This window comes from Roseibium sp. MB-4, assembly GCF_053005265.1.
The window spans coordinates 1,308,318-1,539,003 of sequence record NZ_JBRKQB010000001.1; the positions used below are offsets into that span (position 1 = coordinate 1,308,318).

The 230,686-nt window shown below is 57.8% G+C and carries 214 protein-coding genes and 1 tRNA gene (2 of these 215 only partly in view); 87 read left to right on the forward strand and 128 right to left on the reverse strand.

Translation table 11 applies throughout. The features are described 5' to 3' along the window. The 3 genes from pbpC to parA all read right to left on the reverse strand — a co-directional run. On the reverse strand, positions 1–289 hold the beginning of the coding sequence (gene pbpC, locus ACVDG4_RS06095; RefSeq protein WP_447234377.1) for a penicillin-binding protein 1C. 1,838 nt of this gene lie to the left of the window's left edge; only the first 289 of its 2,127 coding nucleotides appear in the window; it begins with the start codon at positions 287–289; the stop codon falls past the left edge of the window. A gap of 24 nt (positions 290–313) precedes the next feature. Beyond that, positions 314–5,788, reverse strand: a complete 5,475-nt coding sequence (locus ACVDG4_RS06100) for an alpha-2-macroglobulin family protein (protein ID WP_447234378.1) — start codon at positions 5,786–5,788, stop codon at positions 314–316. A gap of 159 nt (positions 5,789–5,947) precedes the next feature. Continuing rightward, entirely contained in the window at positions 5,948–6,589 is a 642-nt protein-coding gene (parA, locus tag ACVDG4_RS06105) for a ParA family partition ATPase (RefSeq protein ID WP_447234379.1), read from the reverse strand. Between the two features lie 126 nt (positions 6,590–6,715). Between parA and ACVDG4_RS06110 the strand changes: the two genes are divergently transcribed. Both ACVDG4_RS06110 and ACVDG4_RS06115 read left to right on the forward strand, forming a co-directional pair. Then, complete coding sequence (locus ACVDG4_RS06110) at positions 6,716–6,949, forward strand: hypothetical protein (protein ID WP_447234380.1); 234 nt, start codon at positions 6,716–6,718, stop codon at positions 6,947–6,949. Continuing rightward, positions 6,933–8,348 (forward strand): diguanylate cyclase domain-containing protein, encoded by a 1,416-nt coding sequence (locus ACVDG4_RS06115; protein ID WP_447234381.1) that lies wholly within the window; start codon positions 6,933–6,935, stop codon positions 8,346–8,348. Before ACVDG4_RS06110 ends, ACVDG4_RS06115 begins: the two co-directional genes overlap by 17 nt. A 20-nt stretch (positions 8,349–8,368) precedes the next feature. Here ACVDG4_RS06115 and ACVDG4_RS06120 read toward each other — a convergent pair whose 3' ends face one another. The 5 genes from ACVDG4_RS06120 to phnC all read right to left on the reverse strand — a co-directional run bounded on the left by ACVDG4_RS06120 (position 8,369) and on the right by phnC (position 13,859). Further along, entirely contained in the window at positions 8,369–9,568 is a 1,200-nt protein-coding gene (locus ACVDG4_RS06120) for a lytic murein transglycosylase (protein WP_447234382.1), read from the reverse strand. Between the two features lie 213 nt (positions 9,569–9,781). Further along, the gene (phnE, locus tag ACVDG4_RS06125; protein ID WP_447234383.1) at positions 9,782–11,116 is read right to left on the reverse strand and encodes a phosphonate ABC transporter, permease protein PhnE; all 1,335 of its coding nucleotides are present in this window, start codon (positions 11,114–11,116) and stop codon (positions 9,782–9,784) included. 15 nt (positions 11,117–11,131) lie between these two features. Continuing rightward, positions 11,132–11,980 carry a phosphonate ABC transporter, permease protein PhnE gene (gene phnE / locus ACVDG4_RS06130; protein WP_209173396.1) on the reverse strand — a complete coding sequence of 283 codons (849 nt, stop codon included), beginning with the start codon at positions 11,978–11,980 and terminating at the stop codon, positions 11,132–11,134. A 72-nt stretch (positions 11,981–12,052) separates the two neighbouring features. Further along, positions 12,053–12,970, reverse strand: a complete 918-nt coding sequence (gene phnD / locus ACVDG4_RS06135; RefSeq protein ID WP_133950637.1) for a phosphonate ABC transporter substrate-binding protein — start codon at positions 12,968–12,970, stop codon at positions 12,053–12,055. A gap of 55 nt (positions 12,971–13,025) precedes the next feature. Continuing rightward, the gene (gene phnC, locus ACVDG4_RS06140; RefSeq protein WP_209173395.1) at positions 13,026–13,859 is read right to left on the reverse strand and encodes a phosphonate ABC transporter ATP-binding protein; all 834 of its coding nucleotides are present in this window, start codon (positions 13,857–13,859) and stop codon (positions 13,026–13,028) included. A 386-nt stretch (positions 13,860–14,245) separates the two neighbouring features. Here phnC and ACVDG4_RS06145 point away from each other — a divergent pair, with 386 nt between their 5' ends. From ACVDG4_RS06145 to ACVDG4_RS06155, 3 genes are all read left to right on the forward strand, one after another. Beyond that, complete coding sequence (locus ACVDG4_RS06145) at positions 14,246–14,872, forward strand: DapH/DapD/GlmU-related protein (protein ID WP_447234384.1); 627 nt, start codon at positions 14,246–14,248, stop codon at positions 14,870–14,872. Between the two features lie 526 nt (positions 14,873–15,398). After that, positions 15,399–16,016 (forward strand): helix-turn-helix domain-containing protein, encoded by a 618-nt coding sequence (locus ACVDG4_RS06150; protein WP_447234385.1) that lies wholly within the window; start codon positions 15,399–15,401, stop codon positions 16,014–16,016. Positions 16,017–16,065: 49 nt separating this feature from the next. Continuing rightward, positions 16,066–16,689 carry an HD domain-containing protein gene (locus ACVDG4_RS06155; RefSeq protein WP_447234386.1) on the forward strand — a complete coding sequence of 208 codons (624 nt, stop codon included), beginning with the start codon at positions 16,066–16,068 and terminating at the stop codon, positions 16,687–16,689. Positions 16,690–16,750: 61 nt separating this feature from the next. Here ACVDG4_RS06155 and ACVDG4_RS06160 read toward each other — a convergent pair whose 3' ends face one another. Further along, positions 16,751–17,761: a hypothetical protein gene (locus ACVDG4_RS06160; RefSeq protein ID WP_447234387.1), complete on the reverse strand. Its 1,011-nt coding sequence runs from the start codon at positions 17,759–17,761 to the stop codon at positions 16,751–16,753. A gap of 273 nt (positions 17,762–18,034) precedes the next feature. On the opposite strand from ACVDG4_RS06160, the gene ACVDG4_RS06165 reads away from it, so the two are divergent. Further along, positions 18,035–18,415: a SpoIIAA family protein gene (locus ACVDG4_RS06165; RefSeq protein ID WP_447234388.1), complete on the forward strand. Its 381-nt coding sequence runs from the start codon at positions 18,035–18,037 to the stop codon at positions 18,413–18,415. Here ACVDG4_RS06165 and ACVDG4_RS06170 read toward each other — a convergent pair. Together ACVDG4_RS06170 and ACVDG4_RS06175 are read right to left on the reverse strand one after the other, a co-directional pair. Next, positions 18,405–19,193 carry a class II glutamine amidotransferase gene (locus ACVDG4_RS06170; protein ID WP_447234389.1) on the reverse strand — a complete coding sequence of 263 codons (789 nt, stop codon included), beginning with the start codon at positions 19,191–19,193 and terminating at the stop codon, positions 18,405–18,407. The two genes, ACVDG4_RS06165 and ACVDG4_RS06170, sit on opposite strands and share 11 nt — an antisense overlap. 15 nt (positions 19,194–19,208) lie before the next feature. Next, entirely contained in the window at positions 19,209–20,690 is a 1,482-nt protein-coding gene (locus ACVDG4_RS06175; protein WP_447234390.1) for an aminotransferase class V-fold PLP-dependent enzyme, read from the reverse strand. Between the two features lie 104 nt (positions 20,691–20,794). Between ACVDG4_RS06175 and ACVDG4_RS06180 the strand changes: the two genes are divergently transcribed. Then, entirely contained in the window at positions 20,795–21,256 is a 462-nt protein-coding gene (locus tag ACVDG4_RS06180; RefSeq protein ID WP_055670961.1) for an Lrp/AsnC family transcriptional regulator, read from the forward strand. A 369-nt stretch (positions 21,257–21,625) separates the two neighbouring features. Here the strand turns inward: ACVDG4_RS06180 and ACVDG4_RS06185 are convergent, their stop codons facing one another. The 3 genes from ACVDG4_RS06185 to ACVDG4_RS06195 all read right to left on the reverse strand — a co-directional run bounded on the left by ACVDG4_RS06185 (position 21,626) and on the right by ACVDG4_RS06195 (position 26,434). After that, entirely contained in the window at positions 21,626–24,286 is a 2,661-nt protein-coding gene (locus tag ACVDG4_RS06185) for an SH3 domain-containing protein (protein ID WP_447234391.1), read from the reverse strand. A 274-nt stretch (positions 24,287–24,560) separates the two neighbouring features. Beyond that, positions 24,561–25,685: a Gfo/Idh/MocA family protein gene (locus ACVDG4_RS06190; RefSeq protein ID WP_447234392.1), complete on the reverse strand. Its 1,125-nt coding sequence runs from the start codon at positions 25,683–25,685 to the stop codon at positions 24,561–24,563. 38 nt (positions 25,686–25,723) lie between these two features. After that, positions 25,724–26,434: a GntR family transcriptional regulator gene (locus tag ACVDG4_RS06195; RefSeq protein WP_447234393.1), complete on the reverse strand. Its 711-nt coding sequence runs from the start codon at positions 26,432–26,434 to the stop codon at positions 25,724–25,726. A gap of 146 nt (positions 26,435–26,580) precedes the next feature. Between ACVDG4_RS06195 and ACVDG4_RS06200 the strand changes: the two genes are divergently transcribed. From ACVDG4_RS06200 to ACVDG4_RS06225, 6 genes are all read left to right on the forward strand, one after another. Then, positions 26,581–27,735, forward strand: coding sequence for an LLM class flavin-dependent oxidoreductase (locus ACVDG4_RS06200; protein WP_447234394.1), 1,155 nt, complete (start codon positions 26,581–26,583; stop codon positions 27,733–27,735). Continuing rightward, on the forward strand, positions 27,735–28,625 hold the full coding sequence (locus tag ACVDG4_RS06205) for an aldo/keto reductase (protein ID WP_447234395.1): 891 nt from the start codon (positions 27,735–27,737) through the stop codon (positions 28,623–28,625). The genes ACVDG4_RS06200 and ACVDG4_RS06205 overlap by 1 nt, the downstream gene beginning before the upstream one ends. Continuing rightward, positions 28,625–29,140: a flavin reductase family protein gene (locus ACVDG4_RS06210; RefSeq protein ID WP_133950665.1), complete on the forward strand. Its 516-nt coding sequence runs from the start codon at positions 28,625–28,627 to the stop codon at positions 29,138–29,140. Before ACVDG4_RS06205 ends, ACVDG4_RS06210 begins: the two co-directional genes overlap by 1 nt. 74 nt (positions 29,141–29,214) lie before the next feature. After that, positions 29,215–29,805 (forward strand): TRAP transporter small permease, encoded by a 591-nt coding sequence (locus ACVDG4_RS06215; protein ID WP_133950667.1) that lies wholly within the window; start codon positions 29,215–29,217, stop codon positions 29,803–29,805. Continuing rightward, the gene (locus tag ACVDG4_RS06220; RefSeq protein ID WP_409690891.1) at positions 29,805–31,094 is read left to right on the forward strand and encodes a TRAP transporter large permease; all 1,290 of its coding nucleotides are present in this window, start codon (positions 29,805–29,807) and stop codon (positions 31,092–31,094) included. The genes ACVDG4_RS06215 and ACVDG4_RS06220 overlap by 1 nt, the downstream gene beginning before the upstream one ends. A 27-nt stretch (positions 31,095–31,121) precedes the next feature. After that, positions 31,122–32,180: a TRAP transporter substrate-binding protein gene (locus ACVDG4_RS06225; protein ID WP_133950671.1), complete on the forward strand. Its 1,059-nt coding sequence runs from the start codon at positions 31,122–31,124 to the stop codon at positions 32,178–32,180. 94 nt (positions 32,181–32,274) lie between these two features. Here ACVDG4_RS06225 and ACVDG4_RS06230 read toward each other — a convergent pair whose 3' ends face one another. Beyond that, entirely contained in the window at positions 32,275–32,769 is a 495-nt protein-coding gene (locus tag ACVDG4_RS06230; protein WP_040451787.1) for a tetratricopeptide repeat protein, read from the reverse strand. 57 nt (positions 32,770–32,826) lie between these two features. Between ACVDG4_RS06230 and ACVDG4_RS06235 the strand changes: the two genes are divergently transcribed. The 3 genes from ACVDG4_RS06235 to metG all read left to right on the forward strand — a co-directional run bounded on the left by ACVDG4_RS06235 (position 32,827) and on the right by metG (position 36,964). Continuing rightward, entirely contained in the window at positions 32,827–34,089 is a 1,263-nt protein-coding gene (locus ACVDG4_RS06235) for a cytochrome-c peroxidase (protein ID WP_447234396.1), read from the forward strand. A gap of 15 nt (positions 34,090–34,104) precedes the next feature. Continuing rightward, positions 34,105–35,100 (forward strand): YeiH family protein, encoded by a 996-nt coding sequence (locus tag ACVDG4_RS06240; RefSeq protein ID WP_447234397.1) that lies wholly within the window; start codon positions 34,105–34,107, stop codon positions 35,098–35,100. A gap of 343 nt (positions 35,101–35,443) precedes the next feature. After that, the gene (metG, locus tag ACVDG4_RS06245; protein WP_447234398.1) at positions 35,444–36,964 is read left to right on the forward strand and encodes a methionine--tRNA ligase; all 1,521 of its coding nucleotides are present in this window, start codon (positions 35,444–35,446) and stop codon (positions 36,962–36,964) included. A gap of 91 nt (positions 36,965–37,055) precedes the next feature. On the opposite strand, the gene ACVDG4_RS06250 is transcribed toward metG, so the two are convergent. After that, positions 37,056–37,856, reverse strand: coding sequence for a hypothetical protein (locus tag ACVDG4_RS06250; protein WP_447234399.1), 801 nt, complete (start codon positions 37,854–37,856; stop codon positions 37,056–37,058). A gap of 158 nt (positions 37,857–38,014) precedes the next feature. Further along, positions 38,015–38,641: a LysE family translocator gene (locus ACVDG4_RS06255; protein ID WP_447234400.1), complete on the reverse strand. Its 627-nt coding sequence runs from the start codon at positions 38,639–38,641 to the stop codon at positions 38,015–38,017. Between the two features lie 149 nt (positions 38,642–38,790). On the opposite strand from ACVDG4_RS06255, the gene ACVDG4_RS06260 reads away from it, so the two are divergent. Both ACVDG4_RS06260 and ACVDG4_RS06265 read left to right on the forward strand, forming a co-directional pair. Beyond that, entirely contained in the window at positions 38,791–39,216 is a 426-nt protein-coding gene (locus ACVDG4_RS06260) for a hypothetical protein (RefSeq protein ID WP_133950685.1), read from the forward strand. A gap of 26 nt (positions 39,217–39,242) precedes the next feature. Then, positions 39,243–40,016: a MinD/ParA family ATP-binding protein gene (locus ACVDG4_RS06265; RefSeq protein ID WP_133950687.1), complete on the forward strand. Its 774-nt coding sequence runs from the start codon at positions 39,243–39,245 to the stop codon at positions 40,014–40,016. Positions 40,017–40,029: 13 nt separating this feature from the next. On the opposite strand, the gene ACVDG4_RS06270 is transcribed toward ACVDG4_RS06265, so the two are convergent. The 4 genes from ACVDG4_RS06270 to ACVDG4_RS06285 all read right to left on the reverse strand — a co-directional run bounded on the left by ACVDG4_RS06270 (position 40,030) and on the right by ACVDG4_RS06285 (position 46,791). Then, complete coding sequence (locus tag ACVDG4_RS06270; protein WP_447234401.1) at positions 40,030–41,490, reverse strand: serine/threonine-protein kinase; 1,461 nt, start codon at positions 41,488–41,490, stop codon at positions 40,030–40,032. 94 nt (positions 41,491–41,584) lie between these two features. After that, complete coding sequence (locus ACVDG4_RS06275) at positions 41,585–43,204, reverse strand: sigma-54-dependent Fis family transcriptional regulator (protein ID WP_447234402.1); 1,620 nt, start codon at positions 43,202–43,204, stop codon at positions 41,585–41,587. Between the two features lie 117 nt (positions 43,205–43,321). Beyond that, entirely contained in the window at positions 43,322–46,063 is a 2,742-nt protein-coding gene (tssH, locus tag ACVDG4_RS06280; protein WP_447234403.1) for a type VI secretion system ATPase TssH, read from the reverse strand. Between the two features lie 215 nt (positions 46,064–46,278). After that, positions 46,279–46,791 (reverse strand): Hcp family type VI secretion system effector, encoded by a 513-nt coding sequence (locus ACVDG4_RS06285; protein ID WP_409685534.1) that lies wholly within the window; start codon positions 46,789–46,791, stop codon positions 46,279–46,281. Positions 46,792–47,310: 519 nt separating this feature from the next. Between ACVDG4_RS06285 and ACVDG4_RS06290 the strand changes: the two genes are divergently transcribed. From ACVDG4_RS06290 to ACVDG4_RS06330, 9 genes are read left to right on the forward strand one after another with little or no spacing between them, the layout of a single operon-like run. Continuing rightward, the gene (locus ACVDG4_RS06290) at positions 47,311–50,526 is read left to right on the forward strand and encodes a DUF2169 family type VI secretion system accessory protein (protein WP_447234404.1); all 3,216 of its coding nucleotides are present in this window, start codon (positions 47,311–47,313) and stop codon (positions 50,524–50,526) included. After that, positions 50,519–51,640 (forward strand): pentapeptide repeat-containing protein, encoded by a 1,122-nt coding sequence (locus ACVDG4_RS06295; protein ID WP_447234405.1) that lies wholly within the window; start codon positions 50,519–50,521, stop codon positions 51,638–51,640. The genes ACVDG4_RS06290 and ACVDG4_RS06295 overlap by 8 nt, the downstream gene beginning before the upstream one ends. Then, positions 51,640–52,044, forward strand: a complete 405-nt coding sequence (locus ACVDG4_RS06300) for a PAAR-like domain-containing protein (RefSeq protein WP_081450578.1) — start codon at positions 51,640–51,642, stop codon at positions 52,042–52,044. The genes ACVDG4_RS06295 and ACVDG4_RS06300 overlap by 1 nt, the downstream gene beginning before the upstream one ends. A 31-nt stretch (positions 52,045–52,075) precedes the next feature. Further along, on the forward strand, positions 52,076–53,605 hold the full coding sequence (locus ACVDG4_RS06305) for a type VI secretion system Vgr family protein (RefSeq protein WP_133950701.1): 1,530 nt from the start codon (positions 52,076–52,078) through the stop codon (positions 53,603–53,605). A 33-nt stretch (positions 53,606–53,638) separates the two neighbouring features. Beyond that, complete coding sequence (locus tag ACVDG4_RS06310; protein WP_447234406.1) at positions 53,639–54,715, forward strand: hypothetical protein; 1,077 nt, start codon at positions 53,639–53,641, stop codon at positions 54,713–54,715. Positions 54,716–54,740: 25 nt separating this feature from the next. Next, on the forward strand, positions 54,741–55,382 hold the full coding sequence (locus ACVDG4_RS06315; RefSeq protein WP_447234407.1) for a DUF3540 domain-containing protein: 642 nt from the start codon (positions 54,741–54,743) through the stop codon (positions 55,380–55,382). A 34-nt stretch (positions 55,383–55,416) separates the two neighbouring features. After that, entirely contained in the window at positions 55,417–57,309 is a 1,893-nt protein-coding gene (locus tag ACVDG4_RS06320) for a tetratricopeptide repeat protein (protein WP_447234408.1), read from the forward strand. Then, positions 57,309–57,659: a hypothetical protein gene (locus ACVDG4_RS06325; RefSeq protein WP_209173364.1), complete on the forward strand. Its 351-nt coding sequence runs from the start codon at positions 57,309–57,311 to the stop codon at positions 57,657–57,659. The genes ACVDG4_RS06320 and ACVDG4_RS06325 overlap by 1 nt, the downstream gene beginning before the upstream one ends. A gap of 17 nt (positions 57,660–57,676) precedes the next feature. Beyond that, positions 57,677–59,443 carry a hypothetical protein gene (locus tag ACVDG4_RS06330; RefSeq protein WP_447234409.1) on the forward strand — a complete coding sequence of 589 codons (1,767 nt, stop codon included), beginning with the start codon at positions 57,677–57,679 and terminating at the stop codon, positions 59,441–59,443. Between the two features lie 12 nt (positions 59,444–59,455). On the opposite strand, the gene ACVDG4_RS06335 is transcribed toward ACVDG4_RS06330, so the two are convergent. The 14 genes from ACVDG4_RS06335 to ACVDG4_RS06400 all read right to left on the reverse strand — a co-directional run bounded on the left by ACVDG4_RS06335 (position 59,456) and on the right by ACVDG4_RS06400 (position 77,776). Then, positions 59,456–60,415 carry a serine/threonine-protein kinase gene (locus ACVDG4_RS06335; RefSeq protein WP_447234410.1) on the reverse strand — a complete coding sequence of 320 codons (960 nt, stop codon included), beginning with the start codon at positions 60,413–60,415 and terminating at the stop codon, positions 59,456–59,458. Next, on the reverse strand, positions 60,408–61,103 hold the full coding sequence (locus ACVDG4_RS06340; protein ID WP_447234411.1) for a PP2C family protein-serine/threonine phosphatase: 696 nt from the start codon (positions 61,101–61,103) through the stop codon (positions 60,408–60,410). The genes ACVDG4_RS06335 and ACVDG4_RS06340 overlap by 8 nt, the downstream gene beginning before the upstream one ends. Positions 61,104–61,164: 61 nt before the next feature. Then, complete coding sequence (tagF, locus tag ACVDG4_RS06345) at positions 61,165–61,902, reverse strand: type VI secretion system-associated protein TagF (RefSeq protein WP_447234412.1); 738 nt, start codon at positions 61,900–61,902, stop codon at positions 61,165–61,167. Between the two features lie 54 nt (positions 61,903–61,956). After that, the gene (gene tssM / locus ACVDG4_RS06350) at positions 61,957–65,571 is read right to left on the reverse strand and encodes a type VI secretion system membrane subunit TssM (RefSeq protein WP_447234414.1); all 3,615 of its coding nucleotides are present in this window, start codon (positions 65,569–65,571) and stop codon (positions 61,957–61,959) included. A gap of 11 nt (positions 65,572–65,582) precedes the next feature. Beyond that, positions 65,583–66,506, reverse strand: a complete 924-nt coding sequence (icmH, locus tag ACVDG4_RS06355; RefSeq protein ID WP_447234415.1) for a type IVB secretion system protein IcmH/DotU — start codon at positions 66,504–66,506, stop codon at positions 65,583–65,585. 11 nt (positions 66,507–66,517) lie between these two features. Continuing rightward, complete coding sequence (tssK, locus tag ACVDG4_RS06360; protein ID WP_133950722.1) at positions 66,518–67,852, reverse strand: type VI secretion system baseplate subunit TssK; 1,335 nt, start codon at positions 67,850–67,852, stop codon at positions 66,518–66,520. A 131-nt stretch (positions 67,853–67,983) separates the two neighbouring features. Then, positions 67,984–68,475, reverse strand: coding sequence for a type VI secretion system lipoprotein TssJ (gene tssJ / locus ACVDG4_RS06365; RefSeq protein WP_133950724.1), 492 nt, complete (start codon positions 68,473–68,475; stop codon positions 67,984–67,986). Further along, positions 68,472–70,397 carry a type VI secretion system-associated FHA domain protein TagH gene (tagH, locus tag ACVDG4_RS06370; protein WP_447234416.1) on the reverse strand — a complete coding sequence of 642 codons (1,926 nt, stop codon included), beginning with the start codon at positions 70,395–70,397 and terminating at the stop codon, positions 68,472–68,474. Before tagH ends, tssJ begins: the two co-directional genes overlap by 4 nt. Next, on the reverse strand, positions 70,394–71,503 hold the full coding sequence (tssG, locus tag ACVDG4_RS06375; protein WP_306146662.1) for a type VI secretion system baseplate subunit TssG: 1,110 nt from the start codon (positions 71,501–71,503) through the stop codon (positions 70,394–70,396). The genes tagH and tssG overlap by 4 nt, the downstream gene beginning before the upstream one ends. After that, complete coding sequence (gene tssF / locus ACVDG4_RS06380) at positions 71,500–73,248, reverse strand: type VI secretion system baseplate subunit TssF (RefSeq protein ID WP_133950731.1); 1,749 nt, start codon at positions 73,246–73,248, stop codon at positions 71,500–71,502. Before tssF ends, tssG begins: the two co-directional genes overlap by 4 nt. A 22-nt stretch (positions 73,249–73,270) precedes the next feature. Next, positions 73,271–73,684: a type VI secretion system baseplate subunit TssE gene (gene tssE / locus ACVDG4_RS06385; RefSeq protein ID WP_166672759.1), complete on the reverse strand. Its 414-nt coding sequence runs from the start codon at positions 73,682–73,684 to the stop codon at positions 73,271–73,273. A gap of 81 nt (positions 73,685–73,765) precedes the next feature. Continuing rightward, positions 73,766–75,253, reverse strand: coding sequence for a type VI secretion system contractile sheath large subunit (tssC, locus tag ACVDG4_RS06390; protein ID WP_133950735.1), 1,488 nt, complete (start codon positions 75,251–75,253; stop codon positions 73,766–73,768). An 80-nt stretch (positions 75,254–75,333) separates the two neighbouring features. Further along, on the reverse strand, positions 75,334–75,852 hold the full coding sequence (gene tssB / locus ACVDG4_RS06395; RefSeq protein WP_209173353.1) for a type VI secretion system contractile sheath small subunit: 519 nt from the start codon (positions 75,850–75,852) through the stop codon (positions 75,334–75,336). 187 nt (positions 75,853–76,039) lie between these two features. Next, on the reverse strand, positions 76,040–77,776 hold the full coding sequence (locus ACVDG4_RS06400; protein WP_447234417.1) for a TssA family type VI secretion system protein: 1,737 nt from the start codon (positions 77,774–77,776) through the stop codon (positions 76,040–76,042). 219 nt (positions 77,777–77,995) lie between these two features. On the opposite strand from ACVDG4_RS06400, the gene ACVDG4_RS06405 reads away from it, so the two are divergent. Together ACVDG4_RS06405 and ACVDG4_RS06410 are read left to right on the forward strand one after the other, a co-directional pair. Next, positions 77,996–78,352, forward strand: a complete 357-nt coding sequence (locus ACVDG4_RS06405; RefSeq protein WP_166672760.1) for an STAS domain-containing protein — start codon at positions 77,996–77,998, stop codon at positions 78,350–78,352. A 43-nt stretch (positions 78,353–78,395) separates the two neighbouring features. Next, complete coding sequence (locus ACVDG4_RS06410) at positions 78,396–78,839, forward strand: ATP-binding protein (RefSeq protein WP_447234418.1); 444 nt, start codon at positions 78,396–78,398, stop codon at positions 78,837–78,839. Here ACVDG4_RS06410 and ACVDG4_RS06415 read toward each other — a convergent pair. Further along, positions 78,830–79,711: a PP2C family protein-serine/threonine phosphatase gene (locus ACVDG4_RS06415; RefSeq protein WP_209173350.1), complete on the reverse strand. Its 882-nt coding sequence runs from the start codon at positions 79,709–79,711 to the stop codon at positions 78,830–78,832. The two genes, ACVDG4_RS06410 and ACVDG4_RS06415, sit on opposite strands and share 10 nt — an antisense overlap. 437 nt (positions 79,712–80,148) lie before the next feature. Between ACVDG4_RS06415 and ACVDG4_RS06420 the strand changes: the two genes are divergently transcribed. The 10 genes from ACVDG4_RS06420 to ACVDG4_RS06465 all read left to right on the forward strand — a co-directional run bounded on the left by ACVDG4_RS06420 (position 80,149) and on the right by ACVDG4_RS06465 (position 90,920). Further along, complete coding sequence (locus tag ACVDG4_RS06420) at positions 80,149–80,664, forward strand: hypothetical protein (RefSeq protein WP_209173349.1); 516 nt, start codon at positions 80,149–80,151, stop codon at positions 80,662–80,664. Further along, positions 80,661–81,839: a class I SAM-dependent methyltransferase gene (locus ACVDG4_RS06425; RefSeq protein WP_133950749.1), complete on the forward strand. Its 1,179-nt coding sequence runs from the start codon at positions 80,661–80,663 to the stop codon at positions 81,837–81,839. Before ACVDG4_RS06420 ends, ACVDG4_RS06425 begins: the two co-directional genes overlap by 4 nt. Beyond that, positions 81,836–84,232 (forward strand): SpoIIE family protein phosphatase, encoded by a 2,397-nt coding sequence (locus ACVDG4_RS06430; protein WP_447234419.1) that lies wholly within the window; start codon positions 81,836–81,838, stop codon positions 84,230–84,232. The genes ACVDG4_RS06425 and ACVDG4_RS06430 overlap by 4 nt, the downstream gene beginning before the upstream one ends. Before the next feature lie 3 nt (positions 84,233–84,235). Continuing rightward, positions 84,236–84,781: a slr1658 superfamily regulator gene (locus ACVDG4_RS06435; RefSeq protein WP_286182966.1), complete on the forward strand. Its 546-nt coding sequence runs from the start codon at positions 84,236–84,238 to the stop codon at positions 84,779–84,781. 31 nt (positions 84,782–84,812) lie between these two features. Then, positions 84,813–85,151, forward strand: coding sequence for a slr1659 superfamily regulator (locus tag ACVDG4_RS06440; protein WP_055671004.1), 339 nt, complete (start codon positions 84,813–84,815; stop codon positions 85,149–85,151). 75 nt (positions 85,152–85,226) lie between these two features. Beyond that, complete coding sequence (locus ACVDG4_RS06445) at positions 85,227–85,604, forward strand: hypothetical protein (protein WP_447234420.1); 378 nt, start codon at positions 85,227–85,229, stop codon at positions 85,602–85,604. 181 nt (positions 85,605–85,785) lie between these two features. Further along, positions 85,786–86,649: a MurR/RpiR family transcriptional regulator gene (locus ACVDG4_RS06450; RefSeq protein WP_447234421.1), complete on the forward strand. Its 864-nt coding sequence runs from the start codon at positions 85,786–85,788 to the stop codon at positions 86,647–86,649. Between the two features lie 52 nt (positions 86,650–86,701). Then, positions 86,702–87,670, forward strand: coding sequence for a TAXI family TRAP transporter solute-binding subunit (locus ACVDG4_RS06455; RefSeq protein WP_208326741.1), 969 nt, complete (start codon positions 86,702–86,704; stop codon positions 87,668–87,670). Positions 87,671–87,852: 182 nt separating this feature from the next. After that, the gene (locus ACVDG4_RS06460; RefSeq protein WP_133950759.1) at positions 87,853–90,492 is read left to right on the forward strand and encodes a TRAP transporter permease; all 2,640 of its coding nucleotides are present in this window, start codon (positions 87,853–87,855) and stop codon (positions 90,490–90,492) included. After that, complete coding sequence (locus ACVDG4_RS06465; protein WP_133950761.1) at positions 90,489–90,920, forward strand: universal stress protein; 432 nt, start codon at positions 90,489–90,491, stop codon at positions 90,918–90,920. The genes ACVDG4_RS06460 and ACVDG4_RS06465 overlap by 4 nt, the downstream gene beginning before the upstream one ends. Before the next feature lie 48 nt (positions 90,921–90,968). Here the strand turns inward: ACVDG4_RS06465 and ACVDG4_RS06470 are convergent, their stop codons facing one another. After that, positions 90,969–91,745, reverse strand: a complete 777-nt coding sequence (locus ACVDG4_RS06470) for a DUF3108 domain-containing protein (RefSeq protein ID WP_447234422.1) — start codon at positions 91,743–91,745, stop codon at positions 90,969–90,971. 294 nt (positions 91,746–92,039) lie between these two features. On the opposite strand from ACVDG4_RS06470, the gene yghU reads away from it, so the two are divergent. Next, positions 92,040–92,915 carry a glutathione-dependent disulfide-bond oxidoreductase gene (yghU, locus tag ACVDG4_RS06475; RefSeq protein ID WP_447234423.1) on the forward strand — a complete coding sequence of 292 codons (876 nt, stop codon included), beginning with the start codon at positions 92,040–92,042 and terminating at the stop codon, positions 92,913–92,915. 112 nt (positions 92,916–93,027) lie between these two features. On the opposite strand, the gene ACVDG4_RS06480 is transcribed toward yghU, so the two are convergent. Both ACVDG4_RS06480 and ACVDG4_RS06485 read right to left on the reverse strand, forming a co-directional pair. Continuing rightward, a complete protein-coding gene (locus ACVDG4_RS06480) occupies positions 93,028–94,014 on the reverse strand; it encodes a GlxA family transcriptional regulator (protein ID WP_447234424.1) in 987 nt (328 codons plus the stop codon). Between the two features lie 199 nt (positions 94,015–94,213). Further along, positions 94,214–94,870, reverse strand: a complete 657-nt coding sequence (locus ACVDG4_RS06485; protein ID WP_420338131.1) for a GntR family transcriptional regulator — start codon at positions 94,868–94,870, stop codon at positions 94,214–94,216. Between the two features lie 139 nt (positions 94,871–95,009). Here ACVDG4_RS06485 and dctP point away from each other — a divergent pair, with 139 nt between their 5' ends. From dctP to ACVDG4_RS06510, 5 genes are all read left to right on the forward strand, one after another. Beyond that, on the forward strand, positions 95,010–95,996 hold the full coding sequence (gene dctP / locus ACVDG4_RS06490) for a TRAP transporter substrate-binding protein DctP (protein ID WP_208326742.1): 987 nt from the start codon (positions 95,010–95,012) through the stop codon (positions 95,994–95,996). A 68-nt stretch (positions 95,997–96,064) separates the two neighbouring features. Then, positions 96,065–96,613, forward strand: a complete 549-nt coding sequence (locus tag ACVDG4_RS06495) for a TRAP transporter small permease (RefSeq protein ID WP_447234425.1) — start codon at positions 96,065–96,067, stop codon at positions 96,611–96,613. Next, positions 96,613–97,929, forward strand: coding sequence for a TRAP transporter large permease (locus tag ACVDG4_RS06500; RefSeq protein WP_133950773.1), 1,317 nt, complete (start codon positions 96,613–96,615; stop codon positions 97,927–97,929). Before ACVDG4_RS06495 ends, ACVDG4_RS06500 begins: the two co-directional genes overlap by 1 nt. Next, positions 97,926–99,203 (forward strand): malonyl-CoA decarboxylase, encoded by a 1,278-nt coding sequence (locus ACVDG4_RS06505; RefSeq protein ID WP_447234426.1) that lies wholly within the window; start codon positions 97,926–97,928, stop codon positions 99,201–99,203. Before ACVDG4_RS06500 ends, ACVDG4_RS06505 begins: the two co-directional genes overlap by 4 nt. Next, entirely contained in the window at positions 99,184–100,707 is a 1,524-nt protein-coding gene (locus ACVDG4_RS06510) for a malonate--CoA ligase (RefSeq protein WP_447234427.1), read from the forward strand. Before ACVDG4_RS06505 ends, ACVDG4_RS06510 begins: the two co-directional genes overlap by 20 nt. Before the next feature lie 50 nt (positions 100,708–100,757). Here ACVDG4_RS06510 and ACVDG4_RS06515 read toward each other — a convergent pair whose 3' ends face one another. From ACVDG4_RS06515 to ACVDG4_RS06585, 15 genes are all read right to left on the reverse strand, one after another. Continuing rightward, positions 100,758–101,552, reverse strand: a complete 795-nt coding sequence (locus tag ACVDG4_RS06515) for an IclR family transcriptional regulator (RefSeq protein ID WP_133950779.1) — start codon at positions 101,550–101,552, stop codon at positions 100,758–100,760. A gap of 83 nt (positions 101,553–101,635) precedes the next feature. Continuing rightward, positions 101,636–102,976, reverse strand: coding sequence for a TRAP transporter large permease (locus tag ACVDG4_RS06520; protein ID WP_133950781.1), 1,341 nt, complete (start codon positions 102,974–102,976; stop codon positions 101,636–101,638). 49 nt (positions 102,977–103,025) lie between these two features. Further along, positions 103,026–103,523: a TRAP transporter small permease gene (locus ACVDG4_RS06525; protein WP_447234428.1), complete on the reverse strand. Its 498-nt coding sequence runs from the start codon at positions 103,521–103,523 to the stop codon at positions 103,026–103,028. A 61-nt stretch (positions 103,524–103,584) separates the two neighbouring features. After that, positions 103,585–104,652, reverse strand: coding sequence for a C4-dicarboxylate TRAP transporter substrate-binding protein (locus ACVDG4_RS06530; protein ID WP_209173335.1), 1,068 nt, complete (start codon positions 104,650–104,652; stop codon positions 103,585–103,587). A 172-nt stretch (positions 104,653–104,824) separates the two neighbouring features. After that, positions 104,825–106,345, reverse strand: a complete 1,521-nt coding sequence (locus ACVDG4_RS06535) for a class I adenylate-forming enzyme family protein (RefSeq protein ID WP_447234429.1) — start codon at positions 106,343–106,345, stop codon at positions 104,825–104,827. 61 nt (positions 106,346–106,406) lie between these two features. Continuing rightward, positions 106,407–107,189: an oxepin-CoA hydrolase, alternative type gene (locus ACVDG4_RS06540; protein WP_447234430.1), complete on the reverse strand. Its 783-nt coding sequence runs from the start codon at positions 107,187–107,189 to the stop codon at positions 106,407–106,409. Between the two features lie 3 nt (positions 107,190–107,192). Beyond that, complete coding sequence (locus ACVDG4_RS06545; RefSeq protein WP_447234431.1) at positions 107,193–108,326, reverse strand: acyl-CoA dehydrogenase family protein; 1,134 nt, start codon at positions 108,324–108,326, stop codon at positions 107,193–107,195. Between the two features lie 12 nt (positions 108,327–108,338). Next, positions 108,339–109,535 carry an acyl-CoA dehydrogenase family protein gene (locus ACVDG4_RS06550; protein WP_447234432.1) on the reverse strand — a complete coding sequence of 399 codons (1,197 nt, stop codon included), beginning with the start codon at positions 109,533–109,535 and terminating at the stop codon, positions 108,339–108,341. Between the two features lie 12 nt (positions 109,536–109,547). Then, complete coding sequence (locus ACVDG4_RS06555) at positions 109,548–110,726, reverse strand: acetyl-CoA C-acyltransferase (RefSeq protein WP_447234433.1); 1,179 nt, start codon at positions 110,724–110,726, stop codon at positions 109,548–109,550. Between the two features lie 11 nt (positions 110,727–110,737). Then, positions 110,738–112,825, reverse strand: a complete 2,088-nt coding sequence (locus tag ACVDG4_RS06560; RefSeq protein ID WP_447234434.1) for a 3-hydroxyacyl-CoA dehydrogenase NAD-binding domain-containing protein — start codon at positions 112,823–112,825, stop codon at positions 110,738–110,740. 242 nt (positions 112,826–113,067) lie between these two features. Then, positions 113,068–113,763, reverse strand: coding sequence for an ABC transporter ATP-binding protein (locus ACVDG4_RS06565; RefSeq protein WP_447235090.1), 696 nt, complete (start codon positions 113,761–113,763; stop codon positions 113,068–113,070). 8 nt (positions 113,764–113,771) lie between these two features. Continuing rightward, entirely contained in the window at positions 113,772–114,551 is a 780-nt protein-coding gene (locus ACVDG4_RS06570; protein WP_447234435.1) for an ABC transporter ATP-binding protein, read from the reverse strand. Then, positions 114,548–115,810, reverse strand: a complete 1,263-nt coding sequence (locus ACVDG4_RS06575) for a branched-chain amino acid ABC transporter permease (protein ID WP_447234436.1) — start codon at positions 115,808–115,810, stop codon at positions 114,548–114,550. Before ACVDG4_RS06575 ends, ACVDG4_RS06570 begins: the two co-directional genes overlap by 4 nt. Further along, entirely contained in the window at positions 115,807–116,739 is a 933-nt protein-coding gene (locus ACVDG4_RS06580) for a branched-chain amino acid ABC transporter permease (RefSeq protein WP_447234437.1), read from the reverse strand. Before ACVDG4_RS06580 ends, ACVDG4_RS06575 begins: the two co-directional genes overlap by 4 nt. Before the next feature lie 82 nt (positions 116,740–116,821). Then, complete coding sequence (locus tag ACVDG4_RS06585; RefSeq protein WP_447234438.1) at positions 116,822–118,054, reverse strand: branched-chain amino acid ABC transporter substrate-binding protein; 1,233 nt, start codon at positions 118,052–118,054, stop codon at positions 116,822–116,824. Positions 118,055–118,337: 283 nt separating this feature from the next. On the opposite strand from ACVDG4_RS06585, the gene ACVDG4_RS06590 reads away from it, so the two are divergent. Continuing rightward, the gene (locus ACVDG4_RS06590) at positions 118,338–119,327 is read left to right on the forward strand and encodes an NAD(P)H-dependent flavin oxidoreductase (RefSeq protein WP_447234439.1); all 990 of its coding nucleotides are present in this window, start codon (positions 118,338–118,340) and stop codon (positions 119,325–119,327) included. A gap of 175 nt (positions 119,328–119,502) precedes the next feature. On the opposite strand, the gene ACVDG4_RS06595 is transcribed toward ACVDG4_RS06590, so the two are convergent. Next, the gene (locus ACVDG4_RS06595) at positions 119,503–120,390 is read right to left on the reverse strand and encodes an NUDIX hydrolase (RefSeq protein WP_447234440.1); all 888 of its coding nucleotides are present in this window, start codon (positions 120,388–120,390) and stop codon (positions 119,503–119,505) included. 151 nt (positions 120,391–120,541) lie between these two features. Here ACVDG4_RS06595 and ACVDG4_RS06600 point away from each other — a divergent pair, with 151 nt between their 5' ends. Genes ACVDG4_RS06600 through ACVDG4_RS06630 form a run of 7 tightly spaced genes read left to right on the forward strand, consistent with a single transcriptional unit; the run spans position 120,542 to position 126,887 of the window. Then, positions 120,542–121,000 carry an NUDIX domain-containing protein gene (locus ACVDG4_RS06600; protein WP_447234441.1) on the forward strand — a complete coding sequence of 153 codons (459 nt, stop codon included), beginning with the start codon at positions 120,542–120,544 and terminating at the stop codon, positions 120,998–121,000. Beyond that, complete coding sequence (locus ACVDG4_RS06605; protein WP_447234442.1) at positions 120,993–122,627, forward strand: phosphotransferase; 1,635 nt, start codon at positions 120,993–120,995, stop codon at positions 122,625–122,627. The genes ACVDG4_RS06600 and ACVDG4_RS06605 overlap by 8 nt, the downstream gene beginning before the upstream one ends. Next, positions 122,620–123,501, forward strand: a complete 882-nt coding sequence (locus ACVDG4_RS06610; protein WP_447234443.1) for a GAK system ATP-grasp enzyme — start codon at positions 122,620–122,622, stop codon at positions 123,499–123,501. The genes ACVDG4_RS06605 and ACVDG4_RS06610 overlap by 8 nt, the downstream gene beginning before the upstream one ends. Next, positions 123,498–124,571: an HprK-related kinase B gene (locus ACVDG4_RS06615; RefSeq protein WP_447234444.1), complete on the forward strand. Its 1,074-nt coding sequence runs from the start codon at positions 123,498–123,500 to the stop codon at positions 124,569–124,571. The genes ACVDG4_RS06610 and ACVDG4_RS06615 overlap by 4 nt, the downstream gene beginning before the upstream one ends. Beyond that, complete coding sequence (locus ACVDG4_RS06620) at positions 124,568–125,272, forward strand: histidine phosphatase family protein (protein ID WP_447234445.1); 705 nt, start codon at positions 124,568–124,570, stop codon at positions 125,270–125,272. The genes ACVDG4_RS06615 and ACVDG4_RS06620 overlap by 4 nt, the downstream gene beginning before the upstream one ends. A gap of 49 nt (positions 125,273–125,321) precedes the next feature. Then, on the forward strand, positions 125,322–126,602 hold the full coding sequence (locus ACVDG4_RS06625; RefSeq protein WP_447234446.1) for a metallophosphoesterase: 1,281 nt from the start codon (positions 125,322–125,324) through the stop codon (positions 126,600–126,602). Positions 126,603–126,617: 15 nt separating this feature from the next. Then, positions 126,618–126,887: an amphi-Trp domain-containing protein gene (locus ACVDG4_RS06630; protein ID WP_008194155.1), complete on the forward strand. Its 270-nt coding sequence runs from the start codon at positions 126,618–126,620 to the stop codon at positions 126,885–126,887. Between the two features lie 104 nt (positions 126,888–126,991). On the opposite strand, the gene ACVDG4_RS06635 is transcribed toward ACVDG4_RS06630, so the two are convergent. Further along, a tRNA-Ser gene (locus ACVDG4_RS06635) sits at positions 126,992–127,081 on the reverse strand. Between the two features lie 371 nt (positions 127,082–127,452). On the opposite strand from ACVDG4_RS06635, the gene ACVDG4_RS06640 reads away from it, so the two are divergent. Beyond that, positions 127,453–128,214, forward strand: coding sequence for a substrate-binding periplasmic protein (locus tag ACVDG4_RS06640; RefSeq protein ID WP_447234447.1), 762 nt, complete (start codon positions 127,453–127,455; stop codon positions 128,212–128,214). A gap of 162 nt (positions 128,215–128,376) precedes the next feature. On the opposite strand, the gene ACVDG4_RS06645 is transcribed toward ACVDG4_RS06640, so the two are convergent. Continuing rightward, positions 128,377–128,829, reverse strand: a complete 453-nt coding sequence (locus ACVDG4_RS06645; RefSeq protein WP_447234448.1) for an ABZJ_00895 family protein — start codon at positions 128,827–128,829, stop codon at positions 128,377–128,379. Between the two features lie 145 nt (positions 128,830–128,974). Here ACVDG4_RS06645 and ACVDG4_RS06650 point away from each other — a divergent pair, with 145 nt between their 5' ends. Next, positions 128,975–129,781, forward strand: coding sequence for a DUF930 domain-containing protein (locus tag ACVDG4_RS06650; RefSeq protein WP_447234449.1), 807 nt, complete (start codon positions 128,975–128,977; stop codon positions 129,779–129,781). A gap of 94 nt (positions 129,782–129,875) precedes the next feature. Here the strand turns inward: ACVDG4_RS06650 and ACVDG4_RS06655 are convergent, their stop codons facing one another. After that, entirely contained in the window at positions 129,876–130,115 is a 240-nt protein-coding gene (locus tag ACVDG4_RS06655) for a hypothetical protein (RefSeq protein WP_133951211.1), read from the reverse strand. A gap of 429 nt (positions 130,116–130,544) precedes the next feature. Then, positions 130,545–131,303, reverse strand: a complete 759-nt coding sequence (locus tag ACVDG4_RS06660; RefSeq protein WP_447234450.1) for a substrate-binding periplasmic protein — start codon at positions 131,301–131,303, stop codon at positions 130,545–130,547. 281 nt (positions 131,304–131,584) lie between these two features. On the opposite strand from ACVDG4_RS06660, the gene ACVDG4_RS06665 reads away from it, so the two are divergent. Continuing rightward, complete coding sequence (locus ACVDG4_RS06665) at positions 131,585–132,007, forward strand: DUF2147 domain-containing protein (protein ID WP_306146613.1); 423 nt, start codon at positions 131,585–131,587, stop codon at positions 132,005–132,007. Positions 132,008–132,123: 116 nt separating this feature from the next. Here ACVDG4_RS06665 and ACVDG4_RS06670 read toward each other — a convergent pair whose 3' ends face one another. After that, the gene (locus ACVDG4_RS06670) at positions 132,124–132,579 is read right to left on the reverse strand and encodes a GNAT family N-acetyltransferase (protein ID WP_447234451.1); all 456 of its coding nucleotides are present in this window, start codon (positions 132,577–132,579) and stop codon (positions 132,124–132,126) included. Between the two features lie 147 nt (positions 132,580–132,726). Between ACVDG4_RS06670 and ACVDG4_RS06675 the strand changes: the two genes are divergently transcribed. Next, complete coding sequence (locus ACVDG4_RS06675) at positions 132,727–133,059, forward strand: MazG-like family protein (RefSeq protein WP_447234452.1); 333 nt, start codon at positions 132,727–132,729, stop codon at positions 133,057–133,059. 79 nt (positions 133,060–133,138) lie between these two features. Here the strand turns inward: ACVDG4_RS06675 and ACVDG4_RS06680 are convergent, their stop codons facing one another. From ACVDG4_RS06680 to fliK, 6 genes are all read right to left on the reverse strand, one after another. Continuing rightward, on the reverse strand, positions 133,139–133,927 hold the full coding sequence (locus tag ACVDG4_RS06680; RefSeq protein WP_447234453.1) for a transporter substrate-binding domain-containing protein: 789 nt from the start codon (positions 133,925–133,927) through the stop codon (positions 133,139–133,141). A 37-nt stretch (positions 133,928–133,964) separates the two neighbouring features. Further along, complete coding sequence (locus ACVDG4_RS06685; protein WP_447234454.1) at positions 133,965–134,675, reverse strand: amino acid ABC transporter permease; 711 nt, start codon at positions 134,673–134,675, stop codon at positions 133,965–133,967. After that, complete coding sequence (locus ACVDG4_RS06690) at positions 134,672–135,352, reverse strand: amino acid ABC transporter permease (RefSeq protein ID WP_447234455.1); 681 nt, start codon at positions 135,350–135,352, stop codon at positions 134,672–134,674. Before ACVDG4_RS06690 ends, ACVDG4_RS06685 begins: the two co-directional genes overlap by 4 nt. A 380-nt stretch (positions 135,353–135,732) precedes the next feature. Beyond that, positions 135,733–137,214, reverse strand: coding sequence for an Asp-tRNA(Asn)/Glu-tRNA(Gln) amidotransferase subunit GatB (gene gatB, locus ACVDG4_RS06695; protein ID WP_306146607.1), 1,482 nt, complete (start codon positions 137,212–137,214; stop codon positions 135,733–135,735). A gap of 229 nt (positions 137,215–137,443) precedes the next feature. Beyond that, positions 137,444–137,740, reverse strand: a complete 297-nt coding sequence (locus ACVDG4_RS06700; RefSeq protein ID WP_409690714.1) for an EscU/YscU/HrcU family type III secretion system export apparatus switch protein — start codon at positions 137,738–137,740, stop codon at positions 137,444–137,446. A gap of 8 nt (positions 137,741–137,748) precedes the next feature. Then, positions 137,749–140,466, reverse strand: a complete 2,718-nt coding sequence (fliK, locus tag ACVDG4_RS06705; RefSeq protein WP_447234456.1) for a flagellar hook-length control protein FliK — start codon at positions 140,464–140,466, stop codon at positions 137,749–137,751. Between the two features lie 231 nt (positions 140,467–140,697). Between fliK and ACVDG4_RS06710 the strand changes: the two genes are divergently transcribed. From ACVDG4_RS06710 to ACVDG4_RS06720, 3 genes are all read left to right on the forward strand, one after another. After that, complete coding sequence (locus ACVDG4_RS06710; RefSeq protein WP_420340627.1) at positions 140,698–140,940, forward strand: DUF6455 family protein; 243 nt, start codon at positions 140,698–140,700, stop codon at positions 140,938–140,940. Between the two features lie 142 nt (positions 140,941–141,082). Next, positions 141,083–142,354, forward strand: a complete 1,272-nt coding sequence (locus tag ACVDG4_RS06715) for an agmatinase family protein (RefSeq protein ID WP_447234457.1) — start codon at positions 141,083–141,085, stop codon at positions 142,352–142,354. A gap of 52 nt (positions 142,355–142,406) precedes the next feature. Next, positions 142,407–142,880: a DUF3299 domain-containing protein gene (locus ACVDG4_RS06720; protein WP_447234458.1), complete on the forward strand. Its 474-nt coding sequence runs from the start codon at positions 142,407–142,409 to the stop codon at positions 142,878–142,880. Positions 142,881–143,064: 184 nt separating this feature from the next. Here ACVDG4_RS06720 and ACVDG4_RS06725 read toward each other — a convergent pair whose 3' ends face one another. Beyond that, positions 143,065–143,370 (reverse strand): phosphatidylglycerophosphatase, encoded by a 306-nt coding sequence (locus ACVDG4_RS06725; RefSeq protein WP_447234459.1) that lies wholly within the window; start codon positions 143,368–143,370, stop codon positions 143,065–143,067. 194 nt (positions 143,371–143,564) lie between these two features. Between ACVDG4_RS06725 and ACVDG4_RS06730 the strand changes: the two genes are divergently transcribed. Together ACVDG4_RS06730 and ACVDG4_RS06735 are read left to right on the forward strand one after the other, a co-directional pair. Further along, positions 143,565–143,819 carry a hypothetical protein gene (locus ACVDG4_RS06730; RefSeq protein WP_447234460.1) on the forward strand — a complete coding sequence of 85 codons (255 nt, stop codon included), beginning with the start codon at positions 143,565–143,567 and terminating at the stop codon, positions 143,817–143,819. A 278-nt stretch (positions 143,820–144,097) separates the two neighbouring features. Then, positions 144,098–144,355, forward strand: a complete 258-nt coding sequence (locus ACVDG4_RS06735; protein WP_209173299.1) for a YjhX family toxin — start codon at positions 144,098–144,100, stop codon at positions 144,353–144,355. 125 nt (positions 144,356–144,480) lie between these two features. Here the strand turns inward: ACVDG4_RS06735 and soxR are convergent, their stop codons facing one another. Next, the gene (gene soxR, locus ACVDG4_RS06740) at positions 144,481–144,948 is read right to left on the reverse strand and encodes a redox-sensitive transcriptional activator SoxR (RefSeq protein WP_133950862.1); all 468 of its coding nucleotides are present in this window, start codon (positions 144,946–144,948) and stop codon (positions 144,481–144,483) included. Positions 144,949–145,045: 97 nt separating this feature from the next. On the opposite strand from soxR, the gene ACVDG4_RS06745 reads away from it, so the two are divergent. Then, complete coding sequence (locus ACVDG4_RS06745) at positions 145,046–145,435, forward strand: VOC family protein (protein WP_447234461.1); 390 nt, start codon at positions 145,046–145,048, stop codon at positions 145,433–145,435. Then, on the forward strand, positions 145,425–145,658 hold the full coding sequence (locus ACVDG4_RS06750; protein ID WP_447234462.1) for a hypothetical protein: 234 nt from the start codon (positions 145,425–145,427) through the stop codon (positions 145,656–145,658). The genes ACVDG4_RS06745 and ACVDG4_RS06750 overlap by 11 nt, the downstream gene beginning before the upstream one ends. A gap of 115 nt (positions 145,659–145,773) precedes the next feature. Here the strand turns inward: ACVDG4_RS06750 and ACVDG4_RS06755 are convergent, their stop codons facing one another. The 6 genes from ACVDG4_RS06755 to ACVDG4_RS06780 all read right to left on the reverse strand — a co-directional run bounded on the left by ACVDG4_RS06755 (position 145,774) and on the right by ACVDG4_RS06780 (position 153,596). Next, complete coding sequence (locus ACVDG4_RS06755) at positions 145,774–146,541, reverse strand: SDR family NAD(P)-dependent oxidoreductase (RefSeq protein WP_409690698.1); 768 nt, start codon at positions 146,539–146,541, stop codon at positions 145,774–145,776. Between the two features lie 166 nt (positions 146,542–146,707). Beyond that, the gene (locus ACVDG4_RS06760; protein ID WP_209177401.1) at positions 146,708–148,063 is read right to left on the reverse strand and encodes an adenylate/guanylate cyclase domain-containing protein; all 1,356 of its coding nucleotides are present in this window, start codon (positions 148,061–148,063) and stop codon (positions 146,708–146,710) included. Positions 148,064–148,140: 77 nt separating this feature from the next. Then, positions 148,141–149,316 carry a helix-turn-helix transcriptional regulator gene (locus ACVDG4_RS06765; RefSeq protein ID WP_447234463.1) on the reverse strand — a complete coding sequence of 392 codons (1,176 nt, stop codon included), beginning with the start codon at positions 149,314–149,316 and terminating at the stop codon, positions 148,141–148,143. A gap of 306 nt (positions 149,317–149,622) precedes the next feature. Continuing rightward, a complete protein-coding gene (locus ACVDG4_RS06770; RefSeq protein ID WP_133950873.1) occupies positions 149,623–150,447 on the reverse strand; it encodes an MBL fold metallo-hydrolase in 825 nt (274 codons plus the stop codon). Positions 150,448–150,458: 11 nt separating this feature from the next. Continuing rightward, complete coding sequence (locus ACVDG4_RS06775) at positions 150,459–150,917, reverse strand: cyclic nucleotide-binding domain-containing protein (RefSeq protein WP_166672764.1); 459 nt, start codon at positions 150,915–150,917, stop codon at positions 150,459–150,461. Between the two features lie 93 nt (positions 150,918–151,010). Further along, complete coding sequence (locus tag ACVDG4_RS06780) at positions 151,011–153,596, reverse strand: ABC transporter transmembrane domain-containing protein (protein WP_447234464.1); 2,586 nt, start codon at positions 153,594–153,596, stop codon at positions 151,011–151,013. Positions 153,597–153,826: 230 nt separating this feature from the next. On the opposite strand from ACVDG4_RS06780, the gene ACVDG4_RS06785 reads away from it, so the two are divergent. Genes ACVDG4_RS06785 through ACVDG4_RS06815 form a run of 7 tightly spaced genes read left to right on the forward strand, consistent with a single transcriptional unit; the run spans position 153,827 to position 160,636 of the window. Continuing rightward, entirely contained in the window at positions 153,827–155,044 is a 1,218-nt protein-coding gene (locus ACVDG4_RS06785) for a glycosyltransferase family protein (RefSeq protein ID WP_447234465.1), read from the forward strand. 46 nt (positions 155,045–155,090) lie between these two features. Continuing rightward, positions 155,091–156,311, forward strand: a complete 1,221-nt coding sequence (locus ACVDG4_RS06790) for a glycosyltransferase family 4 protein (protein WP_447234466.1) — start codon at positions 155,091–155,093, stop codon at positions 156,309–156,311. Positions 156,312–156,337: 26 nt separating this feature from the next. Continuing rightward, positions 156,338–157,483: a glycosyltransferase family 4 protein gene (locus ACVDG4_RS06795; protein ID WP_447234467.1), complete on the forward strand. Its 1,146-nt coding sequence runs from the start codon at positions 156,338–156,340 to the stop codon at positions 157,481–157,483. 5 nt (positions 157,484–157,488) lie between these two features. Further along, entirely contained in the window at positions 157,489–158,646 is a 1,158-nt protein-coding gene (locus tag ACVDG4_RS06800; RefSeq protein ID WP_447234468.1) for a glycosyltransferase family protein, read from the forward strand. Positions 158,647–158,703: 57 nt separating this feature from the next. Next, entirely contained in the window at positions 158,704–159,504 is an 801-nt protein-coding gene (locus ACVDG4_RS06805; RefSeq protein ID WP_447234469.1) for a methyltransferase domain-containing protein, read from the forward strand. A 17-nt stretch (positions 159,505–159,521) separates the two neighbouring features. Further along, entirely contained in the window at positions 159,522–160,334 is an 813-nt protein-coding gene (locus ACVDG4_RS06810) for a polysaccharide deacetylase family protein (RefSeq protein WP_306146584.1), read from the forward strand. Then, positions 160,331–160,636 carry a DUF3088 domain-containing protein gene (locus ACVDG4_RS06815; RefSeq protein ID WP_306146583.1) on the forward strand — a complete coding sequence of 102 codons (306 nt, stop codon included), beginning with the start codon at positions 160,331–160,333 and terminating at the stop codon, positions 160,634–160,636. The genes ACVDG4_RS06810 and ACVDG4_RS06815 overlap by 4 nt, the downstream gene beginning before the upstream one ends. 199 nt (positions 160,637–160,835) lie before the next feature. Here ACVDG4_RS06815 and ACVDG4_RS06820 read toward each other — a convergent pair whose 3' ends face one another. Further along, positions 160,836–161,333, reverse strand: coding sequence for a peptide-methionine (S)-S-oxide reductase (locus ACVDG4_RS06820; RefSeq protein WP_306146582.1), 498 nt, complete (start codon positions 161,331–161,333; stop codon positions 160,836–160,838). A gap of 218 nt (positions 161,334–161,551) precedes the next feature. Between ACVDG4_RS06820 and nthA the strand changes: the two genes are divergently transcribed. Genes nthA through ACVDG4_RS06840 form a run of 4 tightly spaced genes read left to right on the forward strand, consistent with a single transcriptional unit; the run spans position 161,552 to position 163,638 of the window. Continuing rightward, positions 161,552–162,184, forward strand: coding sequence for a nitrile hydratase subunit alpha (gene nthA / locus ACVDG4_RS06825; RefSeq protein WP_447234470.1), 633 nt, complete (start codon positions 161,552–161,554; stop codon positions 162,182–162,184). After that, a complete protein-coding gene (nthB, locus tag ACVDG4_RS06830; RefSeq protein ID WP_447234471.1) occupies positions 162,181–162,840 on the forward strand; it encodes a nitrile hydratase subunit beta in 660 nt (219 codons plus the stop codon). The genes nthA and nthB overlap by 4 nt, the downstream gene beginning before the upstream one ends. Continuing rightward, on the forward strand, positions 162,827–163,180 hold the full coding sequence (locus ACVDG4_RS06835) for a nitrile hydratase accessory protein (RefSeq protein WP_447234472.1): 354 nt from the start codon (positions 162,827–162,829) through the stop codon (positions 163,178–163,180). Before nthB ends, ACVDG4_RS06835 begins: the two co-directional genes overlap by 14 nt. Continuing rightward, the gene (locus ACVDG4_RS06840) at positions 163,177–163,638 is read left to right on the forward strand and encodes a methyltransferase family protein (RefSeq protein ID WP_447234473.1); all 462 of its coding nucleotides are present in this window, start codon (positions 163,177–163,179) and stop codon (positions 163,636–163,638) included. Before ACVDG4_RS06835 ends, ACVDG4_RS06840 begins: the two co-directional genes overlap by 4 nt. A 47-nt stretch (positions 163,639–163,685) precedes the next feature. Here ACVDG4_RS06840 and ACVDG4_RS06845 read toward each other — a convergent pair whose 3' ends face one another. Then, positions 163,686–164,114 (reverse strand): hypothetical protein, encoded by a 429-nt coding sequence (locus tag ACVDG4_RS06845; protein ID WP_409690652.1) that lies wholly within the window; start codon positions 164,112–164,114, stop codon positions 163,686–163,688. A gap of 111 nt (positions 164,115–164,225) precedes the next feature. Between ACVDG4_RS06845 and ACVDG4_RS06850 the strand changes: the two genes are divergently transcribed. After that, positions 164,226–165,011, forward strand: a complete 786-nt coding sequence (locus ACVDG4_RS06850) for a helix-turn-helix domain-containing protein (RefSeq protein WP_447234474.1) — start codon at positions 164,226–164,228, stop codon at positions 165,009–165,011. Between the two features lie 8 nt (positions 165,012–165,019). Here ACVDG4_RS06850 and ACVDG4_RS06855 read toward each other — a convergent pair whose 3' ends face one another. Then, on the reverse strand, positions 165,020–165,919 hold the full coding sequence (locus tag ACVDG4_RS06855) for a LysR family transcriptional regulator (protein WP_447234475.1): 900 nt from the start codon (positions 165,917–165,919) through the stop codon (positions 165,020–165,022). Positions 165,920–166,009: 90 nt separating this feature from the next. Here ACVDG4_RS06855 and ACVDG4_RS06860 point away from each other — a divergent pair, with 90 nt between their 5' ends. Next, on the forward strand, positions 166,010–166,297 hold the full coding sequence (locus ACVDG4_RS06860; RefSeq protein ID WP_306146573.1) for a DUF1330 domain-containing protein: 288 nt from the start codon (positions 166,010–166,012) through the stop codon (positions 166,295–166,297). A gap of 115 nt (positions 166,298–166,412) precedes the next feature. Here ACVDG4_RS06860 and ACVDG4_RS06865 read toward each other — a convergent pair whose 3' ends face one another. Beyond that, complete coding sequence (locus ACVDG4_RS06865; protein ID WP_447234476.1) at positions 166,413–166,649, reverse strand: hypothetical protein; 237 nt, start codon at positions 166,647–166,649, stop codon at positions 166,413–166,415. 149 nt (positions 166,650–166,798) lie between these two features. Here ACVDG4_RS06865 and ACVDG4_RS06870 point away from each other — a divergent pair, with 149 nt between their 5' ends. Both ACVDG4_RS06870 and ACVDG4_RS06875 read left to right on the forward strand, forming a co-directional pair. Continuing rightward, positions 166,799–168,172: a tetratricopeptide repeat protein gene (locus ACVDG4_RS06870; protein WP_447234477.1), complete on the forward strand. Its 1,374-nt coding sequence runs from the start codon at positions 166,799–166,801 to the stop codon at positions 168,170–168,172. 92 nt (positions 168,173–168,264) lie between these two features. Next, a complete protein-coding gene (locus ACVDG4_RS06875) occupies positions 168,265–168,861 on the forward strand; it encodes an SOUL family heme-binding protein (RefSeq protein ID WP_447234478.1) in 597 nt (198 codons plus the stop codon). A 203-nt stretch (positions 168,862–169,064) separates the two neighbouring features. Here ACVDG4_RS06875 and ACVDG4_RS06880 read toward each other — a convergent pair whose 3' ends face one another. The 11 genes from ACVDG4_RS06880 to ACVDG4_RS06930 form a co-directional block, all read right to left on the reverse strand. Next, entirely contained in the window at positions 169,065–169,661 is a 597-nt protein-coding gene (locus tag ACVDG4_RS06880) for a class I SAM-dependent methyltransferase (RefSeq protein WP_428526864.1), read from the reverse strand. A 60-nt stretch (positions 169,662–169,721) separates the two neighbouring features. After that, a complete protein-coding gene (locus tag ACVDG4_RS06885) occupies positions 169,722–170,903 on the reverse strand; it encodes an ABC transporter permease (RefSeq protein WP_133950915.1) in 1,182 nt (393 codons plus the stop codon). Continuing rightward, positions 170,900–171,925, reverse strand: coding sequence for an ABC transporter permease (locus tag ACVDG4_RS06890; RefSeq protein ID WP_209173272.1), 1,026 nt, complete (start codon positions 171,923–171,925; stop codon positions 170,900–170,902). Before ACVDG4_RS06890 ends, ACVDG4_RS06885 begins: the two co-directional genes overlap by 4 nt. Before the next feature lie 254 nt (positions 171,926–172,179). After that, entirely contained in the window at positions 172,180–174,066 is a 1,887-nt protein-coding gene (locus tag ACVDG4_RS06895; protein WP_409690634.1) for an ABC transporter substrate-binding protein, read from the reverse strand. Continuing rightward, a complete protein-coding gene (locus ACVDG4_RS06900; protein ID WP_447234479.1) occupies positions 174,063–175,949 on the reverse strand; it encodes an ABC transporter ATP-binding protein in 1,887 nt (628 codons plus the stop codon). The genes ACVDG4_RS06895 and ACVDG4_RS06900 overlap by 4 nt, the downstream gene beginning before the upstream one ends. A gap of 190 nt (positions 175,950–176,139) precedes the next feature. Continuing rightward, entirely contained in the window at positions 176,140–178,020 is a 1,881-nt protein-coding gene (locus tag ACVDG4_RS06905; protein WP_447234481.1) for an adenylate/guanylate cyclase domain-containing protein, read from the reverse strand. A 103-nt stretch (positions 178,021–178,123) separates the two neighbouring features. After that, positions 178,124–178,729, reverse strand: coding sequence for an NUDIX domain-containing protein (locus ACVDG4_RS06910; RefSeq protein WP_447234482.1), 606 nt, complete (start codon positions 178,727–178,729; stop codon positions 178,124–178,126). A gap of 5 nt (positions 178,730–178,734) precedes the next feature. After that, a complete protein-coding gene (locus ACVDG4_RS06915) occupies positions 178,735–179,913 on the reverse strand; it encodes a CaiB/BaiF CoA transferase family protein (RefSeq protein WP_447234483.1) in 1,179 nt (392 codons plus the stop codon). A 27-nt stretch (positions 179,914–179,940) separates the two neighbouring features. After that, complete coding sequence (locus ACVDG4_RS06920) at positions 179,941–180,438, reverse strand: class I SAM-dependent methyltransferase (RefSeq protein WP_133950929.1); 498 nt, start codon at positions 180,436–180,438, stop codon at positions 179,941–179,943. A 116-nt stretch (positions 180,439–180,554) separates the two neighbouring features. Beyond that, positions 180,555–181,553 (reverse strand): hypothetical protein, encoded by a 999-nt coding sequence (locus ACVDG4_RS06925; protein WP_447234484.1) that lies wholly within the window; start codon positions 181,551–181,553, stop codon positions 180,555–180,557. 247 nt (positions 181,554–181,800) lie between these two features. After that, on the reverse strand, positions 181,801–182,799 hold the full coding sequence (locus ACVDG4_RS06930; RefSeq protein WP_306146559.1) for a hypothetical protein: 999 nt from the start codon (positions 182,797–182,799) through the stop codon (positions 181,801–181,803). 266 nt (positions 182,800–183,065) lie between these two features. Between ACVDG4_RS06930 and pepN the strand changes: the two genes are divergently transcribed. Together pepN and ACVDG4_RS06940 are read left to right on the forward strand one after the other, a co-directional pair. Continuing rightward, positions 183,066–185,711: an aminopeptidase N gene (gene pepN / locus ACVDG4_RS06935; RefSeq protein WP_447234485.1), complete on the forward strand. Its 2,646-nt coding sequence runs from the start codon at positions 183,066–183,068 to the stop codon at positions 185,709–185,711. 157 nt (positions 185,712–185,868) lie between these two features. Beyond that, positions 185,869–188,241, forward strand: a complete 2,373-nt coding sequence (locus tag ACVDG4_RS06940) for a PAS domain-containing sensor histidine kinase (protein WP_447234486.1) — start codon at positions 185,869–185,871, stop codon at positions 188,239–188,241. A 119-nt stretch (positions 188,242–188,360) separates the two neighbouring features. Here the strand turns inward: ACVDG4_RS06940 and ACVDG4_RS06945 are convergent, their stop codons facing one another. Next, a complete protein-coding gene (locus ACVDG4_RS06945; protein WP_409690607.1) occupies positions 188,361–189,245 on the reverse strand; it encodes an alpha/beta fold hydrolase in 885 nt (294 codons plus the stop codon). Between the two features lie 230 nt (positions 189,246–189,475). On the opposite strand from ACVDG4_RS06945, the gene ACVDG4_RS06950 reads away from it, so the two are divergent. Further along, positions 189,476–189,625 (forward strand): hypothetical protein, encoded by a 150-nt coding sequence (locus ACVDG4_RS06950; RefSeq protein ID WP_447234487.1) that lies wholly within the window; start codon positions 189,476–189,478, stop codon positions 189,623–189,625. Between the two features lie 67 nt (positions 189,626–189,692). Here the strand turns inward: ACVDG4_RS06950 and ACVDG4_RS06955 are convergent, their stop codons facing one another. The 5 genes from ACVDG4_RS06955 to ACVDG4_RS06975 all read right to left on the reverse strand — a co-directional run bounded on the left by ACVDG4_RS06955 (position 189,693) and on the right by ACVDG4_RS06975 (position 197,320). Then, the gene (locus tag ACVDG4_RS06955; protein WP_447235091.1) at positions 189,693–192,635 is read right to left on the reverse strand and encodes a bifunctional [glutamine synthetase] adenylyltransferase/[glutamine synthetase]-adenylyl-L-tyrosine phosphorylase; all 2,943 of its coding nucleotides are present in this window, start codon (positions 192,633–192,635) and stop codon (positions 189,693–189,695) included. A gap of 22 nt (positions 192,636–192,657) precedes the next feature. Then, complete coding sequence (locus ACVDG4_RS06960) at positions 192,658–194,115, reverse strand: sensor histidine kinase (protein WP_447234488.1); 1,458 nt, start codon at positions 194,113–194,115, stop codon at positions 192,658–192,660. Next, entirely contained in the window at positions 194,099–194,785 is a 687-nt protein-coding gene (locus ACVDG4_RS06965) for a response regulator transcription factor (protein ID WP_008190545.1), read from the reverse strand. The genes ACVDG4_RS06960 and ACVDG4_RS06965 overlap by 17 nt, the downstream gene beginning before the upstream one ends. A gap of 161 nt (positions 194,786–194,946) precedes the next feature. Continuing rightward, complete coding sequence (locus tag ACVDG4_RS06970) at positions 194,947–196,476, reverse strand: Do family serine endopeptidase (RefSeq protein ID WP_447234489.1); 1,530 nt, start codon at positions 196,474–196,476, stop codon at positions 194,947–194,949. A gap of 181 nt (positions 196,477–196,657) precedes the next feature. Beyond that, the gene (locus tag ACVDG4_RS06975) at positions 196,658–197,320 is read right to left on the reverse strand and encodes a glutathione S-transferase (RefSeq protein WP_447234490.1); all 663 of its coding nucleotides are present in this window, start codon (positions 197,318–197,320) and stop codon (positions 196,658–196,660) included. Between the two features lie 104 nt (positions 197,321–197,424). Between ACVDG4_RS06975 and ACVDG4_RS06980 the strand changes: the two genes are divergently transcribed. Continuing rightward, complete coding sequence (locus tag ACVDG4_RS06980; RefSeq protein ID WP_447234491.1) at positions 197,425–198,426, forward strand: DUF2336 domain-containing protein; 1,002 nt, start codon at positions 197,425–197,427, stop codon at positions 198,424–198,426. A 21-nt stretch (positions 198,427–198,447) separates the two neighbouring features. Here ACVDG4_RS06980 and ACVDG4_RS06985 read toward each other — a convergent pair whose 3' ends face one another. The 13 genes from ACVDG4_RS06985 to ACVDG4_RS07045 all read right to left on the reverse strand — a co-directional run bounded on the left by ACVDG4_RS06985 (position 198,448) and on the right by ACVDG4_RS07045 (position 212,600). Beyond that, on the reverse strand, positions 198,448–199,683 hold the full coding sequence (locus ACVDG4_RS06985) for a bifunctional alpha/beta hydrolase/OsmC family protein (RefSeq protein WP_447234492.1): 1,236 nt from the start codon (positions 199,681–199,683) through the stop codon (positions 198,448–198,450). A 127-nt stretch (positions 199,684–199,810) separates the two neighbouring features. Further along, a complete protein-coding gene (locus ACVDG4_RS06990; RefSeq protein WP_447234493.1) occupies positions 199,811–200,302 on the reverse strand; it encodes a cytochrome c-type biogenesis protein in 492 nt (163 codons plus the stop codon). Positions 200,303–200,315: 13 nt separating this feature from the next. Continuing rightward, positions 200,316–202,304, reverse strand: a complete 1,989-nt coding sequence (locus tag ACVDG4_RS06995; RefSeq protein WP_133950957.1) for a heme lyase CcmF/NrfE family subunit — start codon at positions 202,302–202,304, stop codon at positions 200,316–200,318. Between the two features lie 64 nt (positions 202,305–202,368). Further along, on the reverse strand, positions 202,369–202,818 hold the full coding sequence (ccmE, locus tag ACVDG4_RS07000) for a cytochrome c maturation protein CcmE (protein ID WP_133950959.1): 450 nt from the start codon (positions 202,816–202,818) through the stop codon (positions 202,369–202,371). Between the two features lie 63 nt (positions 202,819–202,881). Beyond that, complete coding sequence (gene ccmI / locus ACVDG4_RS07005; RefSeq protein WP_447234494.1) at positions 202,882–204,018, reverse strand: c-type cytochrome biogenesis protein CcmI; 1,137 nt, start codon at positions 204,016–204,018, stop codon at positions 202,882–202,884. 112 nt (positions 204,019–204,130) lie between these two features. Continuing rightward, positions 204,131–205,612, reverse strand: a complete 1,482-nt coding sequence (locus ACVDG4_RS07010) for a hypothetical protein (RefSeq protein ID WP_306146543.1) — start codon at positions 205,610–205,612, stop codon at positions 204,131–204,133. Between the two features lie 169 nt (positions 205,613–205,781). Then, positions 205,782–206,219 (reverse strand): RT0821/Lpp0805 family surface protein, encoded by a 438-nt coding sequence (locus ACVDG4_RS07015; protein ID WP_447234495.1) that lies wholly within the window; start codon positions 206,217–206,219, stop codon positions 205,782–205,784. A 166-nt stretch (positions 206,220–206,385) separates the two neighbouring features. Further along, entirely contained in the window at positions 206,386–207,816 is a 1,431-nt protein-coding gene (locus tag ACVDG4_RS07020) for an ATP-binding protein (protein ID WP_447234496.1), read from the reverse strand. Beyond that, the gene (locus tag ACVDG4_RS07025; protein WP_133950968.1) at positions 207,806–208,474 is read right to left on the reverse strand and encodes a response regulator; all 669 of its coding nucleotides are present in this window, start codon (positions 208,472–208,474) and stop codon (positions 207,806–207,808) included. Before ACVDG4_RS07025 ends, ACVDG4_RS07020 begins: the two co-directional genes overlap by 11 nt. 59 nt (positions 208,475–208,533) lie before the next feature. Continuing rightward, on the reverse strand, positions 208,534–208,788 hold the full coding sequence (locus tag ACVDG4_RS07030; RefSeq protein ID WP_209173248.1) for a PepSY domain-containing protein: 255 nt from the start codon (positions 208,786–208,788) through the stop codon (positions 208,534–208,536). A gap of 129 nt (positions 208,789–208,917) precedes the next feature. Then, the gene (locus ACVDG4_RS07035) at positions 208,918–210,243 is read right to left on the reverse strand and encodes a glycosyltransferase (RefSeq protein WP_447234497.1); all 1,326 of its coding nucleotides are present in this window, start codon (positions 210,241–210,243) and stop codon (positions 208,918–208,920) included. Between the two features lie 53 nt (positions 210,244–210,296). Then, positions 210,297–211,070, reverse strand: a complete 774-nt coding sequence (locus ACVDG4_RS07040) for an HAD-IIB family hydrolase (RefSeq protein ID WP_447234498.1) — start codon at positions 211,068–211,070, stop codon at positions 210,297–210,299. Beyond that, positions 211,071–212,600, reverse strand: a complete 1,530-nt coding sequence (locus ACVDG4_RS07045) for a glycoside hydrolase family protein (RefSeq protein WP_306146537.1) — start codon at positions 212,598–212,600, stop codon at positions 211,071–211,073. It lies immediately after the preceding gene. A gap of 116 nt (positions 212,601–212,716) precedes the next feature. Between ACVDG4_RS07045 and ACVDG4_RS07050 the strand changes: the two genes are divergently transcribed. Then, positions 212,717–213,466 (forward strand): DUF1194 domain-containing protein, encoded by a 750-nt coding sequence (locus ACVDG4_RS07050; RefSeq protein WP_447234499.1) that lies wholly within the window; start codon positions 212,717–212,719, stop codon positions 213,464–213,466. Positions 213,467–213,519: 53 nt separating this feature from the next. On the opposite strand, the gene ACVDG4_RS07055 is transcribed toward ACVDG4_RS07050, so the two are convergent. From ACVDG4_RS07055 to ACVDG4_RS07090, 8 genes are all read right to left on the reverse strand, one after another. Beyond that, positions 213,520–214,218 (reverse strand): helix-turn-helix transcriptional regulator, encoded by a 699-nt coding sequence (locus tag ACVDG4_RS07055; RefSeq protein WP_409690559.1) that lies wholly within the window; start codon positions 214,216–214,218, stop codon positions 213,520–213,522. A 12-nt stretch (positions 214,219–214,230) separates the two neighbouring features. Further along, positions 214,231–214,611, reverse strand: coding sequence for a VOC family protein (locus ACVDG4_RS07060; RefSeq protein WP_055671179.1), 381 nt, complete (start codon positions 214,609–214,611; stop codon positions 214,231–214,233). Between the two features lie 150 nt (positions 214,612–214,761). After that, entirely contained in the window at positions 214,762–215,652 is an 891-nt protein-coding gene (locus ACVDG4_RS07065) for a glycoside hydrolase family protein (RefSeq protein WP_447234500.1), read from the reverse strand. A 60-nt stretch (positions 215,653–215,712) separates the two neighbouring features. Further along, entirely contained in the window at positions 215,713–216,438 is a 726-nt protein-coding gene (locus tag ACVDG4_RS07070; protein ID WP_447234501.1) for a DUF2793 domain-containing protein, read from the reverse strand. Next, the gene (locus ACVDG4_RS07075; protein WP_447234502.1) at positions 216,431–220,318 is read right to left on the reverse strand and encodes a baseplate multidomain protein megatron; all 3,888 of its coding nucleotides are present in this window, start codon (positions 220,316–220,318) and stop codon (positions 216,431–216,433) included. Before ACVDG4_RS07075 ends, ACVDG4_RS07070 begins: the two co-directional genes overlap by 8 nt. Continuing rightward, positions 220,318–220,782, reverse strand: a complete 465-nt coding sequence (locus ACVDG4_RS07080) for a C40 family peptidase (protein ID WP_447234503.1) — start codon at positions 220,780–220,782, stop codon at positions 220,318–220,320. The genes ACVDG4_RS07075 and ACVDG4_RS07080 overlap by 1 nt, the downstream gene beginning before the upstream one ends. Continuing rightward, the gene (locus tag ACVDG4_RS07085) at positions 220,772–221,662 is read right to left on the reverse strand and encodes a phage/gene transfer agent baseplate hub protein (protein WP_447234504.1); all 891 of its coding nucleotides are present in this window, start codon (positions 221,660–221,662) and stop codon (positions 220,772–220,774) included. Before ACVDG4_RS07085 ends, ACVDG4_RS07080 begins: the two co-directional genes overlap by 11 nt. 18 nt (positions 221,663–221,680) lie before the next feature. Further along, positions 221,681–222,316: a phage distal tail protein, Rcc01695 family gene (locus ACVDG4_RS07090; protein ID WP_447234505.1), complete on the reverse strand. Its 636-nt coding sequence runs from the start codon at positions 222,314–222,316 to the stop codon at positions 221,681–221,683. 98 nt (positions 222,317–222,414) lie between these two features. On the opposite strand from ACVDG4_RS07090, the gene ACVDG4_RS07095 reads away from it, so the two are divergent. After that, positions 222,415–222,669, forward strand: coding sequence for an HP1242/YdcH family protein (locus ACVDG4_RS07095; protein WP_040451743.1), 255 nt, complete (start codon positions 222,415–222,417; stop codon positions 222,667–222,669). 22 nt (positions 222,670–222,691) lie between these two features. Here ACVDG4_RS07095 and ACVDG4_RS07100 read toward each other — a convergent pair whose 3' ends face one another. From ACVDG4_RS07100 to ACVDG4_RS07150, 11 genes are all read right to left on the reverse strand, one after another. Beyond that, on the reverse strand, positions 222,692–223,225 hold the full coding sequence (locus ACVDG4_RS07100; RefSeq protein WP_447234506.1) for a phage tail tape measure protein: 534 nt from the start codon (positions 223,223–223,225) through the stop codon (positions 222,692–222,694). A gap of 16 nt (positions 223,226–223,241) precedes the next feature. After that, on the reverse strand, positions 223,242–223,442 hold the full coding sequence (locus tag ACVDG4_RS07105; protein WP_447234507.1) for a phage tail assembly chaperone: 201 nt from the start codon (positions 223,440–223,442) through the stop codon (positions 223,242–223,244). After that, positions 223,442–223,789: a gene transfer agent family protein gene (locus tag ACVDG4_RS07110; protein ID WP_306146519.1), complete on the reverse strand. Its 348-nt coding sequence runs from the start codon at positions 223,787–223,789 to the stop codon at positions 223,442–223,444. Before ACVDG4_RS07110 ends, ACVDG4_RS07105 begins: the two co-directional genes overlap by 1 nt. Before the next feature lie 25 nt (positions 223,790–223,814). Then, positions 223,815–224,228, reverse strand: a complete 414-nt coding sequence (locus tag ACVDG4_RS07115) for a phage major tail protein, TP901-1 family (RefSeq protein WP_306146518.1) — start codon at positions 224,226–224,228, stop codon at positions 223,815–223,817. Between the two features lie 25 nt (positions 224,229–224,253). Continuing rightward, positions 224,254–224,670 carry a DUF3168 domain-containing protein gene (locus tag ACVDG4_RS07120; protein ID WP_447234508.1) on the reverse strand — a complete coding sequence of 139 codons (417 nt, stop codon included), beginning with the start codon at positions 224,668–224,670 and terminating at the stop codon, positions 224,254–224,256. Then, positions 224,667–224,942 carry a head-tail adaptor protein gene (locus ACVDG4_RS07125; protein ID WP_447234509.1) on the reverse strand — a complete coding sequence of 92 codons (276 nt, stop codon included), beginning with the start codon at positions 224,940–224,942 and terminating at the stop codon, positions 224,667–224,669. Before ACVDG4_RS07125 ends, ACVDG4_RS07120 begins: the two co-directional genes overlap by 4 nt. Positions 224,943–224,983: 41 nt before the next feature. Beyond that, complete coding sequence (locus ACVDG4_RS07130) at positions 224,984–225,553, reverse strand: head-tail connector protein (protein ID WP_447234510.1); 570 nt, start codon at positions 225,551–225,553, stop codon at positions 224,984–224,986. A 147-nt stretch (positions 225,554–225,700) separates the two neighbouring features. Next, positions 225,701–227,023, reverse strand: a complete 1,323-nt coding sequence (locus tag ACVDG4_RS07135; protein ID WP_447234511.1) for a phage major capsid protein — start codon at positions 227,021–227,023, stop codon at positions 225,701–225,703. Next, positions 227,023–227,511, reverse strand: a complete 489-nt coding sequence (locus tag ACVDG4_RS07140; protein ID WP_447234512.1) for an HK97 family phage prohead protease — start codon at positions 227,509–227,511, stop codon at positions 227,023–227,025. The genes ACVDG4_RS07135 and ACVDG4_RS07140 overlap by 1 nt, the downstream gene beginning before the upstream one ends. A 237-nt stretch (positions 227,512–227,748) precedes the next feature. Then, a complete protein-coding gene (locus ACVDG4_RS07145; protein WP_133951010.1) occupies positions 227,749–227,946 on the reverse strand; it encodes a hypothetical protein in 198 nt (65 codons plus the stop codon). Next, a complete protein-coding gene (locus tag ACVDG4_RS07150; RefSeq protein WP_447234513.1) occupies positions 227,939–229,153 on the reverse strand; it encodes a phage portal protein in 1,215 nt (404 codons plus the stop codon). Before ACVDG4_RS07150 ends, ACVDG4_RS07145 begins: the two co-directional genes overlap by 8 nt. Before the next feature lie 148 nt (positions 229,154–229,301). On the opposite strand from ACVDG4_RS07150, the gene ACVDG4_RS07155 reads away from it, so the two are divergent. Both ACVDG4_RS07155 and ACVDG4_RS07160 read left to right on the forward strand, forming a co-directional pair. Continuing rightward, positions 229,302–229,739 carry an SRPBCC family protein gene (locus tag ACVDG4_RS07155; protein WP_447234514.1) on the forward strand — a complete coding sequence of 146 codons (438 nt, stop codon included), beginning with the start codon at positions 229,302–229,304 and terminating at the stop codon, positions 229,737–229,739. A gap of 81 nt (positions 229,740–229,820) precedes the next feature. Then, positions 229,821–230,348, forward strand: coding sequence for a GNAT family N-acetyltransferase (locus ACVDG4_RS07160; RefSeq protein WP_447234515.1), 528 nt, complete (start codon positions 229,821–229,823; stop codon positions 230,346–230,348). Positions 230,349–230,441: 93 nt separating this feature from the next. On the opposite strand, the gene ACVDG4_RS07165 is transcribed toward ACVDG4_RS07160, so the two are convergent. Further along, a protein-coding gene (locus tag ACVDG4_RS07165; protein WP_447234516.1) for a DNA-packaging protein crosses the window boundary here: on the reverse strand, positions 230,442–230,686 show its final stretch. It continues 1,060 nt past the right edge of the window; 245 of the gene's 1,305 nt are visible here — the last part of the coding sequence; its start codon lies off the right edge, out of view; its stop codon occupies positions 230,442–230,444.

Consider the following 230,686-nt stretch of genomic DNA (forward strand, 5'->3'; position numbering starts at 1 on the left):
CATGCTGGCGGAACCTATTGTCCTCATAGGCGAGCAGCAGTTCGAAATAGATCGGATCAATTTCGTTGAGATCGACGGGCAAGCGCCATTTGGAATCAGTGCTCGTGAAAGCCCGCAGTAAGCGATCTTCACGATCAAGAACAACGGTTGACACAGACAGGTCGGAGACCTTCGGCAAAGGCGGCAGTTGCCGATAGTCTGCAAAAACGGTCCAGGCAGCGGTGCCGAGTGCCAGAAGACCACCAGCGCCAGCAATGAGCCCCCATCGTTTCAGTGACCGTCGTTTCATCCGCTCACGCACCGTACAGCGTTTCTACCTGGTCGGTCCAAGCACCACGAAACGGGCGGTTTCCGTGATGGCCCGCCGGTCCGGCCGGTACATGTCTTCAACCGAAGCCGGTGGATGCGTGAACGTCCCCGGTGTCGCCGCGCGCGCGAGATACGCAAAGGTCAGCTCCCGGTTGCCCCAATTGCTTTCATCGACCGAGACTTCGAACCGGTCGGAATAGAACGCGCTGTAATCCGGTTGGTCGATCGTTGAAAGGAATGACAAGCCGCCGAGATCACCGGAACGCACCAGACGCGGATTGTCGATTGAAAGCCCTGCGGGCAAACGGTCGACGACCATCAACCTGCCCGGCTGATCAGAGAGCGGCCGTACGGTCAGGACAACGGCGATCCGGGTATTCACGGGCACCGCGGACGGGTCAATGACATTGCCATCGAGGTCATAGAGTGTCCGTTCGACGGCATAATCCTTGCCGCCAGCCGGTTCCGGGCTAAGCGGCTGACCGGCAATCGACATCAGCACTTCAGTTGGCTTTTCGCCGGCATTGCGGACATCCACCTGGCCGGACTTCAACTCGTCAAAGCCAAGTGTCCAGGCAAGCCGGCCCGGTGTTTCCACACCATCCACAGACAGGCGGGCCTCTTCCGCCGACTCGTTCAGCGCATTCGCTGCGAGCAGCAACCACGCCATATCCTGTGTTGACCGGCTCCGGGCGCTGCTGTCCACCGATGTCAGTTCTGAAACCGCGCGGGTGTTCAACTGCTCACTGACAGAAGCCGTCACCACATAATCAGTGACACCAGCCGCATCGCGAAGCTTTGATCCAAAGTCTTCCCGGTAAGTGCTGGATGCTGTCCGATCCAATGCATCAAGAGCGGCCCCAAATCCAGTGGCGGCCCGTTCGTCTTCACCGTAGAGCGCAAGACCGGCCGCAAGCTGCGCCTTGGCGAGCGGTGTCGCAAAGTTCTGCAGTTTGGCGTCCAGATAGTATCTAAGATCCCCCATGGAGGCCCGGCCATTGCGCGCCAGGACATAAAGCGCATAGGCAATGTCCTCACCACCACTTTCAAAGTCCGACGCGTAGGCAAGCCTGTTTTCCAGATTGTCGAGCGCGGACGTGAAGGCGAGATCTGGAACCAGGTAGCCCTTTTCCCGCGCCCGGGTCAGGAAGTCGGCAACATAAGCATCAAGCCAGGTTCCACCACTGCCATAGCTGCTCCAGAGCCCGAAGGATCCGCCAGAGGACTGATTGGCAAGAACGGCGGCAATCGCCTTGACCACCCGTTCACGAATTTCATCGTCTCCGCCAAGGCCGGCTGCTTCGGCAACGTCGCTCAAGTATAGCAGCGGCAACGCCCGGCTGGTGGTCTGCTCGGTACAGCCATACGGATACCGATCCAGTGCTGCCAGAAGGCCAGCGACATCTATGCGTGCCGCCCCACCGGCTGTCAGCGTGACCTTCACACTGTCTCCGCGCAGATCGTCAAAGCTGGCGGCGTCTACCTCAAGCTTGTTCCCCGGCGCCAAATCGAACGCGTAACTGCGCAGAACTTCAGGCTGGGTGTCCTTGATATCGAGATTGATCCGCTTGACGACGGTTTGGGCGTCGGGCCCGGTCAGGGAGGCAACGATTTCGGCGCTTCCCAGTGCGTCGCCGGCCGCCATCGGCAGAATGACTTGTGCTTTCTTGCCCGTCTCCAGATCGAGAACTCTGGGCTCGCTCGTACCGTCTCCGAGGCTCAACCCGTTGCTTGCAGTCAGCTCCAGATCGTAGGCACCTGACGGGGCATCGACCGGGTCGATTTCCAGAACCAGCCGGGATGTATCGCCCGGGGCAAGAAAGGCCGGTGTGCTCGCCGTCATAACGACCGGCGCCCTCACCTCGATCTCTTGTTCCCCATGACCGACACCGGATTTGCTCCAGGCCACGGTGATCACGCGCAAGGCACCGTTAAAGTCAGGCAAATCAAACGAGACGAGTGCCTCGCCATTGTCATCAACTTTCACAGGGCCTGAGAACAACGCCACAGGTTCATCATCCGGCGGCGGCGCATCCAAACGCATCCCCATACCGTCTCCGCCGGAGCGAACCTTGCCCCGTGCGCCAGACATTCGGTCAATGAGCTGTCCGTAAAGATCGCGGATATCGCTTCCGAGGCGCCGCTGACCGAAATACCATTTTTCAGGGGCCGGCGTTTCATAGGCTGTCAGGTTGAGTATTCCGACGTCCACCGCAGCAACCGTGATGTAAGCCTCTTCACCTGCGGCCAGATTGGCAAGTTGGACCGGAACATCCAGCCGGGTTTGTGGCCGGATCATCGACGGCAGATCCATCGCAACTATAAGATCCCGATTACCGGGGTCGACCTGCAGCCAGGAGAGCCCCATGGCGCGCGACGGCATCTGGGCTTGATCGACGTCCATCGGCCGGTAGAGGCTGGCCGTGATGTAGGCCCCTGCCCCCCAGGCCGCGTCCACCGGAATGTCGACCTCCGTCTCTTCTCCGGAGACGTCTATTGTTTGGGTGGAGAGAAGGCCGCCAGACACCACGTTGATCACGGCTGTACCCGCCATTTGCGGTTTCAAGCGAAGTTTTGCAATTTCACCTGGCCGGTAATTTTCCTTGTCGAGCCCGACATCGAGATAGTCCGGCGTGTCGGATGTCGCATTGGCGGTGTACCAGCCCGCCTGAAAGGCCACCCGTGTTGCGGTCTGCAGCGTGCCGCTGCCTTCAATGTCCAGACGGTACTCGCCCCATTCAACAGGGAGCGACAGGCTGGCCGGTTGGGAGTCCGACACATCCAGGGTTCCTGTCGAGATCCGGCGGGTCGAGGTGATCGGCTCGTACGACCAACGGCCATCCAGCCGGTACCATTGGTAGCGCCGGTCGACCTTGGACAGCGTCCAGCTCAAGCTGTTTGCCGCGATCCGCTCGCCGGTTTCGCCAATCACAATTACTGTAAAGTCGGCAGGACCACCCTCATCGACACCGCCGTCGAAGGCGGGCCGGATCCCGATGCGCGGCCCGTCGAGGCTGACTGGCAGATCCAGCGTCCGCTCAACATAACGTCCCCCGGTTTCCACAAGACGGGCGACAATCTCGGCGTCATAAAGACCCGTTGTCTCCGGCAGCTCCGGCAAATCGGCAGCGAAGGTCAACGCGCCTTGATCATCTGTTCGAAGCCCGGACGGCAAGCGCGTGCGCTCAGAATAAGCGTCCGAGTCTTCAATGCCAAAACGGTATCCCGGATATGCCTCCATCGTGCGCACCGGGCGCGCGATCACGTCACCTTCCAGCGATTGGCCACTGGCGGGCGATCCGTAAAGAAACTTCGCCGACAATGAGACATCGATCGACGCAGTTAGGCTGAAGGTTTCGGAGGCCGTTTCCAGGGTGAAATCGACCCTCTCCGGCTGATAGTCCTCGACAAGGAAGGTCTTGTCCGCCAGCGCCTCGCCGTCCGGATCAAGCAGGACCTGCCAGGACCAAATGCCTTGCTGCGCCGTCGAGCTCAAATCAATGTCCTGAACATATCCGCCGAGACCGCCATCCTGCAGTGTGTACCGCGCATGTTCGACCCCGTCCGGGCGCCGGACAATGAATGTCAGCGGCAAACCGGTCTGTGCTTCGGCCTTCGCTGTTCGGAGCAAGGCCTGCGCATGAACGGTCTCACCAGCCTTGTAGATGCCACGATCAGACCAGGCGAAGACGTCCAAGGGACCGGGTGCCGGGCGTCCGTCGACGCCGCGGTCTGACAGATCAAAGGCGGGTTTGCGCAAATCCAGGAAGCCGTAATCGCCCTCTGCCGTTTCTGCGACCAGAATGCCCGGCGCACTGCCCCCGCGCCCGAGGGTCAGACCTGCGGCGAACCTGGCAAACCCGTCTGCATCGGTTTCACTCGTTCCGAGGATCTCGTTGTTGACAGCTATCAGCCGGACACTGACGCCTGTCAGCGCCTCAGCGCTGGACAGGGACCGGACATTCGCCGCAATTCCATCCGTACCGGACATGGCGGTAAGCCCAAGATCAGAAACGAGGAACCACTGTGTTGCGAGCGGGCCCCACTGGTTCTTTACGTCCAGCTTTGACCTTGCGGTCATGGCGTAAATCCCGGGCTTCATCTCAAGCCCGGTTTCGGATAACGGGATGGCTGTCGTGATGTCCTGATTGAGCTCATTGCCGGTCTCGACGACACCGCTCCAGACCTTTTCCCCGAGATCTTCCTCGATCTGGTCAGCCTGATAGCTGCCCAGTTGGCGCAGGAAGCGGTTGTCTCTCAGGACATCGGCCACTGACCGGTCGCCGATCCGGTAGATGGTTGCTTCAACTTCGATGGTATTGACCGAAACGATCGGGATCGTCGGATCCCCACCTGCGGGAAGCACATAAGAGCGGCCAAGGAAGTTGACCGACGGGCTGCGGTCCCGGACGTAAATCGAGAGATCTGAAGACTTTTCGAGCACTTCTCCGTCAGCTGCCGGCAGGCCGCTACGCGCAGTCAGTTGATAGCGCGCGCCGTGGCGCACACCTTCGGCGCAAACCTGAGATCCATCGGTTTCAATCGACACGGTGCCGTCGCCCCGGACAGAAACATAAGGGCTCAGATCTTCCCCGACCGGCAGCTTCTGCGAAAACACCAGACAGATCCGCGGCGTGGCACTGTCCGAATCGACCTGATGATCGACGATCCGGAAGCCATGCTCCGCCATCAGTTTGTCGTAGCGCCGGCGCACGGAGCCCCGTTCTTCGAATGCAAGCGAGGCGCGAAGAGACTTAATGGCTGCTTTGTAGTCTTGTCGAAGGGAAAGACCGCGACCCAGATATTCGAGCGCAAAGGCCTTTTCCTCAGGCGTTCCAGCCCGCAAATAGGCGTTGACCGCGGCCGAAACGAGGTTCTTGCGTTTCGTTTCCCGCTCCTGCCAATCGTTTGGGTCTTGCAGAATGAGCGCTGTCGACAGTTGAACCCACGGATCAAACCGCGCTGGGTCCAATGCGATCAGCTGGAGGAAATCGGCCTCTGCCAGAGCGTTGTTGTTGTTGGCAAGCGCGTTTGAACCATTGCGGCGGATTTCATCTGCATCGGTGCTGTTTGGCCGGACCGTCTCTTCGATCCGCTGCAAATAGGTTTCTGCTGCTTCCAAAGTGTCACGGCTTAGAAAATCAAGCTCAGCCTTTCTTTCACCGGTGGTCGCAAAGATCGATCTCTGGACCTCGACCACGCGCCCGGCAACCGCACCGGCAAAACTCTGCATCTGCCCGGCGGAGGATTTAAGAAAACACCACCCGGCACTGGTGTTGTAGGTAAAGGCTTGGCACTGGTTGTCGCTCAGACACGCCGTCTTGCAACCTTCAAGATCCACATCCTTGACCGTCTGATAATCGCCGCCGAAGAAATCCGCCCCCTCAATGGTGACGATCCGCCGATCCTGGGCGTGGGCGGTTTCGGTGAATGCACCAATTGCCGCTCCGCTCGTCAGGATTGCCCCTGCGATTAACAAAGAGAATCTGAAATCAGATCTATCCGATTGATTTTGCGAAGAATTATTCAAAAAACGCCACATGGCCAGTCCTCCCGGGCCGAATAACTTCAGCTATGAAGGCACCGGAAGATGACGAGGACAAGGCAATTTTTCTGAAACGCAAACCTTGCGGCAGCATCAGCCGACGCGGGCGACCAACTCTTCAATCAGTTGGTTGACTTCCTGAGCGGCTTTGCTGGACGGCGCGTTTTCAGTCACGGACGCTCCCCGGCCCATGGCAGACGCAAACACGGTGCGGTTTCCAAGTCGTGCGCCCAAAGTGTCATAGCCGGATGCGGCAATTGCATCGGCCATTTCGCCGGTCAAGGAAGCTCGAGGCGGCACCCGGTTCATGACAAGAAGTGCCGGGGTATCTTCCCGGGCTGCCAGATCGATGGTCTGGGATGTCGCCCACAGGTCGACCGGCGTTGGCTGGATTGGCACGATCACAAAGTCGGCGGCATCAATTGCGGGCTTGGCATCCGTATCGGTTTTCGGTGGTGTGTCGATGATCACGTACCCATGCGACCGGGCCAGAGACCGGGCTTCCCGCCGAGCACCCCACCCGGAGGCGGTGCGAAATTCCAATCCGGTTTCATCTTCGCCGAGCGTTTCTTCGCGGGCCTCATACCAAGTGCCCAACGAGCCCTGTGGATCCACGTCGAGAACAGCCACCGGTTCTCCGGATTTCGCCGCAAGTGCAACAGCAAGATGGGCCGCCAGAGTTGTCTTTCCGGACCCGCCTTTTTGCTGAGCAACTGTAAGAATTCGTCCGGACATCAACACCTCCTTGTTTCACCGCCATATTGCGCTGCACTGTTTCGCATTGCAACACGTAGAAAACCGTGTTTCGTTAACCGTTAGATCATTGGTACCAGTGATAATTATAACTAGTAGTTGTGAAACTTGCCGGAGACTGAACCTGACAAGTCTGCAAGCCAGGACATGGGCGCTGCGCTGGAGAAACCCGGCACTTTGCAGGGCTTTATTGAACAGAGCCATCGATACCCGAACGGTGCCAGTCTTGGACGGGCGGCCTCTGGCGTTCAATCTGTCCTGGCTGGAACGCTGGCGTGGAAACTTCAAAGCCGCAGGCGAATTGGCGGACGTGGCACTCCGGTCAATGTCCAAACAGTCTGACCCGGAAGGATGGGCAGAGCTTCTCGTGGTCAAGGCCGTTTGTGCCTACAGCCTCGGCGACCACAAGCTTGCAGACGAGTTCCTTAAAGACGGCTTTGAAACCCTTGGTTCGCATGCGGAAAGCGGTGCCGGTATTGAGGTTCTGACGATCCTTGCAACCCTACGCCAGTACTCGGAAAACTATGACGAAGCCTTGACGCACCTTCGGGATGCCTTGCAGATCGCAGAGGACGCCGGTCTTTATTTTGAACCCGGTCGCGTGTTGCACAATCTTTGCCGTGTCAATTGCCTTGCCGGGAACATTGATGCTGCACTCGATGCAGGTCGGCAGAGTGTTGAACAGAACCGCTCGCGGCGGAACGCAATCATGCTGCCCTATGCCGAGGAAGTTTATGCCGGCGCGCTTGTTGCCAGCAGAGACTATGAAAAGGCCCGCGAAGAAGCTGAGAGAGGTCTGGCAGCGGCTGTTTTCAGCGATGATCCGCGGGTCACTTGCCAGCTGCATTTTGCAATCGGTTCAAGCTACTTGAAAGAGAAACGACCGGCGGACGCGCTGAAAGTCTTCGAACAGGGCCTTACAGAAGCGACCGCGTTCGATTATCACCTCTGGATCCGGAACTTTCACCTGCACCTCTCCCAGACCCACGAAGCCATGGGCACGTACCAGCAGGCGCTCGCACATCTCAAAGTCTATGCCGAGATGCAGGCGACCCAGTTCAAGGTTGAAGCACACCGGCAAAGCTATGAACTGCGCAGCCAACTGGAGTACCAGCTCGCCCGCCGCAGCGCGGAGTACGAACGCGAGCTTCGCGATCAAAGCGTCCGGCTGAATACAGAATTGGTCCAGGCCAATGAGACGCTGCAGATGTTGAACCGGCGTATTGAACACAACGCACTGCACGATGCGCTGACCGGCATCGGAAACAGGCGCATGATGACCCAGTATTTCGGCCGGGCGGAACAGTCCGATAACAGCGCTAAAGAAATTGCGGCCCTTCTTATCGACCTTGACGGCTTCAAATCCATCAATGACCGGTTTGGTCACGCAACAGGCGATGAAGTCATCAAGGTCATCAGTGAACGCTTGGGAACGCTCCTACTTGACCAGGAACTCCTAGTGCGCATGGGCGGCGACGAGTTTCTGGTGGCCTCAACGATAAGAACGGATCAGGGCGAGCTGACAAAGCTCGCGCAAGATATCCTTGACCGGATCAACCAGCCGATAGATTTGCCCGGCGATCAAGAGGCGGTCGGTGCGAGTATCGGGATTTCAGTTACCAGAATCCGGCCCAATCTGGAACGCAGCCTTCTTCAGGCAGCGGACGAGGCGATGTATGCCGCCAAACGCTCTGGCCGCAATCAGGCGTTCATGGAACCGCTTCCCGCAAAAACCGGCTAATAAGGTCAGCCTGATTTCTTTTACCGCCCGCCGAGTGCGTAATAGACGTTCCAGGAGGGACGGCCGGTGACGGGCATGCCATACTTCGCTTCCGCAGCCCGAATGCCCTTCCGCGTCATCGGGCCAACCTTGCCGTCGGGCTCACCAACATTGAAGCCGTTCCTGTTCAAAAGCTTTTGCAGCTCCAAACGCTGCGCTCTGGAAAGACCCGGGTTGTCTGTCGGCCAAGGCGTCATGATCGGATCGCCGCCGGAAACAAGCTCAGACAGCACCGCGATTGCGAGACCATAAGACGTTGACGCGTTGTAAGACCGGAGCGCCTTGAAATTACGCGTTACGAGAAAAGCCGGGCCATTCGCACCTGCAGGCCGGATCAACGCCGTGTCTGCCTTGCTTTTGAAGGTGCTGCCATCAAGATTCCTAAGACCGCGCTTGGTCCAGGTGCTCATGGAGGCATAGTTCTTGCGGCCGGACGGGCCGGAATAGCCCTTGGGCACCTTCACCTCAAAACCCCACAAACGGCTTTTGCGCCATCCGGCATTTTTCAGGAAGTTCGCTGTGGATGCCAAGGCATCCGGAACAGAGTTCACAAGGTCCTTGCGCCCGTCTCCGTCAAAATCGACCGCAAGACTGGCAAACGTTGTCGGCATGAACTGGGTTTGACCGAAGGCGCCGGCCCAAGAACCTCGGAAGTCGTCCATCCGGACATCGCCGCGCGAGGCAATCTGAAGCGTTTTCATCAGCTCGCCGCGAAAATACTTCTGTCGGCGTTTGCCGGCACACACCAGATTGGCAAGGGCGTGCGGCGTATAAAAATCACCGCGGAAATTGCCGTAATCGCTCTCAATTCCCCAGACCGCCAAAACGATGTGCTTGTCGACGCCGTAGCGTTTTTCAACTGCGTCCAGTGTCCGGGCGTGCTTTTTCAGGTTGGCTTTTCCGTCCTGGATCCGCTGCGGATCAACGAGGAACGCCATGTAGTCCCAGATTTCGGTCTTGAATTCCGGCTGAGCCGTTGAAAAGCGGATGACTTTCTCGTCGTATTTCGCGCCCGATAGCATCTTCTGGGCAACTTCCGGCCGGACGCCTGCCGAAATCGCCTGCTGTTTCAGCGATGCAACGCAGCTTTCAATGGCCAAGGCAGGCGTTACAAGGGTGGCCGCTCCCAAAACCGCCAACATCATGACCGAAGAGAAAACACCTGAAGATCTTCGCCGCATACCCAGTCCCGCCAGCTTTTGAATCACCTTGCGGAAACGCTGCCACGGGACCGCGACCGAAATGCGGCAGGAAGATGAACTTGGCCGTTATCAAAGGAAATCAGACTAACAGGCGCCCTTTCGAGGCCGATAAACCAAAAATCCCGGCTTGGAGCCGGGATTTTGTTTTCTGCCCTGTAGGTCCCGGCTCAAGGCCGGGACTGCGGAGAACCATTATTTGCCTTCGATCAGCTTACGGCGCAGCCAGCTGGAGGTCTGATCCATCAAGATCACGACAACAATGGTCAGAATGATGATGTAGCTGGTGTTCTCCCAGTCGCGGGAGGTTTTCATGGTTTCCACCAGCATCAAGCCAATACCGCCGGCCCCAAGCGCGCCGATAACCGTCGCCGAACGGGTGTTCGATTCCAGGAAGTAGAGCACCTGGGAAACAAACACCGGCAAGATCTGCGGAATAACACCGAACCGGTACCGCTGGATCTGATTTGCGCCGGTGGCACGCACGCCTTCGACCTGTTTGTTGTCAATGTTTTCCAAAGCTTCGGAGAAGAGCTTACCGAGCGTTCCCGTATCCGTGAAGGCAATCGCCAGCGCACCAGTCAACGGTCCAAGACCGAAGGCACGGATGAAGATCAGCGACCAGATAAGCATGTCGATGCCACGCAGGAAGTCGAAGAGACGGCGGACCCCGAACCTCAGGAACATCGAGGGCGTGAAGTTCCGGGCCGCGAGAAACGCGAGCGGCAGACCGAACAAGGCAGCTGTGATTGTTCCAAGCACTGCCATCATGATCGTCTCGAACAGAGCTACGAAAATCTCACCGTGTTGCCAGTCCGGGTTCTCTAGGAAGTCGTGAACCATGTACCAGAGATTTGAGTAGTCCGGGTTTAGCCGATCCGCGCTCAAGGCAAGCGCATAAAGCTGGCTGAACGACTTGCCGTAGAACTCCGAGTCGAACGGGAACCAGAAGTTTTCCCAACCGCCGAAGTAGTTGTGCACCTCGATCTTTGTCCGGGTGACCTGGACCCGGCGATCAAGGGTCGGACGGGCGTCGAGTTTCTTCGGATTGGTCAAAAGCCACTCCGGAACTTCACCTGCCGGCAATTCGATATCGACACCATCGCTGGTTGCCTGACCGATGATGGTTCCGTAGCCTGGAACTGTGAACGACATCCGGTTGCCGATGATCTCGACAAGATACCCTTCACCGAGGTCGACGAATGCATCCTTGCCGTCGACTTCGACCCAGTCCGGCAGATCCGCTTCGTCGTAGGTTGCGCGGCGCTCACCTTCGATTGCGACCTCGAGAATGTCGCGGCGAAGCAGCTTGGTGACATGAACTTTATAGGCAACCGAATCTGTTGCCAGAATAACGGCCCGCTCCGGCTGGGCCTTCGCAAGGAGATCCGGCACGCCAAAGGCGAACCATGTGTAGGTGAGATAGGCAAGAATTCCGAGCGGGACGAGGATCGTCAGCCACGCGCGGCGACGCACTTTCGACCAGACATCTTGCGGCGTGACAACCTGTTCGAGGGTATCGGTGGACATGTTCGCTGATCCCTCTTAGTGCGCTCTGCCGGCGCCGACCAGTTTGCCGCGCAGATAAGACGAAGCCTGGTCGATAATCATGATGGTGACGAAGAGGAGTACAAAGATCGCGGCGGTTTCATCGCCTGCGCCCTGCCCCCATCCGATGGTACGCCGCAGCTCCTGGCCGATCCCGCCGGCCCCGACGAAGCCGAGAATCGCGGAAGCCCGCACGTTGATCTCAAGACGCAGCAGGAAGTAGCTCAGGTAGTTCGGCGCCACTTGCGGCATCACTGCATACCGGATGCGCTGCAGCCAGTTGGCACCGCAGGCAGACAAGCCTTCGATCGGCTTGCGGTCGATGTTCTCGTTGACTTCGGAGAACAGTTTGCCCAGCGCACCGGCCGTATGAAACGCGACGGCGATCATGGCGGGAACCGGGCTGGAGCCCAGGACGAAGATCAGGAACAACGCAATGATCAGTTCCGGAAAGGCGCGCATAATATCCATCATGCGGCGGACGACCGGGATCAAGGGGCCCCAGCTGTCGACGTTGCGCGTGGAGGCCATGGCCAGGACGACGGCCATGGCAGCCCCCAGAAGCGTCGCAACGGCCGCGATGTTCAAGGTTTCCAGCATGGCTGGGAGATATTGGATGATCAGACCGAAAAACGCTGGCCCGGCTTCCCAGGCCTCAAGCACGATCTCGCCTGGATAATCGAAAAACTTGCTCAGGCCCTGCAGAAAACCGCCGGAGTTCATGTCGTTGGATTTCGAGTATCCCGAAACCATAACGGCAACGACCAACAAAAGTCCGATCAGCGAATAGAGCTGACGGCGTTTGCGTAAGGAGAGGATTTCCTCTTCCATTGCAGCGACGGCCATCTTCAATGTCCTTTAAACGTCACGCATAAAAAACGCGGGCCGGAAACCGGCCCGCGCGCTATTCAAGAACGCTTAGTTCTTGCTCTTTGCCTTACGAGCTTCAACGATGTTGACGTAAGCTTCGTGAGTGATCGGCATGAAACCTTTGGTCTCACCGGCAGCAACGCCGTATGCGCACTCGGGGTCCAGAGAGTTCAGGGACGCCATCAGAGCGGTCATTTTGATTTTGACGTCTTCCGGAAGCTTCTTGGAAAGAACGATCGGACCTTCCGGGATCACCGGCGAACGCCAGATTTCACGCAGTTCGGTCATGTCGACCAGGCCAGCATCGGACGCCTTACGCAGAGCGCCGGAGTTGTAGCCGTCTTCCCACTCACCAAGACCATCGGCCCAAGTTACACCAGCGTCGATGTCGCCGTTGGAAACAGCAACGATGGTCTGCTCGTGACCGCCGGTGAACTTAACGTCGCCGAAATAGTCGCCCGGCTCCATGGAGTAGCCTTCCTGCGGGATGGCGATGGACGGGATCAGGTAACCGGACGTGGAGTTCGGGTCACCAAAGCCGAAAACCTTGCCCTTCATGTCGGCGAGCGAGTTGATTTCGCTGTCGTTGCGGGCAAAACCGATGGAGTAGTAGCCGTAGCCGCCATCAACGTTGACCTTAACCAGAACCGGGTCAACAGCTTCCGGATCGGTCAGGTAGACTTTTGCGTAGCCGGACGCGCCAAGCCAAGCCATGTCGAGGTTGCCGCCGAGCAGGCCTTCGATCACGCCGTTGTAGTCAGCCGGTGCGAAAAGCTTGACCGGAACACCGAGCAGGTCAGCGGTCTTTTCTTCAAGGCAGGTGTAAGCGCGCAGACGATCGGAAGCGTTTTCGCCGCCGAGGATGCCAATGCGGAATTCGGAGATTTCTTCAGCAACGGCAGCGGTTGCGTTCAGAGCGATCATGCTGACTGCAGCCAGCGCAGCAACTTTGGAAACCAGTTTCATTTGGGACACTCCCCCGAGGGTTCACAATTGATGACGATGATTTGGGAGCAGACGGTCAGCCCGCTGCTGCCGCCGGGGTCATCACACCGGCGGATTCTTGAGAGCCGGATTTACCGGCATCGATGGCGGTTGATGTTGCCGCTTCGTTGAAGCTTTCATCGGCGCCATAAATCTCGCGCGCCACATCTGTGGTCAGGGCGTCTGGCGCACCATCAAAAACGATGAAGCCGTCGCGCATACCGATCACGCGGTCGCAGTACGTGCGTGCGGTGTCGAGCGTGTGCAGATTGCAGATGACGATCTTGTTGTCGCGTTCGTGGATTTCCCGAAGGGCGTCCATGACGATCTTTGCATTCATCGGATCAAGAGAAGCGATCGGCTCGTCGGCCAGGATCATGTGCGGATCCTGCATCAGCGCTCGTGCAATCGCCACGCGCTGCTGCTGCCCCCCGGAAAGCTCTTCAGCCCGTTTGGGTGCTTCCTGGGCAATGCCAAGCCGATCCAGCGCGGCAAGTGCAGTCTTCACGTCGTCTTGGTCGAAGATGTTAAAGAGGCTCTTGAGCGTGCCATGGCCATTCAGACGGCCGAGCATCACATTGGTCACCACATCCAAGCGCGGCACAAGATTGAACTGCTGGAACACCATGGCGCAGTCGCGCTGCCAACGGCGCATCATGCCGCCTTTAAGGCTCAGAATGTCGCGGTCATTGAAGAGGATCTGACCGGAGGTCGCCGGCGTCAGCCGGTTGATCATGCGCAGCAAGGTCGATTTGCCTGCACCGGAGCGGCCGATAATGCCGACCATCTGCGGTTTGTCGATGTTGAAAGATACCTTGTTCACCGCAGTCCGGGACCCAAAGGTCTTGGTGACGTCCTGAAATTGAATCACGCGGCAGCCCTGTCCGTGTTTGTTCGTATTTGCTGCGCGACAAGAGCCATTCGAGCGTAACAACGCGATGACAGCTATTTATCAGTCCCTTGAAGAAACGATGACATTTCAATGACAAGGGCCTACCGGGACACACACAGCGCCCGGACAAGGCTTTATTTTCCTGCTTCCTCAGAGGGTTCTGCAAGGCTCGGCAAATCATGGTTGCAAGAGCAAAACAAAGCCCGAGAAGCGTGTTTCCGCGCTGAAATATTAGTCAGGGTGCTTCGAACCGACTGAAACTGAGGAAAAGAGAAAGAGTTCATGGATACGTCATCAAAGCGTCACGCTTCATGATGTGACCAAAGCTATCCATCTGCGCCTGTCACAAACCAATGGAACCGAACATGTCCGCTCCGCACCAAAAGCCCGGCCTGACCGAAGCCCCCAATATTCACCCAGACGCGGTCGTTCAAAACTGTGAGCTCGGAAAGTGGACGGAAGTCGGCGCGCTGACCGAAATGCGCGAAAGCCAGATGGACGATTACTCCTACATCGTTCAGGAGGGGGACGTAGTCTGGTCAACGATTGGCAAGTTCTGTTCGATTGCCCGGCGGGTGCGGCTCAATCCCGGCAATCACGCCACCTGGCGCGCGTCACAACATCACTTCACCTACCGGGCAGCCGCCTATGGGCTGGGTGATGATGACCAGGAGTTCTTTCAATGGCGCAGGGACGATTGGGTCACAATCGGGCACGATGTCTGGATCGGTCATAATGTGACGGTTCTGGCCGGGGTCACAATCGGGACCGGCGCTATCGTTGCCGCAGGCGCGGTCGTGTCGAAAGACGTGCCGCCCTATACGATTGTCGGCGGTGTTCCGGCGAAACCAATCAAACGCCGGTTTACGGAAACCCAGGAAGACGCTCTGATGGCGATCGCCTGGTGGGACTGGAGCCACGATCAGCTGAAGGATCGCTTGCCCGATTTTCGCAACTTGCCGATCGATGGATTCATAGAGAAGTATCGCTGACCTATTATTTTGCCGGAAAATCATTTCTTAACTTGCATTTGATTTCCGTTAGGGAACTCAACTCACTACAAGGCCCGCTTTTCTGCGGCTTTCAGACGAAAGAGATGACTTTCCCCACAAGTCACAATGGTTAACAGGGGCGATTCGACAGCGGCAAGTTCCTATGGTGAACTTCAATCAACAGCACGGCAGAGACCTGTTTCGGACCGCCAACCAAAGCATACGGTTTTTGTCACCGCTGTCTGGGCACAGTCCCAAGGGGCCGCTTGCGGCTCTCGCGGACCGGCTGTGAGGCACCCAGTTTGCGCTTGATGCGGAGCGCTCCGCAGCCAGCGCCCCGGCTCTCCGGTGAGCAGCGGGTTATCTGCAATATCGGTGCAGGCTTCAAATCTCTTCGGGGATGAGGGGTCGGCAGGCACCAGATGTCTTCGGAGATCTGATGTCGAGTTGAGATCAAGACGGACTATCGATCCCGCTTCGGCAGGTTTCCGGGTCCGATAACCTTGACCTGAACAGGGGGGTGTTGGTGAAAGCCGACACCCTTTCTGTTTTCTGGTACAGTCACCCCAATATGAGCTTGGACATCATCCCAAATCCGCGAAACCTCGGCCCGTCCCTTCGCCGCTGGCGGGTGCTTAATCGCGTAAAACAGCAGGCGCTGGCCGATGAGCTCCGGGTGTCGCAATCCAAAATCTCACGCTGGGAGAGCGGTGCTTCGGAGCCTGACGGACTTGACCGCTCCAAAGTGGAACGGCTGTTGCTTGCGCGACCCAACAGTGCAGCGGACCGGGCCTTGGTGGGGCTTGTGAGCAGCAACAGCGCGCCGGTTCATCTGGTATGCGATCTCAGCCACCGGCTGCTTGCCGTCTCCCCGGCCCGTGCACAGGACTGGCATTCGGGTGTTCAAGAACTGATGGACCGGCCACTTTGGCCTTATGCGTCGGAAGGGATCCAGACCGCCGAAAAGAGCCTTGGCGACAAGGGTTGGTTCGAACCTCACGCACCGGATATCGTTTTTTCAACAGAGCGCGCTGATTTTCCTGAAATGACGATCCCGGAAAGCTGGATCAGGATCACGCGCCTTGCCCTGTCCGACGGGCGCTTTGCCCGGCTTGTGCGGGACGAACCTGCCCGGCTTGCATAAAATATTCAGCGTGTCGTCAAGCGTTGTTGGCCGGAGTAAACTTCCGCCCATGAACAGCGAAACCGACGGCAACCACGCCCCCGTTATTGACCATGGCCGGCTGACCGGTCTTCTTGCCTTTTTTCAGGCAGCCGAACAGCTCAAGGACACTTTGCGCTCCGGCACCAGCCGGAGCGGACGAGCGGAGAGTACTGCGGAGCACAGCTGGCGGCTGTGTTTGATGGTTCTGCTCTTTGAGAAAGACGTCATTGGTGTCGATATCAAAAAGCTGCTCAAGTTGTGTGTTCTTCATGATCTTGGCGAAGCAATCTCTGGTGATGTTCCGGCCCCGCGCCAATCGGACGGTGACAACCGGCAGGAACGCGAAAGACAGGACTTTCAAGCGCTGTGTGCCGATCTGCCCGATGACGTGGCCGATGATTTCATGGCGCTTTGGGACGAATACGCCGATGCCGTGACACCGGAAGCGCAACTTGCCAAAGCGTTCGACAAGCTGGAAACCATGCTGCAGCACCAGCTCATGCCGGGCGCCGATGCCGATTTCCATGCCTTCAATTTGAATTATGGACGAGACCGGACTGACGTCTTTCCCCTAACCCGCCAGATCCGCGAAGGGATCGACGTGCGAACGAAAGAGCTCATAAGAGACCGTCAAAGCGCCCAAAAAGCTTAGACGGCGTAGGTATCAGATCCTTATCTCTTGTCCAGTCATGGCAGATATGCACCGATTGCGGTCAAATATTGACGACCAGCCCGGTCGTATCAGCTGTCACTCCGCCAGACTTGGCTTTAACGGTTTCGGACTTGGCCGCCACCGTCGTCTGAGCGGCGCTGACGGTGGTGCTTTCCGCCTTCAGCTGGGCGATTTCCGCCACCATCTGCTTGATCTTTGCGGCCATGGTCTCGTTGCTGACCACAAGCGTTTTCAGCTTGACCGCCATTTCTTTCAGATCAACTTCACTACCTGTCACTTCGGCCGCGACACCGACGACATCGACTGTGACCGCGGCAACCCCCACTGCAATGGTGGCATTGATTTCGGTTGTCGCTCCCATCCCGATGCTCAGGTCACCGCCGCCGAAAATCGCGAGCGATCCGCCGAAGGTCATGTCGATGCTGTTGCCTTCGGTGAAACTCTTGGTGTTGCCGGAATTGTATTCGTAGGTGTCACCGGCAATCGTCTTGGTTTCTTCCTTCGCGTTGGTCTGGATCACACCAGTGCCGTCGCCTGCAGACAAAGTGATGTCCTTGCCCGCCCCGCTGGAGATGGAAACGACTTCTGCGGACGAAGTCATTTCCAGTTTTCCTGAGCTCGTTACCGACGCTGCGCCTTCGACATTGACCGTGTAGTCACCGTTGACTTGCTGGCTGAAATCAGCGGTTTCCACATACATCTTCTCCTCAGCCTTCACCAGGATCCGGCCATCACAGGCCAGCAGGATCCCGTCACCACCACCGGATGCATTCTTGTAGGCATCCGCATTGCTACCTTCGTCGGTGATGTGCTGTTGCGGATACCACTCGGCAAGATCATCGGCCTGAAACGCCTGTTCTTCGATGTCTGCATACTCGCCAAGACGCAAGACGGCTCCGAGGCGGTGTTCATCCTCGTCTGTGCTGGCAGACGGCACATAGAAATAGCAACTGCGGCTTGAATCCATGCGCGCGGCCGCATTGCTCGCAGCGGCGGTATCCAGGTTCGCTGTATCGGGATCGTAAAATCCATTCCAGTCAGCCAGCGCCATTGAACGTCTCTTATTGTTTTTACCGGATCACAACAAACGCGACCACCTTTCGGCAGCCGCGCTTTTCTATGACTGATAGTTTAACGGGCGCATTTTAAAGGCGGATTAGCAGCTTCACTCGAGTTTTCGTCAGATTGTTAGACAGCGTTAACCAATCCAATGGCGATAGCATTCAACCCAAACCATAAGCACAAACCCGGACCGCCTTGAACGCGGGTCCAGCGATCGTCAAATAAACTTGCAGGTGCTTACAAACTATTCGGGAGGTCTGGAATGTACGAGATTTTGCCACGCAGCGATGGAGCTGTTCTCGGCGTAAAAGTCTCTGGCACGCTGACGATAGAGGAAGAAAAAGAGCTGATTGCCAAGGCAGATGAGCTGGTCTCAACCTATGGCAAGGCCAGTTTTCTGGTGGTTCTTGGCGACCATGTCGGTGTCTCACTGAAAGCAGTGGCGTCCGACATTAAGTGGGTCATGACTCATATGGACAAGATCGCGCGTGTCGCTGTCGTAACGGACAGTAAGTTTGTCTCGGCGCTGGTGGACATTGACGCCACCTTTGCAAACCTCGCCGGCATCAAGGAAAAACACTTTGCGACCGCCGAACTCGACGCCGCCTGGGATTGGATCGAGGAAACGATGCCTACGCCGTGAGCAACTCTTCGTCGCTCAGGAAAGCACATTGCTCGACCTTGCCGCCGGAGACCGTGATCATGTGGCCGTGCGGAACTTCCATCCAGCAATTCCGCGCCTCGTCCAGTGGCTCGGACACCACCATGACGCCGTCGTTGAACTCGCGGTAATAGAGGGTCGGCGGATAGCTGTCTGATGCGTACCGGGCTGCATAAAGCGTCTCTCCATCCGACCAGGCAGAGGCAAAGCGCATGTGCGGCGTGCAGCCCGAATACTTGGACAACGCTTCGGCTTCGTGAACCGCGCGGGCCATGGCCGCGCGCGGGTGATGTTTGAGCCCATAGGCGAGCGCAATCAAAAAGAGGCTCTCGCTGTCGGTGCCGCCCATACGGTCACGGTAGAGATCGTCCGGGATCATATTGTCGAGCCGCCGGCGGACCTTGTCATACCCGCCGATCTGACCGTTGTGCATGAACGTCCAGCGATCGAAGGTAAACGGATGACAATTGTCCCGTGTCGTTGCCGTACCGGTCGACGCCCGCACATGGGCCAGGAAATGCCCCGACCGGATGTGCTTTGCGATCTGCAACAGGTTCGGGTCCGACCAAGCCGGGCGCACATCCTTATAAAGACACGCCGTTTCCTTGTCGCTATACCAGGCAACACCAAACCCGTCCGCGTTCACCGATGTTTTGCAAGACGTTGCATTGCGGCTCTGATCGATCAGTGAATGCTCCGGATCGCAGATGACTTCTTCCAGATATTTCGGAGCCCCGCTCCAGGCAGCCCATCGGCACATGATCGCCCTTAATCCTTATGCAGCTTTTTGTGCGGCCTTGAACCTTGCGGTCGTTTCATCGCACGCATAGCTGTCTGCGAAAGGGTACGGCTTACGCGCCAGCTGGTCGACGGCCTGGATGATCTGATCGGCTTTCACCTCATCCAGAAGAACGGAAAAATTGAGCCGGGTCCAGCCAGGTTTCTTAAGTTCTTCACCGGAAAGAATGCCATCGCGCAGGGCGTCGGATTCCGACCGGTCGATGCCGAGCAACCGGTGGGCATACGGCCCGGCGCAGGCGCAGCCGCCGCGCGCCTGAACCCCGTAAACATCCGACAGCATCCGTGTGACGAGTTGCTGGTGGATATACCCACCGCGCTCCAGATCCTTCACCCGGAAAGAGAAGATCGGCATGGTGTGGCTTGCCTCCAGATTGCCCAGGATCTCGATGGCCGGGTTTTTCTGCCAGGCTGCCAGGGCCCGGGCGCGCCAAGCTTCGTTGCGGGCATCCATTTCGGCCTGACCGATGGCTTCCTTCACCAGAAACGCCAGCGCGGCGCGGATGTCGCCAATGACATTCGGTGTTCCAGCTTCTTCGCGTGCGGCAATGTTTTCAGAGTAGTCGTGCCCCCACGGGGAGACGAAACGCACCGTTCCGCCACCCGGAAACACCGGTGTCTTGATGCAGACGGCCTGCTTGCGCACGATCATGACGCCGGATGCGGCCGGACCGCCGATGAACTTGTGCGGCGAGACAACAACCGCGTCTTTTTCTGCATCCGTGCCCGGCTTCATGTCGATCGGCAGATAAGGCCCCGATCCGGCACAGTCCCAGACGCTCAAGGCACCATGGCGTTTCAAGAGCCGCGTAACGGCAACATCATCGGTCACAATACCGGTGACATTGGACATCAGCGAAAACGCGCCGACGGTCAAACGACCTGCTGCCTTTTCGGTGAGAACCGCGTCCAATTCGACGAGATCCGGACCACCGTCGGCGGCCTCGTTGATCTCGATGACTTCGGCGCCGCTTTCCCGCCACGGCAGAATGTCGGAATGGTGCTCGTAAGGGCCGAGAACAACTAACGGGTTTTCGCCCCGTTCCGCGGCCCCGGAGACACCGAGCAGATGGACAAGCCGGTTGAGCCCTGCCGTCGCACCCGACCCGCAAAAGACCGTGGCATAGCTGTCAAAGGCTCTGCTGATGCGGGCTATCTCGGACCGCGCCGCCTCGCGCATCCGGGTCATGGTCATCCCGCAATAAGAGGCTTCGGTGTGGCTGTTGGCATAGACGGGAAGCATTTCTTCCATGACGAAGTCCTCGACCTGCCGAAGGGCCCGGCCGGACGCGACATAATCGGCATAGATCATCTTTTTCGGACCAAACGGTCCCTCAATCACCATGCCGTCTCCGATCAGCCCAGCGCGGAGCCGTTCGATCAGATCCGGGCCTTTCAAAGCGCTCTTAAAGGTCTCGAGCGCAGTTCCGGAAGAAGCGAGGTGTTGAGATTGGGTCATGATCTGCTCCAAATGTCTTTGAACGGATCATACGACCAAGCATATTCAGAAATCCGCACCTATTTTGATTGCCCAACGACTCATCTTGTGTCATTTGATCGTTAATGGTGAAAAAATTCGATCAGATTGACCGCGCGCTTCTGAGAGCCCTGCAACGGGATGCCCGCTTGTCGCAGCGGGAGCTCGCCGAGGAAGTTGGATTGTCCCAAAACGCCTGCTGGCGGCGGCTGAAAACCCTTTATGAGAGCGGATTGATCGAAGGGCACACGATTCGCCTTGATCCGGCGCAGCTCGGCCTGAACCTCACGGTCTTCGTCATGATCCGCACCCGCCACCACTCCAAGGAGTGGTTGGAGACTTTCCGCAGCGAGGTCACCCGCATCCCGAACGTGATCGACTTCTACAGGCTCGCCGGGGATTACGACTACATGTTGAAAGTGGTCGCCGAAGACATGAACGCCTTCGATCAGGTTTATCAGCGGCTGATCGACAAGGTCGATCTCGACACGGTCACCTCCTACATGACCATGGAAGCCATCGCTGACGCCCGCGACCTGCCGATTTGACGTTGTGCGGCAACAGTTGCTCAAGAACTTCCGTCATTACCCGGCTTGAAGAGCCTGCCCCGGACCTCGATCCGGGGGCGTAACCCTGCCCCAAGCACGACTGCTCAAGTGGAGACAAAACGGAATGGATGCCCGATCAAACCGGGCATGACGGTGGATGGGAAACGCACCTACCAGTTCAAACTGTCACCCCGGACGCAGCGAAGCGAAGATCCGGGGCCCATTCGTTTCCAGAGCACGTGCCGTACCCAACGCCGTCATCCGCAAGCGGCACCGCGAGTAGGCCCCAGCTCGGCGTTTCACTTGGCCGGGGTGACAATCTAAAGGAAACGGACAGCTGGCCTACCCCCAAGGACAGCTCGTAACCCCTTACCGCCGGCGGCCGCCGCCTCCGCGCGCGGCGCGGCCACCGCCGCCGTGTTGCGGGCGTGCCTGTTGCGGCCGGGACCGCTGCACGTTGCGCTGGCGGTTGACCTGACGGTTGCCGGCCTCGCGCGCCGCACGATCCCGATTGAGATGTGCCGGTGCTTGCGGCCGCTGTGCTGGCCGGGTCGCGGGGCGTTGGGCAGGACGTTGAGCCGGGCGTGTCTCCGGCCGGTTGGCTGGCCGCTGGACATTTGGTCTTTGATTGCTCGGCCTTTGGCCGGCATTGGACCTCTGGCCATTGTTCGGACGTTGGCCCGCGTTCGGTCTCTGCCCGGCATTGGGTCTTTGGCCCGCATTTGGCCGGTTCTGGATCCGATCCCCGGCCGGCCGGTTGGCAAGCGCGGCTCCGGCACCAGCTCCAATCGCGGCTCCTGCCCCGAGATCCCGTGCCCGATTTTGAAGAGCGTCGCGCGAGGGCGCATCGACCCCGTTCCAGCGCCCGCCTTCAAACTTCTGCCAGTTCTGTCCATCGCGGCGATAGACACTGCCATCGCGGCCCGCAAAGACGTCCCCGCCCCTGCGGTTCAGCGTAGCCGCGCGGCCCGGGCCGCCCTGTTGCTGCCACCGGTTTGCCGCCGATGCCCTGACCTCCCGCGTGCGCGACCACTGCGGGCCGGAGACGACAGCCCCACCCCAGGAGCCGTAGATGCCGCGAGCACCACCTGCGACGACGCGATTGCCCGTGCGGGGATTATACGCGGAGATGAAACCCGCACTGCCGCGCGGGCCGCTGATCGCTCCGCCGCGGATATATCCACCTGTGCGCGGATTGTAGATGCCCCCGCCAGCAATGCCCCGGCGCGGGCCATAGGCATAGCCATACCGGCCATAGGTGCCGCGAAGCGGATTGTAGTAGGCACCGATCCCGTAGGTCACCGGCCGCGGGAAGTAGATCGGCCGGATGCCCGGACGGTACCATGGGCGGTAGTACCAGCCTGTGCCGTAGACAAAGACGCCCCACGCCAGAAACCCGGTCACATAGCCCATTGTGTAGCCGTACCAGACGGCATTGGGTTCGGTCTCATAGACCCGCACATAGGTGACGTTGTAGACCGGCGAGGATGGCGGAATGGTGTAGATCTCTTCCGGCACGGCTTGCGCCACGACAAACGGTCCTTGCGGGCTGTCACCGACAAACCAGACACCGTCCTGAAGCACGTAGTATTTTGCGCCGACCTGAATGACCTGATCGTTAGTGTTCACCGCATAGGACATCGCGGTGCCCTCGATCTGCGTGAACTCCGGATCGCCTGCATAGGCAACATCAGCGCTGACCGACCCCAGCTCAACGCGCGCCGTCGTTGGAATGCTGGCCTTCAGCCGTGCCTGCGAGGCTTCGGATGTGCCGGGAATGGACGACCGGACCGAATAGTAAGGTGCATCTTCCGGGATGTTCAGGAAACCCGACGGCATGTCAGGCGTGGTGAACGCCCACGGACCGTCGAGAGACGCTGACTTGAACCAGCGTCCCGACAAGAGGATGTACCAGGTCGATGTGGTTTTCAGGAAAAAGACATCGTGGTCGGTGTTAGAGGCCCATTCCAGATCGCCCCCTGGTACCGGCTCCAGTTTCGGCTCACCCTCGAAGACGATCATTTCGGCCGGTTTGTCGGAATAGATGACCTTGGGAGCTTTATCGTCGGGAAAGGCTTGTGGCGGGATCGCCTCCCGGGTTTCTTTCCAGTTGTCGTCGTCCGGCAATTTGGTGATCGGCTCCGGCAGGTCCATCACCGCTTCCCAGGTGCCAGTCAACTCGGATGCTTTGAGCCAGGATTTTTCATCCCGGAGATAATAGTCCGAGCCTTCATCCGGCTTTAGGATGTCCCAGTTGGTGTTGACTACAAAACTGAGACCTTGATCGCCCTTAACCGGGGCAAGGATGGGTTCGCCTTCTGTTTGCACCAAGATTGCCGGCTCATAGGAGATGAAGAGCGGCGGCGCCTCGGCGTTGAGGCCATCCACATCCTCCATCCGCTTATATTCCGCCAGGTTTGCGGTAATGCGGTCTTCCTTCACCGTCACGACGCCCGTCGGCAGGATCTTGCCCACTTGAAGAGACAGATCCGACAGCGCCGTCCGGTCGAGCGCGGAAAAATCAAGGCGGGTCACCTGAATGTCCGAGACATCAATCAAGCCGGCTTGCGGATCGGGCGCGGTTTTGCCGCTCACGCCGATCACGCCAAACACGGGGGCCGCATCCTTGTCCTTGATGTATTCCGCGGCAATCAGGGCATCGAGAGTTTTGAAGTCCGTCCATTCGGTGACCTGAGGCTGGTAGAGGACAAGTGTCGCGCCGGCATCTGTATCGTAGGTGCGCGGCCAGCCGGTCGTATCCTCGGCTTCAGTCAGTTGCAGGTAATTGCCGCTGACGAACCCGTTCTGGCCATTGTAGGTCACCGAGCACCAGGCGCCGGTGTCGTCGCAATCCTGAAGTTCGACGGGGGTGCCGTTCGGCACGGTGCCGAGCGAGCCAAACCCGGTCCCGGGCCCCTGACGGAAATTCACATTCGCCGTGGTGACAGCCGGTGCTGCCAGAGCACCATTCAAAAGAACGGTTTGCAGCACCAAGGCAGATGACAGGGCGACGGAAATAACTTTACGCACAGCAAAACCTCCCAAAATATCGGACGGCCCAGCTTCTTCCGGCGGGTTCTCAATACCTTAGCCTGAACGTTATGGCATTTTCACAGCAGGGTCAGCCGTGATCTTTGAAATTCTTCATTAAAAAGTACCGGCGCGCTTTTTTCAGATGTTTTGGTAGTAGCCGCCCCGGCCAAAAATCAAATGGTCCCGGCTCAAGGCCGGGACCGAACAAACACAATTTCAGGCGGAATGAGGTCCTTCGCGTGGGAAGACCATGGCATTCAGCCAACCGACTTCAGCACGCCATGGAAGATACAGCCCGTCCGATGACAGCAACGGCCTGACCGGTGCGCGCGGACTGCTGGGCGGCAAGCCCCATCTCGACGGCTTTGCGTCCATCTTCCAAAGAGACTTCCACGTCGGTCTTTTCGCCGCGAACGACAGCTACAAAATGCTGGTGCTGATAGAAGGTCGAGCCGTTGTGGTCGCCGGCGTCCAGGATGGTCGGATCAACAGGAATGTCGATCTGGCGCGGTCCTTTTGGATTGCGGGGCGACACGATCAGTTGGGGAACGGGCGGCTCGCCCAAATCTCGTGGCCAAAACCGGCCCGGCCCCGGGACCAAGGCTTCAATCTTGCCAGCAGGCCCGACCGCAGACACTTCCTCCTGGTAACGGGAGCCTTCTGCGAACATGCACAGTTCCAGCATTGCGCGGGCGCCGTTTTCGAAATCAACGATCACATACCCGTTGTCGAGGATGTCCGGCGTTTCGCCATCATAGAGCTCTTCTTTGTGGTTGGCGTCCTGCCCCGCTGAGGCCATCACACGGACAGGTTCGCTCTTGATGATCAGCCGCATAAGATCGAAAAAGTGACAGCATTTTTCGACAAAGGTCCCGCCGGAATAACGGTTGAACCGGTTCCAGGATCCGACCTTGTCTAAAAACGGAAAGCGATGCTCGCGGATGGTCAGCATCTTGATGCCGCCCGTCGCCGTTTCTGCCTGTTCGATCAGGGCTGCGATCGGCGGCATGTACCGGTATTCCATCGCGACCCAGACCGGGGCTGGATACGATGCCTTGAAGGCCTCGAGCGCTGCAATATCCTTCGGGTCGGTGAACAGCGGCTTTTCAACCAGCAACGGCAGCGGCCTTTTCTGACGGATTTCCTCCATCTGCGGCACATGGCAGTGGTTGGGACTGGCGATCAGGATGCAATCCAGCTCATCAACACTCAAAACAGCGTCGACGGAATCAACGAACTTGGCATGCGGCGCAAACCGGGCGGCTTGCTCCGCCATCCCGGCATCCGGTTCGAAAATAACCACCACTTCGGTGTCCGGCAGCAGCGCGATGTTGCGCAAGTGCTCCTGACCCATCATGCCACAGCCGATGACACCGTATTTCACCTTTGCAGGCATTTGGCTCTCCTTAAGTCGGCGGATCGTTTCGCGCCCGCCTATTTCAGTCTTTGAACGTAATGCGCCCTGTCAGTATCGAACCAGGTGCGCGAAAACTCGACAGGCTCGGGCTTGTCCGCCCAGCTGAACCGTTCGATGTATCCTGTGAGAGTGCCGGGCGCCTTGGTAAAAACCTCTGGCGCCCAGTCCGGCACGGCCTTGATCGTTACCCTGTCTTCAGCGCGAACAATCCAAAAGCCAAGCTGCTTTTGATAGAAACGGTAAAGCGAATCTGAGAGCTGGTCTTTGCGGACAAAACCGCAATCCCCATCCAGCCAGATTTCCTCAACCGCGATGATTGTTTCGTTGAGGTAGCGCAGACGGCGGATGCGCGTGCCCTCACGGCTCGTGCCGAATGCCGGCAGATCTTCCGGCTTGGATACGCGATCGACCTCAAGAATGTCTGCCTTGGGCAGCCCACCGCCCGACAGCAGCTCCAGACGGAACATCGCGTAGACGCTTTCGTTTGATCCGCCCTGACGTATGTAGTTTCCCGAGCCCTGGATCCGTTCCAATAGGCCTTTTTCCGTAAGATCAGCCAGCGCTTTTCGCAGCGTACCGATCGAGATCCCAAGCTCTTCGGCCATGTCCCGTTCCGGCGGCAAACGCTCTCCGTCAAGAAGGCGGCCGGCCGCAATATCCCGAATGAGAAGCTCACTTATCTGGACATAAAGAGGCAGGGCATTTGAGGTCTGCGAGGTGGTTGGCATTGCGGTGCGGCGATCTGTCTTTCGAAAATTGATACACTATTGATTTACATCAAGACGGGTGATAAGCAAGGAAAAAGTGAAGGCCCAAATGAAGGCCTTCGAAAACAAACGAAATGCCCAAAAAAATTTGGGGAGGAGAGCCTTAGATGACCGTTGTTCCCGTAACTTCGCCGGACCTAGATGCAGCTGAAGTGTCCTGGTTTGCGGCGCTGTGCTCGGACGACTATCAGTTCCTCGGCGTGCCGGAAGGCCATCTCCGGTCCTCATGGGAGCACTGTTCCTCGATCGTCAAAACAGCCGAGGCCCAGGGCTTCCGGAACATTCTTTGCCCGTCCTCCTATCAGGTCGGACAGGACACCTTGAGTTTCGTCGCCGGCTGCGCGCCGATTACCGACAAGATCAACCTGTTGGCGGCTGTCCGCTGTGGCGAAATGCAGCCGATCATGCTGGCGCGGACCATCGCGACGCTCGACCACATGCTGGAAGGCCGGCTGACGGTCAACATCATCTCCTCCAACTTCCCGGGCGAAGAAGCCGACAGCGGCTACCGCTATCAACGGTCCCGCGAAGTGGTTGAAATCCTCAAGCAGGCCTGGACGCAGGACGAGATCAACTACGAGGGTCAGATCTACAATTTCAAAGGCCTGACCACGGATCCGGCCCGGCCTTACCAGACCGGCGGCCCCCTGCTTTATTTTGGCGGTTATTCGCCAGACGCTTTGGACCTGTGCGGCCAGCACTGTGATGTCTACCTGATGTGGCCGGAAAAGATTGAAGAGCTGGAAGGCCGCATGAAGGCTGTTCATGCCGTCGCCGAGAAATACGATCGCACTCTCGACTACGGTCTGCGCGTCCACATGATCGTGCGCGACACCGAAAAGGAAGCACAGGAATACGCCGACTATATCGTTTCCAAGCTGGACGATGACAAAGGTACCGCCATCCGCGAACGCGCGCTCGACGCAAAGTCTCTGGGCGTGAGCCACCAATCCAAGAACCGCGAGATCGCGGACGAGTTCGGTTACATCGAGCCGAACCTTTGGACCGGTGTCGGCCGGGCGCGCTCCGGTTGTGGTGCGGCGCTTGTCGGTTCCACCGATCAGGTGATGTCCAAGATCGAGGCTTATCAGAAAATGGGTATCCGCGCATTCATCTTCTCCGGCTACCCGCATGAGGAAGAAGCCAAGCACTTCGGCACCCGCGTCATGCCGAACCTGAAGACCTGCTCGCTTCCCGAAGCTTACGGCCGCGTTCCGGCCGAAACCCCTGCAACACCGCTCGGCAATGGAGTCCGCCGCTAATGGATCGCGTCAAACTTAACGACACGCTTGAATTTTCCCGCCTCATCTATGGCATGTGGCGGCTCGGCGATGATGCGGACACATCCCCGGCGCATGTGGAGCGGAAAATCCAATCCTGTCTTGATCAGGGCATCACAACCTTCGATCAGGCGGATATCTACGGCGATTACGGCGCCGAGGCTGTGCTGGGCGGCGCGATGAAAGCCAATCCGTCCCTGCGCGGCAAAATGGAAATCGTCACCAAGTGTGACATCGTCGCTCCGTGTGGCCGGTATGCCGATGCCAAGGTGAAGTACTACGACACGTCGCGGGCACATATTGAGAAATCGGTCGAGATTTCTCTCACCGAAATGGCCATCGAGACGGTAGACCTTCTTCTGATTCACCGCCCGGATCCGTTCATGGATCACAATGAAACCGGTGCCGCGCTGGATGACCTGGTGAAGTCTGGCAAGGTGAAAAACATCGGCGTTTCCAATTTCCGTCCGTGGGACTGGGAACTTCTTCAATCCGCCATGTCCAACACGCTGGTGACCAACCAGATCGAGATCTCCCTTAAGGAGATTTCTCCGTTCACCAATGGCGATCTCGCATTCCATCAGCGGCTCGGCACAAAACTGATGGCCTGGTCCCCGCTTGGTGGCGGATCGCTGATTTCGGAAGGCGGCAAGCTCGGGTCCGTGATGGACGAAATCGCGAGTTCCTTCGGTGTTGACCGCTCAGCAGTTGCTGTTGCGTTCCTTTTGGCGCATCCGGCACACCTCATGCCGGTCATGGGCACCAACAATCTGGAGCGTATCGGGAAAATCTCGGACGCGCTCAAAGTCAAACTTGACCGCGAAACCTGGTACCGCCTCTACGAGGCAGCCCTTGGAAACGAGGTTCCCTGATGACAATGCAAAATGCAGATCACACCGTGACGTTCGCGCCGCATTCTGAAAACTCCCGGCTCTTGCGGGATGCCTTTGGCCGATTTGCGACCGGCGTTACTGTTGTGACCACCCATTCCGAAGACGGCCCGGTCGGGATCACCGCCAACAGCTTTTCTTCCGTCTCCATGGACCCGCCGCTCGTCCTCTGGATGCCGGACAAGGGCTCGCGCCGGTTCCGCTACTTTGAGCAAGCCGAACGCTATGCAATCCATGTTCTGAGCCACGAGCAGGCGGAGATCTGCAACGGGTTCGTCAAGAACGCACATGCTTTTGATCAGCTGACATACCAGCTTTGCGAGAACAACGTACCGCTGATCGAGAACTGCCTGGCGCGCTTCGAATGCAAGCGGTTCGCGGCCTACGAGGGTGGCGATCATTTGATTGTTCTAGGCCAAGTGATGCAGGCTGAGATGCGCACCGGGGATGCGCTGACATTTTTTTCCGGCAAACTCGGACAAATCGCGCCAAAGTAAGAGCGTGCAAAGATAAGCAAAGGCCGGGACGAACACCGCCCCCGCCATAATGGACGTACCAGGGAGGAGCCCGTATGGGGGCATTGCTGGCGGTTTTGAAACCGCTTGCCTTCGTCAATTCGCATCTTTTGCGGATCGGACGAGGGATCGGCGTCGTCGCCGTTGCGTTGATGGTGGTTGCGATCCTGATACAGGTCGTGGCCCGTTATGGGTTCAACAATGCCCTCCCCTGGCCTGATGAGGCCGCGCGCTTTTGCATGCTCTGGATGACCGGTTTGATGGCACCGACCGCCTTCCGGCGCGGTGGATTTGTGGCCATCGACACGCTGGTGATCATGCTGCCGAAAATCCTGGCAAGCGTTCTGTCCCTTTTCCTACTGTGTGTCTCGTTCGTGGTGCTGATCGTCGCGGTTCAAATTGGCTACGCTGAAGTGACCGGTTTTGGTGGAAAATTCGCGACCGCCTCTCTCTACGTTCCGGGCAATTTGACATTGACTGAGTGGATCCGGGTGCCGCGCAGCTGGATGATGATGTCGATGTTCGTAGGCGTCATCTTGCTCGCTCTGGTCAATGTTGAGCTCATCTTGCGCAGCCTGATTTCCTTGATCGGTGGCAAGGATGACCTTCCGGGCATTCCGGATATCGACATGGCGGGGGCAGACTGATGCTGATCTGGTTTCTTCCCGTCTTCCTCGTTTTCCTGATGATCGGGCTGCCGGTCTTTTTCGGACTGCTCGCAGCACCCGGCATGTTGTTGTGGCTGAACGGTCAAGAGCGGGACATCACCCTTCTCTACCGTAACGTCTACAACGGGATGGACTCTTTTCCTCTCATGGCGATTCCGTTTTTCATGCTCGCAGGCGAGCTGATGAACAAAGGCGGGATCACCATGCGGCTGGTGGAGTTTTCCCAGGCACTGATGGGGCACCTGCGCGGCGGCCTGGCGCACGTCAACATCCTATCGTCGATGCTGTTTGCCGGCCTCTCTGGCTCGGCGGTTGCCGACACCTCTGCGCTCGGGTCGATGCTGATCCCTGCCATGGAGAAACAAGGCTACACCCGGAAATTCGCAGCTGCGATTACAGCGGCCTCCTCGGTGATCGGACCGATCATTCCGCCCTCGGGCATCATGATCATCTATGCTTATGTCATGGGCGAAAGTGTTGCAGCGCTGTTCCTCGCCGGCATCGTGCCTGGCGTTATGGTCGGCGTCGGCCTTATGCTGATGGTCAAGTTCATGGCCGACAAGTATGATTTTCCCGTAGCTTCGCGGAAGTCGACGTGGAGCGAACGCGGCCAGGCATCTCTCAAGGCCTTTTTCCCGCTTCTGACCCCGGTGATCATCCTTGGCGGCATTCTGGCCGGTGTCTTCACACCGACGGAAGCTGCAGCGGTTGCCGTGGCATACGCGCTCTTCATCGGGCTGTTTGTTCTCAGAACCTTGAAGCCGCATGAAATTCCGGGTGTTTTGAACCGGGCAGGCATCACATCAGCCGTTGTGCTGCTGCTGGTTGGAGCCGCCATGGCCTTCAAGACGGTTGTCAGCCTCAGCTACGCACCGCAAATCATGGCTGACTTTGTGCTCAGCCTCACCGAAAACCCGCTGCTCTTGTTGTTCCTGATCAACCTGCTTCTGTTCATTGTGGGCATGTTTCTGGATGCCGGACCGGCGATCATTATTCTTGGACCTATCCTTGGACCGATCTTTCTCGAACTGGGTGTTGATCCGATCCATTTTGCCATCATCATGAGCGTGAACCTGACCATCGGTCTGGCAACGCCTCCGATGGGGCTGGTCCTGTTTGTTGCGGCATCTGTCTCCAAGGAACGGGTGGAGACGATATCCAAGGCTATTCTGCCGTTTCTGGCGGTGGAGATCGCAGTGATCTTCTTGATCACTTACATTCCGGCACTTTCGATGACGATCCCGCGTCTGACCGGATTTGCCAACTGATCTGAGCTTTACCTAGGGAGGACTTCAATGCTCAAATCTGCCCTTAAATCCTTGACGGTCGCGGCGATGCTCGCCGGGTCCGCATTGAGTGCTACGGCGGCCGACTACACATTGCGCGCCACTGCAAACTCCAATGAAAACGATGAAGACTATGATGGTCTTGTCGTGTTCAAGAACTTCGTGGAAGCCGCCTCGAACGGCGCCATCGAGGTAGAACTCTTCATCGGTACGCAGCTGTGCTCCAACGGCGCAGAGTGCCTGCAAGGCGTTGCAGGCGGTGCGATCGATATTTACATCTCCACATCCGGCGGCGCATCCGGCATCTTCCCGTATGTTCAGGTTCTCGACCTGCCATACATGATGTCCGACGACCGGATCGCAGAACACGTCCTGTCCGGTGACTTCACACGCACCATGCGCAACATGGCGCTGGAAGACAGTGACAACATGATCCGCCTGATGACCATCGGCAACACCGGCGGCTGGCGGAACTTCGCCAACACAAAGCGCCGTATTGCGGCACCTGCTGACATGGAAGGCCTGAAGATCCGGACTGTCGTTGCTGATCTGCCGCAGGTTCTTGTCAAAGCGCTCGGTGCGTCTCCGACCCCGATCCCGTGGCCGGAGCTGTTCACCTCCTTCCAGACCGGTGTGGTTGAAGGCTCAAAGAACGGCATCACCGACATCATGGGCATGAAATTCCCAGATGCCGGCCTGCAATACGTCACCCTCGACGGACACGCCTACATGGGCGCTCTGTGGTGGATGAACAACGAGAAGTTCCTCTCCATGCCGGAAGACATGCGCCGCGTGGTTGTTGATGGCTTCTATGCCCTGCAACAAGCAACCTTTGCATCTCCGAAGCGCAAGTCGATCCAGGCCTATGAAGACTTTGTCGCAGGTGGTGGTGATCTTTACGTTCCAACCCCGGCCGAAAAGGCAGCTTTCAAAGAAGCTGCAAGCCCGGTCTTCGATTGGTTCAAGGAAAACGTTGACCGCGGCGGCGAAATCTTCGGTGCTCTGGAAGAAGCCGTGGCAGCTGCCGAGGCAGACGTGAACGGCGCGCGCGACGCAGACCTGAACTAAGATAAAATAGAGCCCGGCAATTTGCCGGGCTCTTAACTTGCCATCTTTTTGATCTGGCGATGGCCTTGTCTCCCAAGCCATTCCCTGATCAAAATCAGCGGAACGGGTACATCCAGACCTTGTAGTCGGCGACAAGAATATGCGCTTTTTCGATCTCTTCCGCGGTCATTTTCTTGACCACCTCTTCAAGCGAAATCGCCGCATCCGGATCGCCGCCGATGGCAGACAGTGTGTACCACATGTAGGCCCGCACCAGATCGGGTGCCGGCATGCCCCGGCCGATCTCGTAGTACCAGCCGACACCGGACTGGGCGCCGGGATGCCCCTTCATGGCGCTTCTGAGGTACCATTCAAACGCCCTTTGATCGTCCCGCTCAACGCCAAGGCCCATGGCATACATGACACCGATCAGCTCTTCGGCGTCAGCGTTGCCGGACCGGGCCGCTGGCCAAAGCGCATCCTTGGCTTCTTCGAATTTCCCGGATTCCATCAGATCGCGCGCTTCTTCGATCTCCGCACGCGCGGGGCTGGTCATTGCCGCGCTGACAAGGATGCAAAGTGCGGCAACCGCAGATCGAAGTGGCGTCATGTTATCCTCGTTCCTTCGCTTTTGTCCGCCTGCATATTGCCAACTGCCGCGGCTGAATTGCCAGCGCCTCTGACCCAATCTGACTTTCTGATCTTTGATCACAAACAGGCCGCGCTCGGGCAACTTCTCTTTTACGACAAGATCCTGTCCGGCAACAAGAATATTGCTTGCGCGACCTGCCATCATCCAGAGTTTGGAACAGGCGACGGCCTGTCACTCGGCATTGGCGAGGGCGGCGAAGGCCTCGGTCCGGATCGCATGGCTGGAACCGGTGACAGCCGGATTAAGAAACGGATTCCGCGCAATGCGCCAGGCCTTTGGAATTTGGGCGCAAAAGACCTTCACACCCTGTTTCACGACGGCCGTATTTCCATTGCCGACACCTATGAGAACGGCTTCAATTCACCCGCGGAAGAATGGCTGCCAGAAGGCTTCAACTCGCTGCTTGCGGCCCAGGCCGTGTTTCCTCTGGTAGCCCAGTTCGAGATGTCCGGTAATCCGAAAGAGAACGAGATTGCCGGTGCGGTTCATGACCGGATCGATGCGGCCTGGCCGATCCTTGCCAAACGAGTGCGCGTAATTCCTGAATATGGTCAGAGGTTTATCGAAGCTTTCGACCATATTGAGTCAGCCGAAGATGTCACGATCGTTGAGATTGCCAACGCTCTTGCCGCCTTTCAGGCAATCGAATGGAAGAGCTTCGACAGTCCCTTTGACCGCTATCTGGCTGGAGACACAGAGGCGCTCTCGGCGAAACAAATACAGGGTCTCGATCTTTTTTACGGAAAAGCCGGCTGTTCAAGCTGTCATTCCGGAAGTCTGTTGAGTGACCAGAAGTTCCACGCACTCGGGCTACCGCCTTTCGGACCGGGCCGGACCCGCCGGTTTGACCCGATGGTACGGGACACGGGACGCATGGCCGAAAGCGACAGCCTGGAGGACGCATACCGGTTCCGCACGCCTATGCTGCGCAATGTCGCGCTCACAGCGCCTTACGGGCACAATGGCGCCTATCCAACACTGGAGGGGATCATACGCCATCATCTTGATCCCAACGGCATGCTGGCGAAATGGGACCCAAAACTTGCCGCCCTTCCCTCAGCTCCCTGGTTGGAAGCCATTGATTTTGTCGTTTGGTCGGACAGCCGCGAAATGGCCCGCCAAAGTCTTTTTCGCGACGTTGCGACCATTGACCTTTCTGACAGTGAAATTGATGCTATAGTAGATTTCATGAAAGCGCTTACAGGCTCAGATTCCGTAGCTTTTCCGCCCTTCGGCATTCCAACTTCCGTTCCAAGCGGTCTTCCGATCGACAAATAAGAACAAGGACGAAAAATGATCGACAAGATCAAACACCGGGCTCACGAATTGTTCCCGGGAATAGCGATTGCCGGCCTGGTCGCGATCTCGGCGCAGTTTTTGAACGAGCACTATGGTGCGCCCGCGATGTTGATGGCGATCCTTCTTGGAATGCCGCTGAATTTTCTCTCGGAGGAAAAACGCACAGCGGACGGCATCGCCTTTTCTGCACGCACACTGTTGCGGATTGGGGTTGCCTTGCTGGGTGTTCGGATCAGTGTTGATATGGTTCAGGCGCTTGGACTGCCGTTTCTGGCTCTCGTTGTTGCGGGGGTCCTGGCGACCATCGGCTTTTCACTTCTGATCGGAAACCTCTTTGGCAAGGACCGCTTGTTTTCGTTTCTGTCTGGCGGTGCGGTCGCCATTTGCGGAGCTTCGGCTGCGATGGCCATCGGTTCGATTTTACCAAAACGTGAGCATGCCGAGCGTGACCTTGCGTTTACCGTCATCACCGTGACTGTGCTGTCCACACTCGCCATGATCTTCTATCCGATCCTGACCGCCTCACTCGGGCTCGACCGGGATGCGACGGGCGTTTTCCTGGGCGGCACCATTCACGATGTTGCACAGGTGGTCGGCGCTGGCTTTTCCGTTTCAGAAGAAACCGGCGATCTCTCAACGCTGGTGAAGCTGATCCGGGTCACCCTGCTGGCCCCCATCGTATTGATCGCAGCGCTTATCCTGCGCAAAGTATCGGAACCTGGAGCTGCCCGGCCGCCTCTGATGCCGCTTTTTGTCGTCGCTTTCCTGATCCTTGCAACCTTCAACTCCTTCGGACTGATCCCGGAGATCGTGAAGGATGGGGCAAGTCAGGTGTCCCGCTGGGCGCTGCTGGCGGCGATCGCCGCTGTCGGCATGAAAACCTCCATTCCGAAACTCCTGGAAGTCGGCGGGCCGGCGATCTGGATGGTGGTCACGCAAACAGTATTTCTTGCCCTGTTCGTGCTTGCCGGGATCTGGTTAATCGGGTGATCTTTCGGGCGAGAACTGGATCAGGAATAGCGACAAGCTGACCAACCTGTGGTGGCTCGCTCCAACCTTGCCGCCCCGGCCTTGCGCCGGGGCCGTTTGTTTCAAACAAGCAGGGGTCCCGGCTCAAGGCCGGGACGGCAGACGGAGTAGCGTTTACACCTAGCTTCATCCGCCTCAAATCCCTATATCCTAAGCAACCACCCATCCGCTTTTGCCCCGCTGGGGCTTTTCTTGGGGGCGCGAGTGTGAAATATAGCTCGCACCTCTTCACGGCGGATTTTCTGGCCGGTCCTTGAACGAAAAGGCACCCCGGCCCCTGCCTAGAAATTTCGAAAGCATGTTGATGAAAAGCTACATCACCACTCCGATCTACTACGTCAACGGATCCCCGCATATTGGCCACGCCTTCACCTCGATCATGGCTGATATCCTGAAGCGGAACCGTCAGGCGCTGGGGTATGAGATGATGCTCTCCACCGGTGTCGACGAACACGGCCAGAAGAACCAGGAAGCGGCCGAGGATCTCGGCATGCCTGTGACCGACTATCTCGACATGCGCTGTAAGGAATTCCGCGATGTGTTTGAGCAGCTCGGCGTCGAGTTCGACTATTTCGTGCGCACCAGCCGCGAGGGCCACAAGAAAGCCGTTGCGGAGATGGAACAGCGCATCTTCGACAAGGGCCTGATCGTCAAGAAGCAGTACACCGGCACCTACTGCAAGGGCTGCGAGGAGTTCAAGAAGGAAAGCGATCTCACCGAGGACGGCCAGTGTCCGCTGCACCCGACCATGAAGGTCGAGCAGACGGACGAAACCAACTACTTCCTGAAAATGGAACCGTTCCGCGAAAAGCTCCTGAAGCACATCGACGAGAACCCGGATTTCGTTCAGCCGGAGCCGTTCAAAAACGAGCTGAAGAAGATGCTGGCCGAGCCGCTGGAGGATCTGTGTATCTCCCGGCCGAAAACCCGCGTCACGCTGGGCGTCGATCTGCCGTTCGATCCGGATTTCGTGACTTATGTCTGGTTCGACGCGCTTGCGAACTACCTGACCAACATCGGCTGGCCGGAAGACGGCTACCAGGACTGGTGGGCGGAATGCGAGCACATGATCGGCAAGGACATCCTGAAGCCGCATGGCGTCTACTGGCCCTTGATGCTGATGGCCGCTGATCTGCCGTTGCCGAAGAAGCTCTCGGTGCACAGCCACTGGGTGGGCGCTGGCGGCGTCAAGATGTCGAAATCCATCGGCAACGTGGTTGATCCGATCGAGGTGATGGACAAGCTCGGCGTCGACGCACTGCGCTGGTACCTCGCCCGGCACATGCGCGCGGACAGCGACAGCCAGATCTCGGTCGATCTCATCACCCAGGCTTACAATTCAGAGCTTGGCAACAAGATCGGCAACCTCTTGTCCCGAGTTGCGAAATTCTCGAACAAGAATTTCGACGGCAAGGTGCCGATGCCGGGCGCCCTGACGGCCGAAGATGAGGCGCTGCGCCAGACTGTTGTCGAGGCTGGCAAGGCGTTCGCTGGCTGGATCAATCTGCAGGATATTCCGGCTGCCACCCAGCATATCGTCGATGCCGCCGTCGCGATGAACGAATATATCGACCAGCAGGCTCCGTGGTCCCTTTTCAAGAATGAAGAGACCCGCGAGCGCTGCGCGACCGTGCTTTACGTGACGCTCGACTGCCAGCGCATCCTGTTCGAGGCGCTCACCCAAGTGATCCCGGGCTCGGCCACCCGAGCGCTTGGCATGCTGAATGCCCCGGAAGCGGCGAGCCCTTGGAAACCGGAGCTGGACAAGCTGGCCGGCGGGACAGAACTCGGCGAGATCGATGCGCTCTTCCCCCGGGTTCAGTAAGGCTCAAGCTTCCAAACAATAACGCCGGTCCTGTCGGGCCGGCGTTTTTCTTGAAAACAAGTGGTTTCCGGACGGTCGGAAAAGTGACTTTCTAGAACTTGTATTTGCTCTCGACCAGCAGGCCATAACGCTGATAGGTCTGGCTTTGGTCGAGTTCATACTCGGAATGCAGCCACCAATACCGGCCGCCGATACCAATGTCCCAATTGCTGGTCAGTGCGAGGTTCAATGCGGCGTCGGCTTCAAAGCCGTAGGTGTATTCGCTCTCAAGCGTGTTGAAACCATCATCAAACTGGTTGTAGGCCCAAGGCACGGCCGCAGCATCAACTGACCAGCCTATCCTGTCGTTCAGCTCGCCATCGGCAGCAACGCCGAGCCGAAGGGCATGCCACTTATTGGTCATACTACGTGTTTGCGTTCCAAAATAAGTCGCCGACGTCTTATCGCTGAGATAGTGGTAACCGACCAGCGCCTTGATACGTCCCTTACCTCCAGCAAATTTGGCGACTTCCCAACCGCCGTCGAGCAGGACATATCCAAGATTGGTTGTGTTCCAGTCGTTGGACTCCAACCCGACCCAGGTTTGATCCCCCTTGGCGTTCTTACCAAGACCGAGCATTGCCTTGGCGGAGGTTCGGGTCGAAATATCCTCCAGAACACCAAACACTTCGGCAGTATGGCCAGTCACGTTCTGAGCGTTGGCCGTACCCAGGGCCCCATTAAACTCATTTGACCCGTGGCTGTACCAATAACGAAGCCCGATGGAGCCTCGCAGCGTCGATGCGGTGTAGACCTCGCCTGACATGCCTGGATCATATGGAAAAGGATCCGCAGCCAGGGCAGAACCGGCGGCCGTAAAGGCGGAAAGAATTGCAATTACACTGGTCTTCATGAGCTGACACGCCATTTGGATTTGCCGAAGGCCACCTTCGGATTTCATCCTACAGTTGTGCGCGCATTATGGTTAATGCAGTGTAAAAAGCCGCAGCATTCTACAACTTGATGTTGATAAACTCATGGAAGCTCCAAGCGAACAACAATCGCACAGCCTCAGCGCTCGGCAATTGCCAGCCGGACGGCAAGGCCGACGAAGACGACACCCGCCAACCGGTTGAGCCAGACTTGGGCTGATGGGGAGCGTTTCAAACATCCTCCAAGAGAGCCGGCTCCCAGTGCAACGCCGCCAAAAACGAGGATCGTGGCAATGATAAAGAGCCCGCCGAACATGAGGATCTGAAGCGGTACAGAGCCGCGCGCAGGGTCTGCAAACTGCGGCAGAAACGCCAGAAAGAAAATCGCGACTTTGGGATTGGTCACGTTCATGATGATGCCCCGCACATAGAGCGCCGGCAGAGACATCTCCGGGGCACTGTTCCCGTTGATTTTGCTGCTACCGGCTCGGAATGCTTGCACTGCCAGATAAACGAGGTAGGCAGCCCCTGCGAACTTGAGCAGTGTAAAGGCAAGAGCAGAGGTCTGAAAGATCGCGGCGACACCCAATGCGACGGCCGCGCTGTGAAAGATGAGACCTGTGCACAGCCCCAACGTCACGACCAGGCCGGCAAGCCGTCCGTAAAGGGCTGATTGGGTCAGAACAAAGATATTGTCGGGCCCCGGCGCGAGCCCCAAGGCAATGGCCGCGACCAAAAATACACCAATGACATCTACCGGAATCATTTGGGTCTCCAATCGTTCGTTCACCTTTCGCCGGTTAAACTTCACCGGTCAAGGTCAGGGAAAACAAAGACAGTTTTGCCTTTGGGTCCCCCGTGTGTTGGTGTATTCAAGGGCGACGGTCCAGTACCCGCCGATCTTCAGGAGGTTTTTTGAGCTCACCGGACGCCATGCAGCCAGCCATCGCAAGCCTCGCAAAGACGTGCGAAGCAATCGCGAACGGCCGCTATGATGATGTGGATGGCCTCTTTGACATCATCACGGATAAACAAGTGCCGGAAAGCATCCGAGCGCTTGCCGAAACGTTTTCCAGCATGGTGGTGCAGGTCGAGGCCAGAGAATTCCATTCCGGCCAGCTTATTGAGGACTTGACCGAAACACGGCGTAAACTGGAACTCGCCGAAGCTCAGCTCCGGAAAGAAAACCAGGAACTGAAAGTCCGCCTCGACAAATTCGAAGTCGCCTATGACGAACAAGAAGCCAAGATGGAGGTAGAAAAAGTCGCTGATACCGACTACTTCCGCACGCTTCAGGCCCGCGCAAAGTCGATGAGATCAAAGTATAAAAAGCAGCCTTGAGGCTTCTTTAGACTGAAAGAATTCCTGTGACCAAAATCATTTCCACCCATTCCTATCGCGGCGGCACCGGCAAATCGAACGTGACAGCGAACATCGCTGCGAGCCTTGCCCTGCGCGGCCACAAGGTCGGGATCGTGGACACGGATATTCAGTCGCCGGGCATTCACACGCTCTTTCATGTCGACCTGAACACGGTGACGCATACGCTCAACAACTACTTGTGGGGCTACTGCGGTATCAAGGACACCGTTCTGGACATTACAGACGGTGTCAAAGGCCCGGACGGGGAGCCGTCGATCACCGGGCCGGGCAAGGTCTTCTTCATTCCCTCATCGATCAAGACCGGGGACATCGCGCGGATCGTGAAGGAGATGTATGATGTGGAAGCCCTCAATCGCGGGTTCATGGAATTCTGCGATACCATGGATCTCGATTACCTTCTGATCGACACCCATCCGGGCGTAAACGAAGAGACCCTGCTGTCGATCGCGATCTCCGACACGCTATTGTTGATCTTGCGGCCAGATATTCAGGACTATCAGGGGACAGCGGTGACGCTGGAGCTTGCCCGCAAGCTGGAAGTGCCGCAGTTGTTTTTGGTGGTCAATAAGGCCCTGGAAACCTTCGACTTCCAGGATCTATCCCAGCGGATCTTCTCAAATTACCGGACGCCTGTTGCAGCGGTCCTGCCGCTCTCGACCGACCTGATCCAGATCGGCAGCACCGGCCTCATCCGCACTCTGCACCCGGACCATGCATTCACCCGGTCGATCGAGACGATTGCGGACTCAATCGAATGATCCACTTGATGGTTTAATCGAAGAGTGCAGCTCGGAACGTACGGACATCCGCTAGCCGGTCTTCCCGCTTGAATGCCAAGGCTTTTGCAAGGGCCTGCCATACGTCGGCATCCAGCCCTTCCAGAGGCTCAGGCACCATGTTTTCCCGGGCAGCCTGATCCGAGCCCTTCAATGAGAACGGATGGCGACCCGCAAGAACCTGATAGGCGATGCAGCCAAGCGCGAACACATCATCGCGCGGATCCCGCGGTGCCTTTTGAAACATTTCCGGACTTGCGTAGGAAGCGGTCAAGGCACTGCCGAGCCCATTGTCGGCCATATCAGCCGTCGTAACGGCTGCGAGACCGAAGTCGAGCAATTTGACCACATTGTTATCGAGAACAAAGATGTTCCCCGGCTTCAAGTCGGAATGGACGACATTCTGGCTGTGGGCATAGATAAGACCGTCGCAGATCCCTTGCAGGATTGGCAAGGCTTCTTTGGCGGGCAGCGAATGGCCCAGCGCTGCGGAAAGCTTCCGATCCAGCGTGGTCCCGCGCAACAGTTCCATCACGATAAAGACCTCACCGCCGTCCCGGTCGAAATCATAGATCGTTGCAATATTTGGATGCGCGAGCGCCTGCGCCTTGCGGGCCTCCGCCTCCAGCTGGCGCAAGGCGCCCGTGTCGGACCGGATCTCATCGGTCAGAAGTTTCAGCGCCACATACGGCTCGTCATGCCCGGCCTCAAGGCGGCGCCGGTCAACGGCGGCATAAACGACGCCCATGGCACCGCGGCCGACCTCCCGGTCGAGCACAAACCGGTCGCGCAGTAGTGTCCCCACGCCCGCCCGCTCTGCTCCGGCGCCCGCGAGCGAGTTCAGATCGGCCGCCCCTCCTGACTGACCGGCTGCCGCCTTACGGGCATTCGTGCGCAGGCGCGCACTTTTGTAGCCTGTCAGAAACTGGTCGAGTTTCCCCGATTGCGCTTCGCCAGCGGTTTGATCGCTGCCGCTGGTCCGGGCTTTCCGGAAATCCTTGAAACCGTCAACGATCGACCCGAGGACAACATCATCGACCTTGTTACGCATGTCATCGCCCGCCTGAGCGGGTGGTTCAGTCAGATACGGCAAGGGAGGCAGGTAAGGCGATTGACCTGGAGGCTTTGACTGAGCCGCTGAAGACGCCCGACCGACCACGCCATTGGGGATGGTCGGCTCATCCAGATCGTCTTCGACCGCTGGGTCCACGGTTCCGCTCGCGATTGCAGCCGTGTCTGAGGGCGCTGCCGGTCCGTCGGGCTCGTTTGATCCGCCGCCTGGGGGCAGTTGTGTCCGTATTATTTGGGCAAGGTCGTTGGGCAGCCGCCCGCTTTCAACAGCCTCTCCAAGGGTCGCATGAACGTCAGCCGCGTGTGAATCGGAGCGATGAAACACCTCCTTCAACCCGTGAAGAAGGGCATCGTAGGACAAACGGCCGGACACAAAGGCTTTCACCAGTGAATCGGGACCTTCACCAGTGGCATCCTGTTTTTTCGCGCTAAACCCAAAGAGTTTCAGACTGCGGTGTCTCCTGATGGCCCGACCACTGTCAGAAGCCAGCCGGACGGGTGATGTTGTAGCGGTTCAGCTTTTCAATAATGGTGCGCCTGCTTACTTTCAGTAAACGCGCCGCATTGGTTTTATTCCAACCAGCTTCCCGCATTTTTGCCTCGATGACCAGTGCTTCATACTGGCCAACAATGGTTTTCAAATCCCCCTCCGGAATCCCGCTCGGCATCGGCGCTGCACCGCCATTCATGGGCCCCGTCAGCTCCAGCGGCAGGTGCTCCAGCTGAATGGGATAACCGGCTTCTGCCATCAAGCGGGCCCGGTCCAAAATGTTCTTTAGTTCGCGGACATTGCCGGGATAGCTCCAGCACAACAGCGCATCAAGCGCATCGGCTGACACGATCGGTACGGCCGTTCCCGCTTTGGCAGCGCCTTTTTTCAGGAAATGATCAATGAGTTTCGGAATGTCAGAAGGACGTTCCCGCAAAGGCGGCAAACTGATCGGAAAGACGTTCAGGCGGTAAAACAGATCCTTCCGGAACTCGCCTTCCGCGATTTTTTCTTCCAGATTGACGTTTGTCGCCCCGACGATTCTGACATCGACATGTTCGGTTTTTGTCGCTCCAACCCGGCGGACTTCGCCCTCTTGCAGCAAACGCAGGACCTTCGCCTGTAGAGCAAGTGGCATGTCACCGATTTCATCGAGGAACAGCGTGCCCTTGTGTGCCTCATGTGCGAGGCCTGCTTTATCCGTCTGCGCGCCGGTAAACGCGCCTTTGACATGCCCGAAAAGCTCACTTTCAAGAAGCGCTTCGGGGAGCGCCGCGCAGTTCTGCACGACAAATGCCTGGTCAGACCGGTCACTGGACTGATGGATGAAACTTGCCATCATTTCCTTGCCGGTCCCGGTTTCCCCGCGAACCAAGATCGGGACATCGGAATTGGCCGCCTTGCCGATCAGGTTGATGGCCTTTTCGATCGGCGGGCTGTCACCGACGAGCCCTTGTGGCTTTTGCTTTTTGACCGGAGCCGGCTGCGCCTTGTCTTTCGTCAGCTGGCGCGGCAGCTCCTTCATATAGCGATCGAACTGTTTCTTGAGGCGCGTGTTTTCCTCATGCATGCGGGTGTTCCAAATGCAGATCCCCGCATGAATGGACAGTGCTTTGAGCTGCTTCAGAACTTCGTCGCCGATAGCCCCGGCTTGGCCCTCTGCATTGCGTGGGTTGATCAGCTGCAAGATCCCGATGGACCTGTCCCTTAGAACCGTCATCGGCACAATGACCAAGGACTGTGTTTTGGTTCCACACAGCCGGTCATCTTCCTCGATGCGGGAAAAGTCGTATCCGACCGCTGAGGTGATGTCAGCGATGTTGATCACTGTACCGGTGGAGACGACGAGCGCAGCTGGAGCCTGCAGGTTCGGCATCATGTCATCACCGTATATGGAAACACGCTCGCCTGTTGCCGCAGTGGCGACAACACCATGATAACGGGACGCCGTGCGGTGCAAATGCTGACCCAGTGTGTCGAGGGTATAGATCGACCCGCCCTCTGCGCGCGAGATCTTGAGCGCCGAATCCAGCACGAGCTCCAGAACAGTTTCCACCTGCTCGGCTCCCGCCAGCGCCTCAGTCAAATCCAACAGGTCATCGAGTATCATTCGGTTTCCGCCTGCACAGATGTGAACTCATCCCCCGGGCAGCAGTATGCCCGCCCGGAAGCCAATTGTGTTCATGTTTGCAGGCGGCGCCTTTGCCAGCCTGTCTTTGCAAGGTCATCAGCTCAGGCTGTAGGTAAAGTGGCCCGGCTCGCCGACATCAATGGTCGCTTTGGTAAAGTCTGTTCCGTCGCCGCCCATTTTTGTCAAAAGCTCGGTGGACAGCTCCGGCAAGATCGTGCGGTTGACGATGTGGTCGATGTTCCGGGCACCGGTTTCAACTTCCGTGCAGCGCGCGGCAATCGATTTGACGACTTCATCGGAATAGACCAGTTCCATCTTCTGGTTTTCACGCAAGCGTTTGCCGACCTTGTTCAATTTCAACCGGACAATCTTTTCAAGCGGCTCGCCGATCAGCGGGTAGAACGGTACGATCTGCATCCGCGCCAGAAGTGCCGGCTTGAAATGCGCGCTCAGGATCGGACGGCAGGCTGCCACCAACTCATCGACATCTGGCTTTTCCGGAAGCGAGCCCATCTCGGTCAGAACATCCGTGGCCAGGTTGCTGGTCAGGACAACAATCGTGTTCTTGAAGTCGATCTGGCGCCCCTCCCCGTCCGACAAGACACCCTTGTCGAACACCTGGTAGAAGAGGTTCATCACCTCAAGATCCGCTTTTTCCACTTCATCGAGCAGTACTACCGAATAGGGCCGCTGGCGGACAGCTTCAGTCAGAACACCACCCTCGCCATAACCGACATAGCCCGGAGGAGATCCAACGAGCTTCGATACGGTGTGCTTTTCCTGGAACTCCGACATGTTGATGGAAATCAGGAAGCGCTCCCCGCCGAACAGCTGGTCCGCGATTGCCGTTGCCAACTCGGTTTTACCAACACCTGATGGGCCGACGAACAGGAAGACGCCCATCGGCGCGTCGGGGTTCTGGACCCCAGCCTTCGCAGTCCGCAAGGCTTCGTCGACCGCCTGGATGGCGTGATCTTGACCGATCACCCGCGCCTGGAGGTTCTGGGAGAGTTTCAGAACGGAATCCGCTTCGTTTTCAACCATGCGCCCGAGCGGCACACCGGTCCAATCGGAAATCACCTGACCAATGGCTTCTTCGGTGACTTCAAACGACACAAGTGGATCACCGTCCTGGGCTTCCTTGAGGTCCTTGGCGATCTCCGCGTACTTCGCCTTCATGGCTTCGATATCAACTGGACCATCGGCTGCGGCTGCGTCGTCGCCTGCATCGGCTTCTGCATCATCGGAGGTTCCGTCGCCCTCTTCGCCGGACGCCTCTTCCTCTGCGGCCGGCTCGTCCCCCTCAAGGCTAAGGCCGAGGTCATGGCGAAGTTTCAGGATCTGATTGACGAGATCCAGCTCCTTTTGCCAACGGGCTGTCAGCTCAGCGATTTCCGCTTCGACTGTTTTGATCTCAGCATCGATCTCTTCAACTTGCGGATCATCGGGAGCAAAATCAGCCTGCGAATCCCGGGTCAATGATCCGAGCGCCCGGTTCAATTCGCCAAGCCGCTTCTCCTTCAGCTCGATCACGAACGGCTTGGATGACAAGGACAGCTTCACGCGCGCACAGGCTGTGTCCAACACATCCACGGCCTTGTCCGGCAGCTGACGGCCTGAAATATAGCGCGCGGAGAGTTTTGCTGCGGCTACAACGGCATTGTCGCGAATGTAGACGCCGTGGTTCTTTTCATAAGCACTGCGCAGGCCGCGCATGATGGTGATTGCTTGTTCCGGGCTCGGCTCGTCCAGCTTCACCAGTTGGAACCGGCGCTCAAGTGCCGGATCCTTTTCGAAATACTTCTTGTATTCACTCCAGGTCGTCGCCGCGACGGTGCGCAACTCACCCCGCGCCAGAGCCGGTTTCAAAAGGTTTGCGGCGTCCGCACCACCGGCAGAACCCCCTGCACCAATCAGCATGTGCGCTTCATCGATAAACAGAATGATCGGTTTCGGCGACGATTTGACCTCGTCAATGATGCCCTTCAAACGGTTTTCGAATTCGCCCTTCACACCGGCGCCGGCCTGCAGCATGCCGAGATCCAGGCCGATCAGCTCAACATTCTTCAGCATGTCCGGCACATCGCCCTCGGCGATCTTGACCGCAAGTCCCTCGACCACTGCGGTCTTACCGACACCAGGTTCACCGACACAGATCGGGTTGTTTTTCCGGCGGCGTCCAAGAACGTCGATCATCTGCTGGATCTCGCGGTCCCGGCAGAACACCTGATCGATCTTGCCCTCACGGGCAGCCTGAGTGAAGTTCGTGCAGAAGCGAGCGAGCGCGCTGTCCGGGCTCATTCCAGGCGCGACTGACGGCGCCTTGTCGTCTCCACCAGGTGCTGCGGTCAGGCCTGCAGTGGTTTCCTCGGAATTCCCGATGATGTCGGAGAAGTCCTTTTTGAACCCGGCAAACGAGATGTCTTCCATGTATTGCAGCCAGCGGTCATCGCCGTAACGGTTCGGCTGGGCGAAAATTGTGGCCAGAAGGCTGCCGGAGCGGACCTGATCGAGATCCAATTCCACAGAACTGACCAGCCAGGCATCGGAAATGAGTTCGACGAGGAGCGGGGAAAACACCGGACGGCCCTGATTGCCTGTCTTCATGCTTTCAAGGACACTTTGAAGCCCCTTCCGCATGACAGCAGGATCAATCTCGAAGTGTCTCAGCGCGCTTTGAACATCATGCTGACTGTCTTCGACAAACACATGCAGCACATGTTCAATGGAGACTTCATAGTGCCCGCGTGTCACCGCAAGGCCTGCAGCAGCTTCGAGTGAGCGTTTCGAATAGGCGTTCAGACGGCCGATGAGGCGGCGAAGATCAAGGTCGAGCACGGTGAGCAACCCCCAAAATTATGCACGGACGTGCATTGTTCCCAACTGTTAGCGGCCTTTAATGACAGGCGTGTCATAAGAACGCTTCAAGCTTACGCAAAGAGACGTTTCCCGCACAATGCGGAATGAGCTGAATTAATCGTACAAACGTTAAAAAGAATGCCGCCCCGTTTCCGAAGCGGCATTCCGTCAACAATTCTTTGCTGGCACCGAAATCAGGTGACCGGAGCGCGCCAGTCGTCGGACGCGGATGTGCCGGCCTTTTCGTGGGTCCACTCCGCCTTGCGGTACGTGAAGGACCACTGCTCCTGATCGCCGCGAGATGCGTTCGCATCATCGAAGACATCCGGCAAGATGGTCTTGCCTTCAACCAGGACCGCATCTGTGTACTTGATCGTGTAGTAGTGCTCCTGAACGCCAGCCGTCGAGGTGCGCCAGAAGTTGATGGTGATTTCCAGGGATTCGCCGGTGGCCAATGCCTGCCACATCAACGGAGACGCCTTGTCCAGCGGCTTGATGATGGTTGTCGGCTGGTGGCGGCGGGTGCCGATGGCGGTGCCGGAGTTCGGGTCACGCGGTACAATTGCGTTGCTCTCGAACTTGTAGACCAGGGATTCGCCCTCATGGCCTTCCTGCCAGTTGTTGCCGATGGAATCAGCTGTTGTGGCATCTGACGTGATCTCGCCTTGGGTGGACCCGCTGATGGTCATGTATGCAACGTTTGCCATTTTATCGTCTCCCGTATGTGAGCTTTCGAAATTCCGGTAGAAGGTTGTTCACCTCCGACGCCCTTCACTTCGCAAGCTGCGTGCCAAACTGACCTCTCGTCGCCAATACTCATACATTTCAGATACTTAATCCCGATAATTTCCGATTTAAGAAAGTGTTAAACTGTGCAGAAAACTTCACAGTGAGGGGCATGGTGTGCAATTCTCTGCGCATTCTCCTTGTGATTTGAATCACATTCCGCCCGCCGTTCTGCAGCCGGCTCAAAATCCGGATTTAAAACAATCATTGAAATCATTCACTTTTTCAAAATTGGATTAGAGCACTCTCAATCCTGATGTGCAGATATTAGACAATTGACCCAAGGTAGCTGGTCCCTCACTTTGCTTGGAAAGGACCTGTATGGGTGTGATGCTATTGTAACTTTTGCAGGACACTGTCTGCGTCCTGTAGACGACAGGCTCCAGATGGATCGAGTGACCAATCATTCGATTGAATAACGAACGCAACGGAGAAGGCCTTTGCCAGCTATCATCAAACCATCCCGGGTTTCGGTAGCGCACCAAACAGAACCCTCAAAGGACGGAGCGCTGACTACAGTCTCGGCTTATGCTCTGTTTGACTTCGAGGAGCCCGGCCGGCTTTTGACCGAGCAAGCGCTTTGGCCAATGGTTACGGAGCAAATGCCCAACGGTGCCATCTTCGACAAGGGCCAGCTGAAGCCCAAGGGCGAAGTGATTATTGCAGGCAGTGCGCTATCAACGACTGACGCCCCGATTGAAGGCATCCGCGTCTCTGTTCGGTTTGACCGGTTTCATAAAGAGCTCGCCGTTTTCGGCGATCGCGTCTGGCAACTGACGGACCAAGGCGTGCAAATGAGCCGGCCGGTTCCGTTCCTCAAAATGCCGATTGGCGAAGCGCAGGCCTTTGGCGGCCCGAACTACGCACCGAATGCGCGTGGTAAAGGACACGGGGCAAGGAGCATTCTGGAGGCCGGGTACGATGCGCCGCTTCCGAATGTTGAAGATCCCGCAAGGCTGATCAAGGCGCCGGATGACCAACCCGTTCCAGCTCATTTCGGACCAATCGCAGCGGATGACGCCGCGCGCCTGAAGTATCTCGGCACGTATGATCAGCATTGGATCGACCATATCTCGCCGCTGAAACCGGATGACTTCAATCCGCTCTATCACTGCGAGGCGCCAGAGGATCAACGGTTCGATGGTTTCTTTGAAGGCGGGGAAACATTTGCGATCACCGGCATGTCGCGCGGTGAGGCATCCGTTGGCGGACAACTGCCGCGCCTGACCGCCCGATGCTTCTACAAGCTGACCGACGCAAATGAGCTCATCGAGACAACGATGCGCTGCGATACTGTGACGATTTTTCCGAATGTTCAAAAGGCCGTTCTGACATTCCGTGGCCTATTGCGTGGCACAGACCGGTTTGCAGAAGACATTGCGGCCATCATGGTTGGCCTGGAAGAGACGGATGCCGTCAGCCGGGATGCTGCCTACTACGCTGATGTTTATCAGAAACGGACATCAAAAGACGAAGCGCACAAATATGCGCTGGCCGACTATCAGTTGATGCCGGACGTCGATCCGGCAATCCTCAGCGCCAAGCGCGAAGCAAAACTGGAAAAAGCTGCGGCCGACCGGCAGAAGTTCATGGACAACCAGAACTGGGCAGCGCGCAAGATGCTGGAAGATGAGGGCTTGCCGGGTGACCTCGTCCCGCCGCCCAAGTCAGACATCATCGACGATATTCCTCTGGTTGCCCAACCCACCCCGGAAGAACTTGAAAACGGTGACCTGGATCTGGCCGCCCTTCTGGATGACGTCAAAGCGGTTGAAGACGCCCTTTTGGAAAAACGCGACCGCGAAATGGCCAAAGCAGAGCTTCAGCGGCGAGCAATTGTCGCAGCAACACCGCCCAAGCTGCTGCCGCCACACGCCAAAAAACCGATTGTCGATGACGCTTTCATAGCCCGATTTTCAGATCTTGAACTCGACCCGGACCTCGCGTCCGGCCTTCAGGAAGTCACAGGCCAACTGACGGCCCTGAAAGATCGCTCACCGTCCGGTCCGTTTGCGGGACTGGACGACAATCCCGACGCTGCCGGGGCATTGGATGAAACGTTGGCGGGCATCTTCGGCGAACCGGAAGCCCCATCGGAAGAGGACATCGAGCTCGCGTATACCAAGGCGGTTGCACGGGCGATGAAGCAGCCGGAAGGCAGCATCCTGGCCGACGCCCGCAAGGCCATAGACGAAATGGACTTGTCCCAGCTTGAAGGTTTGGACGAGGCCATGAAACCGCCAGCAGACGCCATCGACGACCAGTTCAGTGCGATGATCGGGGAGCTGGCCGAAGCCACGCCTGCGCCCGCAACAAAACAGTCTTCGTTCAAAGACCTCTTGGCAAGTCAACCAGATGACATGCCGATGGACGACCTGACTGCCAAGCTGGAAGAAGGGCTGTCCAAACTCGACTCCCCCATTATTCCGAAAGACAAGCCGGGTGAAATGCTTGAAACCCTTTTGGAGAGGGTTGAGAGCATGCAAGCAGACGGGCCGCAGCCGCCTGAAGGCCAAACACCATCTGAGACGGCCCTGGCGTCGGTGGCAACGGCCAAGGACCGTATGGACGAGGCGGAAGAGACCATGGAAGACTCCATGGCAACAGCCCGCCAGCAATCCCCTGCCCCGTTGTTTCCACTTGAGGCCTTGCCCGAGGGGGTTCCAATCCGTCTCGGTGCGTTTGTCACCGGAAAACTGCGCGATGGTCACGATTTCAAAGGTGCCGATCTTGCTGGCGCAGATCTGCGCGGCGTTGATTTCAGCGGCATGGATCTTTCCGGTACGTTCTTTGAGCAATCAGACCTGACAGACGCCCGGTTCACCGGCTCGAACTTGACAGGTGCTGTCTTTTCCGGGGCAACGCTCACGGGTGTCGACTTTTCCGACTGCGACATGACTCGCGCCAACCTGAACAAGGCAAGCGCACAGGAACTGGCGCTTGATCGGGCAAAACTGCATGACCTCCTGATCATCCAGTCGGACCTGTCCGGCTCGACAGGCAACGGGGCAGATCTTGAGAAGGTGCGCCTGATTGAAACCAACATCGACGACATGCAGTTCAAGCAAAGCCGGATCACCGATTGTCAGATCCTGACCGGATCGGCGGACGGATTTAAAGCGACAAGCTCCAAATTGCTCCGGACCATGTTCGTGACCCTGTCCATGAAGGGCCTGGACTTAAGCGACAGCGACCTGGAACGCATTGGCTTTATGGAAGTGAAGGCACCGGGGATGCGCGCGATCAACGGCAAATGGTTGTCCGTTGGTATCATGGGCGCAAGCGATCTGACCGGCTCGCGCTTTGACGGACTTCATGCGACCGAGAGCTCGTTCAACACGGCCGAAATGCCCGAATGCTGTTTTTTGAGGGCGAGCGGGACCGCTTGTTTCTTCAACGCATGTAACCTGGAAGCCAATGATTTCAGGTTGTCTTCATTCCGCAACTCGCTGTTCGGCCGGTCCAATTTTGCGGGCAGTGACTTCTTCGGGGCCAACCTTTTTGCCGCTGCGCTCACCGGTGTCGATCTTCGGCGCTGCTCGATGCGGGCTGCCAATCTCTTCGCCGCAGACTTGCTTGAGGCCAAACTCGCCAGCTGCGACTTCTCCGGCGCCAACCTTGGCATGACACTTCTGGAGCAACCGACCCATGCCTAAGATGCCGGACAGAAAACCGATCACATTTGAAGATGTCATGGCGTTCCACGCCCATGAACAACCGATCATGCTCCGCATCGCCTCGGGAATGTCCTTCGCAAACATGAACCTTGCCGGGATTAGATTTATCGAGTGCGACTTAACCGGGTGCGACTTTTCCGGAGCGACCCTAACGGATGCCCAGATTGTCTCATGCACACTCAAAGGCGCGCGTTTCAATGGCTGTAATCTGAAAAACACCCAGATTGTGTCCTGCGACATGGATGCGTCGGAAATGCGCGACACGTATATTGAGCGCGCACAGATCGTTGCCGGGAACGCCAGCAACTGCAACTTTTCGGGCAGCACGTTCGATCAGGTCTCCTTTGCGCAGCCGGACCTGATGGATGCCGACTTTTCCAAAGCGAGTTTCTATCGCGCGGTCGTTTTGGCATCAGACGTGACGGGCGCCAGCTTCGCAAACGCGGTTCTGTCAAACTTCATGCTGACCGATGCCGATCTGCGGCCGGTGGATATCACCGGCACCTTTATCGACATTGCCGTGTTTGCTGATGCGAACCTCTCCGGGCTCGATCTATCCGGTCAATCCTGGCAGCACTGCACGTTCCACAAGGGCGAATTCAAAGGCACCAATATGAACGGTGCCAACCTCAGCGCGTCCGTGTTTGCCGAATGTGATTTTGAAGGCGCAAGCCTGCGCGGCGTTACGGCAAATACGACCGGTTTCACGAAAAGCAAACTGGACGGCGTGGATCTCTCAGGCAGCCAGCTGACCATGGCGAACTTTGCAGGTGCCGGTCTTTCCGGAGCCCGGTTCAACAGTTCGCAATTGTTTTCAGCCGTCTTCCAGGAAGCGGATTGCCGGGCGGCTTTGTTTGAGCAATGCGATCTGCGTCAGGTCGAATTCTCGCACGCCGACCTGTCGGGCGCCTCTCTTTCGGCAAGCAATTTTAACCTTACGAAATTTCATGCAGCCAAGACCGAACAGACTGTGATGCTCGGCACATCCGGCAGCCGGATCGAGACCGATACTGATCGTGCGATTGCAGAATTATACCGGCCCGACAAGGTCGCCCTCGACGGCGATGGTGCGGGCCAAGGAGGGACACTCTGATGGTGTTTGTAAACTCACAAGGCCCGATCCCCGGAATGGACTTCTCGGTTCCGGATATCTATCTGCAGACAACACCGGTCGGCCCGGTCCCGATCCCGCTCTTTTCCATGGGCTTCCGGGTGACGGAAATCCCGACCTGTTTCCGCTCACTCATCATGTGCATGCCCGCGCATAATATGACAAACTTGGCACCGGTTACGGTCAGTGGGCCTGGCCCCGGTGTGGCCTCGGGTATGGTGTGTTCCAACAGCCGGAACGTGAAGGGCTCCACCAAACTTTTCCTTCAGTGCATGCCGGCAACCCGCGCACTTTTGGACCCGACAGCGCAGAACGGCGTTTCACCCAATTCTGTCGGCACCACTCTGGTACCGTCACAAATACGTCTGCTGAATCCGAGCCTTTAAGCGGCGCGACGGCAGAAGAGGAGATCAGACAATGAGCAGCGAAGCGATGCAGGGAAAAATGTCGATCACCCTGCCCGGCGTATCGAGCAGCGACGTGTATGTGGAAGCCCTTCACGGTGTTGAGGCCCTGACCGACGGGTATCGGTTTACGACCGATATCGTCTCGAAAGACCCTATCAAGCTCCCAGACATGATGGGCAAGGCCGCCACGCTCACACTGGAGATGGGCGAAGAAAAGATGCAGGCGCAGGGTGTCATTGAAGGCGCAGAGACACGCGACCCGACACCGAACCGCGAGTTCTGTTACCGCTTCGTCATTGAACCTGAACTCTCCATGCTGCGGCACAGCGCCCAGAACCAGGTGTATGGCACGGACAAGGATGTCACCGTCGTTGATATCCTGACAAGCGAGCTGAGCGATGCGAACAAGAAGAACTCGAACACCAGTTCGAGCCGCGTTCCGCGCCAGATCCAGTACGACATGCTGCCGTCCAGCGGGGATTACCCGAAACTGCATTTCGTCATGCAGTACCGGGAGCACGACCTGAATTTTCTGAAGCGCATGTGTGAGCGGTTCGGCATCTTCTTTTCCTTCGATCATTCCAGTGACAAGGAGAAGGTTGTCTTCGGCGATCGGAAGGAGCATTTCACAAAGCTCTCCGGCAAACAGATCACCGAAGAGCTGTCCTATCGCAGCAAAGAACAGGTGATGGGCACCGGCGACTTCGGCATCTGGTCGTTCAACCAGAAATTCATCACCCAAAGCGGCACAGTGGCTTTGCGGGAATACAACGAGGAAACCCCGAAGGTAGACCTGTTCGTCTCTCAAGACGCCAGCTTCCCCGGCCAGGGCATCACCACCCGCTATGGTGAGCATTACGCAACCGTTTCAGAAGGCAACTTCATCGCCAAGCGGCGGGTCGAACTCGTTGAAACGGAACGTCAGCAATTCACCGGCGAAAGCAACATTCCGCTCCTGCGCCCGGGATACTTCTTTCAGTTAAAGGACCATCCGATCCGGGATCTTGACGGTCTTTACATCGTAACCGAAGTCACCCACAGCTGCGTCAACACAACGCCGCTCGGCTTCAGTTCGGCCCACATGACACCAGAACCCTATCGCAACAGCTTTGTTTGTGTTCCGTTCGACAATGGCTTCCGGCCATCCATTGTCACACCAAAGCCATCTATCCCGGGGTACATTTCCGCAGTGATCGATGGTGAGACCGAAGGAAAGCGCGCCGAACTCGACAGCGCTGGCCGTTACCGCGTCCGAATTCTGGACGAGGAAAGCGGCCTGTCGCAGGGCAAAGCAAGCTATGTCGTTCGGAAAATGGAACCTTATGGCGGCGGAGACGGCTACGGGTCCCACTCCACACTGTTGATCGGCACAGAGGTGTTGCTCGGCTTCCTGCACGGCGATCCGGACCGCCCGGTCATTTTGGGCGCGGTATCGAACGGGGAGCAGGTCAACCCTGTCACGGCGACAAACCAGAATGTCGCGCACAGAACCCGGACAGCTTCCGGCATTATCATGCAGATCAGCGACGGTTCCGCGTAGGGTCTGCAAAGACCCACATTGGGAGGACATAGAATGTCTTCGGCCTATGATACGCAGATCAATTCCCTGACCGCGGCTTTGTCCGATCTGAACACCTCCCTGAGCAATGTGACGGATAGTGATGCCCTTGTCGAAGACGACACGGGCACTCACTACCAAACCACATACACCTACTTTTACGTCCCAAGCACACCGGGTGCAGCGAATACGTCTGCGGACGACTCAGGCCTTGGCACCCTGCTGCGTCTTGGGGAATACGCCGATGTCGAACAAACCGCCTACAATGCAGGCTCTGATACCTACTCCGCCTATTTTCCGGCACAACACATCGCCGATGAAGCGGGTGATGCGATCTACACAAATGCAGCTGGCGGGGGGAAAGGCATCCTCATGGCCTGCGATGGCCGGATCCTGATCCGGGGCGGCGAGAAATTTTACCTGAATCCAAAAGGTGCCATGCACATCCAGTCGGATGAAGGAGCGATCACGATCCAGTCCGGTACTGACACCAACGGCAATGAACAGGATATCAATTTGATCGCCGGCGCCAATGGACTTGGTGATCTCAACACCACTGTCAGGAAAGACACAAAGACGGTCGACGGCGAGCAATACGAGAAAGTCTCGAGTGTCTCGCGCAAATACTACGAAGCGAACAAGTACGAAATCTATCACGCGAATTCATACAAAGAGATCCATGCCCACACCGACACACGGCATTACGGCACGTACTTCAAGATGTTCTGCGGCGGGAATATTCAGGTCAAAATCGCGGCTGAATTCATATTCAATTTGGCATTTAGCCTCAATATCGAGCCGATCACGAAGATCACCTTTTATTTGCTGAAGACCGATATCGGATTGGTCAAAACAGACATCCTTGCCTGGAAAACCGAAATCAAGGAAGGTGAACTCAAGGTGCTTGGGGCGACGTTCAGGTCCAAAGCCGTCAAGGTAGACACGACAGCGACGGAAGCAACCGCAATCCCTGTGAAAGCCAGCACTGGCGGCATCACCGCAGAACAGATCGCCGCAGAATGTGCGAATGTAAACGTCAAGTCCATGATATCATTGTGGGAAGCAAAAATCGCCAGCACCGCGCAAATCTGACAAACCCATCGCCAAAGAGTCGCTTATGAAAAAACAAACATCCCGCAAGGCGGAAACGACAACCAAAACAGCGACACAGCCGCCCGCTCCCGGCAACGGCCTTGAAACCGGCATCGTCAAGGCACTTCTGACTGAACAGGACGCCATGGTGACCTTGTCGGACGGTGAGCAGATCCATGCAAGCCAAGCCGCCGGTTGTCTTTTGGCCCCCGCGATCGGCGATACGGTTCTGGCTTATCGAGGTGGTGACCAAGCATTCATACTATCTGTGCTGACCCGCGACGCCGATGTATCTGCAGAAATCGGAGTTGCAGGTGCCAAGGAAGTCGCGCTGAAATCAGAGGGGCGCCTCACCGTGTCCGCACCGGATGTTCACGTGAGTGCACGGCGTATGAACGTGCTGGCGGAAAGCGTGACCCAGACCGGAAAGCAATTGATCACCAACTTCACCCGCTCAATGGAAACGCTGGTGGACAAGATGGTCAATGCCCGGACCATCACGACGACTGCGCAAAGCCGCAGCAGCTCGGTCAAAGAGACTGAAACGCTCAAGGCCGGTATTCTGGTTCAGAACATTGACAGCGTCGCCACTCAGAACAGTGACATCTCAATGATTACGGCTGAAGAAGATGTCCGGCTTGATGCCAAACGCGTCAGCGTGGGCTAAAGTGCTGTTCGGAAAAGCAGATTGCGGAAATTGAATGCTCCTAGTTGATGATAGGCTGAAAGCGGCCAAAGACCATGCGTTGGCCGGCCGGCACGATAATGCAGCGCTCCTGTATGAGAGCATTCTGGACGTCTCGCCGGGCCATCCGGAGGCCTTGTCCGGTCTGATTGAAACCCGTCTGGCGAACGGCGATCTGGAAGGGGCTCAAACGCTGTTGTCGAAGTCGACCGCAGTCACCGGCCAGGACCCGGGTTTTCTGACGCTCGCCGCAAAGATCTCAATCATCAGCCAGAAGCCCGAAGACGCTGAAAAACTGGTGGAACGAGCTCTCGCCCTGGATCCGTATCATGCCCAGGCCGCTCTTTTGAAAGCCGAGTTTTTGGCCTCAGCAGGTGCCTTGTCGGAAGCGGAAGACCTTCTGAACACCGTTCGGAGCCGCAACACTGGCGACACCGATATCCTCCTGGGCATATCGCGGCTTTACTATGCCTATGGCCTGTTCTCTCCGGCTCTGATGATCGCCCAGGAAGCCTTGAGCAACGCACCGGACGACAGCAACCTGTCAGCCTTTGTCGGCCAAATACTGACAGCGCTTGGCGACCACGGGAAAGCCACATCATTTTTTGAAGCAGCGCATCTGAAGGAACCGACGAACCCGGAATTCATGCTGGCGCTTGCCAACAATGCTGCCGCGATCGGTCAATCGAGCGAAGCCTTGCGGATCGCCGGCCGCGCTAAAGCCCTTTTTCCAGATCTGATGCCCGCCTGGCTCAGCTACATCAAGATCAAGGCGGAACGCGGAGAAGCATTGGAAGCCTTGCGGGAGTTTGCTCCGGTCGCAAAGGGCGCCAAAGACCGAATGGAAGCAACGCTGACGCTGGGCACGGCCTATCGCTTGGCGGGAGAACCAGAAAAGGCCATACAGCTCCTGGAGCCACTGATGGCCAATGCAGCAGGCATGAAGGATCCGGTCCGGGGCCGGCTATTCAGCATCTTGCGCGATGCCTTCCTGTCGACCGGACAAATTGAAAAAGTACCCTCAACGCTCGAACAGCCGGTCGTTGCGACCTTGAACGGCGGCCAAAGTGGAGACACAAATCCTGACGTGTTGAAGCAACGGGTCAGTGAAGCCGTCATGGTCATTGACCCCGGTCTGTCCAATCTGGAATTCATGGTGCTTGCACGCTTTCTGGACCAAGCGGGCCGCGACAAATCTGCTCCGCTAGCCGGTCCTTCGACCTTGTCCCAGCTCTCCGGCTTTTTCGGATACAACAACTTTCTGCCGAACGACGCGCCGAACGGCAACGCTGAGCAACCTGCTGCTCCGGTGACCCTTCCAATTTCCCAAATCCTCGGATTGCCGAATGATCTGCGGGGTGGCGTAACCGGGCCCTGTCCGTATCTGCCGGTCAAACCGGAGCTATTAAAACGTTGGCAGGACGCCCTTTCTGAGTTTCCGAGGCCGTGGATCGGGATCGCCTGGAACGAAGCGCAGCCCGGCCTGACACTTGATACCTTGCTGCCCGCGTTGCGATCCTTGCCTGGCACGTTGGTCAGCACGGTTTGGGATCACAGCCGCAGACAATTGTCTGGTCATCAAGGAATTATTGATGCGGGCGCGCACATCAAACGCCTCGACGATCTTGCGGCTCTGCTGCACGCACTCGATTTTGTTGTGGGGCCGGACGGAATAATCCTGCATGGTGCCGGGGCTGCCAGAACACCGGGACTGGTCATCGCGCAGTACATGTGCCCATGGTATTGGTACGCCGAAACAGATCGAAGCCTTTGGTATCCGAGCATGGACGTTCTGAAGGCACCACGCTTTGGCCATTGGGCAACGCTCATCCCGGAGCTGACGGATGACATCCATGCGCGCATAGACAACCGGCTGGCGTCGACCGGCGGGCAAACGGAGGGAACATAATGAGTGCCTGGCGGCCTGCGACACAAGAGCCTGATGCCTTACATGCCTGCATTTACGATTACCTGCGCAACCGCACGCCACAAGTTTATCTGGACGGCAAATCGGAAGCCAAATCGCTTGGACAAACAACAGAGATTATGAGCAACGGGCAGAAGCTGACGCTCGATCTCGTCGTGACGCCGGTCGGCAGCGGTCAATGGTCCTCGCGCCCTGTCGTCGAGTTTGCAGTGACCGGACATGTCGCGGACCGCGCTGCGGGCTATAGTGTCGACGGACGGGTGGTGATTGATCAGAAAACCTTGGCGTTTCTGGCGATCGAGGCGACACCGACCCGCGTGAATATCAGATAACCGGAAAGGACCGGTCCATGGCTCAGGACGATGAGATCCCCACCGGCATCAAGTCGTTTTCCGTTGGCTTGGGTGATGGAACCCCGCTGCCTCAGGACCGGCAACCGCCACCGCCCTACCGTGTTCTGATTTTTGGCGACTTCGCAACGTCCGTTGCCGGTCTTCGGGAAATCACCGGAAAGGATATCTCGGAGCTGATCAGCGAACTCGCGCCAGCCCTGACGGTAGAGGCAAAAAACATCCTCGGGACGCTCCCGGCCACCTTGATCGAAGATGTGTCTTTCAAACGTCCGCGCGACTTCAAACCCGCTTCCGTTAGCAAGGCGCTTGAGTTTCGCACCACAATCAAGACTGCCATGGCAATGGGCGGTGTGTCCGGACTGGTCGATCATGGACAGCGGTTCGATCTGCTCTTGGACGCAGCCAAATCATCGAGTGCGCATTCAGCTCCGGAAACACCTGCATCTCGTAACGCAGCTCCCAAACCTCAGACATCGAGTTCTCCCGCTTCTGACTCCAACTCCGATGAAGATGATGGGCTGGATACCCTGTTCTCCATGGTCGAAGCACCGAAGAGATCGGCAGACAGTGAAGTCACACAGGACCTTGCAAAGCATGCGGTCCAGGCATTCTTGTCCCAGACCTCCAGTGGTGAACCGCGCAAACCTGCGCCGTCCACACCTGTACCTGCCGGCGGAGGCGCCTCTTTCGACGCAATGATCGAAGACCAAGCCGCTCTATTCCTCAAAGACCGCCGCCTGCATCAGGTTCTGGAAAACTGGCTCGCACTGCGGATGTTGCTGGCTGAATTGCCGCGCGAAAGCTCAATACGCTTGTTCCTCGTTCAGGTCAGCGCGACAGCTGCGATCGAGGATGTTTTGGCGAGCCTGGAAGAACCGGAGGGTGCGCTCGCCCATGCCGCATTCGACGTGGTTCTTGCCGCCAATGAATCCGGCCTCGCCAAGGACGGCGCCTCCAACTTCAAACGTCTGGCCATGGTTGCAGCGGAAAATGCGACGTGCCTGCTCGGCACCCTCGCCCCGGACTTTGCCGGAGAAAGCGCCGACACCGTCGGCAGCCGGGACACGCCGCACCAAATGCTGGATCAAATCGGCTTTGAACAGTTTGCAAGCCTCCGGCAATCTGCAGCGTCGAACAGTCTTGCCTTGTTCTGGAACAAGGGGCGCCTCATTGCTGATGATGACGGTCCGGCCGATGTTGGTCTGCCCGGCAGCTGGGTTGCCTTGCTGTCCATTCTCCACGCCCAAGCGGCAAACGGATGGCCCGACTTTGGTGCTGGTCAAAAACTGTCGATTGATCAACTGGAAACGGCGGAACACACCAATACCGGAAAACCGGTGGCGGACAGCGTCATGACTTTTGTCTCGCAAGATTCTGCTCTGTCACTTGCCTCAGCCGGGATCAACGTTTTGCGCGGCCAAGCCAACCGGGCAGAGGTTTATTTTGCCGGGTCCCGCACGGTCTCGGCCAGCAAGTCGGACGAGCCGAACGCAGGTGTTGCGCGTGCACTTTCCATGGCCCGGCTCAACACTCTGCTTCAGGTGGCTTTTTCAACGGCGCCGTCAGGTTCCAAGACGGCAGAAGAGTCTGCCAAAAACCTTCAAGCCCGGCTCGACGAGATATCAGACGCCCTTTTCAATGCTATCCAGTTTTCGGTGAGCGCAGCCCGATCTGAAGAGGACGAGGACGTCCTTGATATCGATGCCACACTCACAGGCTCGGCTCGGGGCGACCGTCACTTCAGGTTCAGGATCGGGATCTGACTTGGCATTGACCTACCAACTGAGCTGCGACCGGATCCAATCGGCTGCAGATTGGCGTTGCGCGGCGAAGGACGTTACGAAATTCATGACTTCCGGTGTCCGTCCTGCATCGTCAAACGCAAGGCCCTTCATCAAGGCCGTCCACTGCGCCGAAGAGAGATGCTCAGGCCTCTCTGGCTGAACCGACGCCTCCATGGCCTCCAGCGCGTTTTTAGGTCCGAACGGCCGGCGTCCAGCAAGGCATAGATAGACCATGACCGCCAGCGAGAACACGTCATCGGCCGCGCATGGTTCGTGGCCCTCCAGCCGCTGGGGCGAGGCATAACTCGGGGTGATTGCGCCGAGACGGATCAAGATGCGGATAGTGTCTTCTTCATCCTTGCGCAAGGACGGTGCAATCGGTGCGGAGATGTTGAAGTCGATCAGCTTGACCGAGCCATCGGTTTGCACAAAGACATTGCCGGGTTTCAGGTCGGAATGGATGATCCCGTTGGCATGGGCAAACTCGAGAGCCGAGCCCAAATCCTGCACCAGCCGGATCACCTGAGCGAGCTCCAGCTTGCGGTCCTCCGCCTTGCGCAGAAAACTGGAGAGCGTGTCCCCTTCCAGATACTCCATCACCATGAAATGCAGGTTCTGAACGCGGTCCATATCGTACACACGAACGATGTTGGGATGGACGAGGTCCCGCAGGCGCCGCGCCTCCCTATGCATCAGGGCGACAAAATCCGGTTCTATTTCCGGTCCCGCCGTGATGATCTTCAAAGCAACATCAGCTTTTGACAATCCCGCTTTTGCCGCGACAAGATCCCGCGCCTTGAAAACCAGGGACTGTCCACCCCGGCCGATTTCCTTGATCAGCAAATAGCGGTCCTTCAGCACAAGGCCCGGCACCGGGGTCATAATTTCGGATGGCTCCGCCATCGCATCAACGGCGAGCGTATAGCCAAGATCCGTGTCTGTTTCAGCCATTGTCGTTCAGCCGCACCGTGATCAGTGTTACGTCGTCCGATGAACCACCCTCGACCGCATGAGTAACCAAACGGTCCGCGACACCCGCACTACCATCTGCAAGCGCATCTGCGATCGTTGTTTCGCTGGCCCCCTTGAACAAACCGTCGGTGCACAGGACAAAACAGTCGCCCTTCAAGAACTCGATCACACGCCTGTCGACCAGGATGTCCTCATGCGAGCCGAGCGCGCGGGTCAGCCGCCCCAAATCATCACTATGGTCTTCCGATACAAGAAAGAGATGACCTTGGCGCAACAAATAAAGACGGCTGTCGCCGACCCACTGGCACCCGGCATATCCGTCGTGGATGATCAGGGTCAAACCGGTACATCCGCTGATGTCCGCATCCGGGTTTTCCAGATAACTGCCGTAGAGCTGGTCGTTCACACGATGAAAGGCCGCTTCGATGCGTTGGAGCCGTTCGTTCACGCCCTCGCCATCTGCAAACTCGATCACTTGCAGCTCTTCGACAAAGGCGCGGCTCGCTAGGTGACCATCCCGATGCCCTCCCATGCCGTCAGAGACAGCAAACAGAGCATGTTCGGGCTTGGACACATGATTGTCTTCATTCTGACTGTGGCGCGTGCCTTGCCGGGTGGCGGTTTCGATCTCCAGGCCTGTTCCGGTCTTTTTCTTTTCTGTGACCATGTCTTCGTTTTGCCGTTTGAGGCGCTATCTCCGGGTGATCCGGAAATAGCAGCATGCTGTTTCAAGTCCGCTCACACCAGCCCTGAGCCTCCCAATGCCCCATGAAAATTCCCCGGGCGGCGTCCGCTTCGGGCATGGCTGAGAACACACACACCTCGCTAACCCGTTCCGGCGACCCTTCATGCCACCAATAGCCCGGAGCCGGTGATCGTTTCTTCTTTTTTTCCGTCTCCGGCCAGACCAGTATGTGCGCTGGCACTTCATTCGAAGCCACCAGATCTGTCCATGGGATGCACAGGCCCGCTTCATCACTCTTTAGGTCGGGAAGCGTCATCGAAACCTTGTAGGGCGGCTCATCTATCGCCGCCCTGATGTCCGCGGAACAATTTGTGACGCTGTTGAGGAAATTGCGGCGGTTGCTTTCGCCCGCAAGGAACGTCAGAAGGTCAAGCTCCAGGCGATCCATGATTTCATCGATCTGGAAAATAATGTCGTTGCTGAATTGCTCCACATGCATCGACATCAAAACAGCCAACGGGAAGGTCCGGCCCATGGTGTCTGCGGATCCGGCAACAAGTCCAATCCAGGCGCGGTCATCGAGATGATTGATTGGCAGAGCAAATCGCCAGACCGGGGCACTGAAGTAAGCGTTGTGCCAGGTCTGCGGCGCAGCGGTCGTACATGCATGAAGCCAGTTGCTCACGATGTTTGCCCAAGCGTCGGTTACCCGCGCCGGCAAGCCCTCGAAGACAAAATCTCGTTCGGCGGGGCGTTTGCCAAAAAAGCCGCAGATATGCATGCGCCCCAGCCTCCCTGGTCCATATGGTTCAAAACGTTTTCCGGCCGGTCCGCTTTAAAGAGCTGGCGGGCACCGGAAGGATGAATAGAGCCCAAGGTTGAACGGGTTCACAACGCTGCCGGCACTCAAGGCGAAGCTGCCCTTGTAGCTGACATCAACCGTCTTGGTGCCGTTGTCGATGCGTTGTTCCTTCTTCACAACCTTTTCGACAGAGAACTCGAACCGGTCGCGGCCACGGACTCGAGACAGGCCGGAGGCACTCAAGAGCCGGAAAATCGCCCAGGTGCCTTCCTTGAGAATTGTGGTCTTGGAATTGTCCAGAAGGGTGATCGACAGTTCCGCGGTGCTCGCATCCGCTTGGCTCGGCCAGCTGAAGTCCTTGCCGCGGACCGGACCGTGCCGATAAACGATCGAGTCATCGTCAATTTTCAAGGTCGAGCGCAGGGCTTCCGGGTCCAGGAAGGACGGCCGGATGGTGAACTTGGTCTCCGGACTGCTGCCGCCTTTGGCAAAGAACGCGTCCTTGATTGTCTGAGACGTGGAAATCTGGTTGAGCGTTTCCTGAGCCAAGCCCAGGCCCGCGCCTTGCGTCTGGATCGGGCTGAACTGGCGCCGGCGCACCACGATGAACGGCTTCAGATAGTCGTTGTAAAACGCATCCATGACACCGGAGGGGCCGAGCAGATCCGTGAAATCTTCCAAGCTGACGTCTTCTTGCGCATCCGGATCGAAAGGATACCGCCCGGCGATGATGGACGTACAGGCTGGTACGACTTCATCCTTCCATCGGCCATTCAGATAGAGATAGGCAGACTTGTTCAAAAGATCCCAAGTACGGTTCACAATCGATAGAACCATCGACCGGACAGGTTCGGGTTTGGTAGACGCTTCCGCCCGCAAGGTCGTGAAGGAGTCGGTGGTCGGAGTTTGCGCTCTTCCCTTGACCAAGTCGTAAGCGGCTTTTGTTGGGTCAGGAGCCGTGACAACGCCGGATACATTGCCATAAAGATCGCCAAACAGCTGCTGAACGCGGTCGAGTGTCTGACTGCTCGTCGGATCGGTCAAATTATTCAGCGGCCGGAAGGCATTTTCGATTGCGATCCCCGGCCAAGGCGCATCACCGAACGCTGTTTCCACCGCCGCCCTTTGTGCCGCTTCACTGGCAGAAGCTGCGATGCCGGTTGCAGCACCGGAGGACGCTGCGGATGCTGCCTGTGTTGCCGCCTGATTTTGCTGAGCACCTGGGAGCGGCAGCTGGGTGTTTTCGCGCAGGATATTCAAAACATTCGTGAGCGGCGAATCCGGGCTCGACAAGTCCTGCAGAACAATCTGAGCGCGGCCGAGCGAACCGATTTCCACAACACGGATATAGCTGATCCCTTCACGCCAGGCCTGCACGTAGTCCTGCGTGTACATCCGGACGATTTCCTGGGCGAGCCGGTTGTAGGTCGTATCACTGACGCTATCCCCGAGCACCCAGTCGGACCCGATGGATGAGCGGATGTATTCCGGAAGCCGGGCCAGGAAGAAGTTATAAAAACCGTTCTTGGTGTAAAGGCCCGGGATCAGGCTGCGGCCACCTGCTGTCGCACTGTCGATGAACAGGGCACCGGCCCCGAGCGAGCGCGTCAGATTAATCGGCGCGACCCGGTAGCGCTGCGCGGAATCCGTCACCATGCGGTTATAGATTTCGCTTGCTTGCGGAACGCGCTGGATCCGGTCGCGGGCTTCCTGGACGATCGGCTGATCAACGGCCGTCTGGATCGGCAGGAGCTGAATCAGGTTGTTCATGTGCTCCTGCATTGCGCCCCGGTTTTCCGGGTTGAGCACGAACGCGGCCTCGTTCTGCGAACGGAAGGCGCTTCTAACCTTGTCGGCGTTGTAGTTCTGTCCGGTCGTCAGCATGAGGTATGTTTCGAGCTGATCGCGCAGCAGCGCCGAATTGCTGCCGGTGGTGTTCGAAACCAGTTGGATTTGCGCTTCAAGACGCGAGGCGATCGACGGCAGAAGATACTCGGTCAGATACGAATCGTAGGTCTTCGTGGCAGCTGGAAGAAGCTTGGACTGGGACTCAATTGAAAACGGCGTGACGGTCAGCCAATTCTCTTGATCAATCACCTCATCCCGCAAGGCCTTGGCGGCATTGAGCGTTGGCAGAATGCTGATGAGCGAACGGTTTTGGTCTGCCTCCGTGCGCAAAACACTCACCCGGTTGGACAGCTCTTCAACCTTCTCCGCCGTCTGCTCAGCGTGATTAAGGCCGGCGAGCCAGTAGGCCGACATGCCGATGACAAAGGCACACAGCGCTGCGAGAGCACCGGCGTAGAGCGCTGCCAGACGCCGCTCCAAACCGGTGTTAACACCCACAAGGTTCTGCTCGGGAAAGACAATATTGGAGAGCAGGTTCTTGATGAAATAGGATTTGCCCTGCCCGCTGAGCGGCATCTGATGAGATGGGGCGAGCTGGAAACTGCGGCCCATTGCGCCAAGCAAACGATCGAACGGCGTTCCTTCCTGCGTTCCGGACGTGAAATAGACGCCGCGCAGCAAGGGCTGTGCTTCATACCGGCTGGAGCGGAAAACATCCGCCAGAAAGCTCCGCAACACCGTGGACAGAGAGCCGAACTCATAGGGAAAGCCGTAAATACGGCACCGGCGGCTGTTGTTCCGCTCTTCACTTAGCGTGCCCGGCAGGTCTTTTTCCAGACGCGCTACAAGATCTGTGAAACCCGCCTCGAATGCCGGTCCGACGGTGATCTGCTGCGGGTCATAGGGCAGCGTGACGCCCCAGACCTGATCCCGCTCGCGTTGCTTCAGGTCGTCGAAATACTCATCAAACCCGGCGATCAGGTCGCACTTGGTGAACATGACATAGACCGGCAGGCGCATGCCGAATGTTCGGTGTAGTTCGCGCAGGCGCTGGCGCAGAATTTCCGCCTGGCGTTTCCGGCTGTCCTCGTCCGCAACAGCCACATCCTCAATGCTGATGGTCAGCAAAATACCGTTGACCGGACGCCGTCTGCGGAACTTGAGAAGCAGCTCGAGAAAGCCATTCCAAGCTGCGGCATCAACGCCCTTGTTGACGTCCTGCGTCGTGTACCGTCCGGCCGTGTCGATCATCACGGCTTCATTGGAAATCCACCAGTCACAGTTGCGTGTGCCGCCAATGCCTTGCAGCGCTTCTTGCCCATGTTCGGCGAGCGGATATTCCAGCCCGGAATTACGCAAGATCGTGGTTTTGCCCGTGCCGGGCGGGCCAATGATGATGTACCAAGGCAGTTCAAACAGGAAATTCCGGCGCCGTTTGCCGTCCAGCGGGTTGTCGCGCAGTTTCTGGAGGGCAGCTTCGAACCGCTCCCGGATCAGCTCGACCTCATCGGCTGACATGTCCGTTCCCATGGACACCAATTCGTCATTGGCAAGCATGGAGTTGATAAGCTTGGCATTCGCCCGGCGTGCCAGAACATGGCGCAGGAATGTAATCAGGAAGAACAGAACAAAGAGCGCGACAATCGCAATGATCCGCGGCTCGGTCTGCGCAAACGGCGTAAAGCCTGCAATCGTGACGATGCCACCGAAGAAATAGATGGCAACCGATACGATGATCAGCAGCAATAGGATCAGCAGGCTTACCGGTCTCAAAAGGCTTGCGAAATACGTCCTGATCATACTTGCCGCCCCTATTTCACTTCGAGCGCTTCAATGGCGCTCAACGGGGGGACGATTTCACCTTCCAGCATGAAATCGCTGTAGGCCCAGGTAATAAACAGGATCGACACGGCAATGATACCGATGATCCAAATAGGCGGCAGAACGCTCACTTTCCGGCCGCCCTTATGGCCTTCGGACACTTTTGACAGCGGCTGGTCTGGCTTGATGCGCGTGTTGCGCTTGATCAGCCGTGACAGTTCGTTGCGCAGATCTTCCAGCTGATCCCGGCCGCCTTCCAGAACCCGGTAACGGCCCTCAAACCCGAGCATCAGGCAGGCATGCAGCAAGACAAGCAAAGGCATCTTGCGCGGCGCATCGCCCTTGATCCGGTCCAAAATGCCAAAGAACTTTTCACCGCCCCAGGTTTCATTGTGAAACTGGTTCAGCAAACTGTTGGAGCTCCACTCGCTGCGGCTACCCCAAGGTGTCATCAAGACCGTCTCGTCAACGGTCGCGCACAGAACATAACGCGCAGCAATGATATCACCGGCTTCCACGCCTTCCTTTTGAGCCGTTTGCTCAAACTTGTCGATTTCAGCCACCACTTCGCGGCGGAGCGAGACGACATCGGCGCGGTCAATCGCACTGCGCAAGTGCGCGATCAGCAAAAGCAACGGCGTAGCAGCGCGGACCAGGACCCGTTCCGGGATTCGGTCAAACAGGCGGACGATGGATGTTGCGGATTCAACAGAAGAGCCGTTTTGCGAGACCGGAGCAGCAGGGTCAGGCTGTGCTTGCTGTGCGGGTTGGGCAACGGAAGGCTGACTGACGAACGCAACAGTCGGTTCATCGCCCGGATCGCCCGCCCCAGCCGAGCCCTGCGCCATGGACGTACGTGCCCGCGGCGACAAGCGCTGCGCTACGGTCGGTTGGTCCAGGTCGTCATTCGTCATCAGCTGCTAAGTCACTTGCCTTTGTGGATTGCCCAGAGCTCTAGCCCCAACCCCGGGTAGTCGCCGCTCAAGTGTAACGCGAATGCGGCTGTGGTCTGCATTTGCGGCCAAAGTTCATTGTCGGTATCCAATGAAAAGTAGACTGCGTTCTGGATGTACGGGATTTGGCGGGGGGCCACGGAGAGTGGCGAGATCGCAATCCCGGGCAGCTGCAGATTGACCAACTCGCGAATCTTTTCGACCGGGCCGATCTTGATCTGGATCGGCATCTGCTTGCGCAGGGTTTCCAGATCCACATTCGCATAGGCGATCAGCACAAACGAGCGCGCCTGGAACACCATCCGGTCTGAGGTTTCACCCAGCCAGATCCCGTATTCCCGTTTCGTGAGCGGGATGCTGATCGCGTTTTGCTCGACAACAAAACTGAGCAGGCTGCGCAGAACGGCGACCAAGCCCTGATACGTCATTCGCAGATCGCGATGGTCGTAGGTCGGAATTTCAGGCGGCCTGCGGGTGTCGGTCCCATAGGCGGAGATCTCGCCGATCAGCGAAATCAGGTCCCGGTAAACCGTCTCGGGCATGTGCCGGCCGGACATGATCAAATGGCCGATCAGAACCTCGTAGCGGTTCACGACACCGAGCATCATGAGGTCCATGAGGCCGTTGCGTGTGCTGCTGCCCTGCCCTGCTGCGTTGCTGGCCATCATCTCGCCGCGCTTGCGCAGAAGGCTCCGCACTTCTTCAAGATGCGCCAGCAACGGCTTGCTTGCAGCAACGAAATTCACCGGGGGGATGAAGGTGCCGGAAAGCTGCACCGCACCTTGCGCGTCCACACCTTCAATCTCGGCGATTGGCAAATTGGCGGTCTCATCAAGGCTTTCACCTTCGAGGATCAACCGGGCTGTTAGTGTTCCAACCGCGATATTGGCGGGTGGCCGGTCAGCTTCCGCCGTGTTGCGCGCCTCGGACATATGCCGCGTATAGCGCTGTTTGCCTTGCGCTTCGTCGCCGACTTCCAGTCCGCCGACAGACTTCAGCGGCACAGCCAGATAGATCTTCTTGCCCTGATGTTCCGATGTGATTTCGCGTGCGCCTGCAACCTTGTGCAAGAGCGAGGTATTGAAAACAGATCCGTCCGGAAAAACGATATCCGCGTCCGCGATCTGAATCTGGCCAATCCGCAACGCGTCCGGATCAAATTCAAGTTTCCGCACACCCCAGCTGTAGGGCGCCTGGTCTTTCACCCGGTGCTCAAGATTGGTTTCGATCCAGCGGTCATATTGCTGGAGGTGCTGGGGCCGGAGAAACATTCCCTCAAGCCAGAGCGGTTTGCCGCTTGCGTTCAATGCACTCCCCTGCGCTTCTCACCAAGTTTCATGATTCGAACCTAACGGCAAAATACCGACGTAGCGGAGTATCTTCTAATTGATTCCGCTGTGCAAACTCAATTCGTTAGGAAACCCTTGCGGGATCGGTCCTAAAAGACGCCCAACCGACGGTTTCGAAGCTTTTGTATTCGAACAGCAAGAGTGGTCAGATAGATGACAAACTCGTTTTTCTTTTCCTGTTCGAGTTCGATAGAGTCCTGCCACTGGGCGGATTCAATATCCCGGAATGCAGCGACTACCCCGATGTAGCGGGCTTCACTGGAGATGCTGCGGTTGTAGTCGACGGTCTGCCCGGGTGTCAGCTCGTATTCGGCACTTCCGACCAGGTCACCGCCCAGCAATTTCTTGTCGTTGTCCGCAAAGTCAAAAAAGCTGCCATTTTGAAAGGCCGTCAGCTCTTTCAACTCGTAAACCCGGACCACAACCGGTGCCGGGTCGCCATTTTCGTTGGGGTTAACGTTGGCATCGGCCTGCAGCTCGATCTTGATTGGTGTCGGCTTGGCGACACGCGAACACCCGGCAGAAATGGCAATGGGCGCAGCCAGAAGTCCGATGCACGCTGATCGTCGGGTCAGGCTCATTTCTTCCTCTTATTCCAATAATCGTCGGACATGCGCCGCGCCTGCTCTTCCTGCACTTGCGTGAAGGCTTCCATGATCATCTGCCGCACGACTGCCTCATAGTCCTTGCGCATGTGATCATATGTGCTGCGCGCCGTATCCCACTTGTCGCGACGCCCCCCAAGACTTCTTAGGCGCAATGCGCCATCGCCGTCACCGGCCTGTGCCAAAGCTTCTGGGGATAATTTTTCAAACATCAATCGCATCGCCCGTTGCATGGCCGACATGATCACCATCGAATGGCTTTGCAGATCCTGAAAAGCGTGACGGGTTGCCTGCGCTGGCGACAGATAGCCTTCGGTCCTCGTCAACAGCATTTCGTCCAAAGCCAGCTCGCCGACCTTGAAATACTTGAACGGGTTGTTTTCTTTTGGTTCGATCCGGGTTTCGTCAATCCGGAATTCCGACTTCACGACCTTGCGCGCGGCCATCATCGACACAAGGCCGGATGCCATCTCGCGGACCATGGCACCGACATCCTGCAAGATTTGATCCCGGATCGCTTCGGGAACCTCGGCTTCCAGAAACCCCATGGCCCGCAACAGGATCTGCAGATCCTCGTCGCTGCGCGGCCCGGCCGGCATCGGGATGTTCGAGACCTCCTGAACCGATTCAGTGGCTTGCGGCTCTTGCGAAGCCGGAGACACGGGCATGGGTTGCGGCGGCATCGCCTGCGCGGGCATTTGTGGTTGTTGGGCGGCTGCGGGCACCGGTTGAGGCGCCCCGGCCAGCCGGGCTTCGTCCTTATCCGCACCTTTGGCCTTGGCATCAAGCGCTGCAACCCGTTGTTCCCTTCGGGCTTTGAGCGCGTCCAGATGAGATAGACCGCCAGCCGTACCTGGTCCGGGCATCGGCGGCATCATTGAAGAAACGGGTGCGTTCAATCCAGCACTCTGCGGCATTGGCGGAAGGGACGCCGACGAGGAAGCCGGCTGGGCGGACACCTGTGTTGAGGCCGGAGATGGAGCTGAAGACGCTTGTTGAGCGCCAAAAGAAAAATCGTCCGGGATGGTTGATTGCGCCGCCGCTTGCGGAGTTGCCGGTTGAGGCGGCACTGGAACAGCGCTTTGGGCAACGGGTGAACCTGGAAGCGTGCCGCCTGGAAGAGACGACCAGAAGTCGTCCGGAATGCCGCCGGACGCTGGCGGCGTGGCAGCTGGCGCGGGCGTAACACTTGGCTGTTGTTGAGCCGGCTCGGCCGGCGGCGATACGACCGGTTGAGGCGGAACGCTGGCGGCGACTGGTTGGGCGACGGGTGCGGCCGTGGTCTGCGGCAGAACCTGCGCTGCCGGGGGTACTGCAGTTGGTGCTTGCGCGCCGGCCTGCATAAAGTCCTGCGGGATTTGCTGCGTGGATGTCTGCGGGGCCGCACTCACCGGCTGAGGCGCTGGATCACCGCCCCCAAGATAATCCAGCGGATCCAGAGACTGCTTGCCTTTTGGAGGTGCACCATAGGTCTGTCCCGGTGCCAGAAATTGCGCATCCGGAGTAAAATCGGGTTGCGGCTCCACTGCAGCAGCTGGCTGAACCGGTGGCTGTGCAACGGCAACGGGTGCGGACTGCATGGGCTGCTGCGCCGCGACGAGTTCTGCCGTTATTTCATAAGGACCAGCTGTCAGGACAGTCCCCGGCCCCAGCGGAATAGACCGGCCGCGGCCAATTGGCTGTTCCTGTCCAGCAAGAAAAGTTCCGTTTGTGCTCTCGTCAATCAGCAAGAATGCGCCGCCTTGAAACACAACGCGCGCATGTATGGATGACAAGATCCGATTGGGATCAGGAAGAACCCAGTCACACTTCTTTGAGCGCCCAAATGTTCCACCGGAAGGACCGTACCGGAACTGACTGCCCAAAGCCGCACAGGTCAGGATCAACTCACTGCTCATGACACCATCAGACCGTTGGATTGTGTTTCGGCAGGCCCCGTCCCGGGCACATGACCGCTGGTATCCGGCGTAGCATGTTCCAGCTCACCGGTATAGTCCGGTCCGCTTCCCAAAGGCAGGCCCGTCAACTGAACAGGATTCTCCAGTTGGCTGTCTTCCTCGGCATCCAGCCACAATGAAACACCCAGCCGAATATCGCCGACTTGTCCGGCTGTCACCGTGTCCTCCTTGAAGACGAACTGCAGATCCCAATCGAGTGGGTCCCGCATGACCATAGCCAAGAGTTCGGCAATTTCTGGGTGCCGCTCTCCTCCGGGCATGAACGGTTTGAGTTTTTCATAAGGCGCAGGGCCCATCCGGACGGTGAACTTGCCGAGATCGTCTTCAACCTCTTCGCCCAGCACCATGTCCCCGCCAAGAAGGGTGTTTCGAACACCGAGCGAGATCTGGCTGTCTTCACCCATCACAACGTGACGGTTCACATACTCAATGATTTCGCACGGCACCTTGAAGAAGCTCGACAAGACCGATGCAACGGCCTCGGCGGAGTTCGAGTACAGCGACATCAATCCTACATGCGGCAACAGCGCGGATCTTGCGACGGATCCGATTTCCGCCCGGTCCTCGATCGGAAACCCGCACAAAGCCAGGAAACACTTGGACGTCGCATCAAGGCCATGGTCTTCAAACCGGATGTAGTGCCGTGAGCGGCGCCAAATCTGATACAAGAGGATCGTCAGACGGTGATTGAACAGATCCAAAAGATCTTCAAGAGAAGACGGGTTTTCATCACTCTCAATAATCCGTTCCGTGACGTTCGGCGGCAAAGGCGATGCCGGGCCATAAAGGCCGAGGAAATTCACCCGGATATCAAATTTGTCGCGCGCCTCGTCATAGGAGATCTCGGAGACATCACTGGCTCCGAAACTCAATGAGCGGGTGGCGCGGAACTGGATCGGTTCATCTTTCGGAGCGTGGCCCGGACCCATTTTGTTGACGTCCGCATGCATCAAGCCGATGAGGTAGACGAGCTGAAAGAATTGGCTGTGCGCAAGGTGCCCGGCAAGAGCTTTGTGTTTTTCCGTTGCCTCGACAACTTCCGTCATAGCTGCGCCGCGCTCCCTTCCTTCGGATCCCAACTCAAGAGCGTGTTGCTGTCGGTCCCGATGATCGAGAGGCGATGCAGGCTGTTGATGCTGGCATAGGATTTCAAAAAGCGGTCCAAGACACAGCCGAAGAGGTACATTTCCGCCTCTCCGCCCATTTCACTCTCGGCAAGCCGAAGCACAAGTTCATAGGCACGGACGGGCCGGCCATTGCGGAAGATATCGACGCTGCGCCGTTCGAAACTCTTGAAGCTTTGAAGCAAGAGGTCCCGCTGAAGCGCGGCCTGCCGGTCCACATTCGCCCGGAAATCATAGGCGCCAATCACCGTGCGCAACGCTTCGACGTCGATCAGTGATGCATAGTTGCGAGAGAGGTTGGCAATCAACGTCCACAGGATCCGGTCATCAAGCGGCGGTGGAACCTCGCCCAAAATCCGAGTGATGTTTGTGAACACCAATTTGGCCGGTGTCTCAGATGTCGGCTGGTTGACAGACCCAATACCGAACTTGCTGGCGTGTTCCCCATTGGAGCAGAGCAGATTGAGGGAGATCGTTTCGGTCAGCGGTTCACCGGCTTTGTTCAACCGGGTCACAAACGAGATGTAGTGGTCGATTCCACTGCCGAGAACCGACGGTTTGATGGTCGCTCGGTAGTAGAGCTTGTCCGGATCCGCTCCGGACGTATCATGCGAGAAGGACTCAAACGCCTGATAATCAATTCTCTTGCTGCTGCCTTGCACCCAACCGGTCACGGACAACACGTCGTGGACGCTGCGCAGTTCGCGCCCGCCAAGCGGCCGCACCGGATACTCACTGCGATCATGCGACACCAGAAGGGCCTGGCCTTCGGCCTCAAACAGATTGACCGCGGGCGTGGTGTTCAACTGGATCTGGTGCGGCATCACCCGGCTGAGGTTGGAAAAGCCCTGATTGAAATGAAAGACCAGCTTGAAGCTGTCCGCGGTGACACGAGCGTATTTCTCAAGGCCACGGATGCGGACATACATGAATTTTTCAGGGCAGGAGAAGTACTCCTGCATGATCCGGAACCCGTCAAAGGAGCCTTCCGGATACGGCAGGCTCGCTTCGTCGCGCTCAAACCCGACCGGCTCCAATACCACGTCCGCTGTGATCGGGTCCTGCCCCTTTGGCAACAGTTGCACCGACCGCAACCGCTTCATCAGATAGAGGTAAAGCTGTTGCGCCGTGTTGGTCTCGCCTTGCCCGCCGAGATAAAGGGTCAGCGGTGCAGCCGCCAATGCAGCCAAACCGGCACCAGCCGTTTTCGTAAAGGACAATTCGAGCGACGCGCTGTCCTTGCGGTTGTCCAAGTTGGTATCGCTGATTTCCAGCGGCAGAACGTTGAGGTCCAGGGTTGTGCGGAACGGCACCGCTTCGCCGTTCATGGAGGCGGTCTTGACCGACGTCCCCTTCGGAACGCGAATGGCCAATTCAGAAACATCCGGTGCGTGCCGGAATTTCAAAGTCGTCATCGGCGGGACAGGCCGCAGGTAATGCGGCCAGATAAGCTTGAGCAGCGAATGCGCGACTTCCGGCATTTCAGCATCCAGCCGCTGACGCAGCCGTCCGACGAGAAACGCAAAGCCCTCCATGAGCCGTTCGACATCGGGGTCTGTCGGGTCATCGGCAAGGTACTTGGACAGGCGCGGGTTTGCCTTGGCAAACTCGGCTCCGAGTTCCTTGAGATAGCTGAGTTCATCCCTGTAGTAGGAATTGACCGACATCCAGCACGTATCCTTTTACGGCTTAAGCAGTGAGGCGCACCTTGCCCGAGCTGTCCAGCACAGAATCAAAACGCACGCGAACCTGCCGCGTACCATATTTCAAGTCTGCTTCAACGTTGAACACAAACTCCAGCGGACGGTTCGGATCCTCAATGGTCCGGACCACCGGATTGCTCAATCGGGGTTCGAATTTGATGATTTGCTGTTCAATATCCCGGCAGAGCTCTGCAGCCGTGTCCTTGTGGCTCTGGTTGACGGCGTTGAAGTCCGCCAGCCCATAGTCAGGGCGCGTTTCACAGCAGCCTGCCATTGAGTTCAACAGGATACGCAAGTCGGCGAGTATACTGTCCATCAGCGCCGCCTCATGCTGATCCAGCGACTTGAACTCGTCTTTCAATACATCGCCTTCAAGACGCTGAAAAAGGGAAACCGCCACAGCAGAAGTCCTCTTGAAACAACACAGGGCACCAAACGTTTGGCGCCCTGTGAAAGGTCATTCGTCAAGACACTGACCGACTTAAGCCTTGTCGAGCTTGCCTTTCAAGGACAGTGTGAAGTCTGCCCCCATGTACTTGAAGTGCGGCTGTACCGCCATCGACACGCTGTACCAACCCGGTTCGCCCTCAACATCCGATACGGTGATCGACGCCTTGCGCAGCGGACGGCGTGAACGCACGTCTGCGGACGGGTTGTCCTGGTCAGATACGTACTGACGGATCCAGTTGTTCAGCTCGGACTGCAGTTCGTTGCGGTCTTTCCAGCTGCCGATGTTCTCCCGCTGCAGCACTTTGATGTAATGCGCCAGGCGGTTGATGATCATCATATAAGGCAGCTGTGTGCCGAGCTTGTAGTTCAGCTCCGCATCCTTGGCTTCCGGATTGTTGCCGAAGAACTTCGGCTTCTGAACCGAGTTTGCCGAGAAGAACGCAGCGTTGTCGGACCCTTTGCGCATGGTCAGGGAGATAAAGCCCTGCTCAGCAAGTTCATATTCCTTACGGTCGGAAACCAGAACTTCTGTCGGAATCTTGCTCTGCAGCTGCCCCATGGCCTCAAAAGTGTGGACCGGCAGATCCTCGACCGCCCCCCCGGACTGAGGGCCGATGATGTTCGGGCACCAGCGGAACTTGGCAAAGCTGTCGGTCAGCTTGGTCGCCATGGCAAACGCTGCATTGCCCCAGAGGTAGTTTTCGCTCTTGGAACCAGACTCTTCCTCGTAGTTGAAAGCCTTGACCGGTGTGGTCTCGGGGCCATACGGGGTGCGTAGCATGAATCGCGGCATGGCCAGCGCGAAATAGCGGGAATCTTCCGACTCGCGGAAAGAGTTCCATTTCGCGTATTTCGGTCCTTCAAAAATGGATTCCATGTCCTTGAGGTTCGGAATCTCCTCAAAGGTATCCACACCGAACATGGCCGGCGAAGCTGCGGCGATGAACGGGGCATGCGACATGGACCCAACGCTGGCGCAGTACTGAGCCAGTTTGATGTCCTGTGAGCCGGGGCCGAAGTCGTAGTTTGTCACGACAGCGCCAACCGGCTGACCACCGAACTGGCCGTATTCAGCGGTGTAAATGTGCTTGTAGAGGCCGGACTTCACGACTTCCGGGCTGTCTTCAAAATCTTCCAGAAGCTCGTCCTTGGAGACGCTCATCATCTCGATTTTGATGTTCTGGCGGAAATCGGTCCGGTCCACGACGAACTTCAGGCTGCGCCAAGCGGATTCCAGCGTCTTGAAGTCTTCATTGTGGATGATCTGATCGACCTGATCCGACAGTTTCTTGTCGATCTCGGTGATCATCATGTCGACGGCAGCGCCAGAAACCTGGCTTTGACCGTCGGTCGGCTTCAGAAGTTCGGAAATGAATGCAGCAACGCCCTTTTTGGCGACGTCATAACCATCGTCGCTCGGAGCGAGTTTGGTTTCCTGCAAAATCTGGTCAAGCAACGAGGCGTCGAGTTCCTCGGTTTGCGCGCCGGCGCCCTGTTGCTGGTTTTCGGTGTCAGCCATGTTCACGGTCTCTGATCTTGCTGTGGTCCGGGTAAGATGAAATCAGCGGGCGCCGGTTGCGCCGCCGATTTGAACGGCACTTATTCGCCGTCGCCGGAATTGCCGGTCGTCTTGGTGAGTTCAGCCAGAAGTTTTTCGCGGGCGGCTTCATCGCCGAGAACATTCTGGATTGCCTTGCGGAACGCCGGAACGTTGCCCAGCGGCCCCTTCAAGGCGACAAGCGCCTCGCGCAATTCCAGAAGTTTGTTGAGTTCCGGTGTCTGACGCACAACGGATTCAGGAGAGAAATCGGCCAGGCTTTCGATCTTCAGAGAAACGGAGAGCTTTTCCTGCTCTTCGCCTTCCTGCTGCTCGACCAGCTTGTTGTCTGTCGACATGTCCAGCTTCAACTCGTGGCTTTTCATCACCTCGTTGAAGTTGTCCTTGTTGATGTTGATCAGGGACCGGTCTTCGACGGGCGTGTCGTCGGGACGCATGGTGTAATCCCCAAGCATGACGAGCTTCAGCGGAAGTTCAACTTCTTCCTTAGCGTCTCCCGTCGCGGGCTTGTACTTGATATTCACCCGCTCCTTGGGAGCGACGGAGGATTCTTTGGACATGCCTTCTCCTTAACGTCAGTCGAGCTTCCGATGTCACTTACGGAAATCATGTTATAAAACTGGTGTTCCCCTATCGGGGGGCACTCTAGAACTGTTTCATGTCAAATCTGTCTAGAAGAGTCTTAAAAAAGACCCCTCAAAGACATGACTTTTTTCAAAAGGCACACAACAAAACCACTTTGCGCGGTCATCGCTTGCCCGTCAACTCGGCAGCCGCGCCGAGATCCAGTATCGACAAAGTTTCCATGACTGAGGCCTTTAAAGGCACCAAATCATTGTCAGAAATGACCTGACGGATGTTTTTGTGGTTGAGACTACGCCATGAGAGCCGGGCCAATTCGACGACCAAGTCTGGCTCCCAGGCCGCCAGATTCGCGTCTTCTGCCGTCTTTCGAAGCCGCGACAATTGAGCCACCAAGGGCTGAAGAACATCGAACTGCAGGCACAATTCACTCAGCTTCAGCTGTCCACGGAACCAGTCCCGCTCCGCCCGGCAGCCGGCGCAATAGTCTTTCAAGACCGCCAATCCCTCAACAACCTTACCGGCCTGAGCCAGGCTAGCGGCTGTTGATGCGGCCCCTGCGAGCTGGTCCGCGTCACCTCCTGCATCGCCGCCAACGGTAACACTTTGATTGATCCATGCTTTCGCCTCACCGCTCGCGAACGGCGTTCCGTCGCTGAAGGACAGGGACAACACATCCGGCAAGCGTTTCAAGAACCCGGCCAGTTCCCCCTCAATCAACAGACGCGCATGATCATATTCACTGCCGAGCGCACTCATCGCTTCACAGATCATGAAGTGCGCATCGATCCAGAACGGCGATGACATGAAGGCGCCTTCGGCTGACTGGATCAAACCAAGATGATTTCCAGCTCCCTTGAGCGCTTGCAATTCCGCAATCCGGTTTTTCTGAGGTGGTGGCAAACTGGTCTTTCCACTGTTGGAGGGCGGTAAGACCATGACACGGCCCCAGACGGCGAAGCGGGCACAAAGATACCCTCTCGGATCCTGCGGCGCGTGTTGCCGGCTACTGGACGCCACCTTGCCGGCTGCATTGAAGAGTGATGTGAAAGCCGCATCCCCATCGCCATCCACGGCAACCTCCGGCACTGCAATTGGTGCAGCGCTCGGGGCTGGCGAAGCTGTTTGTGGCGTAGGCGCCGCAGCCGGCGCCGGTTCAGCAGCCGAGGCAGCAGGCTCCGCTGCAGGTGCAGCAGTTGCCGCAGCACTGTCTGACGCCGCTTCACTCGCCGGGTTGGCAGCAGCCTCCCCTCCCGCTTCTTTGGCCTCCTCTGCGGCTTTGGCCGCAGCTTCTGCCTCGGCTTTCTTCCGCGCCTCTTCCTCAAGCACCGACCGCACGCTCTTTGCAATCGGGCGGAGCGCGCGGATTAATGGCCCAAGAGCCGCTTGTGATTTGGTGAATTTCTGTTCAAGAGCGGTATCAAGTTCAAGCAGGTAGTCATGCGCCTGAAGCGCAGCCAATCCCTGATCGCCCTCTGGCGTCTTTCCCTCGACAAGGGACCCGAGTTTTTCTGCGAACCAGTCGAATGCCCCTGCCCGGCCGCGTTCGCGGCGCACCGGCGGCATCATGTCTTCCCAATGGTCCTTGGACATGTCTTCGAGGATCTTGACGCCTACCGCGAGTCCCTTGAAATCTTCCTCCAGAAAAAGACCGTAGGCGAGCCGTGTCGCCAGAACGAGATCCTTCGAATTTTCCTTCAAGACATCGACGGTCTTCTCGTTGAGCATCTTCCAATTGACGGCGGATGGCCCATCGATCTCCATCTTCCGGAATTCGGCTTCAAGCTCCTCAAATTCGGGACTGTCGCGGAACTCTTCCTGCCCGTCCGCATTCGCCAGTGCGACCTTACCGACCTCTGCTCGCGGATCGGACAACTCAGGAATTACAATCTCTTCAGCCATTGGAGTATTCCCTTGTCACGGCCCGCAGCATCATGGTCTTCCGGCATCCCACTTCGTCACAGCCAGATCACCGGTCCAGGCTCGGACCATATACCGCCACGTCATTGACAGGAAACACCTGTTGCGTTCTTCATTTCATAAGATTTTCATGCTTCAAGGGAAATCCACGCACTGACGAGTTTCAGCCCCCTAATCAATCCTGTGGAAGGTATGGTCCAAATGGCGGATGCGGCGCATCTCACGATCGACGACGAAACGGTGGACGGGATTCGGATTATTTGCCCCAAAGGCAAACTGGAGACCCTGTCGGCAAAGGACTTTGAAGCGCATCTTAAGTCAGCCGCCCAAGAGAGCGATTCCAGCCTGCTGATCGACATGAGCGGCGTGGATTATGTCACCAGTTTTGGTCTGCGGTCCTTGTTGATCATCACCAAACAGATCGCCCCGGCAGGACGCAAACTGATCCTCTTCGGCGTCAATCCATCGGTCCATGAAGTCCTGAAGATCTCCGGCTTCCTCAAGATCCTCAGCGTGGTTGAAGCGCGCGATGATGCTCTGGCAGAGATCCGGGGCTAGCTGACTTTATGCGCTCTCAGCGCCCTAGAAGGAGACCGGGTGGATGACATCGGTTCTCGGGACTTTGGAAGTTGCAAACGAATTAGACGAACTGTCCAGGATCTACACCTTTCTGGACGACCTTGCTGCACGCCACGGTCTTGATGACCATACCCGCCGTCATCTGTCTTTGATCGTAGAAGAGCTGTTCTCCAACACAGTGTCCTACGGCTATCCAGAGGCCGTGGCTGACACCATTAAAACCGAACTCACCAAAGACGGTGACCGGCTCATCTTGACCCTGGAAGATCACGCGACCGCTTTCGATACCGGGACCGCCCCTGTCCTCGATATGACCGAGACGTCTGCCGACGACATGTCAGTTGGCGGATTGGGTCTCTTTCTGGTCCATCAGGTGTCTGAAGAGGTGTCGCATTCCCGGAACGACGGCACCAATTCGACGCGGGTGGTTTTGCGGTTGAGCTCCAACGGAACCGATCAGAACTGAAACTCGATCATTGAATAGTCATCCGGCAACTCGGATTGACCAGACTTTTTCTGAACCCACTCCAGGATATGTGTAGGTATGGAGCCGTCTGCGGCAAGCGCCTCGTTGGCCAGCCCCTCAAGGCTTAAGACATCGCCTTCAAGGTCATCCACCTCATAGGTGCCGTCACTCAAGACCAACAAGCGATCTCCTGATCTTACCGATACGTCGGACTGGTCGAACGTCATATCTTCAATGGCGCCGATCACCATGCCTTCGCTCGTCCCAATGAGCGAAAACGCCCCCGCGTCCTTGGCCACTGGCAACAGAACGGCTGCCGGATGCCCCCCGGACGCATAAGACAGTTTACCGGTCGACCTTTGAAAAACGCCGTACCAGATGGTGAAGAACATGTTGTTCTGCCGTTCCATTGGGAAGGCGTTGTTCAACTTGAAAAGCACATCGGAGGGGATCCGGAAATCTGTTTCCGGCAGCGCGCAAGAGCGCAACACGTTGATAATCGAAACAGAGAGCAGAGCTGCACCAACACCGTGTCCGCAGACATCGATCAGGTAGATGGCAAAATGATCGCTATCGAGGTCATGATAGCCGAAGGAATCGCCACCAAGTTCCGTTGACGGAACCAAAAGCCAGTCCGCTTTCGGGCCTTCCGACCTCGGCTCCGGCAGGATCGACAACACATACCGTCCCGCGTCGGCCAACTCGGCCTCAAGCCGGCGCTGGGTTTCCAGAAGCAGCTGATTGTTCTCGGCAAGCTGATCTTCCACGGCCTCGCCGTGTTCGATGGTCGCTTCATAAAGCAGCTGCAGATCCGCTTGCTCGGCTTTCAACTCTGCCAGCTCGGCGCGCAGGGCTTCCAATTCATCTTTCATAGATGCGCTGTACCCACCGGTTTGAGAATCAGATGAAAACGAATCCGCCATTTTTCGTTTCTAACAACAGTCAGAGTTTCCTGCCGCGCTTCCCGCAGCCGTTCCGCTAGTCATTTAACGGCGTTTGTTGGTTTTGGAAATACACTGCCCACAAGCAGCGAAAAATCAACATTCCCCAGATGCTTGCGGATAGATCAGCCCCGTATCTTGTCACCTATCAGAATAACTGCCAAAAGCCGTGATAATTCATACTGGTTGACACTCAAAGTTCAAACAGTTGAACTAGGTATGGGGCTAATATTTACCATTCTGGTTGGATCTAGCTTAACGATTTCGACGTCATACTTCCTGCCGCGGTGATAGGGAGCCGCAGTCATCTGTGTTCGGAAACTAAAACTGAGCGCAAATTTCGGCGTCAATAATGGAGTTTGGGCGACGTGTCATATTCGAACGCCAGCGGAGCGGGCGAAACGCCGATGATCGAGATCGATCTGGATGTTCGCGATTTTTCTTCAAACTGGGCCAACTGCGATCTTGTTTCGAGCTACGTCTCCCGAATGGTTTGTCACAACCGTCTCGATTCCATGCTGTTTGCCAATCTTTATTCATCCGCGCTCAATGAGCTGATGGAAACAGCGTTCCACAGACATGGAAACGACGGCAAGGTCGTGTGCCGGTTCAAACGCCGTGAGAATTCGGACCGCATCGAGATCGATATGCCCGGCAGCGAAGACATCGCGCGCTTTTACGATGACGCGGTCGCCTTGACCAAGCGTCCAGACAAGGACGCCATCTATCTGGATCGCCTTTTCTCAGCAGAGAACCCGGATAGATCCCTCGGTCTTTTGGAGCTGAGCGTCGATTACGGGGCGGAGTTCAACCTGACCCGTGACCAATCAAACAACCGTATTTGCCTGACGGCCGATCTTGTTTTCGAGGATAATGCATCGTGACTTCCCAAGCGACTGGCCACGCATTCGATTGGCGTTTCAATGAAAACGATCAGGAATTCTCTCTGCAAGGCAGCTTGCGGCCGCAATCCGCCGATGAGCTCAATGGCTGCATGGAGGCCCTCGATTCTGCAACGTCCACCGTCAAAGGCCGGCTCTATCTGAACGTCCGCCGCCTCGTGCGGATGAACAACGTTGCGTTTCAGGCGATTGCCCGGCACCTGGTCGACACTTGCGTTAACCGTCCGGACCTGAATATCCAGGTGACAACGTCGAGCTGTGTTGGATGGTCAACACGCAAATTCCAGGCTTTGGAAAGTGCAAACCAGAACATTACGGTCAGTGAGTACGACAGCGACTTTTATCCTGGGCAGACCTTCCTGGAAGAGGGTGGTTTCATTCCGATCCTGCGGACCCAAACCAAGCTGACCTGGCACCACGAGCGCGAAATCCTCGGCCGTCATGGGCTGAAGCCTGGCATGCAGATGGCGGACATCTGTTGCGGAATTGGTGATTTCGCTGTTCTGGCGCAAAAGGAATACGAACTTGGTCGTCTCGTTGCGCTTGATCACTCAAAATCAAGCCTTGATTATGCGCGGAAAGTTGCCGCCGAATTTGGCGTAAAGGGCATTGAGTATGTTTATGGCGATGCCTCAGAGATGCTTCTGGAAAGCAACCAGTTCGATTTCGTCACTTGCCGTCATGCGCTTCAGGTTTTTGATCATCCGGAAGAGATCCTGAAAGAACTCTACCGGATCTGCAAACCGGGCGGCCGGGTGTACATCACAAACGAGAAAAACTCGCACTGCCTTGGCGAACCGCGCTCTGAAACCATTCAGTGGACCTACAACGAGGTCGCCAAGCTTTGGGACCATTTCGATATGGATATCGAGCTCGGCCCCAAGAGCCGGCGCTATCTGATCGACGGCGGGTTTGAAGACATCAAAATGGAAAGCTTCATGGTCACCAACCTTGACGGCAATCCACAAGACTTCGCAGACATCATCCAATCCTGGGAAAACGTTTATGCCGGCCAAATGGCCGTCGAACGTGGTGACAGTCCGGAACAGATTGCCCGTTTCCGGCAAGGTTTCCAGGATCACATTTTCGCTGCCCTGCACCCCAAAGGCTACGCTGGTTGGCCAATCTGGGTTGCCTCTGGACGGAAGCCTCTATGACACAGACCCAGTCTCCCGCGACCGCGGACAAGGCCGATCAGGATGAAGAGATCGGCCGTTTTTCCCGGCACAGTTTTCGCGCCAAGTTCCTGCTTGTGGTCGGGGCGGCCGTGTTGTTCGACATCATGCTTGCAGGCGGTGTTGCCATCTGGAACGTACAACGGCTTTCCAGAGATGCGACCGCGACTGTTAGTCAGGGTTTGACCGAAGCTACGCAGGAATACCTCAACACCTATATCGACACGACAGCGCTTCGCACGAACCTCCTACTCGATCAGACATACTCCGAAGTTGAGACCCTCGGCAGCTCGCTCCAGGCCTTGATCGACCATCCGGAGACGGAAATCCGGATCGGCGAAGCGGTGGAAAGTGACCCGGAACTGGGCGATCAGGACATTACCTTTGATCCGCAAGGCGGTTGGGCTCAGAACCTTGCTGGTCCGTCTGTTGTCAGCATCTGGGGCTATTTGCTTGATGATGACGGCAACCTCCTGCCCAGCGCCAGAGAGGAAGTCATTGACAGCGCCGCCTTCAACCTGGTGGCCCCTGCCCTAATGTCATCGGGTTCGCAGAAACTGCAGATGTACTATGTCGGCCCCAAAGACACACCGATCATGCGGACGACGCCCTATACCACTCAGGCGCAAACCTTTGATCGGCTGTATCCAGGCCACAACGAAGAGAACTTTTGGGATTTCTTCTTTCCCGGCGTTTATGAGGGCTGGCAGAACTGGATCAGCGACCCCTCTTCCCGTCCGGTCGACCGAAACATTGTTGCAACAGAGCCTTACATCGACGCGATCACCGGCGCTCTGATTGTCAGCTTCTTCGAACCGCTGTGGACCCAGGACCGGTCTGACGTCGCCGGGATGGCGGCTGTTGATGTAACGCTCGACCAGTTCGGCGAATTGGTTGAGAACGTGCAGATTGCTGACACGGGCTTTGGCTTCCTGACCAGCTCCGCCGGCAATGTTATTGCCGTGAGTGAAGTTGGCGCAGAAAAACTCGGCCTCATCTCAGTCGATGCAACGGGTCAGGGCGTAACCGGGATCAACCGCTTTTTGAATCAGAGTCGGTATCCCGCGATCTCAAACCTTCTGTTGCCGGAAGACGCCAACACGGTGATCAAAACCCTCGAAATTGATGAAGGCAATGGTCCGGAAAACTTTATCGTTGTTTTGAAACGACTGGATCCTGTGAACCTCTGGAACGGCTCCACAATTGTCTCAGAGAGCCTGACACTCGGCTTCCTCGTTTCTGAAGGGGAGATGTACGAAACGCTTGGCGAGGTGCAAGAGGAGATCTCCGACGCCACCCGCAGCATCGTTCAATGGCAGATCGCAGCCCTGCTGATCAGCTTGGTGATCGTTTTCATCGCCGTTTATGCGATTTCTGGCCGGATTACCGCTGGCCTAAGCGCCCTTGCTGACGCGGCCCGCGCCCTTCAAAACAAGGACTATTCCGTCCGGGTAAAAATCCCGAGCAAGGATGAGGTTGGTGCCGTGGGCACGGCCTTCAACCGGATGGCTGAGGAAATCAGCTATCATACAGAAAACCTCGAAAAACTGGTCGAAGAGCGCACCGGCAAACTGGAAACCGCCAACAAGGAAATCGTCGCGCTCAACAAGCGTCTCCAGAACGAAAACCTGCGTCTTGGCGCTGAACTCGATGTGGCGAAACGCATCCAGGAGATGGTGCTGCCGCGGCGCAGTGAACTGGAAGGCATCGCCCAGATTGAAATCGCTGCCTACATGGAGCCGGCGGATGAAGTCGGCGGCGATTACTATGACGTTCTCCATGACGGCGGCCGGGTGAAAGTCGGCATCGGTGACGTAACCGGACACGGGCTGGAAAGTGGCGTTCTGATGCTCATGGTGCAGTCAGTTGCCCGGGCCTTGCAGGAAAAGGGCGACAACGACCCAATTGCTTTTCTCGAAGTGCTCAACCGGGCGCTTTACAAGAACATCGCGCGGACCAACTCCGACAAGCACATGACCCTCGCCTTCGTTGATTACGAGGATGGCAAGGTCACGCTCTCCGGACAGCATGAGGAAGTGCTGATTATCCGGGCGAATGGCGATGTCGAACGGATCGATACGGTCGAACTTGGTTTCCCGGTTGGCCTGGAAGCGGACATTGCACCATTTGTGCAAACTGAAGTCCTGAATTTCGGTCCGGATGATGTTCTTCTTCTTCACACGGACGGTGTGACAGAGGCGGAAAACCCTGACGGCGTTCTTTACGGCTTCGACAGGATGTGCACCTGTGCCAAAGCCAATGCCGGCAAACCAGCCAAAGCCATTATTGAGGCGATACTGGCAGAAGTTAAAGCACACATTGACACACAAAAAATGTTTGATGACATTACCCTTGTGGTGATGAAGCACAGGTAGGCTATGACAGTGACATTCGGACACGCCGAGCTGACGAATGGGCCGTCAGCAACCACGCTCCACATCACCCTCGCCGCAGAACCGCTGGAGCTGAGCTGGCAACACTGCGGAACAACCTCCGATTTTCTTGGCGATTATTTTGCAAAATGCTGTGCAAAGGGGGTCGATCAGGTCGACGCCCGGCACAGCATCGGCTACTTGCTGAACGAAATATTGGAGAATGCAGTGAAGTTCCGCCACGATGGCAACATCGAGATCAGCTGCTCACTGGACGGAAATCATTTCGAATCCGAGATTTCCAATGTGATTGATCCGGCCACGGCGGAGAAGTTTCAGGAGCTCTTGACGGAAATCCTGGCACGAGACCCAGGCGAACTTCTGCTGGAACGCATTGAAGCCAACGCGACCGATCTGGACTCCTCCGGGTCCGGACTTGGGCTTTTGACGCTAATGAGCGATTATGATGCAAAACTCGGCTGGCGCTTCACACCGGATGCCAGTAATGGTTCGGTCAACTTGAAAACTGTAGCTGCGCTGACATTCTCCTGAGCGCATACATAATTCCGAGGGAACGATTAGAATGGAAATCAGCACCAACGACTACCGTGTCTGGGCAGAAGGGTCGAAGATCCATTATGAAGGCACGATGCGTCTGTCTGGTACGGAGGCGTATGCGCCAATCCTGGAACTCATGAACAATGTGCTCGATTCCAAACCGGAAGAAATCGTACTTGACCTGACCGGTCTGGAATTCCTCAACAGTTCCGGCATCAACCTCCTGGCAAAATTCACCATCGAGATCCGCAAGCAACCGGAAATCGGCGTGCGTGTTCTCGGCTCCAAAGCCATTCCATGGCAGTCCAAGTCCCTGCGTAACCTTCAGCGTCTGCACAAGTCTCTCGAGTTGCAAATCAACTGACGGCTGCACATCGCAGCGGCCGGGAAATCGGACATGATCAGCGGACGCCACATTCCCGCAAAAGGAAAAGCCCTCATGGCACTTTTGTGCCTGGGGCTTTCCGCATGCCAGACCTCGACCAATCCCGAATTCAAAAGCACTTATGTCGGCAAACCGTCGGCAGACTTCTTCCTCAAATACGGCCTGCCATCCGACGTGATTGCCTATGATGCAATCCCGAAAGGAGCCGATCCGATCAACTACCCGGGCGGAGACCCCAAGGAGCTCGTTTATTATTGGTCGTCCATCAACGAGCGGACCTATACGGAAAAGAAGAACCCGAAGCCGCTGAAAGACGAATGCAATCTGGCGATCCTGACGCGGGCTGACGGCAAAATCCTCCGGATGGAAGTCCAGAGCACTTCCATGCCGCTTGAGAAGGTGAAGGCGTACTGCGAGACCATCGTCGAGTAGCCGGCACCTGCACTCTGCGATTCCCCTTTACATTTCCTATGTTTCAACACCCTTTTGCCGGTCCCGAAGCACGCTTTGTCACCCAACGTGACCCGACTAATCTCCTATGCAAAATTTCGAATACGACGAAACAATTGTTTCAGAAATTGACAATCAAAAAAACAAATGAAACAGTGCGCGCATGACATCTGCGCGACCACAAATCCGAGCTGCCATCACAGCAAATTACGCTGATCTCAGCGAGACCTTGCGGACGGCCGCGGATTACCTTGCAGACAACCAACTTGAAATCGCAACGCGCAGCCTGCGGGCGATCGCCGCCGCAAGCGGTGTCTCCCCTGCCAGCTATACCCGGCTCGCACGGGCCATCGGTTTCACCGACTACGAATCCTTGCGCGAACAGGCGCGGATGGAACTGAGCCAGCGCGGCAGCAGTTTTCAGGACAAGGCCCGTCAGCTTCGAAACGAGGCGGATCAGCCCTTGTTGCCCCGTCAGGCGGCGGCCTGTGTTGACAACATCAAGGCGCTCGTCGACGACATTGATCCGGTTCGGTTGGAACAGGTTGTCGACTGCCTGTCAAAAGCGCGCAGAACCGTTGTTGTCGGCGCGCTCGCATCAGCCGGCTTTGCCGATTACTTCGCGTACCTCGCCAACTGGTTCAACGACCGCTGGATCGTGGCAGGGCGCAATGGCGCGTCCCTGGGCGGTGCACTTGCAAGTCTGACCAAGGACGATTGCATCGTAATCGTGTCTAAACACCCATATGCCCACCGCTCGGTCCGGGCGGCGGAACTAGCAGCAGAAAACGGTGCGAAAGTGATCGTCCTGACCGACAGTCATGCGTTTCCAGGGTTGCAATTCGCAGACCATCACTTCATTCAGCGCACTGAAAGTCCACACTTTTTCTCATCTTACGCGGCCACGCTCGTTCTCATTGAGACCATTACGGGCATGCTGGTCGCGCGAGCCGGTTCCGAGGCGGAAGCCCGGATCCAAAATGTCGACAGGCACAATCGCTTGCTCGATGAACTTGAAAATGTCTAGGGTGGCTGGACCGCTCTGGAACAAAAACTGAAATAGAGGGAAGCCTAGTCAAATGATGATGAAACTGAACCTTGCAGGTGCTGTTCTTGCGACCAGCATCGCCTTCACCGGCGCAGCTGCCGCGGAAGAATTCATCACCATCGGCACCGGCGGTGTCACAGGTGTTTATTACCCGACCGGTGGCGCAATCTGCCGCCTGGTGAACCGGGATCGCAAAGACCACGGCATCCGCTGCTCGGTCGAATCCACTGGTGGTTCTGTGTACAACATCAACACCATCCGTGAAGGCGAGCTGGAGTTTGGTGTTGCCCAGTCTGACTGGCAGTTCCATGCCTACAACGGCACATCCAAGTTCGAAGACAAAGGTCCGTTTGAAGAGCTGCGCGCTGTATTCTCCGTACACCCGGAGCCGTTCACTGTTGTGGCTCGCGCAGATTCCGGCATCAAAACTTTTGATGACCTGAAAGGCAAGCGCGTCAACATCGGCAACCCGGGTTCCGGTCAGCGCGGCACCATGGAAGTCCTTATGGAAGCCAAAGGCTGGACTGCGGACGATTTTGCGCTCGCAACCGAGCTGAAAGCTGCCGAGCAGTCCGCAGCTCTGTGTGACAACCAGATCGATGCAATGGTCTACACCGTTGGTCACCCGTCCGGTTCCATCCAGGAAGCCACCACAGCGTGTGACTCCGTACTCGTGACCGTTGGCGGCGACGCTGTCGACAAGCTGGTTGCTGACAACAGCTACTACCGCACCGCCACCATCCCGGGCGGCATGTACCGCGGCAACGATGCTGACACCGGCACCTTCGGTGTAGGCGCAACTTTCGTGACCTCTTCCAACGTGTCTGAAGACACCGTTTACACCCTGGTCAAGTCGGTCTTCGAAAACTTCGACGCCTTCAAGAAACTGCATCCGGCATTCGCCAACCTGAAGCCGGAAGAAATGGCTCAGGACGGCCTGTCCGCTCCGCTGCATCCAGGTGCTGCGAAGTACTACAAAGAAAAAGGCTGGATCAACTAATCCGACCTTCTGAAACATGGGCCCGGGAGCAAGCTTCCGGGCCTTTTGTCAGCACAGCCATCCCACACAGAAGATCGCGTGCTGTTTTCAAAACATGTCTTTGTCCTGAGCAGCTTCGCTCATAGGATCTTGGGAATTATCGGACCGGCAAATTGGGGGCCGGACAAACGGGGGAACATTTGATGTCTGAAGAGTATCAGGCGAACAAGAAGGCCGGGTCGAGTGGCCTGTCTGAGGAAGAGCTTCAGGAACTGGTCGCAGCGTCCGATTCTGGTTCGCGGAACCCTGCCGGCCCGATTGGGCTCTTTTTGGCAGCTGTCGCATTGGCATGGTCCGCTTTCCAGGTTCTTCTTGCGTCTCCACTCGCCAACTATGTTCTGCCCAGCGACCTGATCAACAACAGCCGCCAGGTCCACCTTGCCTTTGCCATCTTCCTCGCCTTCATGGCCTACCCGGCTTTGAAAAGCAGCCCACGCCATCACATCCCGATCCAGGATTGGATCCTGGCCCTGTCCGGTGCGTTTCTCGCGCTCTACGGCCTCTTCTTCTATGAGAAAATCGTCAACAACGGCGGCCTCGCCGACGACATCGACAAATGGTTTGCGCTCGCAGGCATCTTGATCCTGTTTGAAGCTGCACGCCGGACCCTGGGTCCTGCGATGGCCATCGTCGCCACCGTCTTCCTGCTTTATGTCTTTTTCGGTTCCTCCCAATGGGTCCCTGAAGTCATGCGCTGGAAAGGCGCATCGCTGCAAAAGGCGATGAGCCATATGTGGATCACGTCGGAGGGTGTCTTCGGGATTGCCCTTGGCGTCTCCACCAAGTTCGTATTCCTGTTTGTTCTATTTGGCGCCTTGCTCGATAAAGCGGGCGCGGGCAACTACTTCATCAAGATGGCCTTTGCAGCGCTCGGCCACCTGAAAGGCGGCCCGGCCAAGGCAGCCGTTGTGGGGTCAGCCGCAACGGGCCTCATCTCCGGTTCGTCCATTGCGAACGTTGTGACCACCGGTACTTTCACCATTCCGCTGATGAAGCGGGTTGGCTTTACCAATGAACAGGCCGGTTCCGTTGAAGTTGCGTCGTCCGTGAACGGACAGATCATGCCTCCTGTCATGGGCGCTGCCGCCTTCCTGATGGTGGAATATGTCGGCATTTCCTATGTCGAGGTGATCACCCACGCCTTCCTGCCGGCGGTCATTTCCTACATCGCATTGGTCTACATCGTGCACCTGGAAGCGGTGAAGCGGAACATGCCGACCATCGGCCACAAGACCGTGTCCACCTTGCGTACCGTCCTGGGCATGTTCTTCTTCTTCGCAGGCTTTGCTGCGCTTTGCTACGGCATCAAGTTCCCGATCGGCTGGATTACGGCACTGGTGCCGGATGGCGCCAGCTGGATCCTCGCGGTTCTGGTTTTCGTTGCGTACCTCGTGCTTCTGAAGCTTGCCGCAAGCGTTGACGACCTGCACCCGGACGATCCGAATGCCAAGGACATCGTCCTTCCGGAGATCGCCGACATCTACAAGTCCGGCCTTTACTACCTCCTGCCGATCGTTGTGCTTGTCTACTTCCTGATGATTGAGCAGAAGTCTCCGGGCCTCTCCGCGTTCTGGGCAACCACCCTTCTCTTCGTCATCCTTTTGACCCAGCGGCCGATCAAGGCGATCTTCCGCGGCGAAAACAAGATGGTCGAGGAGTTCAAGGAAGGCGTTGTTGACCTCGCCAAGGGCATGATCGATGGGGCCCGCAACATGATCGGCATCGGTTTGGCAACAGCCACCGCCGGCATCATCGTCGGCACCGTGACTTTGACCGGGATCGGCCAGGTGATGGCCGACCTAGTGGAACTGGTCTCTGGCGGCAATCTTGTTCTGATGCTGGCCTTTGTCGGACTTCTCTCGCTGGTCCTCGGCATGGGACTTCCGACCACGGCGAACTACATCGTGGTGTCCTCGCTGATGGCCGGTGTTGTCGTTGAACTCGGCGCCCAATCCGGCCTGATCGTGCCGCTCATTGCGGTTCACCTGTTCGTCTTCTACTTCGGCATCATGGCGGATGTGACGCCCCCGGTGGGTCTTGCCTCCTTCGCCGCGGCCGCGGTGTCGGGCGGTGATGCGATCAAGACCGGCTTTACAGCGTTCTTCTATTCGCTCAGAACCGTCGCCCTGCCGTTCGTCTTCATCTTCAACACAGATCTGCTTCTGATCGACGTTGGCTGGGGACAGGGTATTCTGGTCTTCATAATGGCAACGATAGCCATTTTGGCCTTCACGGCCGGAACCATGGGCTATTTCGTCACCCGTTCGCGCATCTATGAGAGCATCGCTCTGGTGCTTGTTGCTTTCATCCTGTTCCGTCCGGACTTCTTCATGAACCGGATCCAGCCTCCGTTCGAAATTGTTCAACCGACCAGTTTCGTTGAGGCCGTCGGCAAGGCTAACCCGGGCGATGAAATCCGCATCACCGTGAACGGCCCCGACTTCGATACAGGATCACAGGCGGAAACGACCTTCATCCTGACCGTCGGTGACGAGCCGGATGCAGAAGCCCGCCTGTCCGCTGTTGGTCTGACCGTCTTTGATGAAGACGGCGTGATGAAAATGGATGAACCCTTCCCGGGCACACCGTTCTTCGAAACACTCGGCAACTTCGATTTCTACGGAGATGACCCGGTCCAGATCGCAAAAGCCCAAGTGTCTCTTGAGCAAATGCCGAAGGAGCTGATCTACATCCCGGGCCTTCTGCTGCTTGGCCTGATCTATCTGCTCCAACGCCCGCGGGCCCGTGTCGAGCGCAAGGAAATGGAAGGAGTTCCGGCATGAACAAGACCATCCTTTGCGCCGTTGACATCACGCATCCGGAAGACCGTGAGGTCCTTCAAACGGCCGATAAGCTCGCCCGGCTCGACAATGCGCAGCTCGACGTGATCACCGTGGTGCCGAATTTTGGCGTGACACTTGTGAGCTCTTATTTCGATGAGAACTTCCAGGATCAGATCGTCAACGAGACACAGGAAAAGCTCACCGACATTGTCGGCAGTGTCTTGGGCGAAGAGCGCAACAAGGAGATCCGTCACGTTGTGGCGACGGGCTCCATCTACGAAGAGATCCTGGAGCTGGCCAAACGGACCAACACGGATCTGATCGTGATTGGCGCCCATAAACCACAGCTGCGTGAGTTCCTGCTCGGCCCGAACGCAGCCCGCGTCGTCCGGCATTCCAAGTGTTCGGTTTACGTCGTCAGGGTCTGATCTGACAGTACAGACACAAACAAAGGGCCGGAATTTTCCGGCCCTTTTTTAGTTCAACTTCTTGAAACGGACATTCTGGATATTGAGCGGCCCAACGGGTGTCATAAGGCTGGCTCTGTAAAGCAGAAGATACGGTTTCCCGGGCACCTCGGCCAAGTGGATCTCCATTGAGGTATTGGCTTCCAATTGCTGGATGGTCCTCCGGTTCGGCCGGTGACCAGCAATCGCCTTATACCGCGCAGAGCACGTGAGGACACCACCGGAATAGCCCTTCCGGCCACCGCGTTTTTGATACTTCGTCTTGTAGTCGAGCACGAGGTCGTAGCGGTCACGGCCGTCATAAATCGGGATAGTACGCTTGCAGCTGTCCGGGTGCAGGCCCTTCGGTGCTGGCAACAAAACCGCAGTCAGAGGGTCAATGACGCCGCGCTTGTGTGCATCGGTCACCTTGATCCGCTCGTTCATCCGGTCCTGGGCTGGGTGGATCTTTGTTCCCGTGACAGCGCCATTCGCCATCGAGAGTGAAACAGTATTCGGTTTGCCATCTTCTTCGGCCTGCATCGAAAACGAAGCGGGACTCAGCCCTTGTGGCGATACAGAACCCGTTGCGAGCACATTGCCGGAGCCATCAGACACAAAATTGCCGAAGGCTGCCATCTTGCCCTGCCCGTGGATCTTGTAGGATTGGTCCTGAAGATCGACGGAAAGCGCGCCCTCGCCGATCTTCAAACCCGTCAGCGAGATGTCGTATTTCACATAAAGGCTGCTCGCCTCGACCGGCATGGCAACAAAGCAAAGTGCTGCGGCAAGTGATTTCAGGTGCATCGGGCTCCCCTTCGTTCCGGCTCCTCGTCATATCTGAAAAAGAGATTGCCCGATGATTTGGGCGCCAGTACGGAGAGTTGGTTCATCTGACATTCATGTTGCCAGCGCTCCGCGATACACCTGATCGTTCAAAGAACGTTGCACAACGTTCCAAAGATAAGCGGATTTGGAAAGGATGCTGTTGCATTACCTCCGCTGGCGCCTATCTGATCGTAATAATGCGATGACTTGAGGTGTCACACCGTTTCGTCGCGACGAGATCGACCAATATCCGGTTCTGGAGACATTGACCAAATGAGCGATACGACCACTTACACCCCGCCGAAAGTCTGGACCTGGGAGCAGCCGAGCGGCGGCCAGTTCGCCAGCATCAACCGGCCGGTCTCCGGTTCCACGCATGAAAAGGAATTGCCGGTTGGCAAACATCCTTTGCAGCTCTATTCGCTTGCCACACCGAACGGCGTCAAGGTCACCTTGATGCTGGAGGAACTGCTCGCCCTCGGGCATAAGGGCGCAGAATATGACGCCTGGTTGATCAAGATTGGCGACGGCGATCAGTTCGGAAGCGGCTTTGTTGGCGCAAACCCCAATTCCAAGATCCCGGCCCTGGTCGATCACAGCACGCCTGCCAAAACCCGCGTCTTCGAATCTGCGTCAATCCTAATGTACCTCGCCGAGAAATTTGGTGAATTCCTGCCGGCAGAAGGCCCTGAGCGGACAGAAACCCTCAACTGGCTGTTCTGGCAGATGGGCTCTGCGCCCTATCTCGGCGGCGGTTTCGGTCACTTCTACGCCTATGCGCCAAAAAAATTCCAGTATCCGATCGATCGTTTCTCAATGGAGGCCAAGCGGCAGTTGGACGTGCTGGACAAGGCGCTCGCCGAGCGGCCCTTCATTGCGGGCGAAAATTATTCGATCGCTGATATGGCAATCTGGCCGTGGTACGGCGGGCTGGTGTTGGGCCGTCTTTACAGCGCAGCGGAATTCCTCTCCGTCCATGAATACAAGAACCTCGTTGCCTGGGCCGAAAAAATTGACGCTCGTCCGGCAGCAATCCGCGGACGCATGGTCAACCGGGTCTTTGGGGACGAAAGCGGTCAGCTCGCTGAACGGCACGATGCCTCCGACATTGACGCGCAGTTGGAGATTGCCAAGGCCGCCGCTGAATAAACGGCTTTAGAGGCGATTTGCAAAAAGGCGGCTCAAACGGGCCGCCTTTTTCTTATCCGAACAAAACCAACCGGGATCAAACGGCGGCAGCTTAACCAGAGCACCATAGAAGCTATCGCATCCTTTTGCGGCGCTGCGTCGGTGTCTCTCCATATTCCGCTTTGTAGGCGAGCGAAAAGGATCCCGCGGAGCCAAACCCGCATGAAAGCGCGATCTCGATCTGTTGCAGATGGGTCTCCACGACGAGCGCATGCGCCTTCTTCAAGCGAATTTTCTTATAGAGTTTCGACGGTGTCGTGTTGAAGTAGACTGTAAACAACCGCTCCAGGTGACGCGTTGACAGGCCGACTTCCTTAGCGACGTCTGCAAGACGTAGAGGCTGTTCGATGTTGGCCTCCATGAGCCGCAGGGCATTCTGCAAGCGCTTTTCAAAGTAACTGGAGCTGTAACTGCTGCCTTTGGGCTGTTCCGATGAGAACCCCCGGACGCGATCCAGCACAAGCAAACTGGCGATCTCAGCACACTGCCGCCGGTCCAATTGACCTTCCAGGACGCCGATCATCGCTTCGAGCGTATGACCGTGACCGGCGCAGGTCAGGACAGTGCCATGTGTTTCCACCAGACTGTCTGTCAGTTTCGGATAGGAGCCAACTTCCTGCAAAAGAGACACGTCACGCCAGTGCGCGGTCGTTGGCGCATCGAGGTTATTGACCGACCTCACATATTGACGGGACGCGTCCGAAAGGAGAATGACCCGTCTTTGCAATTGTTGCATCGCCCGCAGACGAGCCAGCCATGCTTCCGGATTGCTGGTCCGGCCGCAAATGACAACCAGACAATCGCACAAATACTGACCGCTGATGGCGGGAGCCGCACGGACAATCAAGTCTGAGCTGCTTGTTACCAGACCTGGTTCGTCAGAGATGATTTTCCAGGAATAGACGTCATTGTTGAGAATATCGTTTGCGGTGCGCAGTACTGTGGTAACCGCCGAAAGTTCCAGGTCCGAAAACCCGGGCTGAACAAAGATCTCAAAAACGACCTGTTCGCCCTCTTCGAACTTCGCGTCTTTGGTTCGGACTTCAGCTCTCTGGTTCATGTGATTGATGCTAGCAACTCAAGCCAAATCATTTCGGTCTTCAGATTACTCATCTACATCAAAGCAAGGAGCGCCCGAAGTACTTTATTTCAGGAGGTCGGTGTGACCCACGCTGCCATACTGTTTCCGCGATAGATTGAGGGGTCCAACAGGCGTGCTCGGTCGAAGCCGCGCAGGTCACTTGCGGACTTGAAGTGACCTATTCAGCTGCGTGCTTCAGGCTGGCCATGAGATGGTGGAATTTTTCGCCCTGAACCGCGACGTGGCCCCGGATGGCCGCAGCTGCGGCTTCGCCATCCCCTTTTTCCAATGCAGTCACGATAGCTTTGTGCTCGGCCATGGATTGCGGCAAGCGCCCTCTTGCCCTGAGCTGCATCCGGCGGAAGGGTTGAAGGCGCCGGTAAAGCCGGAGGCATTCCTGCTCCAGAAAACCGTTGCCGGACTGCCGGTACAAAATGGCGTGGAAGCGTTCGTTTTCCAGATAATAACCATCCGTGTCCTGGGCAGCGACCGCCTCATCACAGCGCGCATTGGCGGCATGAAGGTCCGACAAGGCTTGATCCGTGATGCGGCTTGCGGCGAGACGCGCGCAGACAGCTTCCAATTCGGCCATCACTTCGAACATTTCCAGAAGCTCGACCGGACCCGGTTGACGCACAAAGACACCACGCCGGGGGATCTGTTCCACAAGACCGGACTGCGAGAGACGCTGCAAAGCTTCCCGGACCGGGGTGCGTGAGACTTCAAACCGCTCGGCGAGCTGGACTTCATCCAAACGCGCGCCATCTTTGTAAGTGCCCTCTAAAATGAGGCCCTCCAATTCGTCGGCGATCAGATCTGCACGTTTCCTATCCATGCCGCTGACATAAACACACCTATTCCCTGCACGCAATAATTTCCATCTTGTATACAAAAAATTTGACGGAGAATACATTCGGTGCAAGGATGCCTCCCGAGCTTGACCAAACGTCACACGCTCTTTGGGAGGAACAACAATGACCATGAAACTGACATCTGCCGTTGCAGCTGCCGCGCTGCTCGGTTCTGCTTTTGCAGCCAATGCCACGGAACTGCGCCTGTCGCACCAGTGGTCCACCAGCGATGTGCGCCACAAGGTGGCGGAAATCGTCGCCAACGAAGTCGCCGCTGCCGACGTGGATCTTGAAATCAAGATCTTCCCGTCAAAGTCCCTGTTCAAGCCGCGCGAACAGTACAAGCCGCTCAGCCGCGGCCAGCTCGATATGACTGTGTTTCCGCTGAGCTATGCCGGCGGCCAGCAGCCTGCCTACAACCTCACCTTGATGCCAGGTCTGGTGAAGAACCACGACCACGCAGCCCGTCTCAACGAAAGCCCGTTCATGGGCAAGATCGAAGAGATCATGGCCGGCGATGACGTGATGGTTCTGGTTCACGGCTATCTCGCTGGCGGCTTTGTCGGCAAAGACAAATGCATCACCGCTCCGGAGCATGTGAAGGGGCAACAGACCCGTGCGGCGGGTAAGGCATTTGAACAAATGCTGGCAGGTGCCGGCGCGTCGATTGCTTCCATGGCGTCGTCAGAAATCTACAACGCGATGCAGACCGGCGTTCTGACAGCCGCGAACACCTCGTCCTCATCCTTCGTCAGCTATCGGATCTACGAGCAGGTCAAGTGCTACACACCGGCCAGCGACTTCGCTCTTTGGTTCATGTATCAGCCGCTCTTGATGAACAAATCTACCTATGACGGCCTGAACGACGCTCAAAAAGCAGCGCTGCAGGCAGGCGCCGCCAAGGCTGAGGCGTTCTATCTGGAGGAAGCCAAGAAGCAGGATGCGGCTTCCGCCGATATCTTTGCAGAAAATGGCGTTGAGATCGCGCAGATGAGCCAGGAAGAGTTTGACGCCTGGCGGGCCCTTGCGCAAGAAACCTCCTACAAGGCCTTCATCGAGCAAACCCCGGGCGGCCAGGAGCTCCTGGATATGGCTCTGTCAGTGCAATAAGTCTTTGACCGGGGCGGTGTCACACCGCCCCGCCTCTCGCTACCCTTTTTCATTTTCGGGAGTTCCCCATGGCGGGTCACAGCTCGGCAGCCGTTGCGCGTGCCGGTAACAACCCCTTTTTGCGTGCTGTCGCGGCCATTTCGACCGTTGCAGGCTGGTGCTCGGCAGCCATGATCGTCGCCGCCGTTGCGATCACCTGCCAGATGATCTTTGTCCGGTTTGTCTTGAACGGATCGACGGTCTGGCAGACCGAAGCGGTCATCTATCTGGTGATTGCCGCCACGCTTGTCGGCTTGCCGTATGTCCAGCGGCTGCGCGGCCACGTCAATGTGGATCTGGTGCCGCTGTCGCTGAAGCCTCGGGCTCGGTTTTTTCTCGCGCTGATTACCCTCTCGCTGTCGATCCTAATTGTTGGAGTGATGTTGTTTTACGGCTTTGAATACTGGCACTTTGCCTGGGACCGCGGCTGGCGCTCAGACACGGTGTGGGGCGTCCGGCTTTGGATACCGTACCTCTCCTTGCCCGTCGGATTCGGCCTGCTTCTTTTGCAGCTGATTGCCGATCTGGTCGCCGTCATCACACGGGTTGATCGCCCGTTTGGCCTGGAGGACGCATAATGGACCCGCTTCTCCTCGGCGCATTGGTCGCCTTCTTCACCATCTTCGTCCTGTTTTCCGGTGTCTCGGTCGCGCTGGGGCTTCTAATTGTCTCAGCCGGGTTCCTGATCATCTTCGACGGCATGCGGTCCCTCGAACTGATGCCAGAAATCCTGTTCGGCAAGCTTGACAACTTCGCACTCCTCTCGATCCCGATGTTCATTATAATGGGCGCTTCAATCGCGTCCACGCGCGCTGGTGCCGACCTTTATGAAGCGTTGGAACGTTGGCTCACCCGCGTTCCCGGCGGGTTGGTCGTCTCCAACCTTGGCGCCTGCGCGCTGTTTGCTGCCATGTCCGGGTCCAGCCCGGCAACGTGTGCGGCAATTGGCAAGATGGGCATTCCGGAAATGCGCAAGCGCGGCTATCCGGACGGCGTTGCGGCCGGGTCGATCGCAGCTGGCGGAACACTCGGCATCCTGATCCCGCCATCGGTCACGATGATCGTGTACGGCATTGCGACCGAAACCTCGATTGGACGCCTGTTCCTTGCCGGTGTCATTCCGGGTCTGTTGCTGGTTGGCCTCTTCATGGCATGGTCGCTCTATTCCACCTGGCGCTCCGGAGATGCCTCTGTCCTGAGTGCCGGCAGCTACACCTGGAAGCAGCGTTTTGAAATCCTGCCTCGGGTCCTGCCCTTCCTCGCGATCATCGTCGGCGTGCTCTACGCCATGTATGGCGGCATTGCGACACCTTCGGAAACAGCGGCCGTCGGCGCGCTGATGTGTCTGATAATCGCAATGGTGATCTACAAACTCTGGAACCCGGGAGATCTTTGGGTTGTGCTGCGCGACAGCACCAAGGAAAGCGTGATGATCTTGTTCATCATCGCTGCTGCCGGCGTGTTTTCCTACATGCTGTCGTCACTGTTCATCACGCAGGCAATTGCCGAATGGATCGGCACTCTGGATGTGAACCGCTGGGTGCTGATGGGCGCCGTCAACATCTTTCTCTTGATTGCCGGCTTCTTCCTGCCACCGGTTGCCGTGATCCTGATGGCAGCCCCTATCCTGTTGCCGATCATCACAACGGCCGGATTTGATCCGATCTGGTTTGCCGTTGTCCTGACGATCAACATGGAGATCGGCTTGATATCGCCACCAGTCGGCCTCAACTTGTACGTCATCAATGGCATTGCACCGGATATCTCGCTGAAGACCATCCTTAAGGGGTCCTTGCCCTTTGTGGGATGTATGGTCGTCGCAATCATCCTGTTATGCATCTTCCCGGGACTGGCAACGTGGTTGCCGGATGCTGTGATGGGACCAACACGATGACCCTTTTGGCCGATCTGCTGTCTTCGATCTTTGACCGCCGGTACCGGACCTTTCTTCCCGGAAGCTCCGACAACCGGCCCATGGAGGAACTTACTTCCGCGCTTTTGGGTGCGTCGGGCGAGGTTTCGGGCAGCACCATCGCCCGGATCATCCTCGACCGGTATGAAACTGCGGAGGAAGACGAAAAACTGTCCTTTTTCCGGCACTTGGCCGAAGACATGGCGGTCTCACCTCAAGACCTTCGCGCGGCACTTGAGACCTATGAAAAGGGGCAAACGAAAACCAGCTACGAAACCTTGGTCCGTGCAGCCGAACCACGCCGGCAGGAACTGATCCGCCGGCTCAACCAGGTGCCGGACGCCACCCGGTCCTTGGTTGCCATGCGCGCCGATCTCCTGCGCTTCAGCAAGGAGGACGACGCCCTTCAGGCGCTCAACGTCGACTTTGGCCATCTGTTTGCCAGCTGGTTCAACAGAGGGTTCCTCGTGCTCAGACCGATCAATTGGGAAAGCCCGGCCAATATCCTTGAAAAGATCATTGAATATGAAGCGGTGCACGCCATCGACAGCTGGGATGATCTGAGACGGCGCCTGCAGCCCGCCGACCGGCGCTGCTTCGCCTTCTTCCACCCCACCATGCCGGATGAACCACTGATCTTTGTGGAAGTCGCTCTCACAAAAGGTGTTCCCTCATCTATCCAAGCGCTGTTGAGCGAAGAACGAGAGCATATTGAGGCAGAAGACGCGAATACGGCGGTCTTCTATTCCATCTCGAACTGCCAAAAGGGGCTGGCGGGGATTTCCTTTGGCAATTCTCTGATCAAACAGGTTGCCGCAGATCTTTCCCTGGAATTGCCGAGCCTGAAAACCTTCGTGACGCTGTCGCCAATTCCGGGTTTCCGGAACTGGATTGAAAAAAACGATTTCGGTCCGCTTCCCGACGATCCAAAACAGCTAAAGGCGCTCGCAGCCCATTATCTGATCGCAGCCAAGCGCCGGAACGGATTGCCGCTTGATCCAGTGGCCCGCTTCCATCTCGGCAACGGCGCGCAGGTCTATCAAGTTCACGCGGACGCCGACCTTTCTGAAAAGGGTCAACAGCAATCCGCCGGCGTGATGGTCAACTACCTTTACAATCTGTCGAAGGTCTCGCAAAACCACGAGCGCTTCGCCACCTCCCATGAAATTGCGGCCTCTTCGGATATCAAGTCGCTCAGCGCGACCGCCGAAAAAACACTCAACAGGAGCCCGACCGATGGCCAACCCGCTCTTTGATCAGCTGTTCGGCAAACACGCCGGCAAGACGACGCCGTTTCTGCATCTGGCAAGCGGGGCCACCCTCACCCATGCCGAGTTCCTGGGACAAGCAGCACAGATTGCCCATGCTCTGACCGAATTCGGATTGAAGCCGGGCGATCGGCTCGCAGCCCAGATTGAAAAGTCGCCCGAGGCACTTGCGCTCTATGCGGCCTGTGCGCAGGCCGGTGTGATCTTCCTTCCGCTCAACACGGCCTACACCGTCGATGAGCTGACCTATTTCATTGAGAACAGCGGTGCTGCGCTTGTTGTCTGCGATGCGCGCAGCGAAGCCGCGCTCACGCCGATTGCAACTGGCCTTGGAGCCAGACTTGCAACGCTGAATGCCGACGGCTCCGGATCTCTAACCGAGACAGCAAAATCCAAACCGGCCACCTTCGATGTTGTCGACCGGTCCGCCGATGACCTGGCAGCCTTTTTGTATACCTCCGGCACGACTGGACGGTCAAAAGGCGCGATGTTGACCCAGGCGAACCTTCTTTCGAACGCTGAAACGCTAACGGACTTTTGGAAGTTCTCCGAGACGGATGTGCTCTTGCACGCCCTGCCGATCTTCCACACCCACGGTCTGTTCGTTGCGACCAATGTGATGCTCGCAGCCGGTGGTTCCATGATCTTCCTGCCGAAGTTCGACCTGGACGCCATGATCGCAAACCTGCCGAAAGCGACCTCGATGATGGGTGTTCCGACGTTCTACACCCGGCTCCTGGACGATGACCGGTTCACCAAAGACCTGACCAGCCACATGCGCCTGTTCATCTCCGGAAGCGCGCCGCTCTTGGCTGAAACCCATGTGCGGTTTGAAGAGCGCACCGGGCACCGGATCCTGGAACGCTATGGCATGACCGAAACCAACATGAACACGTCGAACCCTTATGACGGCGAGCGGCGTGCAGGAACGGTCGGGTTTCCCCTGCCAGGCGTCGACCTCAAAATTACCAACCCGGAGAGCGGCGCCGCCCTGCCGGACGGTGAGGTCGGCCAGATTGAGGTACGCGGAGCAAACGTGTTCAAAGGCTATTGGCAAATGCCGGAGAAGACGGCCGCTGAACTCCGGGAAGACGGGTTCTTCATCACCGGCGACCTCGGCAAGATCGACTCCGACGGCTACGTTCACATCGTTGGCCGGAACAAGGATTTGATCATCTCCGGCGGCTACAACATCTATCCGAAGGAAATCGAGCTGATCCTCGACGAACAACCGGGCGTTCTGGAAAGCGCTGTTATCGGAGTCCCGCATGCAGACTTTGGTGAAACCGTCGTCGGTCTGATTGTTTCGGAGCCCGGTGCAAATCCCGATCTTGATGCCATTCAGGCAGCCGTAAGTGACGGTCTTGCCCGCTTCAAGCACCCACGGAAGCTCATCGTTGTTGACAGTCTGCCGCGCAACACCATGGGCAAGGTGCAAAAGAACATCCTGCGGGACACCTACGCGGATCTGTTTGCGCCGGTAGCCGGATAAATCCCAGCAATCAATAACTGCCTCCCCTGCTCCAGCACGGGAGGCAGCTGCTAGACGGGCAGCAGCAGCGAATAATGCTGGCCAGTGATCCCGCGCAGCTCCTCGACGGCGCCGGCAAGTTTCGGCCCGACGCTTTCTTTCATTCTTGCAACGGTGAGGACATCGGCCGCGGCACCGCTCAAGAACGTCACCGGCTCGCTGAATTCTGACGGGCGGTACGGCGTCGCCAAGGCGTTGATTGAGGCGGAGAACCGGTCATCACCAGTCAAATACATGTACCCATTCGCCAGCAGATGGTCCTGTGATTTGACGGACAAGGACCGGCACTCTGCCGCCTGATCCCCGGGCAAAAGTGCAACCAGTTTACGCCGCTCCTCATCGGTCAGAGCCCCCAGATAGGCGGCTCCCGTCGACGATTTCAGGACCGGCATCCGGTACCCGACATTCAGCCAGATCGTTGCTGAGTTTTCCGGCCGCCAGGTTTTCACCATCAACATTTCGCCGTCGTCCTGAATCGCAACGCCGATCAAGGTTTTAGTATCGTTGGCGAGCTTCTGCATGATCGGCGTTGCCGTTTCGATAAACCCGAAGGCAGCCGCCGCAATGTTGCCAAGCGCGAGCGCCGATGGACCGAGGCGGTATTTATCGTGATGGCGGCCATGTGTGAGATAGCCCAAAGCGCACAAGGTGAAAGTCAAGCGCGACACTGTCGAACGCGGCAAGCCTGTGCGTTCGGATATCTCAAGGTTCCCAAGCCCGTTGTCCGTGGGGCGGAAAACTCTGAGCACGCTCAGACCACGGGCCAGAGTATTCGCGTAGCGTTTGTCATCCTTAAGATCGGGCATATTTTGTCGCTTTATTGATGTCCCACTTTGTATCTATCCAATACCTCTTGGCCTTTGCATAGCCCAGATCCGAAAACTCCACGTTACTTCACAGCTTCTGACAGGAAGAGTGAAATGGCAGGGAAGCTGACGATCAGTGCAAGCACGACCAGGTCTACAGCCAGGAAGCGCCAGATGCCGGCGAATATCGTCCCAACCGGAGCTTCCTTACCAACCACGTTGGCCAACACAAAGACGTTCAAACCGACTGGCGGTGTGATCAATCCGATCTCCAGCAGTTTGACCACGACAACGCCAAACCAAATAAGGTCCATGCCGTTTGCTTCAACCAGCGGGATCATCAACGGCAGGGTCAGCACCATGATGCCGATCGGATCGAGGAACATGCCGAGAAGGATGTAGACCAGGCAGATGCAGAAGAGCAGCATGGCCGGGCTGAGTTGCGCCTCGGACACGGCCTGAACTAGAGCCGGGGCAATGCCCGTGAGCGCAATGGCAGAAACAAAGATCTTGGCCGCTGCAGCAACGATGAAGAGCGAAGACGTCTGAATGACGGTATCGCGCACCGCATGCCACAGATCCGGCAGGCTCAACCGGCGTTGCATGAAGCCGATGGCGGTCGTGACCACCACGCTAACTGCTGCAGCGGCGGTTGCGGTAAAGAAGCCGCCGTAGATCCCGACAACAATAATCAGAAAGATAAGCGCTGCCGGCCAGGCTTCCTTGGCGGCCTGAATCTTCTCTTCCCGGCTTGCCGGAGCTTCCTTTGCCGGAGCCACCTTCGGATCCATGGCAATCCAGACGGCAATCACCAAAAGAAAGCCAAGAAGCGTGAGAATGCCGGGCAGAACACCGGCGACAAACAGCTTGCTGACCGAGGTTTCGGTGAAGATTGCGTAGATGATAAAGAGGACGCTCGGCGGGATCAAAGACCCGAGGGTGCCGCCGGCAGCGACGCTTGACGTTGCAAGCTTTGGGTCGTAGCCGAGCCGCAACATCTCAGGCGTACAGATCTTCCCCATGGTCGAGGCACAGGCAACAGAGGACCCGCTGATTGCGGAAAACCCGCCACAGCCGATCACGGACGCCATGGCGACCCCGCCACGCAATTGCACCAGCCAGACCCGCGCAGAATTGTAGACAGCCGTCGTGATCCCGGCTTTGTAGGCGATGTTCCCCAGCGCCACAAACAGCGGGATCATCGACAGATCGAAAGAATGGATCAGGTCGAACGAATTGGAAAACACCATCGCCGACGTTGCCCGGAACGCCCGCTCCGGCATGAATGTACCCGTGCGCAGGGCAAAAATCATAAAGGCAGCGGCCGTTGCAACGCCGATCAACGCAAAAGCGATCGGCACGCGCATCGCCAGCAGGATGAGCATGAAGGCAAACGCAATCAAGCCAATGGTTGCCGGATCCATAAAGTCATTCCCTGAAAGTATTGAATGTCTGACTGAAAGTTGAAGCTGGCTAGTGGGTGCCGGTGATGATCACACGCCCTCGGATTGCCGAAATCGCATCTCCGATCAGCATCAGCACCAACCGGATCCAGCAGAGAACGAGCCCAAGAACGAACGCCAATCGGCCTGGCCACTGCGGCAGACCAAGATCGCCGTAAAACGCATTGCCCGTTTGCCACTGATAGATGAACTCGTGGGCTGCTGACCAGATCAGCGGGATCAGCGCGACCGCACCGAAGACCGCGCCAAAGACGACAAACCAGTTCACGACCCGGTCGGGCAGGAAATTGGTCACGAATTCCACGGCAATGTGAGACCGGCGGGCCGTTGCTGCGGCCAAGGGCATGACGATTGCCAGTACCATGAGTTCGCGGACAATGATGATCGTGTCCGGCACAGACGCATTGAAGACGTTCAATGCAACGACATCTGCAAATATCAGCACTGCAAGCAGAATGGTCGCGGTCACGGCCACATCGACAAAAATCCGCTCCAACCGATCAAGCATCAGGTTCCCTCCCCGCTGAAGAAACCGGGGCGGTGGCCACCCCGGTTCATAATCTGTGCGATCAGTTGCGCTCCCAAGGATATCCCTTCTCTTCGAACTCCTTGGTGTAATCGGCAACGGCTTCGGTGTAGGTCGCCATCAGCTTGTCAGCGTCAAACCCAACACTGTTTGCGTTTTCCTTCCACTCCTCAATGAACGGCTGGGTCGCAGCGTTCATGGCAGCACGGTCCTCAACGCTCAGCTCAAGCACCTTGATATCCCGCTCGAATTCGCCGGCTTTCATGGCTTCAAGCGCCTTGGCATTCCGGCTCATGACGATCTGGGCGAACTCGTCCGCCAGTTCTTCACCGGTCTGCAGCATGATCGATTGCTGCTCTTCACTCAGCGCATCGAACGACTGCTTGTTCATGAACATGCCGAAACCACCGATCTGGCCCCAGTTCAGGACCGTGAAGCTGTCGATCACTTCGTGCCACTTCAGAGCCGGGATGATGTAGGTGTAGCCCTGACTGCAGTCGATAAGGCCATTGTTCAGCGCCTGATAAGCCTCATAGACACTGAGATTGACCATGGTGGCACCCATTTGGCCGAACACCTTGCCGTAGACGCCCGCACCACGGATCCGCTTGTCCGCGATATCCTTCACCGAGGCGATTTCACCGCCCGTGCAGGCCACGTTGACGTCTGATGCGGTAAAGGTCCCGATGTAGACCAAGTTTTTGTCGGCCAGATGTTTGGTAATTTCCGGCGTGTTGCGCATCAGTTTGTCTGTGGCCTTCAGGCCAACCCAGACATTCGGCCCGCTGATTGGCAGATCAGCGATGGAGTAAGCAGCCATTTCTTTCTGGAAATAGGCCGAGATGATCGATCCGGCATCAGCAACACCAAACCCAATGGCATTGGCGGACGCATTCGCCTTGAACAGGGCGCCGCCAAACTGGATGTCCAATTTCATGTCACCGCCGGACAGCTCGCCGATCCTGTTGTTGAACCACTCCAGCGCCGTTGGAATGGTGCCGCGTGCCGGGCCTGCGTGGCCATAAAAAATCGTGGTTTCCGCAACGGCTGCGGACGCGCTTAGTCCTGTGGCAAGGACCGCTCCTGCGAGCAAAGACTTCAAAACTTTCATAGGGTCTCATCCTCCATCGACCTTAGATTATTCCACTATATGGAATTATTTTTCATTTGAAAGAATAAAGTGCATTCCCTCAAACTTGCCGTTCGCCGGACCGGTAAAACCCGGCAAACAGGCTGATTTCTGTGACATTATTCTTCGATCAACCCTTTGTGGGGCCTACGTTTTATGCAGGCTCAGCCAGGTCGTCCGCGAAGGTCTCGATCAGTTTGGATTTCAGGATTTTTCCGGTGGGCGCGGCCGGTAATTCATGGGCGATCACGATCCTGCTTGGCCTCTTGTAAGGCGCGAGCCGGTCGTGCAGGAACGCTTTCAGGTCCTCTTCGGTCACGGGGCTGCCTTTGGCAACCTTCACAAACGCCAGAACCTCTTCATTGCCTTCCACGGGACGCCCGACGACTCCGGCAACGATCACCTCTGGATGGTCGGTCAAGATCCCTTCGACCTCCACCGGATAAACATTAAAGCCGGAGCGAATGATCAGCTCCTTGGACCGGCCTGCAATATGCAAGCGGCCTTCGGCATCGAACCGGCCAAGATCGCCTGTTTTGAAGAAACCGTCGGCCGTCATTACCTCCGCCGTCCGTTCTGGATCCCGGAAATACCCCTTCATGACTTGCGGGCCACCAAGAAGGATCTCGCCAATCCCCTTATCCGGCTCTGCTCCCAACGCCTCCAGATCCAGCCGAAGAACGCACTCGCCCATCGCCCGGCCCACACTGATATCCGGGTCACCGATCTCGTTGAGGGTTGCACAGACACCAGCGGCGCCTTCCGTCAGGCCATAGCCGTTTTGAAGCGGAAGTCCGTAAAAGGCTTCAGCTTCCCGTTTCCAGGCTGGATCGAGCGGGGCTCCGCCGGACGACACGAACCTGAGATGGCCGGCATCGTATTTCGCCTTGTTGTGGGCCCGGGCGTAGTGAAACAAGTGGGCATGCATTTGCGGCACGCCGGGCAACAGCGTGACATCGGTTTGCAGGGCTTCATAAAGCCGTGCAACATCGAACCTTGGCTCAAGCCGCAATGTGGTTTGCGCGACAGCTGCCGACAGTAGAGCCACAAAGCCGTAAATGTGCGACAGGGGCAGCGCCAGATAAGTCACGTCGTTGTCACGGCGGCCGCGAAGTTTAACAGAGGCGAGCGCCGCACTGTTCAAGTTGCCGTGGGTCAGCATGGCGGCCTTCGGCGTTCCAGTCGTCCCGGAGGTGTAGAGCATCAGGGCCACCTGCTCCCGGCCGTCGGCAAAGACCGGCTCGGCTTCTGCCCCCTCCCGGCGCATCAGCGCTGCTTCACCAAAGCTGCCGGAAACTGTCTCCGCCCCGAAGTGTTCGGCATGGGCATAGGCTGTTTCAGACACATCCGTGCTGAACATGACGACGCTTGGATCACTGTGCGCAAAAATCCGCTCCAGCTCAACTTCGGTGAGGCGCGCGTTGATCGGCACTATGATGGCGTCCATACGGCTGGCGGCATAAAAGAACGCCGGAACCGAGACGCAGTTTTCGAAAACCATCACCAGGCGGTCACCGGCCTTCAGGCCGAATGAGCGCAAAAGGTCTTCGGCCTCGCCCGCTGCCGCCTTCAGCTCGGTCCAGGTAAATGCCCTGTCGGCATAGTCGTGAATGGCAACGGTATCGCCCCGTTTTGCGGCCGCATCATCCAGAAAATCATGAATGCGATTGTGCATTGCGTTTCCTCCCAGTCGCCGCTCTTCAGGCAGCGTTTGTCAGCCGTATATTGTCCGCCCCTCAGTCGCGAAACACCGGACGGGTTTTGTTCAAAATGGCCGCAATGCCCCGGCGGGCCTCCTCGCCTCCCAAAGCCTCAGCCATGGCATCTCGTTCTGAATCGAGTTGCGCATCCAGCGTTGCGGTCTCCGCGGAGGTCAAAAGCCCCTTAATGGCGGCCATGGCGTGCTCCGGACCGGCTGCGACTTTTGCGACCAGCGCCTGGGCCGCGGACAGCGCCCCCCCGGGATCCGCCAGCTCGGTCAAGACGCCCAAGTCATAGAGGCGCTCTGCAGTGAGCGGCGTTCCCAGCAAGGCCATTTTGGACACCGTGCCGCGCGGCAAGGCATTCATCAGCGCGTGGGTGACACCACCATCAGGAACCAAACCGGCCTTCACATAGGCGAGCGTAAACGTCGCCCCCTTGGCGCTGACGACCATGTCACAGGCAAGCGCGATGCTGAGCCCGGCACCGGCAGCGCCTCCCTCGACCGCACAGATGACGGGCTTGGGGCAGCTCCGGATTGCCCGGATCAGGTCGTGGAGCTTGCCAATCGCGGCCTTGCGCTCCTCGAGCGTCATATTGCGGCGTTCTTTCAAGAGGTTCAGATCGCCGCCGGAGCAGAAATAATCTCCCTCCCCGGTGAGTACCACAGCCGTGATCTCAGGCGTTTTCGCTGCTTCCGCCAATCCGTCCAAAAGACCGTCGTAATACTCCGGAGACAAGGCATTGCGTCGAGCAGTGTTGGTGTTCCGCAGGACCAGATGGTCCGGATGCACTTCTTTTCTAAAGAGCCCGTTCATGGATCAGGCCGCGTTCAAGGAAATGAAGCGCTCCAGATGATGGTCCACATCCCCGAAGAGATGATCGATCATCACCATGCGGCGAACGAAATGCGACAGCGCATACTCATCCGTCATCCCGATGCCGCCATGCATCTGGACAGCTTCCTCACCAACGAGGGCACTCGCCCGGCCAATCAGGTTCTTCGTTGCACTCACATGCCGTTCACGCAGGGCGCGCGGCGCGTCCAGATGGCCAGCCAGATTTATCACTGCGGAACGCGCCTGCTCCACCTCGATCAAGACATCCGCCATGCGGTGCTGCAGCGCCTGGAACTTGCCAATCGCAATGCCGAACTGCTTGCGCTCCTTCAGATAATCGATGGTGAGCGCCTTCGCCGCTTCCATTGCACCGAGGGCTTCCGCACTGACCGCGAGGGTCGCCCGGGCAACAGCTGCCTCGATCGCCCCGAAAGCTTCACCGGATGCACCCAGCCTTGCGCCTTCGTCCACGACCACATTTTCAAGACGAATGGAAGCGGCCGACGTGCCGTCCACATTCGGATGATCGACGATGGCCACCCCTTTGACATCAGACGGGACAAGGAAAAGGGAAATGCCAGTCTCGTCGAAATCTGCTCCGGCCTCACGGGCGGACACCACAAGCATGCCGGCCTGCGCGCCGTTCAGCACATGCGCCTTCGTGCCGTTCAGCATGATCTGGCCGCCATCAGTTTTCGCCGATGCGGTGACATGATTGAGGTCGTACCGTGAGGCCGGTTCTGCGTGGGCAAACGCCAGGAGGATCTCTCCCGCAATGACGCTGCCAATCAGCTCTTTCTGGCTGTCCGATCCGAGGTCCGCGATCAGGCTGCCAGCAAGTACGGCGTTGCCAAGGATCGGCTCGATGACACCGGCCCGGCCGAGCTCTTCAAAGACGACTGCGATGTCGAACCCGGCACCGCCGAGGCCGCCATCCTCTTCAGAGAACATCGCACCAAGAACACCCAACTCCGCCATCTCGGCATAAATCCTGGCATCATAGGCTTTGCCGGAAGCGATCAGCTTGCGCCGCTCTTCATGGCCATATTTCTCGCTCAAAAACTTCTGCAACATGTCGCGCAGCAAGCCGCGCTCTTCCGTCAGATTAAAGTCCATCTGCTCAATGCCTCACAGTTGCAGGATTGCTTTGGTGATGATCGTACGCTGGATCTCGTTGGACCCACCGAAGATCGACAGCTTGCGCATGTTGAAATAGTTGGGCGCTGCCGCCGGAGCGTGTTCCGGGCCTTCGGCCGGGACGTTGTCACCGCCATCCAGATAATCGGGCAGGAACGGCATGGCGTCGGGGCCAGCTGCGCGGCGCAGAAGAGAAGACAGTTCTTGGCGGATCACCGTGCCTTTGATCTTCAGCATCGAGCTTTCTGGTCCGGGTGCCTGCCCCTTGGCGGCAGCGGAGACGACCCGCAGATTGGTCGTTGCCATGGCCATCAGGTCAATTTCGGCCTGCGCCATGCGCGCCGCGAAATATGGGTTCTGATCCAGCGGTTTGCCGCCGGACTGGGTGTTGGCAGCCACATGTTTCAGCGTTGCCAGCGCAGCGTTTGAAAAACCGACACCTGCAATGTTGGTCCGCTCGTGGGTGAGCAGGTACTTGGCGTAGGTCCAGCCCTTGTTTTCTTCGCCAACGAGATTTTCGACCGGCACGCGGACGTCATCAAAGAAGACCTCGTTGACCTCGGCCTCGCCATCGATCAGCACGATCGGACGCACGGTCACACCGGGGGTATTCATATCGATCAAAAGGAAAGAGATGCCCTCCTGCTTCTTGGCGTCAGCGTCAGTTCGCACCAGGCAGAAAATCCAGTTGGCGTGCTGGCCGAGCGTTGTCCAGGTTTTCTGGCCGTTGACGACATAATGATCGCCGTCGCGGACCGCCTTGGTCTTGAGCGCGGCAAGGTCTGATCCCGCGCCCGGTTCAGAGTAGCCCTGACACCACCAATCTTCACCGCTCAAGATACGCGGGAGGTAGTACTGGCGCTGTTCTTCCGATCCGAACGCCATGAGCACCGGCGCCAGCATCGAAAGGCCGAACGGCACGATACGCGGCGCGTGCGCCAGACAGGCTTCTTCTTCGAAAATCATCCGCTGAACGGCATCCCATTCAGCGCCGCCGTATTCTTTGGGCCAGTTCGGAGCCAGCCAGCCCTGCGCATTCAGGATCGAGTGCCAACTTTCCATGTCAGACTTGGTCAACCGTTTGCCGAGACGCACCTTTTCGGAGAGGTGGCGCGGCAGTTTTTCGCTCAGAAAGGCCCGCACTTCGGCGCGGAATCCTTCTTCCTCAGGCGTGTAGCTCAGATCCATCGAAGATCCCCCTTAGAAAATCTCGAACAGGCCGGCAGCACCCTGTCCGCCGCCAATGCACATGGTGACAACGCCGAGCTTGGAGCCCCGGCGGCGGCCTTCCAGAAGCAGATGACCGGTCATGCGGGCCCCGGTCATACCAAACGGATGACCAATGGAAATGGAGCCGCCATTGACGTTGCACTTCTCCGGATCGATGCCGAGCTGCTCCCGGCAATAAAGGGCCTGGGAGGCAAACGCTTCGTTGAGCTCCCAAAGGTCGATGTCATCGACGGACAAACCGTGGCGCTTCAGAAGCCGCGGCACGGCATAGATGGGACCAATGCCCATTTCATCCGGTTCACAGCCCGCCGTGACGAAGCCTTTCAGTGCGCCGAGCGGCTCAAGGCCTTGTTTTTCAGCCAGATCTGCGTCCATCAGGACGAGCGCCGCTGCGCCGTCTGACAGCTGGGACGCATTGCCGGCGGTGGTGAAATTGCCCTCACCGCGAACCGGCTCCAGCTTGGCCAGGCCTTCGAGCGTCGTGTTCGGACGGTTGCAATCGTCCATGGAAAATGTGACTTCCTTGCGGGTTACTTCCCCAGTTTCCCTGTCCTTGAAGGCCTGGGTGACGGTGATCGGCACGATCTCGTCGTCGAGCTTTCCGGCAGCCTGAGCTGCGGCAGTGCGCTGCTGGCTGACCAGCGACAGTTCGTCCTGGGCATCGCGGCTGATATTGTAGCGCTTGGCCACGATGTCGGAGGTCTCGATCATCGAGAGATAGACTTCCGGCTTGTGCTCATCGAGCCATTTCTCGCGCGCTGCAGGCGGGCGGGACGGCGGCATCTGGCTGATGCTTTCTACACCACCTGCAATCGCAGCCGGGGCGCCTTCAACGGAAATTGCATGGGCCGCCATCGCAACGGCCTGAAGGCCGGAGGAGCAGAACCGGTTGATGGTGACAGCCGCTGTCGTCACCGGCAGTCCGGCGCGTAGAACGGACTGGCGTGCGATGTTGCTGCCGGTCCAACCTTCCGGGTACCCGCAGCCGACAAAGGCATCTTCGATGATGGCTGGGTCCACCTTGGACCGCTCCACTGCGTGCTGGATCGCATGACCGGCCATGGTCGCACCGTGGGTTTCGTTGAACGCGCCCCGATAGGATTTCGCCAGCCCGGTCCGGGCGGTCGAGACAATAACTGCTTGTTTCATCTAATGGGGCCTCACGCGTTCAGGCTGGCGAAGGTCTTGCCCTCAGCCGCCAATTTTTCCAACAGGGGGGCCGGTTGCCACAAGAAGTCATCTTCTTCGGCGAACCGTTTAATATCGTTCAAGATCTTGTCGACGCCGACCGTGTCCGCATATTGCATCGGACCACCGCGCCAGCGCGGGAAACCGTAGCCGTTCAGTAAGGTGACGTCGACATCGAGCGGACGCTGTGCAATGCCCTCCTCCACAACGAGCGCGGCTTCATTGACCATCGCCGCCATGTAGCGGTCAACGATCTCCTGATCGCTTAAGCTGCGGCTCTCGATGCCCTTGGCCGCCCGTTCTTCGGAAATGTAGCCGAGAATGTCGCCGTTCGGGACCGTTTGCTCGCCGCTGTAGTCGTAAAATCCGCGGCCGGTTTTGCGCCCGTGATGCCCATCTTCGCAGAGCTTGTCGGAAAACTCCGCATAGACCTCGCGCGGGTCCCGGGTCGCCGCCAAACGCTGGCGGGTCATGTAACCAATGTCGAGGCCGGCCAGATCACTGACCGCAAACGGCCCCATGGCCAACCCGAAATCCACCAAGGCCCGGTCGACATCGAAGGGGCTGGCACCGGCAAGTACCGCGCCATCGATGGCTTTGCGGTAGGTTGCGAGGATCCGATTGCCGATAAACCCGTCGCAGACACCTGCGCGCACGCCGATCTTGCCAAGGCGCTTCGCCAATGCAAAGCCGGTCGCAACCACATCCGGTGCGGTCTTAGCGCCGACAACGATTTCCAGTAGCCTCATGACATGCGCAGGCGAGAAGAAGTGCAGGCCGATGACATCCGCCGGACGGCTGGTGATCTCGGCGATCTCGTCGACATCCAGGTAAGACGTATTGGAAGCAAGCACGGCACCCGGCTTGCAGATCTTGTCCAGCTTGCCAAAAACCTCTTTTTTGACGTCCATGCTCTCAAAGACTGCCTCAATCACCAGATCAGCCTCAGCCAAGGCTTCATAATCGGATCCGGCACTAAATTTACCGGCCATGATGGCATCAAACTTTTCCTGCGAGAGCTTGCCGCGTTTCACGGCCCCGGCGAGATTCTTGGAAACCGTCGCTTCCGCCTTGGCAACGGCTTCTGCATCCCGCTCGATCAGTGTAACGGTCAGTCCGGCAAGCAGCGCGGACGTCGCAATGCCAGAACCCATGGTTCCGCCGCCAATAATGCCCACCTTTTCAAGTGTACGCGGCTCCACATTCTGAATCTCAGGCAGTTTGCCTACCTGGCGCTCAGAGAAGAAGGCATGGATCAACGCGGCACGCTGATCTGAGTCCATCAGCTCGCGGAACAATGCCCGCTCCTGTGCCAAGCCTTCGGCAAATGGCAGATTGACGGCGCCTTCAATGGCATCGATGCATTTTTGCGGTGCGAGCTGCCCACGTGCTTTTTTGGCGAGCGTTGCGCGGGCCTTGTCGAACAAACCGTCTTCCGGCGTGTTGCAGGGAAGCCCACTGACAGGGCGCGGCGCGGCGCCCTCTTCAACAAGTGCTTTTGCATAGGCGAGACCGGCAGCGCGGATGTCGTCTTCGCCGCTGATCTGGTCGATCAAACCGAGCTCAAGCGCTTCGCTTGCAGACACCGGCTTGCCGGAGGTGATCATGTCGATGGCTTTTGTGACTGGCACCAGGCGCGGCAGGCGCTGGGTTCCGCCCGCCCCCGGCAAGAGGCCGAGCGAGACTTCCGGCAGGCCGAGCTTGGTCTTCGGCGCGGCCATCCGGTAATGCGCGCCAAGAGCGAGCTCAAGTCCGCCACCCAAAACCGTGCCATGAACGGCGGCAATCACAGGCTTTGTGCAAGCCTCGATTTCGTTGATGAGTTCCGGCAGAAACGGCTCTTTCGGCGGCTGGCCGAATTCGTGGATATCGGCTCCCGCGACAAACGTCCGTCCGGCGCCATACACCACGACAGCCTTGATCTCGTCATTCGCTGCGATGTCGCGAAACGCGTCCTGAAGTCCGGAGCGCACGGCATGCGAGAGCGCGTTGACCGGCGGGTTCGCAATTTCAATGACGGCGATGTTGTCTTCGAGTGTCAGATTGACGCTTTGTGTCACCACAAGGCCTCCCAGTCCAAGTGATTAGTACGTGAACAAAGTCCTAAACACATCCCGAAGAAATTTCAATATGTGGAATTCAATATTTTATATTGAAATTATTGGTATCTCCGGGATAACCCCTCGGCAATGCAGCATCCATCTCCCGCTGATGTCCCGGACTTGATCCGGGACCCTGCCAATTATGCAGCCCTTGGTCTCGGTTCATGGCCGCAACGCAATCGGAGAGCCGTTTGTTCGATTCACACTTCCAACCACTCGCGGCGGATGTCGTCGCGGGTCAGGAATTCCTGTGGCGTTCCCGAATAGACGATCTCGCCGTGCCCCATGACGTAGACACGGGACGCAATCTTCAGCGCGATGGAGAGTTTCTGCTCCACCAGGAGGATCGACACCCCGGCACGGGCAATTTCAGATAAAAGCTCCCCGACCTGGGCCACGATCCGCGGCGCAAGGCCTTCCGTTGGCTCGTCGATCATGATCAGCTGCGGATCGCCCATGAGTGTCCGGCAAATCGTCAGCATCTGCTTTTCCCCGCCCGACAGGACGCCGGCCGGCGTGTCTGCGCGCTCGGCAAGGTTTGGGAACATCCTCAGCATGTCCTCGATCGCCCAGCGCCCCGGCCGTTTCATGTCCTTGATGCCGAGCACAAGGTTCTGGCGCACGGTCAGACCCGGAAAGATGTCCCTGTTCTCCGGCACATATCCAAGACCTTTCAGGGCGATTTCATGGTTCGCGAGGCCCGCGATGTTCTCGCCCTTGAACCAGATGTCTCCCTTTGGCGCGACTTCGCCCATGATCGCCTTCACGGTGGTCGAGCGGCCAACACCGTTGCGCCCGAGAAGGGCCACCACCTCGCCTTCGCCGACCTCCAGCTCGACACCGCGCAGAACGTGGCTTTTGCCATAAAAGGCATTCAGCCCGCGAACTGACAACATCCCGGTCATCACGCTGCTCCCTCAACCATTGGCAGATCCTCGGCTTCGTCGCCAAGATAGGCTTCGCGCACCTTCGCATCCCCGCGTATGGCCTCCGGTGGCCCGGATGCAATGATCTTCCCGTAGACAAGAACCGAAATGCGGTCGGACAGCCCAAAGACCACGCTCATATCGTGCTCGACAATAATCAGTGTCTTACCGCGTGTGGCCCGCTCAATGAGCGCGACGGCCCGCTCCGTTTCCGAATGGCTCATCCCGGCGGTTGGTTCATCCAGCAAAATGACATCGGCCCCGCCCGCAATGGTGATCGCGATCTCAAGTGTCCGCTGATCGGCGTAGGGCAGACTTGCCGCGGGCAAGGATGCCTTGTCGATCATGCCGACGGTCTCCAGAATCTCCGCCGTGCGGTCTTGGACATGTCTCAAGTTGCCGATGTTGCGCCAGAAGCTGTAGCCGGTGCCGAGCGACCACAGAACCGCACAGCGGACATTCTCGCGGACCGTCATGTTCGCGAAAATGTTGGAGACCTGAAACGAGCGCGACAGCCCCATCCGGTTGATCTCATGGGCCTTGCGCCCGGAGATCTTTTGGCTACCCAGATGGACGCTGCCGGACGTTGGCCGGTGCAGTCCGGAGATAAGATTGAACAGGGTCGATTTGCCGGCCCCGTTCGGCCCGATGATCGCGTGCCGTTCCCCCGGCTGGATGTCGAGAGTGACCCCACAGATGATCTCGGCGGGGCCGAAGTTCTTGGTGAGATCCCGGATCGACAAAGCTGGTGTGCTCATGACAAGGCCTCCTCTTTGTCTGATCCGCTGGACCGCATCACCCAGCCCCCTATTCCGACCAGACCAAGCGCAAGCAGCCAAGTCACGGGATTGTCCGGCGCAAGGGCAAAGCCGAAGGGCTCAAACACATCGCCGAAGCCACTCGATTCCCTGACCGCAACCTCGATGGTGATGACGATGCCGGCAAAGGCGAGCAGCGCTCCGGCCGCATAACGCGCCCAGCGCCCCAGGGTGGTACTGCGCTCCAGGCTCTGAACCCCCTGCAACGCGGCAACAAGGATCCCGGCCAGACCGGAGGGGGCGAACATGACGATCATCATGAACAGAAGCCCGAGATACAAAAGCCAGGCTTCGGTAAAGTCGGAGAGGTTGGATTGCATGTACGTGAGCAGAACCGCGCCCAGCATGGGCCCCGCGAAATAGCGGATGCCCCCGACATAGGCCATCAGCAGAACAAATCCGGACGGGATCACCGACAGGGTCTCAGGGGTGAAGATCTCGTAATTGACTGCAGCCATGCCGCCAGCAAGGCCCGCAAATCCGCCGGCAAAGATGAAAATCAGATAGCGCACCCGCTGCGGATCATAGCCCACAAACTCCACCCGCTCCGGATTGTCGCGCACCGCCTCACCCATCTTGCCCAGCGGCGTACGGGTAAAGGCAAACATCGCAACGGTTCCAATCAACGTCCAGGCGGCAATGAACCAGTAGACCTCATTTATTGGGCCAAGACTGAGACCGAACAGCTCCGGCCCGTTCATGCGGTCACCGGAGACGCCCTCCTCGCCGCCAAAGAGGCTGGTGAACATGAAGCCGGCAGCTGCCACCAGTTCGGCAAGGCCTAGCGAGATCATCGCGAAGGGAATCCCGGCACGCCGGCACGAAGGCCAGCCGATGACAGCCCCGGCAAGGGCGCCGCCCGCAAATCCGACCAGCGGCAGGGCAAAGACCGGGAACATGTTCCAAAGGCCGGTCCCGGTTTCAATCGCCTGCATGGCATGCATCGCCGCATACCCACCGAGGCCGAAATAGACCGCATGGCCAAAGGACAACAGCCCCGCGCGGCCAAGCAGCATGTTGTAAGACAGGGCAAACACCATGTTGATGCCAATCGCGTTCAAGAGCGAATAGGTGGTGCGCGATGGCCCCGTGAGCGGGATCACCACAAGAACGGCCGCCATGATCAGGAACGGCAGCACACGCGTGCGGAATTTCTCCGACTGTGACGGCGCGAGGGATATGGACAGTGTGTCGGTCAAATTTCACGCTCCCCCATCAAACCGCGCGGGCGGATCATCAGGACCAAGACCAGCAGCAGGAACGGCAGCATCGGGGCCAGTGAGGCAATCGAGATGCGGCCAAGATCGCTCAGCGGGTTCAGCCCGGTGAAGGCAAAGATTTCAGCGAAGGTCGTGTCGATGGAAATCGCGAAGGTCTGAAGAAGACCAATCAGCAGGGACGCGATGAACGCGCCTTCCAGGCTGCCCATGCCGCCGACCACGACCACAACGAAGACGATCGGTCCGATGGATAGAGCCATCGCGGGCTCTGTAACTAGGTAGTTGCCTCCGATTACACCGGCGAGCCCGGCGAGCGCACAGCCGAAGCCAAACACCATCATGAAGACACGCGGTACATTGTGGCCGAGGTGCCCGACCATATGCGGATGAGTGAGCGCTGCCTGGATGATGAGCCCTGCGCGGGTGCGTTTCAAAAGGAACCACAGCCCGGCCAGCATCGCGATCGACACAACCAGCATGAAAATGCGGTAGGCCGGATATTGTGCGCCAAACAGCGTGAACAGCGGAAAATCGAGCGCACCTGGGATTTCATATGGAACCGGGATCTTGCCCCAGATGATCTTGACGAGTTCGTCGATCAGATAGGCCAGGCCGAAGGTAAACAAGAGCTCGGCCAGGTGCCCGTTTACGTGAACCTTTCGGAGGCCCCAGCGTTCAATACCGGCCCCTGCCAGCCCCACCAGGATCGGTGCCAGGAATAAAGCAATCCAGAAACCCGTGACCGAGCCGATCGTATAGGCGAAATACGCGCCCAGCATATAGAAGCTGGCGTGCGCGAAATTGAGCACGCCCATCATGCTGAAAATGAGGGTCAGGCCGCTGGAGAGCATGAACAGCAAAAGCCCGTAAATCACCCCGTTCAGCAGAGAGAAAAAGAATGTTTCCATGAATGTCCTGCCTTCAAGGCCGCGCGCATTCATGGAAAGCGCGCGGCGTCAATGAATGGATAAAAACTGCAACCGACTGATGTCAGCTTGGCCGCTCCATCTGGCAGGTGGTAACTGTGCGGGTCGCATCACCCTCGATCATCCCGTCCGGATCGGTGGTAAACCCGAAGGCTGTGCCCTCCAACGTTCGCGACACATCATCGGAGAAGGTGGAGATGAACAGCGGCTGGATCAGCTGGTGATTGTCCTCGCGCATGGAGACCGGGCCATAGGGCGTTTCATGCTCCATTCCGGCTAGGGCAAAGGCCACCTTCACAGAATCGTTCTCGCCCACTTCATCGACCGCCTTGTCGAACATCTCCATCAGCGTGAACACCCGTTGATAATAGTAATCGGTGCCGTAGCGCTCCTGGAAGCGGTCCATATTGGCGACCTGCTCTTCGCTCGTCTCGATGTTCTGATGGAACTCAGTGATCTGCTTAACGAGACCGATAGCACCCTCGCCCATGGTAGCCACCGCTCCGAGCCCGCCGCCGTAATAAGTCAGATACGGCACATTATGACCGGCCGCGGACGCTGCCTTGATGAGGAGCGTCATGTCCTGCCCCCAGTTGCCGGTGATCACCGCGTCGGCGTCCGAGGTCATCATCTTTTGAACGTACGGCGTGAAATCCTTCACCTTGCCGAGCGGGTGCAGTTCGTTGCCGACAATCTCGATGTCCGGCCGCTTTTCGGCAATCATCGTCACGGCTGCATTGGCAACCGCCTTGCCAAAGGAATAGTCCTGCCCGAGAATGTAAACCTTCTTGATGTCATCCTGCTTGGCGAGCCAGTCGGTCATCGCCGCCATTTTCATATCCGCGTCCGCATCAAAACGGAAATGCCAGAAACTGCAGCGGTCGTTGGTGAAAGCCGGGTCCACGGCGGCATAGTTCAGGAACAGAACCTCTTCGCCCGGATTGCGTTTGTTGTGCTTGTTGATCGCATCGATCAGTGCCGAGGCGACGGAAGAGCCGTTGCCCTGAACAATATAGCGGATGCCCTGGTCAATCGCCTTTTGTAGCTGCACCAGGCTTTCCTTCGGATTGACTTTGTTGTCGAACGGTACGATCTCGACCGTCATTCCGCCCGCACCGCCAGCCTCGTTGATCCGGTCCGCGGCATAGCGGAAGTGCTTCAATCCCGTGTCTCCGGCCAAGGCGAAATGGCCCGAAAGCGGGTCGATATAGCCGATTTTCACGGTGTTGGCGCTTGATACGCTTATAGAGCAAGTGGCAAGCGCTGCGGCCGCCACAAGTGACTTCAGATAGTTCATGCTTTCCTCCCTGAGCGGCCATCTTCTGGGTTGTCCCTGTTTTGACGGCCAGACAATTTGCTGCATTGCACGCAAAAGCTGATTTATGCTCAAAGACTATTGCAAATTGAATTCAGGTGTCTTGTCAAGAAAATTGCAGAATATTATTCTGACATGTGGAATAATGACCAATACGGAAGGCCACATGCGCGGACTTTTTCAGTCCGTTCTTGGTGTGATGCTGGCCTTCACGCAAAGCAAAATCAGTGGTCGCAGAACCGTCCTACCGAGGTGACACCCAAGCATGTTGAAATCCAAAAACCTTCCGAAAGCCTTGCAAGGTTTGCGTCTTCCGGCCGTGGCCGCCCCGCTCTTCATCGTCTCCGGTCCGGACCTCGTGATAGCCCAGTGTAAAGCTGGGATTGTCGGCAGCTTTCCGGCACTCAATGCCCGTGAGAAGGATGGCGAGCCGATCATGCTGGAGATCTGGCTCAAGCAGATCACCGAGGAACTCGACCGCTACAATCAGGCGAATCCGGACACCCCGGCAGCCCCGTTTGCGGTGAACCAGATTGTGCACCGCTCAAACGGACGCCTGGAGCGGGATCTGGAAATCTGCGCCCGCTGGAAGGTACCGATCTGGATTACATCGCTCGGTGCGCGGGTTGAGGTCAACGAAGCGGCCCATTCCTGCGGCGGGATCACGTTGCACGACATCATCAACAACACGTTCGCCAAGAAAGCGATCCAGAAAGGCGCCGACGGCCTGATCGCCGTCGCGGCCGGGGCCGGTGGGCACGCGGGTCAGCAATCCCCGTTTGCGCTTATCCGTGAGATCCGCGAATGGTTTGATGGGCCGCTGCTTTTGTCCGGCTCCATCAGCACGGGCGAAGCACTGCTGGCCGCCCGGACGCTTGGCGCGGATCTCGGGTATATCGGGTCCGCCTTTATCGCGACCGAGGAAGCCAACGCGCAGGCTGAATATAAGCAAATGCTGGTCGAAAGCGGCGCGGAAGATATTGTGACGTCGTCGCTGTTTACCGGTGTGTCCGGCAATTATCTTGCGCCATCGATTTCCCGTGCCGGTCTCGATCCGGCCAACTTGCCGTCCGCTGATCCCTCATCCATGAACTTCAGCTCCGGATCTTCCAAAGCCAAGGCCTGGAAGGAGATTTGGGGCGCAGGTCAGGGCATCGGAGCGCTCAAGTCGATCGTGCCGACCGGCAAGGTTGTCGACCGGATCGAACAGGAATACCGCGACGCCAAACAACGGATTTGCTCGGACCTCACCTGATCTGGTCCGGATCACAGGCCCTCATCTGATGCCGCTCCGCCTTGAGCCGGGGCCACAACAAACAGGTCCCGGCTCAAGGCCGGGACAGCATTGCGCATGTGTGAAGGGCAACGACATCGGCAGAACCCGAAGCGGGAGTTACGGCAAGCCCATCAAAACGCGGCCAGCGCAATAATCAGAGCTGCGCGATGAACGGACCGAAGGCCTTCTGATACAGCATGGCTGCGGCCGTCTCGGCCGGCACCCATGTGCGCTGCCGGTGGCTTTCCTCCCAATCATCTGCTGGCAGGATACGTGTGACCTCCATCCCGTAGACCTCGACACAGCACGTTGCGCCCCACTTTTCGTAAGTGAAATTGCCGAGGGGATGATCGCTGACTTTGCCCTCGACACCGGCTTCTTCGCGGGCTTCCACTCTGGCCGACTCCGCAGGACTTAGGCCCGGATCAACGATGCCTTTCGGAACGACCCAATGCCGTCCACTCGAGGAACCTATTATCAAGACTTCCTTGCCCTCCGGTGCGCGTCGGAACGGAATGACGGCGGACTGGGTGTAATAATAGGCTGGCCGCTCCCGGCGCTCTCGACCATCCGGGCCTGGATAAGGAAAGAGATCCGGCAAATCCCGCGGGTCGATGACCTGACGGATTTCGGCGCCCTCTTGTGCACTCTCCAAGTGAACGAGCACCCCCGGAGACAGGCTTTCATGAACCCCAAGAGAGCTGAGCAGATTTGCGACCGTCTTTTTGGGGGCAACCAGCAACACACGGTCTTCATCGGCAAAAATTGGCATCTCGCCTTTCGTGAGATCCGGCGATTGGGCCACACCGTGCGCCGACCAGCCGCCAGCCTTCAGCGCTTTTTGAGCCGTCGCAGTGGCGCGTTCATCGGTTGTCGTTAATGTTTTTCCAGGCCGCAAGCCGTGCTGACCCATCCAGGCACCGATCTTCTGGGCCTGGCGTTTTCCCTTGGTGCGCAGGGGCCGCAGCCTTTTTGCGCCGTCCCAATCCTTGGCACCAGCGCCGACGCAGAGAAGCAGCATCTCCAAGGTCTTTTTTGTCATCTCAAAGCGTCTCCACCGACAGGCTGCCCATCAGTCTATCACGGTGTGTTGGCGCAGACCCTTGAAGCATTTAGACCAGCCCCACGATTCGGTGTTATCAACGGTTCTGAATTGCTGTCACGTTTCCTTCTCAGAGCCACTGTACACCGCCATGAAACTGAAACAGACCAAGGTTCTGGAACCGATCCGCCCAACCGTCCGGGCAGTCATCTTTCGAAACGGAGATCTTTTGGCACAGGTGAAGCAAAAGCGCGGTGCTGCGGCCTATCTGACCTTGCCGGGCGGAAAGCAGGACCCGGGCGAGACCACAGAAGAGGCTCTGATCCGTGAATGCGCTGAAGAAGTTGGTACGACCGTGACCGTAGGCCCCCTTTTGCATGTGGCCGAAGTTTTCAAGACAAAAGCGGATGGGAAGCGCCATCAGTTGGAGCTGCTGTTCGCCTGTGAGGTGCCCGACAACTATGTGCCGGTGATCGGACCCCATCCTGATCCCTCCCAAGTCGGGACGATCTGGGCCTCTCCAGTTTCAAGGGTGTCGGAGTTCCGCCCGGCTTACGTGGCGGCGCTGACCACCGCGGCGCCAGTCTATCTGGGAGTTTTTGATGGCTAAACTCCCCCGCTCCATTGACGAGAACCTTTATTTTCTGAGCGTGGAAATCGACGGTCAGCTCACCGGAATGCAGGACTACTTCCAGTCCCCAAACCAGGCAGCTGCGCAAAAGGTCATTTTGCGCGCGGGATATTCCTACAATCTCGCCTCGAAATTGACCAAAGCCAGCACGCAAATTCTGTCTCAAAAGAAGGTCACTTCCGAACAGCAGAACCTGCTGCGGAACGTCGAACTGATTGCGCAAAACCTTGACCTGACCAGCCGCCTTGCCCGGCGCAGCCTGACATACGCTGAGACTGTGGACCGCAAAGCTTACCTGCGGGCTGATGCCTACACCAAGGTTCTCAAGCAGGTTCGCGACAGTCTGAAGCTGATTCAGCCGGCCCTTGCCCGGTCTGACAGCAAATCCGCGGTTCGGATCGGGCAGATCCGTGAAAAGATGGAAGACCTTTACGATCGGGTGTTCCGCACACTGACCGAGGACATGCGCAAGTCCAAGCATACAGCCGATCTTGCCAACAGCCTGCTGGTTGCCAACGAAGTCCGGCGCATCGGTGACGCGCTCCAGTCGATCTCCGAAGCCATCCTGTCGGTAAATCTTGGTCAGCCGGTCCAGTTCGAACGCTATTTCACGCTGAAAAGCCTCCTGCCATCGGCCAAGGACGACGAACCGGTCGACATGGTTCCCTTGGCGGAAACCCGGTCTGGCAGCGCGATCTCTTCTGTCCGTTCGCGCAGTGAAAACGGGGAACCGGTCAATGCGGTCTTCAAGGACGGGGAACTGCGCAAGGTGCGCGAAGAACGGGCGGGCGTGAAAAGCTGGCACGCGATCTATCCGGGGCTGGCTCCCAAGATCCTGTCCTATCAGAAACGCGGCCAGTCAGCCGCCCTTTTGATCGAGCATTTGCCGGGCTACACATTTGAGCAGCTGGTCCTCAACGAAAACGACGCTCTTCTCGCGGAAGCCCAGAAGAAACTGGCCAAGACCTTGAACGATGTGTGGCGCAGCACCCGCATGGAAGAACCAGCGGTGATGGCCTCCATGCGCCAGTTGTCCCGGCGCCTGCCGGAAGTTTACCGCGTCCATCCGGAGTTCCGCGCCGAGCCGCAACGTTTCGGCGGGCTGCGTCTGAAAGGTTTCGATGAACTTGTCCGGGAAGCCGCGGAGCGCGAAGACAAACTCGAGGCGACCTTTTCCGTTCACATCCACGGCGACTTCAATCTCGACAATGTCATCTATGACCCGGCGGAAAAGAAGCTGCATTTCATCGACCTGCACCGGTCTCGCTACATGGACTACGTTCAGGACGTCTCCGTCTTCATGATTTCCAATTACCGGCTGCAAATCCAGGACATTCCGGTGCGCCGCAGGCTCGCCAAAGTCGCCTGCGACCTGCAATCGGTCGCCGCAAAATTTGCCCGGTCCCAGAAAGACCGGACCTATGAGTACCGCCTCGCCCTCGGCCTTGCGCGCAGCTTTGCCACCTCCACGCGGTTCGTGTTCGACAAATCCCACGCACGACGCATGTTCATCCGCGCCCGTTTCTTGCTCGAACAAGCGCTGGAGTGTCCGGAGGGCAAGGAAGAGCGGTTCAAACTGCCCATCAAGGAGTTGTTCGTTGACTGACATCAAGATCGGGGTCGTTGGCATTCCCGGCAAATGGTCCACAGAAGCCCTTGCTGATGTTATCGAGGCCAAGACCGGCTATCGTCTGGTGATCGATATGGCAGCCGTGACGCTCGATCTGGAAACCGGTGCTGTCATGTATCAGGGGCAGGATCTTTGCGCGCTTGACGGGATTATCATCAAGAAGATCAGCGAAATCTACAGTCCTCATGCGCTCGACCGGCTGGAGCTTTTGCGCTTTGCCGAAAGCCGCGGCGTCAAGATCTTCTCCCGCCCCGAGGCCGTGTTGCGGCTGATCGACCGGCTTGCCTGCACAGTTTCTTTACGCGCAGCCAGTGCACCGATGCCGGCAACGGTTGTGACCGAAGACCTGGAGGCTGCCGAAGCGGCCGTGGAACGCTATGGCGCGGCCGTGTTCAAGCCGCTGTACTCGACCAAAGCGCGCGGCATGTGCATCATCGAAGCGGGCGCCAACGCCCGTGCCGAGATCGCCGCGTTCGCTGAAAATAATCCTGTCATGTACATCCAGCAAAAGCTGAACCTTTCCGGACAGGATCTCGGAATAGTGTTCCTCGGCGGTGATTACTTGTGCACCTACGCCCGGGTCAGCCAATCCGGTAGCTGGAACACGACGATCCACAGCGGCGGCAAATATGCGTCCTTTGAGCCGGATGCCGACCTGATCGAGCTGGCCAGAAAAGCACAAGCGCCATTCGGCCTTGATTTCACAACCGTCGATGTCGCACTGACCGACAACGGACCAATCGTCTTTGAAGTGTCTGCCTTCGGCGGTTATCGCGGAGCCAAGGAAGGCTGTGGTGTCGATGCAGCCGCGGCTCTTGCCGATCATGTGATTGCCAAGGTGACGCAATGAGGACCACCGCTGATGTGCTTGCCGAGCTAGACCGCGACGGTTTGCCGGAAACGCTTTATCTCGAATCCGGCCCGGTGCGGCTCGCAATCCGGTGCGCGGTGCCAATGGCTGCGGAACTGCGTCACCACCTGAAAGAAGCGCTCGCAGAAGCCGGGCCGGTTGCGGCTATCATCGACGTTCTGGAAGGCCAAAGTCTCAGCGCCCAACAGGACTGGATCGACTGGGCGCGCGAACCGGGAAAAACCGGACGCAAGGACGCGTATGTCGATCTGGACGATGGCCGTTTGGTACACAAGATCCGCACGGGCATGACCTTCCTGCAGTCACCGCAAGCCCTTGTCGCGTTCGGGCCCTGCCTCGCCTATCCCAATCAGGTTATCAATTTCATCAACACGCAGATCCTCAACATCTGCAAGCGGGATGGCTGGGAGATTTGTCACGCCGCAGCCGTGACCGATGGCAGACAGGGGCTTGCGATTGCCGGGCTGTCCGGTGGTGGAAAATCCACTGCCATCTTGCGCATGATGGATCTCGAACAGACCCGCTTTGTCACCAACGACAGGCTCATGGTGCGCGCAACACCGAATAGCACCGAAGGTCTCGGCATTCCCAAAAATCCGCGCATCAACCCCGGCACGATCTTGCACAATCCGCGCCTGGCACCTCTACTGTCCGAGGAGCGAAAAAAAGATCTGCTGCAGATGCCGCCGGAAGACCTTTGGCAACTGGAAGAAAAGCACGATCTTTTCATCAGCGAAGTCTATGGCCCGGACCGCATCTCATTCACAGCTCCCCTTACGGAATTCTGGGTGCTGAACTGGAGCCGCTCTTCGACCGAGCCAACGCGCCTCGTGGATGCAGACCTCACTGAGCGGCCGGATCTATTGGGCGCGATCATGAAAAGCGCGGGCCCGTTCTATCAGGATGCCAGTGGTGTCTTCCTGTGCGATGACGAACCGTTGGAGCCGGACGCCTATCTCCGGCAGCTCAAGAGTGTCCGGATTCGTGAAGTGACCGGCGCCATCGATTTCGATGCACTGGCTGCAGCTGGCAAGGACCTCTTTGCATGACCGGATCGGCTGCCCCAGGACCCATCGCGGTCTTGATCCGCCACGGCGACTACAACCAGCGCAAGAATGTGCCCAGCGCCTTGCAGCCCTTTCCCCTGACGGACAAGGGCAAAGCGCAAGCCAACACCTGCGGCGAAGAGCTTACCGCCTGGCTTTCAGACGAACATCTGTCTCTCAATCCGATCGTCTATTCCTCCTGCCAGCTGCGGGCCTGGCAGACGGCCCAGCTCGCGTGTGATGTCCTGATCAAACACGGGCACTCTTTGACCATCGAGCAGACACCTTCCCTGGCTGAACGCTCGGTCGGCAGCGCGGCAAATCTGACGGACGGCGAGATCGAAACCGTCCTTATTGAAGACCCCCGCTTTGACGCGCCTCCCGTCGCATGGAAATCGGACAGCGACTATTGCCTTCCACTGCAGGGTGCGGAATCCCTGATGATGGCAGGACAGCGGGTTGCGGATCATTTGACCCGCATAACAGTTGAACAACCTGCCGGAACGGTGACGCTGCATTTTGGCCATGGGGCTTCTTTCCGGCACGCGGCGCACCTCCTCGGTGTCTTGAGCCGGGATCAGATCGCTCAATACAGCATGCACCACGCCCGGCCGTTACATCTCTGTCACATAGAAAATGGTACATGGGCGCACATTGGCGGGACGTGGAAGATTCGCCAGCTAACGGATAAGACGCTCGATTAGGCCTTCAATCATGGCAGTTCATACCGGTCGCGCAGCAAGATCGCACCCAATGCTGCCGCCTGTCTTCGATGATGCGGGTGAACTCGCAGCGCTTCCCCGCAACCTGGAACCCTGGCCCCTCCATGAGGATCATTCAGGCGGCAATGCCGGCGCGGTTCGCGCCAGTTTGGCCGCTGCCGCCTTGCACGGCACATGGACCTGGCCTGAGAACCCGGTTGTTTTCATCTCCGACCCGCATGCCGATGCCGACGGTTTTTTGCGCTCCCTTGTTTCAGCAGGCGTGGTCCACCGCCTTAACGACGGGTTTGTTCTGACGCCCTTCGGCCAGATGGCGAAAATCATCGTCGGAGGCGATTGCCTCGACAAAGGCCCGTCCAATCTCGACATGCTGAACGCTCTGAAACGCCTGTTCGATCTGGGTGCGGACGTTCGTCTGCTTGCGGGAAATCATGACTTGAGGCTGCGGCTTGCGATCCGGGCGCTGACATTGCCGAAAGCCCCGCTCACCGAACACCTTTTTGTGCGCATGGGCCGAAAGATCCTGCCGCTCTTGGCCGAAATCAACACCCGCTACGTGACACCGGAAGACCTGGCAAACCTGCCGCACGAGGCGGAGTGCCGCGATCAGATCTTTCCGTCCAAAAGCTGGAAGGCAACGTTCCCCGCCGCAGCCGCGCCGTATCTGAAGCCTTTGGGGATCGAAAAAGAGCTCAAGAAGCTGAAGAAAAAGGCAAAACAGTTTGCCAAACAGGCGGACGCGGAAGGCCTCACCATGCGCGAGGTCTACGCAGCGTCGCTGCGGTGCCGGGATCTCTTTTTGAGCCCGGACGGTGCCTACAGCTGGTTTTATTCGGCCATGGATGTGGTCGAGCAGATCGGATCCATCGTCTTTCTGCATGCCGGGATCGACGACACCATGTGCGCACTGATGGCCAAAGACGGCCCCGCCGCTGTCAACGCGCGCTATCGGCTGGAAGCTGAAGATGATCCATTTGCCTTTTATTCCGGCCCGGTTGCCAATCTGGTTCGCACCAAATACCGGCCGGTTGACGGACAACTGACGGCCTCAGGCGTTGAACTCCTGCATCAGGCGGGCATCAAGATGATCGTTCAGGGCCACGTCAACAACCTTAAAGGTCAGCGGATCCTGGCCAAGAACGGGCTGTTGCACCTCGAAGGCGACATAACGCTGGACCGAACCTCCCGCCGTCTGGAAGGCCTCACCGGCATCGGCGCGGGCGCGACGCTTATTTTCCCCTCAGGCGACGTTGTGGGCTTGAGTTCCGACTATCCAAGGGTCAAACATTTCAAGCCAGAACATCATCTTTGAGAAAAGAGTGCCTAGATGCAAAACGGTGATGGAAGTTTCCGCCACGAGTCCCTTCAAAGCCGCAAGTCCATCAAGGCGCTTTTGGAGGCGGTGACCAAGGGCATTGGCAAAGGCGAACTGACCTTGAGCGATGGCGATGAAGAGATCGTTCTGGAACCGGGCGGCTTGATCACGGTGCGGGTCCGCGCCGAGCGCTCCGGCGGCTCCAACCGCATCGATCTCCGCCTCACCTGGACCGAAACCGCCGACACCCCAAAGCCAAAAAGCGATCTGAAAGTGCGCTGAGAGCTGAAAACCGACGCCGGCTCTATAAGCAACAGATCATGAACGCCCTACACCCGTTTCTTCGGGTGCCGCGCGATAATATGCGTGTTGTTCTGGAAACAAAGTGGCGGAGAGGAAGGGATTCGAACCCTCGAGACGGTTGCCCGCCTACTCCCTTAGCAGGGGAGCGCCTTCGACCACTCGGCCACCTCTCCGGTAGGCCCCGTGTACGAACAAAAACCCATGAGTTCAAGGGGATTTTTGACTTGGCCCGGTTTTTCCACGAACAGACGCCGGTTCTGTCTTCCCCCGGCACACACGGTGCGGTTCCTGCCTGTTTGACCGCCAGTCCCGAAAGTCTTGCAACGGTAACTTAGAAGTGCCGGATCCGGGAGATTGATTTCAGGCGGTCAACTTCGCCAGGACACGCCTGTTTGTTTCAAGATATTTTGGGGTTTTGGCCGCGCGCAGGTTCGATTGCCCATGAATTGTCCCGGGACGCAAAGTGCCAACCCGATACCAAAACCGCGGTTCCTGACAGATTTCACAGCTTGCAGGCGTTCAAGAATTGCGGCGGTATTGATCCATGGTTTCTGCGTATCCTTCCTCTTGGGCGCGCCTTCTGCGCGCGACCTTGATCCTCATGTGCTTTGCGCTCCCGGTCCGGGCGCAGGACATGACGATCGTTACCGAGGAGTTCCCGCCTTACAACTATTCGGACAATGGCCTTGCCAAAGGACTTTCGAGTGAGGTCGTACAGGCGGTTCTTTCACAAACCGGACTGACCGCCGAATTCCTGTTTTTACCGTGGGCGCGGGCCTATCTGACCGCGCAGAACACCAAGAACACGGTGATCTTTTCGATCGGTCGGATCCCGGAACGGGAAGATCTTTTTGACTGGATCGGCGTCATCGCACCCTACAACACGTCCCTTTACAAACTGGCCAGCAGGACGGATCTGGCGGTCGAGTCATTGTCCGATGCAAAGGATTACAGCATCGGCGTTTCAGTCGAAGACGTGATTTACCAATATCTTAAGAGCCAGAACTTCACCAATCTCGATATCGTGGGTGAAGATGTCTTGAACATCCGGAAACTGGCGCTCAGCCGGCTGGATCTCATCGCTTTCGACGAAGCCGCTTTCCAGTACTACCTCGATTTGGAAGACATCGATCCGGCTTTGTTTGATCGGATCTATCGGCTGGACGATATCAGCGGCGGTCTTTACATGGCCATCAACAAAGACAGCGACCCGGAGCTCATCCAGTCTTTAAAGGGCGGTCTTGAGGCAATCAAAGCTGATGGAACTTATGAGCAGATCCTCAACCGGCACCGGGTCATGAACTGATGACCATGCCGAAGGCTTGAAACAAAAGCGCTTTTTCGCATCCTAGACCGTTTTCACTTGCAACGGAAACGAATTGAGCGCCGCGCCTGCAAGCCTCTATTCTCATTGCCTGAGGACAAAAAATATTAAAAATTAGGCGTCCGGTCTTTAACGGCGACGTGTCTATCCGACTGTGCTGGCTTTTGCGTTCCGTTTCAAAAAGGCCTTCTGCGCTCCCTTTGCGGCGCTCATGAACAAAAACCGCTTGAACAGAAAAGAGACCAGAAACACGACCGCAAGGACACCAAGGAAAATCGCAATGTAAAACCCACTGAAGAAATCAATCTCTGTCGCGAGAAGGATGACGACGAAAGCAACCGGTACGAAAACGATGATCTCAACGATGGTCATCTTGAAGGCGGCTGACCAGGCAAATCCACTGTCTGGAAGTGACTGATATTTCTTGAAATACCAGTGGCCGGCATCCAAGGTCGCTGCAATTATAGGCAAAAACTGAGTCCCGCTGGAGATATCAATATCTGCGGCGATCAAAACAGCCGCCCCCAAAACAAACGTGCCGATCAAAACACTCACATAAATGAAGGCAAATCTGATCAAATTGACTTCAGGATGCATTCTCAACCTCACTCCGCCGTTGAGCAGCGCTACTTATGCGCGTCTTAAAATTTCACACCCTTCATAAATTGCATTCTTGTACTGTCAACCAGTGCGGCAAACTGTGAGGGGAATAAGCCTGCACATCCTTAAATAGGGTTACTGTTTGGTTTTTTTGGCCTTCGGCAGCTCCGACCTCACCTACGCCGCAATTGGAGACCTTATTTATTGGTCTTCTGATTTTTTGGACCCTGCAACCATAACCACGTCTTCTCACCCTGTCCTCGATCGGCTGATTACCGATCATTTTTCCAGTGTCGTGGCACTGTGGCTTCATCTTGCAATCTTTGTCATACTCGCAAGCCTGCCGCCTGCGAACCAGCAGCGTTCCAGCACGCCCTTACCGGTTGATGTTGAGTTGGTTCTCTTGCCCAAGGCTGCGCCTGCCCTGACAGCCCACCTGTTTCCTTCTGGCGGAAAGAAAGCGCCCAGCCAGGAAGGGGTATTGATGAAACCCCAAGAAGATGTCCGGGCAATCGAAGAAACGCCCCCACTCCAGGCCAGATCCGATTGGCGGACGGCGGAGAATTGGGTCACGGCCAAACAGCTTCGGAGCGCTCTGGTTTTACAAGACCCGCGTTCGGCCCAGGCGCGAGCGGCCCTAGAGACGGTGACAGGCCTTGATAGAAGAGAACAACTCTGCGCTCTGGAAGCGATGGAGCAAGTAGGGGTGCATTCGCAAGGACTTCGGCCAGACCGGCTGGTGCCCTATGCCCTTAAGACGCCGGCTCAACGCGGCATGGAACTCTACGCTCCGGCGGGCGCTGTGCGCAGCCAGGGAGACTGGTATGAACTCGCCTACCGCTGCCTGTTGAATGAGGCGGGCGATCGGGTGTTGGACTTTCAATTTGCCCTCGGTCCGCTGATCCCCGAAACTCTCTGGGATGACCATGGACTGGCTGCAGTTCATTAACTGCTGGAAAGTGGTGACGCGGCGATTCAATCTGCGCCGCGTCAGGATAGACCGTTGGATGAAGGTGCCGTTTGGCCGGCAGCCTTGCACGCAATCAATGCATCGACAGCCATTCGCGCGCAGAGCGTTGCGCTTCTGCGATCTCGGAGGAACTCATTTCACCGGAGATTTCCTTGCGATAGCGCACGGCTTCCTGATTGCCCTTCAAAGCCGCAATGTTGAACCACTTGTGCGCTGTCACGAGGTCTGTCGTGCCGTGACGGCCACAGGCGCTGTCCAGGCCCATCTGGAACAGAATGTCAGCTGTCATCGGCTTTTCGCCCATGATGGCCATGTCGTCGGAATGTATTTCATAGCGAGCCATAACGCTCTCCCCTTTTTGTCTACAAGACTTCCCTAGAAACGAAAGCTTATCTGAAGCTTTTCCCGCCGTTTCATGAGGGTTACTTCATCAGGAGCGCTTAAAGAGGCAGTTAAAAAACAGATTTAATGAAATCCGAACAATAATTTAAGTAAGTCTGAAATTTACCGGATGACAACCATAGCGTTACGAATTGCTGTGTGTTTTCAATAACATTATCGCAAAATTTGACAGGATGGATTCATATTGGATTCACCAAAAGATCGATTGAGCATTTTTTTCAGCCAAGAACAGGAAAAACACAAGCCGTGAAGAGAGCTGTCTTAAAGGCGTATAGGGATTGCCCCACACGCTGGAAAAGCCCCTATTGGATCAGGTCGTGATGGTGATCAGTGGGAGGACTTAGGACGGATTGTCGTAGTACCGGCGGGCAAACGCATCGACGATGCCGTCATCGACCAGGTCTTTCACAATGGTATTGAGCTCATCCACCCGCTCGGCCCACTCAGATTGCCGGGAAACGCCGAGAAACAGATTGACCGTATTGCCCGGGCGGTACTCGGTTTTGACGATCCGGTCTCCAAGCCCTTGGGTCTTGAGGTAATAGTCAACCTGGCAGTCGGTGCCGATCATCACATCCAGGCGTCCGCGCTTGGTCATATCTATGAGAATGTTTTCGGCCGCAACACCCAGCTTGTCGAGCGTTGTGTCCTGATCAAACTGTTCGAAATAGGCGGAATGCAGGACGAACCCAACGGTATGCTCGCGCAAGTCCTCATAAGAAGTGATGCTGACCGGGCGTGATGCGGGCGTATAAAAGGCGGTCTCGCACGCATAATAGGGTGTGTCCGTGTAAGCGATGTATTCGGCCCGCTCCTTGCGGTAGGCCAAGCCGGTCATGACATCGACCGCCCCGGTTTGCATGGACGCCAGCCCCCGCCCCCACGGCATTCTCACCACGTCAATCTCTGTTCCAATCCGTTTCCCGACCTCGTGGATAAGATCAAGGTCCAGCCCGGTAAAACCCTCGTCGGTTAAAATGCGAAACGGCGGCCATTCGTCGGTGGCCGCTCGGATTGGGGCGGCATGCAAGGGTTTTGTGCTGGCCCCAAAGAGGGTCAGGCCCATGACCACAAGACCGACGACATTTCGAATGTACAAGCTGCTTGCCCAAATTACGGATGACGATTGATACCCTATTACATTGTCCCCGCACCCGGTTTTCAATCCTGCTAAAATTAGCCAGTTCTGAGATCAGCAGGGCTCTTCCGCAGCAGTCAATGACCTTTCACTCGGCTACTTGGGGCGAAATATTGCGTGCTCGTGTACGCAGCACTGCAAAAAGTCGCGTATATGACGTTACGTTACGGGTATGCAACCTGGAAACACCGCGATACATTCCCTTTTCGTAAACGGAAGCTATTCCGCTTTGGGAGGAACATATGTTGAAATTCAACGCCGCGGCTGCACTTGTTGCTGTCGGACTGCTCGCCGCCACGACCGCATCGTCTTCTGCCGCCGATGCCAAGGGCGATTGGGAACGCCCGAACGGGGCGTCAAAAATCCGCATCAGCTCTTGCGGTGGCGCGCTGTGCGGCAAGCTCATCTGGCTGCGCGATCCCCGCAACGACACGCAAAACCCCGACGCTTCCAAACGGAGCCGCCCGCTGCTTGGCGTTCAGATTGTTCAATCCATGAAGCCGACCGGTACGGATGGTCAGTGGAAGGGCAAAGTCTATAACGCGGAAGACGGCAAGACCTATACCGGTTTCATCAAACTGACGTCAGCCAACAAGCTGAAGCTGGAAGGCTGCGTCATGGGCGGCCTCATCTGTAAAGGCGAGACCTGGAGCCGCGTGAAGTAAGACGCTTATCGCTTTGCCAAGCTTGAAGGTTTGGCCACAGCCCGCTTGCTCTGTCCGCTTTTAATGTGTGGCGCATTTTTGGACAGAGCGGCGGGCATTTCCTTTTGAAGAGCCGGTCAGACGAGCATCTTCTTGTAGCCCAAATGGCTCTGGTCATAGCCGAGACGCTTGTAGAAGTGATGGGAGCCCTCGCGTTCCTTGTTGGACGTCAGTTGCACCAGACACGCCCCAGCCTCGACAGCAAGCTTCTCGGCATGGGCCATCATGAGCTTGCCAACGCCGGAGCCCCGCTGATCCGCGCGCACATGGACGCTCTCCAATTCCACCCGCGGCCGGCCCTGAAACGCAAGACCTTTCAGAAAATGGATCTGGTAGGTGCCAATCACCTCGCCTGCCGCGTCCAGCGCGACATAGATGTCCATTTCGGGAGCCGCCAGCATGGTCTCGAACGCCGGTCGATACTCCTCAAAGCTGCCGAACTCCTTGCCTTTCCGTACACTGGTGGCCCCTGCATTGATGATGGCAACAATATCGGCCAAGTGGCCATGCGTGGCTTTTTTAATTCTAATCATGGGTATCGCTGGCAGTTCGAAAAAAGACCTGCGGCTTAGGTAGCCCGATTCCCAAATCCGGCAAATTGACAAGTCGCTTAAGCCTTGCGAAGGGGGGTGCGCTGCCGTTTTTTGTATCCACTTCCCCGCAAACTTGGAGCCAAACCCATGAAATTTTCCGATCTGCGCGAGGCCAACATTACCCGCCAGAAAGAGTGGCCCGGCAATGATCAGGCCGACATTGCGTTTCGCGGGCTGGAAGTTGCCGGGGAATTCGGGGAAGTCGCGGAAGCCTTGAAGAAATACTTGCGAGGAACCCGCGGCATCAAGGGCTCCACTGCAGATCTTCAGGATGTCGCCAATGAAATGGCCGACGCAATCATTGCCCTGGATCTGCTCGCCGATCAAATGGGCATCGACCTTGGTGCTGCGGTCACGCTGAAATTCAACGCGACCTCGAAAAAGTACGGACTGGAAACACGGTTGCCGGCTACCGACTAGACGAAATTGAACGCCGAGCAGTTTACCAAAGGAAAACGCGCGCTTTGCAACGCGCGTTTCTTTGATGGCAGGCGTGAAATTACAGCGCCGGGAGCGGCGGCAGGGGAGTTTTCAGCCATGTTTCAGACAGTTCGTTCAATTTGCCGTTCAGCTTCTTGTGCAGAACAAACACATTGACCCACTGCAAGAGGTCGATGTTGCCTGTTTTCACGCCGATGAACGACGGAGAGTTCGCGATCACGAATTTGGTTTCGAGGTCGAAATCCGGATTGTCATTGGAAATGCCGAGAGCAACCATGTTACCGGTGACAATGACATCTGCCTGACCGGAAACGTATGCTGCGATCGTGGCGGCGTTGTCACCAAAACGGATGATCTCCGCCCCTTCCGGAGCGTCCTCAGTGATCGCGAGATCTTCGAGCGTCCCGCCGGTCACCGCGATTTTCTTGCCGGCAAAATCAGAAATGGTTGTCACGCTGACATCCGGCTTTGCAAAGGCACCCGAAAAGAAGGGAGCGTAGGCATGAGAAAACCAGATGGATTTGGCGCGTTCAGGGTTTGCGCCCAGAGTGGAGATGACAAGATCCACCCGATCGGTCTCCAGGAACGGAATGCGTTGTTTTGAAGTCACTGGAACCAGTTCCAGTTCAACGCCGAGGTCTTCTGCGATCATCTTTGCGACATCAACATCATAGCCGACATATTCACCTTCCGCGCCGAGCGAACCGAAAGGCGGAAAGTTTTCAGGAATGGCGATTTTAACTGTTCCCGCTTCCAGAATGTCCTTCAATTCGGCAGACGCTGGTGAAATTGCCAGTGTCAGGGCTGTGATGGCTATTCCAGCCGCTCCTGCAAGTTTCTTGAACATGTTTGAGTTCCCTGGTTTGGAGGTAATTTGGGAGGCTTTAGGCAGCAGCGGTTGCCCCACCTTTGGACGATGCGGACCCAAGGCGCTTTTCAAGACGCCGGGCCCACAAGGACAACGGAAAACAGAGAGAGAAGTAGATCATCGCCATCATCGGATAGATGATGAATGGTTGAGTGCCGGGCACCGGAGAGTTCGCCCAACGCTTGCCAATGGTCATCAGATCGTGGAACCCGATGATATAGGCGAGCGACGTTCCCTTGATAATCTGGACCATGAACCCGACGGTGGGGGCGATTGCCAGACGGAAGGCTTGCGGCAGGATGATCAAAAGCATGATCTGGAAAAGCGTCAGACCGAGCGCCTTTCCTCCTTCCCGCTGGCCGTCGGGAATAGCCGTAATGGCCCCGCGCCACACCTCTGACAAGTAAGCGCTGGTGTAGAGCGTCAACGCTATGCCAGCGGCAAGCCAGGGATCGATCTGGATTTGAAAAAGCCGCGGGGCTCCGAGCCCCAGCAAGAACAAGAGCATCAAGAGCGGAACCGACTGGAAGAGCCACGTATAGGCCATGAAAGTCCGGTCGATCAGCTTGTAGGGCGACACCCGGGCGGCGGTCACCACCAATCCGATGAGGCCACCACCGACAAAGGCGATCAGGGACAGATAGATCGTAAACTGGGTCGCTTCCAAAAGCTGAAACAGGACGATCCCGAAAGGTTTGCCAAAAACGGCGACAAAAGCGTCCTTCATCTGACCACCTTCCATTTGAACAGGTGGGCGTAGAGAACCCCAAGCAGACTTTTGAACATCAAGGCCATCAGAATGTAGATGATCGTCAGGGTGAAAAAGACCTCAAAGGATCGAAAACTACGGCTGTCGATGAACAGCCCGGCCCAAGTCAAATCGGTCACGCCGATTTCGGAGATCACGCCGGTTGTCAGAAACAAAAAGATGAACTGGCTGTTGAGCGACGGGAACATCGACGCTACCGCCTGTGGGAACAGGATTTTCACATAACCGAGCCATTTCGGTAGCCCAAGGGCATCAGCAGCTTCCGCTTGCCCCGCCCCCAAACCTGCAAGCCCGGCCCGCAAAATTTCCGCAAAATAGGCTGAGAAATTGAGCGTCAACGCGAGCAATGCATGGGCCCAGAAAGGCCACTGATATCCAAGAAGCAGCGGCAATCCAAAGGCCACAAAAAACATCTGTACGATGAGTGGCGTGTTGCGAATGAACTCCACATAGACCGCGGCAATCTGGGCGAAAAAAGCGATCTTGTAATGACGTACTGCGGCTAGGAGTGCCGCAAACAGAAAGCCCGCCATGCCGCCGCCAATTGTCAACGCGGCGCTCATGGCTGCGCCTTCGCCCAAAAGCAGCAGATATTCTGGATTGCGATAAATTTCGAAAAACCTGAGATCAAACATGATCCAGGTCCGGCTCGCCGTATCTTATTGTCATCAAGCGCCCCCGTTTGGATACGGTTCGCTTGGCAATACTTGTGCCACCCGCAGGACTAAGCGTTTCTGCTACTGTTTCGGTATCGGGCTGACAGGTTTGGCCCAATTGTTGGGCAACACGTGATCACTTTGCATACAATTTAGTGATTATCGTCATACTATATTCTTTCAGGTTGAATACAGCGACGGTGCAAAGGACCATCCGCCTCCGCGGATTTCCAAGAAATCAACTGGACCGACGCAAATGCATTTCGAGGAGAATTGAGGCGTAAGCTGTTGATTGACCCAAAAACAAAAAAGGCCCCGGAAACCCGGAGCCCTTTGATTTCAACTGAATCTCGAAACCCTTATTCCAGGCCGATCTTCTGCTTCAAAAGATCATTCACCGCTTGCGGGTTGGCCTTGCCTTTTGAGGCTTTCATGACCTGGCCGACGAACCAGCCGACAAGGTTCGGCTTGTCTTTGGCCTGCTCGACCTTGTCCGGATTGGCGGCAATGATTTCGTCGACGATCGCCTCGATGGCACCAAGGTCTGTCACCTGCTTCATGCCGCGGTCTTCAACGATCTGAGCAGGGTCACCGCCCTCTGTCCAGACGATCTCAAAGACGTCCTTGGCGATCTTGCCGGAGATAGTGCCCGCCTTGATCAGATCGATGATCCCGCCGAGTTGAGCTGCGGAAACCGGAGAGGTTTCAAGCGTTTTGCCTTCCTTGTTCAGGCGGCCGAACAGCTCGTTGATCACCCAGTTGGCAGCAAGCTTCGCATCGCGGCCGTTCGCGACTTCTTCAAAGAAGGCAGCGGAGGTTTTTTCAGCAACCAGCACGTCCGCATCATAGGCTGTCAGGCCGAAGTCCTTGACGAACCGGGCCTTCTTGTCGTCCGGAAGTTCGGGCAGGTCAGCGGCCAGTTCATCGACAAAGCTCTGCGTGAATTCCAGCGGCAGCAGATCCGGATCCGGGAAGTAGCGGTAGTCGTGCGCTTCTTCCTTGGAGCGCATGGACCGGGTCTCGCCCTTCACGCTGTCGAACAGGCGAGTTTCCTGATCAATGGTGCCGCCATCTTCCAGGATCGCCATCTGGCGGCGGGCTTCGTATTCAATCGCCTGGCCGACAAAGCGGATGGAGTTGACGTTCTTGATCTCGCAGCGCGTTCCGAATTCGCCGCCCGGACGGCGGACGGAGACGTTGACGTCGGCGCGCATGGAGCCCTGATCCATGTTGCCGTCACAGGTGCCGAGGTAGCGCAGGATGGTGCGCAGCTTGGTGAGATACGCCTTTGCCTCATCGGCCGAGCGCAGATCCGGCTTGGACACGATTTCCATCAAGGCAACACCGGACCGGTTCAGGTCCACAAACGACATGGACGGATGCTGATCGTGCAAGGACTTGCCGGCATCCTGTTCCAGATGAAGGCGCTCCACGCCGATCTCGACCTGCTCGTCCGGCATATCCAGAAGGATCTTGCCCTCGCCAACGATCGGCTGCTTGAACTGGGAGATCTGGTAGCCCTGCGGTAGATCCGGATAGAAATAGTTCTTGCGGTCGAAGACGGATTTCAGGTTGATCTCCGCCTTGAGGCCGAGGCCCGTGCGGATCGCCTGGCGGACGCACTCCTCGTTGATCACCGGCAGCATGCCGGGCATCGCCGCATCGACGAGCGAAACATTGTTGTTCGGATCCTGTCCGAATTCGGTCGAGGCGCCGGAAAAGAGCTTGGCGTCGGAGGTGACCTGGGCATGGACTTCCATGCCGATCACGATTTCCCAGTCGCCGGTCGCGCCCTTGATGAATTTCTTCGGGTCGGGAGTGCGTACGTCGACAATCGTCATGGGGCGTTCAATCCTGTGTTCGTCAAAAGCGCTCGCTTGGAAGGTACGGCACGACAGCCGGAGCGCTGGTTTTTGCAGCCCTGATGCCTAGTCGGGAATTGGTTTTACTGCAAGGCTTTCCTTGCCCAAAGCTGGCGCTTTCGCACAAGGAGCGGGGAACGGTGGCAGTCGCTGCCTCTCTCCTGAGCAGATTGGCATCGGCTTGACCAAAGAAGCTGCGTCATCGCGATCAGGTTTCTGTCTCGCCCGGTCCCTTGGGGTGCTGTGCCTGACCGGTGCGCATGATGAAGCCGATCAGAACGGCGACGGCCTGATAAAGCTCCATCGGGATTTCATGATCGACTTCAATCTGCGAGAGCGCCTCGGCCATCATCGGGTTCTGCTCGATCGGCACCCCGGCCTCGCGGGCTATGTCCTCGATCCGCTGGGCCGCCGTGCCCGTTCCCTTGGCGCTGACAACCGGCGCGCCGCCATCTTCATATTCCAGAGCAACTGCGATTTTTTCGGGTTTCGTCGGCGTGGTCATGGGCACTCTCACGATTGGCGGTTGATGAGGGCGCCATACTTGGCAGCGGTTTTTGGCGGAAGGCCGCGAATGAAACGCAGTTCCTGAAGATCCAGCCCGGCATCGGCGAAGGCCGCCTCCATCGTTTCCTGAAGACCGGACAGGAGATCAAGTGTCTCCTTGCGGTCCACCCAAAGGGAGATGTAAGTCCCGCCGCCCCGAAGGCTCACGGCCGCTTCGAGCGGACCGGTCGCTGTCAGATCCAGTGCAAAACGCAGCCGCCAGGCCGGTTCGTCGTTCTCGTCTGCGCTGTTGCCCCCGCCATCGCGACCGATCTGCATTTGCATCACCGCCGTGTCCTGACCGAGCGCCAGCGGCAATTCCAGAACGGTGTCCATGGGCTTGGCGGCTGCGGCCTGCGGGCCGTCATCTCCTGCAAGACCGGCGTTGGTCAATTGAGTGAGACGCATGCGCGCCAATGCAGCATCTGTTTCCTGAAGCAGCGACTGCAGATTTTGCGGCGCGGACCCGGCCCAATAGCCACTTGAGGTTTGCGGGGCCTGGCCCTGGGGACCAGATGAGCGTGAGGCGGGGGCAGGCTGGCGTGCTGGAAACCGGACAGCAGGTTCCGCGCCGAGGCTTTGCAGCAAGCCGCGAAATACCAAAAGAGCGGTCTTAAGATCGGGCACAGGAGACTGTTGCGCGCCTGCTGGCAACGGCAACCGTCCCTCCCCGCCCTGACCAGACAAGCGGACGGCCTGCTGCAAGGCCTGCCCGGTTATCTGTTGTCCGGAGTTCAGGCGCAGTCCCAAAATCTGCTGCATGGCCTTTTGCACCGCATCCGGAACGGAGGCCTTTCCGGCTGCCTGCGCGGACATCAAGGACCCGATTTGAGCAAAAAGATTGCCGAGGCTGGCCTGTTGTTCCGCCAAAGGCTGGCGCAAGGCCGCCGCGGCCTGCTGGACCGGCGTTGAAGCTGCCGAACCGCCCCCTTGAGAGGCAATAGCCGTTTGACCGGGCGTTGCCATGCCAGGTTTTGCGGAAACATAAGCCTGTGCCTGTGATTGCGCACTGGCGCTGACCGGCGGAGAGGGGCCCGCTTGGACATTCGCACTCTGGGCCGGTGTCCCAGCTGCGGGCGTGGAGCTTGGCCGCGCCGTCACGACAGTCTGATTGACTGCAGGCTGAGGCAAAGCCTGCCCGCCCGACTGCACCGCAACCTGCGGCCCACCCGCGGCGGGAGGTGGAACGGCTCCGGTTCCAACAGCACCCCCCTGCCCTGCAGTTGATACTGTTTGAGAGATCACCCCACCCTTCGGCGCTCCTTGCGGGGGTAAGGCTGACACTGGTGGGGCGACACTTGCTTGTGCTCCAGCTGCAGCTCCTGGAGCTCCTTGCGCCGGAAGCGTTTGCCCTGATGCTAATGTCACAGACGTTGGAAAAGCTCCGGTCTGCGGGACCGCTTGACTCGCAGCAGGCTGGCCCGAAGTGGGGGGAACGCCGGGCGCCCCTATAGTGGTTGGCGCTCCAGCTGGCAAACCGGCAGGCAACGGCTGCCCGGTCTGCGGTGTCACCGGTGCGGTCGGTATCGGCCCCGTGCCGGGCGATTGCAGTGGAGCCCCGCCGGCGGCTGGCAACGGGGTGCCTGCCTGTGCTGCGGCAAGCGTCGAACCTCCTGGTGGCACCTGCGTTGGCGAAGTCGCACCAGCTTGCAGCGGACCAGACGCTTGCGGGCCAGAGACTTGCTGACCTGAGACCTGCGTTCCGGATACCAACCCTCCCGGCAGTGGTCCACCGGCCCCTTGCGAAGGGATCTGTCCACCGGTCCCGGAAGGCACGGAGACCGTAGTCTGCGGACCGGATTGCGCGCTGACTGGAGCGCCCGGCGTTCCAGGCGCCGGACCGCCGGAGGGCAGCGCCGGAACGACGGTGCCCTGCGCTGTGCTTATGATTGGCGCACCGGCAACCGGGCCACCGGTCCCTGCCCCTTGTGCCGGCAGAGGAGCTTGGCCGCTGCCTGAAGGGGGTGCGGGTTGGGGGGGAACCGTACCTGCTGGCAATTGCCCGGAAACCTGGGCCTGATTTGGTACAGCGGGTTGGCCCGGTGCGGCAGGCTGGGTCAGGATCTGGCCGGGAAGTTGGGGCTGAACAGCACCGCCCGGTTGGGCGGGTTGCGGCAGCACGCCGGTTGCCTGAAGAAACTGAGCTAAAACAGGTGCGGGCCGCGGCAAGGTCGGCTGCCCGGCTGGCTGCTGACTGGGCTGCGGTTGTCCTGCCGGCTGCCCGGTTGGTGGAGGCGCTTGTTGCGGCAACTGCTGGCCAGTTTGCTGCGCCGGTTGTTGCGGTTGGGGCGATCCCTGGGTGTTTGCCTGAGGCGGTGGCGCAGATGCAGCCGGTTGGGTTGCCGGAGTTTGCGGACTTGCCGCTGTGGGCTGGGTCGCGGCCGATTGACCTATGTTTTGCGGCGGCGTTGGCGTTGCAGGTTTGGCCGCACTGCTGTCGGGCGTCAGAACAACAGCGGGCTGTTGCCGGGTACCGGAAACTGAGAGTGTCACATTACTTCCGACCGGCAAGGGAGACGGCACGCGAAGATCGATCGATTTGGCGTCGGACGACAAGCGGACAACACCGCCCGGAAGATTGGCCTCCACCTTGGCACGCAGTTCAGTACCGGGCTGCAGGGCCTGGGGGGCGGTTCCACCTTGCGTATTTGCTGGCAGCGGCTGTGCGCTGACCGTTTCCACCATGACACCGTCTCCAGGGTCAGTCTGAGCACACCGACTCTAACGCGCTGAGTATGGCTGCTTTCTTAAAGCTTGGCGAGAGTTGACCCTGATCAAGGCGGGGACTGCGAGATGTCTCCATCCTCGCCTGCAGAATGGATCGGATCAGGACGGGATCCCGCCAAAAACTTCACGGGCCTGCCAAGCGGCATAAGCTGCCAGGCCCAGAGGACAGAGGAGTTCCCTGTGAACTGGATGGACCGATTGAACGAACGCGCCGAATTGATGGGCCGGATGCTGGACACCATTGGCGCGATGAAAGGCTTGCCAGAGGGTGTGCAAGCCGATGTGGACATGGAAACGGCTGCCCGCCGTTGCATGAGCTGTCAGGAAACCGAAAAGTGCCGCCATTGGCTGGAGCATCACGAAGACGGGGCCAAAGCTCCGCTCAAGGATTGCCCCAACGCCGTTCTCTTTGAAAGCTGGCTGAAGATCTGAACGAAGCGCGCACCTTTTCTCTCGCCACTCAGCGATAGGGACCTGTCGAAGGACAGATCCGCCGGCACCTTGGACTTTTTAGCGACTGGCGCTGTTTTCTCAGCGTGTTACGCTTCGTTATCTAATTGGGAGGTGCTGTACCATGGGAAGAGGTCTGTCTTTACTCTCGAGCCTTGTCATCTTACCGCTATTGACCGCGCCGGTTTCGGCGCAACTCTACGGTCACGAGTATGAGGGAACGCAGGCTCCCATCCGCGAGGGAGAACAGCCAGTTATCCCGCTCGACACTGAAGACCCAAGCTTCAACGTCTGGCGTACGCCTCTTCCGAGCTTCGAAGGCCTAAAAGAAAACCGCGAACCCGGGCTGGTCGATCCGCAGCGGTTCATCGGTCAGGGCTTCATGCAGATCCCGACATTCCTCCATCAACCACTCGCCTTCACCCCGGAGGATCTCGCCGCAGGTGAAGTTGACGTGGCGATCATGGGCGCTTTCACCGACATGGGCAGCGGTGCCCGTGGGGCCTCCCGTGGACCCAATGCGGTGCGGAATTCTTCGCTTTATCTTCCCTATGGTGCACGCACGCCGCATATGCATGTCATGGTCGATCCCCTGCAAGACATGACGGTCGTCGACTATGGCAATGCCCCAAATGACATGATGAGCTCGGAGCGCACCATCCATGCGGTCCGGTCTTTTGTGCGTCAGGCTGCTGAGGTGCAACATGAAGACGGCAGCCGGGTCATTCCCTTTATCATCGGCGGCGATCATTCGCTGATGTATCCGGACGTTGCCGCGCTCACAGATGTTTATGGCAAGGGCAATGTCGGTGTCGTGCACTTTGATGCCCATTACGATGCCGGCAAATACATGTTCGGTCATCTGATCAATCACGGGATGCCTGTTTACAGGTTGATCGAAGAGGGCCTTGTTGAGGGCAAGAACTTCATCCAGGTCGCGCTGCGCGGCTACTATCCGGATGAAAAAGCCTTCGAATGGATGCGGGACAACGGGTTCCGCTATCACACAATGGCCGAAATCGAACGCCGTGGGTTCGATGCCGTCATGGAAGACGTGATCAAAGAGGCGAATGACGGGCCGGAATACATCTTTGTCTCCTTCGACATCGACACTCTGGATCCGGCCTTCGTTCCCGGAACCGGTACACCGGAACCCGGTGGGCTGATGCCGCGCGAGGTGTTTCCGATCGTTCGGCGGCTGTGCGCAGAATCAAATGTGGTTGGCTTCGAGCTTGTCGAGCTCGCTCCCTTGATGGACCCGACCTACGTCTCTGCACTAAATGCAAATAGGGTGATCCGGGAATGTCTGACTGGCATCGCCATGCGCAAACAAGGCCTGACAGACCCGCATTATCTCAGTCCGCTCACGGTCACGCATGGGCAAGGTGAGAATTAATCGCGGTCTTCTGACTGCAGCGCTTCTGCTTGGGTTATGGGGTGGCTCTGCCGTGGCAGAACCTTTGACAGTGACATGGAGTGAGCTGCGGGCAGACCGGCCATCGTCCTGCAGCGCATTGCTGGAAAACTATCTGACTCAGCAGAAATGCACGCAGCAAGCGGCCTCTGCCCGACTGCTCTCACGCCAGTACGAAAAATGCGCGCCCGGATCGGCTGACCTTGACGGGAAAACCGTTCGCATTGCCGGATTTGCGCATCCACTGGAGTTTCAGTTCAAGGATGTGAAGGAGTTTCTGCTCATTCCGCCCCTCCGCCAGGATTGCACACATCCGCCGCCGCCCCTGCCGGATCAGGTGATTTCCGTGCAATTTCCAGACGGTTTGGATGTGAATGCTGACCCTGTCTGGGTGACAGGCGTGTTGCGGCGCGAACGGGCCAAGACACACCTGGCAACGGCAAACTATACGCTTCAAGCCACATCAGTGACACAGGCCACCATACCCGAAGTCAGCGCCACCAAATGAGGTCTGTCTCACAAGACAGCACGGCATACCGTTCCGTCAGAAGTCGAGCCTACTCTGCAATGGCCCCGGATCAAGTCCGGGGCGGCGCCAAGTGGGAGTCGGGCGCACGGGCGCACCCTACTCCAAAAGCTGAGAGTAACGATCTCCGCCGCCCCGGCCCTGAGCCGGGACCTGTCGCCCGGACTTATCCGGCTTGCCGACGCCGGCGGTTGAGCCAATAGGCAACCGCACCTGCTGCCGCACCGCCTATGAACCGGAAAGGGAACATCGCAAGGGCACCCGCATCCTGGGAGATCGGTTGCGGCAATTGCAACAAACCCACCGCAGTCTCAAGCATCAGCGACAGGGCAGCAGCCGCAAACCCGGCGATCCACAGCTTCACCGGCTGATCGGCGCGCCAGCCAAGATAAATGCCGATCAACAGCGCAAACGGGTTCAAAAGCCCGGAAAGCGTGAACAGATCGATCCATGTGTCAGAAAGCGTCATCATGGCGCTGTCTTAGCTGCGCAGCGGCCAAAAAGCGAGCGCAATTGCGTCGCAGCTGGACTTTTCCGGTTCGGTAGTGGTTTGGGCCAAATGGCCGGCAAAGCTTTACAATCGAAGAAAAGCCGTTACGTAACCTCTCACGCTATCACGCCCGGACCACTTAAATCCTCCGGCAGCTATTGGACACATCTGACTGAATGACCTCAAGCCCCGCCAAAGCCAAAACAGATGAAACGATCGAGATGCTGGAAACCAGCGATCGGCGGCTTGGCATCGTGTGCGCGCATTGCGCCCGGTTTCGCTATCTGAAACTGACCAACTACGCGCTGGAAGACACACTCTCCTCGCTCACCAAATCCCTCAAGTGTTCGCGCTGCGGTTCGGACGAGGTTGAGGCGATCGCAGTTGAGCGCGATGAAAAGAGCGGCTACTGGCCGGCGGAACGCAGCTGAGCAATATGCTCGCTTGCAGGATTGCAACACACGACAGGCATCTGACCGCCAGTCTCTTTCAGTCTCTTGTTGCAGCATAGTCATCGTGATATCGACAGCGTGCAATCTTTGAGAGGTTTTATGCGCGGAACTCGCGAGTCCCGGTAAACCCGGCTCGTTTCAGGACCTTCGACTTTCACCAGAAGGCTCCCAACCAGCCGGGACAACAAAAGCACCACACCGCATGCGTTTGCTGCGGTGACAGGTTTCTTTTGCTCAAAGACTGAAAATCAAAATCAATGGACATTTCCAAAGCCGAACAGCGGGTGCTGCACCTGCTGGCTCAGGGCGGCTATATCCTTGCCGAGAAGGACGAGGACGGCCGTATTCTGAAATACGAGACGATCACACGCGATGGCTGGTTCTGGGGCGGCTGCTCGCAGCAGCTTTTCCAGAAGCTGAAGTACCGGCGTCTGATCTCTTCGAAAAACAGCGGCCCCTACCGGATCACGAACCTTGGCCTCAAACGTGTCAGGTCTCAGCTCGACAACCGGTAACCGCTCCCCTCACCGCCCCGGCCTCAGCGCCGGGGCCACCCCTCTGGCCCACGGCAGGTCCCGGATCAAGTCCGGGACAGCTAGCCACGACAAACGAAGCCATGTGCAAGAAGGCATGCAAGAGCTCAGAGCTCCTCCGGCAAGTCCGGACGGTCTCCCATGAGATAGCGCGGTCCGCGGCCGTGGCGGTTGGCAGCGTCGCCGGCATTATAGAGCTGGCATTTTTTCATCGACAGGCAGCCGCAGCCGATGCAGCCGTCCAGCTTGTCCCGCAAAGCGGTTAGCCCCTCGATCCTGGCATCAAGGTGTTTTCGAAAGTCCCGGCTGATCCGGGTCCAGTCGGCCTTGGTCGGTGCCCGGTTGTCCGGCAGTTTCTCCATCTGCGCCGCGATCTCGGAAATCGAAAACCCGAACTCCTGCGCCACCAGTACAAAGGACAACCGCCGGATATCGGCCCGCATAAACCGGCGTTGCCCGCTCTCGGTCCGGACCGGCGCGACCAGGCCCTTGGTTTCATAAAACCGGATTGCGGACACTGCCAATCCGGTCCGCTCTGCCAGCTCCCCGATGGACAGCGTATCTGTGCCTTTCACAAGCCTCTCCAAAAAATTGACTTTTTCCTCTTGACCTCAACTTAACTTAAGGAATTATCTCTGGTGTCCATCACAAGTCAACGTGAAAGGACACACCATGTCAGGCGCATTTCTGGAACACGTGAATGTCACCGTGAGTGACCCGGAAGCCACCGCAAGGCGGCTCAAGGACTGGTTCGGTTGGGAGGTTCGCTGGAAGGGCGATAGCCTGGGAGGTGGCATCACCTACCACATCGGCAATGAGACCAGTTACATCGCAGCTTACAACCCGCCGAAGGAAACAGCTGCCATGCCGGGCGAAACCTACGGCATCCGTGGCGGGCTCAATCACATCGCGGTCGTAGTCGACGATCTGGATGCCACCGAAGCCCTGATCACGGCGGGGGGCTACGAAACCAAGAACCACGCCGATTATGAGCCTGGCCGCCGGTTTTACTTCGATGATGATGATGGCATCGAGTTCGAGGTGGTCAGCTATGCAGAGTGAACTTGACCGGCACATGCTCGGACCATCGGTGCCGCGAGCGTTTTCACCGGAAACCTACTCGGCCTTGCGGGCCGATGGGTTTCTCGAAGACGGACAGATCCGCCGTGATCTCGTTCCCCAACTGGTGAACTCTCAGACCTTTCAGGCCAGATTTGGAGGCCACGTTCCCGCGGCCTTCGCCAGGTTCTTCGGCGCACTCTCCAAAAAGGTGCGCCAGATCTAACATACCGGGGCTGCGGTGGCACTTGGCCAGCGGCAACGGCCCTGCACCTCTTGAGATCGTCACAGCTCGGTCGTTCAGAGCTGTGACCTCTCGCTTATCTTGCTTGGCAGACCGCTTATCGCGGCGCCATGCGGATGGCACCATCCAGACGGATGGTCTCACCGTTCAGCATGTCGTTTTCGCAGATCGATTTGACCAGCTGCGCATATTCCGTCGCCCGGCCCAAACGGGACGGAAACGGCACTTGTTGGCCAAGCGAATCCTGAACGTCCTGAGACAACCCAAGCAGCATCGGCGTTTCAAAGATGCCCGGCGCGATGGTCATGACCCGGATGCCCAGCTTGGACAGATCCCGGGCGACCGGCAACGTCATTCCGGCAACTCCGGCTTTGGACGCTGCATAAGCCACCTGGCCGATCTGGCCATCAAAAGCTGCGACAGAGGCCGTGGAGACGATAACACCGCGTCCACCATCAGCAGTCACCGGGTCCAGCGAGGACATACCAGTCGACGCCAGTGCGATACACCGGAAAGAGCCGATCAGGTTGACCGAGATGACTTTTTCAAACATGTCCATCGGGTGCGGTTCGCCGCGCGATGTTGTCTTGCCAACCGGTGCGATCCCGGCGCAATTGACCAGAATACGCTCCTGGCCATGCGCGGCGCGGGCAGCATCGAATCCGGCTTCAACGCTTGCCTGGTCGGTCACGTCGACATCGGCGAAAACACCACCGATTTCCTTCGCAACCTGTGCGCCCTGTTCCCCGTTACGGTCGAACAAGGTGACCTTCACGCCCTCTGCTGCCAACATGCGCGCAGTGGCTGCGCCAAGACCGGATGCGCCGCCGGTGACGACCGCTGCCATAGACTGATCCAGCTTCATCAAAGCCCTCCAATTCTTTAATCTATTGATTTTCAACAGATTTAATTACTTTGATTGACGAAAACGTCAATTTGGAAGGCAAAGTGTCTGAGTTTCAACGGTCCGTCAAGCGGATTTGCGCTCAAAGACTGGGGAAGCAGCGCCAAGCCGGTAGCAGAACTTCGGGTTATCTTGCCAGCACGGCAAGATCGACCGGGCCGGATACGCCGCCGACGTTACTGGATGGACGAATGTCGACGGCATCCCCAGCATAGCCTTGCGCCCGCGCAAGATCCAGCGACACACAGTCGGTCAAGGCGCTGCTTTGCTGGGCCTTGTTGGCGTCTTCCAGCTTGGCGGCCCGATTCACGGCATCGCCGATCACAGTGAATTCCAACCTGTTTTTCGACCCGATAACGCCAACGGTGACCGGACCGGCAGCCACGGCCGTGCCAACTCGAAGATCGGACGGCCAGCCCGCTGCCTTGAACCGGTCTTGGGCCTCAGTGACCGCCGCCACAAGCGCCTGCGCTGCGCGCAAAGCGTCGGCTGCATAGGTTTCAGACGGTGAGACGGCGCCAAAGGTCGCCAGAATGCCATCACCCAAAAACTTGTCGACCTGCCCGCCCTCCCGGGTGATCACCTCAACCGCAAGGTTCTGATACTCGGCCAAAACCGCCAGCACCGTCTCAGGCGGCAGAACTGCCGATGTCGACGTAAAGGAGCGGATATCGGCATAGAGGATCGCCGCCTCGCGCAAGCTTCCCTCGCCCGCTTCCAGCGCCTGATGGGCTTCCGTAATGGAGGACGCCACTTCCGGGGAAAAGAAGCGTTTGAGATCCATGGCTGCGCTGTGATCCCGTGTCGCCTCAAACAACATCGACCTTCCACGATAAAGCGCCGCGGAGAGCAGCACTGTCACCGCCAGGATGACCATGGTCTTGTCGAGCTCGGCCCCGAGCAAAATGCTGTTCCCGGTGAGGTATTCAACATAGTTTCGGGTGACCCGCATCCCGCCCATATCGGAGAAGATCGCATAGGCCACGAGCCCGATCCAACCGACAACGGCCACCAGGCCCGTCGTCAAAACAAATCTCGGATCGAACCGCAGTGCCCGCAAGCCGATGAACAGGAACACGTACATCAAGGTTGGGGTTTTCAGATAAAAGGTCGGATGCTGGTCGTATTGGATATGGAAGGAAAAAATCAGACCAACTAGAAGCGCCATGTCGACGCAAATCGAGATCAGCAAAAACCACTCGGGCAGCTCGAACCGGTAGGAAAGCGCCAGGCGGGTGACGGTGAACAGGAAGTAGGCTCCGAGAGCGATCGGGACAAAGTTAAAACCGGCCGAACCTTCAGCTCTCGGTGCAAGCATGTAGAGCGACGCAAAAAACAGCACCAAAGCCAGCTGAACCCAGCCGATCAGCCGCTCAGATGCGGCCTCGCGGGCACGGATTTCTGCTTGCACCCGATCAGGCAGGCCATCGATGGGCGGCCCGCCGCGCAGGATATATCTGATCGTTTCTCTAAGTCTTGCCATAAGCGGTCCGATTGTATCTGGCCTGAATGTTGCCGCTGACAGTCAGGATGGCAAGCAGTGACCGCTGGAATGTGAGCTTATGTGATCGGCGACAGGGGTGCAGTGTGGGCGCCCGTTGTCCGGAGCCGGTCAACCGCAATAACGAGGTCGGCCTGGCGGCGGCACCCGCATTTGGATAACGCCGCCTTGATCTGATTCCGGACGGTGTGGATGCTCACTTCGCGGCTTTCCGCAATTTCCGCAGCTGTCATCCCTTCGGCCAGATAAAGCGCCGTGTCGGCTTCCATCTCACTCAATCCGAGCGCGCTCTGGATCATCTTGTTGACGTCCAGGCGGCAGGTATCCGGTTTAAGAGCGATCAGAAGAGCCGGGCCTTGCTGATTGAAGACTTTGCCAAAGGGCGACCAATCAAGTTTGCTGAGGTCCACACCGACGCTCCGGCAAGTCCAGCGTTGCCCCCGATCCGTTTCAAACGCCAAACTTCGCACAACCGAACCACAGCGGGCTGTTTGCGATCCCGTTTGATGGGTAATGGCGTGATGCACCTCTTCACATGCAAACTGCAATTTGCCAGACAAACTAGTTTTCATTACATCGCCCGCCTGGAGCATGCGTTCAGCTTCGGCGCTCGCATAATGGATCCGGTAATTCGGATCAATGAGGACAAGTGCGGTCTGAGATCCAAGATTGTGCTGGCTCAAGGCCCAGTTTTCAAACGACAGTCCCGCGATCATGCGGTTGACCTCCAAGGACTGACGCATCACCGGTGCAATATTGGCGCACAAGGACAACCAGGTGTCCTCATAACGATCCTGATCCTTTGCGCGCATGTTGCCGCCGAACACAAACACCCGTCCTTTTTCGCGGAAGAGAAGAGTACCGCCACCGCAGTAAATATCCTCCATCGGACGCAGGAGGTCTGAATAGAACGCGGTCCGAATCATGTCGTTCGGATTGCAAAGCATGGCGGCTGGAACCACGTCACCTACGCGCATGTCCTCAAAACGGACGGCATATGGGTTTTGAAGGTGATAATGCTCCTGATAGAGCTTCAAGATATCCGGATCATAGCCGGAAGCCACGGCCAAAGGAGCCGAATTGGTGTGGGTGTCATAGCCGATGATCTGGGTGCAGACTTGTGGCCCCACTGCCCGGCCCAAGGCATCTGCAACGTCTTGCCAGCGCCCCGGCTCCATCGCGGCGGCGATGACCAGATTAGACAACTCCGCGAACTGCTCTACCGTGACAGACACCTGCCGCTCAACCCCTCATTCCCCAAATGACTGCAGCGATATTATCAATGACACTTTTTCTATTGCATAGCCCATTTGGGTCATGCCGTCACATCTACAGTTGTATAAATTGAAGATGATCTCGTTGATCATGTAGCTGTTGAAGGGGCATTTCCCGAGGTTTCGTGGTCCCGGATTTCACTCGTGCTCCCACAGGCACGAAATCTGAAAAGTACGGATCACTTACTTGCAAATCATATTGAGAAGTTGGCGGCCTTTTCGGCCGCCATTTTTTTATTCGGACACGAACAATCAGAACACCTGATTTTAGGGCGCCAGGATCATGCCCTCACTGGCAACAAGCGTGCCCGGATGGGCCGCTTTTGCCGCAAGGCCGATTTCATCAAGATCTTCGTCGGAGCGGGTTGGATCATGATGGAAGAGGACCGGTGTTTTAACCTTCGCAATTTTTGCCAGTTCCACGGCCTTTTGCCAGGTCGAATGGCCCCATCCCTTGAACTTCTCATACTCCGCATCGGTGTACATCGCATCGTAGATCATGACATCCGCGCCTTCGACGAAGGCAGGCAACGCCGCGTCAACGTCCGGATCTCCGTGCTCATGATCCGTGATGATGCAAATGGACTTGCCTTTGAAATCAAACCGATAGCCGCAGGCTCCACCAGGATGATTCAAGCGGATTGTCCGGATCACAAGTTCATCACGGCGCGGCAACACATCCCCTGCTCGGAACGTCTTGAACTCCACGGCTTTCAAGGTCTTGGCAGCCACGGGGAAGATCGGCGGCGACATAATGCGGCTGACGATATCCATCAGGCATGTGTCGTCCTGGAAGTGACCGGCCCAGGCGGTGACAGAAAAATTCGGATCATAAGCGGGCTTGAAGAATGGCAAACCGCAGATGTGATCCAAATGCGTGTGCGTAAACAGGAGATCGAAGGATCTGGAGCCGGCAGAACAGAGATCCATCCCGAGGTTTCGGGCGCCGGAGCCGCAATCAATCAGAACCAGCGCATCTCCCGCCCGCAATTCAAAGCAGGAAGTTTCACCGCCATAGCGCAGAGTTTTTTGGCCGGGTGTCGGTGTGGACCCGCGGACTCCCCAACAACGAAGCGAAAAATTCTCTGCCAACCTGCTACTCCCTACCCGCCGCTGTTTCCTTGGCGGGCTTCAGCCAGATCCCGGGTCGTCCGTTCCAGACGCATCGCCAGGGTCCGCATCACCTCAAGAGAAATATCCGGAAACTCATTCAAAAGCTTTAAGAAATCGTCTTTGGATACCATCAGGACGTCCATGCTGTTGGCGGCAACCAGGGTTGCCGTCCTCGGAACATCGCAGAGAATGGCGATCTCGCCGACGATCGAGTTCTCCGACACCTGGGCCACTTTTTTCTCCCCCGCAGGTGTGTTGACGAGAACGTCCGCGTCTCCGGACAAGATGATAAAGGCGCTGTCGCCCTCCTCACCTTGTGTGCAGAGGCGCTCACCGGTTTGAAACTCGGTTCGGTCGCTGATGAATGCCAGCAAACGCAGTTTCGTGTCATCAATGCCGTGAAACAAAGGCACTTTTCGCAGTGCTTCGACTTCGGTTTCCAGCGTCACATTTGTCTCCATGAGCCGGTTGAGCGGCTCTTTTCGTGTTATTCCCCTTGGTACCGGCCTGTTCAGCCGAATGACTGCCTGTTCGGCTTATTATTATGTTTCACTCTCCGACAGCCGCCCCTGATCCAGGGTGTAGCGATGCTCGAATTCAGCGGCGATATCTGCGTTGGAAGTCCCGAACAGAAGCGTCCTTCCGGACAATATGCTCCTGAGGTTTTCGCGCAAGGCCTTGTCTTCCTCCGTCATACCGGTCGCGACATCATCGAGAATGGTTGTCGGCGCGTTTTTCAGAAGGCCGCGGACAAGCGCAATCCGCCGGCGCTGGCCCGCGGACAACCGCGACCCTGAGACGCCGACATGGAACCCAAAGCCAGCAAAGATGATCGGTTGGCGCAGGCCGGTCTCTTCCACAATTGAGCGGATAACGGCGTCGATGCGCCGGCGCGCGTCGCGCCGATCGACACGCGGACGGCCGAAGAGAAGATTGTCTTCAATCGTCAGCGGCGGCAGATAGACCTCCGGATCGAAGGCCAGGAACTCATCGTTGTCCTTGACGACGGTCTCCAGGAACTTTGCGCGGGCTGCAATAATTTCGGCCTTGAGTTCATCCGTCATCACGCCCAAGCGGTGCCGGGCTGGGACCAGTTTGAACGCGAGGCCCGTGAGGCGTGACTTGTCGTTTTCCGAGAGGCCGGGACGGGTTTGTCCTGACCGGGCAATGCGCACCATGCGCTCGAACTCGGGCAATTCTTCCTGCGTGATGAAGGAATAGGACCCAAGCAGGCCACTGCTGCCCGAAACGTTAGAGAAGAGCTCCAGCATGGTTTCTGCAATCTGGACCCCGATATCCTGTAGCTTTTTGTCGAATCCATTGCTCGACAGGAAGCTTTTCACAACCGGCAAATCCGGCACCTGATCCATCGTGATTTCCGCATCGGACGGCACGGCGAAGAAGAGGTTGTCAGCAAGGCTGGCGCTGGCGTTGAAGGTGGACGGATCCCACAACTCCACAAGGCCCGCGAGGGTCGGGTCGGCCGCAATCCGGGCGACCAGTTCCTTGCGGACATTCAAGATGCGTTCGGCGAACGTATCGTTCATGGACGGATCAAAACGCGACTGAAGACCGAGACGGTAGATATCCGCATCCAGCTGGACCGCGCCCAACAGCTCCAGTGCCTTCAAATCAAGCGCGTCGATATCGGTGACACCCGCCTTTTTGAGATCATGCCAGTCCGCGGCAAGGTCGTAGGATGGATTTTTGGTTTCTGCCGCCTCACTCAGACTGCGTTTGTAGACCTTCAGTTCCTCACCCGTGCGCTCGACTTTCGTCAACGGCCGATGACGAAGACCGTAATAGAGGTTTTCGCGGATCGTCCCGGTCCATACGTGCACCGCGCCGCCGACATAGGCGATCTCCCGGCCAAGTGTGGAATCCGTCAGCTTGTCCAGGTCGTGGTCTCCGATATAGACCTTGCCCGTCAAAGGAGAAACCAATCCGGCAGCAAGCTGCAAAACTTCGGCCCGCCCGGAGCCATCCGGCCCCATCACCGCACAAGCCGTTCCCTCCGGTACCTTCAAGGTAACATCTGTCACCTCCTGGCCAGCCGCGCCGCCAGAGAACGTGACGTTTTCGAACTTCACATCGCCTTTCAGATCCACGGTTTCATCATTGGTCAGCCGATCGGTGTCGTGAATGTCGACCGGGTCGAAGTTCTCAACAACAGTCTGATACTTGATGCCAACGTCAACCGTCATCTGGTAATAGGCGAGCAGCTCTTTCCAAGGGCCAGCGAGATCCTTGTAGGCCGCGATCACCGCGAGCAAAGCGCCCATGCTGAGGTCGCCTTGGATCACAAGATACCCGCCGATCATGTAGAAGAAGAACGGCGTCAGCTGGTTCATGAAGTTATTGAGAAACTTAATGAAATACTTCCGGTTATAAATTTCGTACCGGATCTTGAAGTTCTCGTAGAGGCGATCGGAGAGATCTGCCGAGTGCCAGGCGGAAGCATCGTTGGCATGGATTTCCGCAACGCCCGTGATCCCTTCACCCACCTTGTCGGCAATCACCCGAATGTTTTTCACGCGCTTGCGGGAAAGCTGGGCAACCTTCCGCTGCAAGATCGGAATGATATAGCCCTGAACCGGATAGGAAGCGACGGCTGCAAGGCCCAGCAAAGGGTCCTGCATGAAAATGAAGCCGAGCTGGACCACCAGCATACCGCCCTGATAGGCGGGCAGAGAAAACGCTTCGCCGACGAAACCGCCTACATCTTCCACCTCTGACGTGATCATCGGGATGATTTCGCCGGAGCTCACTTTTCGGAAATGCGGCAGCCGAAACCGCAAGACGCGCTGAAACAGTTCAAAGCGCAGACGGCGCAACATCCGTTCGCCGAGCCGTCCCTTGTAGACGTTGAGGTAGAATTTCAGACCGTTGGAAACGACGACCAGGAAAAGAAATGTGCAGCACAAAAGGATCAGATACGGGATCTGATCGAAGTCGAAGCCGAAAAATGTCCGCGGAAAATTGTCCCCTTCAACGGCGTCGTTGATGATCAGTTTCGGCAGTTCAAGAAGGATGTAAATGACGGGATAGGTCAGCACGGTGACCATGAGAATGTAGATTTGCTGACGTGAGCTGTACTTCCAAATGAAGCTAAAAAGGCTTTTTTCCATCAGCTTATCCGACTTGGTCCGGCACAACATTACGGCAGGCGCGTTGGTGTTGATACACCAAAAAACAATAAATTAACGCGCCAACCCTGATCGGTCCCTGCCACTTAATCTTTAAATCTTTGAACCGCTTCCTGTCGATAGTCATCCGATGATCTGATATCTGGACGTGACAACCGCGGCCCTTATGAGACATAAAGCCTGCGGGGCCGCATTACAATTCCAGGGGCAGTATGAGTTCCACGACACCGAAGATCCTGATTTACAGCCACGACTCGTTTGGGCTGGGACATCTCCGCCGCTGCCGCGCAATTGCCCAATCCCTCGTTGGTGACTTCAGCACCCTGTCTGTCCTGATCCTCTCCGGCTCGCCGATCATCGGCAGCTTCGAATTCCGCTCCCGCGTCGATTTCGTCCGCATTCCCGGTGTCATCAAACTGCGCAACGGCGAATACACACCTCTGTCCTTGCATATCAATATCGATCAGACCCTCGCGATCCGCTCCTCGATCATTGAGCACACAGCAGAAGTTTTTGATCCGGACATCTTTATTGTCGACAAGGAACCGACTGGCCTGCGCGGTGAAGTACTCGGCACTCTGGAGGCCTTGAAGAAAACGGATACACGCCTCGTTCTCGGCTTGCGTGACGTCATGGATGACGCTGAGACGCTCACTGAAGAATGGGATCGCAAGAACGTCTATCCGGCGCTGGAAAATCTCTATGACGAGATCTGGGTCTATGGGCCTGAAGGTATTTGTAACCCTCTCGACGGCATGGATGTGTCGCCGAAGATCACAGACAAACTTCGCTACACCGGCTACCTGCGGCGCAGCTTGCCCAAGTCGGCGGAAGACCAGCCTGCACCGGCGCCGTTTGAAGAAGAGCCTTACATCCTTGTGACGCCCGGCGGCGGCGGCGATGGCGTTGAAATGGTTGATTGGGTCATGCGTGCCTATGAAGCACGGCAACGCCCTCTGTTCCCGGCGCTAATTGTGCTTGGCCCGTTCATGCCCGCTGCGGCAGCGGCTGATTTCACCGAACGCGCAGAACATCTTCGCGATGTCGAAGTGTTGCGGTTTACGCCGCAGATTGAGCCGTATCTCGCGAACGCGACGGCTATTGTTGGTATGGGCGGCTACAACACTTTCTGCGAGATCCTGTCCTTCGACAAACCGACTTTGATGGTCCCGCGTGTGGTGCCACGCCGGGAGCAGGCTATCCGGGCAGAGCGCGCCGAGCAGAGCAAACTGTTGAAAGTTCTGCCGATTGAGCGGTATCCGGATGTCGACCTGATGGCCGAAGCCCTGTCGGAGTTGCCACAAATGGCGCCGCCCAGCACGGCCGATGTCGACAATCTGCTTGGCGGTCTCGATGCCATCGGCCAACGTGTTGGAGACATTTTCGCTGAACGGCAGGAAACGCTTGCCCCCAAGCTGGTAAACTTCTAACCGCTGCCCACGCCCCGTTTAATCCCGTCGATCCGAAGTCAACCAAATGTCCCGAATTGCTGTTGTGATGAAAGGCTATCCACGCCTTTCCGAAACCTTTATTGCCCAGGAAATTCTTGGCCTGGAACGACGGGGAATCGACTTTCTGATCGTCGCCCTTCGCCAGCCCTATGACCCTTACATTCATGACCTGCACCGCCAGATCTCGGCGGAGGTCATGTACCTGCCGGAATATGTGAAAGACGATCCCGCGCGTGTTGCCCGCGCGAAAAAGTGGGCCGAAGCGCAACCGACCTATGAAGCGGCGAAGGCACTGTTTGATGCTGATTTCGCCCGCGAAAGCAACGCCAACCGGCAACGCCGCTGGGCGCAGGGCTGCGTGTTCGCGCATGAACTGCCCGAGGACATCACTTGGATCCACACCCATTATCTCCACACCCCTTGCTCGGCCTCGCGCTATGCGGCGCATTTGTCTGGCCGCCGCTGGTCCTTTTCCGCCCATGCCAAGGACATCTGGACCAGTCCGGAATGGGATCTGCGAACGAAACTTGATGATGCTGAGTGGGGCGTGACCTGTACCGGCGTCAACGCGAAGTACCTGAAAAGCCTTTGCAGCAATCCGGACAAAGTGGAACTGGTCTATCACGGTCTGGATTTTTGCTGCTTTCCAATGCCGTCCGAGGAACCGTCCACAAACGACGGCAGCGGCGCTCCGGTTCAATTGATTTCCGTTGGCCGGGTGGTGGAAAAAAAGGGCTACAATGATCTTCTGACAGCCCTTTCGAAACTGCCCGAAGACCTCAACTGGCACTTCACGCATATTGGCGGCGGCGCACTTTCTGAGAAATTGAAGGAACGCGCGGACCGTCTCGGCTTGGGCGACAAAATCACATGGCGCGGAGCTCAGCCGCGTGAAGAAGTCATCAGCTCCTGTCAGAAGGCGGACCTTTTTGTTCTGCCCTCCAAACTCACCAAATCCGGTGACCGGGACGGCATTCCGAACGTGCTGGTCGAAGCCCAGTCCATGGGAATTTGCTGCCTATCGACAAGCGTTTCGGCCATTCCGGAGCTGATCACCGATGGCGAGACAGGGCGTCTTGTCCCGCCCGCCGATCCCAAGACCCTTGCCAAGGCACTGGAAGACCTGATTAAAAATCCGGGTGAGCGGGACCGGCTTGGCAAAGCGTCGGCCAACAATGTTCGGACCAACTTTGCGACTGAGCCAGGGCTCGATCATTTGGCGGAAAAATTCCGCAAACTGTTGTAACGCATTATGAGATTTGAGGTCTTCACGTGAAGATCGCCTTCACAGCCCCGATGAAGCCGCTGGACGATCCAACGCCGTCCGGCGATCGCACCATGGGCCGTTTGATCGTGAAGGCGCTGGAGTTTGGCGGGCATGAGGTTCGCACGGCAACCCGCTTTCGGGCCTGGCGCAAGAACGGCGGTGATGCCGAACTTCTGTCCGTCAAATCGGCTGCCTTGCAAGAAGCAGAGCGCGTTGGGGATGCCTGGGAAACCGAAGGCTACCGGCCGGACATTTTTCTGACCTATCACCTTTATCACAAGGCCCCGGACTGGATCGGACCTGTACTGGCGGACCGGTTTGGCATTCCCTATGCGGTGATCGAGGCGAGCCGCGCACGCAAACGGCGTACCGGCCCTTGGGCCACTGGATTTCAAGGGGCCGATGACGCCTTGGCGCGCGCAGACGGGATCGCCGCGCTTCATGACTGGGACCGGGACCGGCTGCTACCCTTTTTCGAGGAAACCGAGACAGATCCAGCGCAGCGGCTGCGCACGGTTCTGCCGTTTCTGGATCTTTCAGTATTTGCGAAGCCCCAATCCACGCGCCCCCTCCCGCAGCCTCCTATAAAACTGCTGGCGGTCGGCATGATGCGCGAGGGTGACAAGACGGCGTCCTACGAGGTTCTGGCAGCTGCCCTCAGGCAGCTATCCGACCTGCCGTGGCATCTGACCATCATTGGCGATGGGCCAAACCGTGATGCGATTTTGGACCAGTTCCCCAAGGACAGAATTACCTGGCTCGGAGCCTTGCCGCCGGAACAAGTCATAGCGGAATATCCCAAGCACGACCTATTTGTCTGGCCTGCGATCCGCGAGAGCTTCGGCTTCGTGCTTTTGGAAGCCCAAGCCTCCGGCCTTGGCGTTGTTGCCGGCGATGCGCTTGGCGTGCCGGAAATCGTGGCAAACGGCTCGACTGGCCTACTCGCACCGGAAGGCAATGCGCCTGCCTTTGCTGAAAGATTGCGTGAGCTGCTGACCGATACGGAACGTGTCCGGGCGTTCGGAGAAGCTGCAAGAGCCCGCATGTTTGCCATCCATTCTCTGGATGCAGGAGCCCAGCGCCTTGACGCCTTTCTGAATTGCGCACTAGACCACTACAAACGCTCGTCCGACCGATCCGGGGATCTTTGATCATCATGCCGCTGACTGCTTTCATTTATGTTCAACATCTTTTGGGGACGGGCCATGTGGTCCGGGCAACGGCGATCGGCAAGAAACTCGCAGAGCGCGGCGTGGACGTGACGCTCGCCTCCGGCAACCAGATCCCGCCGACACTGGATGTCGAAGGGCTGGAGGTTCTGGAGCTTCCCGGTGCCAAGACGGCAAATGCGGAGTTTTCCCGGCTGATCACCTTGGACGGCAAGGATCTGGACGATGACTGGCGCGCCATGCGCACAGCCGAAACGCTGAAGGCCTTTGGTGCCAAGCCCTACGATCTTCTTCTGACCGAGACCTATCCCTTTGGCCGCCGGCAGTTCGAGTTCGAGCTCTCGGTCCTGATGGACACGGCCAAGGCGCGAGCCAACCCGCCCATCATCGCAAGTTCCATCCGCGACATTCTGGTCCCCAAGCAGCAGCTCTGGAAAGAGGAGTGGATGGCCGACAAGGCGCGGGATTATTTCGACAAGGTGCTGATCCACGCCGACCCGGATTTCATCACTCTGGCCGACAGTTTCCCGTTCGCACACAAGATCGAGGATCTTCTCGCCTATACCGGCTATGTCGTTCGCGAGGGCGACCGGCCGGAGCCGCCGGAAGGCGACGGCGAGGACGAGGTTGTTGTCTCCTGTGGCGGCGGGGCCATGTCCGAAAGCCTCTTGAGCGCCGCCATTGATGCCCGTCCCCTGTCCCGGCGCTCTGAAGACTGCACCTGGCGGGTGCTCGCCGGTCACAATGTGCCGGAAGACGAGTTTCAGGCCTACAAGGCCCGCGCGGGCGAAGGGGTCATCGTGGAACGGGCACGGCCCGATTTTCCGGGCCTGTTGAACCGCGCACGGCTGTCGATCAGTCAGGGCGGCTACAACACCGTTCTGGATGTTCTGGAAGCTGGGGTTCCCTCCGTGATCGTCCCGTTTGCACTTGCAACGGAAACCGAACAGGAGCAGCGCGCGAAGGCCCTTGCGAACCATGGCCGCGTTGTCGTCGCCAGCGAGGACATGCTGACGCCAGAACGGCTGGCAGCGGCGGCAGACGATGCGTTGGCCTTGCCGCGCAGTTCGCACAAGGTGCTTCTGGGGGGTGCGGACCGCAGCGCGGACATTCTGATGGATTTGCTCAAGGCACGCGCTGCTTGACCATCGCATTGTGAACCGGTCACCTTCGAAACCGTCGGCACCCAGGGAGAACAGGTCATGGAATTGAGCAAGTTCAAAGCCTTGAACGACGTCGACAGTGTCAACGCCTACATCTCCGCCTTGGAAGCCTTCGACGGAATCGCCGAACTGCAGGAGCTCAAGGACCTTGCCAGGGTCCGCGGTGGTGTGGCTGAAGGCAAATCCATCCTCGATGTCGGCTGCGGCTTTGGCCTGGAAACCCGGCGCCTTGCCGAAGCGGCCGGCGCGCAAGGCAAAGTGCACGGCCTCGACAAGAGCGCCGACTTCATCAAGGAAGCGCAGCGGCGCGCCGATGCTGCCGGTCAGTCAATCGCCTATCAGACCGGCGATGCAACCGCCCTGCCCTATGGCGACGGAAGCTTTGACTGTGTCCGCGCCGAACGGATCCTGATCTATCTGAGCGATTTCAGCACTGCACTTGCCGAGATGCGCCGGGTGCTCAAACCCTCCGGAAAGATCGCCCTGATCGAACCGTATTTCTCCACCAACACGATCAATATATCGGACCGGGCGCTCACCCGCCGTGTTCTGGACCATGAGATCGAGACCGCCGTTGAAAACAGCTTTTTGCCCGGTTCACTGAAGGTGGCGCTTGAAAGGCTGGGCTTCGCCAACATCAAGATTTCCTCGCGTGCGCTGATCTTTCCGCAGGAGCTTGCGGCAAGCTACTTCTCAAGCCTTGCCGTCAACGCTCTTGAGGCCGGCAAGATATCCACCAGCGAAAACGAAGTCTGGCAAACCGAACTCGATGACCTCAAGGCGCAGGATGCGATCTTTGCGACCATCAGCTATTTTCTGTTCACCGCCGATGCGCCGTGAGTCTACTTGGAAACCCTGTGACAGAACCCTCGCCCCCCAACGATCTTGATCGCTTCAAGGCATCTTTGACCACTCACCTCGACTGGTTTGCCGAACGTGGCCGCAAGGTCCGGTTCTGGTGGCGCGATGATGATGCGATAGAATCGACGCCGCAGCTGGAACAGTTGCTCCGCCTTGCCAACACCCATGATGTCGATGTCGCCCTCGCGGTGATCCCGAAACAGGCAACTGCGGCCCTGGCGGACCGGCTGGAGAACGAGCGCCACGCCCCGGTTCTGCAACACGGCTGGCAGCACAAGAACTTCCAGCGCAAAGATTTGGGCGAACGAGCTGCCGAACTCGGATTCCGTCGTGATCTTGAGGAACTCGGTGCACAACTGACCGAAGGCAAGGCCAAGCTGGAACAGCTTTTTGGCAAAAAATTCATTCCTGCGATCGTACCGCCCTGGAACCGGATTTCTCCGGAGGTTTCACGCGCCCTGCCCGGTCTCGGTCTGCCGGGCCTGTCCACCTTTACCTGGCACAATTTCCCGAAGGCCCGTCAGGTTCAGTGCCACGTCGACATCATCAAGTGGAAAAAACAAGTCCGGTTCATCGGCTGGGGCAGCGCCTTCCGCAAGTTCGATCTGGAGCTTTGCCGCCGCCGGACAAATCCGGAAGAACCCCTCGGCCTCCTGACCCACCACCTTGTCCATGACGCGGGCTGCTGGGATTTCCTGCACGAGTTCCTCACCATTGCCGCGCATCACCCGGGGGCTGAGTGGCCAGAGGTCAAAGACCTGTTTGGCTGCACTCCTTTAGCTGAACCATCAAAAGGCACAGCCGCATGACCGACACGCTGTACCTGTTGACCCCTGGCTTTGAAGACCCGTCCTATCCGGACACAACCTTCTACTGCTGGCACTGCGCCTTGATGGAAGGGGTCTTGGCGTCCTTCCCCGAACTTGGTGCAAACCTGAACGTCAAACGCATCGCCTGGCCCCGGCCGCGCGCGGAGCTCGTTGAGCTTCTCGGGGAAGACCACCAGAGCCTGCCCGTGTTGATCCTGGACGACGGCGGTTTCATCGACGACAAAGATTCCATTCTGGAAGCGCTGTCAGAGCGCCACGGATTTCCGGAGCCTCATCCGTAGACGATTGTTGCGATGGAGCTGGGGGAAAAAACATGCTCTGTCTGTGCCGTCGTCCCGAACAAGCGCAGCGTAGTTCCGGGATCCACTCATTTGCAGAGCTGACTAGGAGCACACAATCTCTGCGGCATATGGCGTTGAGAGTAGATCCCGGATCTTCGCGTTACTTCGTCCGGGATGACAATTGTGTGTGTCGTTCCCCCTACTCCGCAGCTTCGCTGTCCTTGCGCAGGAGGGCGGCGTAGTCGCGTCTCAGAAGGCTGAGTTTCGGGTCGATGTAGGTCTTGCAGAACGGGCGCTCGGGGCCGTTCTGGTAGTAGTTCTGAAAGCGCTCATCCGACGGCTTGAAGGCCGACAAAGTGAGCACCTTGGTGACCAGCGGTTCCTCAAAATGCTTCTGGAGGTCGTGCAGGATTTGGGAAACGCGGACACCGGTGCCCGCATCATAGGTATAGACCGCGCTGCGGTATTTGCCGCGCATCTTGTGGTGCGATGTTGCCGAATGGGTACGCAGATGAACTTCGACCAGCACTTCCATCGGCAACGCCACCGGATCGAAGGTGACCAGTACAGCTTCCGACCAGGCATGGTTGGGCGGGTCGGAGCGGACAAAGCCCTGCTCGACATTCGAAATCCCGGCAAGGGTCTGAAAGACGGCCTCGGTGCACCAGTGGCACCCGCCGCCGAGCCCGAGTTTCATTGAGGTCTCCCCAGTGTCTGCAATGGTTCCGTCTCCCGTATGACGGCCACTTTGCCGGGGAAAAGGAGAAACGCAAAACGCCGTGACGAAGTTGCCCCCAATCGAGATCCTCGAATTTTGATTGATGCCCTCTTGGCGCTGTCCGTCTACCGCCTTAAGCTCAAGATCCAACGCCGGAATTTCCATCGGTAAAGCATCACATTTGTTATGGAGCCCTCATGGCGCACAATCACGACCATGACCACGACCATTCCGAACTTTCAGAGATTGAGCTCCGGGTGCGGGCGCTGGAAACGCTTCTGACAGAAAAGGGATATGTAGATCCGCCCGCCCTTGATGAGCTCATCGAGACTTATGAGACCAAGATCGGCCCAAAGAACGGCGCGCAGGTGGTCGCCCGGGCCTGGTCGGATCCGGCGTATCTGGAACGCTTGCACGCGGATGCGACCGCCGCAATTGCCGAGTTCGGCTTTACCGGCCGGCAGGGCGAACACATGGTCGTGGTCGAGAATACCCCAAACACCCACAACATGGTCGTCTGCACCTTGTGCTCCTGTTACCCGTGGACGGTGCTTGGCCTGCCCCCAGTCTGGTACAAATCAGCGCCCTACCGCTCCCGCGCCGTGCGTGATCCGCGTGGTGTTCTTCTCGAATTCGGCGTCAGTTTGCCGGAGGACAAGGAGATCCGTGTCTGGGATTCTACCGCTGAAATCCGCTATCTGGTGATCCCCGAACGCCCGTCCGGAACCGGTGGCTGGTCCGAAGAGCAACTGGCAGAACTCGTCACCCGCGACAGTATGATTGGCACCGGGCTTGCGCTTGAGCCCGCCCAATTGGAGGCAGCCCGATGAACGGTGCACAGGATCTCGGCGGACAAATGGGCTTCGGGCCGATCGAGCTGGAGGACAACGAGCCGAATTTTCATGCCAAATGGGAAGAGCGGGCCTTTGCGATCACGCTCGCCATGGGCGGGACAGGGAGTTGGAACATCGACACTTCACGCCATGCCCGCGAAACCCTACCGCCGCCGATCTACCTCACTTCCAGCTATTACGAAATCTGGACCCGGGGCCTTGAGAAGCTCTGTCTCGACAAGGAACTGATCACCGAAGCCGAGTTGAAGACCGGCAACATGGAAGTCCCGGCAAAACCTGTCAAACAGGTGCTCACAGCCGATAAAGTGGCCGCAGCCCTAGCCAAGGGGGGGCCTGCGGACAGACCGGAACAGCAACCGGCCCGGTTCAAGGTGGGTGACAGGATCCGCACCAAGCGGATGCACCCGGAAGGCCATACCCGCCTCCCCCGCTATGCCCGCGACACAGTTGGCGTCATCGAGGCCGTGCATGGTGTTCACGTTTTCCCGGATGCCAACGCCCATGGGCGCGGCGAACAGCCAACCTGGCTCTACGGGGTGCTGTTTAAGGGCACCGACATCTGGGGGCCGGACAACGATCCGAGCCTGTCCCTGCGCATTGATCTGTGGGAGCCCTATCTTGACCTTGCCTGATCCCGTGCTTGCGACACCGAAACTGCCGCTCGATCAGGACGGCGGGCCGGTCTTTTCAGAACCTTGGGAAGCCCGGGTTTTTGCGATGACGGTGAAAGCGCATGAAACCGGTATGTTTTCCTGGAATGAATGGACCGAAACGCTTGGGGCAGAGCTGGCAAAAGACGGTGACGGCAGCGGCACGTCCCTTGGCTACTACGATCACTGGCTCAACGCCTTTGCAACGCTGCTGAGCCGCAAGGGGATCGCCGCGGCCGGCCAACTGCAGGGATTGCGCGATGAGTGGGACCAGGCTGCACGCGCCACGCCACATGGTGAACCGATCGAGCTAAAGAGGTGAATGCCTTGGAACTGAAAGTCCCGCCGCCGGTCGTTTTCCTTGTCTGCCTCGGACTTCTTTACGCCGGACACATCGTACTGCCGTTTGCCTTCGTCGCACCGCCGTTCAACACACCGATTGCTCTGATAATTATCTTGGTCGGCGGCCTCTTGGGCGCTCAAGCTGTCCTGGCATTTCTGAAGGCCAAGACCACCGTGCACCCGATGCACCCGGAAGAGGCCTCGGCTCTTGTGACCAGCGGATTTTATCGCATCAGCCGGAACCCGATGTATCTGGGACTTCTGCTGTTTTTGCTTGCGGCCGGGATCTATTGGGGCACCTTGACCCTGATTGCGGTCGGCCCGCTTTTCATCTGGTATATGACCGAGTTTCAGATCAAACCGGAAGAAACGCGGCTGGCCGAGAAGTTCGGCGAAGACTATCTGGACTATCTCACCAAAGTCCGCCGCTGGATCTGATCAAGGCCGCAGGGATCTGCGGCCCGTTCAACTTGTTTAGTGCAATGTCATGCATCGGCGCGTTGGTAGCGATGCGCCGGTGTTGAGAGTTTGCGCGCCGCCAGAAACTCGGCCACAGCAAAGTCGGCAACGATCAGTGCGATGCCGGCAACGATGTACCAGCCTGGTGCCGTGAACGCCGCCGCAAACTCCACAAGCACGATGGCACTTGCAAGCACCCATGCCGCATCCAGGGCAGCAAACAGATAGAGCCGTTGAGCCAATCGAGCCGTGTCCCGGCCGGCCCAAAGGAGAACCGCAGCAGTCGCCACCAAGCTAGCCCCAAGGGCAAGTGCTCCGGTAAACAACCAACTGCTGGAGGTGTTGAACATCAATTCCGTCAAGACGCCCGGCAAAATGATTAGGGCAAAGCCGCATGCCGCACAAAAAAGGGCATTAGCGGCCAAAACGCGTTTTCCAAATTGTTCTGCAGTCATTTTTCCAGTCTCCTGTGAGCGTGTACGTCCCAAAGGATGCCGAAGCCGTGACTGATCTCAATTACCTTGGAGGTAATGGACAAGCCGCCGACATACCGGAATAGTCAGTGCATGACACAGACAGCCTCGAAGTTTCCCGAACTCCTGAAAACCTGGCGATCGCGGCGGCGGCTCAGCCAACTTGACCTTGCTCTGGAAGCGGGGCTTTCCCAGCGGCACATCAGTTTTCTGGAAACCGGCCGGTCAAAACCCAGCCGAATGGCCATCTCGCAGCTTGGCTTGGCGCTTGGCATGCCCGTCGCGGAGGTAGACACGATGCTGGTGTCTGCCGGATATGCGGCCCCCTCAATGGACCAGAGATGGAGCGCAGAAACCCGCGCGGCGGTCCAGGCGTCAATCGATCATGTCTTGACCGGTCACGAGCCATTTCCTGCTTTCAGTGTTGACCGCATCTGGACGGTGCAAAAGGCCAATCTCTCGGCACAGTCCTTCTTTGCCTTTCTTGGAAACACCACCGAGATGAATATCCTGCGGGCCATATTAAGCCCCGGACCGGTCAAGGACCGTCTGCGCAATTGGACCGACAGCGCCCGGGCGCTGATGCGCATCGTCGAGATGGAGGCCGCCCGCCGGCCGAATGATCAGGAAGCCCAGGACCTTTTGAAGGAGCTCTTGGATTTGCCCGGTGTCCGAGCGGCGATGGAGGCCGTTCCTGATGGCCCGCCCGAACCGGTTCTTGCCCTCAAGATCGATGTTGACGGCGCGGAGCTCAGCCTGTTTTCCATGATCGCGACCATCGGAATGAGTTCCGATGCCGCTCTCGATGACATCCGGATCGAAACACTTTTACCGGCGGATGATGCGACACGAACCTGGTTTCTTGCGCGGGCTCACTGACCCACTCATCAGTCACCTTCATAGAAGTGGCTCTTTTTGGCGAACGCATCTGCCGCAAAACGCATGAATGCCCGGATACGGGCAACATTCTTTAGGTCCGGGTGCGTCAACAACCAGATATCGAGATAATGCTCGGGCTCCAGACCGGGAACACGCATCAGATCCGGGTCCGGATCGCCCATAAAGCATGGCATGTGGACCATGCCGAGTCCTGCGCGGGCAGCTGCGTGGGCCGCGATCATGTCATCAGCCATGACGCTCACAAAGGCATTCGGAAATCGGGCGAGAATGCGCTTGGGCACGCTTTGCGAGGCCCATTTGAAAACGAGACATCCAATCTCGGCATTTGACGGATTGGGCGCAAGCGACTCTCCGAATTGGCGCGCATAGTCCCTTGAGATGTAATAGGTCCGCTTTTGACGGGTTGCGAGCCGGCCAAACAAGGCTTCGTCCGGCCTGTTGGTCACCCGGACCGCCACATCCGCCTCGCGCCGGTGAAGGCTCAGGATCTCGTTGGCCGCAATCATCTCCATCTGGATCCGGGTATGTTTCTCGGCAAAAGCCTTCATGATGTCAGCAAGCTGAACCTGGAACATCAATTGCGGTGCGGTGATGCGAAGCGGACCTTCCAGTTCCGCGTCTTGCGCTGTGATGCTGGTATCGAGCGCCAGCATTTCGCGCTCCACACGCCCAGCAACATTCAAAGCCTCCTGCCCGGCCGCTGTCGGCAGAAACCCTTCAGGTATCCGCTCAAACAACCGCGTTCCAAGCTCTGCTTCCAGGCTTGCAAGGCGTCGCGAAACGGTCGAATGCGTGACCTTCAAACCGCGCGCTGCCTTGGTGATGTTCCCGGCCTTGGCAATCGCCAGAACAAATTTCAAATCGTCCCACTTTTCCATGATGTGCATTTTTGCACATCATGCGTCTGCAATTGAAGAATTTTTATCACGACCGATGGTTCTTATGTTGTGCCTGTCGCAATCAACGGAGACTTTCTCATGACCACTCACGCCCTTGCCATGATCACAATCACCGACCGGGAGCTCCTTGGCGCCTATCGCGAAAAGGCCCCGGCGGCGCTCGCCAGACATGGCGGTGCCCTGGTAACCGTTGATCCGGAGCCGATCGTCCTTGAGTCCGCTGGAGACGCGCCCAATATCGCTGCACTTCTATCGTTCCCGGATGCGGATGCAGCAAAAGCATGGATCAACGACCCCGAACTCGCCGATGTGCATGCCCTGCGCAACAAGGGCGGCAGATCCACGATTGTCGTGATCCCGAACTAAAGAGCTTGGAAACAAATGATAAAAGCCGGGCAGCTGCAGTGACGCAGATGCCCGGCAGTCATCTCAGGAGGAATGCGTTTGTCAGGATGGGGCCACAATCGCACTTTTTTGTTTTTCAGCTCAGGTCTAGTTTTTGCCTGATTTCCTGAGCCAGAGCTTCCATAGTCTTCAGCACATCCTGCTTCAGGTTGCTCGACATGAATGCAGTGTTGTCTTCCGCCGTTTCAAGGTCCTTAGCGAGCCGGGCAAGGTCTGAACAAATCTCCTCAATCTCCGGATTGGCCGCACAGTTTTCCAAAACAATAGGCCAATCTTCGGGAAACCACGATTTGATCTGCTCCGCATATGACATGAGCCGCCGGAATCTCCTGTGTGGAGCAAGATCGCGGTGTACAACCCATAAGACAAGTGAAACACGGTGACATAAACCGTGACGCGAAACTGCCGCAACGTCATTTTCTATTGTTATTCAACGCCGTTTGATGCAAACATATCGCTATAATGGCAAAGACTGACCCCACAATTGAATCCAGTGAATTTCACGGTGACTCGGCGCAGGTTCTATCAGCTTTGTCGCAGATCCTGGCGAGCGCCACCTTTTGGAATGCGGATCGTCTCAAGAGTTTCCTGGAATATGTCGTCCTTGAAACCGTTCACGGGCGCGGCGACGGCATCCGGGGGAAAACCATCGCTCAAGATGTTTATGGGCGGCGTGCCGAGACGGACGGGGACCCTGAAAATGTCGTGAGGGTCGACGCACGCCGGCTCCGTCGACGGCTTGCCGAGTATTACGAGAATGAAGGCCGGGATGCGAAGGTGCGCATCCATATTGACAGTGGCGGATACACGCCGCGGTTCGAAACTGTCTCCGATGCAGCGTCCATCGAAATCGACGACCCTTCACCCGCTCACGACCTTCCCCTCCCCGATCAACCGCAGCGACATCGCGCACTGCCATACTGGGTGGCAGGAGCAGCGCTCTTTATGCTGACGGCCTTCGGCGCAACGTTTTTCATCTATGGGTTTCACACTCATTCGAGTGAGATCAGCGCGTCTTCGGGCAGGTTGGTTGAGAGGCAAGCCATCCTGGAGAAGTCTCCGGCTGCGCTCCAAGCCGTCAATATGGCGGAGCAGGCGCGCGATCTCATTTTTCCGATCTTCGACGTTGAGCGGCAGCGGCTGTCGCTAGGTTTTTTCAAAGAAGCTATCCGCCTCGACCCGGACTATGCGGGGGGGTATGCGGGCGCGGCCCAGACCACCGGGACACTTGCTTTGCTGAGCCCGGCCGGCGATCAGAAGGAAACGCTTAAAACCCAAGCGCGCTCTTATGCGGACAAGGCTGTGGCGCTGGATCCGACCGATCCCTGGTCGCAGTCTGCCGCCTCTTGGGCCGCCATGGCGAATGGGGACTATGCAGAAGCAAGCCGGCTGTCGGCGCGGGCAAACGCAATGGCGCCAGCGGATCTTCATATTCTTGAGATTTATGGCACGGTGGCCTTGGCAAATGGTGACTTCCAGCTGGCGCTGGACCTGTCGCGGCCCCTCATTGAAGCTCAAGAGAAACTCCACCGCACCGCGAACAGGAATGTCTATGCAGTCGCCAACTTCTTTCTTGGCAACTACGCAGAGACCCTTCAGGCACTTCAGATTGCAGCCGAACAAGGGGAGCCCGTCAGCTCTGGCATGCTGGCCTTCAAGATTGCCGCACACCAAGCCCTGGGCCACACCGAGACGGCTCAAAGACATGCCAAAATCCTGATGGAAACCTGGCCCATTCCGATCGACGAGGTCATTGCGCGTATCATGCGGGACCCAGCCCACCCGGACCGAGTGGCCGGCTACCTCAAACAGGCCGGATGGTCACCTCCGGACTGAGAATAGGATCGCTTCTACTCGTTCAGAGCAAATTGCCGGGTCGGCACCCATCAATAAGTGGTCCTTTCCGGCGCGCTGCGCGTAGACGTTCCATGCTGAAGTATTTTGCAATCACGCTTGGCACGCTCCTATTACTCGGTGGTATCGGAACACTGCTCTGGTCCAACATGTCGAGGTTTTTGGAGCAACCGCAATTCACACTGGTTGCGTCCCACGGTCCAATCGAAATCCGGCAATACAAATCAGCGGCCGCTGCAGAGGTCACAGTCCTGGGTGACCGGGACGAGGCGGCCCGCGACGCATTCCGGATCCTGTTCCGCTACATCTCGGGAAACAACGGCGCGGCCGACAAGATCTCGATGACAGCACCCGTCATCCAAAGCCCTACGAATGCGGAAAGCTGGACGGTCGCGTTCTATCTGCCGTCCGATTTTTCACCAGAAACTGCGCCGAAGCCAGAGGATTCTAGGGTTTCCATAGTCCCGATCTCGGATGCGACGGTTGCGACGATCCGGTTTTCTGGGCGATGGTCTCCGCAAAATCTGAAAGAGCATCAGGCAAGACTTGAAGCGTTCTTGCAAGAAGAAGGGCTCACGGCCCTAGGGCCGCCGACCTTTGCGTTTTTCAACGACCCGTTGACCCCACCGCCCTTCCGGCGCAACGAGGTGCAGATCCGGATCTCCGGATAGCAGAAAAGCAGGACTGCTGACAAAGTCCCGATTCCCCTCCGGCTTCATGTTCGGACTTGTTCCGAACATCCATAGCATATTTAAAATATGGATCCTCGGCACAAGGCCGAGGATGACTACTGAGAGGTATAAGGCTCTATTTCAAGCTCAGGCCTCTCGTATCAGGACGAGCGGCTCTCGTTTCTCAACATATGGGGTCCGGATCAGGCGACCGGTTTCACCAACCGCATACGCCAGGTCACACTGCCCTTTTTGTCCGACGTCAGCCGATAATCATCGAGCACGTCCCATTTACTCGCATCATCCGTGGCATCCCACAGCTTCTCAATGAGCTTGTTGGCACCGGAGTTCGGTTTGTTCGGAGAGTACATCGACAGAGCGATCACGCCGTCGTCCTTGAGGTACGGCAGGTAGCGCTCAACAACGGCCGCCGGATCTTCGGCAAAGTGAAGAACCTCATTGAAGACGATGGCTGAGAACCGTTCATTTGCTTCCGGTTCAAAGGTGTGCATGTCGCCAGCGCGCAAGGACGCGATTTCCGGATCGACATTGGCAATCTTGAGCGATGCCGGAGACAGATCCATGCCGACGTACCGCTTGACGCCCATCGGCTGGAGCCGTTCATAGAGCAGCCCTTCCCCGCAACCGATGTCCAGCACCTCTTCAATCGAGTTGGTCAGGTTGAGCCACATGCCAATAATGCCGTACCGGCCGCTTTCTGGAAGTGACCGCAAAAAGGCCCAGCGCCCGGCGACATATTCCTCATCCCAGCCTTCGGCGGTGCTCGCATTGTTCGACATGATTGCTCCAATAGACGGGGCGGACCGTTTAGGCCCGCCGCATAATATTTTATCTCGTGATCACTTATAGGGATCAGCCGCGTCGCGCAAACCATCACCGAGGAAATTGAAGGCCAAAACCACAATGATGATCGGGATCACCGGGGCCATCAGCCAGGGATAGACGGTTACGACAGAAATGTTTTGCGCCTCGTTCAGTAGAACGCCCCAGGAGATGGCCGGTCGTCTGAGCCCGAGATTGAGGAACGAGAGAGCCGTCTCGCCAAGGATCATTGCCGGGATCGACAAGCTGGCCGACGCAATGATGTGGCTGGTGAAACCGGGCAAGAGGTGACGCGTGATGACCCGCTTTGGCTTGGCTCCCATCATCACCGCAGCCTTGGCGTATTCTTCTTCACGGAGAGACAGAAGTTTCGATCGGACGGCACGCGCAAGCCCCGGCCAATCGAGAAGTCCAAGGATGATTGTCAGGCCGAAATAGACCCAGACAGGGCTCCAGGTCACGGGCAAGGCAGCGGACAACGCCATCCAGAGTGGCAATTCCGGCAAAGATCGCATGATCTCGATCAGCCGCTGGATTAGCGTGTCCGCGATGCCGCCAAAGTAGCCGGCAATACCGCCAAAGAACAGGCCAAGCACAATGGAGATGGTGACGCCAACCAAGCCGATCGTCAGCGACAGCCGCGCACCATACACCAGTCCTGAGAACTGATCCCGGCCCAACCGATCGGTCCCGAGGAGAAATGCCGTGCCGCCGTCAGCTGGGCAAAACAGATGGAACGTTGCCGGGAACAAACCCCAAAATTCGTAGTCGTCCCCTGAACAAAAGAAGCGGAGTGGCTGCACTTTTTCCAGATCAGGAGAATACTCCCACTGGAGCGTTTCCATATTGATTTCAGATTTCAGTCCATAAACGAAGGGCCCGACGAACTCGCCTTCATGGAACAGATGCAATGGCTGCGGCGGGGCATAGAGATGATAGCTGTCCCGCGTGTCCGGTGCATAGGGCGCAATGATCTCGGCAAAAGGGACGCAGAGGTAAAAAATCAAAAGAACAACGCCGGACCAAACAGCCAGTTTGTGGCGTTTGAACTTCCACCACATGATTTGCCACTGGGAGGCTTGGTAGAACCGCTCCTGTTCCGGACTGAGCTCTTCGACCACAGCCGGATTGAACGGCTCGGGATCCACATAATGCTCGACTTCGCGCACCGGTGTCTTGTTCTTGAGGTCATCGCTCATGACGAGGCCCTCCCGCCAAGCCGGATTCTCGGATCAAGCACAGCCAGCAGCAGGTCGGAAATCAACATGCCGATCAGGGTCAGGACAGCCACGAACAGTAAGACAAACCCGGCAAGGAACTGATCCTGAGACTGCAGCGCGGACAGAAGGACCGGGCCGACGGTCGGCAAGCTCATGACAACCGACACGATCACAGAACCCGAAACAAGCGAAGGAATAAGATTGCCGATGTCTGCGATGAACGGATTGATGGCCATCCGCAGCGGATATTTGATCAGGAGCTGGCCTTCTTTCAGGCCCTTTGCCCGGCCCGTCGTCACATACTGCTTGTGCAATTCATCGAGCAGGTTGGCCCTTAGGCGCCGGATCATACCGGCCGTCCCCGACGTCCCGATCACGATGGTCGGGACAATCAGGTGTGCCAGGACTGACATCGCCTTGTCAAAACTCCAAGGCTGGTCGATGTACTCCGGCGCCATCAACCCGCCAACAGACAAGCCGAACCACTGATTGAAGAAATACAGGAGGATCAGCGCGAGCAGAAAGTTGGGCGTCGCCAGGCCCACATATCCGATGAAGGTGAAACCGTAATCACCCCAGGAATACTGCCGCGTTGCCGAGTAAATGCCGATCGGAAAAGACATCACGTAGACGAACAGAATGGTCGCGAAATTCAGGACAATTGTTAGCGGCAAAGTCGGTCCAACCACTTCCGCCACCGGCTTATCGAACTCAAACGACCAGCCCCAGTTGCCCTGCAGCAACCCGTCCAGGCCATGCGGACCTGGCCAAAGGCCCACCCAGATCAGGTACCGCTCGAAGAACGGACGGTCGAGGGAAAACTCTTTGCGGAGGAACTCCAGTTTCGCAATAGACGATTGCTCGCCGGACGTTTTCAGCGCGGCGATCTGGTTCGAAATGTAATCGCCCGTCGGCAACTCGATGATGAAGAACACCAGAAAGCTGATCACGAACAAGGTCGGGATCATCATCAAGATCCGGCGCAGAATGTAATACAGCACCTAATTTCCCCTCAGCCTCGGATCTTCCGCTTCACGGCTCCGAAAAGTTCCGGGAGCCGGGCGACGCTGAAGACCCAAATGCCATACCGGCAGAAAGCCACACTGCCGGTTATTGAGGCGGCTCGTTGACAACGGTGCTTTGACAACTCCGCTGGCTCTCTTGCCGCCTCCAACTATCGGAACAGCGCTCTATTTTTGCACTGTTCTTAACCGGGCCGGCTCCATCGAACCGGCCCGGCATCTTGTCGCAAACCTTATTCGTCCATATAGAATTCATCCATCCGATGAATGCCGTAGTGTGCGCCCGGATCCCACCCGTAGATGCCTTCGAGGGGTACGTTCTTAACGCCCTTGATCACGACCGGCTGGCGTACGCCCGACACCAGGCCGATGCGAATGGTTTCTTCAGCATGGATCTGCAGCATTTCCTGCCAGATCTTTTCGCGCTCTTCGCTCGTTTTCGACACCAGCCAGGACTGATAGAGCTCCATCAGGCGTTGCGCCGGTGCCCAATCCATTGGTTCGCCGCCCACGCCCTTGGTTTCGTAGTGATCGCCCCAGGCATGCCAGGTCAGGCTCTCCGATTGAACCGGAGCCAGGTCATTCGGGCTCATGTCCGCGGTCGGGATGCCGTTCTCCATGCCCCACCAGACCGACATCACGAGTTCGCCGGTGATCGCGCGTTCCCGCAGGTTGTCACGTTGGCTCGGCTTGGCGAACAGTTTGACGCCAATCTCGGCCCAGTTTTCCGCGATCAACTCGAGCGCATCCAACTGTGTTTCGTCTTCGCCGGATGTCTCCACGATGATCTCAAGCGGACGGCCATCGCTCATCAGCCGGATGCCATCCTTGTTGCGCTCGGTCAGACCGATTTCATCAAGAAGAGCGTTGGCTTGATCGACATCATGTTCCGCCCACTTGGTGGTGAACTCCGGCTGATGCAGCGGGCTTTGGCTCAAAACCGTGTCATTGCCCGGCGTTCCAAGACCGAAGAACAAAACGCGGTTCAACAACGTCCTGTCGATGCCAAGCGACAAAGCGCGGCGGAATCGGGTGTCGCGCATCAACTCCCGCCAGACCGGATCCTTGACCGTGAGGTTCGGCAGGATCGACATCTCCGAGCCTTTGGCATTGGACCAAAGCGCGGTGATGTAGTCATTCAGCTTCTCACCTTTTTTCAAAACGGTGATGTCCGAGAAGTTGAGGTTTCGCGCCTGCAGGTTGGTTTCGCCGGCCTGTGTCTTTGCCGGTATCAGCTTGCCATCGGCGACCGTCATGATGATTTCGTCGATGTAAGGCAACTGTTGTCCGGTCGAGTCCACCCGGTGGTAGAACGGGTTGCGCACAAGAATAAACCGAAGGTCGCTGCTGTCGTCCCTGCGGACCCATGGCTGAAGACTGGGAAGGTCGACATTGCGCGCGCTGTACATGTCGTCCTTCTTGTTGTGCAGCGGTGCCCAGCTGCGGGCCTTTACCTTCTCAGCTTCCGCCGCGATGGTCTCCGGATCGCCGTATTTTTCATGGAACTGTTTCAGATAATGCGCGGGCCGGTAGATAAACGGCGGGCGCGCCTTGGCAAGCTCTGTCAGAAACAGCGGGTTCGGCGCATCCCAGGTAAACCGGACAGTTGTTTCGTCAAGAACCTCGAACTTTGGTCCTTTTCCGTCGGCCAGCAGGAACGGCGGCAGGCCTGATGGTGTCAGCTCGGGATTACTGACAACATCTTCAAAATAATACCGGATATCTTCCGCACCGAAAGGGTGGCCATCGGACCATTTGTGCCCTTCGCGCGTGTGCAGCGTGAAGATGCGTCCTTCCTCAACATCAACGCTTTCCAGAATGTCCGGCACCAACTCGAGGTCTTCGGTGTACCCCATCAGGCGCGCATAACCCCACACGTTGATGAGGCGAACGTCTTTGGACCGGCCAATCAGTGTGTTCAGCTTGCCACCATGTTCGCCAACCGTCCGCCCTTTGGCTTCAAGATCAACGATTAGCGGCTCTGATGGCACCCGTTCCGCCACAGGCGGAAGCTTCGGATCCAGGCCCGGAGTTTCTTCAAGATCCAGCGCGGACGATGGCCCGGCCAGCGCAAAAGCGGCAAGGAAGACACCTCCACCAAGAATGCGTTTCAGTTTCATGCTGCAGTCCCCTCAAGTGCTCCGGCATTCTTAAGACCGGGTGCACAGACAAAATGCTCTGGTTCCATCTCAAATAACGACGGAACATCTTCATTGGTGACGCGGAATGGCTCCGGCCACAGGTGCGGTTCGGATGCGCGATTGGCATCCAGTGCCGAGAAATCAAGCGGCGTCGACAGATCTGGTTCCGGCACCGCAGACAACAAGGCTTTTGTGTATGGGTGAAGCGGATTGGACACGACTTCGCGCGTTTCTCCAAGCTCCACCAGCCGTCCACGGCACATCACGGCGATCCGGTCGGCGATATAGTCGACGACCGCAAGGTTATGGCTGACAAACAAGTATGTCAGATTGAGGTCGCGCTTCAGATCCTGAAGAAGATTCAAGATCTGCGCCTGCACTGACACATCCAGGGCCGATGTCGGCTCATCGCACAGGATGAACTCCGGATTGAGCGCAAGCGCCCGGGCAATACCTATCCGCTGCCGCTGACCGCCGGAAAACGAATGCGGATAGCGCCGCAGAAACCGCGGATCAAGCCCGACCAAGCTTATCAGGCTGCGGACACGCTCAGAGCGCTCTTCCGCTGTGCCAATCCCATGGACTTCAAACGGCTCCACCAGAATATCGTTGATGGTCATGCGCGGGTTGAGCGACGAGAACGGGTCCTGGAATATCAGCTGAACCCGCCGCCGGTAGTCCATCAAATCATCGCCGGTGAGATCAGCGATGTTTTCCAGGCCCTTGCCGCGGTTATAGACAACCTCGCCACGTTCCAGATGAAGGGCACGCAGGATCGCCTTGGCGGCCGTGGTTTTGCCTGATCCAGATTCTCCGACAAGACCAAGACATTCGCCACGCTTGATGGTCAAATTGATACAATCAAGCGCTTTGAGTGTCTTTGGTTTTCCGCCGAAGAATGATCCCTTGCGAAGCGTGAATTCCTTTGTCACGTTCCGCATTTCCATAAGAGTTTCGCCCGGCAGGACATCGCATTTCGGGCGGTTTCGGGTCAGGTCTTCCGACTTCACTTCAATCGGCCTGATGGGGACCAATCGTTCGAACTTGTCCATATGGAACCCGGGCACAGCGTTCAGCAGCGCCTTCAGGTAGTCGTGCTGAGGGTTGCCGAACAGCTGCTCAGCTGTGCCCTTTTCCATAATCCGGCCATGATAAATCACGGCGATTTCGTCGGCCATGTTGGCCACCACACCGAAGTCGTGGGTGATCATCAAAACCGACATTCTAAGTTCGGACTGCACATCCTTGATAAGCTTGAGAATTTCCGCCTGGATCGTCACGTCCAACGCGGTCGTGGGCTCATCGGCAATTAGAAGTGCCGGATTGCAGATCATCGCCATGGAAATCATAGCACGCTGGCGCAAACCACCGGACAACTCGAACGGATATGTGTCCAGGGCCCTTGCGGGATCTGGAAACTGAACCAAACGCAACATTTCCTGGGTCAGTTCGCGCGCTTCCGGTGCGGACACGTCGCGGTGGAGTTTTGCGGCCTCGCCGATCTGATCGCCAATCGTATGCAACGGCGACAGAGAGGTCATCGGCTCCTGAAAGATAATCGCAACACGGTTGCCGCGCAGATGGCGCATCTGCGGCCCCTTGCGGTCCAGCGAGGCAATATCGACCGGCGGTTCTGCGCCTGTGGGATCGGACAGGATCACTTTTCCCGATGTCACCGAAGCGATCGACGGCAAAAGGCCCATAATCGTCTGGGAGATAACCGTCTTCCCGGAACCCGATTCTCCGACAAGTGCGACTGTCTTGTTCTCCGGGACCACGAAGGAAACATCGTTGACCGCCTTGGTCCGTCCCTCGGCAGTATTAAACTCTACCGTCAATCCCTCGATGGAGAGAACATTCACCGTCAAATTCCTCCCGGGCCAAGGTTATCGCACTGATGCTTACCCAGCCTGTGTTGCGAAACAAAGACAACCAAATTTACGCTGTATTAGCAACGCAATAATCCGGAAGCGGTGCTGTGATCTAGATCACGTCAACCTGATAATGCCTATCATACGCGCAACTTACATACACGTTACGAATTGAAGGCGGTTACTCCGCTGCGGAAACCGGCGCTTCCGATGCTTCATTTGCGGGCAACACGTCGGTTGCCCTTGGCGCCAGCCAATAGACCTCCATCCGCCCGGACCGACCGCGCAGGTAGTGTTCGCCGACCTCTGTTTGGCTGTGTTCATTCGGCAACCGGCATACGGTGTCTGCGCTTGCCAGAATTGTGATCTCCGGCTCACCGGCCACTTCCCTGCCCAAATGCTGCAGCCGTTCCGCCGCGTTCACGGTGTCGCCGACCACCGTGTAGTTCCACCGGTCCAGAGCGCCAACATTGCCAACCAACACCGGTCCCGTGTGGATCCCGATCCGCATCCTCAGCGTCACATCACCTTCGGCTTTGGCCGTTTCGTTTGCCTGCATTTGGGCGGCTGCAATGCGCCGGGCTGTCCGGACGGCTGCTTCTGCGTGATCCGGCTGATCATCCGGCGCACCGAAGAATGCCAGCATCCCGTCACCCATGAACTTGTCGACCGTACCGCCCTCGCTTTCAACCGCATCGACCAAAATTGCAAAATGCTGATTGAGAAGCGCGGCAGCCTGTTCAGCGCTCATGTTTTCAGAAAGCGCCGTGAAACCCACGATGTCGGTAAAGAGGATCGTCAGCTCCGCCTTGCGGGCCTCGGCGGCCTTTTGCCCGCCAAGGCGCATGAGCTTGATAAACAAGGATCGCGGCACATAGGTGTTCATGGCCTTGAGGCCTTCCACCATCGCATTAAAGGCAGAGGCGACCTGATCCATCTCCACGACGCGGCTGCGCGGCAGTGGCTCAACGTCTTGAAGCGACAGGGTCGCGACCCGCTCGGACTGACGTGCAAGGTTGCGCAGCGGTCTGGAGACCCGGCGCCCCATCCAGATCGCGATGAGGACGGAGATGACCAAAGCGCCCAGTCCGACAAAGCCGGATCCTGCCAATCGCCTCACCTCCCGCGAGACCGTCGCGCCAAGATAGTATTGCCCAACCGTCAGAGGCTGATCACTGAAGCCAGGGACGATCCGGCGCATCATCAAATACTCATCTTCGGCCGCTTCAATGATTGAAACGTCGATCCCGAGTTCTGAAGCGCGCTCAAACTCTTCGAGTTTTGTTTCATCGCCCATGGCGGCCAAGACCGGGTCACCAATTGTGTCCCATGACCCCGGTAGATTTTCGGCAATGCTGCCGCCGGTCTGAATCCAGTCCGCATCGGAGTGCATCAAGACATCTCCGTTGCCATCGAGGATGAACACCGTGTTGTTGACGCCTTCATCCTGGCTGGCAACGATGATAGACAGATTTTCCATCGTGGTTGCCGCCGTCAGCACGGCAAACATTTCACCATCATGAACGAGCGGCGCGGAGACGTTAGCAAAAAGTCCCACTTCATGGCGCATGATCGGGCCCCATGTCGGTGGGCTGTCAGCGGAGAGCACCGGGACGACTTCATCTCTCATGCCGGGCGGCGGCGCGTCCGAATTGATCCGCCACAGTTTGCCGTTTTTTGCCCTGTAGACCCCGAGACGTCGGCCATCTGCATAAGTGATCGCCAGCGTGGTCAGGTCCGTGTTGGTCTGCAGTGCAATGGAGAAATCTTCGTAGATCCGGTTGCGATCCTCGATCGACAAGGTGCCGTCTTCAAAGAAAGGCTTCAGGCCAACCACCGCATTTTCAACTGACTGGAAATGCGTGCGCACCTGGGTCTCAAGCGACTGTGTGCTCAAGATCGTCTTGTCGTTCAACAAGGAGAAGGTGTTCTGGAAATTGGCGGTCACTGAGAGGGCCAGGACCAATCCGATGGCCAATGCCACAAACCCACCGAAGCCGAGCCCGACGATCGTCGTCAGCTGCAGCCGGACACGCCGGGGTTTGCGAAAATTCAGCGCCATCTGGCTCCGTCCTGAGTTTGCCTAAAATCGTAATGCCTGACAGTTGCCTTCAAATTAAGGCAGCCGCCGCGAAGAATACCATCCAATTGTTTCCCCTGCGGCTTCAGTCTTTTGCGGCCCGAAGTTCACGCAGTTCCAGATCCTGCAAGAGAATCACCGTTTTGGCATCCCGGATACGACCATCGGACACCATCTGAAGCGCCTCTTCCAGTGGTATATGGAGCACTTCGATGTCCTCTCCTTCGCTTTCAGCACCGCCCCCCTCGCCTGTCTGATGGCGCTCCTGATAGCTGCCCCGGAAATAGGACAAGACCTCCGTAATGGACCCGGGGCTCATTTGCAGATCGAAGAGATGTTCCAGCTCCGACACTTCAAAGCCGGTTTCTTCCATCAACTCCGCACGCATCCGCTCTTCCGGGTGCGCACCTTCAAGCAGGCCAGCCGGTGCCTCGATGAACGCTGCGGAGCCATCAGTGAGCCAAACGGGCAAGCGGAATTGACGCGTTAGAAGAACACAGCCGGTTTCCGGATTGTGCAACAAACACGCTGCACCATGGCCCCGGTCATAGACTTCGCGGGTCTGCCACTGCCAGGTTCCGTCCCGGCGCCGGTAATCAAGCGTGTACTTAGTGACCTTGCCCCAATTGTCCGACAAAAGCTCTTCGTTCAGGATCTTGAGGAAGTCAGTCTCCTTCAACGGCGCGCTCATCAAGATCAGCCTTTGTCCGTCAAACCAAGCTCAGCCAGGATCTCGGCGGTGTGTTCACCAAGTGCGGGTGCAGCCCGCTCAAGGACAAGCGACCCGTTCTTGAACCGGATTGGTGTCCGGACTGATGTTACAGCCCCACCCTCCACATCCGTTGCAGGCAGGTCGACTTTCATCTCCCGGTGATTAATCTGCTTGTCTTCAAAGACGTCTTGCACCGAGTTGATCGGACCGGCTGGAACACCCTCCATTTCCAAAGCTGCGAGGAGATCGTCCCGCGCCCGCGCCGCGGTCTCTTCCGTCAGGATTGCAACCAATTCCGTTCTGGATGCAACCCGAGCGGCATTCGTCGCAAACTTCGGATCGTCTGCAAGCTCCGGACGGCCGAGCACACTGCACAGGCGCTTGTATTGCCCGTCATTGCCCACCGCGATGATGAGGTGGCCATCACTGGCAGGAAAGACTTGATACGGCACAATGTTGGGGTGCGCATTGCCCAGCCGCTTTGGGGTTTTGCCAGTCACGAAATAGTTGAGCGCCTGGTTTGCCAGAACACCGACCTGGGCGTCCAAAAGCGCCATGTCGACCCATTCGCCCTCCCCGGTCTCATCCCGGCGGCGAAGCGCGGCCAACACACCGATCACACCGTAAAGGCCAGTAAAAATGTCAGCGAAGGCAACGCCGATCTTTTGCGGGGACCCATCCGGATCGCCGGTGAGGTCCATTATGCCGCCCATGCCCTGGATCATGAAGTCATATCCGGCACGGTGGGCGTAAGGTCCGTCCTGACCAAAGCCGGTTACGGAACAATAGATCAGCTTGGGATTGACCTCTGAAAGGCTCTCATAATCAAGTCCGTATTTGGCCAGTCCGCCAACCTTGAAGTTCTCGACCAGGACGTCTGCATCAGCAACGAGTTTGCGAACAACTTCCTGACCTTCCTCGGTCCGGAAATCGACCGTGATCGAGCGCTTGCCACGGTTGCAGGAATGAAAATAAGCCGCATCGGTCGGCTCACCGTCTTCTGTGGTCAGGAACGGCGGGCCCCATCCTCGCGTATCGTCGCCCTGCGGGGCTTCGACTTTGATCACATCAGCGCCGAGATCCGCAAGCGTCTGACCAATCCACGGCCCCGCCAAAATCCGGGCCAGTTCGACGACTTTAATGCCTTTGAGCGGCGCAGTCATTTGGTATGTCCTTGATGTCCGCTGTTATTAAGCTTCGGAAGTCTTGCGGTAAATGAAGTTCCGGTCCGCCTTGATTCCCTCTGGGTTCGGCAAATACTCAAAATTTGGAAGTTTGAGCTCCAAACCGGTCAGGATGTAACCGCCAACCGCCATCCGCTCGTCAATCATCGGCGCGAGCCAATGAACAGTCGCCAGATCTGTCGTCGGATCACCGGATCCGATATCAATGTGCGCAAAAGATGCCTTGCCGCCAACGCGTGGACCGCAGAACGCCAGCGTGTCCCGAATGTCGCCCTGGATCATGTGCTCTGCATCCGGTGCGCAGCTCGGGTGGCAGGTCAAGGCATGATCGAAAACGAAAATTTCCTTGTTCGGATAGATTTCCCGCAAGTGATCGTATGTCCGGCCGTTGCCCAGACCCAGTTCCAGAATGGGCCCTTCAACCTCGTTCACCTTGTCGACAAGGTACTCAAGAATGATCTTCTGAGAGGTCATCCGGCGGATAAAACTGTCCAAGCGGCTCATGCAAAAAGTCCTGACTGTGCAAAGTGTTTGCACTGCATAGACCGGCTGGCCAGCGAGGTCAAAGCGGAACGGGCAGACTTGGAAACGGCCGGGCGCCCTGGGTCGGATGGAGAGGCTCAAAGGAATGCGATGACACCGACCATGTTCGCGTCCATCTCGACTTGCCTGGCTTGAAGCTCATCCACGTTGGCCTGCACTGCTCGCTGCTGCGTTGTTAACGTCGCCTGAGTGATCCGAATCTGCTGATCGACCAAGCCAGTAAGAACGTTACTGACCTTTGCCGCGAAGGTGTCAGCGGACAATGCCTTATAACCAACCTGGGTCTGAACACTTGCTACATTAAGACCGGTTGCCTGAAACCGCATCCCGGCCAGCACGACTTCGGAAACCGGATAGACCTTTATGAGTGTAACGCCGTAAACTTGGAGCCCCCATGTCGATAGAACGATCTGACCACCAAGCATCCCAGAAAGGCTGATCTTCCCGACGAAACTAGTTTTGAACAGTTTGGTGAACCAGTTGCTGTTGCCGCTCGTGTTACTCGTACTATCGCCTGTGGTGTTGTCAGTACTGTCGCCCTGCACCGTTTCCGTCTTGTTGTTGGCGAGCAACTCCATATCACCGGTCTTGTCACCTGCATTGAGCGTCAGTGTCTTGTTGGTGCCGCTCTTGAGGCTCATGATGTCCCCGGACTGAACGTTCACGCTGCCGGTTGTTTCGTGCTCATAATCTCCATTGACTTGAAGATGATGATCCCCGGTTTCGACGAACATCTTTTCTGCGGCCTTCAGAAGGAAATGCCCGTCACAGGCCATCAGAATGCCATGACTGGACTGATCGCTGCTCCCCGCTGATTTTTTGAAAATGTTTTCACTACCCGCGCCCTGAGATTCGATGTGTTTTTGCGGATAATAATGTTGTTGATCTGAAGGGACATTCTGGGCTTGCTGCTCCAAGTCGCAATATCCGCCCAGCCGCAACATCGCCCCAAGGTCGATATTGTCTGGGACCTCACCATCTTCCGTCGGCACTTTCGGCAAGTAAAAATAGACGTGCTTGGTGTTGTAATCGACCTTTGAGTCAGATCCTGAATCGTTTGTGTTTCCGTCAGACACCGCACGCCTCCCAGCTTAGATACAGCCCACCGAGACGATGGCACAGGCATCGTTGTGCGAGCAATCGGTCGATTAAATACTGCTATTGTCTGCATTCACCTTGGATAGAACGCAACTGGCTTGACCACCTAAAATTGAGGACGAACTAGGTTCGAACCCAACTTCTACACGACAGGAGTGAGCTTCAGGCAGCACCAATGAAGCCAAGCGAAGCACAGGTCTCAAATGTTCTCATGGGAAATCTGAATTATACGAAGACCACAACACCCTTCGTGCTCGCTTCCACTTCGCCGCTGTTCACCCGGGCGATCTCCGATCGGACTTTGAGAATGTGGTCTGACTCCTCCAGGTCGGTTTGCTGGATCTTCATTCCGATACCATCGAGTTTCGTCAGATCACTGCGCAAGTTCGCGATACGGCTTTCGACCGACAATGCCTTGTAGCCAACTTGGGTTTGGACACTTGCCATGTTCAGACCAGTTGCCTGAAACCGCATGCCGGCAAGTACAACTTCGGAAACCGGATAAACCTTGACGAGGGTTGCGAGATAAAGCTGGAGCCCCCAGGAGGACGTAACGATCTGCCCCGCTGCAAACGCGGAATAAGCCACGTCGAGACTGTAGGTCATTGTCAGCCCCCACGTGGTGATCGTGTTGTTTCCTTTCGTAGAGTCGGTTTTGTTGCCGGACGTATTATTGTTGTTGTCGCCCTGCACCGTTTCTGTCTTGTTGTTGGCGAGCAATTCCATATCGCCGGTTTTGTCGCCTGCGTTGAGCGTCAGCTTCTTGTTGGCGCCGCTCTTCAAGGTCATGATATCGCCGGACTGAACATTCACGCTGCCGGTGGTGTCGTGCTCGTAATCGCCATTGACCTGCAGATGGTGGTCCCCGGTTTCGACGAACATCTTTTCGGCAGCTTTCAAAAGAAAATGCCCGTCACAGGCCATTAGAATGCCGTGGCTGGACTCGGTGCTGCTGCCGGCGGATTTCTTGAAGATGTTTTCGCTGCCAGCCCCTTGCGTATCGATATATTTTTGAGGGTAGTAATGTAGCTCGTCTGCTGGAAGCTTGTGAGCTTGCTGCTCCAGATCGCAGTACCCGCCGAGGCGTAACATCGCCCCAAGGTCGATGTTGTCGGCAACTTCCCCATCCTCTGTCGGCACTTTGGGCAGGTAAAAGTAGACGTGCTTGGTGTTGTAATCGATCTTTGAGTCAGATCCTGAATCGTTTGTGTTTTCGTCTGACACCACACATCTCCCAGCAAAGGATCAACCCGCGGAAACGATGGCACGGAGATCGTCACGTCGGCAATCCCATATTGTTCCGCAAACCGCAATCGCCTTCAGCACAACATTGAAACAATTGATTTTACTTAATTATTCTAAAACACTAGCACATAGACCACACATCATCCAGTCTCGAGCCAAGGCCGGACGATTGACGAACGTGTGCGAACGTTGCAAGGGAGCATATTGAACTTCCCGATCCGGCAGAGACGCACGCGGAGACATGAATGCCATCTGAAACGCCGACACCCATCAAGCTGGAAGACTACCAGCCGCCGGCCTATCGCATTGAAACCGCAAACCTCAATGTTCTCCTGGATCCCACGGCCACCAACGTCATTTCTGAGCTCAAAATTGCCCGCCAACCGGATACGAAACCCGGCACGCCTCTCATCTTGGATGGCGACAACCTCAAACTGCTGTCGATCGCGGTTGATGGGGAATCTCTGCAAAGCAACGCGTACGACGTAACACCATCTGCGCTTGAACTGACACCGCCAAACGGTGACGCGTTCACACTGACCATAACCACCGAACTCAATCCGGATGCGAACACGCAATTAATGGGGCTCTACAGGTCATCCGGCACCTACTGCACCCAATGTGAAGCCGACGGGTTCCGCCGCATTACCTATTTTCCGGACCGCCCAGATGTCCTCAGTGTCTACACAGTGCGGCTGGAAGCCCTGCGCGATGCGTGCCCAGTTCTGCTTTCGAATGGAAATCTGATTGAGACTGGCTTGGTTGCGGGCACCGATAGGCATTTTGCCGTCTGGCACGATCCCCACCCCAAACCGGCCTACCTGTTTGCTCTGGTGGCCGGGGACCTGGCAAAGATCACGGACAGCTTTACCACCGCGTCCGGCAACCCGATCGAGCTCAACATCTTCGTTGAACATGGCAAGGAAGCGCTTTGCGACTGGGCCATGGATTCGCTCAAACGATCTATGCGCTGGGATGAAGAGGCTTTCGGCCGAGAATATGATCTTGATGTCTTCAACATCGTTGCCGTGTCGGACTTCAACATGGGCGCGATGGAGAACAAGGGCCTCAACATTTTCAACGACAAGTACGTGCTTGCCGATCCGGAGACGGCCACCGATCAGGATTACGCCAATATCGAAGCCGTGATCGCCCACGAGTATTTTCACAACTGGACCGGAAACCGGATCACCTGCCGGGACTGGTTCCAGCTGTGCCTGAAGGAAGGCCTCACCGTTTTCCGGGACCAGGAGTTTTCAGCCGACATGCGCTCGCGTCCGGTCAAACGGATTGCGGACGTAAAACTCTTGAAGATGCACCAGTTTCCTGAAGACGCCGGCCCGCTGGCCCATCCGGTGAGACCGCGCTCTTATCAGGAAATCAACAACTTCTACACCGCGACGGTCTATGAAAAAGGCGCCGAAGTCGTCCGGATGCTGCAAACGCTGCTCGGCGACGACGGCTTCCGGTCCGGATTGGACATGTACTTCGACCGGCACGATGGCGAAGCCACAACGATAGAAGCATTCTTGAAGTGTTTCGAAGATGCCACCGGCACCGATCTTGAGCAGTTTTCACTCTGGTACGAACAGGCCGGCACACCGACCGTGTCCGTCAAAACCGCCCACAATCCAGACAGCAAAAGCTTCACACTGACTCTCTCCCAGGAGATCCCGCCATTGCCGGGACAAAAATCGGCAAAGCCGACCGTGATCCCACTGAAATTTGGCCTTCTTGGGCCCAATGGTCAGGATCTTGAGGTCTCGACGGCAGATGGAAAGGATGTCGTTGGCGAAATTCTTCTGCTTAAGAAACCGACGCAAACGATCACCTTTCAAAATGTGCCTGACACCCCGAAGGTCTCCCTGTTGCGCGGCTTTTCTGCTCCGGTCCGTCTGACCCAGGACCAGTCGGCTGACGACTTAGCGTTCCTGGCAAAGCACGACAGCGACCCCTACAATCGCTGGCAAGCCGTCCAGACGTTGGCCACACAGACCCTTCTTGCGCGTACTGAAGCTGTCCGCCGCAACACGGATTTCGCAAGCGCTGCAGATCTTGTTGCCGTTCTGCAAACCGTGCTGGAGGACGACCGTCTCGATCCTGCCCTCAAAGCCCAGGCGCTGACGTTGCCAAGCGAAACAGATACTGCCCAGGAGATCGGCAACAACGTTGATCCGGATGCTATTCATATCGCCCGGTCCGGCTTGATTGCCGAAATTGCAGATGAGCTGCAATCCCTTCTGTTGCCATTGGCGCGGGATTACGCAAAAGACAGCGCATTTTCCCCGGACGCAGCCTCTGCCGGAAAACGCGCTCTGTCCAACCGGGCCCTGCACTATCATGCCCACTCAAACAATCCAGATGCTGTTGGCCTGGTCAATGACCGGTATAAAAACGCCAACAACATGACCGACCGGATCATGGCGCTGACCTTGCTCGTGCACCACGGCTTCGATGGGGCAATCGAGGCCTTGCAAGCGTTCCGCACCCGCCACAAAACGAGCGCCCTTGCCATGGACAAATGGTTCGCCGCACGCGCGACAGCCCCGCGCGACGACACGCTCCAAATGGTGCAGGACTTGATCGCCGATCCGCTTTATGAGCCCAGCAATCCGAACCGCGTCCGCGCCGTGCTGCACTCCTTTGCCACCGGGAACCCGACACAGTTTTCACGCCCTGACGGCAAGGGTTTCAAGCTTATTGCCGAATCAGTTCTGGAGATTGACAAAAGAAATCCGCAGGTGGCCTCGCGATTATTGACAAGCTTCCGCTCCTGGAGAGCTTTGGAAGAGCGGAGATCATCCCTTGCTGAATCTGCCCTCTTGAGGGTTTCTTCAAGCGAAGAACTGTCGAGAGACTGTCGTGACATTGTCGAGCGGACATTGCAGTAAGTTGCTATATTTGGAAACGTTAACAAGAGCTCTGGTAAAAGCGAGCCTTGTTAACCATTTTATTCTTCTGCGACTCTAGACAAATACTGACGATTTGATTCAAATGGAAGTGATTCGGAGCTCGGCTTCGGAGCGACGGAATTGAGGCACACTTCCTATGTCAAGAGCATTTGCGGGCTCCGCTACCGGGCGGCGCAGCGCTAAGGATTCAGGACGTAAAACCAGCGCAGGCGTACAAAGAGCGCTCTGGCGCAACTTCGTGTCTTCCGCCCATAACCACCTTGAACGCTCTGACAGCATGATGCGGCGGCTGATCCCGGCTCTCGCCATCCTGTTTCTCGTTTTCCTTGCCATGTATCGGACAGGTGAACTGGTCGGGCAACATGAAGCCGCCCGCACAGACGCGGAGACCACCCTCAGCCTCATGGCCTCGGTTGTTGCAGCTCCGCTCAATGCTTCCGGGAAAGACCTTCCGACAGCGGGCTACCGGACAACACTGAAGCGCATCCTTGCAGACAGCCTGCCAACTGGCGCGACCAGCAAGGGCCGCATCTTCCTGATCTCAGACACGAACGGCAACATCGCAGCGTCCGCACCGCTCCAACCTTCTCTGGAGGGCCGCCCGCTGACCGACCTCCTCGGTCCGGCGCAACCTCTGACAGTATTCGGCGAACGCGCAGGCGTTCTGTCCATTCCGGTGAACCTGACCGGCCGTGACGGTTCGGAACCCGTGCTTGCAACCGTGCGCCATCTCGACGGTCAACTCGGCATGATTGCGGTATTGCAGCCAGAGTCGGTCGTGTTCGCAGACTGGCGCGGTTCACTTTCTGCGAATGTCACCTTGTATGTCGGTGTGTCGCTGGTGCTTCTGGCTATTATCTACGGATTCTTCAGCCAAGCCTCGCGCGCCGAACAGGCCGACGAGAACTATGCGGCGACACGGGCCCGCATAGACACTGCCCTCACCCACGGCCGCTGCGGTCTCTTCGATTGGGATCTCTCGCGCGGCCGCATGTTCTGGTCTTCGTCTCTTTATGAACTCCTCGGCCGGGAACCCAAGGATGACATCTTGAGCTTTTCAGAAGTCTCCGACCTAACGCACCCGGATGACATCGACCTTCTCGGGCTTGCCGAACACCTCCTGGAGAGCGGTGAAACGCTGGTCGACGAGACATTCCGCATGCGCCACGCTGACGGCAGCTGGATTTGGCTGCGGGCACGCGGCGAAATCCAGGTTGATCCAGGCCGGGCCGAGCCGCACCTTATCGGCATCTGCCTCGACATAACCGAGCAGCATTTACTTGCAGAACAGAGCCAGATGGCAGACCTACGCCTGCGCGATGCGATCGAGACAATCTCCGAGGCGTTTGTCCTTTGGAACACCCGCAACGAATTGGTGATCTGCAACTCCAACTATCAGTCCCTGCACAACCTCCCGCCGAGCGCCGTCAAGCCGGGAACCCCTTACAAGGATGTTCTCGCCGCAGCCGAAAATGGGCCGGCTTCTCCGCAGCCGATCCAACTCAGCAAGCGTCAGGGCGGACCGGAAGGATCTTATGAAGCTCAGCTGGAAGATGGCCGCTGGCTGCAAATCTCGGAACGCCGGACCAAGGACGGCGGCTTCGTGTCTGTGGGCACCGACATCACCGCGCTGAAAAAGCACGAAGAGCGCCTGACGGAATCTGAGAAACGCCTGAAAGCAACGGTCACAGACCTGCAGCGATCCCGCAAGATCCTGGAAGTCCAGACGCGCCAGCTTTCCGAAATGGCCGAGAAGTATCAGGAAGAAAAGACGCGCGCAGAAGCGGCCAACCAGGCAAAGTCTGAATTCCTCGCCAATATCTCTCACGAGCTGCGGACACCGCTGAACGCCATCATCGGATTTTCCGATATCATGACGCAGGAAATGTTTGGTCCGCTCGGCACAGACCGGTATGCCGATTATTGCAAGGACATCTATTCTTCCGGCACGTACCTTTTGAATGTGATCAACGACATCCTCGACATGTCGAAAATCGAAGCCGGACGGATGTCGATCGAAACCGAGGTGGTCAGCGCCAGCGAGGCAGCGGAAGACGCAGCGCGGATCATCACGGGCGCCGCTTCGGAAAAAAACATCGTGATCTCTGCAGACGTTGCCGACAATCTCCACGTCGATGTCGACAAACGCGCACTGAAACAGGTGCTCCTCAACCTCCTCGCCAATGCCGTCAAATTCACCCCGGACAATGGAACCGTCACCTTGAAGGCACGTCCGCGCGGCGACAGGGTCCGGTTTGAAGTGGCCGATACCGGGATTGGCATTTCGGAGCGCGATATTGAGCGGTTGGCCAAGCCGTTTGTTCAGGTGGAAAACCAGTTTACCAAGACGCACCAGGGATCCGGCCTCGGACTTGCAATTGCCCGGTCCCTGGTTGAACTGCATGGCGGAAAACTTGACATTGAATCTGAGGTCAAGAAAGGGACGATTGTCAGCTTCTCGCTGCCGCTGGCCCGCACCGACAGCACTCAGATCGCGCAGTCCGCCTGATCCAAGACCTTGGATCTTCCAGCCTAGGCTGCCAACGAAACAGCCCGATTATCCGAAAGATACGGCCGCAGAGCGTGATGGTCTCCGCGGCTCTAGGTTTTTGTCAGCGGCTGGGCCGGCTATTGTTTCGAAACGAGCGCTTTGAGAATATCCCGTGATCGCGTCCAGAGCAGTGAACCGCCCTCGTCCTCAAAGAAATGCCGGTTCGCGTGCTTGAGGCGGGATGCCATCAGCGCTCCGCCATCAGGCGAGTGAACCGGGCTTGCATCCTTGCCGCCGTACCAAAGATCCACGGGACAGGTGATTGCGTCCCAATTGAATGTCCATGGTCCCATCGCGGCAACCGTATCAAGGGCATAGCCGGTCGGCCCTTGCGCAAACCCGCGTTCCAGAGCGGATTTGAAGGCCGAGTGAAACGGTTCGGACGAATAGATCGCCTGATCCAACTCGGAGCTCGTTGAGATGATGAACTCCAAAAAGCTATCCGGATCGGCAAAGCCTTCGAGCATGGCAATCAATGCCTTGGGATCCTGTTCGGCATCCCGGACCATCTTCTGAAGCTGGTCGGGCAAACCATTGAAGAACTCCGGCCGGGACAGTTCGTCCTGCCCGGAGACCACTGCCAGCCGGCTGATCGGCCCACCGGCCGCGAGCGCCAGAGCGAAAGGCACGCCCTGCGAGACGGCGGCAACAGGGATTGCACCAGCACCGAGATGTCCGATCAGGTCGGCAAAATCATCAGCCACACTTTGCAGGGTTTTGCCGGGGTCCGCGTCAGAGCCGCCAAGGCCCGGCCGGTCGGGAGCGATCAGGCGAATGTTCAGTTCATCGAGACAGTCAGCGCCAAAGCCAAGCGACCCAGCAGTTCCGGCCCCTGAGATGAATAGAACTGGCTGCCCGGTCTCCGGCCCCCATTCGGACCACACCAGTCTGCGGCCGTTTTGCAAAGAAAGCTTCGCTGTGCGCTCCGGATTGCGGATCGCGTCAGAAGTCGGGAAAGTCAATTGATATACTCCGGGAAATACAAATGGGTCGCGCAAATTTATTAAATGCGCGCTGAGACTGAGGCCGCCGGACGATGCTGTCCCTACACGAACGCGCGCACGCGAACAAGCCTTAAGTGCACCAGATGAAACCACCACTTAAAGGCATCTACAGGCCGCATCCTAGATTTCTTTGGAACCAAGTTCGGCTTCGCGCGTTTGTTCAGTTCATGAAACTGAAAGGAGACATGATGACAGACCGTGAAAAACGCGAAGCTGAAATCAAAAAAGAAGCCGAGCGCATCAAGAAAGTCGCGGAAAATTCGAGCACCGGCGGCCAGCTGGGCGGCACTTTCTTCGGTCAAGAACACGACGGCGGCATGAACGCAGGCCGCGGATAAACACATTTCGGCCCCTTTGCCTTTGAGCGCGGCCTATGACCAGCGAGCATGGCAAAGGGGCATTTACTTACTGCGATGTTAGCGTGGCCTCGATGATTTCGACGGGGCCAACGAGCCGTTCAAAGATGGCCCGAACACCTTGCTGCATCTCATTCAACTCAGCCTCAAGGCGCTCAAAAGCCGGACTGCCCGAAGCCTGAAGCAGTAGATCGAGCACACCGCGCGGGGCATCGGCAGGAACAAATTTTCCAGACAAAGCCAACCGCAGAACCTGGGTTAGGCGGTGATAGAGCCGCAAGGCCTCTAGAAGGTTTCCGGCATCTCCAATTTCCAGAAAGCCGCTGTCCCGCAAGTTCTCCAAAGCCTGTTCGGTTCCTTGAGCCAGAACACTTCGGCTCTCATATGCATTTGCGAGCTGCAGGAACTGTGCGATGAACTCAATATCGACCAGACCGCCGGCGACCTGTTTCAAGTCCCAGATGTCCTTGGTTCCCTTTTCCTTTTCAATTTTCGCCCGCATCGAGCGGACATCATCGGCCAGGCGTTTCAGGTCTCTCGGCTGAACCAATGTTCCGCAAATGCTGTCCTGGATTTTTTGCCTGAAGGCATCGGACGTCGACGCGATCACCCTTCCCCTCGTCAAAGCCATGTGCTCCCAGGTCCAGGCATCCTTTTCCTGATAGGCAATGAAGCCGTCCAGGTTGGTGGCAAGCGGTCCCGCATTGCCAGATGGACGCAAGCGGAAATCAACTTCGTAGAGGGACCCTTCCGCTGTTGGCGCGGATAAGGCCGTGACCAGCCGCTGGGTCAGGCGCGTGTAATACTGGCTGATGGCAAGCGGCCGTTTTCCGTCAGACTGTTTGACATCCTCCGGCGCCTCATAAAGCAGGATCAGGTCCAAATCAGAAGCCGCAGTCATTTCACGACCGCCGAGCTTGCCCATGGCAAGAACAGCAACCTCCCCGCCAGGCACGGTTCCATGGGTCTCGCCGACATGAGCGATTACCTGCGTCATGATCCGGTCAACCACGACCTCTGCAAGACGGGCGAGCGCAAAACCGACCCGGTCCGCGGATAGCGTGTCGGAGATCAGGCGCAGACCGACGAGGAACTGCTGCTCCTGCGCAAAGATGCGGGCCCGATCAAGAGCCTCTTCATAGAACTGCGACTGTGACAGTGTCCGGTCCAGTCCGGCTCTAAACTCGTCAACGCTTGGCATGGCACCAAAAAATGCCGGATCCAGAACCGCGTCCAGGACATGCACCCGTTTGGACACCGTGTCCGCCATGCGCGGCGCCGCGCCCATGGTTGTCGCGAGCAGTGTGAGGAGTTGCGGATTGGAGCGCAGAAGTGAGAACAGCTGCACCCCGGCCGGCAGTTTGGCCATGAAACTGTCAAAAGCGCGGAGCGCTGCGTCTGCGTTATCCGTGGCTGCAAGAGCAGTCAACAAAGCCGGATGCATCTCTGTCAGACGTTCGCGGGCCTTTGTCGAGCGAGTGCACGGATACCGCCCGAAATGCCACGCCTTGACGATGGCGGCAGCTTCCGCTGGCTGCTGGAAGCCAAGCTTCGACAGGGTTTCCAGCGTGTCCGGATCATGGTCATCGCCTGTGAACACCAGGTTGCCTGTCTCGGACGAGAGCCCTGGCTCATCTTCAAACAGCTCCGCATAGTGATGCTGAACGTTCTGGAAATGACCCAGCAGATCCGTTTTGAAAGCATCCAGCGTGTCGTATCCCATCAAGGACGCGATCCGGGTCAAACCTTCGACATCTTTGGGCAAGAGCTGGGTCTGTTCATCATTGAGCATCTGGATGCGGTGTTCGACGGTCCTTAAAAACCGGTAGGCGCTGGTGAGTTCATCCCGTGCCTTTGGGCGGATCCAGTCGGCCTGGGTCAGCCCTTGCAACATGTCGAGGGTTCGGCGACCGCGCAGTTCCGGATTGCGCCCACCGGCGATCAGCTGCTGTGTCTGAACAAAGAACTCGACCTCGCGAATGCCGCCACGGCCAAGTTTGACGTTATGGCCAGCAACCGCAATTGCGCCATGGCCCTTGTGCATGTGGATCTGGCGCTTGATCGATTGCACGTCGGCAATCGCTGCAAAGTCGAGATACTTGCGCCAGATGAACGGCACGATTTCCTTCAAGAAAGCCTCACCAGCCGGGATATCGCCAGCACAGGGCCGCGCCTTGATTAGCGCCGCGCGCTCCCAGTTCTGGCCAAGCGACTCGTAATAGACAAGAGCTGCGGGAACCGACATGGCCAGCGGTGTGGCCCCCGGGTCCGGCCGTAAACGCAGGTCTGTGCGGAACACGTACCCATCCGCCGTCCGATCCTGCATGATTTTTACGAGACGCCGGGTCAGCCGTACAAACTCTACCGGGGCCTCGGCGGATCCAGCCATGGGTGCTTTGTCCGGCTCGTACAGCACAATGAGGTCAATGTCGGAGGAGTAGTTCAGCTCATTTGCACCATGCTTACCCATGGCGAGCACAATCAGGCCCGAGTCGACCTCCGGTTTCTCCGGATCCTTCGGCTCAAACTTGCCGCGGCGGGTCAAGTCATTGAGGCAGAACCGAATCGATGCGGTCAGCGCTGCATCTGCAAAGCCTGCAAGTGCGTGGGTGACCTGATCAAGATCTATGGCACCCCCGATGTCGGCCAGTCCCAGCGTCAAGGCCAGATCCTGTTTCAACAGGCGAAGCGCCCGTGTGATCCCGGCCTCGTCTTCAGCGGTCGTTTCCTGGGCTGCTTCCAGCAAGTCTGCGAGCCGCCGTTCTGGTGAATCGGTGAGGATACTCAGCAATCGTGCGGCATTGGCCGTCATCAGGTCTCGCAAATACGGCGAGTTTCCGATGACGCCAAGCAGCAGCCGCGCAAGATCGGGCTTGTCCTCAAGCAGCGCTTTCACATTTGCGCCGGCCTCGGGCTGGGCAAGGATATCGTTCAGGAAAAGCTGCGCGTAATCAGGGTCTGCAACGGGCGGAATGATCGAAATCCGCGCCATAAGCGGCTGATGTTGCCCCGGCTCATTCCGGTTTTGGCTCTGCCCCGTCTGATTTTCCGCCGTGCCCATTGCTGCTCCCGCTGCTTCCCGGTTTGGCCCGGGTAAGATCGATCCGGGCGACAAGGCCCGGGTCCCCATTTGTGAGCTGCAACTCTCCACCATGCAAGCGGGCAACGGCCTTGACCAAGCTCAATCCCAAACCAGTTCCGGGCTCCGAGCGGCTTTCATCAAGACGGACAAACCGGTCTTTGACCCGATCCTGATCCTTTTCCGGGATACCGGGACCTGTGTCGGAGACACTCAACACCACACGGCTCTCATGCTCTTCAGCAGAAATCCTGATCCGGAACTCTCCATCCTTCGGGCGTCCGTACTTCAGGGCATTCTCGATCAGGTTGACCAGCCCCTGGAACACCAGATCTTTTTGGCAGATGGCTTCGAGACCGTCGGATACTTGGGTCTCCAACACGCCCCATTCATCTTCAACCAGCGGCTCGTAGAGCTCGGAGACTTCATTGACAAGGTTGTTGATATCAGTCCGCTCCATGACCTCTCCAGGCGCCATGGATTCGATCCGGGCGATCCGCAAAAGTGCGTTGAAGATCCTCAGCAAGTGGTCAGTTTCACTGAGCGTTTCTTCAAGGGCCTCTTTGTAGCAGTTCTGCCCTTCCGCTTGGCGCAAGGCTGTCTCCACGCGGGTCTGCAAGCGTGTGAGCGGCGTCTTAAGATCATGGGCGATGTTGTCGGTCACATCCTTCATGGACCGCATTAGAAGCTCGATCCGGTCGAGCATCGTGTTCAAGCTGACGGCCAACCGGTCAAACTCATCATCATTGCCGGCAATCGGCAATCGTCCGGTCAGATCGCCGGTCATAATCGTTCGGCTGGTGTCGGTGATTTCGTCGATCCGCTTCATCACGCGCCGGCTGACAAAAAGCCACGTAATCGCACCCATGGCGACGACGACAATCAGCCACAGGCGAAGTGCATTGCCGAGAAGATGAGAAAACCGAAGTTGTTCGCCAAGGTCACGACCGACCAGCAGACGAAATCCGCCGCGCAACTCAAAGGTCCGGACCATTGCCTGGCGCTGCGTGTCCGGGCTGTCTTGCCCGAGGCGGGTGTAGTGAACCCGGCGGATACCGCCGTCGGCCTCTTCCAGAACAGTTGTTGGAAGGCGGGCGATGTTGCCAACCAGGGCATTGCCTGCAAAATCAACAAGAAGGTAGAGGCTGGCATCTGGATGGCGCGACCGCCGGTCGATGGTCTCCACCAGATCGCGCACACCGCCGCGAACATAGATATCCGACAAGCCCTTGAGCTCGGCGTCGATGGTCTGAACCACCTGTTCCGACATCAGGTGGTCTGTATTTTCGGAAATGTAGACAAGCAGAAAGCCCGACAACAGCGTGAACACTGCGATGTACAGCAGTGACAGCTTGAATGCTGTTGTCCGGGTAAACCTAGTGAGCCGTGTCACGGATTGTGTATCCGGCACCGCGGATCGTGTGGAGCAGCGGTACGTCGAACCCTTTGTCGATCTTGCCGCGCAGACGCGAAATGTGGACGTCGATGACGTTGGTCTGAGGATCGAAATGATACTCCCAGACATTCTCCAGAAGCATTGTCCGGGTCACAACCTGGCCCGCGTGCTGCATCAGATATTCCAGCAAACGGAACTCGCGTGGCTGTAGCGGGATTTCCATGTCACCGCGGCGGCAGGAGTGGGCCATACGGTCCAGCGTCAGGTCACCGACCGTGTAGGTGGTCTCCACCTGGCTGGCAGACTTCGGACGCCGTGCCAACGCTTCGACGCGCGCCTGCAATTCTGTGAAAGCATAGGGCTTTGGCAGATAATCATCTCCACCGGCCTTCAAGCCGGTGACGCGGTCATCAACCTGACCGAGCGCTGAAAGGATCAGGACCGGCGTGTGATTGCCGCTTTTTCGCAGTTCTTCGATCACGGCGAGGCCATCGCGTTTGGGCAACATACGATCAACGATCAAGATGTCGTAGTCGCGATCAAGCGCCATTTGCAGACCGGTCTCACCGTCGTCCGCCTTGTCCGCCCTGTGACCAAGCTCGCTCAAACCCTTGGCAAGGTAGTTGGCCGCTTCGTGGTCGTCTTCAATCACAAGAATCTGCAACATGGCTCTCTTTTACCGCGAGTGAGAGGATAAAGAAAAGGGCTGGCAACAATGCGGATGTGAACACTGTTGCCAGCCATCAATTCGCAAGACCGGCCCGTCGGGGTTGGGGGCAGAGGGCAGACCGGTCTTGCTCTCAGATGCCGGTGCAGGACCGGCCCTGATCAGGCCAGGTTCATGGGCAGAGCCACAAACCGGGTGTTGTCGTTGCTTTCGACCCGGAACAAGACTGCCTTGCGGCCATCTTCTTCCGCCTTCTTCACCGCCTTGATGACGTCTTCCGGCGAGTTGACCGGCATGCCGGCAACTTCAAGGATCACATCACCGCGGCTGAGGCGCTTCTCAGCGGCCGGACTGTCCGGATCAATGTCGGCGATCAGGACGCCGTTGCCTTCAAGGCCCGCATCTGCCTTGGACGTCAGGACAAGACCCATGTCGTCCAGGCTGGTGTTTTCAGGTTCCACAGCTTCCGGCTGGGCAGCAGCTTGCTGCTGATCTTGCAGGCGACCGAGGGTCACATCGATGTCCTGCTCCTTGCCGTTGCGCCAAACGGTGATTTCCACTGTGGTGTCCGGGTCATAGGCGGCAATGATCTTGGATAGATCGCGCGGGCCATCGACCTTCGCGCCTTCTACTTCCAGGATCGTGTCACCGGACCTCAGACCTGCCTTGGCGGCGGGGCTGCCTTCCTGGGCTTCAGAAACGATTGCACCGTGTGCTTCATCAAGGCCAAGGCTTTCGGCAATGTCATCGGTCACATTTTGGATCTGAACACCGAGCCAGCCGCGCACGACCGTGCCACCGTCCTTCAGTTCCATGATGACATCCTGAGCCGTAGAGGCCGGGATGGCGAATGCAATGCCAACGTTGCCGCCGGACGGCGAGAAGATCGCAGCGTTCACGCCAATGACCTCACCGTTCATGTTGAACGCCGGACCACCTGAGTTGCCGCGGTTCACCGGAGCATCGATCTGGATGAAGTCGTCATAGGGACCTGCGCCGATGTCACGGCCACGTGCAGACACGATACCTGCAGTTACCGATCCACCGAGACCAAACGGGTTGCCGATGGCAACGGTCCACTCGCCGACTTCTGGTGCCTCATCGGCAAAGTCGACATAGGTGAAGTCCTTGCCGCTTTCGATTTTCAGAAGCGCAAGATCCGTGCGCTTGTCAGCGCCGATCAGGACAGCCTCATACTCTTCACCTTCGTGATCGATCACTGTGAATTCAGTGCCCTTGTCGATCACGTGCTGGTTCGTCACAACAAACCCATCCGCGGAGATAAAGAAGCCGGACCCCTGGGACATGCCGTATTGGCGCGGCGCGCGGCGTTGCGGCCGGCCTTCTTCGCCGCCACGTTCGCCGAAGTCACGGAAGAAACGCTCGAACGGATGACCGTTCGGCAGATCCTCGAAGAAGTCACGGAAGTTGTTGCCGCCGTTGAAATTCATCATCCGGGGCTCTGCAGCCTGCTTAACCTGCACACTGACAACAGCCGGACTCACTGCTCCGACGACATCAGAGAAATCGGCAGGTGCGGCGTTATCGATCCGGACTGGCGTTGCTTGTGCCAGTTGCGCCGGCACAATGGTCTGCACGGTCATGAGACCGGCCGCACCGAGTACGACTGCACCGGCCAGCAGTTTGGCGCGGCGAGACCGCAAAGGGGAGCTTGACCGACGATTTTCCATCTATTCTTCCTTTTTCGACAGTTTGACTGGAGGTCAATTCATTCAGGACCACGCGGGGACGTGCGTTTCCTGGTCGAAACTGAAGATAGGAAAGGCTCCCTTACAGGCGCCTGTCGGATGGATTACGTTTTTGTAAGGTTGCTAGAAGCTCAGCCGGGCAGCGGCTTAAATATCTGACAAATCACGGAAAAAGGATTGGCGCATCGCCGTTTTCCCACTTGGAAAACTTAGGCATGATGGCCTCGAAGCTGTCGGATTTCTCGAAAGTGACCAGCCATGTTTTCAGGTTGTCCCAGTCTTGAGAATCGAACCAGTCGCGGTCCGCATTCGCAAACTGTCTGACGAAGGGCAGAATCGCAAAGTCTGCCAAACAGGGCTGCGCTCCGAAGAGCCAAGCACGCCCGTCTAGCCGCCGATCCAGCTCTTTCAGGAACTCGGACGCTGCGGACCGCTCAGACGTCTTGTCCGCATCTGCATACCGCGTATCGTATTTGTAGCGATCAAGGTGGGTTTTGAACGGCCCGTCACAGGTTGCGATCAAGGCACGCATATCGTCCAGGCTCCCCGTTTCCGGTTCAAGCCAATTGTCCGGGTCAGATTGCTCCAATGCCCAGACCATGATGTCGAGGCTTTCATCAATCACTTGCGTCCCCGACTTCAGACACGGAACCGTTGCAGAAGGAGATGTTTCCAGGAATTCGGGTGCCTTGTCGCGCAGTACAATTTCCCGCAATTCCACGGTCAATCCGCTGGACATCACTGCGAGTCTTGCCCGCATCGCGTAAGGGCAGCGCCGGAAAGAATAGAGTATTGGCTGATCGGTCATAACGTTCCCATCGCGCATCCGCTCTCCGCGGTCAAGCAGCCCGCGCATCTGCCCTTGCGGAACGCCTTGCTTAGATCTTTTTTTACAACTTCCGGCAATATTTGCTGTTGGTAGGATTTGTTATGGACGATTCGCTTCTTAAACTTGCAAAGGCAAGCTCCTCGCAGAAAAAGCACGAGTTGGCAGCTCACATGACCGGGCTGCTCGCAGCGCGTGATGATGCTACCACCACCTCCGAAGAGACCAAGTTGCTGAATTCCATGCTGGAAGGCGTTTATACGTCTCTTGGCGATGACGCCAAGCAGGAGATGTCAGACAAGCTGGCAGACGTCTCTGCCATGTCCTCAACCCTTGCTGCAGCCCTTGCGAACGAGGAAATTCCGATCGCCCAGGCGGTTCTGGAGCGCTCCACCTCGCTGTCCGAAGCAGATATCGTCAAACTGGCCCAAACCAAGGGTCAGGACTTTCTCCTCGCGCTCGCCAAACGCGATCACGTCAGTAAAGACGTGACCAAGATCCTGATTTCGCGTGGAGACAAGGACGTCAAGCAAACCGTTGCCTGCAATCTTGGCGCAGAGATCGAGATGCCGGAGTTTGAGGCGCTGGTCAAAGACATGCCCAAACAGATGGGCGACCGGATCCGCCACCTGCGCAAGTCCAACGAAGAGCTTCTGGAAGACCTCTTCAAGGATGATGGTGAAATCGCCGCTGGCAGCGAACTGCAGCGCCGTCCGTCCAAAATCAGCCCGAAAGCCTGGGTCATGGGCATCAAGATGGGCAAGACCACGCTCAACAAGGCTGTCTACCAGTGCAGTGTGGAACACAATCTCTTCGATGTGGTCGCCCTGCTTTCCTTCTTCTCCGGCATGCAGATGAAGTATGTCCACAACCTGATGGTCCGGTTTGACAGCACCGGGATTGCGACCATCTGCCGGGCAACGGGCCTTGGTGCCAAGGAGTTCCAGGCAATCTGCAAGGAGCGTTGCAAGCATCTGAAGTTTCCGGAGAGCACCGGCAGCAAATGGCTGACAAACTACCACATGCTGGATGATACCGACGCCCGCCGGCTGTTGAACCTGATGAAAATCAAGCTCAAGGCAACCGAACGCGCCGAAGCTGCATAGACCTCAAAAAACGTCCAACGACTACGTTTCGACTTCGCGGGTGACGACAGCTGCCCCGGCTTCCAGCGTCCTGTGAACGGGGCACTTGTCCGCGATCTCGAGCAGCCGTGTGCGGGTTGCTGTATCGAGATCGCCCTCCAGCGTGATCAACCGCTCAAAACGGTCAATTTTGCCACCTCGGGTCTTCTGTTCTTCCGAACAGTCCTCGCACTCCGCTGCATGGACCTTGTCATGCAGCACCGTCGTCCCGATCCGGTCGATGTCCAGCCCCTTCCGATCGGCATACATGCGCAGCGTCATGACCGTGCACGCTCCCAGCGCCGCGGAGAGATAACCATAGGGCGACGGGCCGCTGTCAAAGCCGCCAAAGCTTTCCGGTTCATCGGCGATCAGCCGGTGATGTCCACTGGCGACGAGTGCCTGAAACTTGCCCTGCCCGGTTTCGATGACTTCCACGCCGTCGCCTCTAGCGCTGGCGTCCGGTTCAACAATCGGATCCAAATAGCCGCTGGACCATCCGGCAATGACTTTTGCCGCGTATTCCGCATCCTGACTGCGGGACAGCAGGTGATCGGCCTTGTCCAGCGACACAAAGCTTTTTGGGTGTTTGGCGGCGAGAAAGATCTCGCTGGCATTGTCGATGCCGACCGTTTCGTCCAGCGGCGCATGCATGACCAGGAGTGCTTTTCCGAGTTCTGCAGTGTGTGAGAGCACCGCTTGGCGTTCCAAATCCGCCAGAAACTCGCGCCGGATCGTGAAGGGCCGACCGGCAAGATCAACCTCTAGGGCGCCCTGCTCCCTAATATCATTGATCGCATGAGCAAAATTATGCACGACATGACCGGCTTCCGATGGCGCACCAATCGTGACGACCGCCCGCACTTCGGGGATGTCTTTGGCGACAGACAGAACGGCCGCGCCGCCAAGCGAATGGCCGATCAGAAGCTGCGGCGCTTCATAATTCTTGCGCAGGAAATCCGCCGCGACCTTCAAGTCTTCGACATTGGAGGAAAACCCGGTTGAGGAAAAATCACCGCCGCTGCCGCCAAGTCCGGTGAAATCGAACCGCAAAACAGCAACGCCTTCTGCGCTCAAAGCGCCGGCGATGTGCCGTGCGGCAGCGATGTCCTTGGAACAGGTGAAGCAATGAGCGAACAGCGCAAAGGCACGGATGGGCCCGGCCGGCAGATCCAGCCGCGCAGCAAGGTGTGCGCCCTGCGATCCTTCAAATTCCAGTTTTTGTGCTTGTTGTGCCAACGCCCGGCCCTCCAGTCTTGTTTCCCTGCACAGGTAAGGAGAGCTTAAGGGCAAACAAGTCACGCCTTGGTGTCAAGGCCGTGACCAGTGCGTTCACACAAGATGATCTGAGCGAATGCCGTTCGGATCAATTGTGATCTTTTGAAGACAGCAGCGCTTTCAAGCGCTTTTCTTCTTCTTCCGACAATTTCGGCACCGGCTGGTTTATCCCAGCGGCAACGGCTGTCGTTTGTCTGCGGCGCAGTGTGATCACGATGGCTACTATACCGGCAATCAAAGCAAGGGGCCCGGCGGCCCACAAAAAGAACGTGTGCCAGGCAAATCGGGGCTTCAAAAGAACAAATTCGCCATACCGGTCGACCAGGAAATCGATTACCTGAGCGTCTGAGTCCCCAGCGACCAGACGCTCGCGCACCAGAACCCGCAGGTCCTTGGCGAGCGGCGCGTCGCTGTCATCGATCGACTGGTTTTGACAGACCATGCAGCGGAGCTCAGCCGACAAAGCCCGGGCCCGCGTTTCCAGTGCCGGGTCCTCCAGGATTTCATCCGGTGAGATGGCAAGTGCAGGCCCAGACAGGACACACAAGACCAGCGAAAGACACGCAAGGAGCCGTTTCATTGAGAGCAGTCTCCTATTCCGCCGGAACGCTGGCAGGTTGTTTCCGTTTGGCAGCCGGTTTCGGAGCCCCGACCCGCAAGCGGCGGTCCGCCATCGAGAAGGCTGCGCCGAGTGCCATGATTACGCAACCGATCCAGATCAGCGTGATCAGCGGCTTGTAATAGGCCCGGACATCCACCGCACCGTCATTGCGCCGCTCTCCCAAGGAGACATAGACCTGCGAAAAGCCGATCGTGTGGATGGCCGCTTCGGTGGTCGGCATCTGGCGCGCGGTATAAACGCGCTTGGACGGCTCCATTTCGGCGACGAAGGCACCACCTTCACGAACTGTGAAGTGACCGACTTCCTCAACAAAGTTCGGCCCGCGGCGGGGCACCGCGCCGTCAAACGTCAGCTCATATCCCGACACGTTCACCGTATCGCCGGGGCGCATTGTCCGGACCTGTTCTTCCTGGAACGCAGACGATGTCACAATGCCAAGCACGGTGACGCCGATGCCGAAGTGGGCGGTGGCAGTTCCCCAGGCCGAGCCCGGAAGACCGTAAAGACGTGCAAACCCGCGCTTCGGACCAATTTCGAAGAACTTGACCCGTGTGACGATTTCGGAAATTGCCCCGGCCATCACCCAGACCGCCAGTCCAACACCGAGAGGGGCAAGCACCCGCTCCATGCCCCAGAGCCAGAAGGTGAAGAGGGTCATCAGCAACGCAAGTCCGAACGCCGCATAAAGCCGCTGGGACGCTGCCAGAAGGTCCCCCCGTTTCCAGGCCAGGATCGGACCGAACGGAACAGCCATCAAGAGCGGCACCATCAAAGGTCCGAAGGTCAGATTGAAGAACGGTTCACCGACCGAAATCATTTCGCCGGTGATTGCGTCCAGAACCAGCGGATAGAGCGTACCGACCAGAACAGCGGCGGTGGCCGCTGTCAGGAAGAGATTGTTGAGAACCAACCCGCCCTCCCGGCTGATCGGGGCAAACAAGCCGCCCTGTTTCAGCATCGGCGCACGCCACGCAAAGAGAGATAGCGAGCCGCCGATGAAGAGGCACAGAAGCCCAAGAATAAAGACGCCGCGCGACGGATCGGTGGCGAATGCGTGCACCGAGGTCAAAACGCCCGAGCGGACCAGGAAGGCCCCAAGCAGCGACAGCGAGAAGGTGAAGATCGCCAGGAGCACCGTCCATACCTTCAACGCTTCCCGTTTTTCCATAACGATCGCGGAGTGGAGCAGCGCTGTTCCGGCAAGCCATGGCATGAAAGATGCGTTTTCAACCGGATCCCAGAACCACCAGCCACCCCAGCCGAGCTCGTAGTAAGCCCAGTAGGATCCCATCGCGATGCCGAGCGTCAAGAAGCTCCAGGCCAGAAGTGTCCACGGACGGACCCAGCGGGCCCAGGCCGCATCTGTGCGCCCCAGAATGAGCGCAGCGACAGCGAAGGAGAAGGTGATTGAGAAACCGACATACCCGACGTAGAGCAACGGCGGGTGGATCGCCAATCCGATGTCCTGCAGAATCGGGTTGAGGTCATTGCCTTCGATCGGCGGATTTTCATACCGGTTGAACGGGTTGGACGTTGCCAGCATGAACAGCAGGAACCCAGCGGAAATCCAGCCCTGAACAGCCAACGTGGTGGCTCTGAGGTCGTCCGGAAGATTGCCGCCGAACACTCCTACCAGCGCTCCGAAGAAGACCAGGATCAGCACCCAGAGCAGCATGGAGCCTTCATGATTGCCCCAGACACCTGTGATCTTAAAAAGAAGCGGTTTTGCCGAGTGCGAGTTCTCATAAACGTTCACGACGGAAAAATCCGAAGCAACATACGCCACGGTCAGAACCGCAAACGAAACAAGCACGAGAAAGAAGACGGTCACGGAGACCGGTGTCGCGACCGCCATCAGCCGGCCATCGCCTTTCAAGGCACCCCATAACGGCACCACTGACACTACCAGTGTCAAAGCAAACGCCAATACCAGAGCGTAGTGTCCGAGTTCGACCAACATTGTCCTGCGTCCCGTCCCTCAGGTTATGTCTTTGGCTGCGTCATAGGCTTCGCGCCTGACAGCGTTAGTTGGCAGCGCCCTCTCCGCCCTGCCAATGGCCCTGACCTTTCAGAGCTTCCGCCACTTCCTTGGGCATGTAGTTCTCATCGTGCTTGGCCAGCACGCTGTCGGCAACGAAAACCCCGTCTGGCGTCAAAACGCCTTCGGTTACGACGCCCTGCCCTTCACGGAACAGGTCCGGAAGAATGCCCTGATAAGTCACCGCCACAGAATGCGCGGTATCGGTCACGCGGAATTTCACATTTGCGTCATCAGAGCGCTCGACCGACCCGTCTTCAACCAGTCCGCCAAGACGAATTCTCTGTCCTTCAGGAATTTGCTGGCTCGCGATATCGCTTGGGCTTTGAAAGAAAACAATCTGATCATTCAGCGCGAACAGGATCAATCCAAGTGCGACAGCCAGAACGGCCCCCGCGGATCCGATCAGTGTCAAACGCCGTTGTTTCCGAGTCATTTTAGTTCCGTCTAACGTTGCCTGCCCGCAAGATCCTGCCCCTATAAGACCTTGCCGCTGTCTCTATGACCCACTCAACCCCAGAGTGACTGCTGCGTCTTTGATCCTGGCCAATTCGGCTGGTCTTTCCGCGAAAACTTTTTCAGCGCGCCGATATGTGTCAAACGCTTCGTCCCGTTTACCTAGGACCATGTAAGCGCGCATCAACTGCCCCCATTCTGCAACAGTTCCGCCATTGGCATCAATCCGTGCAGCAAGGCCCTGGACCATGGTTGTGATCATCTTCTGGCGATCATCATCACTCATCTCACCGGCGGCCTCGACATCAGCCTGGCTTGGACCTCGCAAAGCCGGAAGCAGTTCTGGTGTCTCTCCGGTCAATCCGGCCAATTCCCGCCGCGCAACAGGCACCCATGCCGCCTGAGGATCAGCTCCTTCCAGAAGGCTCTGCCAAGCGTTAACGGCCTCATCCGTTTTCCCTTCCTGGGTCAGTGCCAGAGCGAGAAAAAACCGGGGCTTCACTGCTGTCGGCTCCAGATCCACGGCTTGCTGAAAAGCCGTTCGTGCCAGCTCGGTGATGACACCCTCATTGGACACGGTCATGGCTTCACCCATGTCCGTCAGCCAGTCTGGTCTTGGACCAAGGATCCGGATCGCGTTGGAGTAGGCACGTGCTGCAGAATCCGGCTGGCCCATCCGCATGTAGACCGGTGCGATTACCGCCCAGCCCTGACCGTCTTCAGGATCTTCCGCCAAGTGGCGTTCCACCCGGGCAACCAGCAGTTCGACCGGTTGCTCATCAGCCGGGGCCGACAAGCGGGCTGCAAGCGGCTGGTCTTGCAGATCAGGCGATCCGAGAGCGAGATATGTTCCAAGGGCTGCAGCCGGCAACGCAACAAGCGCAATGACCTGAACGGATCGGATCCGGAGTTTTGAGACAGTGACCGGGCGCGGCTCGTCCTTCCGGTCGTGCACGGAGAGCAAGCGGCGCGCTGTTTCTGTACGAGCGGCTTCAGCGGCCTCTGCGTCGATCAGGCCGTCCGACAAGTCTCGATCAATTGCTGCCAATTGTTCTTTGTAAACAGCTGCGTCAGCTTGTGCCGCAGCTTCCTCAACAGAAGACCGCGACCGCGTCAGCGGCACAAGAACAGAAAGGGCCGCCAGCGCGGTCAAAACTGAGATCAGGATCCAAAAAATCATGGATGCATATAGACAACCGAATGTGTCGAAATGCAAGTAAATGCGTGTGTGACTGGCGGTCGCGGTTTAAAACCTGCGAACCGCACTTAACGCACCATCCAGGGCTTCAGAATCAAGCCCGTTTCAGGGCCTTGTTGATCAACCGGCGTTCAGGCGACGCGGCAGCGGCTTCATCACCTGCGCGCGTCTTGGCCTTTGCAAGGGCTGCATGGCGGCTGCGCCGCAATTGGCCAGCATACTCTGCACCGAAATAGATTTCCGACAACATGATTGCGACATCGGCGGCGGCCTGATGCGCTTCCAGTTGCGGGCTCTTTGCCTTGCCAAGATCGGTGATCAAAGACCTGGTCACAATTTCCAGCGTCTGCTCGACGGTCTGGCGGGTGCGTTTGCTGATATCATTGACCGCGAATGTCTCGGAACCATTGCGCACCATGTTGACGACCCGCACTGCGCGAACGGCATCGTTGATTGCCGTTTGGTCGACAATCAACTTGCCGTCATTGTCCAGTTTTGGAACCTGAAGGGCGCGACGTACTGCCGTATGCGCATTGTGGAGTTCCCGCGTGACGACATCAGAAATGCTGCGTTTTGTGTCAGCCAGCCGGCTGTGCCACTTGCCCGTTACGGTCAAATCGACATCGCGTTCAATCCCTCGGACCAGCGAATTGTAGTCGGACAAGGCGTTTGAAAATGCCACCGGATCGGGATTGTTGTTGCGGTGATCCACCGCAAGGATGTTCAGGCGTTCGGCCTCGCTCATGACCACATCAACAAACGGCGCAAACTGCGACCCTGCGATCACCTTCGGATCATCATCCCCGGCAAGTCGGCCGGCAAATGCACACAACGCTGAAGGCTTGTCAGCGCGGTCGACAAGAGCGGCGGCGACCAGCGGAAGATGGTCCGGAAAACGCTCCGAACATTTGTCAACCATGCGCAGGACATCGTGGTCCTGCTTTAAGCGCCGTTCGTTGATCCGGTCGGGCATGGCTTCCAGGAACGGCATGAGCCAACGCTCGGATGAGAAGACCTTGTGAATGTCGCGAAGCTCGGAGATGCCGCGCTCACCGCCAAGCTCGATCCCCATGCGGCGGTGTTCGCGTTCATCGATTTCACCGCGCCTCAAAGCTTCACCGATCGCGTCTGCAGACCGGGTTCTCAGAGCCTGCACCAAGCCATCAACCCGTTCGCCGCTGACGGCGGCATTGCCCGCCTGCTCAAGCACAAGCTGAACGTCCGTCGGCATAACGTCCCGGCCGAGCCATTTCCAAACCTTGTTCAACATGCCGCGATGGATGCGGCCTTCCTGACGGTTCGGCAAAAACTCGTCGATCAAGAACCCGTCAAGGGACGTAAAAAACATGCGCTGGATTTGACCGCGGCGGTGTTCATTGCCTTCGGAATCGAGCGGGTGTGTCGATGGTTTGCGTAGGATCGCAAGGGCTGAATTGAGCACCAGCTCAATGTGCGGATCTGCATCGGCCTGGGCCTTCGCGCGCTCAAGATTACGCACAAGCGCCTCAATCGCCTTTGGACTGAGGCTGCTAAGATAGGTCCTGATTTTAGCCTGTAGCTGGTCCAGCTGTGTCATTCACGAGATCTATGGCAGCCAATGTTTCTTTATCCATGGTAAACGCCGAACCTTAAACAAGTATGTAGAAAACACGATGCCGTTACGAGACACGAATTGCAGCGAACACTTGCTATTTCAGGATTGTTGAAAGAATTCAGGGGCGTGTTTCGGAAAGACTGCCCGGCTATTAGCCGATAACCTTCCAGTCACCGCGATCCATCTCACACGCCGTGCCGCGCGCCTGGAGAACACGACCCTGGAGAACCATTTCATGGGTGAATTCACGGCATTCCGTTTCGTTCACGGAATAGACAGGCCCGGGGAGAACACGACCGCTGCGGCCGGTCCGGTCATTTTGCCAGGCAACCGACACACCAACACCGCGTGCTCGCAGAGCCCGATCCTGTGCCTGTTCCGCGGCACGCCTGTCAGAAGGCTCCAGCGCTTCACCGAATTCATTGTTCACCAATACGGAGATCGCGGCGCTTGCTTCCGTGCCCGAGACGTTGCCTCTCGGATCACCGAAAGACGAGCCCCATCCGCCCGCGCCATTTGCGCCGGATACGATAGAGCATCCTCCCAAAAGAGTGGCTGTGAGCAAACAAAGGGCGCTGCGCAATTTCATGCACCTAGTCTCCAAATCGGCTTTGTGGACCAAGTCACCTGGTAGCGACTCAGTGGTAACGTGACTTTGTGGCCGAACTTGGCCACGATATAGAAACATTGCCTGTGACCTGCATCACATCTGATCACAGGCGATTTAAAAATCTGCAAACCATTCCGTTGGGGCATCAGCTGTCGCCAAGCAAGGGCAGGATCAACCGCGCCCTCAATCCGCCCATAGAAGACCGCCCGAGTTCCAGCCGACCTCCGTAAAGCGCTGCCAAATCTGCCACAATCGAGAGGCCGAGCCCAGTTCCAGGGACAGTCTCGTCCAGGCGACGGCCACGCTTGACGGCCTCAGCACATTGCTCCTCAGACAAGCCCGGGCCATCATCCTCGACACGGATTTCGACCATCCCGCGGGCACTCGATGCGTCCGCGATGGGTGTTGCCGTCACCTGCACCGCAGATTTTGCCCATTTGCAGGCATTGTCGATGAGGTTGCCGGACATTTCCTCAAGGTCCTGCCCCTCTCCGCGAAACCGCAACGTGGCATCTTCAAGGCCATCAAGGCGAACATCCCGCTCCCGGTAAATTTTGTTCATCGCCCGCACGAGCCTGTCCAAGACCGGCTGCACTTCGCATGACACGCCAATTACCCGACGTTGTGCGGCCATCCGGGCACGTTCCAGATGATGCTGGATCTGGGTCGACATCACCTCCGTCTGTTCGATGACCTTATCCGCCAGCGGGCCTTCCGATGCGCGGGCTTCATTGGAGATCACGGAAAGCGGTGTCTTAAGACCGTGAGCCAGGTTGCCGACATGGGTTCGGGCCCGCTCGACGATTTCCTTGTTGGAGCCGATGAGCGAGTTCAGCTCCACAGCGAGCGGTGCGATCTCACGTGGCAAAGCTTCGTCGATCCGCTCTGCCTCCCCTTGGCGCACGGCGCTTAGGGAAGACCGTAATCGAACGAGCGGCCGTAGCCCGACACGGACCTGCAGAAACGTGGCTAAAACCAGTCCAAGTCCGACGATGAGAAGCGTCAGTGCGGCAAGGCGCGCGAACTCACGAATATCGGCCCAAAAGCCTGCAGTCGCAGCCCCAACAGCGATGACGTACGTCGTCTCCCCAACCGCGATGCGCTGTTGCATAACCCGGATTTCATCGCCTGTCGGTCCGGCAACAAAACCGGCTCCAGCCTCCGCCTCCCCCAATGCAGGCACAGCAAGTGGATCTCCAACAAGAGATTCAGAGGCGTAGAGAACCGTGCCTGTATCTGCCTGGCGGACGGTCCAGTACCAGCCGGACAGAGGCAGGGAAAACCGAGGGTCGCCCAGATAGGTCGGCTGTTGCACCTGAGGCGTTACGAGCAAAACGGTCTCGTCGCTGGTCTCCAGCATTTCCGAAACAAGGGCCTTGATGTGGATTTCAAGTTGGGCATCAAACGAGCGCTCGCTGGCCCGTTGATAGAGGCTGACAAGAAACACACCGGCAATCGCAAGTGCCAGCGTCGACCATACGGCCGCCACCAAAACGAGACGGCCCGCAAGCGATCGCTGCGGCTTTACGGGCTCCGGAGCCGGCTCACCGGCACCTTCCGCGTTCTCAGTCGTCACGGGCCTCTCCCAGACGGTACCCGAGGCCGCGGATGGTTTCGATCATGTCGGCCCCGATCTTCTTGCGAAGGCGGCCCACGAAGACCTCGACCGTATTGGAATCACGGTCGAAATCCTGATCGTAGAGGTGCTCGGTCAATTCCGTCCGGGAAATCACCTTCCCCTGATGGTGCAGGAGGTAGGACAAGAGCCGGTATTCATGGGAGGTGAGCTTGATCGGAGAACCATCCACCGTGACCCGGCCAGCTCTCAAGTCCAGCCGGACGTTGCCGCAGGTAAGCTCGTTGGAGGCATGACCGGCAGCCCGGCGCACCAAGGCCCGAACGCGCGCCAGAACCTCTTCCATATGAAAGGGTTTTGCGACGTAATCATCCGCACCGGCATCAATTCCGGCCACCTTGTCTGACCAGCGATCACGGGCGGTGAGGATCAGAACGGGCATTGTCTTCCCGTCGCGCCGCCATTTTTCCAGGACTGACAAGCCGTCCAGCGTCGGAAGCCCAAGATCGAGGACAACCGCATCATAGGGTTCGGTGTCTCCGAGAAAATGTCCTTCTTCGCCGTCGAATGCGCTGTCCACCACATAGCCGGCCTCTTCTAGGGCGGTCATAAGTTGGCGGTTCAGGTCTTTGTCGTCTTCAACAATTAGCAGGCGCATGGGTCTTCATTTGCTGGCTGGGGGAGTGTCGGGTGTTTGATAAGCGCTGGGTATACCGGTCAACGGTTCGCGTTGACTGTGACATTGGTCACCTGTCCGTTCTTTAAAACGGACAAGACATACACATATCCACCACCCTGGCGGCATAACTGCGCCTTGATGATTTCGCCGCCGGCTTGCCCGGCTACCGCACCGAGCGGCTGCGCCTGGCCGCTGGCCACCACGGCACGTGCTTCGGCCTGCGACAGGCAGTTTGCGCTTGCGGCGCCAGTTACGGCCAACAACAAAAACAGGGCGGTCACAAAGACTTTCACAAGTCGAATCCTCAAGACATCAGCAGTTGATGCGCAAGGTGTAACCAAACCAAGCTGAACGCAAGCTGAACCGTTTTCCAGATCACCGGGAATCGGTTCAGCTTGCGCGGCCCTCAAACCACTCCGCGGTCAGTTCGCCAAGGTGAGTTCGTCGGTCTGCAGATCGTCGTAACGCCCCTTGAAATGGTCAAACACCTGGAGCGTGCGCCGCGCGATCCCGGTCCAGCCGAAAACACGGCGGGCAAACCGCGCGCCTTCCACCGACAAGGTTTCCCGCATCCACGGATACTGCATCGGCATGTTCAACATGGTCGCAAATTCTTCCGGGCGCTTCGGATCGGCAACAAGGGCGTGGCGGCCAAACTCCAGCTGCTCAAAAAGCCCTCCATGAATGGTCACCACTGTCGGTGTCCCGCAGGCCATCGCTTCCACAGCGGTCATGCCGAAGGGCTCGTAGCGGGACGGCAGCGCAAAAATACCAGGCGCGCGGTAGAAATCAGCTAGGTCCTCATCAGCGACATAGCCGCGCCAGCTGATCTTGTCCGAAACACCCAACTCGGTTGCCCGCTGTTTCCATTGATCTAAAAGCGCATTGTCGCTGTCGGAGTTGGCACCCGCGGCCAACACAAGGCGGGCCTCCGGCTGTAGCTTCAGTAGACTTGGCAAAGCCTCGATAATCAGATCGTAACCCTTGTTTTCCGCAGCGCGCCCGACAACGTAAATGTCGGTTTCACGGATGTCGTGTTTCTGCCGAACGGAAGCTACGCTTGATGGTGTTGCAGGCGTGAAGCGGGCCTCATCGATCCCCGGAGGGATCATCGAGATATGATCCTTGGGCAGTTGATAGTGTTCGGCAATCAGATCGACCTGCTGTTCGGTCGTCGCGATCACATGGTCGCAATTGCGATAGAGCACAAACTCCTTCTGGATCCGCTCATCAAACCGGTATCCAGCCATTTCGGCGGCATCTGCGCCTTCCATGTCGTGCTGTTTCCACCAGCCAAGCGAATGCGGCGTGTGGATGTGCGGGATCTGGAGTTCTTCGGCAATCTTCTGACCGGAAACACCGGCATCCCAATAGTGCGAATTGATCACGTCATACTGCAATCCGCGGTGCCGGATCATGGCAAGCGCGTTGGTGACGAAGTCACCGTACCAGTCGTGCATGTCCTCTTTGCGGATGAAGTCTTTGCCGCCGAAGGGAATTCGAACCACGCGCAGGTTTTCATTGATGATGTCTTCGGCCGGCTGATCTTCAAATTGCCGCGTCATCACATCAACGTGGTAGCCAAGCCGCGCGAACCTTTTGGCCAGCTCGAGGACGAAAACCACTTGCCCGCCCGTGTCCGGCTTGCCGAGTTCCGGCGTTCCGGCCACATAGCCATGCAGGGAAATCATCAAAAGCGAACCAACGTTCTGCTTGTTCATGTCGTACCAACCTCTGTTGTGTTTCAAGTCTCCGTCTTTCCCAGGCAGTTCTTTTTTGATTTTGCCGTGTTTGATCTTTGTTAGGTGTGTGGCTCGAACTCAATTTCAACGTCTGTCCGGGGGATGGCGTTGAAAGCAGCCAATCCCTCCAGAACACCGGCCGCATGATGCGCCGCGGCGTGATAAGTCTTGTCTTTCGGCATTGCAGCCAACAGTTCCGGGCGGGCGTTGCCGACGGCAATGGCTTTCCCGGCAGCTTCAAACAGGGCCAGGTCGTTGCCGGAATCTCCGGCTGCAATCGTGTCTTGCAAGTCGATCCCGAGATGATCTGCCAGATGGCGCATGGCAGCGTCCTTGCCCGCCTCTGGTGCCAGAATGTCGAGATCACTCTTGCCGGAAAAAATATGTTTGAAGGAGAACCCGGCGTCATTAAGGCGCTGAATGACCAGGTCGGCCTGCTCCTGACCGGGCACCGCGAAACTCGCCTTGCCCGGCGTTTGAAACACCGCGTCGTGCGGCGTATGGCCCATCTTGAGCACCGCTTCGCGGATTTTGACGTCCGGCCAGGCGACGAACTGCTGCGACCAGGAGGACAGCAACATGCCCTGAAGCCGGATTTCTGTCCCCAAACCGGTGATCACTGCATCTGGCGCGAAAGTATTTGGGAAATAGGACCGGAGCGTTTCATCGACACTGGGCGCCGGCCGGCTGGAATTTAATGCAATCTTGAGCCGACCGCGGTGCCGCTCCAGAACCTGCCACAGCCTGCGAAGCGCGGCGGGGTCCCCGGTAAGCGTGTCGTCGATGTCCGAGACCAGAAGAAGCGGTTTCGCATTGTCATTTTCCGCGCGCACTCAGGCCTCCTCTTCAGGGGCAAAATATGTGGCGGTGTAAACCTGCTCTGCCGCAGCTTCCGTGACGGGCCGGCTTAACGTCTCTATCGTCAAATGGCTGAGGCAAACCGCTGCGCTCTCGGTGTAAAACCCGACCCCGCCCTCGGCGAAACTGTCATCAACCAGCGACAACACCACATACCCATCGACCGAAAACTCGATATACATTCCGTGAGCGACCACCTCGACCTGCCAAGGCCCATGCGCGTTGCCCCGGAAATGGGCTTCTTGCAGCGGTGCATATCGGAAAGCGTGCTCAAATTCCGGCGTCGGATTGGCGCCCCAGGCCCGCATTTGAGCAATTCCGTTGACCAGATCGAGCGACAGATAATACCCGTCCCCCTCATCATTCATGCGCAAGACAAGACCGGTCTTGCCCAAACCCTCAAGGGTCAGTTCGGCACGTAACCGGAAATCCTGGTGAAGGCCGGGCATTAGAAAAGCCTCGTACCCGCTCTTGCAAGACAGATGCAGGCCGTCTTCGCGGTCAATCACCGAAGCATGCGGATTGGCGTAGAGCTTTTTGCATTGATAGGAGGCGGTTACACTCTCGCTGCGCGTCACCAGATCGTTGAAGCCTGAAAAAGACTTCGCTTTCAGCCGGCCCGCGGCGTCCGTCACCAGTTCCTTCGGCGGGGGCAGCAGCTTTTTGACGCTCTCCCGGCCGTAGACGACTTCCGTTTTTGAGAAGAAGTTGAACAGCAGCAAATCGCCGCCGTTTTTGCAGATGCGCCCGGCATAGTTTCCCGATGGCATCAAGACATTGTCGAAGAAGTTTTCATAGGGTCCGCGCAGCTGATCGGCATACCAATAATGGATTTTGATGTCCTCGCGGATCGAGCCCATCAGGTAATACCGGCCGTCCAGCTTGAAGAGGTTCGGCACCTCCACATCATCATACAAACCGGGCCGGTGAAGCGGTGCTTCAAAAACGAACTGATCGGGCGCTTCCTCAACGGCGAGCGACACACAGCCCCGCCGGATGATCGGCCCGTCCTTGATCCGGGCTGAGGCAAGTAGCAGGCGCTCTCTTGTATCGGGATCCTGAAAATAGAATGGATCGCGGAAGCTGACCCATTGCCGGCCTTCATCGATCGAGCTTTCGTAATGTGGCCCCGGCACCTCGATCGGATAGGTTTTCGAGGTCGAGCGCTCCCAATGGTAAAGATCCTTAGACCGCGCAAGACCAACCCGTTGCACGCGCCCGAATTCCGACCGCGCAAGACCGGTGTAGAACATCCGCCAGCTGCCGGGCCGTTCGGGATCCGGCGTCACATGCATGGTCCACAGCATGTCATCGTCCCAATCGCCCGGTTCCCCGACGAACAGCGCATTTTTGACACGCCGCCAGGTCATCCCGTCCGGGCTCACGGCGTGTGCAATAAAGTCGTGATTGGGCAGAACGAGATGAAAAAGATGAAATAGGCCGTCGTGATAGACCACATCGACATCACCGATGTCGGATCTCAAGAAACCATGGGATGCATACATGCCCCGAGCGTACCCCGGCTGTTTTGATTTCTTCAAGTGTAGCCGGAACTTATTTTGCAACGCAACATGAAACAATGCTTGTTCTTTAAGACAGGAAAACCAGTTACCCTGCAACCATGGCCCAACTTCATCTCATAAACGCATTGCCACTCGGACAAACGCGCCACCGTTTGAAAGCCGTCCTAAAGGCCGGAATTGTTTGCGGCCTCGCCGGCGTCCTGCAAATGACGGCTGGTAGCGTGGCGCAGGCATGTTCCGTGGCGCTTGTTCTGGCGATGGACAGCTCCGCCAGCGTTGACGCACGGGAGCATCAACTCCAGATCAACGGGCTCGCCGATGCGTTTTTGGACCCGGATGTGGTCAACGCCATCGAAGTGGTTGGCGGAATATATGTCACCGCTTTTGAGTGGAGCGGCCGCTATCAACAAGTCGAGCAACTGAGCTGGCGGCTCCTCAATGACGGCGCCAGCGCGTCAGCAGCTTCCAACATTCTTCGGCAAGCCGGCCGCGGCTACACAGAGTTTCCGACCGCGCTTGGTTATGCGCTGGGACATGCGGCCGTTTTGATGAAACAGGCCCCCGCCCATTGCCGCCGCAAGGTGATCGATGTTGCCGGGGATGGCATCAACAATGACGGGTTTGGCCCCGACAGCGCCTATAAGGCGTTTGACTTTAACGGCATCACGGTCAACGGCCTGGTGATCGCCGGACCAGACTCCGTGCCGGTCGACTACTACTACGCCGAGGTGATCCGCGGTCCCGGTGCCTTTGTCGAGGTCGCCGGCACCTATGATGACTATGCCGAGGCGATGAAACGCAAGCTCATCCGCGAAATCATCGGCAGTGGCCTTGCGTCGGCTGACTAGGTCAAGACTTCTCACTGCAACATTTTTTGGCTGCCGCGGCAGGGCCGCGGCTCTCAATCCGGTTTGCCGTGGCCTTCCGCCTCCATGAGGCGATAAAAATCCTTGAGGGTTGTGCCGGGTTCCGGCCGAAACTTTTCGCCTGTGTCCTTGACGTCCGCCATACGGTCAAGGCGGAACATTCGGAAATCATTGCGCAATTCACACCAGGCCACCAGCGTCCAGACTTTGCCCCAAAACCAGAGACCGAGCGGGCGGAGCACACGGTCCGAGGTCTGCCCCTTGGCGTCCGAATAGGAAATCGACAGGCGTTTCCGGTTGTCGGCGGCAAGCTCCAGAAAGTCGATCAAGGCGCGCACGTCCTCGGTCATTTCCGGGGCAAAAGCGTGGATTTCGATCTCGTTCTGGCGCACGCGCATCCGCTCCGGAATGACAGCGTCGATCTTGACCATCGCCTCTTCGGCGGCGCGGGCCATCGCTGCCCCGCCCCAGGCCCGGATGATCCGGGCTCCGGCCAAAAGCGCTACGATTTCATCGCGGGTGAACATGAGAGGCGGCAGGTCGTAGCCATCGCGCAGGATATAGCCGACCCCGGCCGCGCCCTCGATGGGCACGCCCGAGGCCTGAAGGTCGGCGATATCGCGGTAGATGGTCCGCTCAGAGACTTCCAGCCATTCGGACAGCTGGCGCGCCCGAACGAGGCGGCCGCCGCGCAGATACTGAACAATCTGAAACAGGCGGTCGGCGCGTCTCATGCGGGTGCCGCCTTAGCTGTTGACGGCGAACATGCCGATGGAATTGCCGTCCGGATCAATGCCGTAGGCAAACCGGCCGGCCGGGATCGGGATCGGATCGGAAATGACCTCACCGCCTGCCTTGGCAAACCGTTCCATTGTCTCCTCCAGCGTGTCCGGGCAGGCAATGTGGATGGTCGGACCTGTGCCCTTTTCAGCCGGTGTGCCCGGGTAAAGATGCCCGGCAACTCCGTTTTCTTCGCTGGTCGGGAACATGGCAAAAGGATTTGGCCCCATATCGGTGACAAGGTTCAATTCTGTCTGGAAGACGTTGTTGTAGAAGACAATCGCCTTGTCCAGATCAGAAACGGGAATTTCCATCCAGACGTTGAAATGCTGAGGTTTGAAAGTCATCGGAATGCTCCTGAATTGCGGTAACAGGAAGCACCCTATCAGCCCCCTCCTGACAGCTTCCTGTCAGGAGGTTTCTGGAAATTTTGCTCGTCTCTTAGAAGGCCACAACCCGCACTCGGTAGCGGCCGTTTGAATTTGCTCAGACTGCGTTCAAAAACTGCTCAAGTTTTCCTTGAGCCATAGAAAAATCGCGCCGCGGCGTTGCCAGAGCCACAGGAGAATGGCGCTGAGGCTGGGAACCCCAGTGAGGATGAGGGCGGCTAGTGCGCCAGACAGATCTTCCAGAAGAAGCCCGCTGCCGGTGAGAAGTGTCAGGATGCCGACCAGTCCCGTACCGTTTCGAAGGGCGATGGCCCGCTCCAACGCCGCGCGGGTTGCCGGGCCGGGAATCCCATCCACCGCCAAGGGCGGATAGGCCTTTTGAAAGTCTTTGACCGCCGCCTTGGTCTGAGCCCCAAAAAACCCGTCGATTGGCCCCGGATCAAAGCCGAGCATCTTCAAGGAGCGCTGCAGCTCCATGATATCGCTGCCCGGCGCTGGCGGTGCTGCGGCCGAAGCAAGGCCATAGTCACCGTGTTCAAGCAGCCGTGCTTCCGCCGTTCGGCGTTTGACCAGCCCTTTCAGGCGCTGGCCGCCGGCCGTCAGGCCCGTTTGTGTCAGGAGGCGAGCGGCCTCAGAGACCTTGCCCGCTTTCAGTTGCTGGGCCCACCGCCAGGAGAGCGCCCGGCTGCCGAGATTGTAGACCACAGAGACGCAGGCATCGAACTGGGTCTGTGGCAAGCCGGGAAGACCTTTGCGCACGGGCGGTGCATATTCCTCATCCAGAAGTGTCAGCAGCAACTTGTTGGCCTGATCCCGCGAGATCCTGTCCCCAACCGCCAGCCCGCGGCCATGCCGTTTGCGCCACCAGCCGGCAAAGATCCGGCTGCGCATGGTAAATCCGTATCCAATGGTGACCACGCCGGCGGGGTCCAGATAGCCCCGCGAAACATAGCCCTCATGTGCTGCCAGAAAGGCGAGCCCCTGATCGCTGACTTTCATGCGTTTCCCCCGGATTGGATGTTCAAAACAAAGACGCTGTGCGGTGGTGGCTGTGATCGCTCACGCTTCAGGTGCGACGGGAAAGAAGCAGTGCACCGCAAGACGCACAGTGCCGCCGCTAAACGCACCGCCGTTCGCCGTAAGCCGGACAGCGGTATCGGCGTAAAACGCCGTTGGCCCGATCACGCCAAGATTGCTGCTGCCCGCAGCTATCCCCAAGGCCCCGCCGAACTTGGACGGCTCACCTGACAATCCGCAGTCGTAGGACGATGCCCCGGTGACTGCGGTCACCGTGCGGGCGGAGACGCAAGAGACAATCGCCCGGCTCGGGATGATCAAACCTGTCTCGGCAAAAGTGCCGGACAGCGCGGAGAGCTCTGCCTCGATCACCCGGTGCTCGCTTTGCGCCCCGAAGCCACCGCGCGCCAGAATGCGGGTTTCGGACAGCGGGCCATCCATGTCCCGCCACGCCCCGGAGAGGAACCTGAGGTCCCGCCCCTCCGACAGCACATGAATGGTGAGGCCCTCGAAGGGCACATGAAACGCCCAGGCCCCATTGCGCCACTCGGCCAGCTCCCCGTCGCGGCCCGCCCAGTCACCCGTTGCGCCCGGGGCAACAAGAAAAAGATCCCCCTCATTGGCGGCAGGTGGCGCGGTCAGATCACGGGACTGCACCACCGGTTGGCTGAGCGCGTCAAGCGTCAGGAGCGCCTCGTTGTGAGTGACATGTTTCTGGGCCTGCGCGGCCGCCAGCAACGGGAGGGCAAGACGTAAGGTCTCAGACATGACGGACAGCCTTTCGCTCATAACCGCGCCCGGTGCGTTGGGAGAGCTGGGCAACGGCAAAATGGATTTCGCCGAGTGTTCCGCCGAAGTCGGCAAGTTCTTCGGCGCCTGGATAAAGGACAGTCGGGCTGCCGGATGTCAGCGTGCGCAGAACCGCGCCCTGGTCTGTCAGGATGTCGATCTCAAAGGCTTCAAACTCCTCGCCAAGCGGCACCTCGGCCTGTTCCCAGCTGAGACCGCTGTCCCGCGTCTGGCGGATCCAGCTAAGGACAATGCCTCCCCCCGTCCGCCGGGCCTTGAGGTGAACCGGGGCCAAGGGCCAGGCCGCCCGCTGGGTACTCGCGTGGCTTGCGGTCACCGCCGCCGGATCGTCCAGCGCCCGCCCCTCCGGCACAATGCGATAGTTGAGGCTGAGGCCGGATTGATCGCTGGAGATGGGCACAAGCGGTGTCCTGTCTTCTGCGAGCAGCACCACATTGGCCCCCAAAGCCGCACCGCTCAGCATGTCGGTTTCCGTGCCCCTTTGCCCCCGCAACAAGGTGCTGAGCCGGTAGGTCTTCGGCGCTATTAGTTCGGCGGTGACAAATTGCAGGATCTCCCAGCCCCCGGACTGGCAGCGCACGGCCATCGCGTTCGCGCCTGCCAAGACCTCGGCTTCTGCCCGGCTCTGAAGCTGCCCGTCAAGGAGCGTGACCTCCAGAGTGTTTGCGCGGTCGAACACCCACATCGGCCCCGGAGCCAACGGCACGGCCAGGGTTCCGATACTTGCTGGCGCAGGAATGCTCATGATGGCTGCAAAACCGGCCTCCGAGGCGCTGCGCATCACAGTCAGTCCGCCCGGCCAGGGTTTGGCGTAGGCCGCAAGACGCACGGCATCGTCCGGATCGCCGGCGTTAAGTTTTGGCAGGTCCAGAAACACGACATAAGGCGGGCTCAAGTCGGAATTCTGGTAGCCGCCGCCGGGAGCATCCGGGCCGCCTGCAGCCGGCGACAGCTCCGCCGTTATCCGCACCGCCTCGATCCGGCGGATCCCGGTGTCTTCAATCGATGTCACGCGCACGGTGAGCGGCGGGTCAAATGTGGCGGTCGGCGTGCCGCTCAAGGAAATGACGTCGCCCGGCTCCAGATCAATCCGGTCAGGGCCAACGGCAAACGAAACTCGCTCCCGCTCGGACCAGATCCGGTGAAGACGCCGGTCGGCCGCTATGCTCAAGGGCTCGGGCATGGAGCATGCCGGCAGGATCTGCGTTTCCACCTGGCGACTGCCGCCTTCCAGTCTGCGGGACGCGGAAACCCGGCGGCGGAAATCGCTGACCGGATCATCCGCCCCGAAGCGGACTTCAGCGGAGAGTTCGTTCGCCTGTGCCCGTGTCTGCGAAAGAAGGCTGTTCTCCGCCCCCGGGTCGGCAAGGTCGTCCGCGTGAAGGGTGGTCACTGTTTCCGGCAGAACAGTCGAAAGCTCTAAGTGCGTGCCCCGGTCAGAGGCCTGACCGGAGAACGCGGTCAGCACGGGTTCCAGCACATCGCGGGCGCTGACAGGGCCACTCAAGGTGTACCCGTCGAGGCTTCCGGCAAGACCAAAGACCTTTACATCTTCATCTGATATCTCGTAGTCGGCGAGCACCGCCTTGCACAGGCCTTGAATGGAAATGCCGCCGAGCCGGCCGGAGAGCCAGTGCCCGAGCCGCCAGTTGCCCCCATCGGCCCAGACGTTGGAGAACATCGGAAAGGCCGGAAAAGGGCGCGCGTCCCAGGTCCAGAGATAGATCCCGTCCGGATCGACCATCGGCCCGCCATAGACTTGAGACACGGGATTGTCGCCCGCATCAAATTCCGGATGACCGTTCGACCACCAGCTGAGCGCGGCTTCCAGCGCCCGGCGCTGGCTGACATCATCGCGAAAGCCGCGCGAGAAGTAAGGAAACGCACTTTCTGATGACTTCGGGTCAACGAACACATTCGGCTGGTTGGCGCTCCGGTCGATCGCCGGAAAGCCAAGCTCGGTAAACCGGACAGGCTTGGATTGCGGCACCCAGCCGGTCGGGGCTGCGTCCTCAACACCGCCCACCCGCTCGTAATGCAGTTCTTGCCAAAAACTCCAGATGTCCTTGGTCCGAAAAACCCAAGGCTTGTTGTAGGCGCCGTCCGTGATGGCGGTGCGGGTGCCAGTGGCCCGGTCCGCGCTGCTGGCATAGTACCAGTCGTAATATTCACCGCCCTTGATCCCGGCGCGCAGGTTCGCAAGGTCATAGCTACTGAAGCCACCGTCCGGATCGCCGTCATCGCGCAGATCGCTCAAGGGCAGATAGTTGTCGATACCGATATAGTCGATCTCCGGCGACGCCCAAACCGTATCGAGCGGAAACCGAAGTTCGGTATCAGAGACCTGATGCGCCCCATATTCGGACCAGTCCGCCGCATAGGAGATTTTGACGCCGCTGCCGACAAGCGCCCTGACGTCTGACGCAAGCAAGCGCAGCTGGTCGGCGAACGGATAACTGCCCCCACCGGCATGCGCACGGGACATCCCCCGCATTTCCGTACCGACCAGAACGCTTTCCACTCCTCCTGCCGCCTTTGCGAGCGCCGCGCAATGCAGGATATGCCGACGGAACGACCATTCATCCGGCCCATTGTAGGTAACCGTGCCGCCGCTGACGGAAAAATGCGCCGCCGAGGCCGTCCCGACGAAACTTGAAACGTCCGCCGCAACCGCGCCCACCGGAACGATGCGCCCCCGCCAGGGGTAAGGGGCCTGCTCCGCGCTTCCATATGGGTCCGGCAGACCGTTGCCCGGTGGCACGTCCATCATGATGAACGGATAAAGCAGCACCTTAAGACCGTGCGCCTTCAGATCCTGAATGGCTGCGATCACGCTGCTGTCCGACGGTGTGCCGCCATAGGCAGGCCGCCCGTCGATGCGTGACACCTCGTCGGCCTCGTCCCGTTCAAGACCTGCAACACGCCAGACATCACCCACCGTGACCGTGCCATTGGCTTCCACCTTAGGCCGGACGGTGCAGGATCCGGCGCGCAGGTCATCGCCGAACCACGCGACTATCAGCGCAACGCGCTTGAGATTGGGACACAGCGCAAGAAGTTCCTCGATGGACTCGGCCCAGTCGGATACCGCCGCCACCATATGCCGGTTGATGGGCTGCTGCTCGCCCGGACCCAGCACTTTCGAGACAATGCCCGGCGCATAGGCGAACTCCCCGGCGCCTGGAATGATCGTGATCGCCCGGACCTGGTTCTCCAGCGGTTCAACCACCCGGATCACCTCAAAACTCAATTGCGGCAGACGGTTGCCGAAGGGTTTCAGATCCAGCCGTTCAAAGACCACATAGGCCGTGCCCCGATAGGCGGGCGCCGTGTCCTGAAACGCTGCAATCAGTGGGTCGGGCATCTGATCATCCGACCCGTAATAGACCCGAAAGGTGATTTGCCGTGTGTCGAGCTCCTTGCCGTCCGCCCAGATCCGGCCGACCCGGGCGATTTTTCCTTCGCACAGGCCCACGGCGAAATTGGCGAAATAACTGTAGGTGGTGACGGTCGCGGTGCTGCGGCTGCCGCCCGCCTTGCCGCCCTGCTTTTCCGTGGTGACGACTTCCTCGAAGTTGGTCGCCCAGATCAGCTGCCCTGCAAGGCGCACCCGGCCATAGACCTTCGGGATGGAAGCGCCCTCGCTGGACGATTGCACGGAAAGATCCGCCAGGCGGCTGCCTTCAATGTCCCGTGAGGCCCCGCCGCCAAACAGGGACTGATCGATCAGGTTTCCCGCAAGGGAGCCCGCCGCCTTGCCGATCACCCCGCCAAACCCGCCCAGACCAAAGGCGGCCCCGGCCGCTTTTCCCGCAGCTGCCAGCACAAGCGTCGCCATTAGACAGTCTCCTTCGGAAAGGTAAAACTTGCTGCGATCCGCCGCTGCCAGCTTGGCACCAGCGGGCTTTCGATCACCCCAACCCGCTCATAGGCATGGATGAGACGGGGGGCGGCTTGAAGCGGCGCACTCAGGATGCCGACATGTTTGGCCGGCACACCATCGCGCCAGCGGAACACAAGCACATCGCCGGGCTCGGTAGCCTCCGGCGCGATCTCCAAAAGCCAGCGCCGTCCGGCCTCAAGCAGCGTTTCGCGCCCGCCGGTCTCCGCCCAATCCGCCGAATAGGGTGATAAAGCCTGCGGCTCCGCGCCATAATGCGCGCGCCAGATGCCGCGCAGGAGACCCAGGCAATCGCTGCCCGCCCCCCGGCAACTTGCCTGATGGCGGTAGGGCGTGCCGATCCAGCGGCGCGCCTCGGCGAGCACCGCCGCTCGGCCGGTCCCCATAACGTCATTCGACACGGGCACTGCCATCGTTGAGGCCGGTGTTGCGGTTTGGATAGGACAAGGCGAAATCGCTCCCCGGCATATGCGGAAACCCCTGATAATTCAGATGATTGGCAAACTTTGTCCGGCAGGTTTCAAAGTCCTTGGAACAGCCAGCCCGGACCTCGATTTCCGTTCCCGGTGCAAGTGCCTCGGGTGCAGGCTGGAACAGCGACAGAACCGACACGGCACCTTCCTGCCGGTGACTGGCAACCTCCGATGCAAATCCGGCAAGCGGTCCGGTCAACACCTTCACCCTGCCCCGGCTGAACCAGCCATTTGCATAGGTCTCCAGCCCGGTACCGCGGAGCCATTCACGTTGTGCGGTCGTCACCGTGGCCGTTGCCTGATAGGCCGGGCTGGTCAGATCAACCTTGCACCGGCTGTCGCCAAGATCCGCATCGCAAATCCGGGCAAACACCCGCCCCTGCCGGCTCTCCAGAAGATGCGCCAGACCCCGAATCTCGGCCCGGAACACCGCCCCCGCACGGCCGACCTCTCCGATGCGGGCGCGCCTGAGCAGGACATGATCTGACGGTGTTTGCCAATTGACCAGAAAGACCCGGACGTCCGCATTGTCCCACAGGCCTGCTTCCAGATCTGTCTCGGAAAGCGCCGTGCTTTCCAGCGTTCCGGAGACATCCCCACCCCCGGTCGCAAACTCCGGCCCATCGTTCATCGCCGATGGTGAAAGGCCGTTTTGCGGCTGGCACACAACGCCCTCCACGCTCAAGGCCCGGTCGTGATCGGTAAACCCGAGCCGGACGCCATCTGCGCGCTTGATGATCCAGCAGGTCGCAAGGGTGGTAATCCGGCCGCCGAGATGCGCGGCCAGGTCGGGCGGCAAAGTTTTCATCAGTTACCTGCTTTGTACTTAGAACCGGATCTCGACCAACGGGATCGAGGGAATGTCGCCGGCCTCGAAATGGGTCAGGCTGAGGTCCAGGCGGTCGGTGTCGAACCGGACCGGCACGTCGAACAGGAAACCGGCTGTGACGGAACTCCCTACGGACGGCGCTTCGGAAAACACGATGTCGCCCGTCGACGCATCGACCTCAAAGTCCGCCCCGGCGGTTTGTTCTACCCCGGCTACGGCTACCCGCACACTGCTTGCAACCGGCAATCGGATAGCCCGGCTATAGGCCAGTTCACCGCTCCCGTATGTCTTCGTCAACGGAAACCTAACCGTGCTATCGTCGCCTTCCCCAATGGACTGATCCACGGCTTGAGGCGGATTGCCCGCCATTGAACTCGCATGGTCAAAAGGATCGCGCAGACGAAAGCCGTAAAGACGGCCGCGCGCTTTCTCAAACAACGCGAGCACAGCCCTCAAGTCTTCAAGCGACCGGACTCCGGTTGCTGCGTCGTATCGGCGGCGGCTGTCGGCCCATCGCGCATTGCGGGTCTCGTAGCCGGTCGCCAACGGAACAATTTCTGTCCGGCGCTCCGGCCCGCCGAGTGCTCCAAAGGCAATACTGCCCGGAAAACTCTCATTCAGAAAGGCGTCCATGAAAATCTCCGTCGCAAATCGGACTTTGATTGATCTGTCTCAAGGTGTTTGGAAACTGGCGGCGGCACTTTGGGGGCCTCTAAAGGAGGCAAAATAGAATGAGTCACGTTCCTCACGAACTGCATGAAGAATTCCCGGACGCGGCAGACGCGCTCCACACATTGAAGACCACCGATGCCCATTTCGCCCGCCTGGCCGAAGAGTATCACACCATCAACCGCGAAGTGCACCGCATCGAAACCGATGTGACACCAGCATCCGATGAAGTTCTTGAAGACCTGAAGAAGAAGCGCCTTCACCTGAAAGACCAGATTGCCGCCATGCTTGCGGCTGCGGCAAACGCCGGTTCCTGAGCCCCTCCTTTTCAGGCCGGTGTTAGAGCCCGCGTCGTCCCCGTCCGACGGCGCGGGCCACCATCGCCGAGACCTGAGCTTCTGACCGCCGGAAACTTTCGGCATCCTGCGCAGTCACATTTACCTGCACTGCTGGCATGGGGGACCGGTCGCCCTCCGCGAACCTGACCCCCAAGCGCCCATCCGCTCCTCTGGCAAGGGCCAGAATCGCCTCCGGACCGGCTTCGCCCATCAAACCGGACACGCCATTTCCCATATTGAACAGCGCCGGAGCGCCGACCACCCCGCCCTTGGCAAACGGGATAATTGTGTCGAAGAGGCTGCCTGCCGCCTTTTCCAAAGGTGCGAGCGCTGAATTCAGCACCCGGGAGGACGCGGACAACGCGATCTTCTTGAAGACGCTTTCGAGCGATTTGCCATCCACAAGGGCCGACTTGAGGCCGCCGACAAGACTGCGGGAAATGTTTTGAGCGCTGCGGTCGATCTCCATCATCTTCGTCCGGAACTCCTCGAGATCTGCCAGCGGCACATCAAGATCCAGGTCACGGTCAGTCATGAGGTCTCCCTTCCTTCTAGTCTTCAGCACGGCCGCATGTTGCCGTGTCCGGATGGGTTCTGATCAGCTGGTCCAATTCGGATCGTTTGAGGCCATCCGCCGGATGGCCAAGGCCCAAAACAGCCTCAAGTTCCCGCGGCGTCGCAGCCCAAAACTCGGCCGGCGTCCAAGCCCAGCGCGTTGCAGTTATCCGCAAGAGATCTGTCCAGGGCAGCATTAAGATGCTTCCGCCAGCGGTTCGTCGTCTTCCGTAGAGGGGGCACCAAACGCGGCCGTCAGGAGATCCGCCGCGATCGCGGCAAAACCGGCGACACCGCCAGCGGCCTTCATCATCGCCACCTGATCATTGGTGACATCGTGGCCTGCACCTCTCAAGCCGGCCCCCAACAAAACGATTATGTCGGATGCCGACAAGCTGTCCGGTGAAAACCTCTGAAGCAGGGCTGGAAGGCTCTCGCATTTGTAAGCCGCCTCCAGCTCGGCCAACGCGCCAAGCGTCAGAACCAACGTCCATGTCCGGCCATCGAGTTGGGCGGTAATCTCTCCTCGGAACCTGTTTGGCATCTAATTTCTCCCCGAATTGCATCCCTCAGACCGCGGTAAAGCTCACCTGCCCTGCGGAGGACAGCGCCAGTTCGAAAGTCACCTCGCCATCGTGGCGGCCGGCATATTCCAGGCTGGTGATTTGAAATTGACCCTCCAGCGTTCCGAAATCCGGAACGACAACTTGCCAGGGCCGGATCGCACCATCGAAAAAGAGCTGGCGAACGGCGGTGTCACTTTGCGCATCCCGGAATAGGCCGGAACCGGACAGGCTTGCTGCTCGGGTTCCAGCCCCTTCCAGAAGCTCACGCCAGCGGCCCGCGCTGTCGGATGTGGTTATGTCGACAGTTGTGGCATTGAGCGCCACTTGCCGCGCCCGAAGGCCCGCCACGGTGACAAACGTGCCGTTCGATTCAGCATCCAGTTTCAAGAGCAGATCGCGTCCGCGCTGTGCGCCCATGGCGTTCTCCTGTCAGAAGGTCATCTCAGGTAAGCGGCTCGGTGACCGCTCTTAACGAACTCGATGCCCGATAGCCCCGTCCGTCGCGCAGCTTGCGGCTGAGCACGTTCGTTATGGTGAGGTTCACAAGCCTGTGTCCGATCAAGGATACCGGCCCTGTCATCAGGACCTCGGCCGCACGGCCTGCTGCTTGGGCGGCTTCATCCCGGCTGAGCTTGCGGGAGAACACGCTTAGGGCCAGTGAGTGCACCATACCCTCGCCGATCTCCGTGAGCAGCGGCCGGGTGTCCAAGCTTTCCAGCACGAGGTAGGGAAAGGCATCTGCCCGCGGCGGTGTTTCAAAAATCCGGTCTGGCCCGAGCAAACCAGACAGGACGCCATCAGCCTTGAGCAGAGAAAACAAACCGGCCCGCAGCGCCGTTTGAACGTCGGAAAGGCTCATGGGCTTTCCTCCTCTGTCTCACATAGAAGTTCCCGTCTCAGGCCCGTTGGATCGCAGACCGACAAAACCCGGAAAACGCGGTTTCCGGAGAGGATCCGCCAGCCGCCAGCCAATCCGGAGAAGGGCCGTAACCGGATCTCCCAGGTTTTGGAACTTGCTGTCCGGCTGTCCGCGAAGCGCTCGCTCTGGCTTTTCAGGCGAAGCGCGGCGAACACGGATCCAGCAGCTTCGTAAGTGGTCGTGATGTCCCCGGAAGCGGATCGGGACTCCAAAGGCCTCTGCAAGATAACCGGCACACGGTAAGCCCCGGCCCTCATAACAGCGGCACCCGGACGGTGGACAACAACCGGTCGAGCCCTTGCGGCAGGCTGGCAACAGCCAGATCCGTTCCGGCTTCCCGGTGTTCGAACCAATGACCGGCCAGAAGACGCACGGCCTGCCGGAAGTTTTCCGGAACATCTGACGCGGCCGGGCCATATCCGGCTGTGAAATCAATCTCAGCCGCCATAAGGTCGGAGGCAGGAAGTCCGGCTCCAAGCCTGATTTTCACCCGTTCAGGCTGCGCGGAGCGGTCGAGTTGCCAATCAGAAGGTTGAAGCTGGGCCGCATTGCCATCGCGATCATAGACCGTGATCTGATCAACGGACTGCACCGGCGACACGGGCAGCCGGACAATGCGGCCAACCGGCCAGCCATCCAGGTATAGTCGCCAGGACTGGGAAATCAGAGCACGCCGGGTGGTCTGTTCGATATGCGTCCGCGCGGCCTTGAGGAAGCCTGAAAGGTTGCTGTCCTCTTCAGTGCCGCTCAGCCGGAGATGCGCACGCATTTCTTCGACCGCCACAGGTTCGGTGGCCGGATCATTCAAACGGATCGATGTCATGGGCGTTTCCCAAAAAAGAAGGCGCCGCAGGTCCAAAGGAGTGCGGCGCCAGTCTGGGGAGGAACGACCCTCATCGTTCATTGGAAAATGTGGGTCTGCTAGGTAAGACTTACAAGGCAAGAAAACGTGAGCCCTGTGTAACCAGTTTTATGCGGAGAACATCAAGAGTTTGATCGCGTCATAGTCCTGAACGCCGCCGCCGACCCGTTTTGTGGTGTAAAACAGCACATAGGGCTTTGCGGAATAAGGGTCACGCAGCAATCGCACGCCCGTGCGGTCGACCACGAGATAGCCGCGCCGGAAGTCGCCGAAGGCAATCGCGGGGGCATCATTGGCAATGTCTGGCATGTCCTCAGCTTCCGTGATTGGGAAATTCAGCAAGGTCGCCGCGCCGTCCACACCGGCAGGCGGCTGCCACAGGTAGGTCCCGTCGCCGTCCTTCAGCTTTCGGATTTCGCTCTGCGTCTTGCGGTTCATGACGAACCGGCCGTTTTGCCGGTAGCCGCTCTTCAAGGAATAGATGAGGTCAATGAGCGTATCTCCGGCATCCGATGCCGGGAACGCTCCAGCCGCGCCGGTGGGCATCGTGCCGAGCGAACCCCAGGTCCAGCTGCTCTCGGCAACACGCGGTGCCTGGAGGAAACCAAGCGGCTTGTTGACGCCATCGCCATTGACAAAGGCCGCTCCCTCCTGCTCGGCAAAGGCGGCTTCCACCTCTTCCGCGATCCACTGATCCATGTCGACCGCCGCATCATCCAGCAGTGTCGATGTCGCGGCGGGCATGGCATAGAGTTCCATCGCCGGAAATGTCAGCTCAGCCAGTTGCGGGCCGTTCGTTTGCGGCCGGGCGGCGGTTTCGCCAACCCACCCGGATTGCGGGCCGGTTACGGCGAACGGTTTCTTATAGGTCGAGGACGAGACCTGCCGGTTGCCGGAAATCGCCCGGATGGGGGAGACCTGCGACAAGCGGCGCATGATCCCGGCTTCCGTTTCCTCCGGTACCAGATAGCCGCCATCCGGATCAGATCCGGCCGACAGGGCTTTGACTTCCAGCGGACGCAAGGGCTGTTCCCGGCCGGAACGCACATAGGCCTCAAAGGCTGCCTTGTGTTCCAAGGCCGCCAATGTCATCTGACGCGGACCCTGCCTGCCGATCTGAGGGCGGCGGCTTTTCAAGGTCAGATCGTCGAGACGTCGCTGTGTGGCGTCGAGGGCTGCATCCAGCCGGTCGAGTTTTTCCAGCGAGATCACGTCCGCACTGCCCCGGCTTTCAATTTCCGCAAGGCGCGCATCATTGACGGCCCGGTAGCTCTCGAAAGTCCGGAAGAACGCGTCGAAGGTCCGGGCAACGTCATTACCGCCGGAGGAATCGGGGGTGGGAGCAGCCGGTACCGGGGGCATTCCACCAGGCATGTCCGCCTTGGTTTCCAGAGGCAGGTCATCTGGCACCCAGTCTGAAGGTCCTGTCATCACAAATACTCCCTTGATCCAATGTTTGGTGTGCGTGGGGTTGGCGTGTTCGAAGGTGGTGTCAAAAGCCGGACCCGTGCCTCGTCAACTTGCGGAAAGGTGACGAGGGAAATTTCCCAAAGATCAATGTCTTGCAGGATCCGGCCAGATCCGCGGTGCGGTCTGCGGGCGGTGCGCGCCTTGAAACCGATGGACAGCCCGGAAAGGGCCCCTGCCCGGATTAGGCTCGCCGCTTCAAAAGCTGCAACAACGCCCGGGGCAAGGTCCCCTTCGGCCCATAGCCCGTGTTGTGTTTCCATCAGCCGCGTCCAACGGCCGAGCGGGCGGGCCGGATCGTGCTGCCACAACAGCGGGACACGTGCCGGCGGACGCTGTCGGAGGCTCCTCTGGAACGCACCAGGCAGCACCGTGTCCCCAGCGCCATCCGGTTTGCCGAAGACGCTTGCATAACCGGCGACCCGCACCGGGGCACCTGCCGCTCCGGCCATCAAGTACCGTCCCCACGAGAGGGTTTGACGTCTTTCCTCACCTGAATGGCGAGATAAAACAAACGGCCTGAAAAATCTCGGAAGACCGGCAAATGCTCGGTTCGGTGACCGGATGCATTCGCGCCAAACCGCTGAAGCAGCGTTGTTTTCGAGCTGCGGGCACGGCACTGCGGTCTCCCGCTGTCCAGGGAGTTGCTTTGAAGGCTCATTCCGCCCTCCTTTTAAGATGTATTGGCCTTAAAGCGTTCCAAGCTCGGCGAGATAACGGTTCAGCCGGGCGACCTCGCTGACGAAGTCGGAAAAGCGCTGATTGGACAGCGCTAACTCGCGGACGAGCACGAGGCCTATCAAGGTCGCCGTCGCAGCCCACAAAAACAGCGCGAGATGGGCTAAATCCCCGCGCGCCATGACATGAGCGGTTAAATCTTCAATCATCCTGCGCCTCCCCTAACGTGCCGCGCCGCGCGCCGTAGCCGACGGCCTGGCGTTTTTCATCGTCCGACAAGAACGCAGCCGCACCGACGCGCCGCCACAAGGCCTCCCGCTCCGACGACAAGGCTTCGATCGCATCGAGATCCGGCTCCAGGCGCAAACCATCGCCAAAAGCTGGTCCCAGCCAACTGGCAAGATGGCCCGCCGTCCGCCGCACCAGCGGCAAGACCGCCCCGCGCCAGAGCGCCCGGCCCGCTTCCTGATAATTGGCGTAAGTGTTGTCACCCGGAATGCCGAGCAGCATAGGCGGCACCCCAAAGGCGAGCGCGATTTCCCGGGCGGCCTGGTTCTTCGCCTCGATGAAATCCATGTCCTTCGGGGTGAGCCCCATCGGCTTCCAGTCGAGGCCCCCTTCCAGCAGCAAAGGCCGTCCGGCATTGCGCGCGCCTTGGTAGCCGTCTTCCAACTCGGCCTTGAGCCGGTCGAACTGATCGCTTGTCAGATTGAGCGCATCGCCCGCCCCATAGATTAGCGCTCCGGAAGGTCGGGCGGCATTGTCGAGCAGCGCCTTGTTCCAACTTGCTGCCGCATTGTGAATGTCGAGCGCCATCTGCGCAGCTTCAACTGGCGCAAACCCATAATGATCATTCAGCGGATGAAACAGCTTCAGATGACGGACAGAAGCTACCTCTTCTCCGTCGTCCGCTTCTGCCGGCAAGCGCACGGTGCGACCCGCGGCGGTGTAGTCGAAGGCCTCCGGCCAGCCATGGGATCCCGGCACCACCTTCACCCGGTCCGGCCGCAGCGCATAAAGTTCGCGCGGGACACCATCGACCGGCACCTGCTCCAGATAGGCGTTGCCGGAGACCAGCAGATAGCCGTAAAGCGCCTCCAGAAAATCAGCGCCGGTTTCATGAGCATTGGGCCGGGCGAGCAGTGCCAGCAACGGATGCTCCGACAGCTCCTTATACCCTTCAAAGAGCAGCAGCGGCACAGCGGCGGCCGTCTCCGACAACAGCCGGACAGCGCGGTGCACCACAGGATTTTTTGCAAACCCCTCCCGCGCCAGAGCCGCATAATCGCGTGGGCTCCAGACCGGCTGCGCTGTCCCCTGGATCGCAAGCAAAGGCCCGGTGCGGGAGGCTTTTTCCTCAAGTGCCGCTGCGGGACCTGCACCCCAGATTGATTCAAGTGCCTTTCTTAAGCGCATGAAATAACGATCCTTTCCGCGCCCGTTAAAGCGCTGAGTCAAGGCTTTGAGAGCCCGATTCAGGGACTTGGAAAACTGATTCAAACGCGCCGCTTCGCACGGACGCCAAAGCTGCTATTCTTTGCTCCCTCAGGAGGCAGAACGTGAGATGACCAATCAGAACGTGATTCAGATCGAACGCGGTTTTCCGGTCGCCCCCGCTGTTCTCTGGTCACTCTGGACCGAGGCTCAGCATCTATCCGCCTGGTTCGGACCTCACATCTCTTTGGAGCCACGTGCGGGCGGTGCGTTCCGCGAAGTCTGGACCAACGAGGGCCACCAGACGCTCACCTCCGGTACTATTGTCACATTCGATCCGCCCAAAACCCTCGCCTGGACCTGGGCCGATGAGGACTGGACAGGGACAACGCTCCTTACACTGTCGATCCTCGCTGAGCGCAACGGTGCGCGTCTCACCCTCATCCACAGCGGCTGGCACGATCTTGCCGAAAACGCGTCCGGTTCCTTGCGCGACGCCCACGCGGTCGGATGGACCATGCACCTCACCAACCTGGAACGCTATTGCCTGACGTTGCTCGGCAAGTGAGGTTGCAGATCAAAGTGCATGCCACTATTCAAGTAGCCGTTTTGGCCTCACCTGATTTTCCGAGATTTCCAGCTGTCTGACTTGTCCCGTTCCATCCGTCTCGCAACGGCTTCTGACCTTGCAGCCCTCTCTGCCCTTTCGATCGAAGTCTGGCTCGATACTTATGCGCCCAATGGCATCACCCGGCCGTTTGCGGATCATGTGTTGAGCGCCTATTCCGCCGAGGCTCTCGCTCGGGAACTCGAAAGCTCCGACCGGATCTTTCTGGTCTGCGAACACAGCGGCTTTCTTCTCGCCTACGCCAAGCTGTCGCTCTCCCCGGAGATACCGCCTGGAGCCACAGGCACGGCGGAACTCGAAACGCTATATGTCCGCCGTCATCACAAGCGGCAGGGGATCGGCGCGGCCCTGTTCCATAGATCCATGGAGACCCTCAGTGCCCATGGCCATGACCATGTATTTCTCACCGTTTTTGAGCACAATCAGTCAGCGCTCAAATTCTACGACGCGCTTGGTCTTGAGCGCGAAGGCCGGTTTATCTTCCACTTCGAAGACCAATCCGCCCCGAACATCATCTTCGGCACGGAGACGTCCAGGTTTTCCAGATAACCTCTGCCTCTCCGCTGTCCCGGATTTGATCCGGGACCATATCTGGAGCAACTCAGGCCCCGGATCAGGTCCGGGGCGGCTGAGTGGGTTGGTCTAGAGCCCGCGCACCTTTGGTTCTGCCTTGGGGCCGAGCATCAGGTCCGAGACCGCCCAGACGAGGGCGTCCAACCGATCGGGGGAGCGCCTGCCGGACAGCCCGCCCGGGCCGAAGTCGGCCATCTCGTCTTCCAGCTCGGGAAACGTGCCTGCATGGTGCACCTTGCCCTGATCGTAAAGCATGGCGACCGGCTCGGCCCGCGAGAACTTGCCCCGCGATGCTCGCACCTGCTTCACCGGCA

Coding starts and splice junctions, on each gene's coding strand:
- parA (WP_447234379.1), bottom strand. CDS start 6,589: ATGTCCGGACGAATTCTTACAGTTGCTCAGCAAAAAGGCGGGTCCGGA.
- ACVDG4_RS06115 (WP_447234381.1), top strand. CDS start 6,933: ATGTCCAAACAGTCTGACCCGGAAGGATGGGCAGAGCTTCTCGTGGTC.
- ACVDG4_RS06120 (WP_447234382.1), bottom strand. CDS start 9,568: ATGCGGCGAAGATCTTCAGGTGTTTTCTCTTCGGTCATGATGTTGGCG.
- phnE (WP_447234383.1), bottom strand. CDS start 11,116: ATGTCCACCGATACCCTCGAACAGGTTGTCACGCCGCAAGATGTCTGG.
- phnE (WP_209173396.1), bottom strand. CDS start 11,980: ATGGCCGTCGCTGCAATGGAAGAGGAAATCCTCTCCTTACGCAAACGC.
- phnD (WP_133950637.1), bottom strand. CDS start 12,970: ATGAAACTGGTTTCCAAAGTTGCTGCGCTGGCTGCAGTCAGCATGATC.
- ACVDG4_RS06145 (WP_447234384.1), top strand. CDS start 14,246: ATGTCCGCTCCGCACCAAAAGCCCGGCCTGACCGAAGCCCCCAATATT.
- ACVDG4_RS06155 (WP_447234386.1), top strand. CDS start 16,066: ATGAACAGCGAAACCGACGGCAACCACGCCCCCGTTATTGACCATGGC.
- ACVDG4_RS06160 (WP_447234387.1), bottom strand. CDS start 17,761: ATGGCGCTGGCTGACTGGAATGGATTTTACGATCCCGATACAGCGAAC.
- ACVDG4_RS06165 (WP_447234388.1), top strand. CDS start 18,035: ATGTACGAGATTTTGCCACGCAGCGATGGAGCTGTTCTCGGCGTAAAA.
- ACVDG4_RS06170 (WP_447234389.1), bottom strand. CDS start 19,193: ATGTGCCGATGGGCTGCCTGGAGCGGGGCTCCGAAATATCTGGAAGAA.
- ACVDG4_RS06175 (WP_447234390.1), bottom strand. CDS start 20,690: ATGACCCAATCTCAACACCTCGCTTCTTCCGGAACTGCGCTCGAGACC.
- ACVDG4_RS06180 (WP_055670961.1), top strand. CDS start 20,795: ATGGTGAAAAAATTCGATCAGATTGACCGCGCGCTTCTGAGAGCCCTG.
- ACVDG4_RS06190 (WP_447234392.1), bottom strand. CDS start 25,685: ATGCCTGCAAAGGTGAAATACGGTGTCATCGGCTGTGGCATGATGGGT.
- ACVDG4_RS06195 (WP_447234393.1), bottom strand. CDS start 26,434: ATGCCAACCACCTCGCAGACCTCAAATGCCCTGCCTCTTTATGTCCAG.
- ACVDG4_RS06200 (WP_447234394.1), top strand. CDS start 26,581: ATGACCGTTGTTCCCGTAACTTCGCCGGACCTAGATGCAGCTGAAGTG.
- ACVDG4_RS06205 (WP_447234395.1), top strand. CDS start 27,735: ATGGATCGCGTCAAACTTAACGACACGCTTGAATTTTCCCGCCTCATC.
- ACVDG4_RS06210 (WP_133950665.1), top strand. CDS start 28,625: ATGACAATGCAAAATGCAGATCACACCGTGACGTTCGCGCCGCATTCT.
- ACVDG4_RS06215 (WP_133950667.1), top strand. CDS start 29,215: ATGGGGGCATTGCTGGCGGTTTTGAAACCGCTTGCCTTCGTCAATTCG.
- ACVDG4_RS06220 (WP_409690891.1), top strand. CDS start 29,805: ATGCTGATCTGGTTTCTTCCCGTCTTCCTCGTTTTCCTGATGATCGGG.
- ACVDG4_RS06225 (WP_133950671.1), top strand. CDS start 31,122: ATGCTCAAATCTGCCCTTAAATCCTTGACGGTCGCGGCGATGCTCGCC.
- ACVDG4_RS06230 (WP_040451787.1), bottom strand. CDS start 32,769: ATGACGCCACTTCGATCTGCGGTTGCCGCACTTTGCATCCTTGTCAGC.
- ACVDG4_RS06240 (WP_447234397.1), top strand. CDS start 34,105: ATGATCGACAAGATCAAACACCGGGCTCACGAATTGTTCCCGGGAATA.
- metG (WP_447234398.1), top strand. CDS start 35,444: ATGAAAAGCTACATCACCACTCCGATCTACTACGTCAACGGATCCCCG.
- ACVDG4_RS06250 (WP_447234399.1), bottom strand. CDS start 37,856: ATGAAGACCAGTGTAATTGCAATTCTTTCCGCCTTTACGGCCGCCGGT.
- ACVDG4_RS06255 (WP_447234400.1), bottom strand. CDS start 38,641: ATGATTCCGGTAGATGTCATTGGTGTATTTTTGGTCGCGGCCATTGCC.
- ACVDG4_RS06275 (WP_447234402.1), bottom strand. CDS start 43,204: ATGATACTCGATGACCTGTTGGATTTGACTGAGGCGCTGGCGGGAGCC.
- ACVDG4_RS06285 (WP_409685534.1), bottom strand. CDS start 46,791: ATGGCAAACGTTGCATACATGACCATCAGCGGGTCCACCCAAGGCGAG.
- ACVDG4_RS06295 (WP_447234405.1), top strand. CDS start 50,519: ATGCCTAAGATGCCGGACAGAAAACCGATCACATTTGAAGATGTCATG.
- ACVDG4_RS06300 (WP_081450578.1), top strand. CDS start 51,640: ATGGTGTTTGTAAACTCACAAGGCCCGATCCCCGGAATGGACTTCTCG.
- ACVDG4_RS06305 (WP_133950701.1), top strand. CDS start 52,076: ATGAGCAGCGAAGCGATGCAGGGAAAAATGTCGATCACCCTGCCCGGC.
- ACVDG4_RS06310 (WP_447234406.1), top strand. CDS start 53,639: ATGTCTTCGGCCTATGATACGCAGATCAATTCCCTGACCGCGGCTTTG.
- ACVDG4_RS06315 (WP_447234407.1), top strand. CDS start 54,741: ATGAAAAAACAAACATCCCGCAAGGCGGAAACGACAACCAAAACAGCG.
- ACVDG4_RS06320 (WP_447234408.1), top strand. CDS start 55,417: ATGCTCCTAGTTGATGATAGGCTGAAAGCGGCCAAAGACCATGCGTTG.
- ACVDG4_RS06325 (WP_209173364.1), top strand. CDS start 57,309: ATGAGTGCCTGGCGGCCTGCGACACAAGAGCCTGATGCCTTACATGCC.
- ACVDG4_RS06330 (WP_447234409.1), top strand. CDS start 57,677: ATGGCTCAGGACGATGAGATCCCCACCGGCATCAAGTCGTTTTCCGTT.
- ACVDG4_RS06335 (WP_447234410.1), bottom strand. CDS start 60,415: ATGGCTGAAACAGACACGGATCTTGGCTATACGCTCGCCGTTGATGCG.
- ACVDG4_RS06340 (WP_447234411.1), bottom strand. CDS start 61,103: ATGGTCACAGAAAAGAAAAAGACCGGAACAGGCCTGGAGATCGAAACC.
- tagF (WP_447234412.1), bottom strand. CDS start 61,902: ATGCATATCTGCGGCTTTTTTGGCAAACGCCCCGCCGAACGAGATTTT.
- tssM (WP_447234414.1), bottom strand. CDS start 65,571: ATGATCAGGACGTATTTCGCAAGCCTTTTGAGACCGGTAAGCCTGCTG.
- icmH (WP_447234415.1), bottom strand. CDS start 66,506: ATGACGAATGACGACCTGGACCAACCGACCGTAGCGCAGCGCTTGTCG.
- tssJ (WP_133950724.1), bottom strand. CDS start 68,475: ATGAGCCTGACCCGACGATCAGCGTGCATCGGACTTCTGGCTGCGCCC.
- tagH (WP_447234416.1), bottom strand. CDS start 70,397: ATGAGCAGTGAGTTGATCCTGACCTGTGCGGCTTTGGGCAGTCAGTTC.
- tssG (WP_306146662.1), bottom strand. CDS start 71,503: ATGACGGAAGTTGTCGAGGCAACGGAAAAACACAAAGCTCTTGCCGGG.
- tssF (WP_133950731.1), bottom strand. CDS start 73,248: ATGTCGGTCAATTCCTACTACAGGGATGAACTCAGCTATCTCAAGGAA.
- tssC (WP_133950735.1), bottom strand. CDS start 75,253: ATGGCTGACACCGAAAACCAGCAACAGGGCGCCGGCGCGCAAACCGAG.
- tssB (WP_209173353.1), bottom strand. CDS start 75,852: ATGTCCAAAGAATCCTCCGTCGCTCCCAAGGAGCGGGTGAATATCAAG.
- ACVDG4_RS06400 (WP_447234417.1), bottom strand. CDS start 77,776: ATGGCTGAAGAGATTGTAATTCCTGAGTTGTCCGATCCGCGAGCAGAG.
- ACVDG4_RS06405 (WP_166672760.1), top strand. CDS start 77,996: ATGGCGGATGCGGCGCATCTCACGATCGACGACGAAACGGTGGACGGG.
- ACVDG4_RS06410 (WP_447234418.1), top strand. CDS start 78,396: ATGACATCGGTTCTCGGGACTTTGGAAGTTGCAAACGAATTAGACGAA.
- ACVDG4_RS06415 (WP_209173350.1), bottom strand. CDS start 79,711: ATGAAAGATGAATTGGAAGCCCTGCGCGCCGAGCTGGCAGAGTTGAAA.
- ACVDG4_RS06430 (WP_447234419.1), top strand. CDS start 81,836: ATGACACAGACCCAGTCTCCCGCGACCGCGGACAAGGCCGATCAGGAT.
- ACVDG4_RS06435 (WP_286182966.1), top strand. CDS start 84,236: ATGACAGTGACATTCGGACACGCCGAGCTGACGAATGGGCCGTCAGCA.
- ACVDG4_RS06440 (WP_055671004.1), top strand. CDS start 84,813: ATGGAAATCAGCACCAACGACTACCGTGTCTGGGCAGAAGGGTCGAAG.
- ACVDG4_RS06445 (WP_447234420.1), top strand. CDS start 85,227: ATGGCACTTTTGTGCCTGGGGCTTTCCGCATGCCAGACCTCGACCAAT.
- ACVDG4_RS06450 (WP_447234421.1), top strand. CDS start 85,786: ATGACATCTGCGCGACCACAAATCCGAGCTGCCATCACAGCAAATTAC.
- ACVDG4_RS06455 (WP_208326741.1), top strand. CDS start 86,702: ATGATGATGAAACTGAACCTTGCAGGTGCTGTTCTTGCGACCAGCATC.
- ACVDG4_RS06460 (WP_133950759.1), top strand. CDS start 87,853: ATGTCTGAAGAGTATCAGGCGAACAAGAAGGCCGGGTCGAGTGGCCTG.
- ACVDG4_RS06465 (WP_133950761.1), top strand. CDS start 90,489: ATGAACAAGACCATCCTTTGCGCCGTTGACATCACGCATCCGGAAGAC.
- ACVDG4_RS06470 (WP_447234422.1), bottom strand. CDS start 91,745: ATGCACCTGAAATCACTTGCCGCAGCACTTTGCTTTGTTGCCATGCCG.
- yghU (WP_447234423.1), top strand. CDS start 92,040: ATGAGCGATACGACCACTTACACCCCGCCGAAAGTCTGGACCTGGGAG.
- ACVDG4_RS06480 (WP_447234424.1), bottom strand. CDS start 94,014: ATGAACCAGAGAGCTGAAGTCCGAACCAAAGACGCGAAGTTCGAAGAG.
- ACVDG4_RS06485 (WP_420338131.1), bottom strand. CDS start 94,870: ATGGATAGGAAACGTGCAGATCTGATCGCCGACGAATTGGAGGGCCTC.
- dctP (WP_208326742.1), top strand. CDS start 95,010: ATGACCATGAAACTGACATCTGCCGTTGCAGCTGCCGCGCTGCTCGGT.
- ACVDG4_RS06495 (WP_447234425.1), top strand. CDS start 96,065: ATGGCGGGTCACAGCTCGGCAGCCGTTGCGCGTGCCGGTAACAACCCC.
- ACVDG4_RS06500 (WP_133950773.1), top strand. CDS start 96,613: ATGGACCCGCTTCTCCTCGGCGCATTGGTCGCCTTCTTCACCATCTTC.
- ACVDG4_RS06505 (WP_447234426.1), top strand. CDS start 97,926: ATGACCCTTTTGGCCGATCTGCTGTCTTCGATCTTTGACCGCCGGTAC.
- ACVDG4_RS06510 (WP_447234427.1), top strand. CDS start 99,184: ATGGCCAACCCGCTCTTTGATCAGCTGTTCGGCAAACACGCCGGCAAG.
- ACVDG4_RS06515 (WP_133950779.1), bottom strand. CDS start 101,552: ATGCCCGATCTTAAGGATGACAAACGCTACGCGAATACTCTGGCCCGT.
- ACVDG4_RS06520 (WP_133950781.1), bottom strand. CDS start 102,976: ATGGATCCGGCAACCATTGGCTTGATTGCGTTTGCCTTCATGCTCATC.
- ACVDG4_RS06525 (WP_447234428.1), bottom strand. CDS start 103,523: ATGCTTGATCGGTTGGAGCGGATTTTTGTCGATGTGGCCGTGACCGCG.
- ACVDG4_RS06530 (WP_209173335.1), bottom strand. CDS start 104,652: ATGAAAGTTTTGAAGTCTTTGCTCGCAGGAGCGGTCCTTGCCACAGGA.
- ACVDG4_RS06535 (WP_447234429.1), bottom strand. CDS start 106,345: ATGCACAATCGCATTCATGATTTTCTGGATGATGCGGCCGCAAAACGG.
- ACVDG4_RS06540 (WP_447234430.1), bottom strand. CDS start 107,189: ATGAACGGGCTCTTTAGAAAAGAAGTGCATCCGGACCATCTGGTCCTG.
- ACVDG4_RS06545 (WP_447234431.1), bottom strand. CDS start 108,326: ATGGACTTTAATCTGACGGAAGAGCGCGGCTTGCTGCGCGACATGTTG.
- ACVDG4_RS06550 (WP_447234432.1), bottom strand. CDS start 109,535: ATGGATCTGAGCTACACGCCTGAGGAAGAAGGATTCCGCGCCGAAGTG.
- ACVDG4_RS06555 (WP_447234433.1), bottom strand. CDS start 110,726: ATGAAACAAGCAGTTATTGTCTCGACCGCCCGGACCGGGCTGGCGAAA.
- ACVDG4_RS06565 (WP_447235090.1), bottom strand. CDS start 113,763: ATGTTGTCAGTTCGCGGGCTGAATGCCTTTTATGGCAAAAGCCACGTT.
- ACVDG4_RS06570 (WP_447234435.1), bottom strand. CDS start 114,551: ATGAGCACACCAGCTTTGTCGATCCGGGATCTCACCAAGAACTTCGGC.
- ACVDG4_RS06580 (WP_447234437.1), bottom strand. CDS start 116,739: ATGGAAACATTCTTTTTCTCTCTGCTGAACGGGGTGATTTACGGGCTT.
- ACVDG4_RS06585 (WP_447234438.1), bottom strand. CDS start 118,054: ATGAACTATCTGAAGTCACTTGTGGCGGCCGCAGCGCTTGCCACTTGC.
- ACVDG4_RS06590 (WP_447234439.1), top strand. CDS start 118,338: ATGTTGAAATCCAAAAACCTTCCGAAAGCCTTGCAAGGTTTGCGTCTT.
- ACVDG4_RS06595 (WP_447234440.1), bottom strand. CDS start 120,390: ATGACAAAAAAGACCTTGGAGATGCTGCTTCTCTGCGTCGGCGCTGGT.
- ACVDG4_RS06600 (WP_447234441.1), top strand. CDS start 120,542: ATGAAACTGAAACAGACCAAGGTTCTGGAACCGATCCGCCCAACCGTC.
- ACVDG4_RS06605 (WP_447234442.1), top strand. CDS start 120,993: ATGGCTAAACTCCCCCGCTCCATTGACGAGAACCTTTATTTTCTGAGC.
- ACVDG4_RS06615 (WP_447234444.1), top strand. CDS start 123,498: ATGAGGACCACCGCTGATGTGCTTGCCGAGCTAGACCGCGACGGTTTG.
- ACVDG4_RS06620 (WP_447234445.1), top strand. CDS start 124,568: ATGACCGGATCGGCTGCCCCAGGACCCATCGCGGTCTTGATCCGCCAC.
- ACVDG4_RS06625 (WP_447234446.1), top strand. CDS start 125,322: ATGCTGCCGCCTGTCTTCGATGATGCGGGTGAACTCGCAGCGCTTCCC.
- ACVDG4_RS06630 (WP_008194155.1), top strand. CDS start 126,618: ATGCAAAACGGTGATGGAAGTTTCCGCCACGAGTCCCTTCAAAGCCGC.
- ACVDG4_RS06640 (WP_447234447.1), top strand. CDS start 127,453: ATGGTTTCTGCGTATCCTTCCTCTTGGGCGCGCCTTCTGCGCGCGACC.
- ACVDG4_RS06645 (WP_447234448.1), bottom strand. CDS start 128,829: ATGCATCCTGAAGTCAATTTGATCAGATTTGCCTTCATTTATGTGAGT.
- ACVDG4_RS06655 (WP_133951211.1), bottom strand. CDS start 130,115: ATGGCCATCATGGGCGAAAAGCCGATGACAGCTGACATTCTGTTCCAG.
- ACVDG4_RS06665 (WP_306146613.1), top strand. CDS start 131,585: ATGTTGAAATTCAACGCCGCGGCTGCACTTGTTGCTGTCGGACTGCTC.
- ACVDG4_RS06670 (WP_447234451.1), bottom strand. CDS start 132,579: ATGATTAGAATTAAAAAAGCCACGCATGGCCACTTGGCCGATATTGTT.
- ACVDG4_RS06675 (WP_447234452.1), top strand. CDS start 132,727: ATGAAATTTTCCGATCTGCGCGAGGCCAACATTACCCGCCAGAAAGAG.
- ACVDG4_RS06680 (WP_447234453.1), bottom strand. CDS start 133,927: ATGTTCAAGAAACTTGCAGGAGCGGCTGGAATAGCCATCACAGCCCTG.
- ACVDG4_RS06685 (WP_447234454.1), bottom strand. CDS start 134,675: ATGAAGGACGCTTTTGTCGCCGTTTTTGGCAAACCTTTCGGGATCGTC.
- ACVDG4_RS06690 (WP_447234455.1), bottom strand. CDS start 135,352: ATGTTTGATCTCAGGTTTTTCGAAATTTATCGCAATCCAGAATATCTG.
- gatB (WP_306146607.1), bottom strand. CDS start 137,214: ATGACGATTGTCGACGTACGCACTCCCGACCCGAAGAAATTCATCAAG.
- ACVDG4_RS06700 (WP_409690714.1), bottom strand. CDS start 137,740: ATGACCACGCCGACGAAACCCGAAAAAATCGCAGTTGCTCTGGAATAT.
- fliK (WP_447234456.1), bottom strand. CDS start 140,466: ATGGTGGAAACGGTCAGCGCACAGCCGCTGCCAGCAAATACGCAAGGT.
- ACVDG4_RS06710 (WP_420340627.1), top strand. CDS start 140,698: ATGGACCGATTGAACGAACGCGCCGAATTGATGGGCCGGATGCTGGAC.
- ACVDG4_RS06715 (WP_447234457.1), top strand. CDS start 141,083: ATGGGAAGAGGTCTGTCTTTACTCTCGAGCCTTGTCATCTTACCGCTA.
- ACVDG4_RS06725 (WP_447234459.1), bottom strand. CDS start 143,370: ATGATGACGCTTTCTGACACATGGATCGATCTGTTCACGCTTTCCGGG.
- ACVDG4_RS06730 (WP_447234460.1), top strand. CDS start 143,565: ATGACCTCAAGCCCCGCCAAAGCCAAAACAGATGAAACGATCGAGATG.
- ACVDG4_RS06735 (WP_209173299.1), top strand. CDS start 144,098: ATGGACATTTCCAAAGCCGAACAGCGGGTGCTGCACCTGCTGGCTCAG.
- ACVDG4_RS06745 (WP_447234461.1), top strand. CDS start 145,046: ATGTCAGGCGCATTTCTGGAACACGTGAATGTCACCGTGAGTGACCCG.
- ACVDG4_RS06750 (WP_447234462.1), top strand. CDS start 145,425: ATGCAGAGTGAACTTGACCGGCACATGCTCGGACCATCGGTGCCGCGA.
- ACVDG4_RS06755 (WP_409690698.1), bottom strand. CDS start 146,541: ATGAAGCTGGATCAGTCTATGGCAGCGGTCGTCACCGGCGGCGCATCC.
- ACVDG4_RS06760 (WP_209177401.1), bottom strand. CDS start 148,063: ATGGCAAGACTTAGAGAAACGATCAGATATATCCTGCGCGGCGGGCCG.
- ACVDG4_RS06780 (WP_447234464.1), bottom strand. CDS start 153,596: ATGGAAAAAAGCCTTTTTAGCTTCATTTGGAAGTACAGCTCACGTCAG.
- ACVDG4_RS06785 (WP_447234465.1), top strand. CDS start 153,827: ATGAGTTCCACGACACCGAAGATCCTGATTTACAGCCACGACTCGTTT.
- ACVDG4_RS06790 (WP_447234466.1), top strand. CDS start 155,091: ATGTCCCGAATTGCTGTTGTGATGAAAGGCTATCCACGCCTTTCCGAA.
- ACVDG4_RS06800 (WP_447234468.1), top strand. CDS start 157,489: ATGCCGCTGACTGCTTTCATTTATGTTCAACATCTTTTGGGGACGGGC.
- ACVDG4_RS06805 (WP_447234469.1), top strand. CDS start 158,704: ATGGAATTGAGCAAGTTCAAAGCCTTGAACGACGTCGACAGTGTCAAC.
- ACVDG4_RS06815 (WP_306146583.1), top strand. CDS start 160,331: ATGACCGACACGCTGTACCTGTTGACCCCTGGCTTTGAAGACCCGTCC.
- ACVDG4_RS06820 (WP_306146582.1), bottom strand. CDS start 161,333: ATGAAACTCGGGCTCGGCGGCGGGTGCCACTGGTGCACCGAGGCCGTC.
- nthA (WP_447234470.1), top strand. CDS start 161,552: ATGGCGCACAATCACGACCATGACCACGACCATTCCGAACTTTCAGAG.
- nthB (WP_447234471.1), top strand. CDS start 162,181: ATGAACGGTGCACAGGATCTCGGCGGACAAATGGGCTTCGGGCCGATC.
- ACVDG4_RS06845 (WP_409690652.1), bottom strand. CDS start 164,114: ATGACTGCAGAACAATTTGGAAAACGCGTTTTGGCCGCTAATGCCCTT.
- ACVDG4_RS06850 (WP_447234474.1), top strand. CDS start 164,226: ATGACACAGACAGCCTCGAAGTTTCCCGAACTCCTGAAAACCTGGCGA.
- ACVDG4_RS06855 (WP_447234475.1), bottom strand. CDS start 165,919: ATGCACATCATGGAAAAGTGGGACGATTTGAAATTTGTTCTGGCGATT.
- ACVDG4_RS06860 (WP_306146573.1), top strand. CDS start 166,010: ATGACCACTCACGCCCTTGCCATGATCACAATCACCGACCGGGAGCTC.
- ACVDG4_RS06865 (WP_447234476.1), bottom strand. CDS start 166,649: ATGTCATATGCGGAGCAGATCAAATCGTGGTTTCCCGAAGATTGGCCT.
- ACVDG4_RS06870 (WP_447234477.1), top strand. CDS start 166,799: ATGGCAAAGACTGACCCCACAATTGAATCCAGTGAATTTCACGGTGAC.
- ACVDG4_RS06875 (WP_447234478.1), top strand. CDS start 168,265: ATGCTGAAGTATTTTGCAATCACGCTTGGCACGCTCCTATTACTCGGT.
- ACVDG4_RS06880 (WP_428526864.1), bottom strand. CDS start 169,661: ATGTCGAACAATGCGAGCACCGCCGAAGGCTGGGATGAGGAATATGTC.
- ACVDG4_RS06885 (WP_133950915.1), bottom strand. CDS start 170,903: ATGAGCGATGACCTCAAGAACAAGACACCGGTGCGCGAAGTCGAGCAT.
- ACVDG4_RS06895 (WP_409690634.1), bottom strand. CDS start 174,066: ATGAAACTGAAACGCATTCTTGGTGGAGGTGTCTTCCTTGCCGCTTTT.
- ACVDG4_RS06905 (WP_447234481.1), bottom strand. CDS start 178,020: ATGGCGCTGAATTTTCGCAAACCCCGGCGTGTCCGGCTGCAGCTGACG.
- ACVDG4_RS06910 (WP_447234482.1), bottom strand. CDS start 178,729: ATGAGCGCGCCGTTGAAGGAGACTGACTTCCTCAAGATCCTGAACGAA.
- ACVDG4_RS06915 (WP_447234483.1), bottom strand. CDS start 179,913: ATGACTGCGCCGCTCAAAGGCATTAAAGTCGTCGAACTGGCCCGGATT.
- ACVDG4_RS06920 (WP_133950929.1), bottom strand. CDS start 180,438: ATGAGCCGCTTGGACAGTTTTATCCGCCGGATGACCTCTCAGAAGATC.
- pepN (WP_447234485.1), top strand. CDS start 183,066: ATGCCATCTGAAACGCCGACACCCATCAAGCTGGAAGACTACCAGCCG.
- ACVDG4_RS06940 (WP_447234486.1), top strand. CDS start 185,869: ATGTCAAGAGCATTTGCGGGCTCCGCTACCGGGCGGCGCAGCGCTAAG.
- ACVDG4_RS06950 (WP_447234487.1), top strand. CDS start 189,476: ATGACAGACCGTGAAAAACGCGAAGCTGAAATCAAAAAAGAAGCCGAG.
- ACVDG4_RS06955 (WP_447235091.1), bottom strand. CDS start 192,635: ATGGCGCGGATTTCGATCATTCCGCCCGTTGCAGACCCTGATTACGCG.
- ACVDG4_RS06965 (WP_008190545.1), bottom strand. CDS start 194,785: ATGTTGCAGATTCTTGTGATTGAAGACGACCACGAAGCGGCCAACTAC.
- ACVDG4_RS06970 (WP_447234489.1), bottom strand. CDS start 196,476: ATGGAAAATCGTCGGTCAAGCTCCCCTTTGCGGTCTCGCCGCGCCAAA.
- ACVDG4_RS06975 (WP_447234490.1), bottom strand. CDS start 197,320: ATGCGCGATGGGAACGTTATGACCGATCAGCCAATACTCTATTCTTTC.
- ACVDG4_RS06980 (WP_447234491.1), top strand. CDS start 197,425: ATGGACGATTCGCTTCTTAAACTTGCAAAGGCAAGCTCCTCGCAGAAA.
- ACVDG4_RS06990 (WP_447234493.1), bottom strand. CDS start 200,302: ATGAAACGGCTCCTTGCGTGTCTTTCGCTGGTCTTGTGTGTCCTGTCT.
- ACVDG4_RS06995 (WP_133950957.1), bottom strand. CDS start 202,304: ATGTTGGTCGAACTCGGACACTACGCTCTGGTATTGGCGTTTGCTTTG.
- ccmE (WP_133950959.1), bottom strand. CDS start 202,818: ATGACTCGGAAACAACGGCGTTTGACACTGATCGGATCCGCGGGGGCC.
- ccmI (WP_447234494.1), bottom strand. CDS start 204,018: ATGATTTTTTGGATCCTGATCTCAGTTTTGACCGCGCTGGCGGCCCTT.
- ACVDG4_RS07010 (WP_306146543.1), bottom strand. CDS start 205,612: ATGACACAGCTGGACCAGCTACAGGCTAAAATCAGGACCTATCTTAGC.
- ACVDG4_RS07015 (WP_447234495.1), bottom strand. CDS start 206,219: ATGAAATTGCGCAGCGCCCTTTGTTTGCTCACAGCCACTCTTTTGGGA.
- ACVDG4_RS07025 (WP_133950968.1), bottom strand. CDS start 208,474: ATGCGCCTGCTAATTGTTGAAGACGACAAAGACCTGAACCGCCAACTT.
- ACVDG4_RS07045 (WP_306146537.1), bottom strand. CDS start 212,600: ATGTATGCATCCCATGGTTTCTTGAGATCCGACATCGGTGATGTCGAT.
- ACVDG4_RS07050 (WP_447234499.1), top strand. CDS start 212,717: ATGGCCCAACTTCATCTCATAAACGCATTGCCACTCGGACAAACGCGC.
- ACVDG4_RS07055 (WP_409690559.1), bottom strand. CDS start 214,218: ATGAGACGCGCCGACCGCCTGTTTCAGATTGTTCAGTATCTGCGCGGC.
- ACVDG4_RS07060 (WP_055671179.1), bottom strand. CDS start 214,611: ATGACTTTCAAACCTCAGCATTTCAACGTCTGGATGGAAATTCCCGTT.
- ACVDG4_RS07065 (WP_447234500.1), bottom strand. CDS start 215,652: ATGAAAGTCAGCGATCAGGGGCTCGCCTTTCTGGCAGCACATGAGGGC.
- ACVDG4_RS07070 (WP_447234501.1), bottom strand. CDS start 216,438: ATGTCTGAGACCTTACGTCTTGCCCTCCCGTTGCTGGCGGCCGCGCAG.
- ACVDG4_RS07075 (WP_447234502.1), bottom strand. CDS start 220,318: ATGGCGACGCTTGTGCTGGCAGCTGCGGGAAAAGCGGCCGGGGCCGCC.
- ACVDG4_RS07085 (WP_447234504.1), bottom strand. CDS start 221,662: ATGAAAACTTTGCCGCCCGACCTGGCCGCGCATCTCGGCGGCCGGATT.
- ACVDG4_RS07090 (WP_447234505.1), bottom strand. CDS start 222,316: ATGGACGCCTTTCTGAATGAGAGTTTTCCGGGCAGTATTGCCTTTGGA.
- ACVDG4_RS07095 (WP_040451743.1), top strand. CDS start 222,415: ATGAGTCACGTTCCTCACGAACTGCATGAAGAATTCCCGGACGCGGCA.
- ACVDG4_RS07100 (WP_447234506.1), bottom strand. CDS start 223,225: ATGACTGACCGTGACCTGGATCTTGATGTGCCGCTGGCAGATCTCGAG.
- ACVDG4_RS07105 (WP_447234507.1), bottom strand. CDS start 223,442: ATGCTGCCCTGGACAGATCTCTTGCGGATAACTGCAACGCGCTGGGCT.
- ACVDG4_RS07110 (WP_306146519.1), bottom strand. CDS start 223,789: ATGCCAAACAGGTTCCGAGGAGAGATTACCGCCCAACTCGATGGCCGG.
- ACVDG4_RS07115 (WP_306146518.1), bottom strand. CDS start 224,228: ATGGGCGCACAGCGCGGACGCGATCTGCTCTTGAAACTGGATGCTGAA.
- ACVDG4_RS07120 (WP_447234508.1), bottom strand. CDS start 224,670: ATGAGCCTTTCCGACGTTCAAACGGCGCTGCGGGCCGGTTTGTTTTCT.
- ACVDG4_RS07130 (WP_447234510.1), bottom strand. CDS start 225,553: ATGACATCGATCCGTTTGAATGATCCGGCCACCGAACCTGTGGCGGTC.
- ACVDG4_RS07135 (WP_447234511.1), bottom strand. CDS start 227,023: ATGACAGGACCTTCAGACTGGGTGCCAGATGACCTGCCTCTGGAAACC.
- ACVDG4_RS07140 (WP_447234512.1), bottom strand. CDS start 227,511: ATGGCCGGAGCGGCAGGTGCCCCGGTGCGGGTCGCCGGTTATGCAAGC.
- ACVDG4_RS07145 (WP_133951010.1), bottom strand. CDS start 227,946: ATGATTGAAGATTTAACCGCTCATGTCATGGCGCGCGGGGATTTAGCC.
- ACVDG4_RS07150 (WP_447234513.1), bottom strand. CDS start 229,153: ATGCGCTTAAGAAAGGCACTTGAATCAATCTGGGGTGCAGGTCCCGCA.
- ACVDG4_RS07155 (WP_447234514.1), top strand. CDS start 229,302: ATGACCAATCAGAACGTGATTCAGATCGAACGCGGTTTTCCGGTCGCC.